This is a genomic window from Streptomyces sp. NBC_01016 (assembly GCF_026341035.1).
GTDB lineage: Bacteria > Actinomycetota > Actinomycetes > Streptomycetales > Streptomycetaceae > Streptomyces.
Genome location: NZ_JAPEOQ010000001.1, coordinates 4,226,333 through 4,455,863, shown reverse-complemented (window position 1 = coordinate 4,455,863; position 229,531 = coordinate 4,226,333). Strand labels below are relative to the sequence as shown.

At 71.3% G+C, this 229,531-nt stretch carries 206 protein-coding genes and 2 pseudogenes (2 of these 208 cut by a window edge); 103 read left to right on the top strand and 105 right to left on the bottom strand.

The features are described 5' to 3' along the window. From OG746_RS19930 to OG746_RS19920, 3 genes are all read left to right on the top strand, one after another. A protein-coding gene (locus OG746_RS19930) for an elongation factor G (RefSeq protein ID WP_266716331.1) crosses the window boundary here: on the top strand, positions 1-1,506 show its 3' portion. It extends 501 nt beyond the left edge of the window; 1,506 of the gene's 2,007 nt are visible here — the last part of the coding sequence; its start codon lies off the left edge, out of view; the stop codon is at positions 1,504-1,506. Positions 1,507-1,946: 440 nt separating this feature from the next. After that, positions 1,947-3,278, top strand: a complete 1,332-nt coding sequence (locus OG746_RS19925) for a hypothetical protein (protein WP_266716329.1) — start codon at positions 1,947-1,949, stop codon at positions 3,276-3,278. Between the two features lie 82 nt (positions 3,279-3,360). Then, on the top strand, positions 3,361-4,089 hold the full coding sequence (locus OG746_RS19920) for a dienelactone hydrolase family protein (RefSeq protein ID WP_266716327.1): 729 nt from the start codon (positions 3,361-3,363) through the stop codon (positions 4,087-4,089). Between the two features lie 220 nt (positions 4,090-4,309). Here the strand turns inward: OG746_RS19920 and OG746_RS19915 are convergent, their stop codons facing one another. From OG746_RS19915 to OG746_RS19895, 5 genes and pseudogenes are all read right to left on the bottom strand, one after another. Beyond that, the gene (locus tag OG746_RS19915; protein ID WP_266716325.1) at positions 4,310-6,271 is read right to left on the bottom strand and encodes a M13 family metallopeptidase; all 1,962 of its coding nucleotides are present in this window, start codon (positions 6,269-6,271) and stop codon (positions 4,310-4,312) included. Positions 6,272-6,415: 144 nt separating this feature from the next. Beyond that, positions 6,416-8,635 (bottom strand): NADP-dependent isocitrate dehydrogenase, encoded by a 2,220-nt coding sequence (locus OG746_RS19910; RefSeq protein WP_266716323.1) that lies wholly within the window; start codon positions 8,633-8,635, stop codon positions 6,416-6,418. A 194-nt stretch (positions 8,636-8,829) separates the two neighbouring features. Continuing rightward, complete coding sequence (locus OG746_RS19905; protein WP_266719088.1) at positions 8,830-9,864, bottom strand: PHP domain-containing protein; 1,035 nt, start codon at positions 9,862-9,864, stop codon at positions 8,830-8,832. A gap of 230 nt (positions 9,865-10,094) precedes the next feature. Continuing rightward, a pseudogene (locus tag OG746_RS19900) lies at positions 10,095-10,625 on the bottom strand (DoxX family protein); the annotation flags it as partial. 40 nt (positions 10,626-10,665) lie between these two features. Beyond that, positions 10,666-11,061, bottom strand: a complete 396-nt coding sequence (locus OG746_RS19895) for a hypothetical protein (RefSeq protein ID WP_266716321.1) — start codon at positions 11,059-11,061, stop codon at positions 10,666-10,668. Positions 11,062-11,270: 209 nt separating this feature from the next. On the opposite strand from OG746_RS19895, the gene OG746_RS19890 reads away from it, so the two are divergent. Beyond that, a complete protein-coding gene (locus OG746_RS19890) occupies positions 11,271-12,656 on the top strand; it encodes an MFS transporter (RefSeq protein ID WP_266716319.1) in 1,386 nt (461 codons plus the stop codon). Positions 12,657-12,716: 60 nt separating this feature from the next. On the opposite strand, the gene OG746_RS19885 is transcribed toward OG746_RS19890, so the two are convergent. The 4 genes from OG746_RS19885 to lnt all read right to left on the bottom strand — a co-directional run bounded on the left by OG746_RS19885 (position 12,717) and on the right by lnt (position 17,809). After that, on the bottom strand, positions 12,717-14,648 hold the full coding sequence (locus tag OG746_RS19885) for a helix-turn-helix domain-containing protein (RefSeq protein WP_266716317.1): 1,932 nt from the start codon (positions 14,646-14,648) through the stop codon (positions 12,717-12,719). A 139-nt stretch (positions 14,649-14,787) separates the two neighbouring features. Further along, positions 14,788-15,576 (bottom strand): 3-hydroxybutyrate dehydrogenase, encoded by a 789-nt coding sequence (locus OG746_RS19880; RefSeq protein ID WP_266716315.1) that lies wholly within the window; start codon positions 15,574-15,576, stop codon positions 14,788-14,790. A 55-nt stretch (positions 15,577-15,631) separates the two neighbouring features. Next, positions 15,632-16,111: an NUDIX hydrolase gene (locus OG746_RS19875; protein ID WP_266716313.1), complete on the bottom strand. Its 480-nt coding sequence runs from the start codon at positions 16,109-16,111 to the stop codon at positions 15,632-15,634. Positions 16,112-16,162: 51 nt separating this feature from the next. Then, a complete protein-coding gene (gene lnt, locus OG746_RS19870) occupies positions 16,163-17,809 on the bottom strand; it encodes an apolipoprotein N-acyltransferase (RefSeq protein ID WP_266716311.1) in 1,647 nt (548 codons plus the stop codon). A 349-nt stretch (positions 17,810-18,158) separates the two neighbouring features. Between lnt and OG746_RS19865 the strand changes: the two genes are divergently transcribed. Further along, positions 18,159-19,091, top strand: a complete 933-nt coding sequence (locus OG746_RS19865) for an O-antigen ligase family protein (RefSeq protein ID WP_266716309.1) — start codon at positions 18,159-18,161, stop codon at positions 19,089-19,091. Between the two features lie 22 nt (positions 19,092-19,113). On the opposite strand, the gene OG746_RS19860 is transcribed toward OG746_RS19865, so the two are convergent. Together OG746_RS19860 and OG746_RS19855 are read right to left on the bottom strand one after the other, a co-directional pair. Further along, on the bottom strand, positions 19,114-19,677 hold the full coding sequence (locus OG746_RS19860) for a hypothetical protein (RefSeq protein ID WP_266716307.1): 564 nt from the start codon (positions 19,675-19,677) through the stop codon (positions 19,114-19,116). A gap of 90 nt (positions 19,678-19,767) precedes the next feature. Further along, entirely contained in the window at positions 19,768-20,553 is a 786-nt protein-coding gene (locus OG746_RS19855) for a glutamate racemase (RefSeq protein WP_266716305.1), read from the bottom strand. 59 nt (positions 20,554-20,612) lie between these two features. Between OG746_RS19855 and OG746_RS19850 the strand changes: the two genes are divergently transcribed. Continuing rightward, on the top strand, positions 20,613-21,776 hold the full coding sequence (locus OG746_RS19850) for a glycosyltransferase (protein ID WP_266716303.1): 1,164 nt from the start codon (positions 20,613-20,615) through the stop codon (positions 21,774-21,776). Positions 21,777-21,794: 18 nt separating this feature from the next. On the opposite strand, the gene OG746_RS19845 is transcribed toward OG746_RS19850, so the two are convergent. Further along, positions 21,795-22,991, bottom strand: a complete 1,197-nt coding sequence (locus tag OG746_RS19845) for a TerD family protein (RefSeq protein ID WP_266716301.1) — start codon at positions 22,989-22,991, stop codon at positions 21,795-21,797. Between the two features lie 266 nt (positions 22,992-23,257). On the opposite strand from OG746_RS19845, the gene OG746_RS19840 reads away from it, so the two are divergent. From OG746_RS19840 to OG746_RS19825, 4 genes are all read left to right on the top strand, one after another. Beyond that, the gene (locus tag OG746_RS19840) at positions 23,258-23,701 is read left to right on the top strand and encodes a DUF6643 family protein (protein ID WP_266716299.1); all 444 of its coding nucleotides are present in this window, start codon (positions 23,258-23,260) and stop codon (positions 23,699-23,701) included. Positions 23,702-23,777: 76 nt separating this feature from the next. Then, entirely contained in the window at positions 23,778-24,602 is an 825-nt protein-coding gene (locus OG746_RS19835) for an MOSC domain-containing protein (RefSeq protein ID WP_266716297.1), read from the top strand. 185 nt (positions 24,603-24,787) lie between these two features. Beyond that, a complete protein-coding gene (locus tag OG746_RS19830; protein WP_266716295.1) occupies positions 24,788-25,393 on the top strand; it encodes an Rv1733c family protein in 606 nt (201 codons plus the stop codon). Positions 25,394-25,554: 161 nt separating this feature from the next. After that, the gene (locus OG746_RS19825) at positions 25,555-27,960 is read left to right on the top strand and encodes a right-handed parallel beta-helix repeat-containing protein (protein ID WP_266716293.1); all 2,406 of its coding nucleotides are present in this window, start codon (positions 25,555-25,557) and stop codon (positions 27,958-27,960) included. Here OG746_RS19825 and OG746_RS19820 read toward each other — a convergent pair. Next, positions 27,930-30,365, bottom strand: a complete 2,436-nt coding sequence (locus tag OG746_RS19820) for a hypothetical protein (protein WP_266716291.1) — start codon at positions 30,363-30,365, stop codon at positions 27,930-27,932. The genes OG746_RS19825 and OG746_RS19820 overlap by 31 nt on opposite strands. A gap of 236 nt (positions 30,366-30,601) precedes the next feature. On the opposite strand from OG746_RS19820, the gene OG746_RS19815 reads away from it, so the two are divergent. Both OG746_RS19815 and OG746_RS19810 read left to right on the top strand, forming a co-directional pair. Then, positions 30,602-31,429 (top strand): DeoR/GlpR family DNA-binding transcription regulator, encoded by an 828-nt coding sequence (locus OG746_RS19815; RefSeq protein ID WP_266716289.1) that lies wholly within the window; start codon positions 30,602-30,604, stop codon positions 31,427-31,429. Positions 31,430-31,545: 116 nt separating this feature from the next. Continuing rightward, a complete protein-coding gene (locus tag OG746_RS19810; protein ID WP_266716287.1) occupies positions 31,546-32,028 on the top strand; it encodes an SRPBCC family protein in 483 nt (160 codons plus the stop codon). A 65-nt stretch (positions 32,029-32,093) separates the two neighbouring features. On the opposite strand, the gene OG746_RS19805 is transcribed toward OG746_RS19810, so the two are convergent. Then, on the bottom strand, positions 32,094-33,281 hold the full coding sequence (locus tag OG746_RS19805; protein ID WP_323179636.1) for a PLP-dependent cysteine synthase family protein: 1,188 nt from the start codon (positions 33,279-33,281) through the stop codon (positions 32,094-32,096). Between the two features lie 322 nt (positions 33,282-33,603). On the opposite strand from OG746_RS19805, the gene OG746_RS19800 reads away from it, so the two are divergent. Beyond that, positions 33,604-33,918: a transcriptional repressor LexA gene (locus OG746_RS19800; RefSeq protein WP_266716285.1), complete on the top strand. Its 315-nt coding sequence runs from the start codon at positions 33,604-33,606 to the stop codon at positions 33,916-33,918. A 205-nt stretch (positions 33,919-34,123) separates the two neighbouring features. Beyond that, positions 34,124-34,633 (top strand): ATP-binding protein, encoded by a 510-nt coding sequence (locus tag OG746_RS19795; RefSeq protein WP_266716283.1) that lies wholly within the window; start codon positions 34,124-34,126, stop codon positions 34,631-34,633. A 29-nt stretch (positions 34,634-34,662) separates the two neighbouring features. Here the strand turns inward: OG746_RS19795 and OG746_RS19790 are convergent, their stop codons facing one another. Genes OG746_RS19790 through OG746_RS19780 form a run of 3 tightly spaced genes read right to left on the bottom strand, consistent with a single transcriptional unit; the run spans position 34,663 to position 38,395 of the window. After that, on the bottom strand, positions 34,663-37,224 hold the full coding sequence (locus OG746_RS19790; protein WP_266716281.1) for an ABC transporter permease: 2,562 nt from the start codon (positions 37,222-37,224) through the stop codon (positions 34,663-34,665). Further along, entirely contained in the window at positions 37,221-38,063 is an 843-nt protein-coding gene (locus OG746_RS19785; protein ID WP_266716279.1) for an ABC transporter ATP-binding protein, read from the bottom strand. Before OG746_RS19785 ends, OG746_RS19790 begins: the two co-directional genes overlap by 4 nt. Then, positions 38,060-38,395 carry an SHOCT domain-containing protein gene (locus OG746_RS19780; RefSeq protein ID WP_266716277.1) on the bottom strand — a complete coding sequence of 112 codons (336 nt, stop codon included), beginning with the start codon at positions 38,393-38,395 and terminating at the stop codon, positions 38,060-38,062. Before OG746_RS19780 ends, OG746_RS19785 begins: the two co-directional genes overlap by 4 nt. A gap of 263 nt (positions 38,396-38,658) precedes the next feature. Between OG746_RS19780 and OG746_RS19775 the strand changes: the two genes are divergently transcribed. The 5 genes from OG746_RS19775 (at position 38,659) to OG746_RS19755 (ending at position 42,740) form a co-directional block, all read left to right on the top strand. Next, on the top strand, positions 38,659-39,336 hold the full coding sequence (locus OG746_RS19775) for a DUF998 domain-containing protein (RefSeq protein ID WP_266716275.1): 678 nt from the start codon (positions 38,659-38,661) through the stop codon (positions 39,334-39,336). Further along, positions 39,333-39,704, top strand: coding sequence for an iron chaperone (locus tag OG746_RS19770; RefSeq protein ID WP_266716273.1), 372 nt, complete (start codon positions 39,333-39,335; stop codon positions 39,702-39,704). The genes OG746_RS19775 and OG746_RS19770 overlap by 4 nt, the downstream gene beginning before the upstream one ends. A 159-nt stretch (positions 39,705-39,863) precedes the next feature. Beyond that, positions 39,864-40,775: a phosphotriesterase family protein gene (locus OG746_RS19765; RefSeq protein WP_266716271.1), complete on the top strand. Its 912-nt coding sequence runs from the start codon at positions 39,864-39,866 to the stop codon at positions 40,773-40,775. A gap of 62 nt (positions 40,776-40,837) precedes the next feature. Then, entirely contained in the window at positions 40,838-41,434 is a 597-nt protein-coding gene (locus OG746_RS19760; protein WP_266716269.1) for a TetR/AcrR family transcriptional regulator, read from the top strand. A gap of 112 nt (positions 41,435-41,546) precedes the next feature. After that, complete coding sequence (locus tag OG746_RS19755) at positions 41,547-42,740, top strand: MFS transporter (protein ID WP_266716267.1); 1,194 nt, start codon at positions 41,547-41,549, stop codon at positions 42,738-42,740. Here the strand turns inward: OG746_RS19755 and OG746_RS19750 are convergent. From OG746_RS19750 to OG746_RS19740, 3 genes are all read right to left on the bottom strand, one after another. Beyond that, on the bottom strand, positions 42,727-43,986 hold the full coding sequence (locus OG746_RS19750; RefSeq protein ID WP_266716265.1) for an ROK family protein: 1,260 nt from the start codon (positions 43,984-43,986) through the stop codon (positions 42,727-42,729). The two genes, OG746_RS19755 and OG746_RS19750, sit on opposite strands and share 14 nt — an antisense overlap. A 78-nt stretch (positions 43,987-44,064) precedes the next feature. After that, the gene (locus OG746_RS19745) at positions 44,065-44,706 is read right to left on the bottom strand and encodes an alpha-ketoglutarate-dependent dioxygenase AlkB family protein (protein ID WP_266716263.1); all 642 of its coding nucleotides are present in this window, start codon (positions 44,704-44,706) and stop codon (positions 44,065-44,067) included. 55 nt (positions 44,707-44,761) lie between these two features. Further along, a complete protein-coding gene (locus OG746_RS19740; protein ID WP_266716261.1) occupies positions 44,762-45,637 on the bottom strand; it encodes a polysaccharide deacetylase family protein in 876 nt (291 codons plus the stop codon). A 182-nt stretch (positions 45,638-45,819) separates the two neighbouring features. Between OG746_RS19740 and OG746_RS19735 the strand changes: the two genes are divergently transcribed. The 8 genes from OG746_RS19735 (at position 45,820) to OG746_RS19700 (ending at position 55,062) form a co-directional block, all read left to right on the top strand. Next, entirely contained in the window at positions 45,820-47,589 is a 1,770-nt protein-coding gene (locus OG746_RS19735; RefSeq protein ID WP_266716259.1) for a putative glycoside hydrolase, read from the top strand. A 200-nt stretch (positions 47,590-47,789) separates the two neighbouring features. Beyond that, positions 47,790-48,377 (top strand): helix-turn-helix domain-containing protein, encoded by a 588-nt coding sequence (locus OG746_RS19730; protein ID WP_266716257.1) that lies wholly within the window; start codon positions 47,790-47,792, stop codon positions 48,375-48,377. Positions 48,378-48,519: 142 nt separating this feature from the next. Beyond that, positions 48,520-49,788, top strand: a complete 1,269-nt coding sequence (locus OG746_RS19725) for an MFS transporter (RefSeq protein WP_266716255.1) — start codon at positions 48,520-48,522, stop codon at positions 49,786-49,788. 34 nt (positions 49,789-49,822) lie between these two features. Beyond that, complete coding sequence (locus tag OG746_RS19720; RefSeq protein WP_323179635.1) at positions 49,823-51,223, top strand: FAD-dependent oxidoreductase; 1,401 nt, start codon at positions 49,823-49,825, stop codon at positions 51,221-51,223. Then, complete coding sequence (locus tag OG746_RS19715) at positions 51,220-52,407, top strand: CaiB/BaiF CoA transferase family protein (protein WP_266716253.1); 1,188 nt, start codon at positions 51,220-51,222, stop codon at positions 52,405-52,407. Before OG746_RS19720 ends, OG746_RS19715 begins: the two co-directional genes overlap by 4 nt. Beyond that, positions 52,404-53,222, top strand: coding sequence for an enoyl-CoA hydratase-related protein (locus OG746_RS19710; protein ID WP_266716251.1), 819 nt, complete (start codon positions 52,404-52,406; stop codon positions 53,220-53,222). The genes OG746_RS19715 and OG746_RS19710 overlap by 4 nt, the downstream gene beginning before the upstream one ends. A gap of 32 nt (positions 53,223-53,254) precedes the next feature. After that, positions 53,255-54,166 carry a dihydrodipicolinate synthase family protein gene (locus OG746_RS19705; protein ID WP_266716249.1) on the top strand — a complete coding sequence of 304 codons (912 nt, stop codon included), beginning with the start codon at positions 53,255-53,257 and terminating at the stop codon, positions 54,164-54,166. Positions 54,167-54,288: 122 nt separating this feature from the next. After that, complete coding sequence (locus OG746_RS19700) at positions 54,289-55,062, top strand: SDR family oxidoreductase (RefSeq protein ID WP_266716247.1); 774 nt, start codon at positions 54,289-54,291, stop codon at positions 55,060-55,062. 12 nt (positions 55,063-55,074) lie between these two features. On the opposite strand, the gene OG746_RS19695 is transcribed toward OG746_RS19700, so the two are convergent. From OG746_RS19695 to OG746_RS19685, 3 genes are all read right to left on the bottom strand, one after another. Then, the gene (locus tag OG746_RS19695; protein WP_266716246.1) at positions 55,075-55,485 is read right to left on the bottom strand and encodes a nuclear transport factor 2 family protein; all 411 of its coding nucleotides are present in this window, start codon (positions 55,483-55,485) and stop codon (positions 55,075-55,077) included. Positions 55,486-55,562: 77 nt separating this feature from the next. Further along, entirely contained in the window at positions 55,563-57,083 is a 1,521-nt protein-coding gene (locus tag OG746_RS19690; protein WP_266716244.1) for a class I adenylate-forming enzyme family protein, read from the bottom strand. 87 nt (positions 57,084-57,170) lie between these two features. Continuing rightward, positions 57,171-58,289 carry an alpha/beta hydrolase gene (locus tag OG746_RS19685; RefSeq protein ID WP_266716242.1) on the bottom strand — a complete coding sequence of 373 codons (1,119 nt, stop codon included), beginning with the start codon at positions 58,287-58,289 and terminating at the stop codon, positions 57,171-57,173. A gap of 123 nt (positions 58,290-58,412) precedes the next feature. Between OG746_RS19685 and OG746_RS19680 the strand changes: the two genes are divergently transcribed. The 3 genes from OG746_RS19680 to OG746_RS19670 all read left to right on the top strand — a co-directional run bounded on the left by OG746_RS19680 (position 58,413) and on the right by OG746_RS19670 (position 61,265). Next, positions 58,413-58,985 (top strand): VOC family protein, encoded by a 573-nt coding sequence (locus tag OG746_RS19680; protein WP_266716240.1) that lies wholly within the window; start codon positions 58,413-58,415, stop codon positions 58,983-58,985. Between the two features lie 3 nt (positions 58,986-58,988). Next, positions 58,989-60,491: a class I adenylate-forming enzyme family protein gene (locus OG746_RS19675; RefSeq protein WP_266716238.1), complete on the top strand. Its 1,503-nt coding sequence runs from the start codon at positions 58,989-58,991 to the stop codon at positions 60,489-60,491. An 87-nt stretch (positions 60,492-60,578) separates the two neighbouring features. Continuing rightward, positions 60,579-61,265, top strand: coding sequence for a TetR/AcrR family transcriptional regulator (locus OG746_RS19670; RefSeq protein ID WP_266716236.1), 687 nt, complete (start codon positions 60,579-60,581; stop codon positions 61,263-61,265). 110 nt (positions 61,266-61,375) lie between these two features. On the opposite strand, the gene OG746_RS19665 is transcribed toward OG746_RS19670, so the two are convergent. Then, entirely contained in the window at positions 61,376-62,227 is an 852-nt protein-coding gene (locus OG746_RS19665; protein WP_266716234.1) for a class II fructose-bisphosphate aldolase, read from the bottom strand. A 34-nt stretch (positions 62,228-62,261) separates the two neighbouring features. Further along, complete coding sequence (locus OG746_RS19660) at positions 62,262-63,179, bottom strand: SIS domain-containing protein (protein WP_266716232.1); 918 nt, start codon at positions 63,177-63,179, stop codon at positions 62,262-62,264. Positions 63,180-63,370: 191 nt separating this feature from the next. Here OG746_RS19660 and OG746_RS19655 point away from each other — a divergent pair, with 191 nt between their 5' ends. The 3 genes from OG746_RS19655 to OG746_RS19645 all read left to right on the top strand — a co-directional run bounded on the left by OG746_RS19655 (position 63,371) and on the right by OG746_RS19645 (position 66,270). Further along, a complete protein-coding gene (locus tag OG746_RS19655; protein ID WP_266716230.1) occupies positions 63,371-64,150 on the top strand; it encodes a DeoR/GlpR family DNA-binding transcription regulator in 780 nt (259 codons plus the stop codon). Between the two features lie 102 nt (positions 64,151-64,252). Continuing rightward, positions 64,253-65,464 (top strand): MFS transporter, encoded by a 1,212-nt coding sequence (locus OG746_RS19650; RefSeq protein ID WP_524540434.1) that lies wholly within the window; start codon positions 64,253-64,255, stop codon positions 65,462-65,464. A 56-nt stretch (positions 65,465-65,520) separates the two neighbouring features. Continuing rightward, the gene (locus OG746_RS19645; protein ID WP_266716229.1) at positions 65,521-66,270 is read left to right on the top strand and encodes a maleylpyruvate isomerase family mycothiol-dependent enzyme; all 750 of its coding nucleotides are present in this window, start codon (positions 65,521-65,523) and stop codon (positions 66,268-66,270) included. 21 nt (positions 66,271-66,291) lie between these two features. On the opposite strand, the gene OG746_RS19640 is transcribed toward OG746_RS19645, so the two are convergent. The 3 genes from OG746_RS19640 to OG746_RS19630 form a co-directional block, all read right to left on the bottom strand. Next, a complete protein-coding gene (locus OG746_RS19640; RefSeq protein WP_266716228.1) occupies positions 66,292-66,957 on the bottom strand; it encodes a response regulator in 666 nt (221 codons plus the stop codon). Continuing rightward, positions 66,954-68,207 (bottom strand): sensor histidine kinase, encoded by a 1,254-nt coding sequence (locus tag OG746_RS19635; RefSeq protein ID WP_266716227.1) that lies wholly within the window; start codon positions 68,205-68,207, stop codon positions 66,954-66,956. The genes OG746_RS19640 and OG746_RS19635 overlap by 4 nt, the downstream gene beginning before the upstream one ends. A gap of 78 nt (positions 68,208-68,285) precedes the next feature. Beyond that, positions 68,286-69,011, bottom strand: a complete 726-nt coding sequence (locus OG746_RS19630) for a TetR/AcrR family transcriptional regulator (protein ID WP_266716225.1) — start codon at positions 69,009-69,011, stop codon at positions 68,286-68,288. Between the two features lie 148 nt (positions 69,012-69,159). On the opposite strand from OG746_RS19630, the gene OG746_RS19625 reads away from it, so the two are divergent. After that, positions 69,160-69,618: a nitroreductase/quinone reductase family protein gene (locus OG746_RS19625; protein WP_266716223.1), complete on the top strand. Its 459-nt coding sequence runs from the start codon at positions 69,160-69,162 to the stop codon at positions 69,616-69,618. A gap of 34 nt (positions 69,619-69,652) precedes the next feature. Here the strand turns inward: OG746_RS19625 and OG746_RS19620 are convergent, their stop codons facing one another. Further along, a complete protein-coding gene (locus tag OG746_RS19620) occupies positions 69,653-70,891 on the bottom strand; it encodes a geranylgeranyl reductase family protein (RefSeq protein WP_524540433.1) in 1,239 nt (412 codons plus the stop codon). A gap of 143 nt (positions 70,892-71,034) precedes the next feature. On the opposite strand from OG746_RS19620, the gene OG746_RS19615 reads away from it, so the two are divergent. Together OG746_RS19615 and OG746_RS19610 are read left to right on the top strand one after the other, a co-directional pair. Next, positions 71,035-72,396, top strand: a complete 1,362-nt coding sequence (locus tag OG746_RS19615) for a dipeptidase (RefSeq protein ID WP_266716219.1) — start codon at positions 71,035-71,037, stop codon at positions 72,394-72,396. Between the two features lie 72 nt (positions 72,397-72,468). After that, positions 72,469-73,233, top strand: a complete 765-nt coding sequence (locus OG746_RS19610) for an MBL fold metallo-hydrolase (protein WP_266716217.1) — start codon at positions 72,469-72,471, stop codon at positions 73,231-73,233. Here the strand turns inward: OG746_RS19610 and OG746_RS19605 are convergent. Continuing rightward, complete coding sequence (locus OG746_RS19605; RefSeq protein WP_266716215.1) at positions 73,203-74,198, bottom strand: NUDIX domain-containing protein; 996 nt, start codon at positions 74,196-74,198, stop codon at positions 73,203-73,205. The two genes, OG746_RS19610 and OG746_RS19605, sit on opposite strands and share 31 nt — an antisense overlap. A gap of 647 nt (positions 74,199-74,845) precedes the next feature. Here OG746_RS19605 and OG746_RS19600 point away from each other — a divergent pair. Further along, on the top strand, positions 74,846-75,274 hold the full coding sequence (locus OG746_RS19600) for an STAS domain-containing protein (protein WP_266716213.1): 429 nt from the start codon (positions 74,846-74,848) through the stop codon (positions 75,272-75,274). A 102-nt stretch (positions 75,275-75,376) separates the two neighbouring features. Here the strand turns inward: OG746_RS19600 and OG746_RS19595 are convergent, their stop codons facing one another. Beyond that, positions 75,377-76,339 carry an ROK family protein gene (locus OG746_RS19595; RefSeq protein ID WP_266716211.1) on the bottom strand — a complete coding sequence of 321 codons (963 nt, stop codon included), beginning with the start codon at positions 76,337-76,339 and terminating at the stop codon, positions 75,377-75,379. Positions 76,340-76,444: 105 nt separating this feature from the next. Here OG746_RS19595 and OG746_RS19590 point away from each other — a divergent pair, with 105 nt between their 5' ends. Then, entirely contained in the window at positions 76,445-77,527 is a 1,083-nt protein-coding gene (locus OG746_RS19590; RefSeq protein WP_266716209.1) for a LacI family DNA-binding transcriptional regulator, read from the top strand. Positions 77,528-77,555: 28 nt separating this feature from the next. On the opposite strand, the gene OG746_RS19585 is transcribed toward OG746_RS19590, so the two are convergent. From OG746_RS19585 to OG746_RS19560, 6 genes are all read right to left on the bottom strand, one after another. Next, positions 77,556-78,029: an NUDIX hydrolase gene (locus OG746_RS19585; RefSeq protein ID WP_266716207.1), complete on the bottom strand. Its 474-nt coding sequence runs from the start codon at positions 78,027-78,029 to the stop codon at positions 77,556-77,558. A gap of 88 nt (positions 78,030-78,117) precedes the next feature. Further along, positions 78,118-79,416, bottom strand: a complete 1,299-nt coding sequence (locus OG746_RS19580; protein ID WP_266719084.1) for a DUF6986 family protein — start codon at positions 79,414-79,416, stop codon at positions 78,118-78,120. Positions 79,417-79,585: 169 nt separating this feature from the next. Beyond that, a complete protein-coding gene (locus OG746_RS19575; protein ID WP_266716205.1) occupies positions 79,586-80,548 on the bottom strand; it encodes an electron transfer flavoprotein subunit alpha/FixB family protein in 963 nt (320 codons plus the stop codon). Between the two features lie 59 nt (positions 80,549-80,607). Continuing rightward, a complete protein-coding gene (locus OG746_RS19570) occupies positions 80,608-81,396 on the bottom strand; it encodes an electron transfer flavoprotein subunit beta/FixA family protein (RefSeq protein WP_266716203.1) in 789 nt (262 codons plus the stop codon). A gap of 259 nt (positions 81,397-81,655) precedes the next feature. Then, positions 81,656-82,162, bottom strand: a complete 507-nt coding sequence (locus OG746_RS19565; protein WP_266716201.1) for a flavin reductase family protein — start codon at positions 82,160-82,162, stop codon at positions 81,656-81,658. A gap of 236 nt (positions 82,163-82,398) precedes the next feature. Continuing rightward, complete coding sequence (locus tag OG746_RS19560; RefSeq protein WP_266716199.1) at positions 82,399-82,719, bottom strand: TlpA family protein disulfide reductase; 321 nt, start codon at positions 82,717-82,719, stop codon at positions 82,399-82,401. Between the two features lie 186 nt (positions 82,720-82,905). Between OG746_RS19560 and OG746_RS19555 the strand changes: the two genes are divergently transcribed. Further along, positions 82,906-83,634 carry a lysophospholipid acyltransferase family protein gene (locus tag OG746_RS19555; RefSeq protein ID WP_266716197.1) on the top strand — a complete coding sequence of 243 codons (729 nt, stop codon included), beginning with the start codon at positions 82,906-82,908 and terminating at the stop codon, positions 83,632-83,634. A 22-nt stretch (positions 83,635-83,656) separates the two neighbouring features. Here the strand turns inward: OG746_RS19555 and OG746_RS19550 are convergent, their stop codons facing one another. The 6 genes from OG746_RS19550 to OG746_RS19525 all read right to left on the bottom strand — a co-directional run bounded on the left by OG746_RS19550 (position 83,657) and on the right by OG746_RS19525 (position 89,960). Then, positions 83,657-84,256, bottom strand: coding sequence for a transglutaminase domain-containing protein (locus tag OG746_RS19550; RefSeq protein ID WP_266716195.1), 600 nt, complete (start codon positions 84,254-84,256; stop codon positions 83,657-83,659). A 78-nt stretch (positions 84,257-84,334) separates the two neighbouring features. After that, positions 84,335-85,405: a threonine aldolase family protein gene (locus OG746_RS19545; RefSeq protein ID WP_266716193.1), complete on the bottom strand. Its 1,071-nt coding sequence runs from the start codon at positions 85,403-85,405 to the stop codon at positions 84,335-84,337. Then, on the bottom strand, positions 85,402-86,163 hold the full coding sequence (locus OG746_RS19540) for an SDR family NAD(P)-dependent oxidoreductase (protein ID WP_266716191.1): 762 nt from the start codon (positions 86,161-86,163) through the stop codon (positions 85,402-85,404). Before OG746_RS19540 ends, OG746_RS19545 begins: the two co-directional genes overlap by 4 nt. Positions 86,164-86,195: 32 nt before the next feature. Next, a complete protein-coding gene (locus OG746_RS19535; protein ID WP_266716189.1) occupies positions 86,196-87,605 on the bottom strand; it encodes a DUF6421 family protein in 1,410 nt (469 codons plus the stop codon). Positions 87,606-87,686: 81 nt separating this feature from the next. Then, a complete protein-coding gene (gene lipP1 / locus OG746_RS19530; RefSeq protein ID WP_266716187.1) occupies positions 87,687-88,709 on the bottom strand; it encodes a LipP1 family hormone-sensitive lipase in 1,023 nt (340 codons plus the stop codon). Between the two features lie 120 nt (positions 88,710-88,829). Beyond that, complete coding sequence (locus OG746_RS19525) at positions 88,830-89,960, bottom strand: LLM class flavin-dependent oxidoreductase (protein WP_266719083.1); 1,131 nt, start codon at positions 89,958-89,960, stop codon at positions 88,830-88,832. A 187-nt stretch (positions 89,961-90,147) separates the two neighbouring features. On the opposite strand from OG746_RS19525, the gene OG746_RS19520 reads away from it, so the two are divergent. The 4 genes from OG746_RS19520 to OG746_RS19505 all read left to right on the top strand — a co-directional run bounded on the left by OG746_RS19520 (position 90,148) and on the right by OG746_RS19505 (position 92,268). Then, complete coding sequence (locus OG746_RS19520; protein WP_266716185.1) at positions 90,148-90,675, top strand: nitrobindin family protein; 528 nt, start codon at positions 90,148-90,150, stop codon at positions 90,673-90,675. 40 nt (positions 90,676-90,715) lie between these two features. Then, entirely contained in the window at positions 90,716-91,318 is a 603-nt protein-coding gene (locus tag OG746_RS19515; protein ID WP_266716183.1) for a PadR family transcriptional regulator, read from the top strand. Positions 91,319-91,396: 78 nt separating this feature from the next. Then, positions 91,397-91,522 carry a hypothetical protein gene (locus OG746_RS19510; protein ID WP_266716181.1) on the top strand — a complete coding sequence of 42 codons (126 nt, stop codon included), beginning with the start codon at positions 91,397-91,399 and terminating at the stop codon, positions 91,520-91,522. A 62-nt stretch (positions 91,523-91,584) separates the two neighbouring features. Further along, positions 91,585-92,268 (top strand): glycerophosphodiester phosphodiesterase, encoded by a 684-nt coding sequence (locus tag OG746_RS19505; protein ID WP_266716179.1) that lies wholly within the window; start codon positions 91,585-91,587, stop codon positions 92,266-92,268. A gap of 9 nt (positions 92,269-92,277) precedes the next feature. Here OG746_RS19505 and OG746_RS19500 read toward each other — a convergent pair whose 3' ends face one another. After that, positions 92,278-92,811 carry a GNAT family N-acetyltransferase gene (locus tag OG746_RS19500; protein WP_266716177.1) on the bottom strand — a complete coding sequence of 178 codons (534 nt, stop codon included), beginning with the start codon at positions 92,809-92,811 and terminating at the stop codon, positions 92,278-92,280. A gap of 93 nt (positions 92,812-92,904) precedes the next feature. Between OG746_RS19500 and OG746_RS19495 the strand changes: the two genes are divergently transcribed. From OG746_RS19495 to OG746_RS19480, 4 genes are all read left to right on the top strand, one after another. Further along, positions 92,905-93,297 (top strand): VOC family protein, encoded by a 393-nt coding sequence (locus OG746_RS19495; RefSeq protein ID WP_266716175.1) that lies wholly within the window; start codon positions 92,905-92,907, stop codon positions 93,295-93,297. A gap of 240 nt (positions 93,298-93,537) precedes the next feature. Then, on the top strand, positions 93,538-94,968 hold the full coding sequence (locus OG746_RS19490; RefSeq protein ID WP_266716173.1) for an NAD(P)/FAD-dependent oxidoreductase: 1,431 nt from the start codon (positions 93,538-93,540) through the stop codon (positions 94,966-94,968). A 159-nt stretch (positions 94,969-95,127) separates the two neighbouring features. Next, a complete protein-coding gene (locus OG746_RS19485; RefSeq protein WP_266716171.1) occupies positions 95,128-95,640 on the top strand; it encodes a hypothetical protein in 513 nt (170 codons plus the stop codon). 126 nt (positions 95,641-95,766) lie between these two features. Then, on the top strand, positions 95,767-95,892 hold the full coding sequence (locus tag OG746_RS19480) for a hypothetical protein (protein ID WP_266716169.1): 126 nt from the start codon (positions 95,767-95,769) through the stop codon (positions 95,890-95,892). 61 nt (positions 95,893-95,953) lie between these two features. Here the strand turns inward: OG746_RS19480 and OG746_RS19475 are convergent, their stop codons facing one another. Continuing rightward, entirely contained in the window at positions 95,954-97,357 is a 1,404-nt protein-coding gene (locus OG746_RS19475; protein WP_266716167.1) for an MFS transporter, read from the bottom strand. Positions 97,358-97,804: 447 nt separating this feature from the next. Here OG746_RS19475 and OG746_RS19470 point away from each other — a divergent pair, with 447 nt between their 5' ends. Genes OG746_RS19470 through OG746_RS19460 form a run of 3 tightly spaced genes read left to right on the top strand, consistent with a single transcriptional unit; the run spans position 97,805 to position 100,646 of the window. Next, positions 97,805-98,920, top strand: a complete 1,116-nt coding sequence (locus tag OG746_RS19470) for a Gfo/Idh/MocA family protein (protein ID WP_266716165.1) — start codon at positions 97,805-97,807, stop codon at positions 98,918-98,920. Next, positions 98,917-99,897, top strand: a complete 981-nt coding sequence (locus OG746_RS19465) for a DUF6807 domain-containing protein (RefSeq protein ID WP_266716164.1) — start codon at positions 98,917-98,919, stop codon at positions 99,895-99,897. Before OG746_RS19470 ends, OG746_RS19465 begins: the two co-directional genes overlap by 4 nt. Further along, the gene (locus tag OG746_RS19460) at positions 99,891-100,646 is read left to right on the top strand and encodes a cupin domain-containing protein (RefSeq protein WP_524540432.1); all 756 of its coding nucleotides are present in this window, start codon (positions 99,891-99,893) and stop codon (positions 100,644-100,646) included. The genes OG746_RS19465 and OG746_RS19460 overlap by 7 nt, the downstream gene beginning before the upstream one ends. 86 nt (positions 100,647-100,732) lie before the next feature. Here the strand turns inward: OG746_RS19460 and OG746_RS19455 are convergent, their stop codons facing one another. Both OG746_RS19455 and OG746_RS19450 read right to left on the bottom strand, forming a co-directional pair. Continuing rightward, positions 100,733-101,269, bottom strand: a complete 537-nt coding sequence (locus tag OG746_RS19455; protein WP_266716162.1) for a MarR family winged helix-turn-helix transcriptional regulator — start codon at positions 101,267-101,269, stop codon at positions 100,733-100,735. A 56-nt stretch (positions 101,270-101,325) separates the two neighbouring features. After that, positions 101,326-103,002, bottom strand: a complete 1,677-nt coding sequence (locus tag OG746_RS19450) for an FUSC family protein (RefSeq protein ID WP_266716161.1) — start codon at positions 103,000-103,002, stop codon at positions 101,326-101,328. Between the two features lie 188 nt (positions 103,003-103,190). On the opposite strand from OG746_RS19450, the gene OG746_RS19445 reads away from it, so the two are divergent. The 5 genes from OG746_RS19445 (at position 103,191) to OG746_RS19425 (ending at position 107,209) form a co-directional block, all read left to right on the top strand. Further along, a complete protein-coding gene (locus OG746_RS19445; protein ID WP_266719082.1) occupies positions 103,191-103,748 on the top strand; it encodes a DUF5134 domain-containing protein in 558 nt (185 codons plus the stop codon). Between the two features lie 86 nt (positions 103,749-103,834). Further along, positions 103,835-104,770: a M56 family metallopeptidase gene (locus OG746_RS19440; protein WP_266716159.1), complete on the top strand. Its 936-nt coding sequence runs from the start codon at positions 103,835-103,837 to the stop codon at positions 104,768-104,770. A 102-nt stretch (positions 104,771-104,872) separates the two neighbouring features. Continuing rightward, positions 104,873-105,553, top strand: coding sequence for a phosphatase PAP2 family protein (locus OG746_RS19435; RefSeq protein ID WP_266716157.1), 681 nt, complete (start codon positions 104,873-104,875; stop codon positions 105,551-105,553). A 49-nt stretch (positions 105,554-105,602) separates the two neighbouring features. Continuing rightward, positions 105,603-106,298: an HAD family hydrolase gene (locus OG746_RS19430; RefSeq protein ID WP_266716155.1), complete on the top strand. Its 696-nt coding sequence runs from the start codon at positions 105,603-105,605 to the stop codon at positions 106,296-106,298. Between the two features lie 194 nt (positions 106,299-106,492). Further along, entirely contained in the window at positions 106,493-107,209 is a 717-nt protein-coding gene (locus tag OG746_RS19425; RefSeq protein WP_266716153.1) for a TetR/AcrR family transcriptional regulator, read from the top strand. Here OG746_RS19425 and OG746_RS19420 read toward each other — a convergent pair. Continuing rightward, the gene (locus OG746_RS19420; protein WP_266716151.1) at positions 107,197-108,696 is read right to left on the bottom strand and encodes an LVIVD repeat-containing protein; all 1,500 of its coding nucleotides are present in this window, start codon (positions 108,694-108,696) and stop codon (positions 107,197-107,199) included. The two genes, OG746_RS19425 and OG746_RS19420, sit on opposite strands and share 13 nt — an antisense overlap. Before the next feature lie 108 nt (positions 108,697-108,804). Between OG746_RS19420 and OG746_RS19415 the strand changes: the two genes are divergently transcribed. The 3 genes from OG746_RS19415 to OG746_RS19405 all read left to right on the top strand — a co-directional run bounded on the left by OG746_RS19415 (position 108,805) and on the right by OG746_RS19405 (position 112,363). Beyond that, positions 108,805-109,449 (top strand): DUF305 domain-containing protein, encoded by a 645-nt coding sequence (locus OG746_RS19415; protein WP_266716149.1) that lies wholly within the window; start codon positions 108,805-108,807, stop codon positions 109,447-109,449. A 94-nt stretch (positions 109,450-109,543) separates the two neighbouring features. Then, complete coding sequence (locus OG746_RS19410) at positions 109,544-110,890, top strand: ferredoxin--NADP reductase domain-containing protein (protein WP_266716147.1); 1,347 nt, start codon at positions 109,544-109,546, stop codon at positions 110,888-110,890. An 87-nt stretch (positions 110,891-110,977) separates the two neighbouring features. Further along, a complete protein-coding gene (locus tag OG746_RS19405) occupies positions 110,978-112,363 on the top strand; it encodes a nucleobase:cation symporter-2 family protein (RefSeq protein ID WP_266716145.1) in 1,386 nt (461 codons plus the stop codon). Here OG746_RS19405 and OG746_RS19400 read toward each other — a convergent pair. Continuing rightward, positions 112,283-112,657: an ArsR/SmtB family transcription factor gene (locus tag OG746_RS19400; RefSeq protein WP_266716143.1), complete on the bottom strand. Its 375-nt coding sequence runs from the start codon at positions 112,655-112,657 to the stop codon at positions 112,283-112,285. The genes OG746_RS19405 and OG746_RS19400 overlap by 81 nt on opposite strands. A 199-nt stretch (positions 112,658-112,856) precedes the next feature. Between OG746_RS19400 and OG746_RS19395 the strand changes: the two genes are divergently transcribed. After that, entirely contained in the window at positions 112,857-113,939 is a 1,083-nt protein-coding gene (locus OG746_RS19395) for an NADH:flavin oxidoreductase/NADH oxidase (protein WP_266716141.1), read from the top strand. A gap of 51 nt (positions 113,940-113,990) precedes the next feature. Here OG746_RS19395 and aztD read toward each other — a convergent pair whose 3' ends face one another. From aztD to aztB, 4 genes are read right to left on the bottom strand one after another with little or no spacing between them, the layout of a single operon-like run. Next, a complete protein-coding gene (aztD, locus tag OG746_RS19390; protein ID WP_266716139.1) occupies positions 113,991-115,190 on the bottom strand; it encodes a zinc metallochaperone AztD in 1,200 nt (399 codons plus the stop codon). Between the two features lie 34 nt (positions 115,191-115,224). Beyond that, positions 115,225-116,190: a zinc ABC transporter substrate-binding protein AztC gene (aztC, locus tag OG746_RS19385; protein ID WP_266716137.1), complete on the bottom strand. Its 966-nt coding sequence runs from the start codon at positions 116,188-116,190 to the stop codon at positions 115,225-115,227. After that, positions 116,187-117,413, bottom strand: coding sequence for a PQQ-binding-like beta-propeller repeat protein (locus OG746_RS19380; protein ID WP_266716135.1), 1,227 nt, complete (start codon positions 117,411-117,413; stop codon positions 116,187-116,189). Before OG746_RS19380 ends, aztC begins: the two co-directional genes overlap by 4 nt. Further along, on the bottom strand, positions 117,410-118,303 hold the full coding sequence (gene aztB, locus OG746_RS19375) for a zinc ABC transporter permease AztB (protein WP_266716133.1): 894 nt from the start codon (positions 118,301-118,303) through the stop codon (positions 117,410-117,412). Before aztB ends, OG746_RS19380 begins: the two co-directional genes overlap by 4 nt. A gap of 14 nt (positions 118,304-118,317) precedes the next feature. Between aztB and aztA the strand changes: the two genes are divergently transcribed. Next, positions 118,318-119,061, top strand: a complete 744-nt coding sequence (gene aztA / locus OG746_RS19370; protein ID WP_266716131.1) for a zinc ABC transporter ATP-binding protein AztA — start codon at positions 118,318-118,320, stop codon at positions 119,059-119,061. A gap of 69 nt (positions 119,062-119,130) precedes the next feature. On the opposite strand, the gene OG746_RS19365 is transcribed toward aztA, so the two are convergent. Beyond that, entirely contained in the window at positions 119,131-119,631 is a 501-nt protein-coding gene (locus OG746_RS19365; protein WP_266716129.1) for a nuclear transport factor 2 family protein, read from the bottom strand. Positions 119,632-119,640: 9 nt separating this feature from the next. Further along, positions 119,641-120,474: a helix-turn-helix domain-containing protein gene (locus OG746_RS19360; protein WP_266716127.1), complete on the bottom strand. Its 834-nt coding sequence runs from the start codon at positions 120,472-120,474 to the stop codon at positions 119,641-119,643. Positions 120,475-120,592: 118 nt separating this feature from the next. Between OG746_RS19360 and OG746_RS19355 the strand changes: the two genes are divergently transcribed. After that, on the top strand, positions 120,593-120,952 hold the full coding sequence (locus OG746_RS19355; protein ID WP_266716125.1) for a nuclear transport factor 2 family protein: 360 nt from the start codon (positions 120,593-120,595) through the stop codon (positions 120,950-120,952). Between the two features lie 20 nt (positions 120,953-120,972). On the opposite strand, the gene OG746_RS19350 is transcribed toward OG746_RS19355, so the two are convergent. The 3 genes from OG746_RS19350 to OG746_RS19340 form a co-directional block, all read right to left on the bottom strand. Then, on the bottom strand, positions 120,973-121,761 hold the full coding sequence (locus OG746_RS19350; RefSeq protein ID WP_266719080.1) for an amino acid ABC transporter ATP-binding protein: 789 nt from the start codon (positions 121,759-121,761) through the stop codon (positions 120,973-120,975). A gap of 131 nt (positions 121,762-121,892) precedes the next feature. Then, complete coding sequence (locus OG746_RS19345) at positions 121,893-122,681, bottom strand: amino acid ABC transporter permease (RefSeq protein WP_266719079.1); 789 nt, start codon at positions 122,679-122,681, stop codon at positions 121,893-121,895. Positions 122,682-122,743: 62 nt separating this feature from the next. Next, on the bottom strand, positions 122,744-123,595 hold the full coding sequence (locus OG746_RS19340; RefSeq protein WP_266716123.1) for a transporter substrate-binding domain-containing protein: 852 nt from the start codon (positions 123,593-123,595) through the stop codon (positions 122,744-122,746). Positions 123,596-123,793: 198 nt separating this feature from the next. Between OG746_RS19340 and OG746_RS19335 the strand changes: the two genes are divergently transcribed. Next, positions 123,794-124,744 (top strand): LysR family transcriptional regulator, encoded by a 951-nt coding sequence (locus tag OG746_RS19335; protein ID WP_266716121.1) that lies wholly within the window; start codon positions 123,794-123,796, stop codon positions 124,742-124,744. A 116-nt stretch (positions 124,745-124,860) separates the two neighbouring features. Next, positions 124,861-125,691, top strand: coding sequence for a transporter substrate-binding domain-containing protein (locus OG746_RS19330; protein ID WP_266716119.1), 831 nt, complete (start codon positions 124,861-124,863; stop codon positions 125,689-125,691). A gap of 12 nt (positions 125,692-125,703) precedes the next feature. Here OG746_RS19330 and OG746_RS19325 read toward each other — a convergent pair whose 3' ends face one another. Both OG746_RS19325 and OG746_RS19320 read right to left on the bottom strand, forming a co-directional pair. Then, positions 125,704-127,278, bottom strand: a complete 1,575-nt coding sequence (locus OG746_RS19325; RefSeq protein WP_266716117.1) for a M81 family metallopeptidase — start codon at positions 127,276-127,278, stop codon at positions 125,704-125,706. After that, the gene (locus OG746_RS19320) at positions 127,275-128,462 is read right to left on the bottom strand and encodes an ROK family transcriptional regulator (protein WP_266716115.1); all 1,188 of its coding nucleotides are present in this window, start codon (positions 128,460-128,462) and stop codon (positions 127,275-127,277) included. The genes OG746_RS19325 and OG746_RS19320 overlap by 4 nt, the downstream gene beginning before the upstream one ends. A 263-nt stretch (positions 128,463-128,725) precedes the next feature. On the opposite strand from OG746_RS19320, the gene OG746_RS19315 reads away from it, so the two are divergent. The 5 genes from OG746_RS19315 (at position 128,726) to OG746_RS19295 (ending at position 135,734) form a co-directional block, all read left to right on the top strand. After that, positions 128,726-130,567 carry a peptide ABC transporter substrate-binding protein gene (locus OG746_RS19315; protein WP_266716113.1) on the top strand — a complete coding sequence of 614 codons (1,842 nt, stop codon included), beginning with the start codon at positions 128,726-128,728 and terminating at the stop codon, positions 130,565-130,567. Then, positions 130,564-131,514 carry an ABC transporter permease gene (locus OG746_RS19310; protein ID WP_266716111.1) on the top strand — a complete coding sequence of 317 codons (951 nt, stop codon included), beginning with the start codon at positions 130,564-130,566 and terminating at the stop codon, positions 131,512-131,514. Before OG746_RS19315 ends, OG746_RS19310 begins: the two co-directional genes overlap by 4 nt. After that, a complete protein-coding gene (locus OG746_RS19305) occupies positions 131,511-132,416 on the top strand; it encodes an ABC transporter permease (protein ID WP_266716109.1) in 906 nt (301 codons plus the stop codon). The genes OG746_RS19310 and OG746_RS19305 overlap by 4 nt, the downstream gene beginning before the upstream one ends. Positions 132,417-132,492: 76 nt before the next feature. Beyond that, positions 132,493-134,532: an ABC transporter ATP-binding protein gene (locus tag OG746_RS19300; protein ID WP_266716107.1), complete on the top strand. Its 2,040-nt coding sequence runs from the start codon at positions 132,493-132,495 to the stop codon at positions 134,530-134,532. A 113-nt stretch (positions 134,533-134,645) separates the two neighbouring features. Continuing rightward, positions 134,646-135,734 (top strand): WD40/YVTN/BNR-like repeat-containing protein, encoded by a 1,089-nt coding sequence (locus tag OG746_RS19295; RefSeq protein ID WP_266716105.1) that lies wholly within the window; start codon positions 134,646-134,648, stop codon positions 135,732-135,734. Positions 135,735-135,782: 48 nt separating this feature from the next. Here the strand turns inward: OG746_RS19295 and OG746_RS19290 are convergent, their stop codons facing one another. The 5 genes from OG746_RS19290 to OG746_RS19270 all read right to left on the bottom strand — a co-directional run bounded on the left by OG746_RS19290 (position 135,783) and on the right by OG746_RS19270 (position 141,384). Further along, positions 135,783-136,679: a Gfo/Idh/MocA family protein gene (locus OG746_RS19290; RefSeq protein WP_266716103.1), complete on the bottom strand. Its 897-nt coding sequence runs from the start codon at positions 136,677-136,679 to the stop codon at positions 135,783-135,785. Beyond that, positions 136,676-137,932 carry an ROK family transcriptional regulator gene (locus OG746_RS19285; RefSeq protein WP_266716101.1) on the bottom strand — a complete coding sequence of 419 codons (1,257 nt, stop codon included), beginning with the start codon at positions 137,930-137,932 and terminating at the stop codon, positions 136,676-136,678. The genes OG746_RS19290 and OG746_RS19285 overlap by 4 nt, the downstream gene beginning before the upstream one ends. 39 nt (positions 137,933-137,971) lie before the next feature. Further along, positions 137,972-138,838 (bottom strand): carbohydrate ABC transporter permease, encoded by an 867-nt coding sequence (locus tag OG746_RS19280; protein ID WP_266719077.1) that lies wholly within the window; start codon positions 138,836-138,838, stop codon positions 137,972-137,974. A 32-nt stretch (positions 138,839-138,870) separates the two neighbouring features. Continuing rightward, a complete protein-coding gene (locus OG746_RS19275) occupies positions 138,871-139,893 on the bottom strand; it encodes a carbohydrate ABC transporter permease (RefSeq protein WP_266716099.1) in 1,023 nt (340 codons plus the stop codon). An 84-nt stretch (positions 139,894-139,977) separates the two neighbouring features. Beyond that, the gene (locus OG746_RS19270; RefSeq protein ID WP_266716097.1) at positions 139,978-141,384 is read right to left on the bottom strand and encodes an ABC transporter substrate-binding protein; all 1,407 of its coding nucleotides are present in this window, start codon (positions 141,382-141,384) and stop codon (positions 139,978-139,980) included. A 130-nt stretch (positions 141,385-141,514) separates the two neighbouring features. On the opposite strand from OG746_RS19270, the gene OG746_RS19265 reads away from it, so the two are divergent. The 8 genes from OG746_RS19265 (at position 141,515) to OG746_RS19230 (ending at position 150,330) form a co-directional block, all read left to right on the top strand. Further along, a complete protein-coding gene (locus tag OG746_RS19265) occupies positions 141,515-142,561 on the top strand; it encodes a zinc-dependent alcohol dehydrogenase (protein WP_323179632.1) in 1,047 nt (348 codons plus the stop codon). 101 nt (positions 142,562-142,662) lie between these two features. Next, on the top strand, positions 142,663-143,463 hold the full coding sequence (locus tag OG746_RS19260; protein WP_266716093.1) for a sugar phosphate isomerase/epimerase family protein: 801 nt from the start codon (positions 142,663-142,665) through the stop codon (positions 143,461-143,463). Beyond that, a complete protein-coding gene (locus OG746_RS19255; RefSeq protein WP_266716091.1) occupies positions 143,460-144,809 on the top strand; it encodes an MGH1-like glycoside hydrolase domain-containing protein in 1,350 nt (449 codons plus the stop codon). Before OG746_RS19260 ends, OG746_RS19255 begins: the two co-directional genes overlap by 4 nt. Next, complete coding sequence (locus OG746_RS19250; protein ID WP_266716089.1) at positions 144,806-146,695, top strand: amylo-alpha-1,6-glucosidase; 1,890 nt, start codon at positions 144,806-144,808, stop codon at positions 146,693-146,695. Before OG746_RS19255 ends, OG746_RS19250 begins: the two co-directional genes overlap by 4 nt. A gap of 73 nt (positions 146,696-146,768) precedes the next feature. Then, entirely contained in the window at positions 146,769-147,446 is a 678-nt protein-coding gene (locus OG746_RS19245; protein WP_266716087.1) for a uracil-DNA glycosylase, read from the top strand. After that, complete coding sequence (locus tag OG746_RS19240) at positions 147,443-148,411, top strand: N-acetylglucosamine kinase (protein WP_266716085.1); 969 nt, start codon at positions 147,443-147,445, stop codon at positions 148,409-148,411. Before OG746_RS19245 ends, OG746_RS19240 begins: the two co-directional genes overlap by 4 nt. A 140-nt stretch (positions 148,412-148,551) precedes the next feature. Then, on the top strand, positions 148,552-149,487 hold the full coding sequence (locus OG746_RS19235; protein ID WP_266716083.1) for a sirohydrochlorin chelatase: 936 nt from the start codon (positions 148,552-148,554) through the stop codon (positions 149,485-149,487). 192 nt (positions 149,488-149,679) lie between these two features. Beyond that, positions 149,680-150,330, top strand: coding sequence for a class I SAM-dependent methyltransferase (locus OG746_RS19230; RefSeq protein WP_266716082.1), 651 nt, complete (start codon positions 149,680-149,682; stop codon positions 150,328-150,330). Here the strand turns inward: OG746_RS19230 and OG746_RS19225 are convergent. From OG746_RS19225 to OG746_RS19215, 3 genes are all read right to left on the bottom strand, one after another. Continuing rightward, the gene (locus tag OG746_RS19225) at positions 150,327-151,367 is read right to left on the bottom strand and encodes a lactonase family protein (RefSeq protein WP_266716081.1); all 1,041 of its coding nucleotides are present in this window, start codon (positions 151,365-151,367) and stop codon (positions 150,327-150,329) included. The genes OG746_RS19230 and OG746_RS19225 overlap by 4 nt on opposite strands. Positions 151,368-151,485: 118 nt before the next feature. Then, positions 151,486-152,808, bottom strand: coding sequence for a nitric oxide synthase oxygenase (locus OG746_RS19220; protein ID WP_266716079.1), 1,323 nt, complete (start codon positions 152,806-152,808; stop codon positions 151,486-151,488). 315 nt (positions 152,809-153,123) lie between these two features. Continuing rightward, positions 153,124-154,614: an FUSC family protein gene (locus OG746_RS19215; protein WP_266716077.1), complete on the bottom strand. Its 1,491-nt coding sequence runs from the start codon at positions 154,612-154,614 to the stop codon at positions 153,124-153,126. Between the two features lie 620 nt (positions 154,615-155,234). Between OG746_RS19215 and OG746_RS19210 the strand changes: the two genes are divergently transcribed. After that, positions 155,235-155,528: a hypothetical protein gene (locus OG746_RS19210; protein WP_266719075.1), complete on the top strand. Its 294-nt coding sequence runs from the start codon at positions 155,235-155,237 to the stop codon at positions 155,526-155,528. A gap of 172 nt (positions 155,529-155,700) precedes the next feature. Next, positions 155,701-156,660 (top strand): phosphotriesterase family protein, encoded by a 960-nt coding sequence (locus OG746_RS19205; protein WP_266716075.1) that lies wholly within the window; start codon positions 155,701-155,703, stop codon positions 156,658-156,660. 44 nt (positions 156,661-156,704) lie between these two features. On the opposite strand, the gene OG746_RS19200 is transcribed toward OG746_RS19205, so the two are convergent. The 5 genes from OG746_RS19200 to OG746_RS19180 form a co-directional block, all read right to left on the bottom strand. After that, positions 156,705-157,001 (bottom strand): hypothetical protein, encoded by a 297-nt coding sequence (locus OG746_RS19200; RefSeq protein WP_266719073.1) that lies wholly within the window; start codon positions 156,999-157,001, stop codon positions 156,705-156,707. Beyond that, entirely contained in the window at positions 156,998-157,732 is a 735-nt protein-coding gene (locus OG746_RS19195) for an HNH endonuclease family protein (RefSeq protein WP_266716073.1), read from the bottom strand. Before OG746_RS19195 ends, OG746_RS19200 begins: the two co-directional genes overlap by 4 nt. Before the next feature lie 116 nt (positions 157,733-157,848). After that, a complete protein-coding gene (locus tag OG746_RS19190; RefSeq protein ID WP_266716071.1) occupies positions 157,849-158,430 on the bottom strand; it encodes a hydrolase in 582 nt (193 codons plus the stop codon). 56 nt (positions 158,431-158,486) lie between these two features. Next, positions 158,487-159,806 (bottom strand): MFS transporter, encoded by a 1,320-nt coding sequence (locus tag OG746_RS19185; RefSeq protein WP_524540472.1) that lies wholly within the window; start codon positions 159,804-159,806, stop codon positions 158,487-158,489. A 77-nt stretch (positions 159,807-159,883) separates the two neighbouring features. Then, complete coding sequence (locus OG746_RS19180; RefSeq protein WP_266716069.1) at positions 159,884-160,339, bottom strand: MarR family winged helix-turn-helix transcriptional regulator; 456 nt, start codon at positions 160,337-160,339, stop codon at positions 159,884-159,886. Between the two features lie 224 nt (positions 160,340-160,563). Here OG746_RS19180 and OG746_RS19175 point away from each other — a divergent pair, with 224 nt between their 5' ends. Both OG746_RS19175 and OG746_RS19170 read left to right on the top strand, forming a co-directional pair. Then, the gene (locus OG746_RS19175; RefSeq protein WP_266716068.1) at positions 160,564-161,148 is read left to right on the top strand and encodes a sigma-70 family RNA polymerase sigma factor; all 585 of its coding nucleotides are present in this window, start codon (positions 160,564-160,566) and stop codon (positions 161,146-161,148) included. Beyond that, positions 161,145-161,897, top strand: a complete 753-nt coding sequence (locus OG746_RS19170; RefSeq protein WP_266716066.1) for an anti-sigma factor — start codon at positions 161,145-161,147, stop codon at positions 161,895-161,897. The genes OG746_RS19175 and OG746_RS19170 overlap by 4 nt, the downstream gene beginning before the upstream one ends. A gap of 40 nt (positions 161,898-161,937) precedes the next feature. Here the strand turns inward: OG746_RS19170 and OG746_RS19165 are convergent, their stop codons facing one another. From OG746_RS19165 to OG746_RS19145, 5 genes are read right to left on the bottom strand one after another with little or no spacing between them, the layout of a single operon-like run. After that, positions 161,938-162,744 carry a DUF1295 domain-containing protein gene (locus OG746_RS19165; RefSeq protein WP_266716064.1) on the bottom strand — a complete coding sequence of 269 codons (807 nt, stop codon included), beginning with the start codon at positions 162,742-162,744 and terminating at the stop codon, positions 161,938-161,940. Next, the gene (locus tag OG746_RS19160; RefSeq protein WP_266716062.1) at positions 162,737-164,068 is read right to left on the bottom strand and encodes a class I SAM-dependent methyltransferase; all 1,332 of its coding nucleotides are present in this window, start codon (positions 164,066-164,068) and stop codon (positions 162,737-162,739) included. The genes OG746_RS19165 and OG746_RS19160 overlap by 8 nt, the downstream gene beginning before the upstream one ends. Continuing rightward, positions 164,065-165,369 (bottom strand): SAM-dependent methyltransferase, encoded by a 1,305-nt coding sequence (locus tag OG746_RS19155; protein ID WP_266716060.1) that lies wholly within the window; start codon positions 165,367-165,369, stop codon positions 164,065-164,067. The genes OG746_RS19160 and OG746_RS19155 overlap by 4 nt, the downstream gene beginning before the upstream one ends. Beyond that, on the bottom strand, positions 165,366-166,121 hold the full coding sequence (locus OG746_RS19150) for a DUF1365 domain-containing protein (RefSeq protein ID WP_524540431.1): 756 nt from the start codon (positions 166,119-166,121) through the stop codon (positions 165,366-165,368). Before OG746_RS19150 ends, OG746_RS19155 begins: the two co-directional genes overlap by 4 nt. After that, entirely contained in the window at positions 166,115-167,413 is a 1,299-nt protein-coding gene (locus OG746_RS19145) for an NAD(P)/FAD-dependent oxidoreductase (RefSeq protein ID WP_266716056.1), read from the bottom strand. Before OG746_RS19145 ends, OG746_RS19150 begins: the two co-directional genes overlap by 7 nt. Positions 167,414-167,583: 170 nt before the next feature. On the opposite strand from OG746_RS19145, the gene OG746_RS19140 reads away from it, so the two are divergent. Further along, positions 167,584-167,955 (top strand): DoxX family protein, encoded by a 372-nt coding sequence (locus tag OG746_RS19140; RefSeq protein ID WP_266716054.1) that lies wholly within the window; start codon positions 167,584-167,586, stop codon positions 167,953-167,955. Positions 167,956-168,006: 51 nt separating this feature from the next. Here OG746_RS19140 and OG746_RS19135 read toward each other — a convergent pair whose 3' ends face one another. The 4 genes from OG746_RS19135 to pulA form a co-directional block, all read right to left on the bottom strand. Next, positions 168,007-168,648 (bottom strand): fasciclin domain-containing protein, encoded by a 642-nt coding sequence (locus OG746_RS19135; protein WP_266716052.1) that lies wholly within the window; start codon positions 168,646-168,648, stop codon positions 168,007-168,009. Positions 168,649-168,722: 74 nt separating this feature from the next. After that, on the bottom strand, positions 168,723-170,348 hold the full coding sequence (locus OG746_RS19130) for a molybdopterin-dependent oxidoreductase (RefSeq protein WP_266716050.1): 1,626 nt from the start codon (positions 170,346-170,348) through the stop codon (positions 168,723-168,725). 96 nt (positions 170,349-170,444) lie between these two features. Then, complete coding sequence (locus OG746_RS19125) at positions 170,445-171,257, bottom strand: MerR family transcriptional regulator (RefSeq protein WP_266716048.1); 813 nt, start codon at positions 171,255-171,257, stop codon at positions 170,445-170,447. Positions 171,258-171,303: 46 nt separating this feature from the next. Continuing rightward, positions 171,304-176,622: a pullulanase-type alpha-1,6-glucosidase gene (gene pulA, locus OG746_RS19120; RefSeq protein ID WP_524540430.1), complete on the bottom strand. Its 5,319-nt coding sequence runs from the start codon at positions 176,620-176,622 to the stop codon at positions 171,304-171,306. A 217-nt stretch (positions 176,623-176,839) separates the two neighbouring features. Here pulA and OG746_RS19115 point away from each other — a divergent pair, with 217 nt between their 5' ends. Next, a complete protein-coding gene (locus OG746_RS19115) occupies positions 176,840-178,276 on the top strand; it encodes an alpha-amylase (RefSeq protein ID WP_266716046.1) in 1,437 nt (478 codons plus the stop codon). A 4-nt stretch (positions 178,277-178,280) separates the two neighbouring features. Here OG746_RS19115 and OG746_RS19110 read toward each other — a convergent pair whose 3' ends face one another. The 5 genes from OG746_RS19110 to OG746_RS19090 all read right to left on the bottom strand — a co-directional run bounded on the left by OG746_RS19110 (position 178,281) and on the right by OG746_RS19090 (position 183,785). Then, a complete protein-coding gene (locus OG746_RS19110) occupies positions 178,281-178,718 on the bottom strand; it encodes a hypothetical protein (RefSeq protein ID WP_266716044.1) in 438 nt (145 codons plus the stop codon). A 72-nt stretch (positions 178,719-178,790) separates the two neighbouring features. Further along, positions 178,791-180,452: a glycoside hydrolase family 13 protein gene (locus OG746_RS19105; RefSeq protein WP_266716043.1), complete on the bottom strand. Its 1,662-nt coding sequence runs from the start codon at positions 180,450-180,452 to the stop codon at positions 178,791-178,793. Between the two features lie 24 nt (positions 180,453-180,476). Next, positions 180,477-181,400: a sugar ABC transporter permease gene (locus OG746_RS19100; RefSeq protein WP_266716041.1), complete on the bottom strand. Its 924-nt coding sequence runs from the start codon at positions 181,398-181,400 to the stop codon at positions 180,477-180,479. A gap of 19 nt (positions 181,401-181,419) precedes the next feature. After that, a complete protein-coding gene (locus OG746_RS19095) occupies positions 181,420-182,412 on the bottom strand; it encodes a carbohydrate ABC transporter permease (RefSeq protein ID WP_266716040.1) in 993 nt (330 codons plus the stop codon). A 98-nt stretch (positions 182,413-182,510) separates the two neighbouring features. Then, positions 182,511-183,785 (bottom strand): extracellular solute-binding protein, encoded by a 1,275-nt coding sequence (locus OG746_RS19090; protein WP_266716039.1) that lies wholly within the window; start codon positions 183,783-183,785, stop codon positions 182,511-182,513. A 272-nt stretch (positions 183,786-184,057) separates the two neighbouring features. Here OG746_RS19090 and OG746_RS19085 point away from each other — a divergent pair, with 272 nt between their 5' ends. From OG746_RS19085 to OG746_RS19060, 6 genes are all read left to right on the top strand, one after another. Continuing rightward, complete coding sequence (locus OG746_RS19085) at positions 184,058-185,143, top strand: LacI family DNA-binding transcriptional regulator (protein WP_266716037.1); 1,086 nt, start codon at positions 184,058-184,060, stop codon at positions 185,141-185,143. A gap of 588 nt (positions 185,144-185,731) precedes the next feature. After that, positions 185,732-186,919 (top strand): hypothetical protein, encoded by a 1,188-nt coding sequence (locus tag OG746_RS19080; RefSeq protein ID WP_266716035.1) that lies wholly within the window; start codon positions 185,732-185,734, stop codon positions 186,917-186,919. Then, the gene (locus tag OG746_RS19075) at positions 186,916-189,114 is read left to right on the top strand and encodes a tetratricopeptide repeat protein (protein ID WP_266716033.1); all 2,199 of its coding nucleotides are present in this window, start codon (positions 186,916-186,918) and stop codon (positions 189,112-189,114) included. The genes OG746_RS19080 and OG746_RS19075 overlap by 4 nt, the downstream gene beginning before the upstream one ends. Further along, the gene (locus OG746_RS19070; RefSeq protein ID WP_266716031.1) at positions 189,111-189,719 is read left to right on the top strand and encodes a flavin reductase family protein; all 609 of its coding nucleotides are present in this window, start codon (positions 189,111-189,113) and stop codon (positions 189,717-189,719) included. Before OG746_RS19075 ends, OG746_RS19070 begins: the two co-directional genes overlap by 4 nt. Positions 189,720-189,773: 54 nt before the next feature. Next, positions 189,774-190,259 carry an Lrp/AsnC family transcriptional regulator gene (locus OG746_RS19065; protein WP_266716029.1) on the top strand — a complete coding sequence of 162 codons (486 nt, stop codon included), beginning with the start codon at positions 189,774-189,776 and terminating at the stop codon, positions 190,257-190,259. A gap of 31 nt (positions 190,260-190,290) precedes the next feature. Next, positions 190,291-191,007 (top strand): HAD family hydrolase, encoded by a 717-nt coding sequence (locus OG746_RS19060; protein WP_266716027.1) that lies wholly within the window; start codon positions 190,291-190,293, stop codon positions 191,005-191,007. Here the strand turns inward: OG746_RS19060 and OG746_RS19055 are convergent. Beyond that, entirely contained in the window at positions 190,955-192,619 is a 1,665-nt protein-coding gene (locus OG746_RS19055) for an AMP-binding protein (protein ID WP_266716025.1), read from the bottom strand. The genes OG746_RS19060 and OG746_RS19055 overlap by 53 nt on opposite strands. Before the next feature lie 11 nt (positions 192,620-192,630). Further along, positions 192,631-193,284, bottom strand: coding sequence for a TetR/AcrR family transcriptional regulator (locus OG746_RS19050; protein ID WP_266716023.1), 654 nt, complete (start codon positions 193,282-193,284; stop codon positions 192,631-192,633). 141 nt (positions 193,285-193,425) lie between these two features. Between OG746_RS19050 and OG746_RS19045 the strand changes: the two genes are divergently transcribed. Together OG746_RS19045 and OG746_RS19040 are read left to right on the top strand one after the other, a co-directional pair. Further along, entirely contained in the window at positions 193,426-196,578 is a 3,153-nt protein-coding gene (locus tag OG746_RS19045) for an acetyl-CoA carboxylase family protein (protein WP_266716021.1), read from the top strand. Between the two features lie 29 nt (positions 196,579-196,607). Next, a complete protein-coding gene (locus tag OG746_RS19040; protein WP_266716019.1) occupies positions 196,608-197,675 on the top strand; it encodes a Ppx/GppA family phosphatase in 1,068 nt (355 codons plus the stop codon). 944 nt (positions 197,676-198,619) lie between these two features. On the opposite strand, the gene OG746_RS19035 is transcribed toward OG746_RS19040, so the two are convergent. From OG746_RS19035 to OG746_RS19025, 3 genes are all read right to left on the bottom strand, one after another. Beyond that, complete coding sequence (locus OG746_RS19035; RefSeq protein WP_266716017.1) at positions 198,620-199,666, bottom strand: LLM class flavin-dependent oxidoreductase; 1,047 nt, start codon at positions 199,664-199,666, stop codon at positions 198,620-198,622. After that, a complete protein-coding gene (locus OG746_RS19030; RefSeq protein ID WP_266716015.1) occupies positions 199,666-200,178 on the bottom strand; it encodes an SRPBCC family protein in 513 nt (170 codons plus the stop codon). The genes OG746_RS19035 and OG746_RS19030 overlap by 1 nt, the downstream gene beginning before the upstream one ends. A 96-nt stretch (positions 200,179-200,274) precedes the next feature. After that, complete coding sequence (locus OG746_RS19025; RefSeq protein WP_266716014.1) at positions 200,275-200,772, bottom strand: winged helix-turn-helix transcriptional regulator; 498 nt, start codon at positions 200,770-200,772, stop codon at positions 200,275-200,277. A 190-nt stretch (positions 200,773-200,962) separates the two neighbouring features. On the opposite strand from OG746_RS19025, the gene OG746_RS19020 reads away from it, so the two are divergent. Both OG746_RS19020 and OG746_RS19015 read left to right on the top strand, forming a co-directional pair. Then, positions 200,963-201,820, top strand: coding sequence for an AAA family ATPase (locus OG746_RS19020; RefSeq protein ID WP_266716012.1), 858 nt, complete (start codon positions 200,963-200,965; stop codon positions 201,818-201,820). Further along, positions 201,817-203,172, top strand: a complete 1,356-nt coding sequence (locus OG746_RS19015) for a vWA domain-containing protein (RefSeq protein WP_266716010.1) — start codon at positions 201,817-201,819, stop codon at positions 203,170-203,172. The genes OG746_RS19020 and OG746_RS19015 overlap by 4 nt, the downstream gene beginning before the upstream one ends. 60 nt (positions 203,173-203,232) lie before the next feature. Here the strand turns inward: OG746_RS19015 and OG746_RS19010 are convergent, their stop codons facing one another. Further along, positions 203,233-203,415, bottom strand: coding sequence for a hypothetical protein (locus OG746_RS19010; RefSeq protein WP_266716008.1), 183 nt, complete (start codon positions 203,413-203,415; stop codon positions 203,233-203,235). Between the two features lie 328 nt (positions 203,416-203,743). Here OG746_RS19010 and OG746_RS19005 point away from each other — a divergent pair, with 328 nt between their 5' ends. From OG746_RS19005 to OG746_RS18990, 4 genes are all read left to right on the top strand, one after another. Beyond that, positions 203,744-204,757 (top strand): acyltransferase family protein, encoded by a 1,014-nt coding sequence (locus OG746_RS19005; protein WP_266716006.1) that lies wholly within the window; start codon positions 203,744-203,746, stop codon positions 204,755-204,757. A 155-nt stretch (positions 204,758-204,912) separates the two neighbouring features. Continuing rightward, positions 204,913-206,247, top strand: a complete 1,335-nt coding sequence (locus OG746_RS19000; protein ID WP_266716004.1) for a uracil-xanthine permease family protein — start codon at positions 204,913-204,915, stop codon at positions 206,245-206,247. Then, the gene (locus OG746_RS18995; protein ID WP_266716003.1) at positions 206,244-207,554 is read left to right on the top strand and encodes an amidohydrolase family protein; all 1,311 of its coding nucleotides are present in this window, start codon (positions 206,244-206,246) and stop codon (positions 207,552-207,554) included. Before OG746_RS19000 ends, OG746_RS18995 begins: the two co-directional genes overlap by 4 nt. A gap of 101 nt (positions 207,555-207,655) precedes the next feature. Next, a complete protein-coding gene (locus OG746_RS18990; protein ID WP_266716001.1) occupies positions 207,656-208,645 on the top strand; it encodes an isopenicillin N synthase family dioxygenase in 990 nt (329 codons plus the stop codon). A 48-nt stretch (positions 208,646-208,693) separates the two neighbouring features. Here the strand turns inward: OG746_RS18990 and OG746_RS18985 are convergent, their stop codons facing one another. After that, entirely contained in the window at positions 208,694-210,160 is a 1,467-nt protein-coding gene (locus OG746_RS18985; protein ID WP_266715999.1) for an aminotransferase class I/II-fold pyridoxal phosphate-dependent enzyme, read from the bottom strand. Between the two features lie 187 nt (positions 210,161-210,347). Here OG746_RS18985 and OG746_RS18980 point away from each other — a divergent pair, with 187 nt between their 5' ends. Next, a complete protein-coding gene (locus OG746_RS18980; RefSeq protein ID WP_266715997.1) occupies positions 210,348-211,430 on the top strand; it encodes a YihY/virulence factor BrkB family protein in 1,083 nt (360 codons plus the stop codon). 28 nt (positions 211,431-211,458) lie between these two features. Here the strand turns inward: OG746_RS18980 and OG746_RS18975 are convergent, their stop codons facing one another. From OG746_RS18975 to OG746_RS18960, 4 genes are read right to left on the bottom strand one after another with little or no spacing between them, the layout of a single operon-like run. Beyond that, a complete protein-coding gene (locus OG746_RS18975) occupies positions 211,459-212,568 on the bottom strand; it encodes an XdhC family protein (RefSeq protein WP_266715995.1) in 1,110 nt (369 codons plus the stop codon). Continuing rightward, positions 212,561-214,690, bottom strand: coding sequence for a xanthine dehydrogenase family protein molybdopterin-binding subunit (locus OG746_RS18970; protein ID WP_266715993.1), 2,130 nt, complete (start codon positions 214,688-214,690; stop codon positions 212,561-212,563). Before OG746_RS18970 ends, OG746_RS18975 begins: the two co-directional genes overlap by 8 nt. Next, on the bottom strand, positions 214,687-215,679 hold the full coding sequence (locus OG746_RS18965) for an FAD binding domain-containing protein (protein ID WP_266715991.1): 993 nt from the start codon (positions 215,677-215,679) through the stop codon (positions 214,687-214,689). Before OG746_RS18965 ends, OG746_RS18970 begins: the two co-directional genes overlap by 4 nt. After that, positions 215,676-216,263, bottom strand: coding sequence for a 2Fe-2S iron-sulfur cluster-binding protein (locus OG746_RS18960; RefSeq protein ID WP_266715989.1), 588 nt, complete (start codon positions 216,261-216,263; stop codon positions 215,676-215,678). The genes OG746_RS18965 and OG746_RS18960 overlap by 4 nt, the downstream gene beginning before the upstream one ends. 213 nt (positions 216,264-216,476) lie before the next feature. Between OG746_RS18960 and OG746_RS18955 the strand changes: the two genes are divergently transcribed. Beyond that, on the top strand, positions 216,477-217,076 hold the full coding sequence (locus tag OG746_RS18955) for a TetR/AcrR family transcriptional regulator (RefSeq protein ID WP_266715987.1): 600 nt from the start codon (positions 216,477-216,479) through the stop codon (positions 217,074-217,076). Positions 217,077-217,191: 115 nt separating this feature from the next. Here the strand turns inward: OG746_RS18955 and OG746_RS18950 are convergent, their stop codons facing one another. Further along, positions 217,192-217,986, bottom strand: a complete 795-nt coding sequence (locus OG746_RS18950; protein ID WP_266715986.1) for a LysR family substrate-binding domain-containing protein — start codon at positions 217,984-217,986, stop codon at positions 217,192-217,194. A gap of 59 nt (positions 217,987-218,045) precedes the next feature. Between OG746_RS18950 and OG746_RS18945 the strand changes: the two genes are divergently transcribed. After that, positions 218,046-218,450, top strand: a complete 405-nt coding sequence (locus OG746_RS18945; protein WP_266715985.1) for a DUF5997 family protein — start codon at positions 218,046-218,048, stop codon at positions 218,448-218,450. A gap of 211 nt (positions 218,451-218,661) precedes the next feature. On the opposite strand, the gene OG746_RS18940 is transcribed toward OG746_RS18945, so the two are convergent. Both OG746_RS18940 and OG746_RS18935 read right to left on the bottom strand, forming a co-directional pair. Beyond that, on the bottom strand, positions 218,662-219,861 hold the full coding sequence (locus tag OG746_RS18940) for an MFS transporter (RefSeq protein ID WP_266715983.1): 1,200 nt from the start codon (positions 219,859-219,861) through the stop codon (positions 218,662-218,664). Next, the gene (locus OG746_RS18935) at positions 219,858-220,445 is read right to left on the bottom strand and encodes a helix-turn-helix domain-containing protein (protein WP_266715981.1); all 588 of its coding nucleotides are present in this window, start codon (positions 220,443-220,445) and stop codon (positions 219,858-219,860) included. The genes OG746_RS18940 and OG746_RS18935 overlap by 4 nt, the downstream gene beginning before the upstream one ends. On the opposite strand from OG746_RS18935, the gene OG746_RS18930 reads away from it, so the two are divergent. After that, the gene (locus OG746_RS18930) at positions 220,444-220,965 is read left to right on the top strand and encodes a GNAT family N-acetyltransferase (RefSeq protein WP_266715979.1); all 522 of its coding nucleotides are present in this window, start codon (positions 220,444-220,446) and stop codon (positions 220,963-220,965) included. The genes OG746_RS18935 and OG746_RS18930 overlap by 2 nt on opposite strands. A 36-nt stretch (positions 220,966-221,001) precedes the next feature. Here OG746_RS18930 and OG746_RS18925 read toward each other — a convergent pair whose 3' ends face one another. Beyond that, complete coding sequence (locus tag OG746_RS18925) at positions 221,002-221,394, bottom strand: ANTAR domain-containing protein (RefSeq protein WP_266715977.1); 393 nt, start codon at positions 221,392-221,394, stop codon at positions 221,002-221,004. A 318-nt stretch (positions 221,395-221,712) separates the two neighbouring features. Between OG746_RS18925 and OG746_RS18920 the strand changes: the two genes are divergently transcribed. The 3 genes and pseudogenes from OG746_RS18920 to OG746_RS18910 all read left to right on the top strand — a co-directional run bounded on the left by OG746_RS18920 (position 221,713) and on the right by OG746_RS18910 (position 226,598). Continuing rightward, positions 221,713-222,669: a helix-turn-helix transcriptional regulator gene (locus OG746_RS18920; RefSeq protein ID WP_266715976.1), complete on the top strand. Its 957-nt coding sequence runs from the start codon at positions 221,713-221,715 to the stop codon at positions 222,667-222,669. Between the two features lie 311 nt (positions 222,670-222,980). Then, positions 222,981-224,090 (top strand): annotated as a pseudogene (locus OG746_RS18915) (right-handed parallel beta-helix repeat-containing protein); the annotation flags it as partial. A 144-nt stretch (positions 224,091-224,234) separates the two neighbouring features. Next, entirely contained in the window at positions 224,235-226,598 is a 2,364-nt protein-coding gene (locus OG746_RS18910) for a phosphoketolase family protein (RefSeq protein WP_266715975.1), read from the top strand. Positions 226,599-226,613: 15 nt separating this feature from the next. On the opposite strand, the gene OG746_RS18905 is transcribed toward OG746_RS18910, so the two are convergent. The 3 genes in view from OG746_RS18905 to OG746_RS18895 are tightly spaced (at most 7 nt apart) and all read right to left on the bottom strand, a layout consistent with a single transcriptional unit that may run on beyond the window. Beyond that, positions 226,614-227,846, bottom strand: coding sequence for a Gfo/Idh/MocA family protein (locus tag OG746_RS18905; RefSeq protein ID WP_266715974.1), 1,233 nt, complete (start codon positions 227,844-227,846; stop codon positions 226,614-226,616). Between the two features lie 7 nt (positions 227,847-227,853). Then, a complete protein-coding gene (locus OG746_RS18900) occupies positions 227,854-228,702 on the bottom strand; it encodes a carbohydrate ABC transporter permease (RefSeq protein WP_266715972.1) in 849 nt (282 codons plus the stop codon). Next, on the bottom strand, positions 228,695-229,531 hold the 3' portion of the coding sequence (locus OG746_RS18895; protein WP_266715970.1) for a carbohydrate ABC transporter permease. 153 nt of this gene lie beyond the right edge of the window; only the last 837 of its 990 coding nucleotides appear in the window; its start codon lies off the right edge, out of view; the stop codon is at positions 228,695-228,697. Before OG746_RS18895 ends, OG746_RS18900 begins: the two co-directional genes overlap by 8 nt.

The following is a 229,531-nucleotide window of genomic DNA, read 5'->3' as shown; positions in this document are numbered from 1 at the left end:
CTCTGCGTCCCCTACGTCGCCCAGGACGCGGAGCATCGCGCCCGCCTGGTCGACGTGCTCTCCGCCCGCGACGACGCGCTGCTGGAGGCGTACGTCAAGGACGAGGGGTCGGTCACGTACGGCCGACTGCGCGACGCGCTCGCCGAGCAGACGGCGCGCACCGAGGCGCATCCCGTGTACTTCGGCTCGGCGATGACAGGGGCGGGGATCGACGCCCTCGTGGACGGCATCACGCGCCTGCTCCCTCCCGCCGAGAAACTGCCCCAACTACCGCTCTCCGCACGCGTGTTCAAGGTGAACCGCGGTCCGGCCGGCGAGAAGATCGCGTATGCCCGCGTGTTCACCGGGACGCTGCGGGTACGCGAACGGCTCGCGCTGCCCGGTGGCGGGGAGGACCGGGTGACGTCTGTGCGCGTCTTCGCGGACGGGACGGACACACCACGTACGGAGGCGGGCCCCGGGCAGGTGGCCCGGCTGTGGGGACTCGGCGGGGTACGCGTCGGCGACGACCTCGGCGAGCCCCAAGTCCCCGTCAAGGAGCACCACTTCGCGCCGCCCACTCTGGAGACGGTGGTCGACCCGGACCGGCCGGGACTGCGCGGCGCCCTGCTCGCCGCGCTCACCCAGCTCGCCGAGCAGGACCCGCTGATCGGCCTGCGCCAGGACGACATCCGCCAGGAGATCTTCCTGTCGCTCTACGGCGAGGTGCAGAAGGAGGTCGTACAGTCCACGCTCGCCGAGGAGTTCGGGCTCGACGTGACGTTCCGGGAGTCGACGCCGCTGTGCGTCGAGCGGCCGACGGGATCCGGCGCGGCGGTCGAGGTCATGAAGGGCGACGGGAACCCGTTCCTGGCGACCATCGGCCTGCGGGTCGACCCGGCGCCGATCGGCTCGGGCATCGCGTTCCGGCTCGGCATCGAGCTCGGCTCCCTCCCCCTGGCCTTCATCAAGGCCATCGAGGAGACCGTGCACAGGACGCTGCGCCAGGGGCTGCTCGGCTGGCAGGTCACCGACTGCACGGTGACGCTGACGCGCTCCGGCTACGCGCCGCGGCAGAGCCACGCGCACGCCGTCTTCGACAAGTCGATGTCGAGCACGGCGGGCGACTTCCGCGGACTGACCCCGCTGGTCCTGATGAGCGCACTCGCGCGCGCGGGCACGGCGGTGTGCGAGCCGATGCACCGCTTCCGCCTGGACATCCCGGCCGACCTGTACGGGGCGGTACTGCCGGTGATCACCCGGCTGCGGGCCGTGCCGACGGGGCAGCACACGGACGGCGGGGCATGGACCACGGTCGACGGGCTGATCCCCGCGGCACGGGTGCGCGCCCTGGAGCAACAACTGCCGTCCCTCACCCGGGGCGAGGGCATCCTGGAGGCCTCCTTCGACCACTACGCCCCGGTCCGCGAGGACACACCGCGCCGCTCCCGCACGGACCACGACCCGCTGCACCGCAAGGAGTACCTGCTGCGGGTGGTGCGCGGGGCGGGGGCGCGGACGGCGTGACGGTTGTGGGGCGGTCCGGGGGCCGGAGGCGAGCGCATCCGGGCGACCGGATCCGGGCGGACGGCCCGTGGCGGTTGAATCCGGGCCGTTTGGCCCACCCACGAGGGCCCCTTGGCCCCGTCCGTCGCGGGGCCGCGCGCTGAGATGCTTCGAATTCGAGCCTCCCGTGCCTTCGCTCTCCCGCCGCGGCGCACGGTGGAGGCCGAGCACGGGCCCGCTGTTCGCAGAAGGGGGAGCCGCGAACAGCGGGCCCGTAAGCTCCGCAGCCCGTGTCACCGCACGTGCCTGTCACCGCACGTGTCGCCGTCCGGGCCCGGGCCGACCGGGCGTCGCACACGTACCCGGCGCGCCGCTGTGACAACTCGCGCGCAAAACGGCCCAATCGGAGCGATAAAGTGGCTCGTCAACCCGCACGTGCCCGATCACTCAGGAGTGCCTACGTGTCCGTAGCCATCGACTCGTCCGACGCCGCCATCCCGTCCGGCGACGCCGCCCCCGCGGAGCCCGTGCCCGCGCCGGCCGTCGCCCCGGACAGCAGCGCCGCCGCACCCGCGAACGAGGAGACGGCCGAGCCCGGGGACACCGACAACATGTGGACCCCGCCGACCACCGACGCCCCGACCGCCGACGCTCCCGACGACGCCGCGCCCGCCCCCGAAGGCACCCCCGACAGCGTGTCCGACAGCTTCTGGACGCCGCCCACGGAGGTCCCCTTCGCGGAAAGCTCCGTGGTTGACGACGAGGCAGCGGCCGACGACGACCCCGCCCCCGGCGACGTACCGGAGGCCATCACCCGCGACGCCCACGAGTTCGGCGTCTACGCCCGCACCGGTGGCTGGTCCTTCGCCCTGAAGGTGGCCCGCAGCGTCCGGCCCGGCGGGCAGTCCGCCGGGGAGTCCGCCAAGGTCTCCGCCCGGAAGTTCGCCGAACTCGCGGGCTGCTCCCCCGACCGCGTCATGCGGTTCTACAAGGCGTGGGACAGCGCGGCGGACGACGGTCTGGTCCCCCAGTTCGAGGCCCTCACGCCCGGTACCGACGTCGAACTCCCGGACGCCGACGTCTGGTTGTCGTACTACGTGTCCCGCAACAGCGCGACCTCGGTGCGCGGCCAGGCGATCACCGAGGCCGCCGAGTCCGAGGGCATCCGCCCGACGAAGGCCCTGGAGGTCGCGGAGAACCCGACGGCGCTGCGGGCCGCGATCCTCGCCGACCCCGGCACCGCAGAGGCCGCCCGCAAGGCGCTGATGGACCGCCTCGACGAGGACCCGGTGCTGCGCACGGGCATGGCCCGCGACATCGTGCGTACGGACGACCTGAAGAAGGCCGTCGCCGAGGAGACCAAGACCGGCGGCCAGCTCGAGTACGTTCGCAGGATCGCGGAGGAGGGGCAGGTCAAGACCCCCGCGGGCCAGAAGATCGAGGCCTCCCCCGCGCTGCGCGAGGAGGCAGAGCGGCACCTGTCCCTCATCGACGAGCTGGACGAGGACGAGGAGGCGGGCGAGTGGGCCCGCGAGGCGTACGACACCGTGCGCACGCTCGTCGCCGAGACCGTCGAGAAGGACCCCGAGCTGCGGGTGCAGGAGCGGCGCGCGAAGTTCTACAGCAGCCTGCAGAAGGCGACGAAGGCCTTCGAGGAGCTGACGTTCGACGACGTCGCCGCCGAGGAGATCGACGACATCGTCGAGGACGACATGCTGCAGCGCCTCGAGGAACTGCAGTCGGCGATCGCGACCTGCATCACGGCGCTCCAGTCGGCCCAGAAGAAGGACTGACTCCGGACGGGCTCCGGAGGGACTGACTCCGGTTGGACCCACGATGCCACCGCGGCACGGCCCGCGGTGGCATCGTGGCCCCATGGCACAAACCCCGCAGACCCCGCACACCCCCAGGTCCACGGGCCGCCCGGCCCACCAGAACGTGCCGTTCGACAGCCACGGCAGCACGGCCCACGGCTATCTGGCGCTCCCGGCCTCGGGGCACGGCCCCGGCGTCATCGTCATCCAGGAGTGGTGGGGCCTGACCGACCACATCGCCGACGTCGCCGACCGCCTCGCCGCCGAGGGCTTCGTGGCACTCGCGCCCGACCTGTACGGCGGGAACGTCGCGCACGACTCCGGGGAAGCGTTCCGCATGATGCAGGACCTGCCGGTGGAGCGCGGCGTGAAACTTCTCTCCGGCGCGGTCGACCACCTGCTCGCCCTCCCCCAGACCACCTCCGACACGGTCGGCGCGGTCGGCTTCTGCATGGGCGGCGGCTTCGTCCTGTACCTGGCCGCGGCGGACCAGCGGGTGAGCGCGGCGGTCCCGTTCTACGGCGTGATCCAGGGAGAGATCCCGGACTTCTCCGGCCTGAAGGCGCAGATCCTGGGCCACTACGGAGAGCGCGACGAGGCGATCCCTCCGGCCACCCTCGACGGCCTCCGCACCGCGATCAAGAACCAGTCCGGCATCGACGCCGACTTCCGCATGTACCCGGCCGACCACACCTTCTTCAACGACGGCCGCCCGGAGGTCTACAACGCACAAGCATCGGCGCAGGCCTGGTCATCAACACTGGACTTCCTGCGAGCCACGCTGAAGTGACCACATCGAGCCCTTCCGCCCTCAAGCCCCTGCGGCGCTTGAGCAGCGGGTCAGGGGCGGCGCCCCGATCATTTAAGCCCCTCCGGCGATTGAGGAGCGGGGCCCGGGGCAGAGCCCCGATCTTTCAAGCCCCTGCGGCGATTGAGCAGCGGGGTCCGGGGCAGCGCCCCGAGACGTAGGGCCGGGAGGCGCGCGCCTCCCGGACCCGCTCAGCAACGTCTCACCAGATCCGAACCCGATCCCCGGGCGCAACCCACAACCCGTCCCCCACAACCGTGGCAAACGCCTCATGGAACTCATCCAGGTTCCGCACAATGTTCGCCCGGAACTCCGGCGGCGAATGCGGGTCGATCGTCAGGTACTGCTGCTCCTGCTCCGTGCGCCGCTTGGTGCGCCAGCAGTACGCCCAGTTCATGAACAGCCGCTGCGTACCGGTGAGTTCACCGTCACTCGGCACCGGCTCGTCGCCCAGCGCGATCTTGTACGCGGTGTGCCCGATGGTGAGCCCGCCGAGGTCACCGATGTTCTCGCCCACGGTCAGCGACCCGTTGACGAACTCCCCCGGAAGGTTCCGCGGCGAGAACCCGTCGTACTGCTTGACGAGCGCCTTCGACTTCGCCTCGAAGGCGGCCTTGTCGTCGGCCGTCCACCAGTCGTTGAGGTTGCCCGCGCCGTCGTACTGCGCGCCCTGGTCGTCGAAACCGTGGCCGATCTCGTGCCCGATGACGGCGCCGATGCCGCCGTAGTTCTCGGCGGCGTCGGCGTCCGGCGAGAAGAACGGCTTCTGCAGGATGCCGGCCGGGAAGCAGATCTCGTTCGTGCCCGGGTTGTAGTACGCGTTGACGGTCTGCGGCAGCATGAACCACTCGTCGCGGTCGACCGGCGCGCCGATCTTCGCCATCTGCCGGTCGTGCTCGAAGGCATCGGCCGCGTACGCGTTGGCCAGCAGGTCGTCGGGGACGACGGCGAGCCCCGAGTAGTCACGGAACGCGTCCGGGTAGCCGATCTTCGGCCGGAACGTGGCGAGCTTCTCGTACGCCCGGTCCTTGGTCTCGTCCGTCATCCAGTCGAGGCGGGAGATGGACTGGCGGTAGGCCTCGAGGAGGTTGGCGACCAGCTCGTCCATGAGCGCCTTGGAGCGCGGCGGGAAGTGCCGGGCCACGTACTCCTTGCCGACGGACTCGCCGATGGCGCCCTCGACGAAGGCGACGCCGCGCTTCCAGCGGGCGCGCAGCTCCGGAGTGCCGTTGAGCGTCTTGCCGTAGAACTCGAAGTTCACGCGCACGAACGGCGTCGACAGGTACGGCGCGGCGGAGCGCAGCACGCGCGCGAGCAGCCAGTCGCGCCACTGCTCGATGGGAACCTCGGCGAGGACCGCGGACAGATGCGTCAGATACGAGGGCTGGCGCACGCACGACTCGGCGAGGGTCTCGTCCTTGCCGCCGAGCCCGGTGACGTAGCCACGCCAGTCGAACGACGGGGCGAGCGCGGTGAGTTCGTCGAAGGTGGTGAGGTTGTACGTCTTCTGTACGTCGCGCGTCTCGGCGCGCTCCCAGTGGCCCTCGGCGAGCCGGGTCTCCAGGGCGAGGACGGTGCGCGCGGCGGAGGCGGGGTCCGCGTGCTCGCCGAGCGTGAACAGCTCGGTCAGGTACGCCTCGTACTTCTCGCGGATCTCGGCGAACTTCTCTTCGCGGTAGTACGACTCGTCGGGCAGGCCGATGCCGCCCTGGAGGATGTTGAAGAGGTAGCGGTCGGAGTTCCGGTCGTCGCTGTCGATGTAGGCGCCGAACAGGCCGGAGCCGCCCTTGCGCTCGAAGCGGCCGAGGAACCCGGCGAGCTGCCGCACGTCGTCGAGCGCCGCCACCTCCTCGATCAGCGGGCGGACCGGGTCGAGCCCGCGGGCCTCGACGGCCTCCTCGTCCATGAACGACGCGTACAGGTCGGCGATCTTGCGCGCCTCGTCCGCGTCCAGGCTCGTGGGGCCGCCGGCCGCGATCTCCTGAATGATCTCCTTGACCCGCTGCTCGGCCACATCCACGAGCTCCACGAAGGGGCCCCAGCTGGAGCGGTCGTCGGGGATCGGCTCGGTCGCCAGCCACTGGCCGTTGACATGCCCGAAGAGGTCGTCCTGCGGTCGGATCGCCGGGTCCATGCCCGGGCGTGCGTCATCCAGAGTGCTCATCGCTGCACCCTACCCAGGTCAGGGAGTAGGGAGAGCGTCAAATACGGGTGCTTCCGCGCAGCGTGAACAACACTGCCCCGGTCGGCACGGGGCCGACCGGGGCAGTGTTCGCGCAACGCGGATCAGACGCGGCTCAGACAGGCATCAGGCGAGCGAGGCCAGCGCCTCGTTCAGCGTCTGCGACGGGCGCATCACCTTGTCGGCCTTGGCCGAGTCGGGCTGGAAGTAGCCGCCGATGTCGGCCGGGGAGCCCTGCACGGCGATCAGCTCGTCGACGATCTTCTGCTCGTTCGCGGAGAGCTTCTCGGCGAGCGGGGCGAAGGCCTTGGCGAGCTCCGCGTCCTCGGTCTGCTTGGCCAGCTCCTGGGCCCAGTACAGGGCGACGTAGAAGTGGCTGCCGCGGTTGTCGATGCCGCCCAGGCGACGGGTCGGCGACTTGTCCTCGTTGAGGAACGTGCCGGTGGCGCGGTCCAGGGTCTCGCCGAGGACCTTCGCGCGGGCGTTGTCCGTGGTGGTGGCGAGGTGCTCGAAGGAGACGGCCAGGGCGAGGAACTCACCGAGGGAGTCCCAGCGCAGGTAGTTCTCCTTGACGAGCTGCTGGACGTGCTTCGGGGCGGAGCCGCCGGCGCCCGTCTCGAAGAGGCCGCCGCCGTTCATCAGCGGGACGACCGACAGCATCTTGGCGCTGGTGCCCAGCTCCAGGATCGGGAAGAGGTCGGTCAGGTAGTCGCGCAGCACGTTGCCGGTGACCGAGATGGTGTTGAGGCCCTGGCGGATGCGCTCGACGGAGAGCTTGGTGGCGTCCTCCGGGTTGAGGATCCGGATGTCCAGGCCCTCGGGGGAGAACTCCGGCAGGTACGCCTCGACCTTCTTGATCAGCTGGGCGTCGTGGGCGCGGCCCTCGTCCAGCCAGAACACGGCCGGGTCACCGGTGGCGCGAGCGCGCGTCACGGCGAGCTTGACCCAGTCCTTGATCGGGGCGTCCTTGGTCTGGCAGGCGCGGAAGATGTCGCCCTCGGAGACCTGCTGCTCCAGGACGACGTCGCCGGCCTGGTTGACCACGCGGACGGTGCCGGTGGACTTGATCTCGAAGGTCTTGTCGTGGGAGCCGTACTCCTCGGCCTTCTGCGCCATGAGGCCGACGTTCGGGACGGTGCCCATGGTCGACGGGTCGAAGGCGCCGTTGGCGCGGCAGTCGTCGATGACGGCCTGGTAGACACCGGCGTACGAGGAGTCCGGGATCACCGCGAGGGTGTCCTGCTCCTGGTCGTCCTTGTTCCACATGTGGCCGGACGTACGGATCATCGCGGGCATGGAGGCGTCGATGATGACGTCGGACGGCACGTGCAGGTTGGTGATGCCGCGGTGCGAGTCGACCATGGCCAGGTCGGGACCGGCGGCCAGCTCGGCGTCGAAGGACGCCTTGATCTCGGCACCGTTCGCGAGGGTCTCGAGGCCCTTGTAGATGCCGCCGAGGCCGTCGTTCGGGGTCAGGCCCGCGGCGGCCAGGTCGGCGCCGAAGCGGGCGAAGGTCTCCGGGAAGAAGGCGCGCACGACGTGACCGAAGATGATCGGGTCGGAGACCTTCATCATGGTGGCCTTCAGGTGCGCGGAGAACAGCACACCCTCTTCCTTGGCGCGGGCGATCTGCGCGGTCAGGAACTCGCGCAGCGGCGCGACGTGCAGCACGGAGGCGTCGACGACCTCACCGGCGAGGACCGGTACGGACTCGCGCAGCACGGTGGTGGTGCCGTTGTCGGCGACGAGCTCGATCTTCAGCTTGTCGGCGGCCGGGAGAACGGTGGACTTCTCGGTCGAGCGGAAGTCGTTCTCACCCATGGTCGCGACGTTCGTCTTGGACTCGGCGGTCCAGGCGCCCATGCGGTGCGGGTGGGCCTTGGCGTAGTTCTTCACCGAGGCGGGGGCGCGGCGGTCGGAGTTGCCCTCGCGCAGGACCGGGTTGACGGCGGAGCCCTTGACCTTGTCGTAGCGAGCGCCGATCTCGCGCTCCTCGTCGGTCTTCGGCTCGTCCGGGTAGTCCGGCAGCGCGTAGCCGTGCTCGCGCAGCTCGGCGACAGCGGCCTTGAGCTGCGAGACCGAGGCCGAGATGTTCGGCAGCTTGATGATGTTGGCCTGCGGCGTCTTGGCCAGCTCGCCCAGCTCGGCGAGCGAGTCCGGGACGCGCTGCTCCTCGGTCAGGTACTCAGGGAACTGGGCGAGGATGCGCCCGGCCAGGGAGATGTCACGGGTCTCGACGCCGACACCGGCGGTGGACGCGTAGGCCTCGATGACCGGCAGGAAGGAATACGTCGCGAGGGCCGGGGCCTCGTCAGTGTGCGTGTAAATAATGGTCGAGTCAGTCACCGGGTGCTCCGCTTCCACGTCTTCCACGTCGTCTGCAGTCTTGGATCGGATTGCTCGACATCAAGATATCTCCTCCCCGGCCAGGATCCGAAAGGGGTCCACCCGCCAAGATCTTTCCGGCCCCAGGGCGACCAGGCGCATTTCAAGCCCCTGCGGCGATTGAGCAGCGGGGTCCGGGGCAGAGTCCCGATCTTTTACGCCCGTGCGGCGTCACCCGCACCGGTCCAGGCCAGCACCTTCTCCACCGGCCACGTCGTCACCACCCGCTCCGCCGGAACCTCGCACTCCTCGGCGCGGGCGCAGCCGAAGAGCTGCCAGTCGAGCTGCCCGGGCGCATGCGCGTCGGTGTCGATGGCGAAGAGGGTGCCCGCCTCCACCGCCTTGCGGAGCAGACGCCGGGGCGGGTCCAGCCGTTCGGGACGGCTGTTGATCTCCACCGCCGTGCCGGCAGCCGCACACGCCGCGAACACCTCGTCCGCGTCGAACTGCGACTCGGGCCGCCCCCTGCCCGTGACCAGCCGACCGGTGCAGTGGCCGAGGATGTCGGCATGCGGATTGCCGACGGCGGCCACCAGGCGCCGGGTCATCGCCGCGGCATCCATCCGCAGCTTCGAGTGGACCGAGACGACGACCACGTCCAGGCGGTCGAGCAGCTCCGGTTCCTGGTCGAGCGAACCGTCGTCGAGGATGTCGCACTCGATGCCGGTGAGCAGGCGGAACGGCGCCCAGCCCGCGTTCAGTTCGGCCACCACGTCCAGTTGCTCACGCAGCCGCTGCGGCGAAAGCCCGCGGGCCACCGTGAGGCGCGGCGAGTGGTCCGTGAGCACCGCCCACTCGTGTCCGATGTCCCGGGCAGCGCGGCCCATCTCCTCGATCGGGCTGCCGCCGTCCGACCAGTCGGAGTGCAGATGACAGTCGCCGCGCAGCAGGGAACGCAGCTGCACGCCCACGTCGCCCTCCAAGGGCACCGTGCGGGCCAGCTCGTCCTCCAGATGCGTGAGGTAGTCCGGGATCTGCCCGGCGGCCGCCTCCCGGATCACCGCGGCGGTCTTGGGCCCGATGCCCTTGAGCGACTCCAGGGAGCCGGCCTCGACGTGCCGCGCGACCTCGGCGTCGCCCAGCCCGGTGATCACACCTGCGGCGGTGCGGAACGCGCGCACCCGGTAGGTGGGCGCGCCGTCCCGCTCCAGCAGGAACGCGATCCGTTCCAGCGCCCGCACGGGCTCCATCGCCACCTCCGGCCACCTACGCGTACGTCTCCAGCCTGCCGTACGACCTGGTGACCGGCATCCGTGAACGCCGCGGGCGGCGAATCTCAGAGGTGCTTGTCGATGGCCTGCTGGGCCTGCGCCGGCAGCGCACGCACGTGGTCGGCGGCGCCGCGCACACTCTGGGTCGCCCCGCGAGTCGCCCCGAGGGTCGCTCCACGCACGGTGTCGGCCGCATCGCGGCCGGCGCCACGCACGGTTCCGGTGGCGTCCCGCAGCGTGTGAGTCGCGTCGCGCAGCGTGTGGGACGCGTCGCGCCGCGCCCGGCGTGCCGACGAGCGTCCGGACGCGGCGGCGCCACGGGCCCGATAGGCGGCCGACGGCTTTCCGTGCGTGTCGGCCGCCGTGATGAGCAGGCCGCCCATCAGGGACACGTTCTTCAGGAACTGGGTGCGCTGTTGGGCGCGTTGCTCGGGATCCTTCTCCTTCCACCAGGCGTGGCCGGCCAGCGTCGTCGGCACGAGCGTCCCGGCGAGGGCCAGCGCGGCGAGCCGCGGGGCGATCCCCGCGGCGAGCAGCAGCCCGGCCCCGAAGTGCACCGCGCCGTTGATCCGGACCAGTTGCTCGGGGTCCTCCGGCAGCCGGGGCACGCGGGAGGCCACGGGAACCGCCACCGGTTCCGCGGCGGGCGCCACGCTCTCAGGGGCACGGAGGGTGGACAGCCCGCCGGCCACGAACGCGGAGGCGAGCATCGGACGTGCGCATTTCCTCAGTACAGCCATGCTTCGCCGCGTTCCCCAACTCCGCGCACTCAGTCCAGGATCATGGACGCCGTCCCGCGCGGCGCCCCACGGCGTACGACGCGGCGCCGACGGCTGTGACCCCGGCCCCGACGCCCATGGCCAGCATCTTCCGGTGGGCAACGGCGGTCCAGGCCGTCCTGGCCACGGTGGTGACCTGCCCGGTCGCCGCCACGGCCGCCTGCCGGCCGGCCTCGACGCCCCGCGCCGCGCTGCCCACGGCATCGGCCGCGCCCTCGGTGACCCGCTCGGCCCCGCGCTGCGCGGCCACGGCCGCGTCGACGGCCTTGGCCTCGGTCTTCTCGGCGGCGTCACCCACGGGAGCAGTCGCCTTGTCGGCGCTGTCACGCGCCCGGGAAGCGGTCTTCCGCTTCGTCGTCTCGTTCTGCTGATCCGTTCCCTTGTTCGGTTCACTCATGGAGTCCGGGTTAGCCCTCGACGGTCATCACAAACCCGAAACGCTCCCCCAACTCGTAGCCGTCGGACCGGAATCGGACCGGACGTCCGTGTCCGGCGGCCACAGTCCGCCCCGAAAGTATGGTGTCCCACCACATGTGCCGCTGACCTGCGTGTTCCTACCTTGTGCCAGCAGATACACGTCCCCACCAACGCCTGGAAGTGGTGCACATGGCCTCCGCAGCAACCGCTCCGCCAACACCCGGAAACCTCAAGCGCATTGTCGCGGCGAGTCTCATAGGCACCACCATCGAGTGGTACGACTTCTTCCTCTACGGCAGCGCCGCGGCGCTGGTGTTCAACAAGCTCTTCTTCCCCGACTCCGATCCCCTGGTCGGCACCCTCCTCTCCTTCCTGACGTACGCCGTCGGATTCGCCGCCCGCCCGCTGGGCGCGCTCGTCTTCGGGCACTACGGCGACCGGCTCGGCCGCAAGAAGCTCCTCGTGGTGAGCCTGCTGATGATGGGCGGCGCCACCTTCGCCATCGGCCTGCTCCCGACCCACGCGACCGTCGGCACGGCCGCGCCCGTACTGCTCACCGTGCTCCGCCTGGTCCAGGGCTTCGCTCTCGGCGGCGAGTGGGGCGGCGCGGTGCTCCTCGTGTCCGAGCACGGAGACGCCCGGCGCCGCGGCTTCTGGGCCTCCTGGCCGCAGACGGGCGCGCCCGCGGGACAGCTCCTGGCGACCGGCGTGCTCTCGGCCCTGACCGCCCTGATCTCGGATGCCGCGTTCACCGACTGGGGCTGGCGGATCCCGTTCCTCCTCTCCGGCGTGCTCGTGCTCGTGGGTCTGTGGATACGTCTCTCTGTCGATGAATCCCCCGTCTTCAAGGAGGCGTTGGCCCGCGCCGAGGCCCGCAAGTCTGTCTCCGACACCGTGGAGAAGCTGCCGTTGGTGGCCGTCCTGCGGCACCACTGGCGCGATGTCCTGGTCGCCATCGGCGCCCGCATGGCCGAGAACATCAGCTACTACGTCATCACCGCCTTCATCCTCGTGTACGCCACCACGTCGGCCGGCGTCTCGAAGCAGACCGCGCTGAACGCCGTACTCATCGCGTCCGCCGTGCACTTCGCCGTGATCCCGGCCTGGGGCGCCCTCTCCGACCGGGTCGGCCGCAGGCCCGTGTATCTGCTGGGTGCGGCGGGCATCGGCCTGTGGATGTTCCCGTTCTTCTCCCTCATCGACTCGTCGAACTTCGGTGGTCTGCTCCTCGCCGTGACCGTCGGCCTGGTGCTGCACGGCGCCATGTACGCCCCGCAGGCCGCGTTCTTCTCCGAGATGTTCGCGACGCGGATGCGCTACTCCGGGGCGTCGATCGGGGCGCAGTTCGCCTCGGTGGCGGCGGGCGCGCCCGCACCGCTCATCGCGACGGCTCTGCTGTCCGCTTACGGCTCCTCGACGCCGATCTCCCTGTACGTCATCGCGGCCGCGCTCCTGACGCTGATCGCCGTGGGCCTGGCGAAGGAGACCCGGCACCGCGACCTGTCCGACCTGGACGCCGTGGACTCGGGCGACGTAGCGCGCAGCGACGACCCGGTGAAGCTCCACGGCGCCTGACGGCGTGCGGCGCCTCACCCCCGCCGGCCCCGTGGTTGCGGACTCGGGGCTCGGGCGGGGTCAGGCTATGTCCGGGGCCGCCAACCGGTGCAGCCGCAGGGCCAGTTGGATCTCCAGCGCACGCTCCGGCGTCTGCCAGTCCTCGCCGAGGAGCCAGCCCACCCGCTCAAGACGCTGCGCGACCGTGTTCACGTGCACGTGCAGCGCGTCCTTCGTGCGGGCCGGGCTCATGCCGGACGCGAAGTAGGCGTCGAGGGTGCGCAGCAGGTCGGTGCCTCTGCGCTCGTCGTAGGTGATGACCTCGCCGATCGTGCGGGCGACGAATCCCCCGACGTCCCGGCTGTCGGCGAGCAGCAGCCCGAGGAACCCGAAGTCCTCGGCCGCCGCGCCCTGTCCGGACCTGCCGAGCAGCCGCAGCGCGTCGAGGCAGCGCTGCGCCTCCACATACGCGGCAGCCGCTCTCTCGGTCCACCCTGCCAGGCCCTCGACGGGGGCCGAGGCGCCCACGGTGACGCTCTCGTGGATCGCCTCGGAGAGCCGGCCCGCGACATGGGACGCCAGCTCCGACGCTGCGGTGGTGTGCGCCGGAAGCAGCAGGACGGTGCCGCCGTCGCGCGCGGCGGCAAGGCCGTGCCGGGTCGCCGCGAGGTGGTTGGCCGCGGACCACAGGCGGCGACGCGCGGCCGCCTCCTGCTCGGCGTCACCGGTGCTCTCCAGGCGGGCGGCGAGCACCACATGGGTCGCGTCGAGGTCGGCGTGCAGCCGCTCCGCCCTCTCCCGCAGCAACCGCGGGTCCCGATCGCGCCCGTCCAACAGGTCGTCCAACAGCTCGCCCCTCACCCGCTGTTCGGCCTCGGCCGCGGAGCGCCGGGCGAGCAGCAGCAGCGAGGTGACCATGGCGGCGCGCTCCAGGGTGCGCTGGTCGACCGGGTCGAGGCCGGGGTGGCCGCGCAGCACGAGGGCGCCGAGCAGCTCGCCGCCGGCGGCGACGGCCGCGACCCAGTCGTCGCGGTGTCGCACCGCGTGCCCGTCGGCCCGGGACGCTTCGAGGGCGTGGCCGGGCGCCTCCTCGGCGTCGGTGAACTCCACGGTGCCGTCGAGGACTTCGGAGACGGCCGCGGCCACGTCGTGCACTCCGCCGCCACGCAGCACCAGCTCGGCGAGCCGGTCGTGCACGTCGGACGCGCGCTCGATGACGCCGCTGCGGTCACGGATGATCTCGTTGGCGCGCTCCAGCTCGTTCAGCGCCTGCCGGGTCTCGGTGAGCAGGTTCGCGGTGTCGATGGCCGCGGCGGCGAGCGCCGCGAAGGAGCCGAGGAGCGCGATCTCCTCGCGCTCGAAGACCCGCGCGCGCCGGTCGGAGGCGAACAGCACCCCGATCACTTGTGCTCCCAGCATGAGCGGCACGCCGAGGATGGCGACGAGCCCCTCGTCCCCCACCCCCGCGTCGATGGTGCGGGTGTGCTGGAAGCGCACGTCGTGCCCGTAGTTGTCGGTGACGTAGGGCCGCGCGGTCTGTGCGACGAGGCCGCCGAGGCCCTCGCCCATGCCGAGGCGGAGCTGCTGGAAGCGGGCCGCGACCGAGCCCTCGGTGACCCGCATGTAGGTGTCACCCCTGACCGGGTCGTTCAGCGTCAGATAGGCGACGTCGGTGCCGAGCAGCGAGCGGGCCCGCTGGACGATGGCGTGCAGCACCGCGTCCAGGTCGCGCAGGCCCGCGAGGTCGTGTGCGGTCTCGAACAGTGCGGACAGCTCCGCCTCGCGGCGCCGCCTGCCCTCCATTTCCGCGCGCACGCGCAGCGCGAGCACCTTGGCCGCTTCGAGTGCCGCTATCCGCTCGGGCGTCGCGCCCTCGGCCCGGGCGAGCAGTACGGGCTGTTCGTAGGCATCGGCGGAGGCGCCCCTGGCGAGCAGTTCCAGGAACGGGGCCTGCGGGTCCTCGGTGGTCACCGGGCCGGAGGCGGCGTCTGATTGCGGTTGGTGGCGCGACATGCGGACAAGGATTACCCGTCGAGCGGTCGGGCCTGCTAGCCCTGTGGACAACTCGGGTCGTCACGAAATCGCGGTCACCCGGTCGAGGGACCGCGTTCCGTGCGAAAACAACCCGAACCCGGCAATTGGTGGGGCGGAATCAGTGGGCGGACCAGCCGCCGTCGAGAACGAGGGACGTGCCGGTCATGAACGAGGCCTGCGGCGTGCACAGATACGCGACGGCCTCGGCGACCTCGGAAGGTTCGATGAGCCGCTTGATCGCGCTGTCCTGCAGCATCACCTCGCCGAGCACCCGCTCCTCGGGGATGCCGTGCGCGGCGGCCTGGTCGGCGACCTGCTGCTCGACGAGCGGCGTGCGCACATAGCCGGGGTTCACACAGTTCGATGTGACGCCGTGCGCCGCCCCTTCCAGCGCGGCCGTCTTCGACAGTCCCTCGAGCCCGTGCTTCGCGGCCACGTACGCGGACTTGTACGCGGAGGCCCGCAGCCCGTGCACCGACGACACGTTCACGATGCGGCCCCAGCCCTGCCCGTACATGTGCGGCAGCGCCCCGCGCAGCAGCCGGAACGGGGCCTCCAGCATCACGGTCAGCACGGTGTGGAAGACCTCGGGCGGGAACTCCTCGATGGGCCGGACCAGTTGGATCCCGGCATTGTTCACGAGGACGTCGGTGCCGGCCGCCGCCTGCTCCGCGGCGTCGAGGTCGGTCAGGTCAAGGACGTACGCCTCGATGCCGTCGGCCTCCCCGGCCAGCGCCTCGAGCCCCGCCTCGTCCCGGTCCACCGCTCTCACCTTGGCGCCCGCCGCGGCGAGGCGCAGGGCGCAGGCCCGGCCGATGCCACTGGCGGCGCCGGTGACGAGTGCGGTGCGCCCGCCGAGATCCAGCTCGGGGGCGGTGGGTGCGGTCAGCGGGGTGTGCGGCGTCATGACTCGCACCCTAGGCAGCTGATCAGCACCGCCCGATGTGGGCAGCACCCATACTTCAGCGCTCGGTCATGGTCTCGAACCATGTGGGTCCCTCCGCCTGCGCCTGCTTGATCCGGAACAGCGCGAACTCGTCGAGCGGCGGCAGCGCGTCCAGGGCGAACCAGGCGACGTCCAGCGACTCGTCGTCGTTGACGCGCGCCTCGCCGCCGGTGGCCCGGCAGCGGAAGGACGTGTCCATGAACTGGCACTGGTCGCCGTTGGGGTACGTGATCGGCTGCAGGGCCTGCACCAGCACGACCCGCTCGACGACGCATTCGACGCCGGTCTCCTCGAACACCTCACGCGCGGCGACATCCGCGGGCTGCTCGCCCGGCTCGGGGATCCCACCGATGATCGACCACTTGCCGGTGTCGGCGCGCCGCCCGAGCAGCACCCGTCCCTCATCGTCGAAGACGACGGCACTGACCCCCGGCAGAAGCAGCAGCTGGTGGCCCGCGGTGGCCCGGATCGTACGGATGAATTCAGGAGTCGCCATGCCGACGAGCCTACCTGTAGGCCCCAACGAACCGGCAGGCCACAAGCCCCGTCAGGCGTCCGAGCGCCGCCCCGCGCGCGCCCGCACGACGGCCCAGCCGAGGCCCCCGACACCGATCGCGACGAGCAGCGCCTCGGGCCACTCGCCCGCGCGCGTGGCGAGCGTCTGCGACGTCCGCTTCGGGACATCGGCGATCAGGGTCGCCGGCTCGAACATGCCGGTCTGCTGCTCGATCGTGCCATCGGCCCGGATCACGGCGCTGACCCCGCTGGTGACCGGGACCATCACGGCCCGGCCGTGCTCGACGGCCCGCACCCGGTCCATGGCGAGCTGCTGGTACGTCATCTGGCTGCGCTCGAACGTCGCGTTGTTGCTCGGCACGGACAGGATCTGCGCGCCTTCCCGGACCTGGTCGCGCACCGTGGCGTCGAACGCGGCCTCGTAGCAGGTCACGTTGCCGACCTTGGTGCCCGCCATGTCGAAGACGACGGCCTTCTTGCCGGGTACGAACTCGCCCGCCCGGTCGACGTCCTTGCTGAAGATCCGGAAGAAGCTGCGGTACGGCATGGTCTCGCCGAAGGGCTGCAAGCGCCGCTTGTCGTAGACGGCGCCCGGGCCCGTCTTCGGGTCCCACTGGATGAGCCGGTTCCGGGGCTTGCCGTCCGCCGGGGTCACGACAGCTCCCACCGAGATGGGCACTCCGACGGCCTGCGCGGCCTTGGTGATCTCGTCGTAGGCGTCCTGGTTGACGTACGGGTCGATGTCCGAGGAGTTCTCCGGCCACAGCACCAGGTCGGGGCGCTTCACCTGTCCCGACTTGATCTTCGCGGCGAGCTTCATGGTCTCGCGCACGTGATAGTCGAGCACGGCGCGGCGCTGGGCGTTGAAGTCGAGGCCCATGCGCGGCACGTTGCCCTGGATGAGCGCCACGCGCGCGGTGCCCGCCTCGGCGCCGGTCGCCACGAAGGGCATCGCGACCGCTCCGGCGACGACCGGGGCGACGGTGAACGCGGCCGCGGCGGCAATGCCCTTGTCCTTCAAGAATGACAAGCCCGTGAGAGGCGACGCGTCCTCGGACGAGGCCCGGCGCACCTTCCTGACGCGCAGCGCGAGGGCCCCGAGCCCGAAGCCGCACAGGACCACACCGAAGCCGAGCAGCGGGGTGCCGCCCAGCGAGGCGAGGGGCAGGAACACCCCACTGGGCTGCCCGAACGCGACCTTCCCCCAAGGGAATCCACCGAACGGGGCACGCGCACGCAGCGCCTCGGACGCGATCCAGACCCCACTGGCCCACAGCGGCCACAGCGGCCACAGCGGAAGCCGCGACACGTAGGCGATGCCCATGCCCGCGAGCGAGACCAGCAGTGCCTCCGCGGCGGCGAGCGCCAGCCACGGCAGCGGACCGACGTCGACGCCGGTCCAGGAGAGCAGCGGCACCAAGTAGGCGAGCCCGAAGGCCAGGCCGAGTCCGAAGCCCGCCCTCAGCCGCCGCCCGTACACAGCCACGCCGAACAGTGCGAAGGAGATCGGCGCGAGCCACGGGAGCTCGCGCGGCGGAAAGCTCACGTACAGGAGCAGCCCGGCGATCACCGCGAACGCGAGGGGCACGAAACGCCGCAGGTGAGAACGGACCTTCGAGAGCACAGACTGCTCTGCGGGCTCGTCCGACGGGGCTACGGGAGGTGCGGTGGCGGTCACCCGGGGAGTGTACGGCGCGCCGCTGTCACGCCGACATGCCGGTCGGCGGGCGCCCCGCGTCGACCGCGCAGGCGGATCGTTCCTGTGCAACACCGGCCCGCCTCGGCCCACCAGCCGTTACGGTGTGCCCAAGTCCCCGATGCCGCGGCCACTTCCGGCCACGCATCCGGGGCCCGTCTACGTCGGGGGGCGGCGGATGGGTGCGACGGGGTGGTCAGCGGGTGCGGCGACAGATGCTGCGCTGGAACGGCGTGGTGGAGCGTCCGATGCCATCGGGGTCGCGGTCCTCGGGTGTTGCGCGGCATGGTCCCTGATCAGCGCGACGGCACGCGCGGGCAGACCGGAAGGCGTGCTCCTGGCCGTGCTCGCCGTGATCGCGGGGTTCGCGTGCGGACGCATCGGCGGGGCGCTCGTCCCGGTCGCCTCGTCCTGTGCGGTCGGACTCGGCGGCCTGTGCCTCGCGCTCACCGCTCCGTACGCGGTCCCCACACCTGATGTCGTGACGCCGATGGGCCGGGTCGGCGCGACCGCGGCGCTGCTCGCCCTGTCCACGGGGGCGCTGTGCTGCGCGGCCTGGTCGGCGCGGCGCCGGGCTGCGCGGATCGCGCTGCACCTACTGGCGGCGGGCAGCGTGGTGGTGGCCTTCGTCATCGACTCACCGGGCGGGATCACGGCGTGCGCCGGCGTCGTCCTGTGCTCGCTCGCGGCGGCCCGCCTACGACGCCGGGCGATCGGCCTGAGCGGTCTCGGCCTCTCCACGGCGGTCATGGCCGGTCTCGGTGTGGCGCTCGCCAAGAACGTCCTGCCGTCCGGCCCGACGGCCTCCCTGGAGGCGTGGCTCTCGCCGCGGCGGATCCTGCTGTGGCGCGACGCCCTGCACCTCGCCGAGAACGATCCCGCCCTGGGCACGGGACCCGGACGCTTCGAGGACCTCAGCCCGACGCTCGCGCAGTCCCCGCTCTCCGACGGCAAGCCGCACTCCGCCGTCCTCCAGATGGCGGCCGAGCAGGGGCTCGTCGGCGTCCTGCTGCTCGCGACGGCCTACTGCTGGCTGCTGTACGTCCTGTGGCGCTCGGCGCGCTCGACCCAGGTGGTGCTGGCGGCGGGTGCGGCGCTGACCGCGGTGGCCGCGATGGCGCTGGTCGGCAACGCGCTCAGCTTCACGACCGTGACGGCGGGCGTGGGCCTGCTCGCCGGGATCGGCACGGCCGAACCGTTCACGGACGGGCCGCCGGACGACGACGTGGCCGCCCCGGAATTCCTCCGGAGCGGCCACGACTGAGTTCACCCGCCGGGTCCTGCGGTCAGACGACCGGACCCGCGTGCGGCCGCTTCAGGCGGTCGCGGATGTGCCGCACCGCGCCCTCCGCGTCGTCCACGGTCACCGTGAACCTGCGGCCGTCACCGAGGACGAGCACCACGCCCTCGCCGCGCCGCACCACGACGGCCGTGCCGATCTCCGGGCGCCAGCGGTAGCCCCAGCCGCCCCACTGCCGGGGCGTGACGCGGGGCGCGAAGTCCGCCTCGACCACATGGGCGAGCGGGATACGGCGGCGCGGCAGGCCCACGTGGCCGCAGCGCACCTCGAGGTGGTCCTTGTCGACCTTCACCGCGACGTGGAGGAAGGCGAGGGTGCCGAACAGGATGAGCAGGCCCACGGCGATCAGGCCGACCACGGACATGGCCAGGGCGAGTATGCCGGTGGCCCAGGAGTTGTCCACGGCCAGCTCGATGCCCAGAGCCAGGCAGGCGAGCCCGCCACAGGCCAGGATCCACTGCACACGGTTGTGTGCGCGGCCGGTCCAGATGTCGGTCACGGGGGCGGAAGAGCGTCGCCCTGAGTGCTCGTCGGGGGCGTGTTCCCTCATGGAATCGAGCCTACTCATGTTCCGCGGGTCCGGCACCGGCTTGCGCAGCCTTGTGGGCCGGACCGGGCTGAGCCGGGCCGGTGCGGTCGCTCAGCCCGCGTGGCTCAGCGCCTGGAGGTCACGGCCTTCCGCGTAGGCGAGTGCCTCCTTAGGAAGCGTGTCCTCCCGGCCGCCCAGCAGCACCGTGAGCTTGCCGCGCGCATCGGACCCGGCCTGCGGGCCCTCGCCGATCCGGCGCAGCGCCTGCGCGGCGACGGCGCCCGCGCTGCTGTGCAGGGCGAGCAGGTCCGCGTCGGGCTGCTGCACCGCGGCGCGAATACGCTCCGCGACCAGCTCGTAATGGGTGCATCCCAGGACGACGGCCCTTACATCACGGGGCGTGAGGGCGGCCGCGGCCTCGATGGCACGGTCGATACCCTCCTCGTCGGCCCACTGCACCGCGTCGGCGAGGCCGGGGCAGGGCACCTCGGTGACCTGGGCGCCGCCTCCGAAGTCCCGGATCAGCGCCTGCTGGTAGGGGCTTCCGGTGGTCGCGGGCGTGGCCCAGATGGCGACCTGGCCGCCGCCCGCGGCGGCGGGCTTGATCGCGGGGACGGTGCCGATGACGGGGATCTGCGGCTCGAGCCGGGCGCGCACGGCGGGCAGTGCGTGCACGGAGGCGGTGTTGCAGGCGATGATCAGCGCGTCCGGGCCGTGCGCGGCGGCGGCCTCGGCGACGGCGAGCGCCCGCTCGGCCACGTCCTCGGGCGTGCGCGGCCCCCACGGCATGGTCTCCGGGGCGGAGGAGAGCACGAGGTCGGCGTCCGGGCGCAGGCGCCGTACCGCCGCAGCGGCCGCGAGCAGTCCGATTCCCGAGTCCATCAGCGCGATCTTCACCCGGAAACCATAGACGATCGGTCCGACAATGCCCGTGCCGGTGGGGCAGACTGCGGCGGATGGACGTCGTTGTGTGGATCACCGCGGCTTCGCTCGCCGCATGGCTGTGGCTGCTGCTGTGCCAGGGCTTCTTCTGGCGTACGGACCTGCGCCTGCCACCGCGCACCGAGCCCGGAAGCTGGCCGGATGTGTGCATTGTGGTGCCGGCCCGCGACGAGGCGGAGGTGCTGCCGGACAGCCTGCCGTCCCTGCTCGCCCAGGACTATCCGGGGCGGGCGGAGATCTTCCTGGTGGACGACGGCAGCTCGGACGGCACGGGCGAGGTGGCACGCACCCTCTCGGAGCGGTTCGGCGGGCTCCCCCTCACGGTCGACTCACCCGGCGAGCCGCCCGCGGGCTGGACCGGAAAGCTGTGGGCGGTGCGGCACGGCATCGGCCTGGCACGCGCGCGTGACCCCGAGTTCCTGCTGCTGACCGACGCCGACATCGCGCATGAGCCGGACAGCCTGCGGGAGTTGGTGGCGGCGGCGCGCACGGGCGGCTTCGACCTGGTGTCGCAGATGGCGCGGCTGCGGGTGGAGAGCGTGTGGGAGCGACTGGTCGTGCCCGCGTTCGTGTACTTCTTCGCGCAGCTGTACCCGTTCCGTCGGATCACACGGCAGGGCGCACGCACGGCCGCCGCGGCGGGCGGCTGCGTGCTGCTGCGCACCGAGGCGGCCGAGCGGGCGCGGATCCCGGACGCGATCCGGCAGGCGGTCATCGACGACGTGTCGCTCGCACGGGCCGTGAAGCGGTCCGGTGGGCGCATCTGGCTGGGCCTCGCCGAGCGCGTCGACAGCGTGCGGCCGTATCCGCGCCTCGCGGATCTGTGGCGCATGGTGTCCCGCAGCGCGTACGCACAGCTGCGGCACAACCCGCTGGTGCTGCTCGCCACCGTGCTGGGGCTTGCCCTGGTCTACCTGGTGCCGCCCGCGGCGCTGTTCGTCGGCCTGTTCTCGGGCAGCGCGCCGGCCGCACTGCTCGGCGTGCTCGCCTGGGCGGTGATGGCGGGAACGTACATCCCCATGCTGCGCTACTACCGGCAGACGCTGTGGCTGGCGCCGCTACTGCCGTTCACCGCGCTGCTGTACCTCCTGATGACGGTGGATTCCGCTGTGCAGCACTACAGGGGGCAGGGCGCGGCCTGGAAGGGGCGTACGTACGCCGCGCCCGATCGAGGGTGAACACCTCGCCGCGGAACGCTACTTGCGGCCCCGTGTCCAGTTCATGCCCCACCCGTAGGCGCGGTCCACGGTGCGCTGCGGGCTGACGCCCCGGTCAGGGACGAGATAGCGGGCCTCGCGCTGCACGGTCAGGTCGCCGCCGTCGTTCGTGAGCAGGGCGAGCGCGCACACCGTGGAGGGCACCGTGCACTCGTCCAGGGAGAAGTCGATCGGGGCGCCGTGCGCCGGTTGGAGCGTGACCGTCGCATGGAGGTCGGCGAAACTGCGCGCGCCTTCGTAGATGGTCACGAAGACGAGGATGCGGCGGAACGCGTCCGTGCGGTCGAGGTTGATGGTGAGGTTCTCGCCGGCGGTCAGGCCTCCGCTGCGGTCGTCGCCGTCGAGGTGGATGTACGGGGCCTCGCCCAGCGCCCCGAAGGCGTTGCCGAGGGCCTGCACCACTCCCTTGCGCCCGTCGGCCAGTTCGTACAGGGCGCACAGGTCGAGGTCGAGGCTCCGGGCGCGCCTGCTCCCCCGGCCGCCGAACTGCTTGAGCACCTCCCAGTTGAGGTTCACACGCAGGGCGCCGGACGTACCGCCCTGCTTCGCCAGGGAGACGGTCGGAGCGGCCTTCGTCAGCGTCACCTTGGTCGGTTGCACGGGCGCCGCGCGTGTGGGCGTCGCCGATGGCGCGGCGGCGGGCGGCGCCGCCTGCTTCGGTTCGTCCACCGTGATGCCGTAGTCCCTCGCGAGGCCCGCCAGGCCGTTGTCGTAGCCCTGGCCCACGGCCCGGAACTTCCAGGCTCCCTGACGGCGGTACAGTTCACCGAGGACAAAAGCTGTCTCCACCGTCGCGTCCGCGCTTTCGTAGCGGGCGAGTTCGGCCCCGTCCGCCGCGTCGACGACGCGGACGTACAGGCCAGGCACCTGTCCGAACGCCCCGCCGTCCGCGGACGCTGCGAGGACCACCCGCTCGATGGCGGGCTCCACGCGCGCGAGGTCGACGAAGAGGGTGTCCGTGACGGTGCCCCCGCTGGTGGACCTGCCCTCGTGCCGGACCGCCCCGGAGGCGTGCGTCGGCTGGTTGTAGAACACGAAGTCCGCGTCCGAGCGGACCTTTCCGGAAGCGAGCAGGAGCGCCGAGGCGTCGACGTCGGGTACACCGGGGCCTGAACGTCGGCCCAATTCGACGCGTACGGCGGTAGCAGGCACCCCGACATTCGACCCTTTAGCCATTGTCATGTCCGCCCCAAACGCCTGCCCTCGGCTTACCGTCCAACCTATTCCCCGGAGCCTTCCGGCTCCCAGAGGCCCGTTCGAAGATCACTGGCCAACCGCCGGTAACCCCCCGAAATTTTGGGCTCTACAGGAAATCTGCCCCGGGCGACGACCGTTTTCCCCAAGTTCGCTCGCATTGAGGACGCGCGGTCACACACGACACGCAAAAGAACCCTCTTATCGGTCTACCCCAACGACCACATCGTGGGCTTAACTTATGTGTCATGACCTCCCCCCGCTCCACATATGGCGGCGGTTACTACTCCGCGCCGTCCTTCCCGGACACTCCGATCTACGACTCACTCGTCGCGGAACGGGGTACGCCGCAGATCGCCCCGATCCGGGTTCCCTCCGCGTACGAAAGCAACAGCCACCTGCCGGCGCTGCCTGCCGCGCTGCCCGCCCTGCCGTCGGCGCCCTCCGCGCCCTCGCCGCAGTACGGCTATCCGCACCCGCAGAACGCCCCGATGCAGGCGGCCCCGACCGCGTACATTCCGCAGCAGGCGAGCGCCCAGCGCGGCTATCCGGGCCAGCAGGCCCAGCAGCAGCCGCAGCGTCCCGCGCCCGGCCAGGCGACCGGTTACGAGGCAATGCGCCCGGCCACGCCGCGGCCCGCCCCCGCACCGTACGAGGATCCGTACAACCGCCAGCAGTACCGCGGTTACTGACCCGACACGGCCGGAACGCTCCGGCCCACCACAGCAGCCACGGGCGATGTCCGTGGCTGCTGGCAGAATTACCGGCATGTCGCAGCCAGTACTCAGTTCGATCCATGTCCACCCGCTCAAGGCGGTTCGGGGGCACGCTCCGCGCGAGGCCGCCGTGGAGCCGTGGGGCCTGGCAGGGGACCGGCGCTGGGTGCTGGTGGGCACGGACGACAAGATCGTCACCCAACGGCCGCATCCGCGCCTGGCGTTGGCCGCCGCCGAGCAACTGCCCGGCGGCGGCGTTCGCGTGTCGGCCCCGGGCATGGACCCGCTGACCGTCGAGATACCCGGGCCGCGGGAGACGACCACGATCGAGGTCTGGTCGGACAAGGTCGAGGCGGTCCCCGCCGACCGCGCGGCCCACGCGTGGTGGAGTGCGTACCTGGGCACCGAGATACGCCTGATGCATCTGGACGACCCGGCGACCAGACGCCCCATCGACCCGAAGTACGCGCGCCCGGGCGAGACAGTGAGTTTCGCCGACGGCTACCCGCTGCTCCTGACGACGCTCTCCTCGCTCGACGCGCTCAACTCCTTGATCGCTCAAGGTGACCACGCCGACGAGGGCCCGCTGCCCATGAACCGGTTCCGGCCGAATGTCGTCGTCTCCGGCACGTCTCCGTGGGCGGAGGACGACTGGTCGCGCATCGCGATCGGGGACGTCACCTTCCGTATCACCAAGAAGAGCGGCCGCTGCGTGGTCACGACGACGAACCAGCAGACCGCGGAGCGTGGCAAGGAACCCCTGCGCACGCTGGCGCGACACCGCCGCTTCGGCGACCAACTGTGCTTCGGCACGAACCTGGTGCCCGAGTCGACGGGCACCGTGCGTATCGGAGATCCCTTGAGGATCCTCGAATAACCGTCATCCGGCTGGGGAACCCGGCGCCGCGGCATGCTCGTTGAGAGACAATGGCAGTGTCGGAAGCGCCGGTGGGCAGGGGCGAGCCAGGACCTGGAGCCAGGTGACGTCGCTCTCTCTTCTCTCCTCCGGCATGCGGGCGCTGCCGTTCGGGGTTATGACAGACCCGGAAGGGGGTGCAGACCGTGCGAGCGTTGATCGGGCTATGGCGCTGGCGTCACAATCCGGTGTGCCGCGGGACCGACCTGGCAGAGGCCTGGGTCGCCCTGGTCGCACTGTTCCTCATCGTCGTCGCCGCGCCGCTGGCCGGCGTCGTCGCGGGGTCCATGTCGCGTGACGCTCTGTATCGCTCCGTGGAGGAGCAGCGCAGCATGCGCCACGAGGTGACGGCGACCGTGGTGCACAAGGTGGCACAGCCGCCGCTCGATCCCGACCCGGAGACCTCCACGGCGCGTGACGCACACACACGCGTGGTGGCGACCTGGAAGGCGCCGGACGGTTCGACCCGGCAGGACCGCGTCGTCGCCGCCCTCACCACCCCGCACCGCGGCGACAAGTTCACCGTGTGGACCGACGAGCAGGGCCGCGCCGTCGGCCGGCCCCTCGACCGGCCCACCGCCGCCACGCACGCGGCGCTCGCCGGATTCGGTGCGGCCGTCGCCGTCACCGGCCTGGTGGAAGGCACCCGGCGCCTGGTCCTGTGGCGCATGCTGCGCCGCCGGTACGCGCGTTGGGACAGCGCCTGGGACATCGCCGGACCCGACTGGGGCAGGACCGGCACGGGCAGCTGACCGCCGCCCACAGGCTCGTCGCTCTGGTCAACTGCCGTGCTCCGCGCACGCTACGGTGGAGCCACCTTTTGGCAGGCAGAGCGCAGGAAGCAGCCAGGGACAGCGCCCCGCGAGGCGCGCACAACTTCCTGCGTAAGACGAGGTGGGGGCAGATCAGCGCCATGGCACAGGGCTCGGTCCAGGTGACGCACGCCGGTACTTCGCGGTGGCGGCGCCGCACGGGTGAGTATGCGTCGCTGGCAGCCGCCCTGGAGGCGGCGACCGACGGTGACGTACTGACCGTGGCCCCCGGTACGTACCGGGAGAACCTGGTACTGCGGCGGGCCGTCACGCTGCGTGGCCCCGAGGGCTCCCCCGGCTCCGTGCGGATCGCGCCCGCGGACGGCGTCCCCGTGACCGTACGGGCCTCCGCGTCCGTGCGTGATCTGCAGGTCGAGGGGCAGGACGCGGCGGCTCCCGCGCTGCTCGTCGAGGAGGGCGCCCCGGAGATCGTCGGCGTCCGCGTGGTGACCCGGTCCGCGACCGGCGTCGAGGTCCGCGGCGGCGCCCGGCCCACGGTGCGCCAGTGCACCGTCGACAACCCCGGCGGCATCGGCATCGCCGTGCTCGACGGCGGGGGCGGCGTGTTCGAGGAGTGCGAGGTCGTCGCCGCCGGGCAGGCGGGCGTCGCGGTGCGCGGGGGCGCGCATCCGCGGCTCGAGCGCTGCCGGGTGCACCACACGTCGGGTGCGGGCCTGTCCGCGACCGGTGAGCACTCGGGCCTGGAGGCCGTGGGCTGCGAGGTGTACGAGGTCAAGGGTTCCGGTGTGCAGATCACCGGGCGGGCGGCCGCGCACCTGACCGACTGCGATGTGCACCGCACGACGGGGGACGGCGTCACGCTCGACACGGACGCGGTGCTCACCCTCGCCGACTGCCGCGTCCACGACGTACCGGAGAACGCGATCGACCTGCGCTCCCGGTCCGTGCTCACGCTGACGCGTTCCACCGTGCGCCAGTTCGGGCGCAACGGTCTTTCGGTGTGGGACCCCGGCACGCGCGTGGACGCCAACCAGTGCGAGATCCACGACAGTACGGGCGACTACCCGGCCGTCTGGGTCAGCGACGGAGCGACCGCCGTGCTCGAATCCTGCCGGGTGCACGACGTGCCGGACGCGCTGTTCGTGCTCGACCGCGGCTCGCGCGTGGACGTCGTCGACAGCGACCTCTCCCAAGTGCGCAACACCGCCGTGTCGGTGAGCGACGGGGCGACCGCGCAGCTCGACGACTGCCGCATCCGCGAGGCCGCGACGGGCGCCTGGTTCCGCGACCACGGCAGCGGCGGCACGCTCGCCAACTGCACGGTGGACGCCACACAGACCGGCGTGATCGTCACGAAGGGCGCGGACCCCACGATCGAGCGCTGCACGGTCACCTCGCCCACCGAGGCCGGTTTCTACGTGTCGGCGGGCGGCCGGGGCAGCTTCCACGGCTGCCGGGTCGCGGACAGCGGCGGCTTCGGCTTCCACGTCATCGACGGCTGCCGTACGAGCCTCAAGAAGTGCCGTACGGAACGGTGTTCGCGTGGCGGCTATGAGTTCGCCGAGGACGGCCCGCTGATCGAGGACTGCACGAGCGACGAGAGCGGCGGTGTGAGCCCCGGTGCGACGGCGGCCCCGCAGCCGGCCGTGCAGACCGCGACGCAGACCGTCGGCCTGCTCAGCGCCGTGCCCGACCAGCGGCCCGTGGCGGCCCCTCAGGAGCCCGCGGAGGAGTCCCGCACATCCAAGCTCGTCCTCGGTGAACTCGACGCTCTGGTGGGCCTGGAGAGCGTCAAGCGCGAGGTGCGCGCCCTCACCGACATGATCGAGGTGGGCCGCAGGCGCCAGGAGGCGGGCCTCAAGGCGGCCTCCGTGCGGCGGCACCTGGTGTTCACTGGCTCCCCCGGCACCGGCAAGACGACAGTGGCGCGCCTGTACGGCGAGATCCTGGCGTCGCTCGGCGTCCTCGGCCAGGGACACCTCGTAGAGGTGTCCCGTGTGGATCTGGTCGGCGAGCACATCGGCTCCACCGCGATCCGCACCCAGGAGGCCTTCCAACGGGCCCACGGCGGCGTCCTGTTCATCGACGAGGCGTACGCCCTGTCCCCCGAGGACTCCGGGCGCGACTTCGGCCGCGAGGCGATCGACACGCTCGTGAAGCTGATGGAGGACCACCGTGACGAGGTCGTCGTGATCGTCGCCGGCTACACGGCGGAGATGGAGCGCTTCCTGTCCACCAACCCCGGTGTGGCCTCCCGCTTCTCACGGACCATCACGTTCTCCGACTACGTGCCCGAGGAACTGCTGCGGATCGTGGAGCAGCAGTCCGACGAGCACGAGTACCGGCTCGCCGACGGGACGCCGGAAGCACTCCTCAAGTACTTCACGGCGCTCCCGAAGGGGCCCGCTTTCGGCAACGGCCGCACCGCGCGGCAGACGTTCGAGTCGATGGTGGAGCGGCATGCGGGCCGGGTCGCCCAACTCGACGACCTGGACACCGACGCGCTCACGCTGCTCTACCCGGAGGACCTGCCCGAACTGCCCTGAGGCTGCTCGGCGTCGGGCCGCTGCTGCGGTACGCCCGGCTTGAGGCGGGCGAGCAGCCGGGCGCGTTCCTCGGCGAAGACCGGGTCGGCCTGGTAGTCGCCGTGGCCCAGGATCGGTGCGGGGAGCGGGTGTTCGGCGGTCCGTCCGTAGGCGAGCGGGTCGAGGAGTGCCGCGTGGTCGACCTGCGGACCGCACTCGCCCGGCAGGTTGATCGGCCCGCCGATGGGGTCGGTCCTGCGGTGCAGATTGCGCCAGCAGTCGACCTGGCGGTGCAGCGAGGCCAGCGCCTCGGGTCCGAACTGGGCCGGGAACCAGCGCCCGTACAGCCGCTCCAGGGGCGACCCGTAGGTGAGCAGTCCGACGCGCTTCCTTACGGAGGGGTGCAGTTGCCAGGCGGCGGCCGCCGCGAGGACGCTGCCCTGGGAGTGCCCGGACAGGATGAGCCGGCCTCCGGTGGCCTGTGTCCAGGTGGCCATCCGCCAGGTCAGGTCGGGGACGGCGCGCTCGGCGTAGCAGGGGGGCGCGAAGGGGTGCGCGGCACGCGGCCAGAAGGTGCCCACGTCCCACAGGATGCCGATGGTGCGGCGTGCGGACGCGTCCTTGTAGGCGCGGCGCCCCCAGGTGACGAACAGTATGAAGCCCAGGCCGATGAGCCAGGAGCCGAGCGCCTGCGCCGAGTCGGCCGCCCCGGCCACGATCGCGTACGAGCCCTGGGCCGCGGTGCCCGGCACCTTCCCTGTGGTCCAGGCGCCGACCACGGCGAGGGCGCCGAGCAGCAGCGTCACCGAGGAGACGACGCCGATCATCACCGGCGCCTTGTCGGTGAGGGCGGCACGCGCGCGCGTGCCCGCGATGCGTGACGTACGGGCGGTGTCCGGGGGTTCGCTGGTGCTGCCCGGCTTTTCGTCGAGGTGGTAGTCGACCGCCACTTGGGCCGTCTCGCGCTTCTTGATACGGGCCGTGCGCAGGGCGAGTGCGCCGCACAGGACGGCGACCACGATCAGCAGCGGCGGGATGACGGAGGCCTGCCAGGTGAGCAGCACGGGCGGGCCCTTGATGAGGCCGCTGGTGCCGTCCAGCCAGTCGGCGACGCGCTGCGCCACGCCACCGCTCATGACGCCGCCGAGGGCGCACGCGAGCATCGCGGTGGCGGGACCGCCGAGGCCGCGCAGCGCGGTGCGCCGGTCGCGGGCCGTGCGGTAGATGGCGTGCGCGACGAAGGCCAGGGCGATCACGAGCGCGCCCTGGACGAGGGTGATGCCGCCGAAGCTCATGTCGCCGGGCAGCCGTCCGAAGGACTGCCATCCGGGGCGCGACCAAGCCGCGTACACCATGGTCACGACGAGCAGGACGAGCGCCGCGTAGGGCAGGGCGCGCACCACCGTGCCGTCCAGGGTGTCGTCGACCCGGCTCTCGCAGCGGCCGCGGTGCACGACGACGCCGATGACGGCGAGGGTGCCGAGGACCAGCGCGCCCACGATCAGCCAGCCCAGCACGTCGAGCAGGGCAGGACCGCCGGACGCCCGGTCGAAGCGGGCCGCGGACGTGCCGACGGCCGCGGCCACGGTGAGCAGTGCGGCCGCGGTGTGCGCCGAGCGCAGGCGGGCGACGAGGCGGCGTCCGTACCAAAAGCCGGGCCTGCCGAGCGCGTTGTCGATCTCGCCGTCGGTGGGCTCGGCCATGTGCGGCAGCGGGTGCTGCGCCTCGTACGCGCTCCAGGTGCGGTGCGAGAGGTACCAGAGCAGACCTGCCAGGGCGGTCGGGACGAGCGAGGCGAGCGCGAGGCGGCGGCCGGGCTGGCTCCACCAGCCGCCACCACCGTGCGCGTCGACGGAGAGGAAGCCGAGCCAGGCCCGCTGCTCGGCGCAGGCCGGTGTGCCCGCGCACTGCCAGGCCGTCAGGTCAAGGGCGACCTCGCACGCGGCGCCGACCAGCAGCACCGTGAGGGTGAGCGAGAGGAGGCGGACGAGCAGGCCGTAGAGGCGTACGGTGCGGGATCTGCGGCGGGCGTTGGGGCGCATCCAGTGGGACAGGTTCACCACCATGAAGGGGAGCAGCAGCAGCCACAGCGCCCGTGATCCGTTGCCCGAGGTGAGGTTGCACCAGACGTACGCCTCGGGGACGGGCTTGCCCCGGTAGTCGTCGGGGCGCGACTCCGCGTCGGCGTCCTCGCCGCGCCGGAAGACGGCCGCCGTCTCGTCGCCCGAGACCCGCACCGGCTGCGGGTCGTCGAGCATCTCTTGAGGAGTGGTGCCGCCGACTCCGTGGACGAGAAGTTCCAGAGCGGTCTCGTCCGTGGTCGTGGGCGGTGTCGCGGATGGCGTGGTGGATGGCTTCGCGGAGGGCGTCGTCGCCGGTTCCGCCGTGGTGCCGTTCCGTTGTCCGTGCTCGTGTGTCGTGCTCATGTGTCCCCCGTTTCTGAACACGACCAGGATCTCGGCCCGGCGCCCCTTCGGGCACCCCTCGTCACGGAATCTCCCCGAGGTGCCCCGCCCCATTCACCCCTTGGCGCCCCCTCGCGGCGCAGGTCGGCAGCGCAGGCGGTGGTCCCGGTGTCGGTGGCGCGTGCGAGGATGACGAGAAAGCGCTGGCCGGTACGGCGGTGGTGGCAGGCGGGACGAGCCGAAGGGATCCGACGGACGTGAGCGAGAATCAGAACCTGCTCGCGGAGCAGCGCCGCGCCCTGATCATCGACGAGGTCCGTCGGCGCGGCGGCGTCCGGGTCAACGAGCTGACCAGGAAGCTCGGCGTCTCCGACATGACGGTGCGGCGCGATCTGGACGCGCTGGCCCGGCAGGGCGTCGTCGAGAAGGTGCACGGCGGCGCGGTCCCGGTCGTCGAGGCCAGCACCCATGAGCCCGGCTTCGAGGCCAAGTCCGGCCTGGAGTTGACGGCCAAGGAGGACATCGCGCGCGCCGCGGCGCCGCTGGCCGCACCCGGCACGGCGATCGCGCTCTCCGGTGGTACGACGACGTTCGCGCTGGCCCAGCAGTTGCTCGACGTACCGGACCTCACGGTAGTGACCAACTCGGTGCGCGTGGCCGACGTCTTCCATGCGTCGCAGCGCGGTGCGGCGTCCCGACAGGGGGCGGCGACAGTGGTGTTGACCGGCGGGGTACGCACGCCGTCGGACTCGCTGGTGGGCCCGGTCGCCGACCAGGCGATCGCGGCGCTCCACTTCGACGTGCTGTTCCTCGGGGTGCACGGCATAAGCCCGGAGGCCGGCCTGTCCACGCCGAACCTGGCGGAGGCGGAGACGAATCGGCGGCTCGTGCAGTCCGCGCGGCGGGTCGTCGTGGTGGCGGACCACACCAAGTGGGGGACGGTGGGGCTGAGTTCGTTCGCCTCGCTCGACCAGGTGGACACGTTGGTCACGGACGGCGGGCTGCCGGTCGAGGCGCGGGCCGAGGTCGCCGAGCACATGCGGCTCGTGGTGGCCGGGGAACCCGAGGACGGTACAGACATCTGACGGTGCGCCAGTTATGGTGACCGGGACCGGTCACCTGGAGCACATCAACTTGGCTACGGGCGACGCCCGTTGACCCGGGTCGCGTCCGCCGCTTCAACCTTGGGGGTTGAACCTTCATGGCACGCCGACTTCGCCCCGTCGAGCTCGACTTCGTCGACAGCGCGCCCTTGCGGCTCGTGTTCGCCCGTGAGGTGTCGGCCTCCCCGGACGCCGTGTACCGGGCGCTCGCCGAGGATGTCGTCGGGTGGCCCCAGTGGTTCTCCGCGGTGACGCTTGCGCGGCCGCTGGACGGTGGGGCGCGGCGGGAGGTCCGGCTCAAGGGTGGGACGCGGTTCCTCGAGACGATCGTCGCCGCGGAGCCCGGTGACGTCTACGCGTATCGCGTTGACGAGACCAATGTGCCGGGGATACGGGCGATGGTGGAGGAATGGCGGATCGAAGGGGTTCCCGGTGGGGGGTCTCGGGTGCGGTGGACGTTTGCCGTGGATGCGGGTGCAGGGGTGCGGGTGGGGATGAAGGCTGGGCGGGGTGGGCTGGGTAGGGCGTTTCGGGGGGCCGTGGGGGCGCTTGATCGACGGCTTGCGGCGGCGCCTGCGTAGGGGCGGCTTGGTCGTTGCGCCGCGGCGGGGTTGCGCTCTCGGGGCTCCGCCCCGGACCCCACTGCTCAATCGCCGCAGGGGCTTGAAATGCCGGCGGAGCCTGAGCCCGGCCACTCCCCCGTCTCCAGCAGGCGCGTGATCGCCTCCGCATACGGGGTGATGTCCAGGGACTGCCGGCTCAGCCAGGCGTCCGAGTAGTACTTGTCCAGGTAGCGGTCGCCCGGGTCGCAGAGGAGCGTCACCACGCTGCCCGTGCGGCCCTCCGACACCATTTCCGCGACGATCTTGAGGGCGCTCCACAGGCCCGTACCCGTCGAACCGCCCGCCCTGCGGCCGATGGCCGACTCCAGGGCGCGGACCGCCGCCACGCTCGCCGCGTCGGGGACCTTCATCATGCGGTCGATGGCGCCCGGCACGAAGCTCGGTTCCATGCGGGGGCGGCCGATGCCCTCGATGCGGGAGCCGCAGTCGCTCGTCGCGTCGGGGTTGTCGGTCGTCCAGCCCTCGAAGAAGCAGGAGTTCTCGGGGTCCGCGACGCAGATGCGGGTGTCGTGCTGCATGTAGTGGACGTAGCGGGCGAGCGTCGCCGAGGTGCCGCCGGTGCCCGCCGTGGCGACGATCCAGGCGGGCTCCGGGTAGCGCTCCAGAGCGAGTTGGCGATAGATCGACTCGGCGATGTTGTTGTTCCCGCGCCAGTCCGTGGCCCGCTCCGCGTACGTGAACTGGTCCATGTAGTGGCCGCCGGTGCGGGCTGCGAGGGCCGCGGACTCCGCGTACATCGTCCTGGAGTCGTCCACGAAGTGGCACTGTCCACCGTGGAATTCGATCAGGCGGCACTTCTCGGCACTCGTCGTACGCGGCATCACCGCGATGAAGGGGACACCGATCAGCTTCGCGAAGTACGCCTCCGACACCGCGGTGGAGCCGCTCGACGCCTCGATGACGGGGCGGCCGGGGCGGATCCAGCCATTGCACAGGCCGTAGAGGAAGAGCGAGCGGGCCAGACGGTGCTTGAGGCTGCCCGTGGGGTGGGTCGACTCGTCCTTGAGGTAGAGGTCGATGCCCCAGTGCTCGGGGAGCGGGAAGAGCAGCAGGTGCGTGTCGGCCGAGCGGTTGTTGTCCGCCTGCACCTTGCGTACCGCCTCTTTGAGCCACTCACGGTAGCCGGGGTCCGTGTGGTCGACGTCGAGCGTCGGCAGGGGGCCGGACGCCGCACCCTCGCCTGTGGGCCGACCTTGTTCCGTGGTGCTCACCGATTGGCTCCTTCTCGTCGTGCCCGGCCGTCGTTTCCGCGCTCCGGTCCCGGGCGCCGACGGCAGCCGGGCACCACGATCATAAGCACCTTGCGCACGCTTCTCACCTGCATAAATGCATCTTTGAGCGTCTCAAAGGAACGCCTGGGAGGGTGCCGGAACACGCGCCCGGACCCCCCGGAGGGTCCGGGAACGTGCGTGCGAGGGGGCGTACGCCGGAGCTGCCCCCAATGCTTCACAGCGCGTCCACATGTGCACTGGTGCTCCTGGCCAGGTGCGTGCAGACTGCACCGCAGACACCCACTCGAGGGGGCGAAACGGCATGGCGGAGCCGGAGTTCACGGCGACGGGCGTGCGCATCGGCCGACGCCTGCGATCACTGACCCGGGCGGGGCAGGTCCGGATCACGGACGGCAGGCTGGAGTTGCTCACGAGCTACGGGAGCGAGATCGACAGCGCCCCGTTGGGTGAAGTCCGCGCGGGCAGGCCGTGGTTCGGCGCCGAGGACCGGGCGATGGCCGACGTGGACGGGCGGCGTTATCTGCTGCACCTCGGCGGACAGGGCGGCGCCTCGGGACCGCCCGCGGCCCGGCGGTTCATCGAGGCCGTGCGCGCCGCCACCGCGCACACCGGATAGCACCCGCCCCGCAGCGAACACCCGGCGAAGTTGCACGCCCACGCCCCCTGGGTCACGCTGGTCACACATCACTACTCAGGGTTTACCGGCGATAACGCTGCGAACCAGCCCGCCGGACACGGAGCGGGCAGTCCTGTCACAGCACGGTCGCACCGCTCGATCCGTTTTCGTCTTCTTCCGGACTCAATTTCGGGGAGTCGTAGCCGTGATCAGCCAGCCGAACAGGCATTGCACGGTGGAGCTCCAAGCCCTGCCGTCGCGGATAGGTCAGGTCCGCAGAATCGTATCGGCGCAGTTGCGCTACTGGCATCTCGATCCGTTGATCGAGATGGCCGCGCTCTGCGTCACCGAGCTTCTGACCAACGTCCACCGGCACGCCGGACCGGACAAGCTCTGCACCGTCGAGATCGAGCTGCTCAGTGGCACGCTCAGGGTCTCGGTGCACGACCATGACCCGAGGCTCCCCGAGGTACGGGACGCCGACCCCCTCGCCACCTGCGGCCGCGGTCTCGCGATGATCGCCGCGTTGAGCGAGAGCTGGGGCGTGCGCCCGCACGGCGAGGGCAAGGTCGTCTGGTTCGCCCTGCCGGCCACCGCCGCCTCGATGGCCATCGCGCCGTACCCGGTGTACGCGACGCATCCCGCGCGCCGCACGGACACGCACGAGCGCAAGGTGTCCCCACATGCTCCCGCCCGGTCGGCCGTCGCAGGCTGACCGGGCGGTGATCACCGAAGGTACGTCGCTCACTCGGTGGCGATGGCCCGCAGCACGTCCAGGCGTGCCGCCCTGCGGGCGGGGCGCAGGCCGGCGAGGCCGCCGGCGGCGAGCCCGACGAGTGCCACGACCGCCAGTTGGACCGGCGGCAGCGCGAACGCGAAGGCGCTGTCGCTCGCCCCGTCGGACGCCTTCACCAGCACCCAGCCGAGGAACCCGCCGAGCACGAGCCCGCCGGCCGTGCCGAACGCGGCGACGAGCACCGATTCCCAGCGGACCATCGCCCGCAGCTGCCCGCGGGTCTGGCCGACGGCGCGCAACAGGCCCAGCTCCCGGGTCCGTTCGTGCAGGGCGAGGGTCAGGGTGTTGGCGATGCCGAGCAGCGCGATGACGACGGCCAGGGCCAGCAGCGCGTAGACGAGCGTCAGCATCATGTCGATGCCGGACGCCGAGGACTGCGCGTACGCGTCGCGGGTCTGCACATCCGGATTGCCGTACGCCGCCGCGACCTTCTCGACCGCCTTCGTACCGTCGGCCGCCGAGACGCCGTCCTTGAAGGTGACGGAGACCAGCCTGTCGGCGTCCTGCGTACGATGCGGGGCCCAGGCCTCGCGCGAGATCACGTAGTCGCCTGCGAGCTCGGAGCGGCCGAAGACGGCGCGGACCGTGAAGGGTTCCTTCTTGCCGTCGGTGAAGGCGAGCCGTGCCGTGTCGCCGACCGCGAGGTGCTGCTTGTCGGCCTCGGTGCGGGTGATCGCGATGCCGTTCTTTCCGAGGTCGCCCATCGAGCCGCCGACCGTGCCGAGGTCGAACGACTTCGCGAGCGCGGCCGGGTCGGCGACAGTGAGGGCGCGCCCCTTGCCTTCGACGTCGGCGACGCCGCTGCCGAGGCCGACCGACGTGGCCACCTCGGGCCGCTCGGCGATCGCGGGCGCCAGTTTGGGGCTGAGGCCGCTGCCGCCGGCGCCGAAGGACGGGGTGGAGACGGCGACGTCGCCCGCGAAGGAACGGTTCACGGTCTGGTCCATGGTCGCCTTCAGCGAGGCGCCGAAGACGGTGAACAGGGAGACGACCGCGACGCCGATCATCAGGGCGCTCGCCGTGGCGGCGGTGCGCTTCGGGCTGCGCAGGGCGTTGCGCCTCGCGAGCCCGCCGGTGACGCCGCGCAGCCGGTCGAGCGGCGCGCCCAGGGCCCGTACGGCGGACGTGGACGCGACGGGACCGAGCACGACGAACGACGCGAGGACCAGCACGGCGCCGACGCCCGCGAGGGTGATCGACGGGGACGCCAGGACGCCGACGAGGGTCACCGCGATCGCGGCCGCGCCCAGCACACCGCCGATGACGGCGCGGCGCCGCGAGGCACCGGAGTCGTCGACGGAGCTGTCGCGCAGGGCGGCCAGCGGCGCGGTGCGTCCGGCGCGCAGGGCCGGCAGCAGTGCCGAGCCGACGCACACCACGATGCCGACGGCCAGCGGCAGCAGCATGGACAGCGGGCTGATCACCAAGTCCCCCTCGGGGAACGGGAATCCGATGGCGGGGAACAGCGCCTGGAGCCCGGCCGCGATACCGATCCCGCCCGCGAGACCGGCGGCCGAGGCCACCACGGCGACCGCGGTCGCCTCCACGAGGGTCGCCGCCGCGATCTGCCGGCGGGCCGCGCCGAGCGCCCTCAACAGGGCGTTCTCGCGGGCGCGTTGGGCCACGACGATGGCGAAGGTGTTGTGGATGGAGAAGGTCGCGACGAGCAGCGCGACGCCGGAGAACACGAGGAGGAAGGTCGTGAACAGGCTGAGGAACTGGCCGGAGATCATGTCGGTGTTCTCCTGCGCCGACTCGTCACCGGTGATCGCCTCAACTCCCTTGGGCAGACCGGCAGTCAGGCTGTCGACGAGCTCCTGCTGGCCGACACCGGGACCCGCGCGCACCTGAATGGTGGACGCCTCCCCCGGCTTCGGGGTGAGGTGCTTCTCGGCGTCGGCGCGGGTCATGCCGGTGAAGGTGGTCTGCGCCATGCCGTCCTCGCCGCCGAAGGTGGCCAGGCCGACGATGGTGACCTTCACCGGGTCGGGCGTGCGCAGCGTCGTGGTGTCACCGACCTTCAGATCGCCGGTTTTCGCGGCGCCGCGGTTGATGACGACCTCGCCGCTCTTGTGCGGAGTGCGGCCGTCGGCGAGCTGGTACGCGTTGAGCTCGGGGTCGTCGATCCAGTTTCCGGCGAGGGTGGGCGGGCCCTGGCCGCCGATGGGTTTGCCGTGGGCGTCGACGAGTTGGCCCGCGCCCTGGATGTTCGGCGCCGCTGCGGCGACGCCCGGCACCTTCGCCAGGTCGTCGGCGAGCGAGGCGGCCACCGGGCGGCGGGTGCCCTGGCTCTCGCCGGGGGTGGTGATGACGTTGCCGGAGCGTACGACGGCGTCGGTGCCGCTGCTGGCGCCCGCGAACATGGAGTCGAAGCTCGCGCGCAGGGTGTCGCCCATGACGAGGGTGCCGGCGAGGAACGCGACGCCCAGCAGGACCGCGCTGAACGTTCCGGCGAAGCGCCGCTTGTGGGCGCGCAGCGAGGTGAGGCTGAGGCGGACGGAGGCGTTCATGACGGCTCACCTCCAGCCGTTGACGTGGTGCCGCCGAATGACGGGGTGCCGCCGAATGATGTGGTGCCGTCGAGCTCCGCCGGCGCGGGCCCGTCGAAGGCCTTCATCCGGTCGAGGACCCGGTCCGCGGTCGGCCGTTCCATCCGGTCGACGAGGCGGCCGTCCGCGAGGAAGACGACCTCGTCGGCGTGGGCGGCCGCGACCGGGTCGTGGGTGACCATGACGACGGCGCGCGAGGCTTGCCGGGCCGTGTCGCCGAGGAGGCGGAGCACCTCGCCGCCGGAGCGGGAGTCGAGGTTGCCGGTGGGTTCGTCGGCGAAGACGACGTCGGGCCGGCCCGCGAACGCCCGTGCCACGGCGACGCGTTGCTGCTGCCCGCCGGAGAGTTCGGCGGGCCGGTGGTGCAGCCGGTCACCCAGCCCGACGACGTCGACGAGCGCGTCGAGCCACTCACGGTCGGGGCGTTCGCCCGCCAGGTCGATCGGCAGCGTGATGTTCTCGGCGACGTTCAGCGTCGGGATGAGATTGAACGCCTGGAACACGAACCCGACGCGGTCGCGCCGCAGCAGGGTGAGCCGCCGGTCGTCGAGCGAGCCGAGGTCGGTGTCACCGATGTACGCGGCCCCCTCGGTGAGGGTGTCGAGGCCCGCCGCGCAGTGCATCAGGGTCGACTTCCCCGAGCCGGACGGGCCCATGATCGCGGTGAACCGTCCGGCCCGGAAGCCGACGCTCACGCCGTCGAGGGCACGGACGGCGGTGTCCCCGGAGCCGTACACCTTGACGGCGTTGTCGACGCGCGCCGCGAGTGCGGTGGGGGTGAGCGTCGTGGCGGTGCTCATGACGTGCCACCCTTCGCCTTGCCGTCGACGCCGTACGCGCCGTACTGGCCGTAGTGGCTGTCGTGGCCGAACTCCTCGTTCAGGACGGTGAGTCGGCGCCAGTACTCGTCCTCGTCGATCTCGCCGGCGGCGAAGCGGCGGCCGAGCACGGCGATCGGCGAGTTCTCGTCGAAGCGGGGGCCGACGGGGCGCCACGGTCCGCGCCGGCCGCGCCAGACGGTGCGGCGCAGCAGGGTGACGACACCGACGACGACGGCCGCCCAGATCAGCGGGAAGAACAGGATCCAGGGGCCGGGGCCGTTGCCGGGGCCGAATTCCGCGAGGGTCTGCATCCGACTCATCTCCTCTTGTTCCGGTGGCGCCGGGGCGGTGTGCCGGGCGTCCACTCGTGGTGATGACTCGAGCGTCCCGCCGGGAGAGGGTCCGGGTCGTCGTACGGCCAGCGGCACTGTGCGTACCCCCGCGGGAGTACGTGAGGGGGGCGGGGCTGCTCCCTGCCGCTCGGTCGACCCTGATACGTGTCAGGGGCCGGGTCAGGGGCGGCTCCGGGGCGGCCCCCATGTGGGCGGGGCCTGCCGGGCCGGAGGATCGGAGCGTGCCCACTCCGAGACGAGACACCTTCAGCCGACGCTTGAAGTTCACCGGCCACGGCCATCTGCTCGCCCCCGCGGTCTGGACCGCCGTGGTCGTGGCCATGATGGCGGCGTTGCTTGCGCCCCGGGACACCGACCCGGGACTCAGTCCGCTGTCCCTCACGGTCAGCGACTTCGCCGCCCTGGACCGCGGTGGACCGATCGAGACCGCCATGGCCTCGCTCGGCCTCGTCTCGCTGCTGCTCCTCGTGGTGGCGAGGAAGCGGCTCCCGGCGATGCGCGGGCTACCGTCCGTGCTGCTGACGGTCTGGGGTGCGGGGCTCGTGCTCGCGGCCGTGGTGCCGACGGATCCGCTCACCACGCAGCTGACCGGGTCGGCGTATGTGCACCGCTACGCGTCCGTCGCGGCGTTCGCGGCGCTGCCGGCGGCCGGGCTCGTCCTGGCCGGGCGGCTCGGCCCGGCAGCGGGGCGGACCGCGTGGTGGTTGCGCGTGCTGTCCCTGCTCGCGGTGGTCGGGGCCGGGGTGATGGCGTACTCGGCGGGGCCGGGTGGCCGGGAGCTGATCGGTCTGGTGGAGCGGGTGATGCTCGGGTGCGAGGTGATCATGCTCGGGGTGCTCGGCCGGTACGTTCAGCGCCTCGCGCGCGGGGGCAGCGGGCGTGCCAAACTGGCGCCATGAGCAAGACGGACACCACGGACGAGTACATCGGGGGCTTCGGCGGTCAGGCCCGTGAACTGCTGGAGCAGGTACGCGCCTTGGCCCACGAGGCGGTTCCCGAGGCGACCGAGGCGATCAAGTGGGGGACCCCGGCCTGGATCCACCCGTCGGGGACGATCCTCTTCATGGTGAACGGTTACACGAAGCACGCGAACGTCGTCTTCACCCCCAGCACCCGCGCGGCGTTCGACACCGACCTCGCCGACTTCGCCACCGGCAAGGGCTCGGTGAAACTCCCGTACGGCCGGCCCGTGCCCGGTGACCTGCTGCGGCGGATGATCGCGTACCGGGTGCGGGAGCACGAGGTCGAGGGTGTGCGGTGGATGTAGCCGCGGCGCCTCCCACCCCGTCCCCCACTGCCGACCACTGAGGACGCGATCCATGCACGCGATGCAATACGAGATCACCCCCAGGACTCCCGGCGACCGCTACCCGGTCCCGCACCTCTCCCAGCCCGAACGCGACAGCCTGCCGTGCGGGCGGCAGTGGTGAGCGGGGCCGTCCGCGGCGTCCAAGGCGACCTGGATCCAGGGCAGTTGGGCATCGTCGACGCACACGACCACCTCTTCTTCCGCAGCCCCGTGCTGCCGGGACAGGAGCTGGACGACGCCGGACTCGCCCGCCAGGAGCTGGAGGCGTACGCGGCCGTGGGCGGCGGCACCGTGGTGCAGTGGACGCCGTACGGGCTCGGCCGGCACGCGGCGGAGCTGCCCGCGCTCGCGGTGGCGACCGGAGTGCACATCGTGGCCGCCACCGGACTGCACCAAGCGGCCCACTACACCGAGCAGTTGCTGACCGAGCGCCGCGACGACCTCGCCGAGGTCTTCGTACGCGAGCTCACCGAAGGCATCGCCGACAGCACCGTACGCGCCGGCCTGATCAAGGTCGCCGGCGGCTTTCACGCACTGGACGCGCACGCCCGCTGGACCATGGCGGCCGCGGCCGAGGCACACCACGCGACCGGGGCGCCGATCGCCGTCCACCTGGAGCTTGGCACGGGCGCACTGGACGTACTCGACCTGCTCTGCGAGGAGTTGGAGGTGCCCGCGCACCGCGTCATCCTCGGCCACCTCAACCGCTCCCCCGACCTCGTGACCCACCGGGAAGCTGCGGACTCGGGGGCGTACCTGGCCTTCGACGGCCCCTCGCGGGCGAACCACGCCACGGACTGGCGGATGCCGGACGCCCTCGCGGCCCTGGCCGACGCGGGCCACGCGGACCGCCTCCTGCTCGGCGGCGACACCACGACCGCCGGGGCCCGTTCGGTGACCGGCGGCCCCGGCATGCCGTACCTGCTGCGCCGGGTGCGCCCGCGCCTCGAAGCGGTGCTGGGCGAGGGGACGGTGGAGCGGATCCTGGTGGACAATCCGGCGCAGGCGTTCTCGGTCGAGTGGCGGTGAGGGGTGTGCGTGACCGGGATCACGTATTGCACCGAGCGATCCAAAACAGGTAGCGTTCCCGTATGGCCCGACCGAGGATGTTCGACGAGGAGCGGGCCCTGGACGCGGCGATGCACGCCTTCTGGGAGCACGGCTATGAAGCCACCTCCACGCAGGACCTGTGCACCGCCACCGGGCTGGGGCGCAGCAGCATCTACAACACGTTCGCCAGCAAGCACGACCTGTTCACGCGCTCGCTGACCCGTTACATCGAGCGGATGACGGCGAACCAGATGGAGATCCTGGAGGACGCGGAGGAGTCGCCGCTCGACCGGATCCGTACGTTGTTCGCGACGACGGTCGACACCGAGTCCGGGACCCGTAAGGACGGCCACAGCCGTGGCTGCCTCACTGTGAACACCACCGTGGAGTTCGCGGGGCGCGATCCCGAGTCGGCGCGTCTGGTCGAGCGGGATCTCGATGTCCGGCTCGCCGCCCTGCGGTCCGTGATCACGGCCGGGCAGACCGACGGCTCGATCACCTCGAAGCGGCCGCCGGAGGAGCTGGCACGCTTCCTCAACACCGTGATCGGCGGGATGCGCGTCTCCGGACAAGGGGGCGCCGACCGCGCCACTCTTGAGGCCACGGCACACATCGCCCTGGACGCCCTCACCGGCTGATCTCCTCACCCCAGTACCGCAGTTGGATCGCAGTCGAGTACCGCGTCGTGCTCAGTCATGCCCTGATTTTGTACTGCTCCATCCAAAACAAACACCTCCCGGAGGGACACCCATGCCACGCGCCGTATACGTCTTGGCCCTCGGCATCTTCGCCATGGTCACAAGCGAGTTCGTCGTCGCCGGTCTGATGCCGCAGATGGCGCACGGCCTTGATGCGACGATCCCGCAGATCGGGTATCTGATCACCGCCTTCGCCGCGGCCATGGCGTTCGGCGGCCCGTTCCTCACCGTCGCGCTCCTGAAGGTCCCTCAAAAGCGGGCCCTGATGGTGCTGTTCACGGTGTTCCTCGCCGGCAATGTGCTGGCCGCGACCGCATCGACGTACGCGGTGATGCTGGCGGCGCGAATCGTCACCGGCGTCGCCTCGCAGGCCTTCTTCGGTATCGGTCTCGCGATGTGCGCACAGCTCACCCGGCCCGAAGTCCGCGGCCGCGCCGTCTCCGTGGCGCTCAACGGGCTGATGCTCGGCACGCTGCTCGGGCTTCCGCTGGCCACGTTCATCGGCGACCGGCTCGGCTGGCGCGCCGCGTTCTGGGTGATCTCGGGGATCGCGGTGCTCGCCGCGGCGGCGACGCTCGTCGGGGTGCCGGACGTGCCGAAGGACGCGGGCGCCGGTCAACTGCGGGAGGAATTCGGTGTGTTCCGCTCCGCGCGGCTGTGGTTCACGCTGTCGACCAGCACGCTCGTGATCGGCGCGACGTTCGCGGCGTTCAGCTACCTGGGCCCGATCCTCACCGAGATCTCCGGATTCGGCGCGGGCACCGTGCCGCTCCTGCTCGTCGCCTACGGGGCGGCGACCGTCATCGGCAACACGGTGACGGGACGCCTCGCCGACCGGCACACCCTGACCGTGCTGCTGGCCGGGCTCGCCCTCAACTCCCTCTTCCTCCTGGGGTTCGCGCTGTTCGCCCAGGTGAGTGCCGCGGCCGTGGTGTGCATGCTGGGCATCGGTCTGGTGGGTGTCACCATGAACCCGGCGATGGTGGTGCGCGTGCAGCGCAGGGGGAACGCGGGGGCGCTGGTGAACACCGTGCACTCCTCGTTCATCACGCTCGGCATCGTCATCGCCACCTCGGTGGGCGGTGTCGTCATCGACGCGTACGGGCTGCGGGCGCCGCTGTGGGTCGGTCTGGCGCTCGCGGTCGCCGGGATCGCCTCGCTCGTACCGGATCTGATGGCGCGGAGGGACCAGGCGGCGAAGCCGCAGGAGCCGGTCATGGAGCCCGTCGGCGTCACCCCCCGCTGAGCGCCCCCAGGGGATCGTCGAGGACCGGCTGCCAGGCCAGTTCCGCCGCGCCCACCAGGCTGTTGTGGTCCAGCGTCGACGCCAGGATCGGGACGCTGCCGCTGCGGCCCCACAGGCTGCGGTCCGCCACGACGGCCCGGAGGCGCTCGGGGTCGGCGTCGAGGAGGGTGCGGTGGAGGCCACCGAGGACGATGCGGTCCGGGTTGAGGATGTTGACCAGGCCGGCGAGGCCGAGGCCGAGGCGGTCGATGAGGAGGGCGGTCGCCGCGCGGACGTCCGGGTCGTCCTTCGCCTCGGTCAGCAGGCCGCGGGCCTGTTCCAGGAGTGAGCCGCCCGGGTCGGGGGCGCGGCCCGCCGCCGTGAGGAAGGCGAGCGGGTCGGCCTCGACGTCCAGGCAGCCGCGGCTCCCGCAGTGGCAGGGGCGTCCCTCGGGGTTCACGGTGAGGTGGCCGACCTCCAGGGCGAGGCCCGAACTGCCGGTGTGGAGGTGGCCGTCGAGGACGAGGGCGCCGCCCACTCCGCGGTGCCCGGTCGCCACCAGCAGCAGGTCGCGCGCGCCGCGTCCCGCGCCGTGGCGGTGCTCGGCGAGCGCGCCCAGGTTGACATCGTTGGCCGCGAACGCCGGGATGCCGAGGCCCGCTTCCCGTACGCAGTCGGTGAAGATCTGCCGCACCGGGGCGCCCACCGGCCAGGCCAGGTGGAGGGGGTTGAGGGCGGTGCCATCGGGTTCGGCGACCGCGGAGGGGACGGCAAGGCCCGCGCCCACGCAGCGTCGTCCCGTGGAATCGAGGAGCCGGACGCCCGCCTCCACCACCGACCGCAGTACGTCCGCCGGGTCCGGGTCGATGATCTCGCAGCCCGGCGTGGTGGCGACGATGCCGCCGCCGAGACCGACGAGCGCCGCCCGGTAGCCGTCGGAGTGGACCTGTGCCGCCAGCGCGACCGGTCCTTCGTCGGCGACGGAGAGGCGGTGCGAGGGGCGGCCCTGGGAGCCGGATGCCGCGCTCGGCTTCGCGTCGATGCGGATGAGGCCGAGCGCCTCGAGCTCCGCGGCGACGGCGCCCGCGGTCGCGCGGGTCACACCGAGCTCGGCGGTCAGCACGGCGCGGGTGGGGGCCCGCCCGGTGTGGACGAGTTCGAGCGCGGGACCGAGCGCGCTGCGCCCCCGCTCCAGACGCGGTGGCCGCCCGGCCGTGTCGCCCGCCGTGTGGCCCCCGGTCCCGGAGGCCGCCTTGCCGCCGCTCATCAGCAACTCCTCGCCCTGATCACGCTCAGGAATGTTAGCCGGTGAACGCCCCGTGGCCGATCCGTGCGCGCACCCCGTCTACAAGCCGCTGACCCGCAACGTGATGTTGAGCCGCCCGCTCAGGCCGAGCCCGGGCGGCGCCGTCCCCGGCTCGGTCCTCGGCACCCCGTGGTACGCGAACCGCGACGCGCCGCCGAACACGAACAGATCCCCGCTGCGCAGCTCGACGTCGGTGTACGGCTTCGTACGGGTCTCGGTGTTGCCGAACCGGAAGACGCAGGTGTCACCGAGGCTGAGGGACACGACCGGCGCGGTCGACTTCTCGTCGCGGTCCTTGTGCATACCCATGTGGGCGTCGGTGTCGTAGTAGTTGATCAGGGCGATGTCGTAGGGGTCGGCCGGGCCTTCTCCGTAGGCCGCCGCGACCGCCCGCCGGCCGAGCGCCACCAGCTCGTCCGGCATCGGCTTCACCGCCTCCCCGTCGCCGTCGACCGCGGTGCGCGCGTAACCGTACGGGAACCAGTGCCAGCCGAGACCGAACTGCCGCACGCTCATCCGGCCCCCGCCCGGCAGCCGCACATCGCGCAGGCCGGCGGGCGGGCGCGCCCAGGTGCGGCACAGCTCGATCAGGCGCCGCTGTTCCCGCTCGTCGAGCCAGTCGGGGACGTGGACGGCGCCGGGGGCGATCTCCGTGCGGTCGCGGGCGAACAGTTCGTTCATGGGTCCAGTGTTCCCGAAGACACGTGGGCCGGTGCGGCTCGGTTCGGTGTGCGGGTCAGTACGGCCGCAGCTCCCCCTTCTCCGCCGCCTTGCCCGGCCGCGCCGCCGTGTCCTTCGGGTACGAGATGTGGTCCGGGTCGCCGTCGGATGTGTAGCGCGTGAGTTTCCCGGCGGACAGTTGGCCGAGCCAGTGTGTGGAGCTGTAGTTGGCGTCCTTGCCCTTGGCGGGGGCCGAGCGGATCCGGGGGATCGCGGCCGGGTCGAAGGAGTCCGCGTACGGGGAGGGGGCCGGGTTCGCACCGACGAGGTAGACGCCCCGGTTCTTGTACGCCGTGCCGGACGCGCTGCCGGTCAGGGCGAGGTCAGCGGGTTCGGGCTGGATGCCGTACGGGAGGGCGAGGGAGCGGACGTCCGTGCCGGGGACGTCGCGCACGATGGAGCGCTGGCCATCGGCGATCTGGGCGCGCGCCTCGGCGGTGCCGCTCTGCGCGAGGTTGGCGTGGTCGAGTGTGTGGTTGCCGATCTCGAAGCCGTTCTTCTTCAGCCAGGTCAGGGCCTTCTTCTGCCCGGTGGCTGCGAAGGCGTCGCCGTTCACGAAGAGGGTTGCGCGGGCCTTGAAGCGCGGGTGGTCGCGGGCGACGGCGCGCAGGACACCGACCGCGCAGTCGTCGGTGGGTTCGCCGTCGGCGCCGAGGCGGAGCTGGCTGTCGGTGGAGTCGTCGAAGGTGAGGACGACCGGGTGGGCACCGGCCGGGATGTCGATCCTCCCCGTCTCGTACTCGCCCGCGGTCACGGGCACGTACCCCTCGCGCACCAGGCGTTCCAGTTCGGCGCGGAGGTCCTTGGGTGTCCGGTCGTACGCGCTCTTCGGGTGCTCGACGATCTGGTGGTACATGAGCACCGGCACGGCGCCCAGTTCGTTGGCGCGCACCTTTTCCGGCGCCGGAGGTTTGGCCGGTTTCGCTGCCCCGGACGAGTGTCCTGAGCCCGGGGAGTGGGAATCCTGCCGGTCACCGGCGGACTGCGGAGGCTTGGCTCCATCAGCCGGCGCATCGCTCCCGGTACCGCCACAGGAGACGGCGGCCATCGCAAGGACCAGAGCAGATACGGCAGTTGCGCCGGACCGGTGAACACGAAGAAGACGAAGAAGACGAGGACGACGAGGAACACGCAGTAGACCACGACGCACGAGACCTCCTGGAGGATCTGCTGATGCGGCTCGACTGGAAGAACTGGCTCCGCTCCCCCACCTCCCGCTCATCCGGTTCCGTTTCCGACCCTGCGGCCAGTGCTTCCCCGGCGGGCTTCCCGCGCAGACGGCCGGTCATCCTCGTCTGCGTACTGCTCGCACTGGTTCTCGCCATAGGCGGCACACTCTCGCTACGCGCCGCACACGGAACCACCCTGAACCTCGTGGGCCTGCCCAACGACGGCAAGCTGGGCGCGCAGCTCCTGCGCACGGGAGAGTTCGAGGTCGCGGGCGCCGAGGGCGACAAACTCAAGGGCACCAAGGTCACCCTCGACGGCAAGCCCCTGCGGACACGGGCCGCGCACGGCAGCGCCGGCGCCCTCTCCGTCGGCCTGGGTGACATCAAGGACGGCACACACGAACTGCGCGTCACCCACCCCGGTTCCTGGCCCACCGGTGACACCGAGGTCGTCCGAAAACTGACGGTCGACACCGAGGCACCCCGCCTCAAGGTGGCCGACACCAAGGCGAAGGGCTTCCGCGAGCCCGTCACCGTCAGGGGCACGGCGGCCGACGCACAGCGAATAACCGTCGCGGGGCACACGGCGAAGCCCGCGAAGGACGGCGCCTTCGCCGTCCGGCTCCCGCGTCCACCGGGACGTACGACGGTCACGGCGACCGACGCCGCGGGCAACACCGCCCGCCATGAGGCCGAACTCACCGTGCACCGGCCGCTGTTGAAGGCCGTGCACGTCAGCGCCCAGGGCTGGGCCTCCGACGCGCTGCGCGAGCCGGTCATGAAGATGCTGAAGCAGAAGAAGATCAACGCCGTGCAGCTCGACATCAAGGACGAGCTCGGCGAGGTCGGTTACGCCTCCAAGGTGCCGCTCGCGAAGAGCGTCGGCGCCGCCAAGGGGTACTACGACGCGAAGAAGGCCGTCAAGGAGATCCACGCCGCGGGCGGTACGGTCGTCGGCCGCATCGTCGCCTTCCGCGACCCGATCCTCGCCACCAAGTCCTGGAAGTCCGGGCACCGCGACCGTGTGGTGCGGACCCCGGGCGGGGGCGCCTACAACGGCGGCAGCTACGGCCAGTTGTCGTTCACCAACTTCGCGAACAAGGAGGTGCGGCAGTACAACATCGACCTGGCCGCGGAGGCCGCGAAGCTGGGCTTCGACGACATCCTCTACGACTACATCCGCCGCCCCGACGGCCCGATCCGCAAGATGTCGTTCCCTGGCCTCGGTGACACCACGCCCGAGCGGTCCGTCGCCGATGTCGTCGGCGAGACACGTGCCGCCGTCCGCAAGCACAACGCGTTCCTCGGTGTCTCGGTGTTCGGCATCGCCGTCGACCGGCCGAAGGAGATCGCCCAGGACGTCGGCCTGCTCGCGCAGGAGGCCGACTACATCTCACCGATGATCTACCCCTCGCACTGGGCCAAGGGCGAGTACGGCGTCTCCGACCCCAACTCCCACCCGTACCCGATCACCAAGCGCTCCCTCGCCGCCTTCGCGAAGAAGACGCGGCACACCGACGCGCAGATCGTCCCCTGGATCCAGGACTTCTCCCTCGGCGTCTCCTACGGCGACAAGGAGGTCCGCGCCCAACTCGACGCGGCCCGCTCCGACGGCATCAAGGGGTTCCTGCTGTGGAATCCGGGGGTGCAGTACCACGAGGGGGCGTTGGGCTGAGGGACGGGTGAGCCCATTGACCGGTGGGGTGGACTTCTCCACCCCGCGAAGTGGGCCCTCGACCCCGCCGCCGTTTTCATCATCCTGAAGAATTTCAACATGACCCTTGTCGGACGCGGCGTCGTGCAGTTCAATCGTCGTTGAGCCCGCCGGTGTCCGTGCCGCGCGGGGACAATCGACCCGACAAGGCAGGTACGTCCATGAGCGAGGCCAAGCCCGATGTGGACGCCCTCGTCGCCACGGTGGGACTGCAGGTGCGGGCGGCCCGCAAGCAGGCAGGGCTCACTCTGGACGCGCTCAGCAAGGCGGCCGGCGTCAGCGTCGGCCTCATCAGTCAGGTCGAGCGGGGCAAGGGCAACCCGTCCTTCGCCACGCTCGCCCAGATCGCGCACGGCCTGGACATCCCCATCGGCCGTCTCTTCCACCTGGCGGACCAGGTCTCGCCCGTGGTGCGCCACGACGAGCGGCGGGTCCTCGACTTCCACGGAGCCGCCGAACTGACCGGCGCGCGCTACGAGTTGCTCACGCCGACCCTGAGCGGGGCGCTCGAGTCGATCTGGGTGGAGACCGAGCCGGGGCACGACACGAGCGACACCCCGTTCCGGCACAACGGCGAGGAGTTCGGCATCGTGCTGAGCGGGGTCAAGGACGTCTACCTCGACGGCGTCCGACACCGCCTGTACCCCGGTGACTCCATCACGTACTCCAGCAGCGTGCCGCACTGGTACGCCAACCCCGGTGACGAACCGGCCAGTTCGGTCTGGGTGATCACGCCGCCCACGTGGTGAGCCGTACCCCGCGACGAACCCGATAGCAGAACACACCCCACCGGACGCGCCCACCGCAGCGCGCGCCCGTCATCCGCGCACGCCCGATCCTCGACCAGCGAGGTGCCTGATGGCATCGCTTTTGCAGAGATCCCCTGCCCGTGTGCCGGTCTCCACCCGTCGTGCCCTGCTCGCCCTCGGTGGCGGAAACGCCGTCGAGTGGTACGACTGGATGGTCTACGGCCTGCTCGCCTCCTCCATAGGCCCACAGTTCTTCCCCTCCTCCAACCCCCTGTCCTCCACCATGTCCGCACTCGCCGTCTTCGCCGTCGGTTTCGCGGCGCGCCCGCTCGGCGCCGTCGTCTTCGGCCGGATCGCCGACCGGGCGGGACGCAAGGGAGTGATGCTCTTCTCGATCGGCTCGATGGTGGCGACCAGCCTGGTCATCACCGTGACCCCCACTCATGCCGCGATCGGCACCTGGGCGGGCGTGATCCTGCTCCTGTGCCGGATCGTGCAGGGCGTGTCCACCGGCATCGAGGCCCCGCTCAACTCCACGTACGCCGTGGAACTCGCGCCCGAAGGACACACCGCCCGGTTCGGCGCGATCATGGGGTTCTACGTCCAAGTGGGCATCGTGGGCGCCTCGTTGGTGTGCTTCGGCGTCAGCTCGGTGATGAGCCAGGACGCACTCGACTCCTGGGGCTGGCGCATCCCCTTCGCCATCGGCGCGCTCGCCGGAGGTGTCTTCCTGTGGCTGCGCAGGGCGCTCCCGGAGACGCTGGAGAGCACCGCGGACACCACGGACGACGCCGGGGACGCGGCGCCCGCAGGACCGTGGGCCGAACTCGCCCGCCGCAAACTCGCCCTGCTCACCATCGTGTTCGTCGTCGCCGGCGCCCAGGCCATCAACTACACATGGACGACCGGCCTGCCCAACCTGGCCCGCACCACCCACCACGAGGACAGCTCGGCCGTCTTCGCGATCACCACGCTCTCCGGAGTCCTCGTCGGGTGTCTGTACCCGCTGGTGGGGCGGATCGCCGACCGCTCGCGGATCTCCCGAACGTTCTGGATCTCGCGGCTCGGCACGGCCGCGCTCGTCTTCATCGTCCTCGTGTACCAGGGCCCGGGACTCACCCGGTTCACCGTGGTGATGCTGGTCGGCGCGCCCGTCCTCGCGTTCACGATGGGCCTGTACAACACGGTCGCCGCCACGCTCATGCCCATGCACTGCCGGGTCACCGGTGTCGGGATCGGCTACGCCGTCGGCGTCGCGGGCTTCGGCGGCACCGCCCCCTACGTCCTGCTCTGGTTCCAGAACCACGGCGCGGCCGCCGCGTTCCCGGTGTACGTGGCCGTCCTGTGCCTGCTCAGTGTGCTGCTCTACCGGCTCGCCTTCGCCCGCGGCGCGGTCCGCGCCGGCGACTGACCGCGGCCGTCACCCTCAACGTAAGGACATCGCTGTGCCTGTAGTTCCCCCTGCCCTGACGGGCGACCGCATCGCTCTCGAAGCGGTCGAGGCCCCCGTCGTCCAGCGCTCCGACGTCGTCGTCGTGGGCGGCGGACCGGCCGGTGTCAGCGCCGCCGTCGCCGCCGCGCGGACCGGCGCGAGCGTCACGCTGCTCGAACGGTACGCGGCGCTCGGCGGGCTCGCGTCCGGCGGCATGGTCCTGGTGCTCGACGACATGATCAACGGCGACGAGATCACCGTGACCGGCGTCGTCGACGAGTACGTGGAGCGGATGGCCAAGCTCGGCCTCGCCGTCTATCCGCCGGTCGAGGACCGCTATTCCTCGCCCGAGATGTGGGCCAAGTGGGGCCGCTGGGGCTCCTTCGACTTCCACCAGCACATCAACCCCAAGCCCATCTGCTACGCCGTCGCGTTCGACCCGGACGGCTGGAAGCGGGTCTCCAACGACCTGGTGCGCGAGAGCGGTGTCACGCTGCGGCTGCACAGCTGGTTCTCCCGGCCGATCGTCCAGGACGGTGTGCTCAAGGGTGTCGTCTGCGAGACCAAGTCGGGGCCGCAGGCGGTCATGGGCGACGTCGTCATCGACACCACCGGCGACATCGACGTGGCCGCCCGCTCGGGCGCCGCGCACACCAGCGCCGGCTACCTCACCACGCTCGTCTTCCGGCTCGGCGGCATCGACACCGACGCCGCCGAACGCTACGAGCAGGAAAACCCGCGCGAGGTCCGCGCCCTCAACCGCAAGATCAAGCGGATGCTGGGCGGCGCCTGGGAACTGTGGTGGCTCAAGACCCCGATCCCCGGCGTGGTGTGGTGCAACTGCCCCCACATGACCGGCTTCGACGGCACCGACCCTGCCTCCCTCACCGAAGCCGAGTTCGAGGCGCGGGACCGCATCGCGACCGCCCTCGACACCATCCGCCAGGAGCTGCCCGGCTTCGAGAAGGCGTACCTGCTGGACGTCGCCGAGCAGATGGGCGTACGGCAGACCCGTCTCCTGGAAGGCGAGTACGTGGTGACCAAGGACGACATCACCGCGCGACAGCACTTCACGGACTCCGTGGCCCGCGGGCGCGACTACTACTACCCGTACCGGTCGCTGCTGCCGCGCGACGTCGACCAGTTGATCGTGGCGGGCCGGCACTATTCGGCCACCCCCGAGGCGCAGCGCATGTCCCGCGAGATACCGCCGTGCATGGCGATGGGGCAGGCGGCGGGGATCGCCGCGGCCACCGCCGTCGAACAGGGCGTTCTCGTACGCGATGTGGACCCGGCCGTGATCCAGCGCCGGATGCGCGACCAGGGGGCCGACCCCGGCGACGTACCCGCCGCGAACGCCACGACCGCCACCGCCGCACAGCCCTCGCAGCCTTCGCAGGAGGCCCTCGTATGACCACCACCCAGCCGCTCACGGGCGTCACCGTCCTCGACTTCACGCAGGTCTTCATGGGCCCGTCGGCGACCCAGCTCCTCGGCGACTACGGCGCCGACGTCATCAAGGTCGAGCGTCCGGGGACCGGCGACATCTCCCGGACCTCGATCCCCGACGAGGCCGGGCTCGACAACCCGATCTTCCTGTCGATCAACCGGAACAAGCGCAGCATCGCCCTCGACACCCGCACCGAGGAGGGCCTCGCGGCGGTGCGCGAGCTCGCGCGCACGGCCGATGTCGTCGTCTCCAACTTCCGCGCGGGCGTCATGGAACGCCTCGGCCTCGGCTACGAGGATCTGAAGTCCCTGAATCCGCGCGTGATCTGGGCGTGCGGCACCGGCTTCGGCAGCTCGGGACCGTATGCGCACAAGGGCGGCCAGGACGCCGTCGCGCAGGCCTACAGCGGAGTGATGTGGCGCAGGCCCGCCGACGACGACCCGGTCGGCCTGTACGCCACCACGCTGTGCGACTACACGACGGGCATGCACCTGCTCCAGGGCATCCTGCTCGCGCTGCTGCACCGCGACCGCACGGGAGAGGGGCAGCGGGTCGAGGTGTCGATGTACGACTCGATGCTGCACATGCAGATGCAGGAGGCCTGCCAGCAGCTCAACAGGGGCTCCGAGATCAACTGGGCGGCGATGCCGCTGACCGGCGTCTTCCCGACCACCGACGGCGCTGTCATCTTCGTCGGCGGCTTCCGGGACAACGCGCTGCATCACCTCAGCATCGCCCTCGAACTGGACGAGGACCTGTCGCTCCGTCCCGAACTGACCACGCTGGACCAGCAGTTCGCGGCACGGACCGAACTCCAGGAGATCTTCCGCACGGCCGTCGCGGGACGCTCCACCGAGTACTGGGTCAAGCGCCTGGAGGAGCAGGACATCCTGTGCGCCCCGGTACGCAGCCTCGCCGACGCGCTCGACGACGAGCAGACCGCCGTCAACCAGATGATCGTCGAGATGCGGCACCCGGTGGCCGGCACGGTCCGCGCGCTCAACGCGCCGATCAAGCTCTCGGCGGCTGAGGCGACGGTGCGGCGGGTGCCGCCCCGGCTCGGGGAGCACGGGGACGAGATCCTGGAATCCCTCGGGTACGACGCCGAGCGGATCGCCCTGCTCCGCGAGAAGGGGGTCCTGCGATGAGCGCAAGCCCGGCCGAGGCGCCCCCGGTCGACGAGATCCGCTTCGAGCGGGACCGTGACGGCCATCTCGCCCGCGTCACCATCGACCGCCCCGCCGTCCTCAACGCCCTTGACGGCAAGGCGACTTCCCGACTGAACGACATCTGGTCCGAGATCGAGTCCGATCGCGCCATCCGCGCCGTGGTCGTCACCGGAAGCGGTCCCCGCGCCTTCTGCACGGGCGCCGACATGTCCGCCGACGCGGCCCCGAAGACGGGCCTCGAATACTGGGCCGACCTCGACCCGAACGGCTTCGGCGGCCTCGGCCTGCGCACCACGCTCGACGTCCCCGTCATCGCCCGCGTCAACGGCTACGCGCTCGGCGGCGGCATGGAGATGGTCCTCGGCTGCGACATCGTCATCGCGGCCGAGCACGCCCAATTCGGCCTCACCGAACCCCGCGTGGGCCGCATCCCGCTCGACGGCGGCGTGTTCCAGCTCCTGCACCGGCTGCCGCACACCCAGGCGATGGGCCTGCTGCTGACCGGGCGGCGCGCGCCGGCGGCCGAGCTGCATCGGATGGGCCTGGTCAACGAGGTTGCTCCGGACGGCGAGTTGGACGCGACGGTCGAGCGGTGGGTGGACGACGTACTCGCCTGCGCGCCCACGTCCCTGCGCGCCATCAAGCAGATGGTGCAGCGCGCGGGCCATCTGCCGCCCGGCGAGGCCCACGCGATGCGGCTGCCCGCGCTCACCGCCGCCCTCGACAGCGAGGACGGCGAGGAAGGTGTGCGCGCCTTCCGCGAGAAGCGCAGGCCGCAGTGGCCGGGCCGCTGACACAGCCTTCCGTACGACAAGGAGCGCTCGACATGACACATCACCTCGCGCCCGGTGTCTGGGGCGTGGTGGCCACCCCGTTCACGGGCCCTTCGCTCGACGTCGACGAGGCCTCGCTGGCCCGTCTCGTGCGCCACTACGCGGACATCGGCACGAGCGGCCTCACCGTGCTCGGCGTCTTCGGCGAGGCGGCCCGGCTCGACGCCGCCGAACGCGGCCGGGTGCTCGACACCGTGCTCGCCTCGGTGGACCTGCCGCTCGTCGTCGGTGTCACCGCGCTGTCCACGGCGCCCGCCGTGGAGGAGGCCGCGCAGATCCGTGCGGCGCTCGGCGACCGGCTCGCCGCGCTCATGGTGCAGGTCAACTCGCCGCGCCCGGACGTGGTCGGCGAGCATCTGCAGGCCGTCCACAAGGCGACAGGCGCGCCGATCGTGGTGCAGGACTACCCGGTGAGCAGCGGCGTGCGGATCACGACGCCGGATCTCGTCACCGTCGTACGGGAGTTGCCCGCGGCGGCGGCCGTCAAGGCGGAGGCGCCGCCCACGCCCGCCGCCGTGGCCACGCTGACGGAGGCGCTCGACGTGCCGGTCTTCGGTGGGCTCGGCGGCCTCGGACTGCTCGACGAACTCGCGGCGGGAGCGGCCGGCGCCATGACCGGATTCTCCTGCCCCGAGGGCCTGTTGGCCTGTGTCGAGGCGTATCGCGTCGGTGGCTACGAGGCGGCTCGCGCGGCCTACGAGCCATATCTTCCGCTCGTCAATTTCGAGGCGCAGGCGGGCATCGGCCTCGCCGTCCGCAAGGAGGCGATACGCCGCCGCGGCCTGATCGAGGGGTCCGGAGTACGGCCGCCGGCGCCGACCATGCCGGTGGCGCTCCACGCACAGCTGGACCGGCATCTGACGGCCACACCGGGCGCGTTGCCCTCGGAGAAGGAGGCCCGCTGATGGGGGTCGCAACGCGGGGGCCGAGCACGGCAGACACCGCGCGGACCGCCGGGCCCGGACACGACACACAACAACGCCCGCACCACGATCACCGTGCGGGCCGATTCACGGAGGTGCGCTGAATGGACTTCGGAATCAAGGGGCGCGTCGCCCTCGTCGCCGCCTCCACAGGTGGCCTCGGCCGTGCCGTCGCCGAGGCGCTCGCCGCCGAGGGCGCCCGGGTCGTGGTGAGCGGGCGGCGCGGCGAACAGGCGGCCGAGGTCGCCGCCGGACTGCCGGAGGCCGTCGGGGTCGCCGTGGATCTGCGGACGCCGGAGGGTCCACAGCAGCTCGTCGACGCGGCGCACGAGGCGTTCGGGGCACCGGACATCGTGGTGCTCAACGGACCGGGGCCGCCGCCCGGCGCCGCCGGGGACACGAGCGGCGACGCGTATGCGGCCGCCTTCGACACCCTCTTCCTGGCCCAACAGCGGCTCGTCCAGCTGACGTTGCCCGCGATGCGCGCGAAGGGGTGGGGGCGGGTGCTCGCGGTCGGCTCCAGCGGGATCGCCGCGCCGCTGCCAGGACTCGCCGCGTCGAACGCGGGACGGGCCGCGCTCGCCGCCCACCTCAAGACTCTCGCGGCGGAGGTGGCGGCGGACGGCGTGACGGTGAATCTGCTGCTGCCGGGGCGCATCGGCACCGCGCGGGTGGCGGAGCTGGACGCCGCCAAGGCCAAGCGGCTCGGGAACACCCCCGAGGAGGTCGCCGCGGAGTCGCGGGCCACGATCCCGGCGGGCCGCTACGGGCACCCCCACGAGTTCGGCGCCGCGGCCGCGTTCCTGTGCTCGGAGCCCGCCTCGTACGTCACGGGGACGGCGCTGCGCGTCGACGGGGGCCTGGTGCGGAGCCTTTGACGGTTGCTCAGCTCACCCGGACTGTGCCTCCCGCGCCGCTCGGATCGTGGCGCGGTGGGCGGAGTCCAGGTACTCGTCGATGCGGCTGATCCGGCCGTCCTCGATCCGTACGTACATGGCGGCGTGCAGCGTCACCGCGGCGCCGCCGGGCAACGTGCCGTGCAGGACGTGTTGTTGGAGCACGCCGTCGTCGAGGCGGGCCCGGCGGACGATCTCGTAGCGCAGGTCGGTGACCGTGCGGTGCAGGCCGCGCAGCACCTTGAGGTTGTCCTCCACGGACTGTTCCACGAGGTCGTCGTTGTGCCAGATGACGGCGTGCGGCGCGTACAGCGAGCGGACGGTGTCGATGTCGCCGGCCTCGATGGCGGCGAAGAACCGGTCGATGAGGTCGTCGATGAGCCGGTCGATGTGCCGGTCGTCCATGGGCGCTCCTCGGGAGGGGTGAGCGACGGATCGATGCGGTGGGTCAGTGGGCGGTGCGGACGGATCACGGCCATGGGTCAGTCGGCGGTGCCGCGGCCGCGCAGCTCGCGCTTGAGTACCTTGCCGGTCGTGGTGCGGGGCAGCTCGGCGGTGAACTCGACGCTGCGGGGGCACTTGAAGTGGGCCAGGTGTTCGCGGGTGAAGGCGATGACCGCCTCCGCTGTAGGTGTGCTGCCGACTGCCGGTACGACGACGGCGTGCACCGCCTCGCCCCAACGGGCGTCGGGGCGACCGACGACGGCCGCCTCCGAGACGCCGGGATGGCGTGCGAGGACCGCCTCGACCTCCGCCGGGTAGACGTTCTCCTCACCCGTGATGATCATGTCGGTGGCCCGGTCGAGGATGGTCAGATAGCGGTCGGCGTCGAGCCGGGCGATGTCCCCGGTGCGGTACCAGCCGCCGTCCGTGAAGGCCTCGGCCGTGGTCTCCGGGGCATTCCAGTAGCCGCTGAAGAGGCAGTCGCCGCGGATCAGGAGTTCACCCGCCTCGCCGGCGGGCACCGGCCGCCCCTCCGGGTCGACGATCGCGACCTCCCAGCCGAAGGAGATCCGCCCCGCCGTGGCCAGGCGCGGGTTGTCCGGCTGGTGGTCCTCCGGCGCCAGCAGGCTGATCATGCTCTGGCTCTCGGTGTTGCCGTAGATCTGCCGGAACCGGCAGCCGAACGTGGCGAGGGCGGCCGCCAGTGACGTCGGGGTGATGGGTGCGGAACCGTAGGCGATCTCGACGAGGCTCGACAGGTCGGGGGCGCGGTCACGGCCGCGTACCTCGGCGACGAGCATGTCGACGATGGACGGGCCCGCCGTGAAGAACTGGATGCGTTCGCGTTCGACCGTGTCGATCGCCGTCGTTGGGCGGAATGCCGTGGGGACTATCAATGTGCCTGCGGTGAGCAGCACTTGGAGGGCCTGGCCGAGGCCGCCCAGGTGGAACAGCGGCATCAATTGCAGGTGGCGCGCGCCCGCGACCTGGTCGCCGACCTCCAGGGCGAAGGCGGCGACGCTGGTGATCAGTGCACCGTGACGCAGTGGAACCGCCTTGGGCCTGCCGGTGGTTCCGCTGCTGTGCACGAGGGCCATGACCGCCTCGCCGCGCAGCTGTTCAACGGGCCGGGCGGGCGCGGCGGCGTCCAGGGTGTCGCCGTCGAGCCATCCCTCGGGGAGCGGGCCGCCGCCGATGCGGACGCGCACGGGGAAGTCGTGGGGCGAGGCGAACTCGGCGTCGGCGGCGACGGCCACCGGCTGGAGGAGGTCGAAGAGGTTCTTCAACTCGGCTGGCGAGAGGCGCCAGTTGACCAGGGCGGGGATGGCGCCGACGCGCATCAGCGCGAAGGAGTGGACGAAGAAGTCCGCACTGTTGCGTGCGATCACCGCGACCACGTCACCGGGCGCGACGCCCGCCCGCGCCCAGCCACCGGCCCGCCGTTCCACCGCGGCGAGCAGCTCGGCGTAGGTGAGACGGGTCCCCCGGTCGTCGATCAGTGCGGGAATGTCCGGGCGCGTGGTGGCCCGCCATTCCAGGACATGGATCCAGCTCTGCATCCGTGCGCCTCCATCCGTCGACGTGACTCTCCACTCGTTTCCGTACGTCCGTACGTCTCCATCCGGCCACGTACGTCTCGATGCGCTTCAAGGCGTGCGTTCCGCCACCCAGTTCGCGATCAGGTCCGCGGCCAGGGACCGGGTGCCGTCCGGCTCCTGGAGGTAGTGGTCGGACTTGACGGTTTCGAGGCGCTTGTCCGGGGCGGCGAGATGGCGGAACAACGCGTCCGCGTCGCTGTCGTACACGCAGGCGTCGGCCGTGGCGTGCACCACGAGGGACGGCACGGTGATCCGGGCCAGGTGCGGGGCGGCAATGCACTGCGAGGTGCGCAGGCTCCACATCGACAGCCAGGTACGGAGCGTGGAGAGCGTTCCGATGCCGAACATGCCGTAGTTGGCGCGGGCGGGATCGCCCAGATAGCACCAGTTGGGGCGGCGGTCCGACGGCTCGATGGCCGGGTCGATCATCCGCAGGTCGGCCCAGGTGCGGTGGAGTTGGAAGAGCTGGTCGCGGGCGCGTGTGCCGCGCAGCGCGTCGAGCCGTTCGAGCGCCCAGTCGGTGATCCGCTCGTTGCGGGCCCGCTGCGCCGCCCGGTAGCGCCGCTGGAACTCCGCGTCGTACGGGGCCGGATTGCGCGGGCCGAAGGGGTCGAGGTCCGGATCGACGGAGAGGGCGTCGGTCTCGTCCGTGACCGAGGGGTCCATCCAGTTCGTGAGCACCTCGGGACGCCCCGAGTGCGCGGCCAGGGCCACGAACAGGTCGCCCGCGTCCAGGTGTTGGATGGCGTCCACGGGACGGCCGCCCGCCGTGGGCAGCACATTCGGCTCGACCGCCTGCGACTGGTAGGCGGCCATCAGGGAGCCGCCGCCGGAGTTGCCGAGCAGCACGACGCGCTCGACGCCCGCGACCTCCTTGAGCCAGCGCACCCCGACACCGATCTCCGCCAGCGCGTGGTCGAGGAGGAAGTACGGCTCGTTCCCGCGGAACCGGGTGTTCCAGCCGAGGAAGCCGTAGCCCCGCTCGGCGAGATACGACGCCAAGTAGTGCTCGGAGAAGTCCACGTTGTAGTGGGTGGCGATGAACGCCGTGGTCGGGCGGTGTCCCTCGGGGCAGTGGTAGATGCCCTGGCAGGGATGGCCACCGGCCCCCGCCCGCCCCACCAGCGGCGATGCCAACCCGACGAATTCCCTGGTGATGTCGTGCACTGCGCTGCCTCCTCTGACGAGAACGGCTCCCGAACGCCTGATGCGTCGGCACCCTAGCGCAGTTCTGAATCTGAGTTTAGATTCAGAACAGGATTCACCGGTCGACGACAGGAGGTCCGGCACATGACATGGCGGAACCCGAAGTACGAGCTGGGCGGGGTCAACCATCTCGCCCTGGTGTGTGCGGACATGGAGCGCACGGTGGACTTCTACACACGGGTCCTCGGCATGCGCCTGATCAAGACGATCGAGTTCCCCGGCGGCGCCGGGCAGCACTTCTTCTTCGACATGGGCGGCGGCAACGCGCTGGCGTTCTTCTGGTTCGCCGACGCGCCCGACGCCGTGCCGGGCGTGAGCCGGCCGGTGACCGTGCCGGGCATCGGCGAGTGGATCTCGGCGGTCGGCACCATGAACCACGTCGCGATCAACGTGCCCGAGGAGCGGTTCCTGGAGTACCGCGCCAAGCTCAAGGAGGACGGCGTCCGGGTCAGCCCGGTCATCGACCACGACGACAGCGAGGACGGATACGCCGAGAAGCTGCACGACGGCGTCTTCGTGCGGTCCTTCTACTTCCAGGACCCGGACGGCATCCTGCTCGAATTCGCCTGCTGGCGCCGGGAGATGGGCGAACCCGGCGATGTCGCCCACACCCCGCGGACCGCGGCCGACCGGGTCCCTCCGACTACGGCCGGCTGACCCGTGCCGGCCTGGCAGCACGTACTGGACTGGCGCGCCGCGCACGACGCCGACCGGATCGCGCTCAGCGACGACCGGGGCGGCGAGCTCGGCTACGCGGAGCTGGCGGACGCGGTGGAGCGCGAGGCGGCGCGCCTCGCGGCGGCCGGGGTGGCACCGGGCGACGTGGTCCCGCTGCTCGCGCACAACAGGGTGGAGTGGGCGGTCGCGCTCTTCGGCCTGCTCCGGGCCGGGGCGCTGCCCGCGCCGGTGAACTGGCGCCTCGCCGCGCCCGAAGTTGCCGTGCTGCTGGACATGATGAAAGTACGTCATGTGGTGACGGGCGAGGCAGGGGCCCAACTCCTCGGCGAGGGTGGCGGGTTCGGCGGTGCCGTCCTTTCGCTGACGCCCGACGCCCCCATCGGCGACCCGACCCCCGTACGCCCTCACGAACGCATGCTGACCTCCGCTCCTTGCGCGCTGCTGCACACCAGCGGCACGACCGGGCGGCCCAAACTCGTGCCGGTCACCCACGAGATGCTGATCTCGGCGGCCACCTTCATGTCCCTGGAGGTGCCGGAGGCCGTGCCGGGCGCCCGGCACCTGAGCGCGCTGCCGCTGTTCCACGTCGCGGGGCTCGTCAATCTGGGCTACGCCCTGTTCACCGGCGGCCATCTGCACCTGCTGGACGGTTTCGCGCCGGCCCGGTTCGTGGACGAGCTGGCCGCGCGCCGCATCCAACTCACCCAGCTCGTACCGACGTTGGTGGACGCGGTGACGGCGGAAGTGGCCTCGCGCGCGACACCGCCCGACCTGTCCGCGCTGGTCGAGGTGGTGTATGGGGCGTCGGCGATCCGGCCCGAGATGCTGGAGCGGGCCGTCACCACGCTGGGCTGCCGGTTCCGGCAGGCGTACGCGAGCACCGAGACGGGACCGCTGCCGATCAGCTCGCTGACACCCGCCGACCACGACGTGTCCCGCGGGCACCTCGCCACCGCGGGCCGCCCCTCACTGGGCTGGGAGATACGGCTCGGTGAACACGGCGAGGTCCAGGTGCGCGGGGCGGCCCCCTTCCCCGGCTACTGGAACGATCCCGACGCCACCCGCCAAGTGCTCACCGACGACGGCTTCTACCGCACCGGGGACATCGGGACGATCGACGACGACGGCTATCTCACCCTCGTCGACCGGCTCAATGACATGATCGTGTCCGGCGGTGAGAACGTGTACCCGGCGGAGGTGGAGGCGGTGCTCGCGGCGCATCCCGCGGTCCGCGAGGTCGCGGTCATCGGCGTTCCGCATCCGCGCTGGGGCGAGACGGTGCACGCCGTGCTCGTCCCCGTCGACGCGGAGGGCGGGTTCGCGCCCGAACCGTTCCTCGCCTGGGCGCGTGAGAGGCTCGCCCATTTCAAGACGCCGACCGGCATCACCGTCGCCACCCGCCTGCCGCGCAATGCCACGGGAAAGGTGCTCAAGGGGCCGTTGCGCGAACCGTTCTGGGCCGGGCACGCGCGCCGGGTGTCGTAACACCGCCCAACCGCCCCGTCCCACCCGTCGTCCCTGGTGCGGGGCCGATCCGGATAGCATCGCGGCGGCAAGAGGGGAGGCCGCAGCATGCGGAGACACACCGTCAGGCCCGCGCGCAAGGCGACGACGGCGACCCGTCCTGGCGCCGAGCGCGCGGCGAAGGCGACCCGGAAGGGGCGGGAGACGGACGAGGCGTTCCGCGCCGCGGCCCGGACCGTGTTCGCCAGGGACGGCTACCTCAACTCCCGGATCAGCGACATCGCGGCCGAGGCCGGCAAGTCGGTGGCGTCGTTCTACAACTACTACGACACCAAGGCCGACCTGCTGGCGGCGCTCGCCGAGGACTTCCACCACGAGGCGTCCGAGCTCACGAAGCGGCCCTACCGCGCGGGCCTCGCACCCCAGGAGGCGCTGCGCGAGGCGGTGGCCGCGTTCTGGCACACGTACCGCAGGCACCGCGGCGAACTCGTCGGGGTGTTCCAGGCGTCGATGCTGGAGGAGGAGTTCCGCGAACGGTGGCTGGCGATCCGCGCCGAGGGCACCGGGATGATCGCGGCCGAGATCCGGCGGGCGCAGAAGGACGGGTACTGCCCCGGGGCCGACCCCGAGCTGACGGCGTCGGCCCTTTCGGCGATGCTGGAGCACTCCTGCTACATCTGGATGGGGCACGGCGACAGCGGGACCGGGACCGCGGCGGACACCGCGGCGGACGAGGAGCGCGCCATCGACGCGCTCGCCACGATCTGGGTCAAGTCCGTGTACTGGCGCCCGTAGGACGGCCGTTCAGGCGCGTACCGCCCCGATCGGTTCGCTGTACTCAGGCGCGTACCAACCCGAGCGGTTCGCTCCCTCAGCCGCGTACCGCCCCGATCACCCCGCTCCCCTCATCCGCGCACCACCCCGATCAGCTCGCTCACGGTGCGCACCATCGCCTCGCGCGCCACCTTGAGGTACTTGCGGGAGTCGACCGCCTCCGGGTGCGCGGTGAGGAACTCGCGGATGGCGGACGTCATCGCGATGTTCAGGGCCGTCCCCACGTTGACCTTGGCGATGCCGCCGCGGACGGCCGCCGCCAGTTCGTCGTCGGGCACGCCGGACGAGCCGTGCAGCACCAGCGGCACGTCGAGGCCGTCGGCCAGCCGTTTGAGCAGGTCGTGGTCGAGCGTGGCGGTGCGGGTGGTCATCGCGTGCGAGGAGCCGACCGCGACGGCGAGCGCGTCCACGCCCGTGTCGGTGACGTAGGCGCGGGCCTCGCCGGGGTCGGTGCGGGCGCCGGGCGCGTGCGCGTCCAGGGGCGCGGCGCCGTCCTTGCCGCCGACCTGGCCCAACTCCGCTTCCACCCAAAGGCCGTTGGCGTGCCCCCAGTCGGCGGCGGCGCGGGTCGCGGCGAGGTTCTCGTCGTAGGGCAGCCGCGCGGCGTCGTACATCACCGAACCGAACCCGGCGTCGGCGGCCTGCCGCAGCAGTTCGTCGCTCTGTACGTGGTCCAGGTGCAGGCCCACGTCGACGCGCGCGGACTCGGCCGCCGCGACCGCGGCGCGGGCCAGCGGCAGGAGCCGGCCGTAGCGGTAGCGCACGGCGTTCTCGCTGATCTGGAGGATGACGGGGGCGTCCGCCGCCTCGGCGCCCGCGACGACCGCCTCGATGTGTTCGAGGGTGATCACGTTGAACGCGGCCACGGCGCCGCGCCGGGCCGCCGCCGCGCCGACGAGGGTCCCTGTTGCTGCGAGGGGCACTGCCCCTCCCTTCTCAAGTCCTGTACGGAGAGGGTCAGTTGGCGTCGAGGATCACCGAGCGGGTGAGGTGACGCGGGCGGTCCGGGTCGAGCTCCCTGCGGGCCGCGACGGCGACCGCGAGGCGCTGGGCGCGGACCAGTTCCGCCAGCGGGTCGAGGCGGCCCTCGATCCAGAGCCCACCGGTCGCGGCGACCTGCGCGGCAAGACCCTCGGGCGCCTCGCCGAGCATCCACGTCGCGGTGCCGGAGGTGGTGATGCTGATGGGGCCGTGGCGGTACTCCATCGCCGGGTACGCCTCGGTCCACGACAGGGACGCCTCGCGCATCTTGAGCGCCGCCTCGTTCGCGAGGCCGACCGTCCAGCCGCGGCCGAGGAAGGTGAACTGCTCGCAGTCCACGAGGCCTTCGGGCAGCGGCTCGGCGAGCGCCGTGCGCGCGTCCGCGACTGCCTGCTCCGAGTGCAGGCCCAGGTGCGCGCGGAGCAGCGTGAGGGCGGTGGTGGCGAAGCGGGTCTGGACGACCGACTGCTCGTCGGCGAAGTCGAGGACGACCAGGTCGTCCGCGGCGTCCGCGATCGGGGTGGCCGGGTCGCCGGTGATCGCCGTGGTGCGGGCCCTGCCCCGGTGGGCGGCGAGGAGGTCGAGGACCTCGGTGGTGGTGCCGGACCGGGTCAGCGCGATCACGTGGTCGTAGGAGCGGCCCACCGGGAACTCCGACGCGGCGAACGCGTCGGTCTCACCCTGCCCTGCCTGCTCGCGCAGCGCGGCTGCGGCCTGCGCCATGAACCACGAGGTGCCGCAGCCGACGATCGCCACCCGCTCCCCCGCCGCGGGCAGCGCCGCCTTGTGCCGGGTGGCGAGCCCGGCGGCCCGCGTCCAGCACTCCGGCTGGCTGTTCAGTTCGTTCTCGACGTGGCTTTCCTTGTGGCCCGTCCGGCCTTGGTCGTTGCTCATGCCGTGCCCCCACTCCGCGGTTGGTCACGCCTCTGGGGCGCGCTCACTGGATGCGTGTTCTTGCAAGATATAGCGAGCTTTCGCGCACAATCAAGCATTCGTGCGCATGCCGGTTAAGGTCGTGCCACCGACGTGCCACCGAATGCACCACCGCACGTACCGCCGAAACGAACGACGAGTTGGAGCCGCCGATGTCCCGCGACGCCCGCTGGAAGTCCCTCCTGGAACTGCTGGTCGAGCGCGGGCGCCTGGACGTGGAGGACGCGGCGAGCGAGCTCGGCGTCTCCGCCGCGACCATCCGCCGCGACTTCGACGGGCTCGCCGAGCAGCAGATGCTGGTGCGCACCCGCGGCGGCGCTGTCGTGCACGGCGTCAGCTATGAACTCCCGTTGCGCTACAAGTCCGCGCTCGGCGCCGCCGAGAAGCAGCGGATCGCGAAGGCCGTCGCGGAACTCGTCACGCCGGGTGAGGCGGTCGGCCTCACCGGCGGCACGACCACGACGGAGGTGGCGCGGGCGCTCGCCGTCCGGCCCGACCTCGCGTCCGGGACGCCCGCCCTGACGATCGTCACGAACGCGCTCAACATCGCCAACGAGCTCGCGGTGCGGCCCCAGTTCAAGATCGTGCTCACCGGCGGGGTCGCGCGCCCGCAGTCGTACGAGTTGATCGGCCCGCTCGCCGACGGCGTGCTCGGCCAGGTCACGCTCGACACGGCGGTGCTCGGCGTCGTCGGCCTCGACGTCACGCACGGCGCGTCCGCGCACGACGAGGCGGAGGCGGCGATCAACCGGATGCTGTGCGAGCGGGCGGAGCGCGTGGTGGTCGCGGCCGACTCCAGCAAGCTGGGCCACAGGGCGTTCGCCCGGATCTGCGACGTGGCGCAGGTGGACATCCTCGTCACGGACACGGCGGCGGACAAGGCGACGCTGGAGCGATTCGAAGAGGCGGGCGTGCGGGTGCTCACGGTGTGACCCGCGCGTGTCCCCACGTCACGGGGCTCCGCCCCGGACCCCGCGGGCTCGTGTCCCAAGAGCGGGCTTGATTGCCCCGGCACCCCGTCCTACTCTCACTTTGTGCCGCTACTGAACAAACTCCGGGCCGTCAGCGCCGACGACCCCCGCGCCGCGTCCCTGGCCCGCCTGCGCCTGGCCCTCACCGCGTTCTTCGCGCTCGACGGCTTCGTCTTCGCCGGCTGGGTGGTGCGCATCCCCGCCGTCAAGGCGCAGACCGGGGCGTCCGCGAGCGCCCTCGGCCTCGCGCTACTCGGCGTCTCCGCCGGTGCCGTCATCACGATGATGCTGACCGGGCGGCTGTGCCGGCGCTTCGGCTCGCACGCGGTGACCGTCGCGTGCGGTGTGCTGCTCCCGCTGACCGTGATCCTGCCGCCGCTCACGCACTCACCCCTCGCGCTCGGCCTCGTCCTGCTGGCGTTCGGGGCGGCGTACGGGGGCATCAACGTGGCGATGAACAGCGCCGCCGTCGACCTGGTCGGCGCCCTCGGCAGGCCGATCATGCCCAGCTTCCACGCCGCGTTCAGCCTCGGCGGCATGATCGGCTCGGGCCTCGGCGGACTGGTCGCGGCACACCTGACACCCACCAAACACCTGATGGCGATCGCCGTCATCGGCCTGGTCGTCACCGCGTGCGCCGCCCCGACACTGCTGCGCCACCCGGCACCGGGCCCCGTGGACCGTACGCCCGACACCGAGGCTCCCCGCACCAGCACGCGTATCGACAACCGCACCCGCCTCCTCGTCCTGGTCTTCGGGCTCATCGCGCTGTGCACGGCGTACGGCGAGGGGGCGCTGGCCGACTGGAGCGCGCTGCACATGGAGCAGGACCTGCACGCCCACCCGGGCATCGCGGCGGCCAGCTACTCGTGCTTCGCGTTCGCCATGACGATCGGCCGACTCACCGGCACGGCTCTGCTCGAACGGCTCGGCAGGACAAGGACGTTGGTGGCCGGCGGCCTCACCGGCGCGGTCGGCATGCTGCTCGGCTCGCTGGCGCCCACGGTGTGGCTCGCGCTGATCGGCTTCGCGATCACCGGGATCGGCCTCGCGAACCTCTTCCCCGTCGCGATCGAACGGGCCGGGGCGCTCGCCGGGCCCACGGGCGTCGCGGCCGCGTCCACGCTCGGCTACGGCGGCATGCTGCTCGGGCCGCCCGCGATCGGCTTCATGGCGGACTGGTTCTCGCTGTCCACGGCCCTGACGAGCGTGGCGCTGCTCGCCGCCGTGGCGGCCACGATCGGCTTCGCGACGCGACGCGTGGCGACGACGTAGACCAGGTATTGGAATTGGCTTGCGTTGACGCACACGTGTAGCGGCAGACTCCGCGTATGCAGATTGCCGAACACATTCGAATCGTCGACGACGAGGGCCAGTTGCTGGCCGCGGCCGCAGAAGAGGCGGGCGTCGACGCCAAGGTGTCGACGTGCCCCGGCTGGCAGGTGCGCGATCTCCTACGTCACCAGGGTGCGGTGCACCGCTGGGCGACCTCGTACGTGGCGCAGGGCCAGCTCAAGCCGCACGGGATCGACCAGCACGACACCGCACTGGACGGCGCCGACCTGCTCTCCTGGTTCCGCGAGGGACACCGGCAGCTCGTCGACACACTGACGAACGCGCGGCCCGACGTGGACTGCTGGGCCTTCCTCCCGGCCCCCTCGCCGTTGGCGTTCTGGGCCCGCCGCCAGGCGCACGAGACGACGGTGCACCGCGTGGACGCGCAGTCGGCCCTGAACAGGGCCACGCACGACGAACCCGCCCCGATCACCCCGGAGTTCGCGGTCGACGGCATCGACGAGCTGCTCACCGGTTTCCACGCCCGGGGGCGCAGCAGGGTGCGCTCGGACGTTCCCAGGATCCTGCGCGTACGGGCCACGGACGCCGGCCCGGACGCCGTGTGGACGGTGCGGATCACGCAGCATCCGCCGGCCGCCGAGCGCGGTGTCTCGGGCGAGGCGGAGTGCGAACTCACCGGTCCCGCCGCGCGGTTGTACCTGGCGCTGTGGAACCGGCTGCCGTTCCCGGATGTGAGCGGGGACTCCGCGCTCGCCGCGCTCTGGCGGGAGCACTCCGGGGTCTAGCATGCGGCGCCGCGATCGGTCTCAGCCCAGCCATCCCGGCCGCACGAGTCCCGACTCGTAGGCGAGGACGACGAGTTGGGCCCGGTCGCGGGCGCCCAGCTTCACCATCGTGCGGCTCACATGGGTCTTCGCGGTGAGCGGGCTGACGACGAGGCGGCGGGCGATCTCCTCGTTGGACAGGCCGATGCCGACGAGCGCCATCACCTCCCGCTCCCGCTCCGTCAGTTCGTCGAGCGGCGCGGCGGCCGCCGGCTCCTTCGAGCGCGCCGCGAACTCGGCGATCAGGCGCCGGGTGACGCCCGGCGAGAGCAGCGCGTCGCCATGGACAACTGCCCTTACGGCGCGCAGCAGTTCCTCCGGCTCGGTGTCCTTGACGAGGAACCCGGAAGCCCCGGAGCGGATGGCCTCGAAGACGTACTCGTCGAGTTCGAAGGTGGTGAGCATGACCACCTTCACCGCCTCCAGGTCCGCGTCCGCGCCGATCCGGCGGGTCGCCGCGAGGCCGTCGAGCAGCGGCATGCGGATGTCCATGAGCACGACGTCGGGGCGCAGTTCGCGCACCAGGCGCACCGCTTCCTCGCCGTCCGCCGCCTCGCCCGCGACCTCGATGTCGCTCTGCGCGTCGAGCAGCGCCCGGAACCCGGCGCGGACGAGCGACTGGTCGTCGGCGAGCAGTACGCGGATCACTGGAGCTCCTCCGGTGCGGCGGCGGTCGTGGTGAGCGGGAGCCGGGCAACGACGCGAAAACCTCCGTCGGCGCGCGGGCCCGCCTCGATCGTGCCACCGAGGGCGGCGGCGCGCTCGCGCATTCCGGCGAGCCCGTTGCCGCTGCCGCCCGCGTCGGCGTGGGTCGAGGGCCCGTCGTCGTCGACGGTGAGCGTCAACGCGTCGCCCCCGTACGACAGTTGCACGCGCGCGTGGCGTGAGCCCGAGTGCCGTACGACGTTGGTGAGCGCTTCCTGCACGATACGGAACGCGGCGAGGTCCGCGCCCGGCGGCAGCGTGGCCCGCGGCCCCTCGGTGGTGACGTCGACGGTGAGCCCGGCGCCCGCGGCCTGGTCGACGAGTTCCGGGAGGCGGTCGAGGCCGGGTGCGGGTGCGCGGGGCGCGTCGCCGGGGGTCCGGAGGGTGTCGAGGACCTGCCGCACCTCTCCCAGCGCCTCCTTGCTCGCGCTCTTGATGGTGGTCAGCGCGGTGCGTGCCTGCTCCGGGTCGGTGTCGAGAAGGGCGAGCCCGACGCCCGCCTGCACGTTGATCACGGAGATGGAGTGGGCGAGCACGTCGTGGAGTTCGCGGGCGATGCGCAGGCGTTCCTCGTCGGCCCGCCGCTTGGCCGCCTTCTCCCGCTCCACGCGCGCGTGCTCCCACTGTTCGCGCCGCACCCTCGCCAGCTCGGCGATCGCCATGATCGCCAGCACCCAGGCCGCGACGATCCCCTCCTGCGCCCACGGGGCGGGCCCGTCGCCCGAGGGCGGCAGATACGCGTACAGCCAGTGCCCGATGAGCAGATGCCCCAGCCAGAGCACCCCGGCCACGCCCCACGCCGCCCACCGGCGCCCCGCCACGATCGCGGAGAAGCACGCGAGGGCCACGAGCAGGAACACAGGACCGTACGGATATCCGGCGCCCAGGTACACAGTCACGCACGCCGTCGTGCCGAACGCGACGGCGACCGGGTACCGCTGGCGCCACAGGAGCAGTACACCCCCGACGAGCATCAGCAGCCGCGCGAACACATCCAGGTCCGCGCGCTCGCCCACCTGCCCGTGCGCGGCGAAGTTGGTCCCCACGAGGACGAACGCGGTGACGAGCAGCGTGGACCGCCACGGCCACCGCCGGTCGCCCTCGACGGACCCGCGCCCCCACCGGTCGCGCAGCCACGGTGGCCCGCCCCACTGCCGGGGCGGGCCACCGTCACGTACGCGCTGCTCGTCCATGCCGCCACGCTAAGCGCCCCGGGCGGCGTCGGGCGTCCGCCGTGCGAGGTGATCACGTGTACTTCCGCGGGAGTACGGCTACCCGGGGAGCCCGACGTCCTGGGCGAGCCGCGACACGGCGTGGGCGAAGAAGGCGGATCGGTCGTCGACGACGCGGTTGAACTGGCCGAACAGCTCGAAACCGATGAGCCCGAACAGTTGCGCCCACGCGGCGACGAGCGCGGCCACCACCCCCGGTGGCAGGTCCGGCGCGAGATCCGCGGCCATGCGCTCGGCCTCGGCCCGCAGCGCGCCGGAGAGCTCGGGCGGCGTCACGCCGCCGCCCTGGTGCGCGTCGCGGACGATCCCCATGAGCAGTTGCCCGACGCGCGCGGCGGCCCTGACCGTGGTGTCCGGAGCCGTATATCCGGGCACGGGCGACCCGTAGATGAGGGCGTACTCGTGCGGGTACGTCAGAGCCCAGTCCCGTACCGCCCCGCACACGGCGCTCCAGCGCTCAGTGGCCGCCGACGTCCGGACGAAGCCGACGTCGGCGCCTTCGGCGGCCTCGCCGAGGGCGTCGTACGCGTCGATGATGAGCGCGGTCAGCAGGTCGTCACGGCTGGGGAAATAGCGGTACAGGGCCGATGAGACCATGCCGAGTTCCCGGGCCACAGCGCGCAGCGAGAGCTTGGCCGCGCCACTCTCGGCGAGCTGTCTGCGCGCCTCGTCCTTGATGGCGGTGGTGATCTCTTGCCGGGCGCGGGCGCGGGCTCCCTGGGCGGCACTCGTGGCTCGTGGGGGTGTGCTGCGGCGCGTACTCATGGTTCGAGTGTTCCACGGATATGGAGCGGTGCACACATCACAGTGCGGCGCTCAAAAAAGAGAGCACCGCTCTTGCTTTGGATCATCAAACCCGTGCAGACTGCTCTCAAGCGAGAGCACCGCTCTCGAAATCACTCCGGGGGTCGCCATGACCGCACAGTCCGAGCCTTACTACCTGAAGGCCAACCCGACTGCCGTCCGCCTGAACCGGGTCATCGGCTGGCTGGCCCGCCGCGGACTCAGCCTCGCCGGCTCCGCGGAGCTCTCCGTCCGCGGCCGCAAGAGCGGCGAGATGCAGCGCATCCCGGTCAACCCGCACACGTACGAGGGCAAGCAGTACCTGATCTCGGCGCGCGGCCACTCGCAGTGGGTGAAGAACATGCACGCCGCGGGCGGCGGCGAGCTGCGGGTGGGCCGCAAGGTCCGCACGTTCGAGGCCGTCGAGCTGTCCGACGACGACCTCAAGCGCGACGTGCTGCGCACGTACCTGGAGCGGTGGGGCTGGCAGGTGAACGACTACTTCAAGGGCGTCACGGCGAAGTCGACGGACGCCGAGCTGTCCGCCGCTCTGCCGGACCACCCGGTCTTCCGCGTCACGGTCAAGTGACCGTGACGCGGCCCGGAGCACGGTCAAGTGACCGTCATCGGTCGAGCCGCGACAGTGCCCGCCCCGCCATCGGATGCGTCCGCACGAGCTCGCCCAGGGAGGACGAGCCCCGCGTGATCCTCGCGAACGCGTTCCACGCGGGGCGCACCGAGGTGAGTACCGCGTGCAGCAGCCCCGGCTTGCGCTCGAAGACGGCCAACATGCTCTTGCCGACGGCCATTTCGACGCCGAGCCCGGCCTTGACGGCGAACGCGTAGTTCAGCGCCTGGCGCCGCGCGTCCACCGCGTCGTGCGCCTCGGCGACGCGCACCGCCCACTCCCCCGCGAGCCGCCCCGAGCGCAGCGCGAACGAGATGCCCTCCCGGGTCCACGGCTCCAGGAGTCCCGCCGCGTCGCCGCACACCAGGACGCGGCCGCGCGAGAGCGGCGAGTCGTCGGCGCGGCAGCGCGTCAGGTGCCCGGACGAGATCGAAGGATCGAAGCCGGCGAGCCCGAGGCGCGCGATGAAGTCCTCCAAGTACCGCTTGGTGGCGGCGCCTTCCCCCTTCGCCGAGATCACGCCCACGGTGAGGGTGTCGCCCTTCGGGAACACCCACCCGTAACTGCCGGGAATCGGCCCCCAGTCGATGAGGACCCGCCCCTGCCAGTCCTCGGCGACGCTCTGCGGTACCGGGATCTCCGCCTCGAGGCCGAGGTCGACCTGGTCCATCTCCACGCCGACATGCGCGCCGATCCGGCTCGCGCTGCCGTCGGCGCCGACCACGGCCCGCGCCAGGATCGTCTCGCCGCCCTGCAGCCCGACCGCGACGGTACGCCGGTCGGGCACGGCGCTGCCGTGCTGCTCGACGCTCGTCACCGTGACACCGGTGCGCAGCTCGGCGCCCGCCTTCTGGGCATGCTCGACGAGCTGGGCGTCGAACTCGGGCCGGTTGATGAGCCCGAACAGCATCTTCTTGGAGCGCCGGGTGCGGGTGTACCTGCCGTTCAGGGAGAACGTCACCGCGTTGATCCGGTCCTTGAACGGCAGCACGAAGCCGGGCGGCAGCGAGTCCCGCGAAGGGCCGATGATGCCGCCGCCGCACGTCTTGTAGCGGGGCAGTTCGGCCTTCTCCAGGAGCAGCACCCGACGCCCCGCGCTCGCGGCCGCGTACGCGGCGGAGGCGCCGGCCGGGCCCGCGCCCACGACGACGACGTCCCACACACTCCCGGAGGGCCCGCCGTCGCCCGTCTCGTTGCCGTCCGTGCCGTCCGTCGCCGGATTCTCGCTGCTCACGATGGTCTGCTGCTCCCGTTTCGGCCATCTTGGAATGCCTGCCGCACCTGTCCCAGGCATCCTACGGCGGGCAGTGCGTCGGCCCTCTATGGGAGGATCTTCCGCACACCCTGCACAACGTCGCACCTACGAGGAGCGTGCCCATGTCGCCGCATCCGATCGCCGAGACCGTCGCCTCGCTCATGCCGAGGGCCAAGACGGAGCTGACCGAACTGGTCGCTTTCAAGTCGGTGGCGGACTTCGAGCAATACCCGAAGAGCGAGAGCGAGGGCGCCGCGAACTGGGTCGCCGACGCACTGCGCTCGGAGGGTTTTCAGGACGTCGCACTGCTCGACACCCCGGACGGCACGCAGTCGGTGTACGGATTCCTGCCCGGCCCCGCGGGTGCGCCCACGGTGCTGCTGTACGCGCACTACGACGTACAGCCGACGCTGGACGAGTCGGCGTGGGTGACACCCCCGTTCGAACTGACGGAGCGCGCGGACGGCCGCTGGTACGGGCGCGGATCGGCCGACTGCAAGGGCGGCGTGCTGCTTCACCTGCTGGCGATCCGCGCGCTGAAGGCGAACGGCGGGGTGCCGGTCAACGTCAAGGTGATCGCGGAGGGTTCCGAGGAGCAGGGCACGGGCGGCCTGGAGCGCTACGCCGAGCAGCACCCCGAACTGCTCACCGCCGACACGATCGTCATCGGCGACGCGGGCAACTTCCGCGTCGGCCTGCCGACCGCGACGGCGACCCTGCGCGGCATGACGCTGGTCCGCGTCCAGGTCGACACCCTCGAAGGCAACCTGCACTCCGGCCAGTTCGGCGGCGCCGCACCGGACGCGCTCGCCGCCCTGGTCCGCGTCCTGGACTCGCTGCGCGCCGAGGACGGCTCGACGACCATCGAAGGACTGGACTCCGCGGAGTCCTGGGACGGCCTGCAGTACGACGAGGAAACGTTCCGCAAGGACGCGAAGGTGCTCGACGGCGTCGGCCTGATCGGATCCGGCACGGTCGCCGACCGCATCTGGGCGCGCCCCGCCGTCACCGTCCTCGGCATCGACAGCCCGCCCGTCGTCGGCGCGACGCCGTCCGTGCAGGCGGGTGCCCGCGCGCTGATCAGCCTGCGCGTCCCGCCGGGCGTCGACGCCTCGGAGGCCACGAAGCTCCTCATGGCGCACATCGAGGCGCACACCCCGTGGGGCGCCCGGGTCGCGGTCGAACAGGTCGGCCAGGGCCAGCCGTTCCGCGCGAACACCTCGAGCCCCGCGTACGCGGCGATGGCCGACGCCATGGCGCAGGCGTACGACGGACAGGAGATGCAGTACGCGGGCCAGGGCGGCTCGATCCCGTTGTGCAACACGCTCGCCTCGCTCTACCCGGAGGCGGAGATCCTGCTCATCGGCCTGAGCGAGCCGGAGGCCCAGATCCACGCGGTCAACGAGTCGGTGTCCCCGGAGGAGCTGGAGCGTCTCTCGGTGGCGGAGGCCCTGTTCCTTCAGAAGTACGCGGCCGCCAACTGACCCCGCACACCGCGTCTCTGCCCTGAGCCAAGTCGTACGCGGCTCGGGGCAGGGGGCTCGTACGGTCGCGGCATGGACACCACCGACGCGTACCCGGTCACCGGGACCATCGACGTCACACCCCGGCTCCGGTTGCTGCGGTTCGCCGTCGGCCAGGCCTATCTCTGGCGCGACGCGGCCGGGTTGACGCTCATCGACGCGGGCGCGGTCGGCGCGGCGCGTCCCGTCGCCGACGCCGTACGCGCGTGGGGGCACGAACCCGGCGACGTACGGCGGATCGTGCTCACGCACTTCCACGAGGACCATGCGGGCGGGGCCGGGGAGTTCGCGCGCCTCAGCGGGGCCGAGGTGTCGGCACACCGGCTCGACGCACCCTATGTGCGCGGCGAGGCGGTGGGGCCCGAGCCGGTCCACGAGGACTGGGAACGTCCCCTTCACGCGCAAGCGCTGGCCCAACTCCCGCCGCGTCCGGCCGACCCTGTGCTCCCTTACTACGTAAGGGAGTTGGACGACGGTGACGTGCTCGACTTCGGTGACGGGGCGCACGTGGTCGCGGCGCCCGGACACACCGAGGGGTCGATCGCGGTCCATCTCCCCCGGCACGGCGTGCTGTTCACCGGCGACGCGATCGCGGCGTCACCGCTGGACGGGCAGGTGATGCTCGGCGTGTTCAACCTGGACAAGGAGCGGGCGATCGCCTCCTACCGGCGGCTCGCCGGGCTCGACAGCGAGGTGGCCTGCTTCGGGCACGGCGATCCGGTGGTGGGCGGCGCGGGCGCGGCGCTGCGGGCGGCGGTGGCGCGCGCTCACCCCACCGGCACCCCGGCCTCCAAGTAGTGGGCGGCGCCGCGTTCGCGCGCCCTGAGGGCCCAGCGCAGCCGCTCGAACCGTACGGGCGGCAGCAGCACGGCCGCCTCGCTCTCCGTCACGAAGCGCCATGCGCGCAACTCGGGCCCCGGTAGCAGCACTTCGTGAGCCCGCGAGCCCATGAGCCGGCCGCCGTCGAAGAGGAGCCGCAGGCCGCCGTAGCCGGGCGGCACGGGTGCCTCCCAGTCGACGACCAACAGCCGTGGCACGTCGTCGAGTTGGATCCCCGTCTCCTCCGCCACCTCACGCACGCCCGCGCGCGCGGGCGCCTCGCCCGCCTCGACGACACCGCCGGGGAACTCCCAGCCCGGCTTGTACGTGGGGTCGACGAGCAGCACCCGGTCCTCGTCGTCGAAGAGCAGCACACCCGCGGCGACCGTCTCCGCAGTGGGCTCGGGCGTCTGCACGATGTCGCAGGACGGCGCGTCCCCGGTGCGCAGCGCCGCGGCGATCCGGACGGCGGTCTCGTACGGGGACAGGGCGCTGTTGTCGACGGGGTAGGCGTCGGCGGTGAGCCAGCCGGCGAGCGCGGCCCGGTACGGCTCGATGTCGGCGGGGGCCTCTCCGGCAGGGTCACGGGCGCGCAGGATCGTTTCCCCAGGAGCAAGGAGCACATGACACACAGGAATCCGCCGGGCCGCGAGCCCACCGAAGACCTCGTCGCGGTACTCCTCACGGAGCAGCCCCATCGGCACCACGAGCACGCCACCCAGCTCGGCGAGGAGCGCCGCGGCGGTGTCGACGACGAGGCGCCGCCAGATCGGCAGGTCCTGATGGTCGCTCACCTCGGCAAGGCGCTTGGCGGGCAGCAGTCGCTCCAGCTCCCCGTCGATCACCTCGGGGTCGAAGAGTGTGCAGTCGGGGATCAGGTCGATCAACTCCCGCGCCGCGGTGGTCTTCCCCGCGCGGGACGCCCCGTTGATCCAGACGATCACGGCTCCCCCTCATCCATCGGCCCCCTGTGGCTTGCCCGCAACACCCTGTCACGGAAACCAGCCGCTGATGAGGGGATCGATGTATGGACCAGCGACCTCTCGGGGGAGTTTGAAGGCGGGCCCCAGGGCCCGTCGTACGGAGAGCCCGCCCACCACCCAGGGAAGTCGCGGCAGGCGGGCTCTCCGTACCAGGCGGTCGCACGCCATGACACCGCCCGCGCGACTCCGGGTATCGGGGGAGCCCCGGAGTCGCACGCGAGAGACCCGTCGGCCGGATGACGCCCACCGCTGCCCGACGGTCGACGACCGGCCCTGATCATGACCTCCCGCGTTTTCTTCGAGCCAGTCAAGCGCGCCCCGGCGGAGTGCGACACCGTGTGTGCACGTCCGGTGACGGTGCGGAGTTCACACGGGGTGTGCACAGAACACACGGGTAGCGCCCTTAGCGGAACAACCCCGAACGTCAAGTGATTTCGCAGTTATTCACCCCATCAAGTGACGTGGGCTGCTCAGGAATCGTTACGCCTCCACAGCGAGGGAATCCTCCGACTAGCGTGATCGACCAGGCACCCTGGACCCCGGTGGCCTCGTTCCGCCCGCCCGGTACCGTCCTCGGACCCGGCCGGGCTCGTGACCCGGGGGGCCAAATGCTACAGAGCGGGCAACAGGACTGCGCCTTCAGCGCTTTCGGAGCCATCGACATCACGTCCGCGCTTGAGGACGGCACCCCCGCACCCCGGTTGCGTACCGTCGGGGACTGCGTCGTGGTCGAACTGACCGACGAGATCGACATTTTGACGTTCCATCAGATCTCCCCGATCCTCAACTCGGTGGCAGCCAAGCCCTACCGCGTGCTGGTCGTCGACCTGACCGGCACCACGTTCTTCGACTGCTCCGGCCTCAGGCTCCTGGAGCGCGCCGCGGAGAGGGCCCGCGAGCACGACGGCCGCGTCACCGTGGTCTGCCGCCACCGCCTCACCCTCCGCCTCATTTCCCTGGCCGGACTGACCGGGCTGCTGGCGCCGGCCTGGACGGTGGGCGAGGCGGTGCGCAGGGACCGCCAGCTGCCCGGATAGTGGACAGCGACGGAGGGCATGGCGGGTCTTTCCGTACGCGTGGCGGTCTTCCGTACGTGTGGCGGTCCGTCCGTACGTGACGACGGTGTGCCCGCCGGTGCCTCAAACCGCCTGCCGGCGCACCCCGTTCACACTCGGACCCACGCGCAGCGCCGCTGCCGCCGCGCCCACGAGACCGGCGTCCGTGCCCGTCGACGCCGGCGCCACCGTGAGGCCCTGCACGAAGGACAGCGTGGCGTAGTCGCGCAGTGCGCGACGCAGGGGCGTGAACAGCACGTCGCCGGCCTTTGCCACGCCACCGCCGATCACCGCGATGTCGATCTCCACGAGCGTCGCCGTCGCCGCGATACCGGCCGCGAGCGCCTGTGCCGCGCGCTCGAAGGAGGCGATCGCCACCGGGTCACCGGCGCGGGCCGCGCGGGCCACGGCGGCGGCCGTGGCGTCTCCGTCGGACCCCGGCTGCCAGCCCTCGGCGAGGGCGCGACGGGCGATGTTGGGACCGCTGGCGATGCGCTCGACGCAGCCGCGCGCGCCGCACGGGCACGGGTCGCCGTCGAGGTCGACGCTGATGTGGCCGATGTGCCCGGCGTTGCCCGTCGGGCCGGGGTGCAGTTCGCCGCCGAGGATCAGGCCGCCGCCGACACCGGTCGACACGACCATGCACAGCGCGTTGTCGTGGCCCTGGGCCGCGCCCTGCCAGTGCTCGGCGGCCGTGATCGCCACGCCGTCGCCGATCAGCTCGACGGGCAGCTCGCCCGTCACCTCGCGAACCCGGTCGACCAGCGGAAACCCGCGCCAGCCCGGCACGTTGACCGGACTGACCGTGCCTCGCGAGCGGTCCACGGGTCCGGCGCTGCCGATGCCCACGGCGCGTACCCGCGGCCACAGGTCGGAGGCCGTGAGCTCGCCGAGCACCTCCACCACCGCGCCCATCACCGTCTCGCCGTCCTCCTGCGCGAGGGTCGGCCGCTGCGCTCGCAGAAGGAGGTGGCCCCGGTCGTCCACAAGGGCACCGGCGATCTTGGTGCCGCCGATGTCGAGCGCGGCGACGAGGTCCATGTGCATCAGTGTCTGTTCCCCTGGAAAGGCAGGTCGGATGGGCGGCTGCGAGTGGACAACCGATCAGTGATGGACAGTCTCTCTCGCATCTGACAACGTTGTCCAGGCCCTATGCTCGACGCCACACGCCGGGACGACAGGACAGGACAGCGCACAGTGGACCGTACCGCCCGCCGCACCGAGAACCGCTACGGCAACCGACCGACGATGAAGGACGTCGCCGCGCGGGCCGGGGTCGGCCTGAAGACGGTCTCCCGCGTCGTCAACGCGGAGCCGGGTGTCACCGAGGACACCGAGCGCCGCGTACAGGAGGCGATCGCCGCGCTCGGCTTCCGGCGCAACGACAGCGCACGCGTCCTGCGCAAGGGACGTACGGCGAGCATCGGACTCGTCCTGGAGGATCTGGCCGACCCGTTCTACGGGCCGCTCAGTCGCGCCGTCGAGGAGGTCGCGCGGGCGCACGGGGCGCTGCTGATCAACGGGTCGAGCGCCGAGGACCCGGAGCGGGAGCAGGAGTTGGTGCTCGCGCTGTGCGCGCGGCGCGTGGACGGGCTCGTGGTGATCCCCGCGGGCACCGACCACCAGTACCTGGCGCCGGAGATCGCGGCCGGTGTCGCGACCGTCTTCGTGGACCGGCCCGCAGGGAAGATCGACGCGGACGTGGTGCTGTCCGACAACTTCGGTGGCGCGCGCGACGGTGTCGCCCACCTCATCGCCCAGGGCCACCGCCGGATCGGCTTCATCGGCGACCAGCCCCGCATCCACACGGCGATCGAGCGTGTGCGCGGGTACCGGGCGGCCATGGAGGACGCCGGGCTCGCCGTCGACGACCGGTGGGTGTCGCTCGGTGCCACCGAACCCGAGCGGGTGCGGCGGGCGGCCGAGGACATGCTCACGGGCCCCGACCCGGTCACGGCGATCTTCTCGGGCAACAACCGTGTGACGGTCACGGCCGTCCGCGTCCTGTCCGAACACGAACGCCCCGTGGCCCTGGTCGGCTTCGACGACATCGAGCTGGGCGACCTGCTGAAGCCGGGCGTGACGGTCGTGTCGCAGGACGCGGCGCAGCTGGGCCGCACGGCGGCGGACCGTCTCTTCCTTCAGCTGGACGGGGCGGCGCTGCCGCCCGAGCGGATAGAGCTGACGACGCGCCTGATCCAGCGCGGCTCGGGCGAACTGCCGCCCTCCGACTGAGCGGACGCGGGGGCGGTCGGTTCAGGGCCTAGTGCTCGATCAGACCGCCCACCGGCACCGGCGCGACGTGGCCGGTCGCCGGAGTGGTCAGCGCCAGGGCGAGACCGATGTCGAGCAGCGAGGAGCGGGCGAGGGCCGCGACGTCGGCGAGCGGTGTCCAGAGCGACTCGGCCGTGTCCCCGTTGGGTTCGGGCCGCAGCGTTCCGCCGGTGATCCGGACCGCGTAGAAGACGCCGACGTTGTGCAGCGGAGGTGATCCGGGCACGCGGCGCTCCGCCGCGGGCACGACCCGCGAGTCCACGCCCAGCAGCCGTTCGACCTCGCCCGTCAGGCCGGTCTCCTCGGCGACCTCGCGGACCACCGCGTCCACGGGGTCCTCCGCGCCCTCGACGCGCCCGCCGGGCAGCGTCCAGGTCCGCTTTCCGTCGGGCTTGACGGCGTGCGCCAGCAGCACCCGCCCGTCCTCGATGCACACGGCGTAGGCCGCCAGCCGTAGATCCATCCCGGGAGACTAGGCGCGCGCGGGTGCCGAACGCACCGCTGCCCTCCCCCGGCCGTCCCCGGGGAAGGGCAGCGACGAACTGTGTGTCCTACTCCGCCGTGGCCGTCAGGTCGCCGCGGCGCGGGGCCGAGTAGCCCTCCAGGTCGGCGCGGGTGAGGCCGGAGCGGCGGGCGACCTCGGCGACGTCGAGCGCGCCGCAGTCGAGGCCGCGCAGCAGGTAGCCGGCGAGGGCCTTCGCGGTGGCGGGCTCGTCGGCGATGTCGCCCTCGGCCTGGTTGGCGTAGGCCGACAGGCGCGCGGCGGCGGCCTCGAAGCCCTCGCGGTAGAAGGCGAAGACGGCGGCGTAGCGCGTCGGGATGTGGCCCGGGTGCATGTCCCAGCCCTGGTAGTAGGCGCGGGCGAGGGCGCGCCGGGTGAGGCCGAAGTGCAGGCGCCAGGCGTCGTGCACCTTGGCGGTGGAGCCGACGGGCAGCACGTTCGTCGAGCCGTCCGAGACGCGGACCCCGGTTCCGGCGGCGGCGACCTGCATGACCGCCTTCGCGTAGTCGGCGGCCGGGTGGTCGCTGGCCTGGTACGCGGCGGAGACGCCGAGGCAGGCGCTGTAGTCGAAGGTGCCGTAGTGCAGGCCGGTCGCGCGACCCTCCGCCGCCTCGATCATGCGGGCCACCGTGGCGGTGCCGTCGCCGCCGAGGATGGACTGGCTGGTCTCGATCTGAATCTCGAAGCCGATCCGGCCGGCCTCGAGACCGTGCTGCTTCTCGAACGCCTCCAGGATCCGCACCATGGCGGTGACCTGCTCCGGGTACGTCACCTTGGGCAGGGTGAGCACGAGGCCCTCGGGCAGGCCGCCGTGCTCCATGAGGCCGGTGAGGAAGATGTCGAGGGTGCGGATGGCGCGGTCGCGGACCGCCTCCTCCATGCACTTCATGCGGATACCCATGTACGGGGCGGCCGTGCCGTTCGCGTACGCCTCGGCGATGACGCGGGCGGCGCGCGCGGCGGTCTCGTCCTCGTCGGCGTCGGAGGCGGGCCGGTAGCCGTCCTCGAAGTCGACCCGCAGGTCCTCCACCGGCTCGTGCTCCAGCTTCGCGCGTACGCGGCTGTAGACCGGCTCGGCGAGCTCCTCGCTCAGGCCGAGGACGGCGGCGAAGGAGGCGGCGTCCCGGGCGTGCTCGTCGAGCTGCGCGAGCGCCTTGTCGCCCCAGGTGCGGATGGTCTCGGCGTCGAAGGCGTCACCGGGGACGTACACCGTGTGGACGGGCTGACGGGTGCCGGGGTCTCCCGGGTAGCGGCGGGCGAGCTCCGCGTCGACCGGGGCGAGTGAGGCGCTGATGCTCTCGCTGACCGCGCCCGCGAGGCTCGTCGACACCTTCTCCTGCTGACCCATTCGTGCACTCTCCATATGCTCGATGTTTCCACTTCACGGAATCAACAATCCGTATAGCGAAGTTAACCGTCGGCGTGATCGGCGTCAATGGGTCTTTTTCGTCGTCCCGTCACGCGGACGGGGCCGCGCGGTGTGATCACCACGCGGCCCCGTCGACGTCGGAACTGTCTCAGCCCTTGCGGGTCTTGACCTCTTCGGTCAGGGCGGGGACGACGTCGAAGAGGTCGCCGACGACGCCGTAGTCGACGAGGTCGAAGATCGGGGCCTCGGCGTCCTTGTTGATGGCGACGATCGTCTTCGAGGTCTGCATGCCGGCGCGGTGCTGGATCGCACCGGAAATGCCGGAGGCGATGTACAGCTGCGGCGAGACACTCTTGCCGGTCTGGCCGACCTGGTTGGAGTGCGGGTACCAGCCCGCGTCCACCGCGGCGCGCGAGGCACCCACGGCCGCGCCGAGGGAGTCGGCGAGCGCCTCGATGACCGAGAAGTTCTCGGCACCGTTGACACCACGGCCACCGGAGACCACGATCGCGGCCTCCGTCAGGTCCGGACGGCCCGTGGACTCACGCGCGGTGCGCGAGGTCACCTTCGTGCCCGTGGCCTGCTCCGAGAACGACACGTTCAGGGCCTCGACGGCGCCGGCGGCCGCGGCCGGCTCGACGGCGGCGGAGTTGGGCTTGACGGTGATGACCGGCGTGCCCTTCGAGATGGTCGACTTGGTGGTGTACGAGGCGGCGAACACCGACTGCGTCGCCACCGGACCGCCGTCGCCGGCCTCCAGGTCGACGGCGTCGGTGATGATGCCGGACCCGATACGCAGCGCCAGACGCGCGGCGATCTCCTTGCCCTCCGCGGAGGACGGCACCAGCACCGCGGCCGGGGAGACCGCGTCGTAGGCGGCCTGCAGCGCGTCCACCTTCGGCACGACCAGGTAGTCGGCGTACTCGGCGGCCTCGTGGGTGAGCACCTTGACGGCGCCGTGCTCGGCGAGCGCGGCCTGCGTGTCGGCGGCACCGTTGCCGAGGGCGACGGCGACCGGGTCGCCGATGCGGCGGGCCAGCGTCAGCAGCTCCAGGGTGGGCTTGCGGACGGCACCGTCCACGTGGTCGACAAAGACCAGAACTTCAGCCATGGGACTTCAATCTCCTGCAATCACAAAGAACTTGGGCGACTTAACTGGACGGCTGAAGCTCAGATGAACTTCTGGCCCGCGAGGAACTCGGCGAGCTGCTTGCCGCCCTCGCCCTCGTCCTTGACGATCGTGCCCGCGGTGCGCGCCGGACGCTCATCGGCGGACGCGACCTTCGTCCAGGCACCCTCCAGGCCGACTTCCTCGGCCTCGATGTCCAGGTCGGACAGGTCCCACGCCTCGACCGGCTTCTTCTTCGCCGCCATGATCCCCTTGAACGAGGGGTAACGCGCCTCACCGGACTGGTCCGTCACCGACACCACGGCCGGAAGGGACGCCTCGAGCTGCTCGGAGGCGGTGTCACCGTCGCGGCGGCCCGTCACCTTGCCGTCGGCCACGGCGACCTCGGACAGGAGCGTCACCTGCGGCACACCGAGACGCTCGGCGACCAGCGCCGGGACGATGCCCGCGGTGCCGTCGGTGGAGGCCATGCCGGAGACGACCAGGTCGTAGCCGGCCTTCTCGATCGCCTTCGCCAGCACCAGCGAGGTGCCGATCGCGTCCGTGCCGTGCAGGTCGTCGTCCTCGACGTGGATCGCCTTGTCCGCGCCCATCGACAGCGCCTTGCGCAGCGCGTCCTTGGCGTCCTCGGGACCCACGGTCAGGACGGTGATCTCCACGTCGTCGTCGGAGTTCTCCGAGATCTGCAGCGCCTGCTCCACCGCGTACTCGTCGAGTTCCGAGAGCAGACCGTCGACATCGTCACGGTCCAAGGTCAGGTCATCGGCGAAACCCCGGTCGCCCGTGGCGTCCGGCACGTACTTCACGGTGACAACGATCCTCAAGCTCACGCCGGCTCTCCTACTGCAATCGTCTTTATCTGGGCGGCTGTCTTGCTACCAGCTGTACTGGCCACGCCTTTGCTGTACTGCTGCGGCTGAAAACGCCTTCTCGCAGGCAGCATATGCGCCTTGTGCGGACTCTTCCGGTCGGGGCGGCCCGCGCTCCGAACAAAAGGTTACTCGCCAGTACACCCAGCTTACGCCCACTAAGCAAGCGCTTTGAACTGTGACCTTGCCAACGCTGTGTAACCGCGCCGCACAGGAACTTTCAGTCGCGCAGCCCGTTGAAGCGGCCCTGGTGGTACAGCAGCGGACGACCGGCGCCCGCAGGGTCGCCGCAGAGCGCCTCCGCGAGCACGATCTGGTGGTCCCCCGCGGGCACCCGCGCGATGACCTTGCAGACGAGCCAGGCGAGCACGCCGTCGAGGATCGGCACGCCCTGGGGCCCCTCGAACCATCGGGTGGGCCCGCCGAAGCGGTCGGCGCCGCTCTTCGCGAACGTCGCGGCGAGATCGGCCTGGTGCTCGCCGAGTATGTGCACGCCGACGTGCTCGGCCTCGGCGACGGTCGGCCAGCTCGACGAGCCGAGGCCGATGCCGAACGAGACGACGGGAGGCCTCGCGGAGACCGAGGTGAGAGAGGTGGCGGTGAAGCCGACGGGGGCCGCACCGGGCGCGGTGACCACCGCGACGCCTGCCGCGTGCTGTCGGAAGACGGAGCGGAACAGGTCGGGGGTCGCTGCCTGGGCGGTGCGCAGGTCGGGCGTGGCCGTCATGGAGTTGTCCTTCTGGCAGGAGGGTTCGAGCGAGGGTCCGTGGCTGCGTCAGACACGCGGACAGCGGGCGCTCGAACAGCGAGCCAGGTCGACATGGACCCGCTCGACGAGAAGGAGTTCCGAAGGCATACGGTCACCCTGACGATACGTGGCGCGTGCAGTCAAGTGCGTTCCGTCATCTGGGAGATGCGTCACGCGGCGCCCACCGCCCCTCACGCGCGGCGACCATCGGCACGTCAGACCGCTTCGCCCAGCGCCGCGATGACGTCCACCTTGCGCGGCTGTCCCGCCGCCCGGCGCACCTCGCGGCCGCGCGCGTCCAGGACGAGCACGGTCGGGGTCTTGAGGACGCCCACGTCGCGTACGAGGTCGAGGCGTTCCTCCGCGTCGATCTCCACGTGGGAGACGCCGGGCACCATCGCGACGACCTCGTCGAGGACCCGGCGGGTGGCCCTGCAGGGGGCGCAGAACGCGCTGGAGAACTGGACGAGCGTCGCCCGCTCCCCCAGCTCCTCGCCCAACTGCGCGGCGTCCCACGTCTGTTCATCGACCGCCACTCTGCTCCTCCTCCATTCCGCTGCTTTCTGTGCAGCGATTTCCGGACGTTCCCGTATTCCCCGCACGTGACAAGGATCTCGTACGGTGCTGGAACCAGGACTGGCCACCCGGCCGTTGATGGGGCACGATCTGCGCAAGCCGGAAAACCTACGGCCGCGTAACTTACTGAAGGGCCAACCCCCTCCATGGCAGAGCTCGTCTACCCTCCGGTCATCGGCGCCGCCCGCACGATGTTCAAGGCGCTCGACCTGAAGATCGACCTCAAGGGCTCGGAGAACATTCCGCGTACCGGCGGCGCAGTCCTGGTCAGCAACCACATCAGCTACCTGGACTTCATCTTCGACGGCCTGGCGGCCCTGCCGCAGAAGCGTCTCGTCCGCTTCATGGCCAAGGAGTCGGTATTCCGGCACAAGATCTCCGGCCCGCTGATGCGCGGCATGAAGCACATCCCGGTGGACCGCGCCCAAGGTGAGCACGCCTACCAGCACGCGCTGCACTCGCTGCGATCCGGCGAGATCATCGGCGTCTTCCCCGAGGCGACGATCTCCGAGTCGTTCACACTCAAGAGCTTCAAGACGGGCGCCGTGCGCCTGGCCCAGGAGGCCGGCGTTCCGCTGATCCCGATGGCGCTCTGGGGCACGCAGCGACTGTGGACCAAGGGCCGTCCGAAGAACTTCAAGCGGCAGCACATCCCGATCACGGTCCGCGTCGGTGAGGCCATGGAGGCACCGAGCGACCAGTACGCGGGAGCGATCACGCGCCGTCTGCGCACGCGCATGCAGGAGCTGCTCGAGGCCGCGCAGCGCGCCTACCCGGTGCGCCCCAAGGGACCCGACGACACGTGGTGGATGCCGGCGCACCTGGGCGGCACCGCCCCGACCCCGGAAGAGGTCAAGGCCGCCGAGGCCGGCTAGGACCCTTCTGAAGGGTCCTGAGTCACCCCGGGAGCGCGTCCGGAAGGTGCTCCCACAGATACGGACGGTCCGGCGCTCCGCGCAGCGCGTCGAGCACCGCCGGGTGCGGCGCGTCGTGGAGCGCCGGATAGTCCGCCTCCCCGGCCTTCGGGTCGGGTATCCACGCCAACCGCTCCCCGCCCAGGGAGAATTGCGCGTCCACGCCCGGCTTGTTCCCCCGGCAGTCCTGCCGGTGCCACGCACCGCGCAGCCGTACGGCCACGAGGCCGTGCACGCACCAGCCCGTCCCCGCGTCGTGTGACAGCCGCTGGTAGCAGAGCGCGGTCGGGATGTCCTCGGCGCGCAGCAGCGCCGCCAGCGCGTGCGCCTTCGCGTGGCAGATTCCGGTGCCCTTCTCCAGGACGTCCGACGCCCGCCAGGTGACGCGCGGGTCCCCGCTGTCGGCGGAGTGCGGAACGGTGTCCCGTACGAATTCGTAGGCGGCGTGAGCGTATGCATATGAATCGTCGACGCCGCGCGCGAGGCGCGCCGCCGTCTCCCGTACGAGCGGATGATGATGGTCGATGACGTCGTCGGCCGCCAAGTACGCGGACAGGTCGGGGTTCTGCTGGATCAGCTGCATGGCACGCGAGCATAGGAATGCGGCCGACCGTTCGTCAATAGATTTACGGTCGACCGCATACCTATGCGGATTCGGTGGCTAGCGAGCCATCTCCTCCTTGAGGGCCGCCACGAAGGAGTCGATGTCCTCCTCGCGCGTGTCGAAGGCGCACATCCAGCGCACGTCGCCGGCCGCCTCGTCCCAGAAGTAGAAGCGGTACTTCTTCATCAGGCGCTCGGAGACGTCGTGCGGGAGGCGGGCGAACACGCCGTTGGCCTGCACCGGGTAGAGGATCTCGACGCCGTCGACGGCGCGGGCGCCCTCGGCGAGGCGCTGGGCCATCTCGTTCGCGTGCCGGGCGTTGCGCAGCCACAGGTCCTTGGCGAACAGCGCCTCCAACTGCACCGAGATGAAGCGCATCTTGGAGTGCAGCTGCATGGACAGCTTGCGCAGGTGCTTCATGTGGCGCACGCGGTCCTGATTGAGGACGACGACCGCCTCGCCGAACAGTGCGCCGTTCTTGGTGCCGCCGAGCGACAGGATGTCGACGCCGACCGTGTTCGTGAACGTCCGCATGGGGACGTCGAGGGACGCCGCGGCGTTGGATATCCGGGAGCCGTCGAGGTGCACCGTCATGCCGCGCTCGTGGGCGTGCTCGCAGATCGCGCGGATCTCGTCCGGCGTGTAGAGCGTGCCCAGTTCGGTGGACTGCGTGATCGAGACGACCTGCGGCATCGCCCGGTGCTCGTCGTCCCAGCCGTAGGCCTGCTGGTCGATCAGCTCGGGGGTGAGCTTGCCGTCCGGGGTCGGCACGGTGAGCAGCTTCAGGCCGCCCATCCGCTCGGGGGCGCCGCCCTCGTCCACGTGGATGTGCGCGGACTCGGCGCAGATCACCGCGCCCCAGCGGTCGGTGACCGCCTGGAGCGCGACGACGTTGGCGCCCGTGCCGTTGAACACCGGGAACGCCTCGGCGGTCGGGCCGAAGTGGCTGCGGATGATCGTCTGGAGATGGTCCGTGTACTCGTCCCCGCCGTACGCGACCTGGTGCCCGCCGTTGGCGAGGGCGAGCGCCGCCATCACCTCGGGATGGCCTCCCGCGTAGTTGTCGCTGGCGAACCCCTGCGTGCTGGGGTCGTGATGCCGGTGGGCATCGGTCTTCGGAGGGTTCACGGCTTCTCGGTCAGCCACAGACGGGTCCCGTTCAGTTCGGCGGCGGGCCGCTCCCAGACGCCGGTGATGGCCTCGGCCAGCTCCGTGACGTCCGTGAAGCCCGCGAACTTCGCGTTGGGGCGTTCGGCGCGCATCGCGTCGTGCACCAGCGCCTTGACCACCAGGATCGCAGCCGCCTGCTGCGGCCCGGCCTCGCCCCCCGCCTTGCGGAAGGAGTCACCGAGCGCGAGCGTCCACGCCTCGGCGGCGGCCTTGGACGCGGCGTACGCGGCGTTGCCCGCGGTCGGCTTGGAGGCGCCCGCGGCGCTGATCAGCAGGTAGCGGCCGCGGTCGCTGCGGGACAGGCCCTCGTAGAACGCGAGGGACGTGTGCTGCACCGTGCGGATCAGGAGCTTTTCGAGCAGGTCCCAGTCGGCGAGGTCGGTGTCGGCGAAGGTCGCGCCGCCGCGCCAGCCGCCCACCAGGTGCACGAGGCCGTCCACGCGGCCGAAGTCCTTCTCGATGCGTCCCGCCCAGTCACGGGTGGCGTGCAGGTCGAGCAGGTCGACGTTGTCGCCGATGACGGTGGCGCCGCCGTGCGCGTAGCGCGCCTCGTCGACGGCCGCCACCAGGCGCTCGGCGTCCGCGTCGGCCCCGATGACGGTGGCGCCCGCCTCCGCGAGCCGCTTGAGGGTGACCTTGCCGGCCGGTCCGGCCGCTCCGGCCACCGCGATCACCGCACCGTCCAGCGTGTCCCTGGTCCCATGGGTGTCGGTCATGACAGTCGCCTCCTGCTGCTGTTCGCCGTGGCTCACGCGGCCACCTTCTCGGCACGCTCCGCGGTGATCCCCTTCGTAGAAGCGATCACGGTCTTCAGCTTCTTGGAGAGGGCCTCATAAAACATGCTGAGCGGAAACTCGTCGGGAAGCACCTCGTCCACGAGTTTGCGCGGCGGCAGGGACGTGTCCAGGGCGTCGGGACCCTTCGCCCAGGCGGATCCCGGGTGCGGGGACAGATACGTGGACACCAGGTCGTACGCGGCGAACCAGTGCACCAGCTTCGGGCGGTCGATGCCGTCGCGGTACAGCTTCTCGATCTCGCCGCACAGCTGGTTGGTCACCTCGGGGGCGCGCTGCCAGTCGATGTGCAGCTTGTTGTCCGTCCAGCGCACCACGTCGTGCTTGTGCAGGTACGCGAAGAGCAGCTGACCACCGAGACCGTCGTAGTTCTTGACGCGGTCGCCGGTGACCGGGAAGCGGAACATCCGGTCGAAGAGCACGGCGTACTGCACGTCGCGCGCCTGCGGGACGCCGTCGGCCTCCAGCTTCACGGCCTCCTTGAAGGCGGTGAGGTCGCAGCGCAGCTCTTCGAGGCCGTACATCCAGAACGGCTGGCGCTGCTTGATCATGAACGGGTCGAAGGGCAGGTCGCCGTGGCTGTGCGTGCGGTCGTGGACCATGTCCCACAGCACGAACGCCTGCTGGCAGCGGTCCTGGTCGGCGACCATCGCCTCGATGTCCGCGGGCAGTTCGACGCCCAGGATGTCGACGGCGGCCTCGGTGACGCGGCGGAAGCGGGCCGCCTCGCGGTCGCAGAAGATGCCGCCCCAGGAGAAGCGCTCGGGCGCCTCGCGCACGGCGATCGTCTCCGGGAAGAGCACCGCCGAGTTCGTGTCGTACCCGGAGGTGAAGTCCTCGAAGGTGATGCCGCAGAACAGCGGGTTGTCGTATCGGGTCGCCTCCAGCTCGGCGAGCCATTCCGGCCAGACCATGCGCAGCACGACGGCTTCCAGGTTGCGGTCCGGGTTCCCGTTCTGCGTGTACATCGGGAAGACCACGAGGTGCTGGAGGCCGTCCCGGCGCTGCGCGGCGGGCTGGAAGGCGAGCAGCGAGTCCAGGAAGTCCGGGACCGCGAAGCCGCCCTCCGCCCAGCGGCGCAGGTCGCGCACGAGCGCCTCGTGGTACGCCGCGTCGTGCGGCAGCAGCGGGGCGAGCTCCTCGACCGCGGCCATGACACGGCCCACGATCCGCTCGGCGTCGGCCTTCGCCGGGGCGCCTTCGGCCTCGAAGTCGATCGACCCGTCCTTGCTCTGCAGGGGCCTGAACTCCTCCACGGCGTCCTTGAGCAAGGGCCAGGCCGGGTGATCCACCACCCTGGGTCCGACCACCTGGACCGGAGAATCCGCCCCCTCCGCGCCAGCCTGCACAAGAATTTCCGTCATGTCCCAACCTCCACGGGAGAACCTCGCGTAAGAACACCGTATGCACGCGAGGTTCCCGACCACAAGGGGGGTCTCGGGAAATTATCCTGCGTTACCCCCTTGATCACCGCTGTTTTTCCTGTGACGGGCGGTAACCGCAATCACCTCTGCCGCGCCGGCCAAGGCCTGCCGGGAGTCCTCGAGGAGTTCGGGGAACCCGAAGAAGCCGTGGAACATCTGCGGGAAATGGCTCTCCGTGACCGCGACGCCCGCGTCCCGCAGCGCCTTGCCGTACGCCCGGCCCTCGTCGCACAGCGGGTCGCAGCCGGCGGTGACGATGTGCGCGGCGGGCAGCCCGGCGAGGTCCTGCGCGAGGAGCGGCGATACGCGGGGGTCGGCGGGGTCCCCGTCCGCGCCCAGGTACTGCTCGCGGAACCAGCCGCAGTGGGCGGCGGTGAGGAAGTAGCCCTCGGCGTTGGCGTCAAAGGAGCCGGACTTCTGGCGGGCGTCGGTGGCCGGGTAGACGAGGACCTGGCGCGCGATGTCGGGGCCGCCCTCGTCGCGCGCGATCTGCGCGACGACCGCGGCGAGATTTCCGCCCGCACTGTCGCCCGCCACGGTCAACGCCCCTGGATCGGCCCCCAGTTCGGGCGCATGGTCGGCGACCCAGCACACGGCGGCGTACGCGTCCTCGACGGCGGCGGGGAACGGGGCCTCGGGCGCGAGCCGGTAGTCGACCGATACGACGACGGCGCCCGCGTCCCTGCACAGGGCGCGGGCGGTGTGGTCGTGGCTGTCGAGGTCGCAGATGACCCAGCCGCCGCCGTGGAAGAAGACGACGACGGGGCGGGATCCCGGCGCAGCGTCCTGCTCCGGCTCCGCGTCCGGTTCCGGCAGGTACACGCGCACGGGTATCGCGGGCGCACCAGGCGGCCCGGGTATCTCCCGGTCCTCGACGGCCCCCACCACGGGCGCGGGGAACGGCGACTCGGGTGCGGCGGCGAGGATCCTGCGGGCCTCGACGGCATCGGTGACGGCTCCCCCGAGGTCGGGGAACGCGGCGGCGATGGCATCGACGAGGGGCCGCGCCTCGGGGGCGAGGCGGTCGACCGGGTCGGGGGTCATGGGCGGCTCCTGGGTCGGTGTGACGGCTGTGACGGTGCGGGCTGGCGGCGGTGCGGGGTAGCGGCTGTGACGGTGATTGCGGTGCGGGGTGGCGGACGGATCCCTGCCCAGCGGCGGGCGTCACTCACCGACTTCCCCACGGAAGTGCGGGATCACCTTCTCGCCCCACTGCCGCAGCGTCTCCATGCACGCCTCCTGCGGCACCGTGCCCATCTGGATCAGGCACATGATCTCGTCGGCGCCCGCGTCACGGAGGCGCTCGACGTAGGCGATGGCGTCGTCGGCGGTGCCGTACGCGTGGTCGGCGTTGAAGGTGGCCGTGGCGGTGGGGCGGACGGGGATGTGGTGCTCGTGGAGCCGGGCGACCACCTGCTCGGCGGCCCTGCGCATCTCCTCCGCCTCGTCCGCGCCCTCCACGACGGCCTCGTCGGGGATGCCCGCGCCGCCGTACCAGTGCCCGATGGACTGCGCGAAGAAGCGCTGGCCGCGGATGCCGATGCTGCGGGCCGTCTCCCGGTCGTCGAGCACGATCGTCGGACAGAGCACGGAGAAGTGGTCGTTGACGACCGAGGAGACGAGGCGCTCGGGGGTGCGGGCCGCGACCGCCGCGTCGTAGGCGCCGCGCATGTCGGCGATCGCCTCCGGGCCCGCGAAGCCCATCACCAGGGCGCCGACGCCGAGTTCGGCGGCCTGGCGCAGCGTCTCCGTACGACTGCACGCGAGGAACAGCGGCGGATGCGGGGTCTGTGCGGGGCGGGGCAGGATCGGGTGCGGGTCGATGTCGAGGAGCGGGCCGTGGTGCTCCAGCTCGTCCTTCTCCCACGCCTTCCCGATGATCCGCAGCGCCTCCTCGACCTCCTGCGTGGTCCGCTCCTTGTCGACCCCGCACAGCGACGTCTCCTGCGTGGTGCCGCCGCGCCCCGCGCCGAGGTCGAGCCGGCCACCGGACAACAGGTCGAGCATCGCGGCACGTTCGGCCACGCGCGCGGGGTGGTTGAAGTTGAACGGCATGCACACCACGCCGTGCCCGACGCGGATGCGGGAGGTGCGCGCCGCGACCCAGGTCAGGAAGATCTCCGGCGCGGACATGTGGGCGTACCACTTGAGGGAGTGGTGCTCGACCGCCCAGATCCGGTCGAAGCCCATCTCCTCGGCGAACACGGCCTGTTCGACGCTGTCGCGCAGCAGTTGGTGCTCGCGTTCGACGGTGGGGTCGGCGAGCTGGGCCTCGAAGATGACGCTGAACTTCACGGTGCCTCCCGAGCGGTCGGTGCTGTCGATGCCGTGGATGCGGCGTGCTCCATGCACTCCATGTGCTCCATATGACTAATAGCTATATGACGACCCGTCAGAGAAAGGAAGGGGCACGACGCTCCGCACGGGCGGTGCTGGCACGCCCTACGCTTCCCCGGTAACCCCCTAGCCCCAGGAGCCACCCGTGTTCGACCCCGCGCCCGCGCCTTCGTACCCGTACGAGGAGATCCCCGAGCCGCACCCGCTGCTCGCGCCCGTCCTCGGCCTCCTCGGCAGCTGGCACGGCCGAGGGCGGGGCGAATACCCCACCCTGGACGGCGACTTCACGTACGCGCAGGAGGTCACGTTCAGCCACGACGGCAGGCCGTTTCTGCGGTACGAGGCGCGGGCCTGGCTGATCGACGCCGATGACGCGCCCGTGCGGCCCGCGGCGCGGGAGAGCGGCTGGTGGCGGATTCAGCCCGAGGGGCGCGTAGAGGCGCTGATCACGCAACCCACCGGGATCGCGGAGATCATGGTCGGCGCCGCCGCCGACGGCACGGTCGAGCTCGCCACGCACACCGTGGGCCTCACGCCGACCGCCAAGCACGTCGACGCGACGGGGCGCCGCTACGCGCTCACCGACGACGACACCCTCACGTTCACCCACGACCTCGCGGCCGTCGGCCAACCCCTCCAGCACCATCTTTCGGCCCAGCTGCGCCGGAAGTAGCTCTTGCGCCCGTGACCTCCGCTGACTTCAATGCGGAGCCATGCCGACCTCTCCGCTGCCACCGACCGCCTGGGCCGTGCTCGGACTGCTGTCCTTCCCGCCCGGCGAGCGGACCGGGTACGAGCTGAAGAAGTGGGCGGACGCGTCGCTGCGCTTCTTCTACGGCTCCCCCGCCTTCAGCCAGATCTACGCCGAGCTGCGCAGGCTGGAGCGGCTCGGCTACGCCACGTCAAGGCGCTCGGGCCCGGAGGAGCCGCGCACCAAGCGCACGTACGCCATCACGCGCGCGGGCAGGGACGCGCTCGCCGCGTGGGCGGCCGACGACCGGGACCCGGCCGCCGTGTCGCTGCGGCACCCGGTGCTGCTGCGCGTATGGCTGGGGCATCTCGCCGCCCCGGGACGGTTGCGCACGCTCGTCGAGGAGCATGTGGCGCGCGTCGAGGGCGAGTTGAAGGAGGTGCGGGACGCGGCCGCGCGGGCGGAGGGCGTGGAGGCGTGGGCGCACCCGCAGATCGCGCTGCGCTGGAGCGAGCGGCACCTCGCGGCCGAAGTCGAGCTCGCGCAGGGCATGTTGGCGGACCTGGACGCGCTGCCCGCCGCCCCCGAAGTCAACGCCGACGGAGACGCGCCCACCACCGGGTGAGCGGACTCGCGCGGAGAGTGACCTGCCCGGTAGGACGGTCGGCACCCCCTGCCCGTACCGTCCGGAGGCGCATCCGCCGTGAGTACCCGTGCCATCCTCGTCGCCGCCGTGATCACTGGACTGATCCTCGGTGTGGTGGGCACCAGAACCCACGACTCCGGTCCTTCTCGCAGGCACGGTTCCCTGACGCAGACGGCCCGTTAGTGTACGAGTCTGTCGCGTCCGCGCGGCAGCACAGAGCCGCAGTCGACGGAGGCGAGACGACCTTGAACTTCCTCACCATCGGGCATCGCGGAGCCATGGGTCTCGAACCCGAGAACACCCTGAGGTCCTTCGTCGCCGCCGAGCGCGGGGGACTCGACATAATCGAACTCGACCTGCACCTGAGCAAGGACGGCGCGCTCGTCGTCATGCACGACGCCGACGTCGACCGGACCACGGACGGCCACGGGCCGATCGCCGAGAAGACCCTCGCCGAGATCCGCGGCCTCGACGCCGGGCGCGGCGAGCGCGTGCCGGTCTTCGAGGAGGTGCTCGACGCGGTCGGTACCCCGTTGCAGGCGGAGATCAAGGACACGGCGGCGGCGCGGGCGCTCGCCGATGTGATGCTGCGCCGCGATCTGGTGCACCGGGTCGAGGTGATCTCGTTCCACGACGAGGCGATCGCCGAGATCGCCCGGCTCGTGCCGGGCGTGCGCACGGCGCTCGTCGCCAGCCGCTACGGCACCGGAGTCGTCGAGCGGGCCGTCACGGCGGGGGCCACGACGCTGGTGCTCAACATCCGGCGGCTCACGCAGGAGATCGTCGAGCACGCCCGCAAGGCCGATCTGCGGATCATCGGCTGGGTCGTGAACACCCAGGACGATCTGCGGCTCGTGCGGGCGCTCGGCCTCGACGGCGCGACCACGGACTACCCGGAGATCAAGCGCACGGGCCGCTTCACCGCGTGACCTTTGCGCCTACGCGAGCGGCTTGACGAGCAGTTCGAACTTGAGGTCGTCGCGCTGCGGGATGCCGAAGCGCTCGTCGCCGTACGGGAAGGGGCTGAACCGTCCCGTACGGCGGTAGCCGCGGCGCTCGTACCAGGCGATGAGCTCCTCGCGGGCGTCGATCACCGTCATGTGCATCTCGCTGACGCCCCACGTCTCGGCCGCCCTGCGCTCGGCCTCCGTGATGATCGTCTTGCCGAGGCCCGCGCCCTGCTGGGCGGGGCTGACCGCGAACATGCCGAAGTAGGCGTGCTCCCCGCGGTGCTCCAGCTGGCAGCAGGCGACGACCGCGCCGTCCCGCTCCACCGTGAGCAGCCGGCTGTCGGGGTCCTCGATGACATCGAGGACGCCCTGCGGGTCGGTCCGCTGCCCCTCAAGGATGTCCGCCTCCGTGGTCCACCCGGTCCGGCTGGAGTCGCCTCGGTAGGCCGACTCAATGAGGGCGACGAGCACGTCGACGTCCTCGGGCCGGGCGTCACGGAAGACGAGGTCGACGGTGGTCATGAGAGGGCCTCCAGATTGAGGGACGGCGAGTGTGCGGGCGCCGAATGTGCGGGCGCCGTCGAGGTTAACGCGAGCGGACTACGCTGCGTCGGCATGGTTCACGTACTGAGCAGCAGGGTTCTGATCCGGCCGACCGATCCCGAGCGGTCGCGGGCGTTCTACGGGGAGGCGCTGGGCCTCGCGGTGTACCGGGAGTTCGGCACCGGGCCCGAGCGGGGCACCGTGTACTTCCTCGGCGGCGGTTTCCTGGAGGTGGCGGGCCGTTCCGCGGAGCCTCCGGTGCCGAGCCTCAAGCTGTGGATGCAGGTGGCCGACGTGCACGCGGCGCACGAGGAGCTGGCCGGGCAGGGCGTCACGGTGGTCCGGGAGCCGGTCAAGGAGCCGTGGGGCCTCATCGAAATGTGGATCACGGATCCGGACGGCCACGAGATCGTCCTCGTCGAGGTGCCGCAGGAGCACCCGATCCGGTACCGGCCGGGGATCTGAGCCGCCCTGGGCGCCCTCCCCTCGCCCGAACGGCCTAGGCCGCCGAGCCCCGCCCAGGGGGTCGTCCGGGGGCGGTGGGGCGCGGGTCGGGTGTCTCGTACGGTTCCCGCGAACGCGTGCGGTGAACCGGTCGGGGGCAGAGGATGGCGTGAGTTCGGGATTCGGGTGTGCCGAATCCGGATACGCAGGGATCGACGACGCCCACCGGTCCTACGCAGCCCACCCCAGGAGAGATCCGACATGACCACTCCGCGGAACACCAGCGCTTCCCGTACGTCGTCCGTCCCCCGGATCCTGATCATCGGCGCGGGATTCGCCGGGATGGAGTGCGCGCACAAGCTGGAGAAGGAGCTCAAGCCCGGCGAGGCGGTGCTGCGGCTCATCAGCCCCACCGCGCACCAGCTGTACCTGCCACTGCTTCCGCACGTGGCCTCCGGCGTACTCACCCCGCAGTCCGTGGCGGTGCCGCTGCGCAGGATGCTGCGGCGCACCCAGATCGTGCCGGGCGGCGCGATCGGCGTGGACCCGCAGGCGAAGGCCGTCGTCGTGCGGAAGATAAACGGCGAGGTCAGTGTCGAGCACTACGACTACCTGGTGCTCACGCCGGGCAGCGTGACGCGCCAGTTCGACATCCCGGGTCTGGACAAGTACGCGGTGGGCGTGAAGACGCTCGCCGAGGCGGCCTGGATCCGCGACCACGTGATCACGCAGCTGGACCTGGCGGCGGCCAGCTCCGACCCCGCCGAGCGCGAGGCGCGGCTCCAGTTCGTGGTGGTCGGCGGCGGCTACGCGGGCACGGAGACGGCCGCGTATCTGCAGCGGCTCACGACCGCCGCGGTCAAGCGCTATCCCGGGCTCGACCCGGCGCTCATCAAGTGGCACCTGGTCGATGTGGCGCCCAAGCTCATGCCGGAGCTGGGCGATCGGCTCGGCGACAAGGCGATGGACATCCTTGAGCGGCGTGGGCTGCACGTCTCGCTCGGGGTGTCGGTGGCGAGCGTCACCGAGGACACGGTGACGCTCACGGACGGGCGCGAGCTGCCCTGCCACACGCTGATCTGGACGGCCGGCGTCGCGCCCAGCCCGCTCGTGGCGACCCTCGGTTCGGAGACCAACCGCGGCCGCCTCGTGGTGTCGCCCGAGCTGACCGTGCCCGGGCTCGACGGGGTGTTCGCGCTCGGCGACGCGGCAGCGGTCCCGGACCTCGTCAAGGGCGGCGACGCGATGTGCCCGCCGACCGCGCAGCACGCGATGCGGCAGGGCTGGGCGGCGGCCCGCAACATCCTCGCCTCGGTGCGCGGCAACCCGCTGGTGCCCTACCGCCACAAGGACCTCGGTCTCGTCGTCGACCTGGGCGGCATCCAGGCCGTGTCGAAGCCGCTGGGCATCCAGCTGACCGGGCTCCCGGCCCAGGTCGTGGCGCGCGGCTACCACATCGGCGCGCTGCGCACCCTGACGGCCCGGTTCCGTACGGCGGCCAACTGGGCCCTCAACGCGGTCGCCGGCGACGACTTCGTCCGCACCGGCTTCCAGCGGCACCGTCCCGCGACGCTCAGGGACTTCGAGATGACCGACGCGTACCTCTCCGCCGAGGAGCTGCAAGAGGTGATCGCGGCGCGGGTCGACGGCCGCTCCATGTCCCCCGAGAAGCCGGAGCTCCCGATCACCTGACGCCACCGGGGCGCACGGCCCCACCCGTCGCCACGTGGGCAGCCCCGGTCTCGGGGCTGCCCACGTTTTCACGGGGGAGATCGTCATGGGTGCCATCGTGTTCGGCTTGGCCATCTGCGCGACGCGGCGGCAGTCGAGGGGCGCGTCGTCACCACCTCAATGCCCCACGGCGACATGGGCGACGGGTCCAGCGACGACAGCAGCAGCTCGACGTACGCCGTGTGGGCAGTCCAACTCCCGTACCCGGTCGGCACGTTCATGGTGCAGCGCACCGGGATGCTGCGGCGCGCGTTCGGGGCGGGCGACGATGCGGGTATCGGGCACCCGGCGTTCGACGAGCGGTTCACCGTGCGGACGCTTCAACCGTCCGTCGCCGCCGCCGCGTTGAACGGGCCGCTCGCCGAGTTCCTGCTCAATGATCCGCGGGCCGCGAAGTATCCGCTGCGGTTCACCGACACGGAACTGATCAGCTGGGACAAGGACGAGCAGTCGCCGCGGGAGATCGAGCCGGCGCTGGAGTTTCTGAGCGACGTCGCCGATCTGGTGGCTGCTCAGCAGCCCGTCGGTGACGGGCAGTTGGGGCAGCGGGTCGGCGTCGGTGCCGCGGGGCCCGCGTGGGGCCCGCCGGGTGCCGGTGACGCCGCGACCTCAGGCGGCGCCGCGTCCGCGTGACGCCGGACGCCGGACGGCGGCAAGCGCAGGTTCACGGTCACCTACAGCGGACACCCGCTCGGCCCCGACGGGGGCCTGGGCACCAGGTCCTGGAACGGACAGGCCGGCTGGAAGGAGTTCCAGCGCGTGACGAACGCCGGGGCCGCGGCGCTGGATCCGGGCCCGCACAACGAGGACTTCGGCATCGCCGCCGTGGGTGTGCTCGGCGGGATCGCGGCAGGTCTTGCCGTGTTGCTGGGCGCGGCGCACTGAGGACCGCATCGGGTGCGGGCGTGGGGCCGGTGGCACCAGGCCCCACGTCCGCACCGCCGCCTCACTCCCCCGCGGCGCGCAGCTCCTCGTACTCCTCGCGGGACAGCGGCTTCGCGCCCGGGGTGCCGAGTCGGTCGAGCGGGATGCGGTACGTCTCCGGGGACTTCCACGTCGCGATCGAGGCGACGACGGTGATGACGAGGCAGAGCGTGCCGATGGTGAGCGGCACGTTCGAGGAGCCGGGCGGCGCCACCAGCGTGAAGATCGTCGGCAGGAAGGCGACGATCGCCAGGCCGATGTTCTGCGCCAGCGCGAACCCGGTGACGCGGCGGGCCGCCGGGAACAGCTCCTGGAAGAAGCAGGCGAACGTCGCGTTCCAGGACTGGTAGGCGACGCCCCAGGAGAGCACCGCGAGCGCGAAGGTCAGCGGCACGTTGTTGGCGCCGACCGCCCACAGGTACGGGTAGCAGAGCAGGCCCGCCAGCAGGCCACCCCCGATCATGATGGGGCGGCGGCCGAACCGGTCGGAGAGGTGGCCGAATACCGGGACGACGAACATGCCCGCCACGTTCGCGGCGATCTGGATCCAGAGGTAGACGCTCGTGCTCATGCCGACGCCGTAGCCGGACTGCGTCGCGTAGGCGCCGCCGAACACCGAGACCGTGACACCGATGACGTTGACGAGCGTCATGCACACCGCGCGGAGGATCTCGCGCCAGTTCTCCCGGAACGCCTCGACGAGCGGCACCTTGTGCGCCTCGGGGCCGGTCTCCTGCTGCTCCTCGAAGGTCCTGGTCTCCTCGACGCGTCGCCGGATCAGGAAGCCGGCGATGACGACCACGGCGCTGAGCACGAACGGGACGCGCCAGCCCCAGGACTTGAAGGCCTCGTCGGACAGCAGCATCGACATGGGCAGGAAGATCGCGGCACCGAGGATCTGCCCGGCGACGGTCCCGTGCAGGGCGAAGCTCGCGAGGAAGCCGCGCCTGCCGTGCGGAGCGTGCTCGATGATCATCGCGCTCGCCCCGCTCAACTCCCCCGCCACGGCGAAGCCCTGCACGAGGCGGACGAGGGTGAGGAGGATCGGGGCGATGATGCCGACCTGGCTGTAGGTGGGCAGCAGCGCCACCACGAACGTGGAGACGCCCATCAGGAGCATGGCCAGGACCAGGACGTTCTTGCGGCCCTTCTTGTCTCCCCAGTGGCCGAGCACCGCGGCGCCGATGGGGCGCGCGACGTAGCCCACGGCGTAGGTGCCCAGGGACGCGAGTACGGCGATCGTCGCGTTGCCCTCCGGGAAGAAGATCCCCGGGAAGACGAGCGCCGCCGCCTGGGCGTAGATGAACCAGTCGTAGTACTCGAGGGCACTGCCGATCCAGCCGCTGGCCGCGGCCTTCCTCGACATCGCCCGCCCGGTGGCGGGCGCGTCCGCGGTACGCGACTCCTTTGACGCGGTCACGCTCATGGCTCTCCTAGGTGTGATCCGGCCACCGCACGACGTAGAAAGCGCTTGCACGGCGTACCTCCGCAGCCGTTTTTGAAACGCTCCATTGATGGCGGCTCGCCCGCGGCGGCGACGCTGCTGGAGGCGGGGCTCGCGGCACCCGCACTCGGCAGCGGCAGACGGTCGCACCCGACGACCGTGACCCGCAGGCGGGTCCCATACGAACCCGCCGCGGACGCACCTGTCAATGGATTCCGGCGGCTTTCCCGACGTGGAGGGGCAAATGGCTGAGTCGTTTCAAAAACGTCGCACGAAACCGTTCAAGCCGCGCCGGCGATCGAGGCGCGGGGGTCGGGGCCGAGCCCCGCGGTCGAACCCCTGGACCCCTTGTCCGGACCCACGCCCGCCGCTTAGGGTCGGCCGCAACGGAAAGCGCTTTCCCCCGATAGCTCTCCGCGAGGAACCCGCATGCCAAGCCCTTCCCGCCAGGGATCCCGTCTGCGTGCCGCCGTCGTCGGCACGGGCGCGATCGTCACCGGTAGCCACCTGCCCGCCCTCACCTCCCTGCGCGACCGCGTCGACCTCGTCGCCGCCGTCGACGTGGACCAGGACCGACTCGACGGATTCCGCGCCCAGGCCGCCGAGGCCGGGTTCGCGGACGTCTCCGTGCACACCGACCTGACCGCGATGCTCGAAGAGGCGAGGCCCGATCTCGTCCTCATCGGCACCCCGCCGGTGTTCCACCGCGAACAGACCGTCGCGGCGCTCAAGTCCGGCGCCTGGGTGCTGTGCGAGAAGCCGCTCACCCTCTCCCTCGCCGAGTACGACGAGATCGCCGCAGCCGAGGAGGCCAGCGGCGCCTACGCGTCCGTCGTCTTCCAGCACCGCTACGGCTCGGGCGCCGTGCACGCCCGCTCGCTGCTCACCGAGGGCACGCTCGGCCGCCCGCTCGTCGCCCACTGCCAGACGACCTGGTACCGCAACACCGCCTACTACGAGGTGCCTTGGCGCGGTAAGTGGGCCAGCGAGGGCGGCGGCCCCGTGATGGGCCACGGCATCCACCAGTACGACCTGATGCTGCACCTGCTCGGCGAGTGGACCGAGATCCGGGCGATGGCGGCCCGCCTCGTGCACGACACGGAGAGCGAGGACGTGTCGACCGCGCTCGTCCGCTTCAAGGACGGCGCCCTCGGTACGGTCGTCAACTCCGTGCTCTCGCCCGACGAGACGAGCCGCATCCGCATCGACTGCGAGAAGGCCACCGTCGAGCTGACCCACCTGTACGGGCACGGCAACGACGACTGGCGCTACACCCCGGCCCCCGGCGCCGAGCAGCCGCCCGCTCCCACCGCCGACGTACCCAGCTCGCACACCGCGCAGCTGACGGCGCTGCTCGACGCGTACGACGCCGGCACCCGCCCGCCCGGCAGCGGCCAAAGCGCCCGCAGCACGCTGGAGTTCGCCGCCGCGCTGTACAAGTCGGCGTTCACCGGTGCCACGGTCGCGGCCGGCGAGATCGGCCCCGGCGACCCGTTCTACGCCGCGATGCACGGAGACCACCCGGATTGGAGCCCGAAGCAGTGAGCAGCGCCGAGAATTCGCTCAAGGTCATTCACACCCACGGCGACCGCGTCGTGGTGCGCTCCGCCGCGACCGGTACGGACCTCTTCTCCTACGTCTACAAGCCGGACCCGGACGCCTTCGAGGCCCGCAAGCCGTACGTGCATCCGCTGCGCACCCTGTCCGGCAACCTGGTCTCGGGCTACCGGCCCAACGACCACCGCTGGCACAAGGGCCTGCAGATGACGGCCAGCCACCTCTCCGGGCAGAACTTCTGGGGCGGCAACTGCTATGTCCACGGCGAGGGTTACCTCCCGCTGCCCGACCGCATCGGGTCGATGCGGCACGACGGCTTCGACGCCGTCGAGGCCGGTGCCGACGAGCTGAACCTCACCGAGCGCCTGACCTGGATCGAGAACGGCGGCGACGAGTGGGCCCGCGAGAAGCGCGGGGTGCGTGTTCACTCGGTGGACCCGGAGTCCGGCTCGTACGCCATCGATTGGTCGATCGAGCTGACGAACACCCGCGCCGACGGCGAGGCCCTGCGCTTCGGCTCGCCGACCACGGCGGGGCGCGAGATGGCCGGATACACGGGGCTTCAGTGGCGCGGGCCGCGCGACTTCACGGGCGGCAAGGTCTTCGGGCCCGAAGAGCCTGCGGACGCCGCCGGGTCCGTCGCGACGTATGACGCGCCCGGCGCGCTGATGGGCACGCAGGGGCCGTGGCTCGCCTTCACCGCCGCGCACGACGACGTGGACGCCCACTCGACGCTGATGTTCGAGCACGCTCCGGAGAACCTCGACGAGCAGGCCGCGATCCACGCCTCGCACTGGTTCGTACGCGCGGAGCCGATTCCGACGGTCGCGTTCTCCTGGGCCTTCTTCGAGGAGTTCGCCCTGCCCGCCGGTGAGTCGTTCCGCTACCGGTACCGGATCGTGGTCGCCGACGGTGCCTGGGACAAGGAGCGGGTCGCCGCCCGCCTGAAGGAGCTCCCGTGGTGAGCCCGGACACCTCGGGCCTCGACCGGCCGCTGCCCGGCGGGATCGGCCTGTCCCACATCTCCGCGTACGACTGGCAGGCGGCGGACGGTGTCTGCGGCGGCAGCCCGCACCTGCACCTGGTGTGCACGGAGGCGTACGTCGTGACGGGCGGGCGCGGCGCGGTGCAGACGCTGAGCCCGGACGGCTACCGGGACACGCCCCTCGAAGCCGGTTCGCTCGCGTGGTTCGAGCCGGGCACGGTGCACCGCATGGTGCAGGGCGAGGATCTGCGAATCACCGTCCTGATGCAGAACAGCGGGCTGCCGGAGGCGGGCGACGCGGTGTTCACGTTCCCGCCGGAGTACCTGGCGGATCCGGAGAAGTACGCGGCCGCGGCGGCCCTGCCCGCCCCGGCGGGCCCCGAGGCGGAGGCGGCCGCGCGGCGCCGCCGGGACCTCGCGGTCGAGGGTTATCTGCCGCTGCGCGAGGCCCTGGAGGCGGGTGACGCGGAGCCGCTGCGCGCGTTCCAGCGGGCGGCGGCCGCCCTGGTCCGCCCGCGCGTGGCCGCGTGGCGCGAGCTGTGGCGCACCGGCGCCCTGGCCGCGGCGGAACGGACCGGGGCCCAGCTCGACGCCCTGGAGAAGGGCGATGCGGACGCCTACCTGTCCGCGTCGACCACGCACACGTCCACGCCGACACGCCACGGCGGCCTGGGCATGTGCGGCCGGCGCGAGGAGTACGGCATCGAGGGGGCGACGGTGCCGCGCTGAGGGCGCCGCACGTATGCGAAGGGCCGTCGGTGGGACACGCATCCCCCGACGGCCCTGGGTGTGCCCTGGGCGTGCCCTGGACGGCTCTAGTGGGGACCGCTCCCCAGCCGCCCCTCCAGCTGGAGCAGCAACTCCCCCAGCAGTCCGCTGAGTTGCGCGTCCTTGCCCTCGCCCAGACCCGAAAGGACCGCCCCCTCGTACGCGAGTTGACTCGGCAGGATCTCGTCGACGAGGGTCCGGCCCTCCTCCGTCAGGCTGAGGTGGGAGACGCGGCGGTCGCGGGTGTCGCCGCGGCGGGAGATGAGGCCGCGTTCCTGGAGCTGCTTGAGGCGCTTGGTGACGGCGGCGCCGGAGGCGAAGGTCTCGCGGGCGAGGTCGCCGGGGGTGAGTTCGCGGCCGGTCCTGCGCAAGGTGCCGAGCAGGTCGAACTCGGCCCTGGTCAGGCCCGCGTGCCGCAGCGGTGCGTCCTCGGCCTGCTGGAGCAGCGCGGCGCACCGGTTGATGCGCCCGATGATCTCCATGGGGCCGGTGTCGATGTCGGGGTGCACGGCCTGCCACTGCCGTACGACCGACGACACGATGTCGAGCGGCCCCGTTGCCGCCGCGCCTTGCTGCGTGCTCATTCCTGCCTGACCGGACCTTCCTCATGGGCCGAACGTTGTGCGTCCGCCACTATCCGCTACTGCTGGGCGCCCGCACCACTCGGGGAGGCGGCGACGCCCGCTTCTGCCGCCTGCCGGCGCACCGTGGCCGCGAGCGTACGGTGCCCGGACTGTTCGGCGGCGAGCACCCGCTCCTCGGGCAGGGCGCGCTGCCACCACTCGCCGGCCGCGGTGTCGGCGGCGGCGCGCAGTTCGACGAGTGCGGCGGTGAGGCCGCGGCGGGCCGTCTCCAGCGCGGCGTGGCCGGGCGTGGGCAGCGCGAGGGTGCGTTCGACGGTTTCGCGGGCGGTGTCGCTCGCGGCGAGCGCCTGCTCGATGCCGTCCGTGGCGCGCCGGTTGGTGACGGCGATGGCCGCGACGACGCCGAGCACGGCACCGACGAGGGTGTCGAGGAGACGGTCGCCGATCAAAGCGCCGGGCTCCTGGTAGCGGGCGAACTCGGTGACCAGCAGCGCCATCGGCGTGACGCACAGGCTGCCCAGCCAGTAGTTGCGGGTGATGAGCGCTTCCGCCCCGAAGGCGCAGGCGAGGCAGCACAGCACGAGGGCGAGCCGGCTGGCGTGCGCGAGCGGGACGACGGCGGCGAAGACGAGGACACCGGCGATGTTGCCGACGACGCGCTGGATGCCGCGGTTCCAGGACAGCGTGAGGTTGGCCTGGTAGATCGACGCGGCGGTGACGAGGGCCCAGTAGGGGCGGCCGACACCGAGGGCCAGCGAACCGTATCCGGCGAGGGCGCAGCCGACGAACGTACGCAGAACGATGGGCAGCACCGGGGAGCCGGGGCCGATCCGCCGCCACAGCGAGGGCTTGCCGCCCGCGAGCTCGGCTTCGATGCCGAGGAGTTCGTCGTCCATCCCGGCGATGCGCGCGGGCCGCGGCACCGAGCCCGCGCCTCGCAGGCCGCCCGCCCAGGCGCGCAATTGGTCCGCGTCGGCGTCGCCGGGTGCCGCGATGGCGACCTCGGCGCGCAGCACGAGCCGCTCAAGGGCGCGCCGGGCCTCCGTGCGCGCCCCGGTGGCGAGCAGCGACTGCCACGCGGCGTGCACGGCCGCGGCCGCCGCGCCACGGGCGGGCGCGTGCTCGGGCCGCTCGACGTACGCGGCGGCGGCGTTCAGCGCGCGGGCGGTGGCGCGGCGCTCGGGCCCGTGGGGCCGGACGAGGGCGGGGGCCATGCCGACGATCCAGGACACGGCGCCGGCGGCGAGCGTCAGCGCGAGGTGGCCCGGCACCTGCCCGAGCTGCTGCGGCGCGAACAGGGTCGCGGAGCTGATGAACGTGAAGATGAGGTGTCCCGGCGGGCCGATCCGGGTGGCGTCGCACAGGCCCTTCTGCGCGGCGGCGAGCAGCGCGCCGATGGCGACGAGGACGGCCGCGGACGAGGTGAGCGAGGCGGAGACCATCGCGACCCCGACGCTCGCGAGCATGCCGACGACCACCCACGCGAGGGCACGCGCGCGTGCCGCGTACGGGAGGTTGTGGGCGTACAGGGCGCACAGGCTGCCCGCCATCGTGTACATGGCCAGGTCGAGCCGGCCGAGGGCGAGCAGCGCCATGTTCGGTATCGCGGTGGCGACGACCACGCTGGTCGCGGGCTTGAGCCAGACGTCCGACGGCTTGTTGAGGCGCAGCACTCCGGCGAGCGGGAGGCGATGGACGGCGGGGGTGCGAGGTGACGGTGGTGTGCTGCTCATAAGGAAACCTTAGCAGGTGTTTTACCTGTAAATGATTCGACGTGATCGGCCCCACAGGGGCGCGCACCCCACCCGCGCGACCACCCGTGCTCCCCTGCGCCGCCATACGCCCCCGCCCGCCCGGGCATCTCCTGGACGGGACACCGACGACGAGACGTGACGACGAGACGGACAAGATGGGGGACCCGGTGCACGGACCGCTCTCGGCCGCCTGGCTGCTGGTCGCGCTGTGCGCGGCGACCGGCGCGTACTGCCTGCTGCGCCTGCGCAGCGACGTCGAGGAGCAGCGCCGCACGGCCGGCGGCGAGGCCCTGATGGGATTCGGGATGGCACTGATGGCCGTCCCCGCGGCGGTGCTCACGCCGCCGCACTGGGCGTGGCTGCTGTACGCGACCGTGTTCGGGGCCGCCGCGCTCCGCGCCCTCTGGGCCTCCCGGACGGGCACCCATCACCTGCACCACTTGGTGGGCACGTTCGCCATGGCGTACATGGCGGTGGCGATGGCCGTCCGCCCGGAGGCGCACGCGCACCACGGCGGCGCGGGCGCCCCGGCCCTCACGGGCGCGCTCTTCCTCTACTTCACGGCCTACGTCCTGTGGTCGGGCGCCCGCCTCGTTCCCGCCACAACGACCGCGACGGCCGCGGCGGGAACGCTGGCCGCCGGCTGGGGCGACCGCCCGGAACTGGCGCAGGCGTGCCGGCTCTCGATGGGGATCGGCATGCTCGCCATGCTGCTGACGATGTAGCGCGTCGATCAACGAAACCGTGGCGTGCGTCACTTGACGCCCCAGGCCATACCCGTGGGTAGCGCTCGCCTCATAGGGTGACGGCCATGACGGTCCCCGTAGCACTGTTGCTGCTCGGCGCCCTTGCCGCCCTGGTCGCGCCGAGGTTGCTCGCGCGCGCGGACTGGACGGAGCGGGAGCCGATCGTCGCGCTGTGGGCGTGGCAGTGCGTGGTGGCGGGCGTACTCCTGTGCTGCGCCCTGTCGATGACGTTGAGCGCGGCGGCCGCCTGGGGCGCCGTGCGCGGCCATGTGTTCGCGGCCGCGCCGCACGGGGTCGTGGACGCGTACGCGCTGCGCGCGGCGGGACCGTGGGCGGCGACCGTCGCCGTGACGCTCGCCCTGGGCGGGGCGTGGACGGCGGCGATGCTGGTGCGCGAGGTGCGCGGCGCGCGGGCGAGGCGGCGCGCGAGGCGGGCCGAACTCCTGGAGCGCGCACCGCTGTTGCCGGGCGAGGAGCCGGGTCCCGACCGCCTCGTCATCCTGGAGGGCAAGCGCCCCGACGCCTGGTGGATGTCGGGCACGACGCCCCAACTCATCATCACCACCGCGGCGTTGCAGCGCCTGAAGGGGCGTCAACTGGACGCGGTGCTCGCGCACGAGATGGGTCACGCGCGGTGGCGGCACGACTGGCTGCTGCACTGCTCGGGCGCGCTGGCCTCCGGTTTTCCGCAGGTTCCGGTGTTCGCCTCGTTCCGGGACGAGATGCACCGGCTCGTGGAGCTGGCGGCGGACGACGTCGCCTCGCGCCGCTTCGGGCGCATGAGCATCGCGCTCGCGCTGGTCGAACTCAACGAGGACCGCGGCGTGTTCGGCCCCTGCCCGACGCCGCACGCGCAGGTCCCGCAGCGCGTGCACCGGCTGCTCGCGCCGCCCTCGCGCCTGACGCCCGCGCGCCGGCTGCGCCTCACGGCGGCCGCGGCGCTGGTCCCGCTGGTCCCCCTCCTGGTCACGTTCGTCCCCGCCCTGCGAGCGTTGGGATAGCGAGACAGCGGGACAGCGGCATAGCGGCATAGCGGGACCGCACCACGCCGATCCGTCCACCGGGATGGCCCGCGCGGCACCCGATGGGCGAGGATCTTTCCCATGCACCCGGTACGGCCCGACTCACCGCCCCGACGCCCCCGACCCGTCCTCGCGCTCACCACCGCACTGGCCCTGTCCTGTGTCCTGCTGCTCGTTCTGGTGGCGATGCGGTGGAGCCCGCTGATGCGCCTCGACCGGGACATCGTCCGCTCGCTGCACGGCCGGGCCCTCGCCGAACCGGGCGTCACGCAGGTCAACCGCGTGCTGACCGACTGGGTGTGGGACCCCTGGACCATGCGGCTCCTGTGCGCGGTGATCGTGCTGGTCCTCGTCTGGCGCTTGCGGGGCTGGCTGCTCGCGGGCTGGGTGGCGGCCACCTGCCTGGTCGGCTCGCTGCTGCAACAGGGCCTGAAGGCGGCCGTCGACCGGCCGCGCCCGGTGTGGCGCGATCCGGTGGACTCGGCGCACTACGCGGCGTTCCCTTCCGGACACGCGATGACGGCGACCGTGGTGTGCGCGCTCGTCCTGTGGCTGCTGCGGCGGTACGGGGCCGGGCGCACGCTGTGGCGCAGCGCGCTCGCGCTCGCCGTGGTGTCGGTGCTCGGCGTCGGACTGACCCGCCTGTGGCTGGGGGTGCACTGGCCGTCGGACGTGCTGGCCGGCTGGCTGCTCGGGGCGCTGACGGTGACGCTGTCCACGGCGGCGTACGGCAAGTGGGTGGCGCCCAACGCCCGTGCCTGACCCGTGCGTTCCTTGACCGGCGCGTTCGATGCGCCGGAGGATCGACGGCATGACGATCAAAGCCGTGCTGTTCGACTTCTCCGGGACGCTCTTCCGCATCGAATCCACCGAATCCTGGCTGCACGCCGTGCTCGACAAGAGCGAACTCACGCTGCCGGAAGCGGAGTTCACGCGTGCGGCCGAGGGCCTGGAGGCCGCGGGGGCGCTGCCGGGCGGCAGCACAGATCCGGTGAACGTCCCCGAGCACCTCATCGAGCTCATCGCCGTCCGCGACGTGGACGCCTCGCGGCACCGCGCCGCGTACACGAGCCTGGCCCGCCAGGTGCCGCTGCCCGACGAGCGGCTCTACGACGCCCTGTACGACCGGCACATGACGCCCGCCGCCTGGCAGCCCTACCCGGACGCCCGCGAGGTGCTCGCCGGACTGCGCGAACGCGGCGTACCGGTGGCCGTGATCACCAACATCGGCTGGGATCCGCGCCCGGTCTTCGCCGGTCACGGCCTCGACGGGTTCGTCGACGCGTACGTCCTGTCGTACCGGCACGGCGTCACGAAACCGCATCCGCGGCTGTTCGCGGCGGCCTGCGAGGAGTTGGGCGTGGCGCCCGGTGACGCGCTGATGGTGGGCGACGACCGGCGCGCGGACGGCGGGGCCGCGGAGCTGGGCTGCGCGGTGCACTTCGTGGACCATCTGCCGACCGGGGACCGACCGGACGGGCTGCGGCCGGTGCTCGGCCTGATCTGAGCCGCCTGCTACCGGAGCGGCCGCCCCTGACACGGCGGCACCTGACGCCCCCGCACATGACCCAGCCGTATTCGGACGATCCCCCGCGTCGCCCGAATACGGCCGGCCCTCCCGCGCACACCTCGCCCAACAGGCCGGTGGCCGGGAAGCGCTGAGTATAGTTGGCTCAGAGCCAGTCAACGCAGGAGTCAAGAATGTCCCCCCGCAGCGCATCGGTCAATGAGGAGTTGCGCCGACGTTCCCGCGAACGGCTCCTGCAGGCGACGTTGGAGCTCGTCGGGGAGCGCGGGTACGACGCGACGACGCTCGGCGACATCGCGGACCGCGCCCGCTCGGCGCGCGGTCTGATCTCGTACTACTTCCCCGGGAAGCGGCAGTTGCTGCAGTCCGCCGTGCACCGGCTGATGCACCGCACCCTTGAGGAGATGCTGGAGCGGGAGCCGCGGCCCGGATTCGACGACGGGGACGAGCGGCTTGCGCGCGCCATCGACGCGATTCTCGGCCTCGCCCGCGATCAACCCGTCCTCATGCGCACGCACATGGCGGGGATCCTGCACGCCGAGGGCTTTGTGCAGTGTCCTGAGCAGCAGCGGCTCGCGGCGCTGCTGCGCGACACCGTCGTGCGGCACGGGACGCTCGACGTCGACACGGACTATCCGATGCTGCGCGCCCTGTTGATGGGCGCCGTGTTCTCGATCCTGGTGCCCGGCGTGCCGATGTCGATGGCGGCGCTGCGCGCCGAGCTGTTCCGCCGCTACGGGCTGGAGTGGCAGTGGGGCTTCCCGCCGGACGACGAGGATGACGCGTCGTCCGACGAGGGCCCCGCTCACGGCAGACCGGCCGATTTCTCACGGTACTTCGAGCCGCTGTCACCGGCCGTCAACGGTGAACGGACCAGTCAGCCGAAGTAGTCGGGCTGCGTCTGGACGTTCAGCTCACCCAGGCGGATCTTCTTCGCCGGGTCGGTGCGGGCGTCGTTGACCTTCAGGACGTCGAAGCCCTTCGCGATGTCGTTCGAGTAGATGTAGCCGTTGTAGTAGTACGCCGACCACGAGCCGCCCGTCGTCATCGCGTCCGTGGTGAGCGGGCCGCGCTCGAAGTAGCCGATCTCCTTGGGCTTCGCGGAGTTCGTGAAGTCCCAGACGGAGACGCCGCCCTGGTACCAGGCCTGCACCATGAGGTCCTTGCCCTTGACCGGGATCAGCGAGCCGTTGTGCGCGACACAGTTCTCGGTGTCGGCCTGGTGGCGCGGGATCTTGAAGTAGCTCTTGAAGACCAGCTTGCGCTTGTCGCCCTTGCCGGTGATGTCGTAGATGCCGTCGGCGCCGCGGTCGGGCCCGATGGCCTCGTTGCAGGTGGCCGCGCCACCGCCGCCCAACTCGTCGGTGAAGACGACCTTGTTGGCCTTCTGGTTGAAGGTCGCCGAGTGCCAGAACGCGAAGTTGACGTTGTCCTGGACCTGGTCGATGACCTTCGGGTTCTCCGGGTCGGCGATGGAGAACAGGATGCCGTCGCCCATGCAGGCGCCCGCCGCGAGGTCCTTGGAGGGCAGCACCGTGATGTCGTGGCAGCCGGTGGTCTTGGAGACACCCGGGTTGGTGGGCGCGCCGGGGTTGCCGCCGCCGTCCTCCCCGGCACCGGGGAAGAGCACCGGGAAGTTCACCACGGCCGCCTTCTGCGGCGACTTGCGGGGCACCTTGATGACGGAGATGCCGTCGTGCGGCGGCTTGCAGTCCGGGAACGTCGCGCTCGGCGAGTACGAGGAGACGTACACGTAGACGTTCTTCTTCTCCGGCACCAGGGTGTGCGTGTGCGAACCGCACGCGGTCTCGACGGCGGAGACGTACTTCGGGTTCGCCTTGTCGCTGATGTCGAAGACCTTCATGCCCTCCCAGGACGACTTCTCGGTCGCCGGCTGGGTGGTGGAGGCGCAGGAGTCGTCGCTGCGGGAGCTGTCCGTGGACAGGAACAGCAGGTTCCCGGAGACGGAAATGTCGTTCTGGGAGCCCGGACACAGCACCTGGGCGACCGTCTTCGGCGCCTTCGGGTTGCTGATGTCGAAGACGCGGAAGCCGTCGTAGTTCCCGGCGAAGGCGTACTTGCCCTGGAAGGCGAGGTCCGAGTTGGTGCCGGGCAGCGCTTCCTTGGGGATGTTCGTGACGTGCTGGATGTTGTCCGAGTGGACGATCTCGTCCTGGCCGGGTATGTCGCCGGCGGATATCGCCTTCTCGACCTCGGCCTCGGTGCTCTTCGAAACGCTCTTGGGGGCCGACGACTTGTCGCCCGGGTCGGGCGTCGCCGATACGGGTCCCGCGGCGAGCAGTGCCGCGAGGAGTCCGACCGCCGCTGTGGCAACTCCCAGGCGTCTGCGCCGTGTTCGGGGGGAGTACAGGGTCACTGTTGTCTCCTTGGGTGACGGTGACTTCGCTCGTACGTGAACGATTCACGGATCTCCCCGAGTATCGTCTTCCTCATGCACAGATCAATAGCTGGCAACGCAATCGTCATGAAAGTTGCCGCCGTCGCGCTGGTGGCGGCGTCGACGCTGGCATTGACCGCGTGCGACTCGGGGGGCTCGGGCGACGCCGACAAGGCCAACTCCCCTGCGTCCGCCGGGCCTTCGGTCATCGCGCCGGGCAAGCCGGGCGACGTGGCCGAGACCCTTTCGGCCAAGGACGCCGAGCGGCGCGGGTCGGACGACACCCCGAACTCCGCCGACGTCACGTACGCGCAGATGATGATCCCGCACCACGAGCAGGCCCTGAAGATGACCCGACTGGCCGCGAAACAGGCCAAGTCGGCGAAGATCAAGGGGCTCGCCGAGCGGATCACCGCCGCGCAGGGGCCGGAGATCGAGACGATGCGCGGCTGGCTGCACAAGTACGACCGCGACACCGAGCCCAAGGGCCACCAGGCGCACGACGCGATGCCGGGGATGGCGACGGAGTCCCAGCTGAAGAAGTTGCGGGCCGCCCGGGGCCAGGCCTTCGACGAGCTGTTCCTGAAGCTGATGATCACGCATCACCAGGGCGCCGTGACGATGGCCACGGAGGTCAAGAGCGGCGGGAACAACGTACAGGTGGAGGAGATGGCCGACGACGTGATCGCGCAGCAGACCAGCGAGATCGACCGGATGCGCGACATGTCCTGAGCACCATGTCCTGAGCCCTGCCGCGCCCCCTCCCCCACCGCGCCTCCCGGTGTCATGCTGAGACACATCAGCACCCCGGCGGAGGGAGCCTCCCGTGCCGCACATCGCTGTCGTCGGCTCGGGCCCGAGCGGGGTCTACACCGCGCAGGGCCTCGTGGGGCAGGGCCGCGTCCCGGACGTCCGCGTCGACGTGCTCGACCGACTTCCCTGCCCGTACGGCCTGGTGCGCTACGGCGTCGCCCCGGACCACGAGAAGATCAAGTCGCTGCAGAACAATCTGCGGGCGGTCCTGGAGGACGAGCGGGTCCGCTTCCTCGGCGGGGTGGAGATCGGCCCGGCGCTGCCGCCCGCCAAGCTTCTGGAGCTGTACGACGCGGTGGTGTACTGCGTGGGCGCGGCGGCCGACCGGCGGCTCGGGGTGCCGGGCGAGGACCTGCCGGGCAGCTGGTCGGCGACCGACTTCGTGGCCTGGTACAGCGCCCACCCGGATGCGATCGAAAGCGGCTTCGTACGGGGCGTGCGCACGGCCGTCGCCATCGGCGTGGGCAATGTGTCGGTGGACGTGACGCGGATGCTGGCCCGCGGCGTCCCCGAGCTCCTGCCCACCGACATGCCGCGCGCAGCCCTCGACACCCTCGCCGCGAGCGAGGTCCGGGATGTGCACATGGTGGGTCGGCGGGGCCCCTCGCAGGCCCGCTTCACCACGAAGGAGCTGCGCGAGCTGGGCGGCCTCCCGGACACCGAAGTCCTCGTCGACGAGCGCGAGTTGGCGCTCGACCCGCTGTACGCCGACCCGTCCACCCTGCCCGCCGCGCAGCGGCGCAACGTGGAGGTGCTGCGCGGCTGGGCCGCCGAGCCACCACGGGGCGCGCGCCGACGGATCCATCTGCGGTTCTATCTACGGCCCGCCGAGCTGCTGGCGGGCGACGACGGCCGGGTGGCCGGGGTCCGCTTCGAGCGGACGCGGCCCGACGGGCACGGGGGCGCGACCGGCACGGGGCTGTTCGAGGAAATCGGCGCGGAACTGGTGCTGCGGTCGGTGGGCTATCGCGGAGTGCCCATGGAGGGCCTGCCGTTCGACGAGGGCAGCGGCACCGTGCCGCACGAGGCGGGGCGGGTGCTGCGGGACGCCCGGGTGGCGCCGGGCGAGTACGTCGCCGGGTGGATCAAGCGCGGCCCGACGGGCGTGATCGGCACCAACCGCCCTTGCGCCAAGGAGACCGTAGCGTCCCTCCTGGACGATGTCCCCGCCCTCGTACGCAGCGGGGGTGCGACGCGGGATCCGCTGAGTGGTCTGATCGCGGCCGGGGTGCGGCCCGTGCAGTGGGACGGGTGGCGGGCGATCGAGCGGGCCGAGGCGGAATTGGGGCGGGGGCTCGGGCGGGGCTCGGTGAAGATCCCCGACTGGGAGGGCCTGTTGGGCGCGGCGCGGGGTTCGTAGACAACTCAACGCAGCTCTGGGGTAAGGACACGTACCGGCAACACGACGGAAATCAACAAAACGTTCAAGCTCATTACGTTCTCGTGCATGACAACGCACCCCGTGGACCAGGTCCCGCCCGCGCGCCAGTTGGCGGCGTTCGGGCTGCAGCACGTTCTCGCCATGTACGCGGGCGCGGTCGCCGTGCCGCTGATCGTGGGCGGCGCGATGAGGCTGTCGCCCGCCGATCTCGCGTATCTGATCACCGCCGACCTGCTGGTGTGCGGCATCGCGACGCTCATCCAGTGCGTGGGTGTGTGGCGCTTCGGCATCCGGCTGCCGATCGTGCAGGGCTGTACGTTCGCGGCCGTGTCGCCGATGGTGCTGATCGGCACGACGGGCGGCGGCCTCCCGGCGATCTACGGGGCGGTGATCGTCGCGGGCCTCGCCATGATGCTCCTCGCCCCGGTCTTCGGGCGGCTGCTGCGCTTCTTCCCGCCGCTGGTCACCGGCACGGTGATCCTGATCATCGGCCTGTCACTGCTGCCGACCGCGGGCACGTGGGCCGCGGGCGGCTCAGGGGCGAAGGACTTCGGCGACCCGAAGAACATCGGGCTCGCGGCGCTCGTCCTGGTGCTCGTGCTCGGCGTGCAGCGGTTCGCGCCGCCGGCCCTGAGCCGGGTCGCGGTGCTCGTCGGCATCGTGGTGGGCACGGCGGTGGCGATACCCACCGGCTTCACGGACTTCTCCGCCGTCGGGGAAGCGCACTGGTTCGGGATCAGCACGCCGTTCCACTTCGGTGCCCCGGAGTTCCACGCGGCGGCGATCGTTTCGATGTTGATCGTGGCTCTGGTGACGATGACCGAGACCACAGGTGACTTCATCGCGGTCGGCGAGATGACGGGCCGCCCCGTGGACCGGCGCGCGCTCGGCGACGGACTGCGCGCCGACGGCTTCTCGACCGTCCTCGGCGGCGTCTTCAACACCTTCCCGTACACGGCGTTCGCGCAGAACGTGGGCCTCGTCGGCATGACGAAGGTGCGCAGCCGCTGGGTGGTCGCCGTCTCCGGCGGCATCCTGATCCTGCTCGGGCTGCTGCCGAAGCTGGGCGCGGTGGTCGCCGCGATCCCCTCGCCCGTGCTCGGCGGCGCGGGCCTGGTGATGTTCGGGACGGTCGCGGCGAGCGGCCTCAGGACCCTGGCGAAGGTGGACTTCGAGGGCAACAGCAATCTCACCGTGGTGGCCGTCTCGGTCGCCGTCGGTCTGCTTCCGGTGGGCGTGCCGACGATCTACGAGCACTTCCCCAACTGGTTCCAGACGGTGATGGACAGCGGCATCAGCGCGGGCTGCCTGACGGCTATCGCACTCAACCTGCTCTTCAACCACCTTCCGCAGAAGGCGGGTTCGGCGCCGTCAGCTATCGCCGAGCCTGTCCTCCTGCCGGGCAGCCGCGTCGAGCACGGCGTCGAGAAGGCCGGGGAAGAGCGCGTCTAGGTCGGCCCTGCGCAGGCCGTTGAGCTTGGCGGTCCCCCGGTAGACCTGCTCGATCACGCCGGCCTCGCGCAGCACGCGGAAGTGGTGCGTGGTGGTCGACTTGGTGACGGGCAGGTCGAAGGCCGAACAGGACAGCTCGGCCTCCGCCGAGGCCGCCATCTCCCGGACGACGGCCAGGCGCATCGGGTCGGACAGCGCGTGCAGCACCGCTTCGAGCCGGATCTCCGTACGGGCGGGGTGCGCGAGCGTGCGGCCGCCGGCGGCGGTCCCGGTGTGCGGTGCTGCGGTCGTCATGGACGACTCCCCTTTGCGGTCCGTGTGGTCCGGAGTGGTGCGGATGGCTCGATGCCTGCGATGCGGGCGGCGCCTCAGGGCCATTGTACGAGAACCATCGTAGTTTGACATCCGCCGTACTACGGTGGCTATCGTACTAGGGAGGTCCTCGCCGCCACCCGCGAGGCAATTCCGCGATCCACACCGAATGGAGTCCGCCGTGAGCGCACTGTTCGAGCCCTACACCCTGCGGTCCGTGACCATCCCCAACCGCGTGTGGATGCCGCCGATGTGCCAGTACAGCGCGGCTCCCGAGGGCCCGTTCACCGGCGCTCCGAACGACTGGCACTTCCAGCACTACGGGGCGCGCGCCGCGGGCGGCACCGGCCTGATCATCGTCGAGGCGACGGCCGTCTCCCCCGAGGGCCGCATCTCGCCGCAGGACCTCGGCATCTGGAACGACACCCAGGTCGAGGCCTTCCGCCGGATCGCGTCGTTCCTGAAGTCGCAGAACACTGTGGCTGGAATCCAGCTGGGTCACGCCGGCCGCAAGGCGTCGACCGACCGGCCCTGGAAGGGCGGCGCGCCGGTGGGCCCGGACGCGTACGGCTGGGAGGCCGTGGCGCCCAGCCCGGTGCCCTTCGACGAGAGGCACCCGGTCCCGGCCGAGCTGTCGGTCGAGGGCATCAAGGAGGTCGTCCAGCAGTTCGTCGACGCCACCCGCCGCACTCTGGAGGCCGGTTTCGAGGTCATCGAGCTGCACGGCGCGCACGGCTACCTCATCGGCGAATTCCTCTCCCCGCACTCCAACAAGCGCACCGACGAGTACGGCGGCTCCTACGAGAACCGCACCCGTTTCGCCCTGGAGGTCGTGGACGCGGTCCGCGAGGTGTGGCCGGAGGAGCTGCCGCTGCTCTTCCGTATCTCCGCGACCGACTGGCTGGAGGAGGGCGAGGGCTGGTCCGCCGACGACACGGTCCGTTTCGCCTCCGAGTTGCAGGCCCACGGCGTGGACCTGATCGACGTGTCGACGGGCGGCAACGCCGCGGGCGTCCGCATCCCCCTCGGCCCCGGCTACCAGGTCCCCTTCGCGGCCCGCGTACGCAGCGAGGCCGGCGTCCCGGCCGCCGCGGTCGGTCTCATCACCGAGCCCGAGCAGGCCGAGAAGATCCTCGCCAACGGTGAGGCCGACGCGGTCCTCGTCGGCCGCGAGCTCCTTCGCGACCCGTCCTTCGCCCGCCACGCGGCGCGCGAACTGGGCTCCGAGAGCCACGTGCCGGACCAGTACCACCGGTCCGTCTGAGCGCACGGCCGTACGCCCCCGTGGTTCGTGGACCACGGGGGCGTACGCATGTCAGTGCCCGGCCACCGTGCCGGACAGCTCATTGGTGCTCTTCGGCAGCTTCACGGACGTGAGCTTCTTGCCGGTGTCCAGGTCGATGGCGTGCAGGGCCTTCTCGCCGGGGTCGGAGACGTACGCCGTGTGGTCGCGGACGAACAGTGTGGGCCGGGGTTGCTGCCAGTCCAGGGGTTCCCGCCACTCGCCGACGGCGTCGATTTTCTTCTCGATCTTTCCGGTTGCCGGGTCGATGACATGGATCTTCCCGTCGGTGCCCAGGACCAGCGCCTCGCCCTCCGGCCCGCGGGCCAGCGAGCGGAACGAGTAGCTGGTCCCCAGGTCGACCAGGCGGAGCTTCTTCTTCTCCGTGTCGACGAGGGAGACGCGGGTGGGGCGTTCCAACTCGGCCTCCGCGTCGGTCTTGTAGTCGCCGAGGAGGACCGGGGAGGCGTCGCTGCCGGCCTGGTTGCCGATGCGGCCGTAGTCGTCGGGTGCGTCGACCTTGGTGAACTCGCCGTCCTTGTAGACGAGGATGCCGTCCTCGCAGCCGACGCCGATCGCCTCGCCCTTGGCCGCGGCCTCGCCGTGCACGCCGGGGCACTTCTCGTTGCGTGCGATCTCCTTGTTGTCCTTGTCGAGGACGAGCACGCCGGTGCGTGTCTCCTTGTCGCCCAGGGTGCTGAGGAGTTCGCCGTTCTCCAGCTCGATGGCCACGCCGTGGTGGGCCTCGGCCGAGGTGTAGGTGCGGCCCTTGGGCTTCGTGCCGCTGCCCAGGTCGGCGGGGTCGAAGACGTCGACCTCGCCGGTGCCGTCGGTGAAGAGCACCGTCTTGCCCGCGTGCCGGACGACGTGTCCCGGCTCGGAGCCCTTGTACGTGATGTCGGTAAAGCGCTGACCGGCGGCGTCCAGGACGCGGAAGCCGCTGTCGGTGGAGACGACGACGTGGTCCTCGTCGCCCGCGGGGTTGAGGCGGTTGAAGCCGGGCAGCTCGATCGTCCTGCTGAGCTTGAGGCTCTTGCCGTCGAGTATGTAGAGGCCGCCGTCGAAGCCGGCGACCAGCGGATCCTTGACCGCGGCGGCGGGTGTGGCGCCCTTGGCCCTGGACGAGGCGGTGGTGTCGTCCTCGCTCCCGCAGGCGGTCAGCACCGTGGCGAAGGCGAGGGCGCAGGCCGTTCCCCCGAGGGCTCTCCTGCGGGTTGTCGGGGTCGTGTTCACTTGTGTTCTTCCTTCCCTGTCGAACAGTCGTGGGTCAGCGGGCCGTCAGGCCCTTGGTCATCGCCGTCGTATTGGCGCGCATCATCCGCAGGTACGTGTCCGCGCCCTCGCCCTTGGCCGTAAGGGACTCGGAGTACAGCTTCACGACCTGGACCCCGCCGCCCATCTCCTTGCGCAACACCTCGGCGAGGCGCGTGGGTTGGGAGGAGTCGGCGAAGACCGTGCGGACGCCGGCCTCGTCCATGGCCTGCGTGAGGGAGCGCAGGTCGGAGGAGCTGGGCGAGGCGAGGGTGGTGCCGCTGGGGACGACGGCGCCGACGACACGGAGATCGAAGCGGTCGGCGAGGTAACCGAAGACGTGGTGGTTGGTGACGATGGCGCGCCGCTTCTCGGGGACGCGGTCGAAGGACTTCTCCATCCAGGTGCTGAGGTTCACCAACTTCTTGTCGTAGCGGTCGAATTGGGCGCGCACCGCGCTGTCGTCGACGCCGTCGACGTGCTCGGTGATCTGGTCGGCGATGAGGCCCGCCGCCTTGCGCATGCGGTCGGGGTCGGTCCAGAAGTGCGGGTCGGGCTGGCCGTCCCCGGCGTCGTCGCCGGTGTGGAAGGTGAGCGGGTCGACGGCCTTGCCGACCTCGAAGGTGGCGACGCCGGAGTCGCGGGCTGCGTCGACGTGCCGCAGCACGTTCTCCTCCAGGCCGAGGCCGTTGTGGACGACCAGGTCGGCCCGTTCGAGGTCGGCGGCCTGCCGTGCGGAGAGCCCGAAGGAGTGCGGGTCGGCGTTGGGCTTCATGAGGACGGTGACCTCGGCCTGGTCGCCCGCTATCTGCCGGGTGACGTCGCCGAGGATGTTGGTGGTGACGACGATCCGGGGCCGTTCGCTGTCGGTGGTGCAGGCGGTCGCGGTGGCGGCGGCCGCCAGGGTCAGCAGGCCGAGCAGCAGGCTGCGCAGCCGTGCCGTGCCCACGCGGACGCGCTTCTTCGCCTCGTCCGCGCTCATCGGCCGGTCTCTGCCATCAGCACGGGTTCGACGTCGAGGTCGAAGGTTCGGGCGATGCGCAGGTCGTCGTTGTAGTCGACCTCGAACACCCGCTTGCCGTATGGGTCGTTGACGTAGGCACGGCTGCGGTCGACCTCGATGACCGGGGCGTTCCGGGTGTGCGGCTTCCCGGTCAGGAGCTTCTTGGTGCGGGTGGTCTCCTTGCCCGTCCCGATGTCGTAGCCGTGCAGCCTGCCGTCGGTCTCCAGGACAAGGAGCGGCGCGCCCTCCCCTGCGGTGTTCGCGGCGACGACGGGCCCGGTCTCCACCCGCGTCCAGGCGCGCTCGCCGACGTCCAGGACCCATACGGCGTCGTCCCCGGCCCGCGCGGTCAGGGTGTCGCTGCCGGGGCGCTGCCTGAACTCGACCGCCCGCTCACCATCCGGCACGTCCTTCTCGTAGGGGATGGACTCGGCGGTGAACTTCCCGCCCTCCTCTCGTACGAGCAGCGCCCCGTCGGCGCAGCCGAACACCACGCCGCGGCGGGTGACGGCGTCGCCCTTCGGGCCCTCGCACTCGGCGTCCGGCGCGGCGACGCGCTTGCCCTTGCGGTCGAACACGGTCAGCTTCGCGGCGTCGCCCTTGCCGGTGAGGGCCAACAGGTGCTCCTCGTACGGGACTACAGGCCCGGTGGCCGTGCCGGGCAGCGTCCCGGTGCGCGCGATGTCGCCCGTGTCCAGATCGCCTCGGCCGTAGAGGACGGTCCGTCCGCCCTTGTCGGTCACCGCGGTCACGGCGGCGTCGCTGCGCACCAACGCACCTTCTCCGACGGGCAGTTCCCCTACGTCGCGGATCGCCGCACGGTAGTAGTGGACGTGGTCGCCGTGGTCCACGGTCCAGGAGCCGCCGTCGAGGACGTGGGTGACGCCGGAGGCGTGGAGGTAGCCGAAGCGGCCGTCCGTGGCGAGGTCGGCGGCGCCCGCGACCTTGTCCGTCTTCGCCACCTTGCCGGTGATGAGGTCGAGAACGCGGGTGCTTCCGCTGTCGGGGTCGTTGAGGACCAGCCGCGACTGCTGCTCGGCGCCCTCCTTCGCGCCCTCCACGTAGCCGTGCGGGGTGGCGGACGGTGAACTCGCCGCGCCCTTCCGGTTGTTGTCCTCCTGTGCGGTGCAGCCCGCGGCGAGCAGGGCGGTGAGCGCCAGCGGGACAGGGGCCCACTTCGCGGCGTTGATTCGGGCGGTCAAGACATTGCCTCCGACTTCCTTCGGTCGACTGCGGGAACGGGAGCGGGTGCGGCGCCGTCGGCGGCACGGCTCGTACGGCGGTGGCGGACGCCGGAGGCGAGATGGGAGAGGAAGAAGAGACTCACCGCGAGCGCCGAGACGGTGGCTCCGGCCGCGGTGCCGAGGTGCCACGACAGGAGCAGCCCGCCGAAGGTGGCGGCGGCCCCGAGGAGGGCGGCGCCCACCATGACCCCGCGCACACTGCGCGCCCAGGGCAGGGCGGCCGCGGGCGGCGCGATCAGCAGGCCGAGGACGAGCAGCGTGCCCACGATGTGGAACGAGGCGACGATCGCGAGACCAAGGAGACCGAGCAGCACGGCGTGCGCGAGCCGCGGGCGCAGGCCCAGCGTCTGGGCCTTGCGGGCATCGAAGGTCAGAGCAAGAAAGGCCCGATGCCCGAGGACCGAGACGACGAGCGCCACGAACAGGGCCACCCCCAGCACGGCGAGGTCCTGTCCGCGCACCGCGAGCACATCACCGAAGAGGAATCCGGTCAGATCCACCGCGAAGGACTGCGAGCGCGACACGATGATCACGCCGAGCGACAGCATGCCGACGAACAGCAGCCCGATCCCGGTATCCCGGGACAGTCGCCGGGCCCTGCCGAGCGCGGTCACCCCCGCCGTCATCACCGCCGCGCTCGCGACCGCGCCCACCATCAGGTTGCCGCCGAACAGCGCGGCCAACGCGACACCGGGCAGCAGCCCGTGGGACATGGCGTCCCCGAGGAAGGCCATCCCCCTGAGCACCACCCAGGTCCCGGCCAGCGCACAGATCGCCGACACCAGGATTCCGCCCCACAGGGCGCGCTGCACAAAGGCCACCTCGAACGGGGCCGTCAACCACTCCATGCGAGGACAGTACAATGAAAACCATGTTCAACAAACCGACCGTCATTCCGGCCCCACGACAGAACCGGGCCGCCCGCGTCCGCTTCGACGAGCTGTGCGCCGGCTATCCCGGCCGCAAGGTCCTCCATCAACTGACCACCGAAATACCGGAGTTGGCGAACGTTGCGCTCGTCGGGCCGAACGGCAGCGGGAAGTCCACGCTGCTCGGTGTGGTCGCCGGTGTGATCCGCCCTACATCGGGAGAGGTGCGGCACCACGGGGAACGACGGCCGGCCTTCGTGCCGCAGCGCGGAGCCGTCGGGGACGCGCTTCCCCTGACCGTGCGTCAGACGGTGGAGATGGGGCGCTGGGGCGGGCTCGGGTCCTGGCGCAGGCCGTCGCGGCGGGACCTGGCGGCGGTCGACGCGGCGCTCGACCGGCTCGGCGTCGGCGACCTCGCCGGACGACAGCTGGGCGAGCTGTCGGGCGGGCAGCGGCAGCGCACGCTGGTCGCGCAGGGGCTCGCCCAGGAGTCCGACCTGCTGCTCCTCGACGAGCCGACCACGGGGCTCGACCCCGAGGCCCGCGGCCGGATCGGGGCGCTGCTCACGGAGCTCGGGGGCGAGGGCGTGACCGTCGTGCAGGCGACCCACGACCTTGAGGCGGCGCGGGCGGCGGATGTCTGCTTGTTGCTGCGCGAGGGGCACCTCGTCGAGCAAGGTCCGCCCGACGAGGTGCTCACGGAGTCGGCGCTGGCGCGGGTCTGGCAGCCGGCGTGATCTGGGGTGCGCGTCTGGCTGTGCCCGGCTCGGGCGTGGGCCTTACTGTGCCCGGTGCGGGCGCGCGCCTTACCGCGCCCGGTCGGCGCCACCCACGTGACCCACGTGTTCGGTGGGCCCGCCGAAGGGGAGGACAAGTGTCCGGCTCGCCATGAGCCAACGGCCGTCCACCTTGCGGAAGGTGTCCTCGTAGTGGCCGACGTTCGCGGGCAGCCGGGTCGGGACGATCGCGCCGCTCGTGTAGCCGTCGACCCGGTAGGTGGCGAAGTACGTGGTGGCCGTGGCGGTGTCCGGTGTGTCGACGGTGACCAGGATGTTCGTGCACATCCGCCGGGACAGGCGGTCGGCCGGGCGGCCGCCGAAGTAGGCGCGCAGTGCCTCCCTGCCCTCGATCCTCCGGCTGTCGTAGGGCCACTCCCAGACGCCGTCGGGGGTGAAGAGTTCGCAGACCGTGCCCGGATCCCCGAGGTCGAGGCGGCGCACGAGTTCCAGGATCAGCCGCTCACAGGCGCGTTCCGCCAGGAGGCGTTCCAGTGGGTCGAGTTCGTCCGTCGTGTCTTCCTGGGTCATCCACCAGTCCTACCAAGTGGGCCCGACCGCCTGCGAGTTCTTTTCGAAGCGGCGCCGGGTCGCGTCGTCCGCCGGCAGGAACGTCTCCAGGTGCAGTCCCTCCAGGGCCGCGTCGGCGGGCGTGGTGAGCTGCGCGGAGGTGCTGAAGAAGCGCAGCGGTGCGGCGTCCGGCACGGTGAGTTCCAGCGTGAGGACGGGACTGCCGGTGGGGGCGGTGCGGGGCACGGCCGCGAGGTGTCGCGCGGTCTCCTCGGCGAGGGCGAAGTGGCGCGGGTCGTGGGTGCGTTCGGCGCGGTGGACCAGCTGATGGTGCAGGTGGGAGGCCCACTGCGTGAAGTTGCGGATCCGCGGGGCCAGGCCCTCCTCGTGCACGCACAGCCGGATGACGTTGATCGGGGGTTCGAGGAGCCGGGGCGCACACCCTTCGAGCAGCGCGGCCACGCCCTCGTTGGCGTCGACGACGTCCCAGTAGGTGTCCAACAGCAGGGCCGGGTACGGCATATGGGCGTCGAGGAGCCCCCGGAGACCGTCCATGACGACCGCGAGCGAGGCGTCCGCCAGGTCCCGGTCCCGGTAGTGCGGCGCGTAACCGCCCGCGAGGAGCAGCTCGTTGCGTGCGCGCAGCGGGACGTCGAGGTGGTCCGCCAGGTGCAGGATCATCTCGGGCGTCGGGTGCGCCCTGCCGGTCTCCACGCGGCTGAGGTGCCGGGTGGAGACCGCGGAGCGGTTGGACAGCTCCTGCTGGCTGAAGCGGCGCCGCTCGCGCCAGCCGCGCAGCAGCGGGCCGACGGTGCGGGCGTCCACGGGGTCCGCCGGGGCGATGGAGTCCACGAGGGTGCTCATGACGGCAGCGTACGGGGCCGTGGCGCGCGCTCCATGACCTCTGAGGTAATGGAGCTTCCGCCACGGCCCGGCCACTGTGATGGGCGTCAACACACCGCATCTCACCGGAGGTTCGACCATGACCGCACAGCACGCTGTCGACGCCTACCTCGCCACCTGGAACGCGCAGGGTGAGCAGCTCACGAAGCTCATCGCCGAGCACTGGACGCCCGACGCCACCTACACCGACCCGCTGGCCGAGGTGGCGGGCCACGCCGCGCTCGCCGCGCTGGTCGACGGGGTGCACCAGCAGTTCCCGGGCATGGCGTTCACGGCGGTCGGTGAAGTGGACGCGCATCACCAGCAGTTGCGGTTCCAGTGGGGCCTGGGCCCCGAGGGTGCCGAGCCGCTGGTGATCGGGTTCGACGTCCTGGTACTGGACGAGGAGGGCCGGATCCGGGAGGTCCGCGGCTTCCTGGACAAGGTGCCGGCGGCCTGACACCACGCCGCCGTGCGAGGCTACTTGGGCGGCTCCGCGTCCGCGGACTGCGCGTCCCCGGGTTGCGCGTCCCCCGGGTTCACGACCCGTGCGAGGAACGAACGAGTGCGTTCCTCGCGGGGGTTGCCCAGTACCTCGTCCGGGGTTCCCTCCTCGACGACCACGCCGCCGTCCATGAACACGACGCGGTCCGCGACCTCGCGGGCGAAGCCCATCTCGTGGGTGACGACCATCATCGTCATGCCCTCGTCGGCGAGCGAGCGCATCACGGCGAGCACATCGCCCACGAGTTCCGGGTCGAGCGCGCTGGTCGGCTCGTCGAACAGCATCAGCTCGGGGCCCATCGACAGGGCGCGGGCGATGGCGACGCGCTGCTGCTGGCCGCCGGAGAGCTGGGCGGGATAGCTGGTCTCCTTGTCGGCGAGGCCGACGCGGTCGAGGTTGGCGCGGCCCGTCCGCTCCGCCTCGGCGCGGTCCCGGCCGAGGACCCGGCGCTGCGCGATGGTGAGGTTCTCCAGGACGTTCAGGTGCGGGAAGAGGTTGAACTGCTGGAAGACCATGCCGATCCGGCGGCGTACGCGGTCGATGTCGAGGTCCGGGTCCGTGAGGTCGGCACCCGCCACCACCACCCGCCCCGACGTGGGCTCTTCCAGCAGGTTGGTGCAGCGCAGCAGGGTGGACTTGCCGGATCCGGAGGGGCCGATGACACACACCACCTCGCCGTGCGCGACGGTGAAGTCGATGCCGCGCAGCACCTCCAGGTCGCCGAAGGACTTGTGCAGTCCCTGGATCTCGATGGCCGCGGTCATGCCGGTGTCCTCGTCCTCGGTGCCGTTCGGTGCGTCCTTGGTGTCGTTCGGTGCGTTCTCGTTGGCGTTCGGTGCATTCTCAGTGCCGTTCGGTGTGTCCTCGTTGCCGGTGTCGTGCGTCATGACCCCGCTCACCTGGCCTTCGCGTGCCGCGCCTCTAGGCGGCGCACCAGATAGCCCAGAGGGACGGTGACGAGCAGATAGCACAGGCCCGCGACGAAGATGGGTGTGCTGTTGGCGGTCTCCCCCGCCAAATCCCGGCCGAACTTGGTGAGTTCGCGGGTCTCCAGGGAGACGCCGAGGAAGAGGACCAGCGAGGAGTCCTTGAACAGCAGGACCAGTTCGTTGGTGAGCGGCGGCACGATGATGCGGAAGGCCTGCGGGATGACGATCGAGCGCATCGCCAGGGTCTGCGACATGCCGAGCGTGCGGGCGGCCTCCATCTGGCCGCGGGGCACGGCCTGGATGCCGGCCCTGATCGTCTCCGCCATGTACGCGGCGGCGACCAGGCCGAGCGCGATGGCCACCTGCCCGTAGACGCCGCCGGGCAGGGCGGTGCCGGGGAAGGCGAGCGGCACGCCGACGCCGATGAAGATGAAGATCAGCAGGGCGGGCAGGCCACGGAAGAACTCGATGTAGATGGACGCGAGCCACCGGTAGGGGGCCACCGACGACAGCCGCATCAGGGCGATGACCAGACCGAGCACGAGGCCGACGACGAACCCGGTGAGGGTGTAGATCACCGTGTTGACCAGCGCGGTCGTGATCAGGTCCGGGAACATCCGCCGGGCCACGGACGGTTCGAGGAACTGGTGCTGGAGCTGCCCCCAGTCGGCGAGCGTCGCGGCGAGCAGCACCGCGACACCGAGAATCACGTACTGGACGACGCGCGTCACCTTGCGCCTGCGGCGCGGCGACATGCGCCTGCGCGGCGTGGCATCGCCCCCTGAACTCCCGTTCACCGGGGGCGTCTTGACGGTGCTCACTTAGCGGCCCCGTCCTTCGGCATCGGGCCGATCCACTTCTCGTACAGCTTCTTGTACGTGCCGTCCTTCTTGGCCTGGCCGATCGCCTTGTTGATCGCGGCGAGCAGCTTCGGGTTGCCGCCCTTCTTCACGGCGAAGCCGTACTCCTCGCCGGTGGGAACGGTGTTGAGGAGGACGAACTTGTCCTTGACGGCGGAGTCCTTCAGCCAGTTCTGGACGACCGGGTAGTCCTGGACGAGGACGTCGACCTGGCCGGTGCGCAGCCCGTTGAGCTCGGCGTCGGAGCTCTCGAAGGACTGCGGGTCGACGCCCTTCTTGTGCGCCAGGTCCTCGCCGGTGGTCGCGGCCTGGGAGCCCAGCTTCAGCTTGCCGCTCTTGATGTCGTCGAGGGTCTTCGCCTTGACCCCCTTGCGGGCGAGCAGCGCCTGGTCGGCGTCGAAGTAGGGGTCGGAGAAGTCGAGGTTCTGCTTGCGCTCGTCGGTGATCGTCATGCCCGCGGCGGCGACGTCGCACAGGCCCGCGTTGAGGTCGGCCCCGGTCTTGATGGTCTCGAAGGACTTGTCGATGATGTCCTGCTTGACCCCGAGCTTCTTCGCGACGAGGTCCATCACGGAGACGTCGAAGCCGACGACCTTGCCGTTCTTCTCCGACTGGAAGGGCGCGTACGGCAGGTGCGTGCAGGTCGTCAGCTTGCCCTTGTGGACCAGCTTCACCCCGCCCGCGGTCGTCGTGACGTCGTCGCTCTTGCTGCACGAGGTCGTCAGGGCCACGAGGCAGGCCGCGACGGCGAGCGGGACACAGCGGCGGGCGAGGCGTGCGGTTGAAGTCGCGGGGCTTCCCTGGGACATGGAGGAGCGGGCGATGCCCGGCACGGACGGCCGAGAGCACGTCGGTCCGGACTGCGGGACCGGCACTGACCTCGGAAAACATGAGGTTCGGACACACTGACGCACGGGGCGCGGCAAGGTCCACATCACATTTCTTTGCCCACCCCAAGAAACGCTTACCGATCTTGACTTGCGGGATGAACTCCATAGCTTGTACCCATGTTTGACTCGCGGCACATCCAGACGTTCGCCGAAGTCGTGCGCACGGGCTCCTACGCGGCGACCGCGCGGGACCTCGGGTACACGCAGCCCGCCATCAGCCAGCAGATGAAGGCGCTCGAACGCGCCGCGGGCACGCCGCTGTTCGTCCGGGCGGGGCGCGGTCTGCGGCTCACGGACGCCGGGCAGGTGCTGGCCCGGCACGCCACGGGCATCCTCAGCACCATTGCGACGGCGCACGGCCAGTTGAAGGCGATCACGCGCCTGGAGTCGGGGCGCGTCCGCGTCTGCGCCTTTCCCGCCGCGAACGCCACCCTGCTCCCGGCGACCGTCGCCCGCGTCGCCGCGGCCCACCCGGGCATCCGCGTCGAGCTGTTGGAGGAGGAGCCGCCCGACTCGCTGCGCGCGCTGCGCGAGGGCCGGTGCGATCTGACGCTCGCCTTCTCGGCGGGGCACGGCGGCGAAGCCACGATCGCGGACGGCGACAGCGAGGAGGGTCTGGTCGAGTTGCCGCTGCTCGACGATCCGCTGATGGTGCTGCTCCCGGCCGGCCACGCCCTCGCGGAGAGCGGCCGCGTGGAGCTGGGCGAGCTGGAGCGGGAGCGCTGGATAGCGGGGTGCCGGCACTGCCGGGGCCACTTCGTCGCCGCCTGCGCGGAGGCGGGTTTCGCGCCGGACATCGCCTTCGCCACCGACGACAACCTCGCGGTGCAGGGGCTGGTGGCCGCCGGCGCGGGGATCGCGCTGGTGCCCGGCATGACGCTGCCGCTCCTGCGGCACACCGAGCTCGTGGCCCGCCCGCTCGCCCCCGCGGCCGGGCGCCGCGTCTCGGCCTTCGTCCTCGAGGGGCACGAGACGGCGCCGGTCACCGCGCTGCTGCTGCGGACGCTGAGTGAGGCGGCGGTGGACATGGAGCGGGCCACTTCTGGTTTTCCCCGGCCCGAGGCCTGATCCGCGGAGGCCATCCGAGCCATGGACACCGCCTTCACCGGCGCGAACTCTTCTGACATGGTGAGCCACCGGACGATCAGTTCACCCTGCAACCACCGTGTCGAGGAGTAGCCGAGATGAGCCGCCGCACGTCCAGACAGCGTGTCGCCACCCTGTCCGCCCTGGTCTGTCTGCTGGGCCTGACCGCTGCCGCGCCCGCGGCGCCGTCGGCCACCCAGCAGTCCGCCAAGAAGCAGCAGACCAGCCTGCTCGACTCGGTGCCCAAGTCCGGTGTGCTGCGCGTGTGCACGACCGGTGACTACAAGCCGTTCACGTACAAGGACCCGAAGGACGGGTCGTACAGCGGCATCGACATCGACATGGCGAAGGACCTGGCCAAGAGCCTCGACGCCAAGGCCGAGTGGGTGGACACCACGTGGGCGAATCTGACGAAGGACCTGTCGGACGGGAAGTGCGACGTCGGCGTCGGCGGTGTCTCGATCACGCTGCCGCGCGCCCGCCAGGTGTACTTCAGCGAGCCGACCCGCGAGGACGGCAAGACGCCGATCGTGCGCTGCGCTGACAAGGACAAGTACCAGACGCTCAAGGACATCGACCAGGCGGGGACGACGGTCGTCGTCAACCCCGGTGGTACGAATGAGCAGTTCGCCCGGGCGCATCTCCAGAACGCCACCATCAAGGTCCACCCGGACAACCGCACGATCTTCGACGAGATCGTGGCGGGCCGGGCGGACGTGATGATGACGGACGCGAGCGAGACGCTCTACCAGGCCAATCTCCACCCCGAGCTGTGCTCGGTCCACCCCGACAAGCCGTTCAGCTTCGCGGAGAAGGCGTACGCGACGCCGCGCGGCGACCGCGACTTCCACGAGTACGTCGACCAGTTCGTGCACTTGGCGACGCACGACGGCACGTACAAGAAGTACGAGGCGGAGTGGCTGAGTTGAGCCCCGGGCGGCTCAGAGGATGACGGGTGTGAGGTCGGGGCCGGCCCCGACCTCGTACGCGTCCTCGTCGAACGGGTACAGCGGGCGCTCCACCCGGTGGTGTCCGAGGCGCAGAAGGTCCTGGTCGACGCCGCCGGGGGTGAGCACGAGCAGCCAGTCCGCGGCTATGTCGTGCAGCTCCGGCTCCAGGTAGCCGATCTTGACGACGACCACGTCGTACGTCCGCGGGTCGATGCCGAGGCCGCCATCGGACGGGCCCGTGAAGTCGGCGAGCGTGTGGAACGGCTTGCGGCGCCCGACGAGGATCACGGTGAGGCCGCCGACGCGGACCGCTGCCATGTCGACACCGCGGTCGTACGCGCCGCCCTCCGCGCGGTCCTTCTGGTCGGCTGCGCGCTGCAACGCCTCGACGGTGCCGGTGAGTTCGTACGGTCCGCCGTGGTTCGCGTCGACCTTGCCGCCGACGGAGAGCGTCACCTCGGCGCCCACCCCGGCCTCGAAGCAGGCCGCCACGGCGACGGGGTCGGTGATGCCGGGGTGGACGGCCGTGACCTTCCCCGTGCGAATCGCGTCGTTCTCCAGCAGCTTGCCCAGCATGTACGCGAGGTCGCCCGCGCCGCCCGCGGTCGGGTTGTCGCCGGAGTCGCTGATGAGGAAGGGCCGCTTGTCGGAGGCGACCGCCTTCTCGATGCATTCCTCGGCGCCGCCGGTCGGGCCGACGAAGAGGAAGTCCTTGCGGGCGTCCCAGTAGCGACGGGCCAGCAACTCGGCTTCCTGGGAGGCCAGTTCGGCGTCCACGCCGGTGACGACGATCGCCGCCTTGCAGCGCGGCTCGTCCGCCCAGGCGTAGCCGACCCACATCGCCGCGTCGAGGATGCCGTCCTTCTGCTCGATGTCGGCGAGCGAGGCGTAGAGGGACTTGGCGGGCTCCAGGCGGGTGCTGGTCTTCTCGCCGGGGAGGAGCACCGGGACCTGGACCCAGGCGCGGTGCGGGCGGGTGCCCTCGCGCAGGCAGTGCACGAGGTTGCGGGCGGCACGCTCGCGGGTGTCCCAGGCGTCCTCGTGCGGGGCGAGGCGGTGCGCGGTGAGCAGGTCGATGGGCTCGGCGAAGCGGCGCGAGACATTGCCGTGCAGGTCCATGCCCGTGGAGATCATGGGGCGGCCCCGAGCCGGGTCGTCCGGGGTGCCGTTGTGGTCGAGCGCCGCGCGGACCGCCTCGGTGAGGTCGCCCTCGGCGTCGGTGAGGCCGATGACGCTCATGGCGCCGTGGATGTCGTAGACGAGTCCGTCGAGCGGGCCCGCCTCCCGTATGCGGGTGACGAGTTCGTTCTTGAGGATCAGGTACGACTCGGCCTCCACCGGACCGCCGGGCAGCGAGGTCGCGTGCAGCAGCGGCACCCACTCGACCAGCTCCGCGAGGTCGGAGTCGGCTTGCGTCCACGTGTAGCGGTCGAGGAGGTCCTGGCCCCGCGTCTGCCGGAAGTCGTCCGTGGTGGAGCGGTGCGGGCAGAACGTGGACGACTCGATGCCGATGCCGCCGATGCCGATGCGCAGGCGGCGGCCGGTGATCGGGGTGGTGCTCGTCATGCGTGGACGCTCTCTTCCTTGAAGGCGGGGGCGGTGGACGGCAGGTTGTTGTGCAGCGCCGTGAGGCCCGCGCCGAGCAGGCCCGCGTCGCGGCCCGCGGCCGTCGTGGTGATCTCCAGGTCTGCTGTGGCGAGCGGCAGACAGCGCTCGTAGAGCACGCCGCGGACGGCGGCGACGAGGGGTTCGGCGGTGGCGAGGACGCCGCCGATGGCGACGGCCCGCGGGTTGAAGAAGTTCACGACGACCGAGAGGACCGTGCCGATGTGTCGTCCCGCGGCCCGTACGAGGGTGGTGGCGAGGGGGTCGCCGTCGGCGACGAGCTGAAGCAGCTCGGTGGTGTTCGTCACGTCGACGCCCTGCGCCGCGAGTTCGCGGATGAGGGCGGCGCCGCTCGCGACGGTCTCCAGGCAGCCGATGTTCCCGCAGGAGCAGGGCCGCTCACCGGCCTCCTCCACGCGGACGTGGCTGATGTCTCCGGCGCTCCCGTTGGCACCGTCGTGCGGCCGGCCCGCGACGATGACGCCGCTGCCGATGCCGCGGCCGGCCTTCACGACGACCATGTGGTCGAGCTCGGGCCGGGAGGTGCGGTGCTCGCCGACCGCCATCATCGTGGCGTCGTTGGCCACGGTCACCGGCATGCCGAGCCGCTCGGTGAGGACGTCACGCAGCGGGTAGCGGTGCCAGCCCGGCATCCGCGACGGGCTCAGCACGCGGCCGTCCGCCGGGTCGACGGGGCCCGGGAAGGAGACGCCGAGCGCGCGCACGGTGCGCCCCGACTCCTTCTGCTTCGCGGCGAGTCGAGCCACTTGACCGCACAGCCAGTCGACGGCGGACTCGGGTCCCGCGGTGATGTCGTGCGGCAGGTCGACGGCGTCGTGCACGGCCGCGCCGAGGTCGACGGCGCCGAGCCGCGCGTGCCGGCTGCCGAGGTCGGCGGCGAGCGCGACGCCGCCCTGCGCCTTGACCCGCAGCAGCCGGGGCCTGCGTCCGCCGCGCGAGGCGCCCTCGCCGGACTCGGTGAGCACGCCCTGGGCCACCAGCTCCTGCACGCGCAGCGAGACGGTGGAGGGCGCGAGGCCCAGTTCCCTGACGAGGTCGGCGCGGGAGGAGGCGGCTCCGGACGAGACGAGCCGGAGTATGTGCCGGGCCGAACCCGGCTCGCCTTCGTTCGCGGTGTCCGTCATCCGGTCCCCCTGGGGTCGCACTTCGCTGCGTACCTAGATGTGTACCTAGCTGCGTGCTTAGTTGCGTACTTACTTCGACTAGTTTGTTCGATGCCGGACCGAACACTAGCCGCACCCGAACCAAGTGCGCCAGACCCCGGGGTTTTTGGATTACTTTCCGAATGAACCTATTGACTTGTTTCGAACGGTCGACTTAGCGTTCGGGCGCCCCTCGTCGAATCTTCACACGGGGCCGCACCCCTTCCCCTTGGAGGCCCTTCGGCATGCGTTCCCTCAGGTCAAAGGCGTCCGCGGCGCTCGCCCTAGCGGCGGCGCTGGTGGCGCTCACCGGCTGCACGCACGAGGCCGGCAGCATCGCCATGGGCCGCACCGGCGGCACTCCCGTCGAGGGAGGCACGGCCACCATGGCCCTGCCGCCCGCGGCGACCCCGAACTGGATCTTCCCGATCGGCGCTCCCGGCTACGGCGGCTCCTACAACTACGCGATCCAGTCGCAGCTCTACATGCCCGTGTACGACGCCGTGCAGGAGAAGGGCGAGCTGGTCACGCACGGCCCGAGCACGCTGGGCCTCGAGCCGAAGTACAGCGACGGCAACAAGACGGTGACCGTCCCGCTGCGCAAGGGCGTCAAGTGGTCCGACGGCACCGAGGTGACCGGTCGCGACCTCGAGTTCTGGTTCAACCTCGTCAAGGCGAACAAAGCCGACTGGGGCGGCTACTCGGTCGGCAACATCCCGGACAACGTCAAGAAGTTCGAGCTCGTCGGCGACCACACCGTACGGCTGCACCTCAAGCGCGCGTACAACCCGGACTGGTTCACGGCGAATCAGCTCTACTACATGCGCGCGCTGCCCCAGCACGCCTGGGACGCGAAGACCGACGGCGGCAAGGTCGGCGACTTCGACCGCACCACGAAGGGCGCCAAGGCGGTCTTCGCCCGGCTCAGCCAGCATGCCAAGAGCCTCGGCTCGTACGGCACCGACCCGCTGTGGAAGACCGTCAACGGGCCGTGGAAGCTGGCCGGTTGGCGGGACAACGGACAGGTGACACTCGTCCCGAACGAGAAGTACACCGGCCCGAAGTCGGAGCGCCCGCACCTCGACAAGGTCGTCTTCAAGCCCTTCACCACCGCCGACTCCGAGTACAACGTGCTGCGCTCCGGCGGCGTCGACTACGGCTACATCCCGCCGTCGGTGATGGCGCAGAAGGAGAAGTTCGAGAGCAAGGGGTACCGCGTCGACCCGTGGGAGGGCTGGGCGGCCACCTACATCGTCTACAACTTCAACTCCACCCACGCGGGCCCGGAGATGAACCAGCTCTACATCCGGCAGGCGATGCAGCACCTCGTCGACCAGAAGGCGATGAGCAAGGTCATCTGGCAGGGCAGCGCGACCGAGACGCTCGGCCCGGTCCCGGTCACGCCGAAGAGTCAGTACCTGTCGAAGGAGATGGCGCACAACCAGTACCCGTTCTCCGTCTCGAAGGCCAAGTCGCTGCTGTCCGCGCACGGTTGGAAGACCGTCGACGGCACTGCGCGCTGCGTCCGGCCCGGCACGGGTGACGACGAGTGCGGCAAGGGCATCGGTAGGAACAACCCCCTGGAACTGACCCTGCTCTCGCAGTCCGGCTCGACCGAGACGACGAACATGATGCAGGAGCTCAAGTCCTCGCTCAGCAAGGCCGGCATCGATCTGACCGTGCGTCAGCAGCCGCTCAACTCCGTGCTCGGCAACTCCGTTCCGTGCAAGGCGAAGGACTCCGGCTGCAACTGGGACATGTCCTTCTTCGGCACCGCCGGCAGCTGGTACTACCCGCTCAACCCGAGCGGCGAGCAGCTCTTCTCCACGGGCGCCTCCTCCAACTTCGGCAACTACAGCGACAAGAAGGCCGACCGTCTCATCAGTGCCGTGCAGTACGCGCCCGACATGAAGGCCATTCACGAGTACGGCGAGTACCTGGCCGAGCAGCTTCCGGTGATGTGGATGCCGAACCCCGCGTACCAGGTGTCGGTGATCCGCAATGACCTGCGCGGCATCGAGCAGAACCCGACCGTGACCTTCCAGCCCTCGCACTGGTATTTCGTCAAGAAGGGAGCCGAGAAGTGACCGGCTTTCTGGTCAAGCGTTTCCTTCAGGCGCTCGTCGTCCTGTTCCTCGTCTCGATCATCGTCTTCACCCTGCTGCACCTGCTGCCGGGCGGCCCCGCCCGCGCGATCCTCGGCCCCAAGGGGACGCCGCAGCAGATCGAGCACTTCAACCATGTTCAGGGCTACGACCGTTCGCTGCCGACGCAGTACCTGATGTACCTGAAGCGCCTGCTGACGGGCGACCTCGGCGAGTCGTACAAGCTCAACTCGCCGGTGATCGACCTGCTCACCCAGCGCCTGCCGAAGACGCTCCTGCTCACGCTCATGTCGACGGTCCTCGCGGTCGTCATCGCGGTGCCGCTCGGCCTGCTCCAGGCGGTGCGGCGCGGCAAGGCGTCCGACTACGCGCTGACCGGGCTCGCGTTCCTGCTGTACGCGACGCCCGTGTTCTTCCTCGGCCTCATCATGATCATCCTGTTCGCGCAGGTGCTGCCGATCTTCCCGGCGGAGGCACCGCAGGGCGAGACGATCGGTCAACTGCTGGGCGACATACCCGGGTTGATCCTGCCGGTCGTGACCATGGCGTTCGGCATCGTGGCCATGTTCAGCCGCTACATGCGCTCGGCGGTCCTCGACAACCTCACCGAGGAATACGTGCGCACGGCCATGGCGAAGGGCCAGTCGAGCCGCCGGATCATGGTGAAGCACGTGATGCGCAACGCCCTGATCCCGCTCGCCACCCTGCTCGGCCTGTACCTGCCGACGCTGTTCAGCGGCGCCCTCGTCGTCGAGTCGATGTTCAACTACCCCGGTATGGGGCTGCTGTTCTGGAACGCCGCGCAGGGCTCGGACTTCCCCGTCCTGCTTGGCGTGACTCTCGTCGTCGGCATCGCGACCGTCCTCGGCTCGCTGCTCACCGACATCCTGTACGCCGTCCTCGACCCGCGGATCCGGAGCGTGTCATGACCACTGCTGTGACGACCTCTGCCATACCGGGACAGGAGGAGACCGCGCAGGCGACACCCTCGCTGGCCCGCCGTACGCTGCGCGTGTTCACGGGCAACAAGCTGGCGCTGAGCGGCGTCATCCTGCTCGTGCTGCTGCTGGCCTTCTGCTACCTGGGCCCGCTGGTCCACCCGACCGAGCAGATCCACACCGACCTGTCGCAGGCGAACCTGGCGCCGGGCACATCGGGTCACCTCCTCGGCACCACCGACCTCGGTTACGACATGGTGGGCCGGCTCATGGTCGCGGGGCAGACGTCCCTCGAGATCGGCCTGGCGGCAGGCCTGTTGGCGACCCTGTTCGGCACCGTGTACGGCGCCGTCGCCGGGTACTTCGGCGGCTGGGTCGACGCGACGATGATGCGGATCACGGACGCCGCGCTCGCCATCCCGGCGATGTTCCTGCTCGTGGTCGTGGCCGCGATCATCACGCCCAGCAAGGGCATCCTGATCCTCATCATCGCGGGCGTCGCCTGGCTCTCCCCCGCCCGCCTGGTGCGCGGCGAGGCGCTGTCGCTGCGCAACCGGGAGTACGTACAGGCGATGCGGATGATGGGCGGTGGCGGCGCGCGCGCCGTGTTCAAGCACATCGTCCCGAACGCCATCGGCACGGTCATCGTCAACTGCACGTTCCAGATCGCCGACGCCATCCTCTACGTCAGCTACCTGGCCTTCCTCGGCCTGTCGATCCCGCCGCCGTCCGCCGACTGGGGCTCGATGCTGTCCGCCGGCATCACCTACACGCAGAACGGCTACTGGTGGCTGATCTTCCCGCCGGGCATCGCGATCGTCCTGGTCGTCGCCGCGTTCAACTTCATCGGCGACGGGCTGCGCGACGCGTTCGAAGTACGGCTGCGCAAGTAGCGCTCACGTCGGAGGACCGCTGCGCGACCAGCGGTCACGTGGGATCAGGCAACGCAAGGGATCTAGGAAAGCTGACATGACCGAGCCTCTGCTCAGGATCGACGACCTGCGCGTCGACATCTCCACGCGCGACCGCACCGTCCACGCCCTCGACGGCGTCTCGCTCGAACTGGCGCCGGGCGACGCACTCGGCATCGTCGGCGAGTCCGGCTGCGGAAAGACCATGACGGCGCTCAGCGTCCTCGGTCTGCTGCCGTCCGGCGGCGAGGTGACCGGCGGACGCATCATGTTCGACGGGCAGGACCTGGCGACGGCGCCCGCGCCGGTCCTCCAGGACGTGCGCGGCAACACCATCGGCATGGTGTTCCAGGACCCGCTGACCTCCCTGAACCCGACGATGACGATCGGCGCGCAGGTCGCGGAGCCGCTGCTGCTGCACCGGGACGTGTCCAAGAAGGAGGCGTGGGCGCGCGCCGAGGAGACGCTGCGGCTCGTCGGCATGCCGCAGCCGGCCGAGCGGATGAAGGCGTATCCGCACCAGCTGTCCGGCGGCATGCGCCAGCGCGTGGCCATCGCCATGGCGCTGGTCTGCGAGCCGAAGCTGCTGATCGCGGACGAGCCGACGACGGCGCTCGACGTGACGACGCAGCACCAGATCCTGGAGCTCATCGACGATCTGCGCGAGCGGCTCGGCATGGCGATGATCCTGGTCACGCACGACCTCGGCGTCATCGCGAACCGGGTCGACCGGGTGGCCGTGATGTACGCGGGTCAGGTGGCGGAGCAGTCCGATGTACGCGGCCTGTTCGCCCGCCCCCGGCACCGCTACACGGAGGCGCTGTTCGCGGCGCTGCCCGAGCGCGCGGCGGACAACGAGACGGAGCTGCACACCATCCCCGGCCTGCCGCCGAGCCTGACGGTGCGGCCCACGGGGTGCCGGTTCGCGCCGCGCTGCCTGTTCGCGACGGACGACTGCCGAACCCTCGAGCCGTTCCTGGAGGAGGACGAGGTGCAGGGCGCGGAGCACCGGTTCGCGTGCTTCCACCCGGTGCCGACGGCGGCGGACGCCGCCTCCCCGGACGAGGTGGTGACACCCGCGCCGATCCCTGCGCAGGACGCACCCACCTCCGATGTACTGGTCGAACTCGACGCGCTGGTCAAGGAGTTCCCGCTCAAGGGCGGCCCGTTCTCGCGCAGCAAGGGCACGGTGAGCGCGGTCGGCGGGGTGTCGCTGAGCATCCGCAAGGGCGAGACGTTCGGCATGGTCGGCGAGTCGGGCTGCGGCAAGACGACGCTCGGCCGGATCGTGGCGGGCCTGGAGGAGCCGACGGCGGGTTCCGTACGGTTCGAGGGCCGGGACCGCGCTTCGCTGTCGCGCTCGGAACGCCGGGCGCACCGCCGCGACGTCCAGCTGATGTTCCAGGACTCGACGGCGGCGATGGACCCGCGGATGCGGGTCGGCGAGATCCTGCGCGAGCCGCTCGTCATCCAGGGCGTCGGCGACAAGGCCGAACAGGAGAAGCTGATCGGCGAACTCCTCGACGCGGTGGGCCTGCCGCGCGGCGCGGTGCACCGCTACCCGCACGAGTTCTCCGGCGGCCAGCGCCAACGCCTGGGCCTCGCACGGGCGTTGACGCTCTCCCCCGACCTGGTGGTGGCGGACGAACCGGTGTCCGCGCTCGACGTGTCGGTCCAGGCGCAGATCCTGAACCTGATGCGGGAGCTTCAGCGCGAACGCGGCCTCACCTACCTCTTCATCTCGCACGACCTCGCGGTGGTCCGCTACCTCGCGGACACGGTCGGCGTGATGTACCTGGGCAAGCTGGTGGAGGTGGGCCCCGCCGAGCAGGTCTACTCGCACCCGCTCCACCCCTACACACGCGGCCTGCTCGACACGGTGAACGTGCCGGACCCCGAGGCGACCGCCGCCTCCGGGTCCCCGCTGACGGGCGAGACGCCGTCGGCGGCGAAGCCCCCGTCGGGCTGCCGGTTCCGTACGCGCTGCCCGATCGCGCAGGACGTCTGCGCGACGACGGAGCCGCCGGAGTCGACACCGAACTCGGCGGGCCACCGGGTCGCGTGCCACTTCCCGCTGGCGGTGCCTTCGCCGGCTTGACTGGCGGTGCCGACACCGGCCTGACCTGCGGCAATGTCCGGTACGGGGCCATTGTCAGTGGCGGGGTGCAGACTGACCGATACCTGGAGACAACGACGTTTCGGAGGTTCGGCATGACTGACGTACTGCTGGCAGTGGGCACCCGCAAGGGCCTCTTTCTGGGCCGCAAGCGCGACGGCGGCCCGTTCGAGTTCGACGAGAGCCCGTACTTCAACGCACAGGCGATGTACTCGGTCGCCATCGACACCCGCGGGGAGCGACCACGGCTCCTCGCGGGCGGCGACAGCACACACTTCGGACCGTCCGTCTTCCACTCGGACGACCTGGGCCGCACCTGGACCGAGCCGCCCGCGCCCGCCGTCAAGTTCCCCGATTTCACCGGGACTTCGCTGGAGCGGGTGTGGCAGCTGCACCCGTCGGCCTCGGAGCCGGACGTGGTGTACGCGGGCACGGAACCGGCGGCGTTGTACCGCTCGGAGGACCGGGGCGAGACGTTCGAGCTGTGCCGCCCCCTGTGGGAGCACCCCACACGTTCGCAGTGGGTGCCGGGCGGCGGCGGAGAGGGCCTGCACACGATCCTGACGGACGAGCGGGACCCCGGTGCGGTGACGGTGGCGGTGTCCACGGCGGGCGTCTTCCGTACGACGGACGGCGGCGCGAGCTGGGACCCGGCGAACAACGGAGTGGCCGCGGCCTTCCTCCCCGACCCGAACCCCGAGTTCGGCCAGTGCGTGCACAAGGTGACGCGGGACGCCGTCGACCCCGACCGCCTCTACCTCCAGAACCACTGGGGCGTGTACCGCAGCGACGACGGCGGCGGAAAGTGGCTCGACATCGGCGAGGGCCTCCCTTCGACCTTCGGCTTCGCCGCGGCCGCGCACCCGCACCGGGGCGACACGGCGTACATCTTCCCCATCACGGCGGACATCGACCGCGTCCCCGCCGACCACCGCTGTCGCGTCTACCGCACCCAGGACGCCGGCACCACCTGGGAACCCCTCACCCACGGCCTCCCGTCGGACGACCACTACGGCACGGTCCTGCGCGACGCCCTGTGCACGGACGACAACGACCCGGCGGGCGTCTACTTCGGCAACCGCAACGGCGAGGTGTACGCGTCCCCGGACGACGGCGACACCTGGAAGCGGGTGGCGTCGCATCTGCCGGATGTGTTGTGTGTGCGGGCGGCTGTTGTGGGGTGACGGCCGCCCGGGGTTGCGGTCACGGGGCTCCGCCCCGGGCCCCGCTCCTCAATCGCCGGAGGGGCTTGAATTTGCCAGCAAGCGCTGTAGGTAGAGACCCCTTTGCGCGTTCAGTTCGCTGGACCGTCCCAGCCGAACGGCCTCCGCGAACTCCCGTCGCAGGATCGGCCAGCACTCCTCGTGGTCGATCTCGGCCGTGTCGTAGGTCAACTCGGGGCCCGGGCCGAAGAGTTCGACTCGGGTGAGGGCGCGGTCACGCGCGACGCTGCCGGACAGGGACGCCTGGCTCACCGCGCCGTTCTCGTGTTCGCAGGTCAGTTCCAGCCAGCGGCGGGAGTCGCCGGTGGCGCGGATGGAGGCGATCGGGCCCACCGCCGCGTCGAGGAGGTCGAGGAGGTGCGGGCCCAGGTCGTAGAGGGCGCCGTGTTCCAGGCGCCAGGACGTGGCGAAGTCGCCGCCCAGGAAGGCTCCGTGGAGGTAGCAGGAGCGGGCGCCCGTCACCGACATCCCCTGCGCCTGCTCGATGAAAGCGCGTGTCGTCGGGTGGTAGCGCTTCGTCAGGACGAGCTGGGAGACCACACCCGCTTCGTCGATGGCGTCCACCATGCGTTCGGCCGATGCAAGGTCCAGGGCGAGGGGCTTCTCCAGCAGCAGCGCCTTGCTGGCCTTGGCCGCCCTCGGCGCCAACTCCGCCTGCACGGACGGCGGTACGGCGAAGGCGACCGCCTCGCAGGTGTCGAGGAGTTCGTCGAAGCTTCCCGCCACCGCCGCGCCATAGGGTTCGGCCGTCGCGCGGGCCGCGTCCGTGCGGCGGGCCCAGACGGCGGTGAGCCGGGTCTCGGGGCCCGCGGCGAGCATGCGGGCGTGCATGGTGCGGGCCCAGGGACCGGCGCCGACGAGTGCGACCCGGACGGGGTCGTGGGGCCATGCGGCGTTGTCTGTCACGAGGTTCCTTGCGGTTCTTGCGCGGCGGCACTGGATTCGGATTCGGCAAGCGCGCGCAGGCGGGCGTCCGCGCGTTCGGGGGCGTAGAGGACGTCGACGACCATCGCCGCCGCGCCGATCAGGCCCGCGTGGTCGCCGAGTCGGGAGGTGACGACGTCGAGGTGGGCGGTGGTGCGGGGCATCGCGCGCTGGTAGAGGAGTTCGCGCACGCCGGTGAGGAAGGGGATGCCCGCCAGGTCGCCGGCGAGCATCAGGACGCCGGGGTTGAGGAGGGTCACGACCGTGACCAGGACCTCGCCGGCGCGCTGTCCCGCCGCCCGGGCGAGGCGGACCGCGTCGGGGTTCCCCTGTTCAAGGAGTGCCTTGACGTCGGTACCGGTGGACACCTCCATGCCCTGGTTGGAGAGGTCCTTGGCGAGCGCGCGGCCGCTCGCCACCGCCGCCAGGCAGCCGTAGGACCCGCACATGCACAGGGCGTCGGGCTTGTCGTGGAGACGGATGTGGCCGATGTCGCCCGCGCCGCCGTCGATGCCGCGGAAGATCTCGTTGTTGACGACGACGCCCGCGCCGATGCCGGTGGAGACCTTGATGAGGACGAAGGCCGAGCAGTCGGGGTGGCCCGCTTGCTGCTCGGCCAGGGCCATCAGGTTGGCGTCGTTGTCGACGAAGACCGGGATCGGCCGGCCGCCCGTCGTGTCCTCCATCGAGGCGCCGACATGCTCGGCGTACGCCTCCTGCATGCGTTCCCTGATCGGGAAGCGGTCCCAGCCCGGCATGATCGGCGGCTGGACGACCTGTCCCGTCTCCCAGTCCACCGGGCCGGGGACCGACAGGCCGATGCCGCAGACCCGCTCGGCCGGGGTGCCTGAGGTGGCGAGCAGCTCCGGGAAACAGCGGGCCAGGCCGTCGAGCACGCGGTCGGGGCCGTCGCCGATGTCGAGGTCGACGGTCCGCTCCGCGAGGACCGTGCCCCCGAGGTCGAGCACGGCCACGCGCGCGTACCGGGTCTCCAGGTCCACCGCGAGGACGGCGGCGTGGCCGGGGTCGAAGACGATGCGGTGCGAGGGCCGCCCGCCGGTGGACGTGCCGGTGTCCTGGCGCAGCCAGCCCGCCCGGTCGAGTTCGTCGAGGCGGAGCCCCACCGTGGAGCGGGACATGCCGGTCGCGCGTTGCAGGTCGGCGCGGGTATTGGCCTGGCCGCCGCGGATCAGCTGCAGCAGCCGGCCCGCGCTCGTGGCGCTGGGCGTGCTCATCGTCTTCTTCCCCCTGTTCACCCGGGTCGTTCCCCCCGGTCAGCTCTTGTCCGCGCCGGCGGTCAGACCCTCGGTCAGCAGGCGTTCCGCGGCGAAGAACAGGATTACCACGGGGATCGTCAGGACCACGGACCCGGCCATGAGCACCGTCTTGGACACCTCGATGCCGTTCGACAGCTGGGCGAGGCCGAGCGACACCGTCCACTTGCCGGGGTCGGCGGCCAGGAAGAGGAGCGCGAAGAGGAATTCGTTCCACGCGATCATCAGCACGTAGAGGCCGGTCGCCATGAGGGACGGGAGGGCCAGCGGGAGGATGACCTTGCGGACCGTCTGCAGGCGGCTGCAGCCGTCGAGCGCCGCCGCCTCCTCGATCGAGTACGGGATGGTGACCAGGTAGTTCTTGAGCATGTAGATCGCGACCGGGACCGTCTGCGCCACGTACACGATCGCCAGGCCCACGAGGCTCGACGACAGGCCGATCTTCGCGAACATCACGAACAGCGGCACCGCGAGCAGCGTCGACGGGAACATGTAGACCGCGAGGAACAGCGCGCTGACCTGGCGGTTGCCGAAGAACTTCAGGCGGCTGATGGCGTACGCGCCGGGGACGGCCGCGAGCAGGGTCAGGGCGACCGTGCCGAGGGACACCAGGGCGGAGTTCTTCAGGAGTTGGAGGAAGCCCTGGCCGCCGTCGTCGGTGGAGCGCAGCACCTCGGTGTACGTGTCGAGGGTGAACTGCTTGGCCGAGACCCACAGGGACCCGGGGTCGAGGAGCAGTGCGTCGATCGGCTTCACCGACAGCAGCAGCATGTAGTAGAAGGGCACGATCGTGATCAGCGCGAGGAACGCGATGACCACCCAGCGTGCGACGCCGAAGAACCGCTCCTCGAACTGGGCGCGCGTCATGGCCGGCCTACCGGTACGCGTACTGGTACTGGTCACGACTCCTCCTGGACCTTGTTGCCGAAGAACTTGAAGTACAGGCCCAGCAGGACCATGAGGGCGACGGCCAGGACGAGGGCCTGGGCGGCCGCCGCGCCGACGTCGTAGCGCGAGGTCAGGAAGTCGTAGACGCGCACGGCCGCGACGTCGGTGCCGGCTCCGCCGCCGGTCAGCAGGTACACGTCGTCGAACTTGTTGAACGTCATGATGAAGCGCAGTACGCAGAGCAGCGCGATCACCGGCATCAGCTGCGGCAGCATGACGTGCCGGAAGCGCTGGGTGGGCGTGGCGCCATCGACCTTCGCGGCTTCCTCCAGGCCGTCCGGGACCGCCTGGAGGCGGGCGAGGATGAAGAGGAAGGCGAACGGGAAGTAGCGCCAGCACTCGAAGGCGATCACCGTGAGCAGAGCCAGCGGGATGTCGAAGTGCAGGCCGAGCAGGTGGACTTCGTACTCGCGCGTGGACAGGAACGCGATGGGGTCGTCCCAGCCGAAGAGCTTCTGGCCCCACTCGTTGACGATGCCGTACTGCGGGCTGAGCGCGACCTCCCACACGAACGCGACGGCCACGACCGGCGCCACGTACGGCAGCAGCATCGCGGCGCGCAGCAGGCCACGCCCCCGGAAGGGCTTGCGCAGGGCGAGCGCGGCGATCAGGCCGAGGGCGACGGAGCCGAAGGTGGCGCCGACGGTGTAGAGCAGCGTGGTGCCGAGGCTGGACCAGAAGCCCGCGGAGTCGAAGACCTGCGAGAAGTTGCGCAGGCTCCAGTTGCCGAACAGGCCCATGCCCTGGATGTCGACGAGCTTGGCGCGCTGGAAGGCGAGCAGCACCGTCCACAGGATCGGCAGCACCACGACGACGAGGACGACGAAAAAGGTGGGGCTGACGAAGGCGAGGCCCGCCCGGTTGGTGCGGCGGCTCGCGGTCATGGGCCTGCGGGGGCGGCGGCCGCCGGACGGGGCCGGTGATCCGTCCGGCGGGTTGGTGCGCTGCTTCGCACCGGTGGTGGCTGTAGTCATGGGGAGGCTTTCGACGAGAAGGTCACGAGGGAAGGCGAGGAAGGGCCGGGGCGGGCCGTTGCTGCAGGGACTTCTGGCGGGCCGCTATTGCAGGGACTTCTTCAGGGCGGCCACCTCTTCCTCGGCCTCGCGCGAGGCCTCGCGGGGTGAGGTCTGGCCCGCGGTCATGGCGCCGATGGCCTTCGGGACCGGCAGTTCGCCGTTGGTGGCGCCGACCAGTGCGCCCTCGCCCTGCTCGATGCCCCAGCGGCGCAAGTCGCCGATGCCGTCGGCCAGTTGGTCGAGGACCTGCGGCGAGTAGACCTCGTCGAGGGGCTTGCGCTCGCCGACGCCGATCTTGCTGTGCCGCCAGGCGGCCATGTACTTCTCGGGCTCCGCGGCGGTGCCCCGGCGGACCGGGATCTTGCCCTCGGGGGCCTGTCCGAACCAGGACTCGTAGCCGCTGCCCATCATGTACTCGATGAACTCGCGGGAGGCGTCCGTCTCGGCGGTCTTGGTGGTGACCCAGGACGTGATCTCGCCGAACTGCGCGGCCTTGCTCGCCTTCGCGCCCTTGAGCGCGGTGACGATGCCGGTGTTGTCGGCGAGGAACTGCTTGTCCTTGCCTTCGCACTGCGGGCAGCTCGGCAGGGCGTCCTTGCGCAGGCCCGCCAGTTCGTCGAGAAGGAACGAGGACCAGATCATCATCGAGGAGCGGCCCGCGAAGTAGGTGGCTCGCGTCGAGTCGACGGTCTGGGTGCCGGGGGCTCCGTACTCGCGCGCCAGCTGGTCGTAGGTGTGGAACGCCTTGACGCACTGCGGGGAGTCGAGGGTGACCTTGCCGTGGCCGTCGACGAGCTGGCAGTTGTTCGCGAGCGCGAGGCTCTCGAAGCTCTGCGAGGTGAAGACGTCCGAGGGGTCGGTGGCGGCGGAGACGCCGTCGTGCCCCTTGGTGGTGAGCTTCTTGGCGGCCGTGACGAGCTTGTTGTACGTGTCCGGCTTCTCGAGGCCCGCCTTGGCGAAGTCGTCCTTGCGGTAGACGAGGAGCTGCAGCCAGGCGTCGGAGGGGACGCCGAGGCTGACGTTGCCGTCGCTGGTGAGCTTGAGGGCGTTCTTGTCGAACGTTCCCCGCCCCAGCTTCTTGACGATCTGCCGGGGTATGTCCGTGTTGAGCAGGCCGTTGCTGTACATCTGCCAGGTCTGGCCCATGGGGGCGGCGCCGATCACGTCGGGCAGATGGCCGGACGCCGCCGCGGACATGATGAGTTGGGGCATCTGCCCCTCGTCGACGCCGACGAGATGCACCTTGACGCCGGTCTTCTTCTCGAAGCCGTCGATGATCTTCTGCGTCGCCGCGACGCGGTCCGGGAGGTTCTCCTGGGACCACACGGTGATCTCACGGTCCGGTGTGCCCGGCCCTGTGCTGCTCGCGCAGCCGGTGAGCAGTCCTATGCCCAAGGCTGTCGTGGCGCCGACCGCGATCGCCTTCGACCGCCGCGTCCTGGTGCGCATTACCGTCCCCATCGCCGACTTACGTCTATCAAGCACGCATCTCAGCACTACTTTTGCCTGTTGACAAGACATAAGTTGCGGATATTGTCGACCCAACCAACAGGCACACCACCCTTTTTCGGAGCCGTCCGTGGAACGCGTCGTTCAATTCACAGGTCCCCGCCAGGTGGAGGTGGCCGAGCACGAGAGCCTGGAGCTGCCGCCGGGCCACCTGCGCGTCCACACCCGCTATTCGGGCATATCGGCCGGTACGGAGCTGACCGCCTACCGCGGCACGAACCCCTATCTGACCCGGACCTGGGACGCCGACGCCCGCCTCTTCCGCGACGACGAGGCCGGCATCTCGTACCCGGTCGTCGGCTGGGGCTACTCCGAGGTCGGCGAAGTCACCGAGGTCTCCCCGGAGTTGGTCGGCACGCCGGGCATGCCCGAGGTCGGCGACCTCGTGTGGGGCATCTGGGGCCACCGCAGCGAGGGCATCGTCCCGGCCGAGCGCATGATCGGCCACACGCTCCCGGCGGGCCTCGAACCACTGGCCGGAGCGTTCGCCCGGGTCGGCGCCATCGCGTACAACGCGATCCTGGCCGGCGGCATCAACCTCGGCGAGGACGTCGCCGTGTTCGGCCAGGGCGTCATCGGCCTGATCGCCACCCGCCTCGCCCAGCTCAGCGGCGCCCGTGTCACCGCGGTCGACGCGATGGACGCCCGCCTGGAATCGGCGAAGAAGTACGGCGCCCACGCCACGCTCAACGCCCGCACGGACGCGGTCGCCGAGCGCATCCGCGAGGCCACCGGGGGCCGCGGCACCGACCTCGCCATCGAGATCAGCGGCGTCTACCCGGCGCTGCACCAGGCCGTGCGCTCGGTGACCGTCGGCGGCCGCGTCGTCGCCTCCGGCTTCTATCAGGGCGACGGCATGGGCCTGCGGCTCGGCGACGAGTTCCACCACAACCGCGTGGAGATCGTCTGCTCGCAGATCGGCGGCGTCCCGGCGCAGCTGTCCGGCCGCTGGACCGTGGAGCGCCTCCAGCAGACGTTCCTGCGGCTCGTCGCCGAGGGCCAGGTCGACGTGGAGTCGCTGGTCAGCCATGTCGTCCCGGTCGCGGACGCGGCCGACGCGTACGTCCTGCTCGACGAGCGCCCCGCGGACGCCCTCCAGGTCGTCCTGGAATTCTGAGAAGTTTCGAGACGGCCCGATCCAAACGACAGGGCCCAGGCCCGAGACGGCCCCCTGCGCCCGAGACGGCCCCGGAGGGCCTGAGAGGTACCGAGAGAGACATGCTGAAGATCGCTGCCCAGGAACAGTTGCTGCCCGGCGAGAGCCTCCAGGAGAAGTGGGAGTTCGCGCAGGGCGCCGGGTACGGGGCCATCGAGCTGCGCGCCAAGGGCGACCTGCACTTCGCCTCCCGGCTCCCGGAGTTGAAGCAGGCACTCAAGGACGGCGTGGTCATGCCGACCGTGTGCGTCGACATGCTGCACTTCTTCGGCGCCTTCGACGACGAGCTGCGCCGCGACGCGATCGTCCAGATGAAGTCGCAGCTCTCCGTCATCGCCGAGCTCGGCGGGCTCGGCGCGCAGACCCCGGCCTCGTACGGGATGTTCTCGCGCCGCCTGCCCCCGTTCGAGCCGCCGCGTTCGGAGGAGCGGGACCGCGAGGTCCTGCTCGAAGGCCTCACCGAGCTGGGCGAGCATGCCTCCGCCGAGGGCGTCACGCTCTACCTCGAACCGCTCAACCGGTACGAGGACCACATGGTCAACCGCCTTGAGCAGGCAGCCGAGTTGATCAAGGAGGTCGGTCTGGACGCGGTCCGGATCGGCATCGACAGCTACCACATGAACATCGAGGAGACCGACCCCGCGCAGGCGATCCTCACCCACGCCCCCTACATCGGGCACGCCCAGGTGTCGGACTCCAACCGCTTCCAGCCGGGCGCGGGACACCTCGACTGGCAGGCGTGGCTGGGTGCCCTGCACACCGCCGGCTACGGGGGGTACCTCGCGGCCGAGTGCCGGCTGACCGGCGACCCGGTCGAGGCGGTCCGGTCCGTGCCCGCGTTCCTCAAGGGGTCCGGCGCGTGACCGCTCTTCTCGACGGGCCAGCCCGCACCGCCGCCGCGGACCTGACCCTGCGGCGCGGCGCGGGCCGGGTCCTCCTCGACAACTGGGTGGGCACGAGCACGGTGCCGTCCCGAACCCTGTATCCGCACCAGTGGAGTTGGGACTCCGCGTTCATCGCGATCGGCCTTCGGCACCTGTCCGCGCGCCGGGCGCAGCGCGAGCTGGAGTCGCTGCTCGGGGCGCAGTGGGGCGACGGGCGTGTGCCGCACATCGTGTTCAACTCGGCGGTGCCGAACGGGGCGTACTTCCCGAGCCCCGACTTCTGGCGCTCGTCCACGGCGGGCGCGGGGGTGGGCGCGCCGGTCTCGCCCGAGACGTCGGGCATCGTCCAGCCGCCCGTGCACGCGCTGGCCGCCTGGCTCGTGCACCGCGCCGACCCGGCCGAGTCGCGGCGCCGCGGCTTCCTGGCCCGGGTGTATCCGCGCCTCGTGGCCTGGCACCGCTACCTCCTCGACCGGCGCGATCTGGGCGGCGGCGGCCTCGCGGCGATCGTGCACCCGTGGGAGCCCGGCATGGACAACAGCCCTTGCTGGGACGCCCCGTTGGCCCGCATCACCCCGGCGGACCCCGGCAGCTACCGGCGCGCCGACCTCGACCACGGCCACCCGGCGGACCGCCCCACGGACCTCGACTACGGCCGCTATGTGCGGCTCGCCGTCGACTACCGCGACGCGGGGTACGACGACCGTGCGGCCGAGCACCCCTTCCGGCTCGAAGACCCGTGCATGAACGCCCTGTTGATCGCGAGCGAGCTGGCCCTCGCCGAGATCGCAGGCTGCGTGGGCGGCGACGCGGCCGTCCACGAGGCGGGGGCCGCGAAGCTCACTGACGCGCTCGTGACGCGCCTGTGGGACGACGGGGCCGGCCTGTTCCGGGCCCGCGACCTGGTCGACGACACCTTCGTGCCGGCGCGCAGTGTGGCGGGGCTCGTTCCGCTGCTCGCGCCCGGTCTGCCCGATGAGGTCGTGGACCGTCTGGTGTCGACGCTGGACGGCCCGGCCTTCCACGCCGACTCCACGGCCCTCGTGCCGAGTTACGACCTGACGGGCCCGGCCTTCGACCCGACCCGGTACTGGCGTGGGCCTGCCTGGTTCAACACCGCGTGGCTCATCGAGCGCGGCCTTCGCACCCACGGCCGGCACCTGCACGCCGACCGGATCCGCGCCGCGCTCCTCGACACGGCGGGCGCGTCCGGGTTCGCGGAGTACGTCGACCCGACGACGGGCGCGGCGCGCGGCGCCCGCTCGTTCTCCTGGACGGCCGCGCTCGCCCTCGACCTGCTGAACTCCGAGGAGGCAGCCCGATGAGCGGCGCCGCCCAACGCGCTCAACTCGTGCGCGACGCCACGTTCGCGCACATCGACGCGGACGGCGGTGTCACCGGTACGCGCGGGGCCACGCCGGACGGGTTGTTCGTGCGCGACGCCCGACACCTGAGCCGCTGGCAGCTCGCCGTCGACGGCACCGCGCCCGCCGTGCTCTCCCCCGTCGGGTCGGCCGGGGAGTGCGTACTCACCCCGGAAGGGACCCGTGACGCTCCGCCCGCGTACACCGTCTTCCGCCAACAGGCCGTCACAGCAGGCGAGTTCACGGACGTCCTGCAGCTCGTCAGCAACAGCCCCGACCCGCTCGTCGCCGAGGTCGTCATCACCGCAGACGCCGACTTCGCCGACACCTTCGAGCTGCGCGCGGACGAGCGCAGCTACCCCAAGCCAGATGCTGAGCGCACGGCTCACCGCACGGACACGGGCGTCGAGTTCGACTACCGCAGGGCCGACTGGCACTCCCGCACGGTCGTGTCCGCGTCCCCCGCGCCCGACTCCGTGCGCGGCGACGGGCCGTACGAGCTGGTGTGGCGCCTCGCCCTGGCGCCGCACGGCCGGGCCGAGCTGCGGCTGAACGTCGCGGCGCATCCGCACGGTGGGCCGCAGCTCGCGGCGGACCGGGTGCGCGGCGGTGCGGCCGAACTCATCGACGTATCCGACGACTTGGACAGGGCTTGCGCCCAAGGCCTCACGGATCTGGACCTGTTGACGATCTCCGCTCCCGGCGTGGACGGCGAGCCCGTCAGCATCCCGGCGGCCGGTGTGCCGTGGTTCCTCACCCTGTTCGGGCGGGATTCCCTGCTCACCTCGTACTTCATGCTCCCCTACCGGCCCGCCCTCGCGGCCGGCACGCTGAGCGCGCTCGCCGCCACGCAGGGACAGGAGTACGACGCGTTCCGCGGCGAGCAGCCCGGCCGGATCGTGCACGAGACGCGACGCGGCGAGCTCGCCCACTTCGGGCAGGTGCCGTACGGGCGTTATTACGGGACGATCGACGCGACGCCACTGTTCCTGGTGCTGCTGCACGCCCACTTCGAGGCGACGAAGGACGCGGCGCTCGCCGCCCGCCTGGAGACGCACGCGCGCTCCGCCGTCGACTGGATGCTCGGCGACGGCGGCCTGCGCGAGCACGGCTACCTCGTGTACGAGCCGGACCCGAACGGTCTCGTCAATCAGAACTGGAAGGACTCCGCCGGCGCCATCTGCTTCAAGGACGGCACCCAGGCGGAAGGCCCCATCGCCGTGTCCGAGGCCCAGGGCTACGCGTACGACGGTCTGCGTCGCACGGCCCGCCTCGCCGCGCAGGTATGGCAGGACGCCGTGTACGCACGGGAGTTGGACCGGCTGGCCGACGATATGCGGGCGCGCTTCGCCCGTGACTTCTGGCTGGCCGATGACGATTTCCCGGCGCTCGCCCTCGACGGGGAGGGCCGCCAGGTCGACGCGCTCGCCTCGGACGCCGGGCATCTGCTCTGGTCCGGCATCCTCGACGAGGACCGCGCGCGACGCGTGGGCGAGCGCCTCCTGGATGCGGACTTCTTCTCCGGCTGGGCGATCCGCACGCTCGCCGCGGACCAGCGTCCCTACCACCCGCTGTCGTACCACCGCGGCAGCGCCTGGCCGCACGACAACGCCGTCATCGCGCTCGGCCTCGCCCGCTACGGGCTCGGCGACGAGCTGCGCCGGATGGCGTCCGGGCTGATCGACGCGGCGGCCGGGCACGGGCACCGGCTCCCCGAGGTGCTCGGCGGCTACGCGCGCACCGACGCCGCCCGCCCGGTCCCCTACCCGCACTCCTGCTCCCCGCAGGCGTGGGCGGCGGCGACGCCGTGGGCGCTGCGCACCGCCCTTACCGCGGTGGGAGGTTGACGCCTTACCACGACCAGTGGTCGACGGGCGGCCGGTTGAGATGAGGTGCCGGGGCGGCAGTAGGGTGACGCCCGTGGCACCACGACCTCTGCATGAAATCGTCGAAGCGGGCTGGGCGAAGGCCCTCGAGCCCGTGGCCGGGCAGATCTCCGCGATGGGGGAATTCCTCCGCGCGGAGATCGGCGCCGGGCGCACCTACCTCCCGGCGGGCGCCAACGTGCTGCGCGCCTTCCAGCAGCCGTTCGACGACGTGCGGGTGCTGATCGTCGGGCAGGATCCCTACCCGACGCCGGGGCACGCCGTTGGTTTGTCCTTCTCGGTTGCTCCTGACGTACGCCCCCTGCCGCCCAGCCTCATCAACATCTACCGCGAGATGAACGCGGACCTCGGGCTGCCGGAGCCGTCGAACGGGGACCTGACCCCGTGGACGCAGCAGGGCGTGCTGCTCCTCAACAGGGCGCTCACGGTGGCCCCGCGCCGTCCGGCCTCGCACCGCGACAAGGGCTGGGAGCAGGTCACCGAGCAGGCGATCCGCGCCCTCGCCGCGCGCGGGACGCCGCTCGTGTCGATCCTGTGGGGCCGTGACGCGCGCAATCTGCGGCCGCTGCTCAGCGACTATCCGGCGGTCGAGTCCTCGCACCCCTCCCCCATGTCGGCGGATCGCGGCTTCTTCGGCTCCCGCCCGTTCAGCCGGGCCAACGACCTTCTCGAACGCCAGGGCTCGCAGCCCGTCGACTGGCGGCTGCCGTGACCGAGGGCCCGGCCGAGTGGGTGCTCGGGGTGGACTCCGGCGGCTCGGGACTCCGGGCCGCGCTCGCGCCCGTCGACGACATCGGGCGCGCGCTGACGAACACTTCGTCCGTACCTGTACGTACGTCGGGCTCCGGCATCGACCCCGGGCAAATGGTGGAACAACTCGTGCCGATGGCGCGGGAGTTGCTGGATCGTGTCGGGGAAGTCACGGTGTCTGCCGTCGCGTTGGGGGCAGCCGGGATGGCGACGCTCGGCGACGGGCTCCGGGCCGAGTTGCCGGGGGCACTCGCGCGTGAACTGGGCGTCGGGCGGCTCGCGTTGGCCGCCGACGGGGTCACCGCGTACGCGGGTGCGCTCGGGCAGCGGCGCGGGGCGGTCGTCGCCGCGGGCACCGGGATGATCGCGCTCGGCACCGACCTCGCGGGCTGGCGGCGGGCCGACGGGTGGGGACATCTGCTCGGCGACTGCGGCGGCGGCGCGTGGATCGGACAGGCCGGGCTCGACGCCGCGATGCGCGCCTTCGACGGGCGGCGCGGCGGAAGCAAGGCGCTGCTCGCGCTCGCCGAGGAACACTTCGGGCCCGCCATTGAACTGCCGGGCCGCATCTACCCGCGCACCGACCGCCCGGCGGCGCTCGCCGCGTTCGCCCCCGACGTGGCGCGCTGCGCCCTCGACGACCCGGCGGCCGCGGACATCCTGCGTCGGGCCGCCGCGCACATCGCCGAGGCGGCCGCGGCGGTCTGTCCGGCCGACGGCGGCGAGGTCGCCCTGACCGGTGGCCTTTTCAAGCTGGGCGAGCCGCTGCTCGGCCCGCTGCGGGAGGAGCTGACCGAGCAGCTTCCGCAGGCCACGGTCGTGCCCGCCACCGGCGACCCCCTGCACGGGTCCCTCGTGATCGCTGCCGCGCTCGCAGCGGACGGACTCCGGCTGCCGCTCGACCGACGCCTGCTTCATGTGCCGTAATTCACTTCGAATATCCCGCACACCCCTCCGGACCAGGACACTTGCAGGATTCGTAACTGAAAGGACAATCTCGGACGGAAACCGCTCATGTGCACCCTGACCGAACAACGAAGCCGGTCGAGCCAGTAGCATGCGGCGCCATGAGCACCCCCACTGGGCCCGCATCCGGCCTGCCCGTACGAATGCCGCGACCCCGACAGCCCGGACGCCACCGTCGCCCGGAACCCGTGGCCGCCCCCGAGGGCGCGCCGTCTCTTGTGCTCGCGGTGCCCGGCACGCCCAGCGCCGCCACGCGCATGCTCGCCGACGAGGTGGTGAGCATCGCCCGGTCCGAGCTGCCCGGTCTGGACGCGCGGGTCGGCTTCGTGGAGGGTGAGCTCACCGACTTCCCGATCTCTGCCGAGTTCCCCTCGCTGGCGTCCGTGCTCGCGCACGCCGCGAAGGAGCGCACCGCCCGCTACGAGCAGGCGCTCGCGGCCGGTGTCGAGGCGCAGGAGCCGGCCGGGCCGGTCGGCGTCGTCGTGCCGCTGCTCGCAGGACCGGACAACGCCCAGCTGCGGCAGATCCGGCAGGCCATCGCCGAAAGCCGCGTCGCCGCGGAGCTGACCGATGTGCTCGGCCCGCACCCGCTGCTCGCGGAGGCCCTGCACGTGCGGCTCTCGGAGGCCGGCCTGGCCCGCGCCGACCGCGCCCGCCTCTTCGCCGTGACCACGGCGGCGGACGGGATCATCCTCGCGTCCATAGGCGGCGAGGAGGCGGTCCAGGCCGCGGGGATCACCGGCATGCTGCTCGCCGCGCGGCTCGCCGTGCCGGTGATGGCGGCGGCGCTCGACGAGGAGGGGGCGGTTGCCGCCACGGCCGAGCAGCTGCGGGGTTCCGGTTCGCAGCAGCTGGCGCTCGCGCCGTACCTCGTCGGTCCCGAGCTCGACCCGTCCGTACTTGAGGCTGCCGCCAAGGATGCGGGGTGTGCTGTCGCGGAGCCGCTGGGGGCGTATCCGGCGATGGGGAAGCTCGCGCTCGCGAAGTACGCGACGGCGTTGGGAATTACCCCTCAGCCGGTTGCCTCTGGCAGCTGAGCCGTTGGGGGTTCGGGGTCCGGGACGATGTCCCGGACCCCGTTTTTTTGTCCTCAATCGCCGGACGGGCTGGATTGATTGACCGGACGGGCTTGATGGTCGAATCGCCGGTCGGACTTGGCGGTTGAACGCCTGACGGGCTTGGCGGTTGAATGCCTGACGAGGGTGATCGTTGGCCGTTACGGTCGGGGGATGACCCTCGATGACGCCTTGGTGACGGAACAGCTGGCCTACTACCGGGCGCGGGCGCCCGAGTACGACCGGCCCTATGCGCAGCGGGCGGACTTGCAGGAGTTGTTGCGGGGCAGCGCGGAGTGGCCCGTGCGCGGGGACGTGCTGGAGCTGGCCTGTGGGACCGGGCAGTGGACCGCGCGGTTCGCGCCGCGGGTCACGTCCGTGACCGCCGTCGACGCGTCGGAGGAAGTGCTCGCGATCGCACGGGAGCGGGTGTCCGCGCCCAACGTCCGCTTCGAGCAGGCCGATCTGTTCGACTGGCGGCCGTCGCGGCGCTACGACACCGTGTTCTTCGGATTCTGGCTGTCGCACGTGCCGCCGGCCCGGATGCCGGGGTTCTGGAGCTCGGTCGCCGCCTCCCTCGCTCCCGGCGGCAAAGTGGTCTTCGTCGACGACGGCCCGTCCATGGCCGCGGACGAGGAACTGCTGACGGACGAGTCCGCCCCGGCCGCGGTGCGCGAGCTCGACGACGGCAGCCGGTACCGCATCGTGAAGGTCTTCCACGAGGCCGAGGCACTGACCGGTGACCTGGCCTCCCTCGGCTGGGCGGCGGACGTACGCCCTGCGGCGCGGAACTACCTCGTGGGTGTGGCAGAGCCGGCGGTCTAGCCGAACACCACGCAGGACGCCGCCGGCACCGGCGCGCTGCCGCCCCGCACCGGGACCCCGGACTCCCGGTCGACCGTGAACCACGTGACGTCGCCGGAGCGCTCGTTCGCGGCGTAGAGGAAGCGGCCGGAGGGGTCGAGGGCCAGGTCGCGGGGCCAGTTGCCGCCGCAGGGGACGGTGCCGTGGAGGGTCGGCCGCTCGCCGGTCGGGTCGAGGGCGAAGAGGGAGAGCAGGTCGGCGCCGCGCGTCGCCGTCCACAGGAAGCGGCCGTCGGGGGCGACGACGAGCGCCGAGGGGTACGCGTCGCCGGCCGGTGCGCCCGTCAGAACCGGGGTCTCCGTGAGCGGCTTGAGGGCGCCGTCCGCGGCGTTCCACGCGCAGACCGTCAGCGTGGGGGCGAGTTCGTTGAGGACGTACACGTAGTCGCCCGACGGGTGGAAGGCCAGGTGGCGGGGGCCCGAGCCGGGGCGCAGGGCCGTCTCCTGGTGCGGCAGGAGGCCGCTTCCTTCGGGGTTCTTCGCGTACGTACGGACCGAGTCCGTGCCCAGGTCGACCGCGAGGGCCCAGGCGCCGGTGGGGTCCGGCCGGATCTGGTGGGCGTGCGGGGACTGCTGGCGCTGCGGGTGCGGGCCCGAACCGGTGTGGCGGTGCACCTCGGCCGCGCCCCCGGCCGGGATTCCGTCGGCGCGCAGCGGGACCGAACTGACGCTGCCGGAACCGTAGTTGGCGGTCAGGACCTGACCGTCCCAGACGGACAGATGGGTGGGGCTCTCGCCGCCCACCGGCACCGGCGGCGCGGCGGGCGTCAGCGGCGCCGAGTCCGTGCGGAACGCGGCCACCGCCCCGTCGGCCGTCTCGCTCACCGCGTACAGCAGGCCGCCGGAGACCGTCAGGTACGAGGGGTCGGGCAGCTCGTCCGTGGCGTCGAGGAGCGTGAGCGAGCCGTCCTTGGGGTCGAGCGCCGCGGTCACGATGCCGCGCCCGCCGGCCGCCGTGAACGATCCGATGTACGCCCGCTCTGCCTGGCTCCCGGTCACTGCGTCCCCTTTCGGCGTGCGGACCCGGCGCCCGCGCCGCCGACGGTAGCAGCGGGCCAGGGCCTGTCGTTTGGACCGGCCCCGCGAGCCCGGCCTGATCCGAACGGCAGGCCCTGGGTCAGAGCAGGTCCCGCCAGGGCCTCGTGGGGCGTTGCGTGGCCGGCTCCTCGCCGCGGGCGCGGGGGTGGGCGTCGGGGTGGTGGACGTAGGCGGGGGTGGCCGGTGCGTCGTCGTACGTGCGGTGGAAGACCGGGGTCGTCGAGCCGGAGAGCGGCGGGACGATCCAGGACCAGTCGGCGCCGACGGCGCGGCCGCGGGACTCCTCGCGGGCGACGTGGGTGAGGAAGCGCCGGGACTCGGTGTGGTGGTCGGCCATGGTGACGCCCGCGCTGTCGAAGGAGTGCAGGACGGAGCGGTTCAGCTCGACGAGGGCGCGGTCCTTCCAGAGGGACCGGTCGCTGGAGGTGTCGAGGCCGAGGCACTCGGCGAGGTAGGGCAGCAGGTTGTAACGGTCGGTGTCGGCGAGGTTGCGGGCGCCTATCTCCGTGCCCATGTACCAGCCGTTGAAGGGGGCCGCGCCGTAGCAGACGCCGCCGATCTCCAGGCACATGTTGGCGAGCGCGGGAACCGCGTGCCAGCGCAGGCCGAGATCGGACCACCAGTCGAACTCCGGGTGCCGCAACGGGACTTCGAGGATCGCGTCGGAGGGGAGGTCGAAGCAGCGGGGCGGTCGGCGCGGGTCCGCCTGGACGAGCAGCGGCAGTACGTCGAAGGGGCTGCCGGCGCCGCCGCGCCAGCCCAGGCGGCGGGCGTACGCCGTGAGTCCGGTGCCGCGCGGGTCCCCGACCACATGGCCGTCGCGCTGGACGTAGCCGGCGTAGCGGATGAGTTGTTCGTTCCAGATACGGGGGCCGGAGTGGTCCGGCCGGTCGGGGGCGAAGACCGTGATGAGCGGGCGGATGCGGCCGCCGGGGGCCGCCTCGCGCAGATGGTCGGCGCAGGCCTCGGCGATGTCCTCGGCGGCGGTGAGGTGCCGCAGGTCGCGTACGCGCAGGGACTGCCAGTAGAGGCGGCCTATGCAGCGGTTGGCGTTGCGCCAGGCGACGCGGGCGCCGAAGACGAGTTCCTGCGGGGTGTGCGTGTACGTGCCCGTGGCCGCGAGCTCCGCGTCGACCTCGGCGAGGCGGGCGGCCGGGTCGCCGAGCCCCTGCTCCGCGTGGTGCTGGCGGACGAACGCGGCCGCGGCGTGTGCGACTTCGCCGGTGCCGCGTGGGGTGGGGGTGGCGGGCCTGGGGCGGGTGCCATCGGCGGTGACCGGGCAGCGGTCGTGGCGGGGTGGTTCGGGGGCGCGGGGGCCGGTGTGCCGGTTCGGGGCGAGGGCCAGCCAGCCGGCGGCGTCCGCCGGGTCCGTCGCGCTCCTCGCGTTCGTCACGTCCTCCACGGCTCGTGTTCCGTTCCGGCGCAGGTTGCTACGCATGGTGCACCCCCAGCGACTGGTCATCGGCGCGCGACCCGCTCCCGCACGGACGTGCGCCCTGGATTCGATGGCGCGGGGTCTACCCGTCGGGCGAACTGATCCACCCTGTATGTGCCCCGGACACGTGCCTCAAACGATGCGGCGGTGTCCACGCCGCTGCGAGACAACCACAAGCCGACCCCGGTCGGCGCCCGGTTACGGAGGCGCGGGGAGCGCATGGAACTGCGCCCGGGGCGCGCGCGGCCGACTGCGCGCCCGGCCTGATCCAAACGACAGGCCCTACGCCTCCCGAGCCCCGCGCAGCGGTACCGCCAGCTCCACCAGCGCGCGCTCGAGCGCGTGCAGGTGGGCCAGGACCGGATGCCCCGCCTCCGCGACCTGCGGAACCGCAACCGCCGCGCGAGCGTACGGCGCGGGAGCCGTGAGCGCCTCGACCGCCGCCTCCACCCGCTGGCACGCCGCTGCGAGCCGCGCGTCGTGGGAGGCCTCCGGGTCCGCGGCGACGGACGCCAGCCCCCGCACCTCGCGCGCACAGTCGTCGAGCAGCGTGAGCACCTGCCGGGCCCGGCCCTTCCGGGCCTTCACGGGGCTCAGCGGATGCACGAGCGGCGACAACGACAGCCGTACCCGCCCGAGGATGTGCTCCAGTTCCGCGACGCGCGGCGCCGGATCGGCGCTCGCGTCGCCGCTCAGCCGCGCCGCCGTCTCGGCCGCGCACGCGTGCACACACCGCAGCGCCCGCTCGACCCATGCCTCGGTCACGGAGTGCGTGGTCACGGGCAGCAGGAGCAGCACCGCGAGCGCGGCGCCGAGCGAACCGACCGCCGTCTCCCCCACCCGGAGGGCCAGCAGCGCCGGGTGGAGCACGCCGAGGAGCCCGTACAGCATGCTCGCCATCACCGTGACCGCGAGCATCATCCAGGTGTACGAGACGTGCGCGGTGTAGAAGATCCCGAAGACGCTGACCGCGACGATCACGGCGGCGGCCACCGCGTGGTCGTGCAGCGGGACGGCGACCAGGAACCCGAGCCCGATGCCGAGCACCGTCCCCAGGGACCGCCTGAAGCCCCGCACCACCGTCTCGCCGCGCGACGTCGTCGCCACGAACACCCACCACGTCGCGCCCACGGCCCAGTACCACCGCTGGTCCGAGAGCAGCTGCCCGATGCCGAGCGCGAATCCCGCCCCCACGGTCGCCTGCACGGCCTGCCGCGTCGTGATCCGCGCGAGCCCCGTGCCCCCGGTCGGCGCGGGCACGCCGACGGGCGCCGGGAGCCGCCGCTCGTAGCACCACACCCCGAACCGGACGACCGCCGCCGCGCCGAGCGACAGCAGCACGGCGACGTACAGCTCGGGCAGTTGCCGCGGCACGGTGTGCAGGAACTGGGAGGCGAAGAAGGTCATGAACGCGAAGACCCCGAGCGAGTGCCCGCGCGGCCCCCACCGCCGCGCGTACACGCCCGCTCCCACGACGGCCAGGAAGGCGAGATCGCGCGCGAGGGGGATGTCGTGCAGGGCCGCGGCGAGCGCGAGCACCGGCAGCCCGACGGCCGGCAGCAGCGCCGTCGTGACGGCCTGCCCGCGCACCGTCGCGTCGGTCACCGTGAACAGCGCGAGCAGCGCGGCGAGGCCGCCCGTGATCGCACCGGTCAGCGACTGCCCGACCGCGCCGCACAGTGCGACGGCGAGCCCGATCCCCAGCACGGCCCGCGTCGCGAACCGCAGCCGTATCCGCCCCGGATCCGCCGCCACGAACGCCCTCTTCAGCAACGTGCCCCGCCCCTTCCGTACCGCGTCCGTCTCCTGACATGGAAAAGGCGCCGCGGAGACCCTCCCGGGTCCGCAGCGCCATCGACAGGCCCATCTCAGCACCTGTGGGGCCCGTGGTTCAACAGAGCCCGGAATCGCTGGGCCATTGGCCCAGTCCCCGGCTTCCGCCCCGTCGCCCCACCGGACCATCTGTCCAGCCGGGCCACCGACGCGACTTTCTCTCGACAGGACGTCCGTGATGCGCGGTGTCTGTGGAGTGACGGTGAAGCGGGTTTCGGCCGCTCGGGACGGGCAACATGCCGCCCGTGACTCACCCCAGCGACGGCATTCCGAACAATGCCCCATACGGTTCCAGCCCGAACAGGCCTCCCCATAGGGGCCCTTATCCCGCACAAGGCGGAGACACCGCCCCGATACACGGCGGCCCCGGTACTCCGTACGACGGCGGCCCCGGCGCCCCGTACGACGGTGGTCCCCGCGCCCCGTACGACGGTGGCCAACGCCCCCCGTACGACGGTCCCCCGCCGCCCGCCTACCGCCAGGACCCGGACGTGCCGTACCAGCCCGTCCCCCACACCGGCTACGGCCAGAACTCCGGGTTCACCCCGTCCGGCCGCCCGGTGCGCAACCGCAGCGGCCGTGGCGCGGACCGCTTCGCCCTGATCGTGCACACCCTGGCCGACATCGCCGCGGTCTTCCTCGGCCTCTGGATCCTGCTGTACCTGCTCGACGCGAACCAGTCGAACGTGTTCGTCGACTTCGTGCACGGCATGGCCGACTGGCTCGCCGGCTGGTCGCAGGACATCTTCACCATGGACACCGAGGGGCTGCGCGTCTTCTTCAACAACGCACTGCCCGCGGTGATCTATCTCGTGGTGGGCCACGGCGCCGCCGCCTGGATCCGCCGCCTGTGAGTCGCTCGTCGGCCGGACTTCGGGGCGGCCCCCAACGCCCTGGAGACTCCGCCGACGGGCCTTCTTCCGATCACACCCGTCGCACACCTTGACGCCCGCGGGCACCCGGCGGGACGCTCGGCTCACCTTGAATCCGACGTCAACTCCGACGTCCACATCGAGAGGCGCGCCGATGACGCAGGTCTGGACGGTCCGCGGTCCGATCGACTCCAGCGAACTCGGGAACGTACTCGTCCATGAACACGTCGTCATCGTCGGCGAGGAGTTCCGGCAGAACTACGCGGAGTGGGACGAGCAGGCCGTCGTCGACGACGCCGTCGCCCAGCTGAACGAGCTCAAGGGCCTCGGCATCGACACGATCCTCGACCCGACGGTGCTCGGTCTCGGCCGGTACATCCCCCGCATCCAGAAGATCGCCGCGCGCACGGACCTCAACATCGTCCCCGCGACCGGTCTCTACACGTACAACGACCTGCCGTTCCAGTTCCACTACAACGGTCCCGGCACCCTGTTCGGCGGCCCCGATCCGCTCATCGACCTGTTCGTGAAGGATCTGACCGAGGGCATCGCGGACACCGGTGTGCGGGCCGCGTTCCTCAAGTGCGCCATTGAGGAACAGGGCCTCACCCCAGGCGTCGAGCGGGCCATGCGGGCGGTCGGTCAGGCGTCCGTACGCACCGGGGCGCCGATCACCGTGCACACCCACCCGGCATCGGAGTCGGGGCTCGTCGCGCAGCGCGTGCTCGCCGAGGAGGGCGTCGACCTCACGCGTGTCGTGATCGGCCACTCCGGGGACACCGCTGACCTGGACCACCTGATGCGGCTCGCCGACGCCGGCTCGTACCTCGGCATGGACCGGTTCGGGCTCGACACACCACTGACCACCGAACAGCGCGTCGACACCATCGTGGAGCTGGTGCGCCGCGGCTACACCGACCGGATCACGATCTCGCACGACGCCGCGTGTCTCATCGACTGGTTCGGCGACATCGACCGCGCCGAGGTCGCCCCGCACTGGAACTACCGGCACATCAGCGAGGACGTACTGCCCGCCCTCGCCGACAAGGGTGTGTCCAAGGACGACATCGACACGATCCTGCGGGCCAACCCGCGGCGCCACTTCGAGAGTTAGGTCCTGTCGACAGGCTGTGGGGCCTGTCATCAGGACCCAGCGCCTCAGGGGCTGACCGCGCCTCCCCCGCGCTCCACGCTGCGCAGCACCTCCGCGTGGAGGGCGGCCAGTCCGCCGGGCGGCACCGTCGCGGGGCTGCCGGTGAGGGTGTACCACTCGTCGGCGCCGGTGTACTGGACGGCGATCCGGGCCCGGTCCCCGGCCTCCCGGACGGTGGCGACGGTGAGGTCCCCGGTGACCACGCCGACCTCGTCGGTCATGGCGCCGCCGGGGCCCGCGTGCACCTCGCCGGTGAGGGTCTCGGCCTTCTTCTCGTCCCCGCTCATGTCGTCCCCGCTCATGCGGAACACGTGCCCAGCATCGTGGTCAGCTCGGCCTTCTCGGCGTCGGTGACCGTCAGTTCGTACGTCGACTTCACCGACACCCAGGAGCGGGCGTACGTGCACCAGTAGTCCTTGGCGTCCGGCTGCCACTCGTCGGGCCCCTGGTCGCCCTTGGAGCGGTTCGAGTGGGCGGACACCGACAGGAGTTGGGGGTGCTTCAGGTCGTTGGCGAACGTCTTGCGCTGCTCCTGCGTCCACTGGTCGGCGCCGGAGCGCCAGGCGTTGGCGAGCGGCACGGTGTGGTCGATGTCGAGGTCCCCGGAGTCCGTGAACTTCTCGCCGTCGTAGATGCTGACCCAGTTCCCGGAGACCGCGCGGCACTCGTCGTCCGTCTTCACGTCCTTGCCGTCGCGCTTGAGGACCGCTTCGCGGGTGGTGCAGTTGTCGCCCTGCTCCTCCCAGTGCGGGAACTTGTCACGGCTGTAGCCGGACATGGAGCCGTGGGGTGCCACCTTCAGTTCGGCCAGTTCGGCGCGGGCGTCGTCCGCGCTCGGCACGCCGGGGAGGGTGCCCTCCTGCGCGGGGGCGCCGGTGGTCGCGCTCGCCGAGGTCGAGGGTTCGGCGCCCTGCGCCGGGTCGTCGGATCCGCTGCCGACCCCCTGGCACCCCGCGAGCAACAGCACCGTGAGCGCGGCCGGCACCGCCGACCGGCCCAACCGCCCGAACCGCGTACGTTCCTGAAACCCCATGCCCCGCAACTACCTTCCGTCGGCCGCTTCGAACACTCGAAGCGTACGATGCGGCCGACGGAGCGTCAGGGACCAGGCGCGGCCGGGCCCTGTCGCAGGCAACCGTGGAGTGCGAACTAGCGAGTCGAGGCCAGCAGCTTCAGCACCTCGTCCGTCGTGCCCGTCTCCCCCAGGCGCGGGAAGATCCGCTCGACGCTGCCGCGGTGCCCCTCCGGGTCGAGGTCGGTCATGGCGTCGGTGGCGAGGGTGACGTGATAGCCGTGCTCGTGGGCGGCGCGGGCCGTGGACTCCACGCCGATGCTGGTGGCGACTCCGGTCAGGACGACCTGGGTGATGCCGCGGCGGCGCAGGTGCAGGTCGAGGTCGGTGCCGTAGAACGCCGACCAGTTCCGCTTGGTGACGGTGATGTCCTCCGGGTGCCCGGCGAGCGCGTCGGTGATCTCGTCCCAGCCCTCGGGCATGGCACGGCCACTGCCGGGCGTCTCGGTGCGGCCGGGCGTCGCGTCGGAGCCGTCGGCGGCGAAGCTGACCCGGACCAGGACCACAGGGAGCCCCGCCCCGCGGAAGGCATCGGCGAGGCGCGAGCTGCGGTCGACGACGTCGGACACGGCGTACGGGGCGCCGGACACACCCATGAGGCCCTTCTGGAGGTCGACGACGACGAGGGCGGTCTTGGGGTCGAGCGTGGTGAGAGACACGTGAACTTCCTTAGGGACGAGCAGTGTTGAACAGCGTTGACAGATGAGTGGTGGTGTCAGTCCCGGCCGACCCGGCGCAGCGCCCGGTCGGCCGCGGTCACCAGGAGCAGCAGCACGGAGACGACGACGAGCATCCAGGCCAGGTCGTGCAGACCAGCCGTGTTGGCACCGGTCTTGAAGAACGCGGCGTTCCCGGCGGAGGCGAGCAGCGCGCCGAGGTAGGTGAACGTGCGCAGCAGTCCGGCGGACGCGCCCGTGCGCTCCGGGTCGGCCTGGGCGTAGAGGGCGTTCTGGTTGGCGAGGCCGATGAGGCCCTGCGGGATGCCGAAGATGGCGCCGACGACGACGAGGACCCAGATCGGGCTGTCGGAGTTCAGCCCCAACAGGGCGGCTACTCCGACGAGTTGAGCGACGCCGCCGACGAACAGCTTGCCGCGCACCTGCGGGCGGCGTCCGGTGAGGACGGTGACACCGATGGCCATCAGGGACATCGGGAGCAGCAGAAGTCCTGCCTGTTCGGGGCCGAGGCCGCGGCCGTCCTGGAGCCACTGGCTGTAGCCGTACAGGAACGCGTACGACGTTGTGTAGGCGAGGAGTTGGCGCGCGTACGTGGCGAGCAGCGGGGTGTTGCCGCTCAGCACGCGCAGGTCGATGAAGGGGTCGGCGGAGGCCAGTTCCCTGCGGGCGAAGACCGCGCCCGCGACCGCGCCGATCACCGGCAGGTACCAGTGCGCGACCCCCGGCGACGTGAGGAACAGCATGAACGCGGTGAGTGATCCGGCGAACAGCAGCATGCCGGGCACGTCCGCCGAGGTGGTGGCATCGGCTTCGCGGCCCGCCCTGACGTGCTTCGGCAGCCGCAGCGCGCCGAGCACCAGACAGGCGAGCGACAGCGGCACATTGATCGCGAAGATGAGGTGCCAGCCGCCGAGGCCGATCAGTACGCCGCCCAGGGTCGGGCCGATGACGGCGATGACCTGGTTGGACACCGACAGCGCGGCGAGGATGCCACTGGGGCTCTTCATGCCGGTGCGCTCGGACTCGGTGCGCAGCAGATACATGGAGGCCGGGTACGCGGCGGAGGTGCCGAAGCCGAGCAGTACCCGGGAGACGATCAGCACCCAGAAGCTCGGGGCGAGCACGCCGAGCAGGCCCGCGACACCGACGAGCGCGGTGCCGAGCAGATAGAGCCTGCGCGGCCCGAACGCGTCGACGAGCCGGCCGATGACGGGCTGGCCGACGGCCGTGGCGAGGTAGAGCGCGGAGACGAGCCAGGCCGTCTGGGACGGCGGGACGCCGAAGGCGTGGCCGATCGGGACGAGCGCCACGGCGAGCATCGAGGAGTTGATCGGGTTCAGGATCGACCCGAACATCATCGGCGCGACGAGGCGCCGGTCGAAGCCGTCGCCCGCGCCCCGCTTCCGCCCGCTCCGGACGCGCTCGACTATGCCGCTCACGCCTGCGTCACCTCGTCGAGCAGCGCCATCGCCGTGATCACGGCGCGCAGCTGCTCCTCGCTGCCGCGCTCGGCGAGCTGTCCGGCGAGCCATGCCTGACGGGCCCTGCGCACACCCTGGCGGCGCTCACGCCCCACCTCGGTGAGCGCGACCACGCGGCGACGCCCGTCCTCGGGGTCCGCGTGGCGCTCGACGAGGCCGCGCTCCTCCAGGGCGATGACGTGCTTGGCCATGGACTGCGGCCGCACGTTCTCGATCGCCGCGAGGTCGCTGGCGGTGGAGGGCCCATACCTGTCGAGCCGGGAGAGCACGGACGCCTGGGCGGGCGAGAGCTCGCCCTCGGGGTCCACGTCGAGCGCCATCAGCTTGCGGCGGAGCCGGCTGATGATCACCCACACGTCGTCGGTGGCCCGCGCCGCGAGCTCCTCGATCGGTGCGCTGTCGTCGTTCATGCCTCCACGGTAGATCGACAGCCCAGGCTGTGCAACCTTGGCTGCACAGTTTCCCTGTCGAGTACGTCGCGTGACCCCGGCCGTGGCGGCGCATCCGCAGGGCCGCCCCCACGTGAAAGTAATGACGTACGAAAGTCCGGCCCATCCGTCGGGCGTTCGGCTCCGGATTACCTCTGCACCCGCGATGACGCGCGTACCGGTACAGCGCCTTGGAGGACCTGAACGTGAAGGAAGCCGTCCACATCGGCCCGGGCCCGGCACCCGGGCCCGATCTGCAAGAACTCATGGCCGACGTGGCCAGGGGCGACCAGGAGGCCTTCGCGTCGGTGTACGACGTCGTCGCCGGGTCCGTCCTCGGCGTCGTGCGCAGCGTGCTGCGCGACCGCGCGCAGTCCGAGGAGGTGGCGCAGGAGGTGCTCGTCGAGGTGTGGCGGACGGCCGCGCGCTACCGGCCCGACCGCGGCACCGCGATCAACTGGGTGCTGACCCTGGCGCACCGGCGCGCGATCGACCGGGTCCGGTCGGTGGAGGCCGCCGCGGCCCGCGATCACCGCGCGGCGCTCCTCGACAGGACACCGGAGTTCGACGAGGTGACCGAGGAGGTGGAGGCCCGACTGGAGCGCGAGCAGGTACGCCGCTGTCTGCGCATGTTGACCGAACTCCAGCGTGAGTCCGTGTCGTTGGCGTACTACCGGGGTCTGACCTACCACGAAGTGGCCGAGTTGCTGACGGTGCCGCTGGGGACCATCAAGACGCGGCTGCGCGACGGTCTGATCCGGCTCCGTGACTGCCTGGGGGTGAGCGCGTGAGCGCCGCGGATCTGCACACGTTGACGGGCGCGTACGCGCTGCACGCACTCACCGAGGCCGAGCGGGAGGAGTTCGAGCGGCATCTCGGCCCCTGCGAGTCCTGCGCGCAGGAAGTGGCGGAGCTGTCCGCCACGGCCAACCGGCTCGGCCTGGGCCTCTCGATGGTGCCTCCGGCCGGATTCAGGGACCAGGTGCTGCAGCGGATCACGACCGTCCGCCAAGAGGCGCCGCGCACCTCCCCGGACGCCCCGAAGGCCCGGCTGTCGTGGCGGGCGCGGCGCGTTCCGCGCTGGACGCTGGCCGCCTGCCTCGCCGGCGTCGTCGCGCTGGGCGGTACGACGGTGTGGCAGTACCAGGAGGCGCAGGACGCGCAGCGGCGGGCGCGCACCGCGCAGGCGGGCACGGACGAGGTGGCGGCGGTCCTCGCCGCGCCCGACGCGAAGGTGCGCACCGCGTCCCTCGACGGCGGGGCGAACGGCACCGTCGTGGTCTCCGGGCAGCAGGACAAGGCGGTGTTCGTGGCGTCCGGGATGACGGCGCCGCCGCGCGGCAAGGTGTACCAGCTGTGGTTCGACGACGGCGGCACGATGCGCTCGGCCGGCCTGATGGACCCGGGGCGCGAGTCGCAGACCGTGCTGATGGCCGGCGCGGTGGGCGACTCGACAGGTATGGGCATCACGGTGGAGCCGACCGGTGGTTCGGACCGGCCGACGTCGAAGCCGCTGGCGTTGATGTCACTACCTACGTGAGGACGTGCTGAGCGCCGGTCGTCCGGGGGCCGACCGGCGCTCAGTCACGGCGGGGCGGACGCGGGAAGAAGCCGCTGGTGCGGGCCGCGTACGCGGAGTACCCCGGGCGCTCCGCCATGTGCCGCTCCAGCAACGCCTTTCCGCTGCCACCGATCAGCAGGTAGCTCATGGTCAGCGGGGAGATGACGGCGAGCAGGGCGGGCAGCGGGCCCGCTTCGCATGCGATGAGGAACAGGCCCCACCAGACGCAGAAGTCCCCGAAGTAGTTGGGGTGCCGGGTCCAGCTCCACAGGCCGCGGTCCATGAGGCGGCCCCGGTTCGCGGGATCGGCCTTGAACCGGGCGAGCTGGCGGTCGCCGACCGCCTCGAAGAACAGCCCCACGGCCCACACCACCGCTCCGGCGACCGCGAGGAAGGACAGCGGCCCGGTCGCGTACGCGGCGATCTGCACCGGCAGCGACACCAGGACGATGAGGGCGCCCTGGAGCAGGTACACCATGCGCAGCGCGTACCACTGGCGGTTGCCTGGCGCCTTGGCGAGGAGTTGCTCGTAGCGCGGGTCCTCGCCGTGCCCGCGCGAACGCCGGCCGATGTGGACCGCGAGTCGCACACCCCACACGGCGGTGAGCAGGGTGACGAGCAGCCGCCGCGCGGCGTCGCCCTCGCCCGCGGAGACCCCGTACGTGGCGACGGCGACCGCCGCGAACCCGAGACCCCACGCCACATCGACGCCCCGGTGCTTCCCCGTCCGTACGCCGATCAGGAACGCGGTCAGGACGACGGCGAGCACCACGCCCGCGCTGACGGCGACGTTCCATCCGAACGCGCTCCACCTCAGCTCATTCATCGCCGCTCCAGGTGCCGAGGCGCAGCGGCAGCGCGGCGCCGCCCTTGGGATCGGGGCGCACGGCCAGGATCTGGTCGACGCCCATCCGGCGTTCCGCGAAGGCGAGTTGACCGCCAACGAGGTACAGCCGCCACACCCGCGCGCCCTCCTCGCCGAGCAGCCGCACCGCTTCGTCCCAGTTCTCCTCCAGGGTCCGGTGCCAGGCGTCGACCGTGCGGACGTAGTGCTCCCGCAGGGCCTCGACGGAGCGGACCTCCAGGCCCGCCTGTTCGAGGAGCGTCACCGTGTCCCCCAGTGGACGCATGTGCATGTCCGGGGCGATGAACGCCTCGATGAACGCACCGCCGCCGGGCGCGGTGTGCTGCCGCGACATCTGCTGGACGAGGATCCGGCCGCCCGACCTGACCCGGTCGTTCAACAGCGCTGCGAACGCAGGGTATTCGGCGTCGCCGACGTGTTCGCCCATCTCGATGGTGGCGGCCGCGTCGTACTCGCCACCCGCGGGTTCCCGGTAGTCCTGGCAGAGCACCTCGACGCGCTTGTCCAGGCCTCGCGCCGTCGCCTGTTCCTTTACGTAGGCGGCCTGTTCGGCGGCGAGGGTGACCGCGGTGACGTGCACGCCGTGCTGTTCGGCGGCGTACAGCGTGAGCGAACCCCAGCCGCAGCCGACGTCGAGGAGGCGGTCGCCGGCCTTCAAGTCGAGCTTGCGGCAGACGAGTTCGAGCTTGGCGCGCTGGGCGGCGGCCAGGGTGGTGGGCGGGGCGTCGGCCCGCGCGCCCTGCGGTGTCTCGTCCGGCTCGTCCGGCCAGTACGCGCACGAGTAGGCCATCGTGTCGTCCAGCAGGAACCGGTAGAAGGCGTTCGACAGGTCGTAGTGGTGGCTGATGGCGGCGCGGTCGCGGGCCCTGCTGTGCAGTGTGCCGCGTAGGCGGGCCTGGCCTGCCGGGGGCGCGGGCGGGGGCCCGACGGCGCCGAGGCGCAGCAGTGTGCGGGCGGCGCGGGCGCGGACGGCGAGGGTGATGCGCGGCGCGTACACGGACCGCTCGCGCGCGGCCCGCCACATCGTGCGCAGGGCCTCGCCGAGGTCCCCTTCGACGTCGATGTCGCCGGTGATGTACGCCTGGGACAGGCCGAGTTCGCCCGGATTCCACAGGAGGCGTCGCAGGGCGCGGCGGGTGCGGACGACGACCACGGGGGTGCCGGCCGGGCCCGCCTCGCTGCCGTCCCAGGCGCGCAGGCGCAGCGGGAGCGGGCCGCCGAGCGCGTCCTCTGCGAGGGCGGCGAGCCGGTCCGCGGCGCCTGTTCGGGTGGGCTTCGGGGTCATCGGCGCGCACTCTCCTTGGTGAAAAGGAACTGCTGGACATCGAGGTACCCGGAGCGGAACCCGGCCTCGGAGTAGGCGAGATACAGGGTCCACATGCGGCGGAACGTCTCGTCGAAGCCGAGGGCCTCGACCTCGTCGGCCCGTTCGGTGAAGCGCTCGCGCCACAGCCGCAGCGTCTCGGCGTAGTGCGGTCCGTACGCGTCGCGGCGTGCGGTGCGCAGCCGGGTGTGGTCGCGGGTGATCCTGTCGACGGCCTCGACGGACGGCAGCAGCCCGCCGGGGAAGACGTACTTCTGGATCCAGGTGTACGTGTCCCTGGTCGTGAGCATCCGGTCGTGCGGCATGGTGATGGCCTGGACGGCGGCCCGGCCACCGGGCTCCAGCCGGTCGTCGAGGGTGCGGAAGTAGCCCGTCCAGTACTCCTCGCCGACGGCCTCGACCATTTCGACGCTGAGCACGGCGTCGTACGTGCCCGTGCTCTCGCGGTAGTCGCGCAGCTCGACGATCACCCGGTCGGTGAGGCCCGCCTGGTGGATGCGGCGGCGGGCGAGGTTCTGCTGCTCGGCGGAGAGCGTCAGCGAGGTGACGTGGGCGCCGCGGGCGGCGGCGCGCACGGCGAGTTCGCCCCAGCCGGTGCCGATCTCCAGGACACGGGTGCCGGAGCCGACCTCGGCGAGGTCGAGCAGCCGGTCGATCTTGCGGTGCTGGGCGGCGGCCAGGACGGACCGGTCGGCGGGGAAGCCCCGGAAGACCGCCGAGGAGTAGCTGAGCGTGTCGTCGAGGAACAGGGCGAACAGGTCGTTGGAGAGGTCGTAGTGGTGGCTGATGTTCGCGCGGGAGCCCTGCACGGTGTTGCGCCGGGCGTCGGGCTGGCGCTGCGCCCACAGTCCGCGCAGCCGCTGCAACGGGGCGGGCACGAGGCTGCCCACGTGCCGGGCGAGGACGGTGAGCGCGGCGACGAGGTCGGGCGCGTCCCACTCCCCCGCCTGGTACGACTCGCCGAAGCCGATGAGGCCCCGGGCGCCGATTCTGCGGTGGAACGCCTCCGGATCGCGTACGTCGAGCACGGGGCCTCCCAGACCCACCGGATCCTCCCCCAAGTACCGTACGCGCAACGGGAGTCGGCGCAGGGCGGAGCGGACCACGGCTGCGGCGACGGCCGTGCGGGCCCGTGACGCGGGCGGCAGAGCGGCGACGTCGGGCCAGCGTGCGGCGTCCACCGCGGTGCGGGCGGCGGGCGGGGCGGCTGTCGAGCTCGCGGTCGAGGTGGAGGTCGCGGTGGAGGTCGCGGTGAGCCTCATTTCATGCCTTTCTGCGGCTGGTGACGGGAGCGGGGCACGATGCGCAGGCCGCGCAGCAGCAGCCGTACTCCGTGCCACCGGATCGCGGCGGACACCGCGCGCGTGGACAGGGGGTGGCGCAGCACGGTGCGCGCGATACCGAGCGGGGTCGCGGCACGCCGCTGCCCGCGGACGGTGGCCGTGAACGGCGGTGCGGAGCCGCCCTCCAGACGGATCGTCAAGTCGAGGCGTTCGCCGGGTGGCGCGAGCCGCATCCGGTAGTGGCCCTCGACCTCGAAGAACGGCGAGACGTAGAACTCCTTGTCCGCACGCGCCCGGTGGTCGGCGTCGGGGCGCAGCAGATAGCAGTGGCGTTCGCCGTACGTGTTGTGGACCTCGGCGACGACGCAGCGCGGCGGCCCGTCCGGGGCATCGGCGTCGTGGCACCAGTAGACGGTGAGCGGGTTGAAGACGTGGCCGAGGACGCGGGCGTGGGCGAGCATCTCGACCCGGCCGCCCGCAAGGTCGACACCGTTGGCCGCGAGGAACGTGTCCAGACGTCCGCGCAGGGTGGGCGCGTCGCCGCCGAGGTGGTCGCGTGCGTCGAAGCGGGCGAACCAGCGCAGCGGGTAAGGGAGTCGGGGCGGCCGGTCGATGTCGATGAGCCACAGGTACGTGCGGTGACGCAGGGTGTGACGCACCGGGCCGGTGCGGACGTGGGCGACGGTGCAGGGGTAGAGGGCCGGGGTGCCGGTCGTCCGGGGCGTCACCACGTCACCCCCAGTGCGGCGGCGGCCGCGACCCCCGACCGGCAGCCGTCCTCGTGGAACCCCCAGCCGTGGTAGGCACCGGCGAACGCCGTGACGGGGCCGTTCAGTTCGGGGAGCCGGCGCTGGGCGGCCACGGATTCGGGGGTGAACACGGGGTGTTCGTAGACCATGCGCGCCAGGACGCGGGAGTCCGCGACGCGGCCGGCCCCGTTGAGGGTGACGAGGAACCGTTCGGGGGCGTCGAGGCGTTGCAGCCGGTTCATGTCGTAGCTGACGCGGACGCCCGCCGCGTCCGTGTCGCACGACGGCATCAGGTAGTTCCAGGAGGCCCCCGCCGCCGGACTCCGCGGCAGGACACGGGTGTCGGTGTGCAGGAGCGTCGGGTTGCGGGAGTAGCGGAACGCGCCGAGCACGGCGCGTTCGCGCCGGTCGGCGTCGGCGAGCAGCCGCAGCGCCTGGTCGGGGTGGGTGGCGAGGACGACGGAGTCGTATGTGACCGTGCCGAGGCGGTCGGTGGTGACATCGGCGCCGGTGGTGTGTCGCCGCACAGCGCGCACCGGGGTGCCGGTGTGCACGGCGTCGAGACCCTTGGCGACGCGTTCTACGTAGCGGTGGGAGCCGCCGGTCACGGTGCGCCAGACCGGCGAGCCGGAGACCGCGAGCATCCCGTGGTGGTCGAGGAACCGGAAGAGGTGGGTGGCGGGGTACTGCCGGGCGGTGTGTCCGTCGCACGACCAGACCGCGGAGACGAGAGGGGTCATGAAGTGGGCGACGAAGTAGGGCGAGAAGCGCTCACGTTCGAGGAACTCACCGAGGGTGAGCGGCAGTTCGCCCTGCCCGGTCTCCGCGAGGAGTCGCCCGGCCTCCGCAAGGAGTCGGCGGGCCGCCCGGTGGAAGCGCGGCACCTCCTCCAGCATGCGCAGATAGGAAGGTCGCAGCGCGCTGCGCGGCCGGGCGAACAGTCCGCGCGGTCCGCGAGCACCCGCGTACTCCAGGCCGCAGCCATCGCAGCGCACGGACATGCTCATCTCCGACTCCTGCGTGGCGACGCCGAGCTCACGGAAGAGGCGCAGCAGGTTCGGGTACGTACGCCGGTTGTGCACGATGAACCCGGAGTCCACCTGATGCACCCGGCCGTCCGTCGAGGTCAGGTCATGGGTGTGCGCGTGCCCGCCGAGCCGGTCGTCGGCCTCGTACAGGGTCACCTGGTGGCTGCGCCCGAGAATGTGCGCCGCCGTAAGACCCGCCACTCCGCTGCCGATGACGGCCGTGTGCCGCCTCGCCCCGCCTGACATCGCGCTCCTCCCGACCGGCCCCTGCTCGGGCCTCTCACCTGTGATCCGGAGCGGGGGCGTGCGTGGATTGGCCCGGGTCACCCTCGACGTGGCCGGTCACCCTCGACGCGAATGGTTACCGACAAGTAAGATCAAGCGGTCCGCATCGACTCCCGCCCCAGGAGGCCCCCTTGCGTCGCGCCCGTTCCTCCGACCTCCTCGCCGGCCTGCTGGCCGGGGCCGGAGTCGCCCACTTCCTGATCCCGAAGCAGTTCGACGCCATCGTGCCGCGCCGGCTCCCCGGCTCCCCGCGCTTCTGGACGCAGGCCAGCGGGGTGGTGGAGCTGGCGCTCGCGGCGGGCATCGCCGTGCCGCGCACCCGGGCCCGCTCCGCCACCGCGGCCGCCGCGTTCTTCGTCGCCGTCGTGCCCGCCAACATGAAGATGGCGGCCGACTGGAAGGACCGCCCCGCGCCGCTGCGGCGGGCCGTCCAGGCGCGGGTTCCGCTGCAGATCCCGCTGGTGCTGTGGGCGCGCAAGGTGGCGCGCGACGCGACGCGCTGAGGGCGGCGGGCCGTCTACCGGCCGGCCGCCCCGCGCCACGCGATCCGTGCGTCAGCTCTTCGGCATCAGCACGGTGTCGATGAGGTAGACGTTGGCGTTGGCCGTCTTGACGTTGCCGCAGACGACGTTCGCGGAGTCGTTGACCTTGTAGGACTCACCGGAGCCCGAGGTCGTCAGCTTCGACTTCTCCAGCGTCTCGAACGAGCCCTTCTTCAGGTCCTTCGGCTCCAGCTTCTGACCCACCACGTGGTACGTGAGGATCTTCGTCAGCTGGGCCTTGTCGTTCAGGACCTTGTCGAGGTCGGCCTTGGGGATCTTCGCGAACGCGTCGTTGGTGGGCGCGAACACGGTGACGTTCTCGGCGTTGTTGAGGGTGTCGACCAGGCCGGCCTTCTTCACCGCGGTGACGAGCGTGGAGAGCGCCGGGTTGTTCGACGCGGCGGTGGCCACCGGGTCCTTGGCCATGCCGTCGAAGGAACCGGCACCGTCCTTGGGCACCGACGCGCACCCCGGGCCGAAGGGCTTGCTCTTCGAGGACATGTCCTCGGAGGGCGAGGCCTTGGAACTGGACTTCTTGGCGGTGTCGGAGGCGCTGTCCTTGGTGTCGGTGCCCGAGCAGGCGGTGAGGGCCAGCGGGAGCACGGCGGCCGCGGCGAGGGCGATTGCTGCGCGGCGGGTACGGAGGGTGTTCATCGTTGTCTCCTGGGGGTGACGGTGTAGGGAAAAGGGCTTTGGGGCTTTGGGGCTTTGGGGCTTTGGGGCTCTGGTCAGTCCACGGTGACCACCACCGTGTGTCGTCCGGACGCCCCGTCGGGGAAGGTCCCGGCGCGCTGCGCGGTCTGGACGTCGCCCGTGCGGTCGGTGGCGCGGACGGTCAGGTTGTGACCGCCCTTGGTGGCCCGCCAGGCGTACGACCACTGGCGCCAGGTGTCCCTGGAGTCCTCGGCGGCCAGCTCTGCGGCCTCCCACGGCCCGTCGTCGACACGTACCTCGACCTTGTCGATGCCGCGGTGCTGCGCCCAGGCCACTCCGGCGACCATCACGGTGCCGGTCTTCGGGTGGGCGAAGGGCTTGGGTGTGTCGATACGGGCCTGGGTCTTGATGGGCGCGCGGCGGGCCCACTTCCGCCGTACCCAGTACGGGTCGTAGGCGTCGAACGTCGTCAGTTCGAGATCGGTGAGCCACTTGCACGCGGAGACGTAGCCGAAGAGTCCTGGCACCACCATCCGCACCGGGAAGCCGTGCGCGAAGGGCAGCGGCTGCCCGTTCATGCCGACGGCCAGGAGGGCATCGCGGCCGTCCATGACGTCGTCGACAGGAGTGCCGATGGTCATGCCGTCGACGGAGCGGGCCACCAACTGGTCGGCGGGACCGCCCTCTTGGGGTGGGCGCACCCCGACCCCACGCAGCAGCGCGGCGAGCGGGACGCCGAGCCAGCGGGCGTTTCCGGCGTAGGGCCCGCCGACCTCATTGGAGACGCAGGTCAGAGTGATGTCGCGCTCGATGAGATCGCGGCCGAGCAGGTCGTCGAGGGTGAAGGTCACCGGCCGCGCCACACCCTTGCCGTGCAGCCGCAGCCGCCAGGTACCGGCGTCGACCTCGGGGACGACGAGGGCGGTGTCGACGCGGTAGAAGTCACTGTTCGGCGTGCGGAAGGGGCTGATGCCGGGGATGCGCAACCGGGTCCCCTTGGGCACGGGCGGCGCGGGCGAGGTCGGGGCGGGGAGGGTGAGCGCCTCACGGGAGGCGCGGGCACCGCTGCCGCGCGAGCCGGCCAGTCCGCGCCCCAGGGCGCCGATTGCGACGCTGCCGACTGCCGTGCCGCCTACTGCGAGCAGGAAGGGGCGCCGGGCGAGCAGGTTCCGGGGTGCGGGTGCGGGTGCTGCCTCATCCGTAGGTGCGGCCAGCACCACATCCGCAGCCCGGTCCCTCGCCGCGAGACCGCTCAGCCAATACAGGACCAGCGCACCCACCACGGCCGCCACCAGCGACGGCAGGGTGTCCAGTGGGCCGGCCGCGTCGGGGCGGGTCAGTGCCGCGGCGGCCCCGACGAGGCCGATCAGCAGCACGCCCGCCGAGCCGGCCCGCCGGTGCCGTACGGCGACGACGCCGAGCGCGCACGCGAGGACCAACAGGACGGCCACGATGCCGAGTTGCAGCATCGGTTTGTCGTCGGTGCCGAACGTGCGGATCGCCCATTCCTTGACCGGGGTCGGCGCACGGTCGATGGCCGCGCCGCCCACGACGGTGAGCGGCGCCGTCTGCGGGCGCACCACGGCGGCCACCGGCTCGGCGGCCGCGAGCGCGGCACCCCCGGCCACGCACCCGGCCACCGCGCCGCGCACCGCACGGCGGAGCCGCGTACCGCGTCGTTCACTTCCCTCTGCTGTCACATGGGGAATACGGAACCGACGGGTGCGTGGATGGGGTTCTCATTCGATCGAGTGAGAACCGGTGGGAACGGGCAGGTCGGGGCGGGGGTGCTCGGCTCAGGCCAGCGGCTCCTGCAGCTCGGTCACCCACTCCTCCTGGTCCTCGGGGCACTCCAGGCTGATCTCCCTCGGGTAGCCGGCCGACCGGTGGGCGTGCGCGTCGATCCAGCGGGCCAGGGTCTGGGCCGACGGCAGGACCGCGTCCATGGAGCCGCGGTGCACGAGCGTCGCGGCGCGTTCGACGGGCGGGACGTCGAGGATGCGCAGTCCGCCGTCGTCGCGCGGCGCGGCGGACACCTCGACGCCCGCGTGGACGAGGATGCCGCCGCCGGGCGCGTCCTCGTAGCGGGCGATGCCGGGCCCGGTGGGACGGATGCCCGCCGCGTCGAGGCGCTGGAACAGCTCCCCGTACAGCGGCTGGATCACCGGGCCGATGGAGCCGGGTTCGAAGTCGGGTGCCACGGCGGTCAGTTCGGCCACGCGCACACCCGGCAGGGGTTTGATGACGACGTCGTCGGTGGGCATGCATCCCTCGCTCTCGATCGATCGGAGCCGCGCCTCGACGCCGGTCAGCCGGGCCGCCGCCGCGGCCATCTCCGCCTCCAGGTCCGCGCGCCGCATCCGCAGCATGGCGCGCAGCTGACCTGAGTCGATCTTCTCGTCCAGCAGCTCCCCGACCTGTTCCAGGGTGAAGCCGAGGTCCTTGAGCGCGATCACACGGTTGAGGCGGGCGAGCTGGGCGGCGGTGTAGTGGCGGTAGCCCGTGGCCGGGTCGACATGGGCCGGGCGCAGCAGCCCCATGGCGTCGTAGTGACGCAGCATGCGGACCGACACACGCCCGTGCCGGGCGAACTCTCCGATGGTGAACATGATGTCTCCCAGTCCACGGGCTCACACGGTGTGAGAGTCAAGCCGCCTACTTCGTGGTGAACACCGCCACCGTACGGGCCGGTACCTCGAAGGTGCCCGAGCCCTTGGCGTACGAGGCCGACTTCACCCCGTCGTCCGAGCCGCCGGCCTGCACCGGATGGAGCCGGTACCCCTCCCCCGCGAGGTCGGTGACCGTCTGCTTCTGCCGGTCGGGCGTCGCGTTGAAGACCACCACGAGGTCACTGAGCCGCATCGTGATGACACCTGGTGTCTCGGCCTTGCCGGAGAGCGGGAAGGAGAGGGACTTCTGGACGTCTGCGGACGTGGACAGCTGGAAGGCCGGCTCGGTGGTGCGGATCTTCAGGAGGTCCTGGTACGCGGAGGACGTCCCCTCGATGTCCGCACAGCCCGGCACCTTCACCGCCGCCAACAGGGGCTTCGCGTAGGGCCACTTGGGTTTGTTGTCGGCGGCCATCGGGAGGCCGCGGCCGAAGCCGTTGCCCGCGCGGCAGTCCCAGTGGATCGCGTTGAACCAGTCGCCGCTGTCGAACGAGTTGCGGTCGAGGGACTTCGAGCGCAGCAGGTCGGTGCCGGCCTGGGAGAGTGCCGGGCCCTGCGAGAGGGCCGCCGTGGCCATCGCGAGGACCTGCATCCGGGAGCGGGCCGCCGTACTCGTCATCGCGGGCAGTTTGTACGTCAGCGTGTCGTAGAGGGACTCGTTGTCGTGTGCGTCGGCGTAGGCGAGGGCGTCGCCGGGGGCGTCCGCGTAGCCGGCGGGCGCGCCGTTGTAGTCGACGTCGGAGCCCTTGACCGTGCGGCCGCCGGTGTCCGTGAACTCGTAGGCCGCGAGGTTCCCCGACAGGCCCACCTTGATGAGGTCCTGGTAGTGCAGCAGGCGGGCCTTCTGTTCGGCCGAAGCGCCGTTCGCCTTCGAGGTGTTGGGGTCGGTGTAGAGGCCGGACGCGAAGCCCTGCACGCCCGGGTCCTCGTCGAACGGTGAGCCGCCGCGCACCGCGTCCCGCGCCCGGTCGGAGAACGTGGCGATGCCGGTGCCCGCCATGTTCTTCTGTGTGGCCTGGACGAAGCGGGCGTCGTCGGCGATCTCGCCGAAGTTCCAGCCCTCCCCGTAGAGGATGATCTTCTTGCCGTCGACGCCGTCCTTCTTGAGGGTCAGGGCGTCGAGGGCCTTGCGGACGGCCAGGATGTTGGCCTTCGGGTGGTGTCCCATCAGGTCGAAGCGGAATCCGTCGACCTTGTACTCGCGCGCCCAGGTCACGATCGAGTCGACGACCAGCTTGCCCATCATCTTGTTCTCGGGCGCCGTGTTGGCGCAGCAGGTGGAGTTCGCGACCGAGCCGTCTGCCATGAGCCGCTGGTAGTAGCCGGGCACGGTCCGGTCGAGGACGGAGGTCTTGTCCTGGCCGCTGGCCGCCGTGTGGTTGTAGACGACGTCCATGACGACCCGCAGGCCGTCCTCGTTCAGCGACTTGACCATCTTGCGGAACTCGACGGTGCGTTCGGTGCCGTCGGGGTCGCTCGCGTACGAGCCCTCGGGGACCGTGTAGTGGTACGGGTCGTAGCCCCAGTTGTAGGCGTCCTTGCCGGCCGTCTTGCCGACGCACTCCTGTTGTTGCTCGCTATCGGGCGCGGAGGACTTCAAGTCGCAGCCGGGGGTGGCCTGTTCGGACTTCTTCTCGGGGATCGTCGCGATGTCGAAGGCCGGCAGCAGGTGCACGTACGAGGTGCCGGACTTCGCGAGCTTGCGCAGGTGCTTCGAGCCGTCGGTGTTCTTGTCGGTGAAGGCGCGGTACGTGCCGCGGTCCTTCGCCGGTGTCGTCTCGTCCTCCACCGAGAAGTCCCGGACGTGGAGTTCCTGGATCTGCGCGTCCTTCATGGGGACGGCCTTGGGCTTGGTCAGACTCGACCAGCCTTGCGGTGCAAGGGACTTGTCGTCGAGGTCGACGACGAGGCTGCGCTCCGAGTTCGCGGTCAGCGCCACGGAGTACGGGTCGGTGACCTTGTTCGTGACGAGTTTCTGGACGCTGGGCGCCCACCCCCGCACGGCGTACCGGTACTCCTTGCCGCGCCACGCGGCCGCGGACCCGGTCGCCGACCAGACGCCGCTCGCGTCGTCGCGGCGCATGGGCAGGGTCTTCCCAGCGAGTTCGAGGGACACCTCACGGGCGGTCGGTGCCCACACCGACAGTGTCACCTTTCCGTTCTTGAACACCGGGCCCAGGGACGCCTTTTGGGCGGCGTTCGCATAGGTGGCGTCGAGAACGCCCGGCGTCTGTACGTCGGTCGCCGCGAGCAGCGCCCCGTTCGCCGCCCGCTGCGTGGCGATCAGCTGGCCGCGCAGCGCCTCACGCACCCGGTCGCGGTCGCGCGGGTCCACTGTGAACGCCGGATAGTCCTTCAGGTGGGGGTACTTGGCCTTCTGTGCGTCGCTCAACGCACCGGGGTTCAGCCGCAGCCACTGACCCTCGTCGGTCAGGGCGCCGTCCTCGACGTCGATCCCGCCCTCCGGCGCGTACACCAGCTGCTGACTGGTGGCGGCGGTGGCCTTCACCTTCCAGACGACGGTGTCGGAGTCGATCCACTGCGCCTCGGCCTTCGAGAGGTCGAGGTCCGCTCCCGAACCCATGGACGGCAGTAGGTAGTTGGTGTCACCGGAGTTGAGCCACGCCTCCTTGCCGTATGTGGCGAAGTCGAGCGAGCGGTCCGTGGCGATGTCCTTCTCGTCGCCCTTGTGGAGGATGTAGCTGAGCGAGGTCGCGCCGTCGGCGAGCGGCACCTCGAAGGTGACCCCGTATGCGTCCTTGCCGGTGGGCTGCAGCGGCTTCGACCAGTCGGTGGGGTTCGCGGCGCCGGTCCACGTGTGCAGGCCCCAGCCGTCGTAGTCGCCGTCGGGGCGGTGCACGTGGATGACGGCCTTCTTCTCGTCCTGCGGCGGGTAGGCACCGTCGGGCCTGGTCGCGGACTGCGTGTCCTTGCCCTGCTCGACCCAGACCTCGCCGGTCTTCCCGAGGTCGACGGTGCGCTGCGGACCGTCGGCCGTGCCGGACTTGTCGATCGTGTACGACACCGATCCCGCGCCGTCGGGGACCTTCACCCAGGCGAAGGCTCCGTACGCGTCCCGCCCCACGAACTCGGCCGACGTGTCACCGGACTTGAGCCGCCAGCCGTCGTAGTCGCCGTCGGCACGCTTGTAGTGGACGACCGCGTAGTCACGGTCGACAGCCGTGGGCTTCTCGGGCGCGGGTGCCTGCCCCGCCGTCGTGTCGGCGAGGGCGCTCGCGGTGCGTCCGGCGCGGTCGACCACAACTGCCTTGTACCGCAGGGGCGTTCCTGCCGCCACCGTGTCCGGGACGTGCTGCGTGATCTTGTACGGGGCGTGGTCGACGGAGCCGAGCGTGCGCCACTTGCCGTCGCCCATCTGTGCGGCGAAGACGACGCGGGCCGAGGCGGAGTCGCCGGGGTCGGCGGAGAGGGTGACCGTGCCGGTGGCTCCGGCGGCGGGGGCCTTCAGGGACAGCGTGGGCTTCGCGGCCGGCGCGGGGAGCTTCGACGAGGCACGCAGGACGAGCGAGGACAGGGCGGGGACGGTGACCTTCATGCGGCCGCCGGACGCCGACTCGACGCCCGAACCGCCGTACAGCGATTGGAACTTCGTCGACTCCACCGGTATCTCGACCGACTTCGCCTCGCTCGCGTTGTTCACGGCGACGACGTACTCGCGGTCGTCGCCGGTGCGCGAGAAGGCGTACACGGAGTCCTTCGCGTACAGCTCCTTCTGCGCTCCGTCGGTGAGCGCCGGGTTGTCCTTGCGGAGCTTCGACAGCGCGGCGACGGACGTGAACAGCGGGTGCTTCGTCTCGTACGCGGCGTCGGCGTGCGTGCGGTCGGTGCCGAGCTCGTCGTCGTCGAGGTAGTCCGCGACCTTCGAGGCGAACATCGTCTGCCGGGCGTCCTTGTCGCCGCCCGCACCGGTGAAGCCCTGCTCGTCGCCGTAGTAGACGACGGGGTTGCCGCGTGACAGGAACATCAACTCGTTGGCGAGCTTGTCGCGTTGGACGAGTTCCGCGTCGGACGCCTTCGGGTTGTCGGACTTCAGGAACGTGCCGATGCGGCCCATGTCGTGGTTGCCGAGGAAGGTCACCTGCTCGTACGCGTTCGCCTTGTCGGTGGCGTACTTGTAGTCGTCGGCGAAGACCTTGGCGAGCTTGTCCGCCGAGGCGCCCTGCGAGGCGTAGGCGCGGGCCGCGTCCTGGAACGGGAAGTCGAGCGTCGCGTCGAGCCGGCCCTGGGTGACGTACGGCGAGGTCACGTCGGTGTCGGCGGAGTAGACCTCGCCGAACATGAAGAAGTCCTTGCGGCCGCGTTCGGCGGCGTACTTGTCGAGCGCCGTCGCCCACTGCGTCCAGAAGTCCATGTTCACGTGCTTGGTGGTGTCGATGCGGAAGCCGTCGACGGCGAAGTCCCGCACCCACTTCTCGTAGATCTTCTCCATGCCGGAGACGACCTCAGGGCGTTCGGTCCACAGGTCGTCGAGGCCGGAGAAGTCGCCGTACGTCGTGGACTCGCCCTCCCAGGTCGAGTCACCCCGGTTGTGGTACATCGTCGGGTCGCCCAGCCAGGACGGCACCATCTCGCCGGTGTTCTTCGGTGTGTACGGGAAGGAGTCGGTGTCGACCTTCGCCTTGACACCCTTGCTGTCGTCGAAGGGGCGACCCTTGGTGTCGAGGTACGGGTAGGCGCCCTTGGGACGGTAGCCATACTTCTTCTCGGCGTAGTCGACCGTGTTGGCGGTGTGGTTGGTGATGACGTCGAAGAAGACCTTCATGCCCTTGCCGTGGGCCTTGGAGATCAGGTTCTTGAGGTCGGCGTTGCTGCCGAAGTGCGGGTCGACCTGCGTGAAGTCGGTGATCCAGTAGCCGTGGTAGCCGGCCGACGCGTCCTTGCCCTCGCCCTGCACGGGCTTGTTCTTGAAGATCGGGGCGAGCCAGATCGCCGTGGTACCCAAGTCCTTGATGTAGTCGAGCCGGTTCGTCAGGCCCTTGAGGTCGCCGCCCTGGTAGAAGCCCTTGTCGGTGGGGTCGTAGCCAGTCGCGAGGCGTGAACCGGTCAGCCCGCCCTTGTCGTTGGCGGTGTCACCGTTCGCGAAGCGGTCCGGGAGCACGAAGTAGTACTGCTCGCGGGTGAGGTCGTGGCGGGCCGGCTCGGCCGCAAGCTTTGCATCCGACGGTGGCGGGGGTGGCGCGGCGGCGCGGGCCGCCAGGGGCTGGGCCAGCGTCACGAGGAGCGCCGCGGCCGCGGTGTACGCGGCGGCGCGTCTGTGCGGTACGCGAATCGGGCTGCGGCTCACGTCATGAACTCCTCGCGGGATGCGGCGTATTGGGGCGGACCGGCCACGCGCGTGGGGAGGTGGGGCCGGCCCGCCGCGTGACGGTAACGCCTGCCGGAACACGCCTGCAAGAGTTGCGAAAGATGTAGCAAGAATTTTCAACTGCCCATTGACGGGGCCCACTCGTCTGCCCCACGCTCACGACGCGCCACCAGAACCCCACATTCAGGAGCCGCACATGCAGCACGACACATCCCTCACACCCAAAAGCCCTCGTCGGCGCCGCCGCACCGCCACCGCGGTGGCCCTCGGCGCCCTCACCCTCGGCGGCATGGTGACCCTGCCCGCCCCGACCGCGACCGCCGCCGACACCGGCACACCCAACGGTGATGTCATCGCCAACCTGTGGCAGTGGAACTGGACTTCGGTCGCCAAGGAGTGCACCGACACCCTCGACCCGGCCGGCTACGGCGCCGTCCAGGTCGCCCCTCCCCAGGAGTCCCTCAAGCAGGCCGACCTCTTCTGGTGGGACGTCTACCAGCCGTACTCGTACAAGCTCGACAGCCGCTTCGGCAGCGCGAGCGACTTCAAGTCCATGGTCGACACCTGCCATTCGGCCGGCATCGAGATCTACACGGACGCCGTGATCAACCACACGGCGGCGCAGACCGGCACCGGCTACGCCGGCACCGCCATCTCCAACAAGTACGACACCCCGGACTTCGACCCGGCCGACAGCGACGACTGCACGAAGACCATCTCCAACTGGTCGGACCAGCACGAGGTACAGCACTGCGAGCTGCTCGGCCTGCCCGACCTGGACACGTCCGAGTCGGGCGTCCGCGAGAAGATCACCGGGTTCCTCAACAAGCAGATCGACCTGGGCGTCGACGGGTTCCGCGTCGACGCCGCGAAGCACATCGAGACCGGCGACCTCAACGCGATCGTGGGCGCGCTGCACACGACCACGTCGGGCGACGCCCCGTACATCACACAGGAGGTGTATCCGGGCACACCGCCCGCGACAGGCGACTACTACGGCAACGGTGACGTCCTCGACTTCACGTACGCGGCCGCCATGAAGTCACAGTTCGGCGGTGGTGACATCGCCAACCTGTCGTCGTTCGGCAGTAGTTGGGGCCTGGCCGACGAGGAGCACTCCAACAGCTTCGTCACCAACCACGACACCGAGCGCAACGGCTACACGCTCAGCTACAAGGACGGCGCGACCGCCACCCTCGCCAACGTCTTCCAGCTGGCGCGCGGCTACGGGCGGCCCTCGGTCTACGCGGCATGGAAGTTCGACCAGAGCGACGAGGCGCCGCCGAACAACGGCAGCGGCATGGTCACCGACACCGACTGCTCGGGCGCCTGGTCCTGCCTGGACCGCGACAAGGCGATCACCGGCATGGTGGGCTGGCACAACGCGGCGACCGGCAAGGCGGTGGCGGACTGGCAGTCACCGGCCTCGAACGTGATCGGCTTCGGGCGCGGCGACGCCGGCTTCGTCGCCATCAACAACTCGTCCGCCGAGAACACGCACACGTACACGACGAGCGTGCCCGACGGCACGTACGACAATGTCGTCGGCGAGGGCTCGGTGACGGTCACCGGCGGCAAGGTGGAGCTCAAGGTGCCCGCCAAGGGCGCGGTGGCGTTCCACACGTCGTCGTAGCCACTCAGCGCGGGTCGCGGGCGCGCCGCATCGCCCACATCACGTAGGCGGTCGCGCCCGCGACGGCGAGCGCGGCGCCGTAGCCGAACACCATCGCGTTCTCGGGTGGTGCCTCGTCCACATGTGCCGTACCGGAGGCGGAGACCCAGATGCGCAGCGGGCCGAGCGTCTGCCCCGGTTCGAGCGCCTCGTCGTAGTACCCCTCCTCCCCGAGGCCGTGCACGATTCCGTGCACGGCCTCTCCGTGCGGCGACCTCCACACGAAGGTGTCACTGTTCTCCGCCTGCTCGTTCGCCGTGGCCCAGTACCCGTCCACGTACGCACGTGTCGCCACCAACCCATGGCGCAGCGGCAGCGCGAAGGAGACGAGCACCAGCGCCCACACCGCAGCCCGCACGGCCCAGCGGACGCCCGACACCTGGCCGTCCCTCCCCTGTGACATCACATCGGGGAGCCTATGCCGCAGGGGCGGCACCCGGCCGGGTGCCGCCCCTTACTGGTGCCGTGCCAGGGGTCAGGCGATCTCCCACCACACCGTCGTGTCGGCGGGCAGTTCTACGTGACCGTCGGCCACCTCCACCGGCGCGGACGCGAGCAGTACGTCGCCCGGGGCGGGGATGCGGACCGCGGCGCCCGTGGTGTTGACCGTGCAGGCGAAGCCGGAGCGCTCGAAGTGGAGCACGCCCTGCGGGGCGTCCCCGTGCCACTTCACACCGTCGCCGGCGCCGAGGCCCGGCGTGGTCCGGCGCAGCGCGAGAGCCGAGCGGTACATCTCCAGGGTCGAGTCCGGGTCGCCGGTCTGCGCCTCGACGCTCAACTCGCCCCAGGTGTCGGGCTGCGGGAGCCAGCTGCCGCCGTCACCGAAGCCGTACGAGGATCCGTCGCGCGTCCACGGGATCGGCACCCGGCAGCCGTCGCGGAAGCCGTCCTGGCCCTCGGCGCGGAAGTACGAGGGGTCCTGGCGGACCTCGTCGGGCAGGTCCGTGACGTCCGGGAGGCCGAGCTCCTCGCCCTGGTAGATGTACGCCGAGCCGGGCAGGGCGAGCATCAGCAGGGTGGCGGCGCGGGCGCGGCGCAGGCCGAGTTCGCGGTCGCCGGGGGTGCGGATCTGGGTGCCACCGGGCGGGTTGGCGTAGCGGGTGGCGTGCCGGGTGACGTCGTGATTGGAGAGGACCCAGGTGGCCGGGGCACCGACCGGGCGCATCGCGTCGAGCGAGCTGTCGATGATCTCGCGCAGGCCTACCGCGTCCCAAGGGGCGCCCAGGTACTGGAAGTTGAAGGCCTGGTGCAGCTCGTCCGGGCGGACGTAGTTCGCGGTGCGCTCGACGGTCGGCGTCCAGGCCTCCGCGACGAAAATGCGCTCGCCGTCGTACTCGTCGAGAATCGTGCGCCACGAGCGGTAGATCTCGTGGACACCGTCCTGGTCGAAGAACGGCATCACGTCGTTGCCGAGGAGCTTCAGCTGCTCACCACCACCGAGGTCCGGCAGGCCCTCCGCCTTGACGAGGCCGTGCGCGACGTCGACGCGGAATCCGTCGACGCCCATGTCCAGCCAGAAACGCAGGATGGAGCGGAACTCGTCGGCGACCGCCGGGTGTTCCCAGTTGAGGTCGGGCTGCTCGGGCGCGAAGAGGTGCAGGTACCACTCGCCGTCCGGGAGCCGGGTCCAGGCGGGGCCGCCGAAGATGGACTCCCAGTCGTTGGGCGGGAGTTCACCGTCCGCGCCCTTTCCGGCGCGGAAGTGATAGCGGTCGCGCAGCGGCGATCCGGGGCCGTCCGCGACCGCCCGCTTGAACCACTCGTGCTGGTCCGAGGAGTGGTTGGGGACCAGGTCGACGATGATGCGCAGGTCCAGGGCGTGCGCGTCGCGGATCACCGCGTCGGCGTCGAGCAGGGTGCCGTACATGGGGTCGACGGCCCGGTAGTCGGCGACGTCGTAGCCGCCGTCGGCCTGCGGCGAGGCGTAGAACGGGGACAGCCACACCGCGTCCACGCCCAACTCGCGCAGATGCGGCAGGCGTCGGCGGATGCCTTCGAGGTCACCGGTGCCATCGCCGTCGCTGTCCGCGAAGCTGCGCGGATAGACCTGGTAGATGACCGCGTCCCGCCACCAGTCGGTGGCCTGGCGGGTCGTGGTGGCGGCGGCCACCGGCTCGTCCGTGGAGTGCTGGCTCATGATGTCCTTGCTGCGTAGCCGGGTTCAGCCCTTGGTCCCGCCGGCGGTCAGGCCGGTGACCAGGTGCTTCTGGACAAGGTAGAAGAAAGCGGTCACCGGGATGGCGATCAACACCGCGGTCGCGGCCATCAGGTTCCACTGCGCGTCGTGCTCGCTGACGAAGCTCGACAGGCCGATCGCGAAGGTGTACTTGGTGTCACTGAGCATGAAGGTGTTGGCGAAGGCGACCTCGGCGAACGCCGTGATGAAGGCGTAGAACGCGGCGACCGCGATGCCCGGCTTCGCGAGCGGCAGGATGAGGCGCCAGAAGGTGCCGAACGGGCTGAGCCCGTCGATCCGGCCCGCCTCGTCGATCTCGCCGGGGATGGTGTCGAAGTAGCCCTTCAGCAGCCAGGTGCAGTACGGCACGATCGTCGTGCAGTTGATGAGGATGAGGCCCTGGTAGGTGTCGATCAGGCCGAGTTCCGAGAAGATCTCGTAGATCGGCACGATCAGCACGGCGATCGGGAAGGCCTGCGTGAGCAGCAGCATCCACATCAGCGGGCGGTAGCCGGGGAAGCGCATACGGGAGACGGCGTAGCCGGTGGTCGCCGCGAACAGCACGCCGACGAGCGTGGTGCCGAGCGCCACGATCAGCGTCGACGCCGCCCAGTAGAAGAACTGGGTGTGCTCCAGGACGTAACTGTAATTGTCGAGGGTCGCCTTGCTGAGGATGTTGCCCGGGTGCAGATAGTCGTCCTTGTCGGGCCCCAGCGACAGATACGTCAGCCAGACGACGGGGAACAGCGCGATGAGGCTCGCCACGGCGAGGATGCCGTGCGTGAGGGCCTTCGCGAGCGGGCTGCGCTCGCCACGCCTGCGTACGCGCCGGTTCTTCGCGGCAGCGCCGTCGGTCGCGGATCGCTGTGCGGGGATCCGCGACGCGGAGCGGGTGGTCGTGGTGCTCATGATGTCGGCTCCTGCGGCGTCAGACGGCGAGCTGCTCATTGCGCTTCAGCCAGCGGTAGTAGAAGGACGTGAAGACGGTGAGGATCGACAGGAGCAGCACGCCGTACGCGGCGGACTGCGCGAAGTCGCGCGGCTGCTGCCCGAAGCCGAGGCGGTATGCCCAGGTGACGAGGATCTGCGCGTCCGGTGCCGTGTTGCCGAAGAGCAGGAAGATGATCGCGAACTGGTTGAACGTCCAGATGATGCCGAGCAGGACGACGGTCGAGCTGACCGGCCTGAGGCCCGGCAGCGTGATGTGCCTGAAGCGCTGCCAGGCGGTCGCGCCGTCCATCTCGGCGGCCTCGTACAGCGATCCGTCGATGGACTGGAGCCCGCCGAGCAGCGAGATCATCATGAACGGCACACCGCACCACGTGTTGACGAGGATCGCGGCGATCCGCTGGAAGGTCGGGTCCTCCAGCCAGCTCGGCTGCGGCAGATGCAGCGAGCCGAGGGCCACGTTGATGATCCCGGAGTCGGCGAGCATGATGCGCCACGCGAAGACGGTGACGAAGGTCGGGACCGCCCACGGCAGGATCAGCAGCAGCCGGTAGATGGTGCGTCCGCGCAGCTTCTCGTTGAGGAGCAGCGCGAGGCCGAGCCCGATGCAGTAGTGCAGGGCGACGCAGATCGCCGTCCATGCGATGGTCCACACGAAGTGCGACCAGAAGCGGTCGTACGAGGAGGGGCCCCACAGGATGTCGGCGTAGTTGTCGAGGCCGACGAACTTGTAGGTGGCCTCGATCTGGTTGACGCCGATGGTGCGGGCCGAGTTGAGGCTGTTGGCGTCGGTGAGCGTCAGGTAGAAGCCGCGCATCAGCGGGTAGACAACGAGGACACCGAGGACGACGACCACCGGGGTGATCATCGCGTACGCGTACCAGTACTTGCGGTACGAGTCCTTGAAGCGCCGGATCGGGCCTGGGCGCGGCGCGCGCTTCTTCGCGGCCGGGCGGTCGACGGCAAGGGTCATGCGGGGCACCTTCTGAATCGAGCTGCGGCAGGGCTGCGACAGGGCTGTGCCGGTTCGCGCCCACCCCTCCGGGGCGCGAACCGGCCGTTGCTAGCGGGTCACTTGGAGAAGCCGGGCAGCAGCTTGGCGAACGAGGTCTCCAGGCTGCTCACGCCCTGGTCCAGGGACTCCTTGCCGGTGGCGACCTTCGGCAGCTCCTGGTCCATCGGCGTCCACAGCGAGCTGTACTCGGGCAGCTCCGGGCGCGGCTGCGCGCTGCCGAGCACCTTCTGGTAGCCGGCGATGCCGGGGTCGGCGGTGACCTTCGCGGTGTACGCGTCCTGGCGGGTGGGCAGCGTCGCGTTCTTCAGGGCGACCTGCTCCTGCGTCTTCGCCGACGTCATCCACTTCACGAACTTCAGCGAGGCCTCCTGGTGGGCCTTGTCCGAACCCGCGTACAGGGACAGGTTGTGGCCGCCCGTCGGGGCGCCCGGCTTGCCGCCGGAGCCCGCCGGGACGGTGGCGATGCCCAGGTTCTTCTTGTCCTTGAACGCGGAGCCCTTGTAGAAGTTCGTGATCTCCCACGGGCCCTGGATGGTCGAGGCGACCTTGCCGTTCACGAACGCGTCCTGGATGTGCGCGTACGCGTCGGCGGTGGCGTCGGCCTTGTGCAGGCCCTTGCCGCTGAACAGGCCCTTCCAGGTGGTGAGGCCCTTCTTGGCGGCGGCGGAGCCGATGGTGATCTTCTTGCCCGCGGGGTCGACGGTGTCGGTGCCCTCGCCCATCAGGAACGGCTCGGCGTAGTAGCCGGCCGTGGAGCCCCAGAAGCCGTCGGCGCCGGTCTCGGCCTTCACCTTGGCCGCGTCCTTCTTCAACTGGTCCCAGCTGGTGGGCGCTTCGGTGATGCCCGCCTTCTTGAAGAGGGCCTTGTTGTAGACGAAGGCGAGGGTGTCGGTGACGAGCGGGACGCCGTAGGTCTTCCCGTCGAACTGGGCCTGCTTGATGAGGGACGCCTGGAACTTGTCCTTGTCGGCGAGTGCCTCGGTACCGTCGAGCGGCAGCAGGTAGCTCTTCTTGGCGAACGCCGGGGTCCAGCCGACCTCGGCGCGCAGCACGTCGGGGGCGCCGCTCGCGCCGGCCGCCGTGTCGAACTTGTTCTGCGCCTGGTCGAAGGGCACGTTGACGTACTTGACCTTGATGTCCGGGTTGGCCTTGGTGAAGTCCTTGGCCAACTGCCGGTACGTGGGTGCCTCGTTGGTCGCGTTCGACGTGTCCCACCACGTGATGGTGACCGGGCCCGACGCCTTGTCGCCGCTGTCGTCACTTCCACCGCAGGCCGTCGCCGCGAGTGCGAGGGACGCCACCACCGCGGTGGCCACAATGCCACGCCGCATGAGAACTCCTAGAGGGTTGGGCCCGACTGGGCGACGTGAACGTAACAGCGCTGCAAGCCCGAGGAAAGACCTTGCTGAAAAATATTGCAGAGATGAGGGGAGGTTACGGCTTCGTGACCTCCAAGTTGCGGCACTCCCCGGGTGGTTATCGCCCGTTACATGGGCTTATGTGGCACTGCAAGGGTCTGCAAGCTCTTGCCACGGGGCGGTGTCACAGGGATCATCGGGACTCTTGCCAGCTCCCCCAGCTCTTGGCCCCCACAAGGAGTGCGATGACCCAGCTGCCCGCCCAGGCCGCCCGCAAGGCGGTCCCGGCCCCGCCCGCGACCGCGCGCCTCGCCGACATCGCGGCGCAGGCGGGGGTGAGCGAGGCGACGGTGAGCCGGGTCCTCAACAGCAAGCCGGGCGTCGCCGCGGCCACCCGCCAGTCGGTCCTCGCCGCGCTCGACGTGCTCGGCTACGAACGTCCTGTGCGGCTGCGCCGGCGCAGCGAGGGGCTCGTCGGCCTGATCACGCCGGAGCTGGAGAACCCGATCTTCCCGGCGCTCGCCCAGGTCATCGGCCAGGCCCTGACCCGCCAGGGCTACACACCCGTCCTCGCGACACAGACCCCCGGCGGCTCGACCGAGGACGAGCTGACGGAGATGCTTGTCGACCGCGGTGTCACCGGCATCATCTACGTGTCGGGACTGCACGCGGACACCACCGCGGACATGCGGCGCTACGAGCAACTCCGGGCGCAGGGTGTGCCGTTCGTGCTCGTGGACGGGTTCTCGCCGCAGGTGCGGGCGCCGTTCATCTCGCCGGACGACCGGGCGGCCATGCAATTGGCGGTCACCCACCTCGGCTCGCTGGGCCACACGCGGATCGGTCTGGCGCTGGGGCCGAAGCGGTTCGTGCCGGTGCAGCGGAAGATCGAGGGCTTCGTGCGGGCGATGCGGGACCGGTTCGACCTCTCCCCCGACGACATCGAGGGCGAGTTCGTCCAGCACTCCCTGTACACACTGGAGGGTGGGCAGGCCGCGGCCTGCGACCTCATGGACCGCGGCTGCACGGCGATCGTGTGCGCCAGCGACATGATGGCGCTCGGCGCGATCCGGGCGGCGCGGCAGCGGGGGCTCGAGGTACCGGACGACATTTCGGTGGTCGGGTTCGACGACTCCCCGCTCATCGCGTTCACCGATCCGCCGCTCACGACGATCCGCAAGCCGGTGCAGGCGATGGGGCAGGCAGCGGTCCGCACGGTTCTCGAGGAGATCGGTGGGACTCCCGCGCCGCACACGGAGTTCGTGTTCATGCCGGAGCTGGTGGTTCGGGGGTCGACGGCGTCGGGGCCCAACATCGTGGCTCGGCGCTGACCGCAAGGCACAAAGCACTGACCGTAAGGCACAAAGCGCTGAACGCTGCGGCGCCCCGCTCCGTATCCTGCACTGAGCCCGGGGCGCACCGGGCTACTACGGGGGCCGTGCGGGAGGTACGGATGGCACGCAGAGCGCACCGCTGATCACGGGTGGCGCGGACGGCCGAGGGCGCCGCGCCCGTTTCGATCTCTTCTCCTTGCTTACCAAGTGAACTCTGCTTTCTTTTTTCCCCGTGTGAGGAGTGCCGCTTCCCCCTGCCCGAAAACAGCGGGAAAGCGGCCGCGAAAACAGTTCCGGAAGTTATGTACGGATGCTTCAATTCCGCGTTGACATGCCCGAATTCGCATGTCAAAGCTTGCTCCAGCACCGCGATTCCGGAATTCGCCACAACTCCGATGCCCCGGAAGGGGGAACACCATGAAGAAGATTTCTGTCCGCAAGGCAGGGCCCATCCGTCTGACCACGGCCTGCTACTACCTCTGCGGCGACGCCGCGTAATTTGCGCCTCCTCGGCCGGGGCCGGACCGCCTTCGGGGTCCGGCCCCGGCCACCTGACTTCCATCTCCTACAAGGGGGGTGTGCCGGATGAACGACACCGTTCGTCTGCACCGGCTCACGATGGTCGCCGAGGACGAGGGCGTGATGGTCGGCCGGCCCGACACCGGTTCGTACGCGGTGTTCCCCGAGGAGGGGGCACAGGCGCTGCGGATGTTCGCCGACGGGGCGTCCGCCGGCGAGGTCGCCGACTGGTACGAGCGCACGTGCGGCGACCCGCTCGACATGGACGACTTCCTGGAAACCCTCGCCGACCTCGGTTTCCTGCACACCGGCGAGCCGGTCGCGGAGCCGCGGCGGGTGCGCAGGCAGGGGCTCGGCAGAGCGCTGTTCTCCTGGCCGGCCTGGGTCGCGTACGGCGTCCTGGTGGCGGCCGCGGTGGCCATGATGGTGCGAGATCCCGGGCTGCGGCCGTCGTACCACCAGGTGTTCTTCACCCACTACCTGACGCTCATCCCGCTGACCGTCTTCGCGCTCGCGCTGCCGTGCATCGTCGTGCACGAGGCGTTCCACGCGCTCGCCGCGCGACGGCTCGGACTGCCGTCCACGCTCGGGATCGGGCGCAGGCTCTACTACATCGTCGCGGAGACGCGGCTCGATTCGCTGCTCAGCGTGGAGCGCAGGAAACGCTATCTGGTCTTCTGCGCGGGCATGTTGGCGGATGTTGTTCTGCTCTGCGGGTTCACGCTGCTTTCGCTCGCGCTTGACACAAACGCAATTCCGTCGTGGATTCACAAACTCTGTCTTGCTGTCGCCTTCACCTGTGTCCTGCGTCTCATCTGGCAATTCCTGTTCTATTTGGAGACGGACATCTATTACGTGGTGACGACCGCCACCGGATGTACGGATCTGCAGAATGCGTCGCGGTTCCGGGTCCGTACCGGGTTCCGCAAGGTACTGCGGCTCGCGCCGCCGACGGCGGACACCGAGTGGTCGCGGCGCGACCGCGCCGTGGCCCGCTGGTACGCGCCGCTGCTCTGCGCCGGGTACGGGTTCTCGCTGGCCTCACTGGCCTGGGCGGGGATCCCCACCGCCACACGCTTCTGGACGACGGTAGCCGACCGGCTCGGCAACCCGCACACCCCGTTCTGGGACCTGGTCGACGCGGCGGGCTTCCTGCTCCTGTCCGGCCTCCAGATCGGGCTGCTCGTCCACGTCACACTGCGGGACCGACGGAACCGGTCCCGTACCAACGAACCTCAAGGAGCCCTGACATGACCTCTCACCTGTCGACACACCACTGGTGGTTCGACGCCACCGCGGACACCACCGCCGCCGAGTCACCACCGTCCCCGTCCCTGGAGGTCGCCTGCCACCGCCGGTTACGCGGCCCGTTCACCGCCGCGCACTTCCTCCTCCACCAAGCCGTACCCCAACTGGTCGCACGGGACAGCGAGTTGGTGGCATCGGCACGGGCGGCCGAAGTGGAGTCGATCGCCCCGGAGCTGATGGAGATCGTGCCGACGCCGCCGCAGACCCTCACCAACCTCGCCGACGCCAAGGAGCGCACCCGCTTCTATCCGGCGCCCCGCGCCCTGCGCATCGCGCACGGCGTGGCCGAACTCCTCATGGACTGGGCGCGGTCGGCCCACCCGCGCGGCCTCACCCTCGCCTTCCGTGGCCTGGACGAGGCCGATCCCACGGACCGCGATCTGGTGGCCGTGCTGCTGCGGCGCTGCGATCCCGCCACCCTGACCGTGGTCGTCGACGGCGCGGGGGCGTCCGACGACCTGCTCGGCAAGGCGCTCGCCGCACACACCCACCGGGTCCCCCGACTCCCCTTCGTGGACGCGGAGCTGCTGCCCGACACGGACCTCGCGCAACGCTACATCGACAGCGACGGCACCAGCGACGACGCCCGCCTGCTCAGGGCCTACGAAGCACTGCCCGCCGCCGAGCGGGCCCGCCGGCACACCGCACGCGCCGAACTGCTCGCCGGGCGGGACGAGCCGACACTGCGACTCGGGGCGATCCCGTACCACCTGGAGCACGGCACGGACCCGCGGGGCGCAGGCGTCGAGGCGATCGTCCACGCCGTCAACGCCTGCTTCAACAAAGGGTTCTACGAGGCCGTCGTGGACCTCGCCGAACGCGGCCGGGCCCTGCTGGCCGACGTCGAGCCTGACCGTACGTACTGGAACCTGACACACAAGACCGGCGCCTGCCTGTGCTATCTGGGGCGCGGCGCGGACGCGTTCGCGTACTTCGAGGAGATGCGGCGCGGCTCCACCTCGCAGGACGCGCACATGGGCACCGCGTACCTCATGGCGATGCTCTACACCCGGTTCCTGCCGAAGGACGCGCACGACGAGGACCTCGCGCTGGCCTGGGTGAACACGGCGATCGCGATCGCGGACGTGCACCCAGACCCGCACAAGCGGGTCCTGGTGCGGGCGTTCATGCGCAACGCACGGGCCCTGGTCGAGCTGCACCGCGGCAACGCCGACGGTTCGCTCGCCCTGGTCGAGGAGGCGATGGCGATCACGGACGCCGACTTCGGCCCGGACGAGCAACTCCTGCACCGCTCCGTCCTGTTGTACAACCGGGCGCAGGTACGCGGCGCGCGCGGCGACCACACGGCCTCGCTGGCCGACTACGACGAGGTGATCCGCCGCGACCCGGACTACGGCGACTACTACTTCGAGCGGGCCGCCCAGCACCGCGCGCTCGGCGGGACCCACGAGGCGCTCGCCGACTACGCGACCGCGATCCGTCTCACACCGCCGTTCTACGAGGCGCACTTCAACCGGGCCGATCTGCTGCGGGAGTTGGGCGACGACGCGGGCGCGCTGCGCGATCTGGACCACGCCCTCTCCATCGAGCCGGACCACCTCGACTCACTGCTGCACCGCGCGGACCTGTCCCTGGAGCGCGGCGACTTCGACCGGGCCCGCGCGGACATCGACCACGGCCTGGACATCGCGCCGGACAACTCACAATTCCTGGCCACACAGGGCGCGTTGCACTCCGAACTGGGCGACACGGGAGCCGCATACGAGAGCTATTCGGCGGCCCTGAAGGCGGACCCGCGCTGCCTCGCCGCCTGGGCGAACCGGGCCGTCCTCGCCTTCGACGCGGGCCGCCCCGCCGAGGCCGTCGCCGACCTGGACGCGGCCCTCGCGCTCGACGACGACGCGGAGCTGCGGGCCAACCGGGCCGTGGCGCTCCAGTCCCTCGGCAAGCACCGGCGCGCGGCCGCCGACCTGGACCGTGCGATGGCCTCGGCCGGCGGCGTGCCCGACCCGGAGCTGCTGTACCTGCGGGGCGTCAGCCGCTTCGCCCTCGACGACCCGTCCGGGGCGCTCACGGACTGGCGCGCCCACCTGGCCGCGTACGACCGCGGCGGCGCCTCCCCGCACGCCGAGGAGATCCACGCCCGCGCCGGGGCCGCGCTGCGGGAGGGCGCCGCGTGACCGCCGAGGCGACGAGTCCGCCGGGCGTCGAAGCGGCCGGGCCCGATCTCGTACGGTCCGCTCTGCGGCGGCACGCCAAAGGGGTCGCCGTGGTCACGGTCGGCGGGGAGCGGCCCGCCGGGTTCTGCGTCACCTCACTCGCCTCGCTCTCCCTCGACCCGCCGCTCCTGTCGTTCACGGTGGGCCTGCGGTCGGGTTCGTGGGAGGCGGTGCGGGGCGCGACACATGTGATGGTGCAGCTGCTCGCGGCCGGTCAGGAGGAGGTGGCACGGGCCTTCGCGGGCCCGCGCCACGCCCGCTTCGGGCCGGGCACCTCCTGGCACCGCGACCCGCTGGGCCTGCCCGCCCTGGACGGCGTACTGGCCCGCTTCGTGCTCACGCCGGTCAGCATGCGGCCGGTGGGCGACCACGCCCTGCTCATCGGGCTCGTGGTGCGGGCGGACCGGGTCACGGAGGCGGGGCCGCTGGTGCACCACGACGGGACGTTCGTCGACCTCCCGGTGCCGCCGGGCACACCCGGCGCGACCGACAGCACTGGCACCACCGGCACAACAGGCACAACAGGCACAACCGGCACGACCAGCACGACCGGCGCCCGGCACTGAGCCATTGGTACAGTCGGCGGCGTTCCGCCGCGCCACCGAAGGAGCCCGACGCCCATGGCAGTGGACCAGCTCGACACCCGCATCCTGCGGCTCCTCCTGGAACAGCCCCGCACGAGCATGCGCGAGTACGCCCGGATCCTCGGCGTGGCCCGCGGCACGCTGCAGGCCAGGCTCGACCGGATGGAGCGGGACGGTGTCATCACGGGCGTGCAGCCGTCCCTCTCCCCCGCGGCCCTCGGCCACCCGGTGCTCGCCTTCGTGCACATCGAGACGACGCAGGGCCACCTGGGGGACGTCGGGGACGAGCTCGCCGGGGTGCCGGAGATCATCGAGGCGTACTCCACCACGGGCGGCGGTGATCTCCTCGCCCGCGTGGCGGCGCGCGACGCCGAGCATCTGGAGGATGTGATCCAGCAGCTCAACCGGCTGCCCGGCGTGGTCCGCACCCGCACCGAGGTGGCGCTGCGCGAGCGCGTCCCGCACCGGCTGCTGCCGCTGGTCGAGGCGATCGGGAAGGCGGCCGGACAGCCGCGCGGATGATCGGGGGACCCCGGTCCTGCATCCTGGTGCCATGAGCGACGCGAACCACCCCTCGTACCACTTCCGCGACACCGCGATCGTCTTCGATCTCGACGGCACCCTCGTGGACAGCGAGCCGAACTACTTCCGGGCCTCCCTGGCCACCCTCGCCCGCCAGGGCGTCAAGGACTTCACGTGGGCCGACCACGAGACGTACGTCGGGATCTCCACGCTGGAGACCATCGGCGTCTGGAAGCGGAAGTACGGCATCGACGCGCCGGACGGCGAGCTGCTCGAGGAGATGAACGCCCGCTATCTGGACCTCGCGCGCGCCGACACCCATGTCTTCCCGCAGATGCGGCTGTTCGTCGAGCGGCTGCACGCGGCGGGCGTGCCGATGATCGTCGCGTCGGGTTCGTCCCCGGAAGCGATCGACGCGATCCTCACCGGTACGGGGCTCGGGGCGCAGCTGCCGCTGTACGTGTCGGCGGACGAGGTCGAGCACGGCAAGCCGGCGCCCGACGTGTTCCTGGAGGCGGCGCACCGGCTCGGCACGCAGGCCTCGCACTGTGTGGTCCTGGAGGACGCGGCGCCGGGGGCCGCCGCCGCGCACGCGGCCGGCATGCGCTGCATCGCGCTGCCGTATGTCGCGGCGCAGGCGGAGGACCCGGCGTTCACCACGGCCGACCTGCTGTTCAAGGGCGGTCAGGAGGAGTTCACCGCACGGGCCGCGTGCGAGTGGCTCGAGCGCTCAGCTCCGTCTTTCTGATCTTCCCGGTGGGAGTGAGCGGCAGCTCGTCGAGTATCTCGACGATGTGCGGGACCTTGTACGTCGCCATGGCCCCGGCCGCCCACTCCTTCAACGTGTCCCCGGTGAGCGCGGATCCGGGGACGGTGCGCGCGAACGCGTACGGACGCTGACCACTGTCCGGGGCGTCGACGGCGACGACCGCGGCGGCGAGCACGTCGGGGTGCTGGGCGAGCAGTGTCTCCACTTCCGTCGGGAAGACGCTCATGCCCTTCACCTTGATCATGTCCTTGTCGCGGCCCAGGTAGTGCAGGCATCCCTCTTCGTCGAGGGCGCCGATGTCCCCGGTGTGCAGCCAGCCGTCGCGCAGCGCCGCCTCCGTCGCCTCGGGCGCGCGCCAGTAGCGCGTGAGCACGGACGGGCCGCGCACCACGATCTCGCCCCGCTCGCCCAGTGGCAGTGGCTCACCGGTGGTGAAGTCGACGACCATGAAGTCCGTTCCTGGGACCGGGAGTCCGCAGAACACCGGGTCGCTCAGCAGATCGTGGTCGCCGTTCTGGAAGCCGAGTGTGTTGGTGTCACTGGTGTGCGTCTCGGTCATCCCGTACGAGGCCTCGCGCAGCACACTGTGCTCGCCGACGGCCTCCTTCCACCGGGCGCGCAGGGCCGGGGTGAGCTTGCGGATGAAGGAGACGGTGAGCGGGCTCGACAGGCTCGTCAGGTCGTGGCGCGCGAAGTCGGGGTGGTCGAGGAGTTCGAGGTAGTTCTCGACGGTGCCGGCCATGGTGGTCGCGCCGTGGGTCTCGATGGCGTCGAGGACATCGGACGCGTTCCAGCGGGTGAGCAGGATGCTGGTGCCGCCGGAGACGAGCGGGGCGAGGATGCCGAGGTTCTCGCCGGCGATCCAGAAGATGGGCAGGTAGCAGACCGAGACGATGCCGCGCTCGCGCTCCGCGTCCGTGGCTGTGCGGCCGTTGTCGATGGCGGTGGCCGTGTAGACCATGTGCCGCTGGGTGTGCTCGCAGCCCTTGGGGAGTCCGGTGGTGCCTCCGGTGTAGTTGAGGGCGGCGAGCGCGTCGAGGTCGTCGGCGATGGGCTCGTGGCGCTCGTGGGCGACGGCCCGCGGCCAGTCGGCGTCGGCCAGCACGGTGCGGACGGGGGTGTCGGCGCGCACCTCGTCGACGGCGGGCAGCAGCGCGTCCCGGGTGACGACCAACTCCGGTGCTGCGTCGTTCAGTTCGTGTCGCAGCTCCGCCGCGCGGAACATCGGGTTCACCGGTACGTGCACCGCCCCGATGCGCAGCACGGCGAGCAGGGCGACGACGAAGCGGGCCCCGTTCGGCAGGAATACGCCGACGCGGTCGCCGGGCCGCACGCCCTGTTCGGTCATCCACCCGGCCAACCGGGCGCTCTGGTCGTCGAGTTGCCGGTAGCTGAGGGTCTCGGCCGCCGTGACGATCGCGGGCCGGTCCGGATGGCGCGCGGCCGAGCGGGCCACATGCCCGGGGAGCGTCAACTCCCCTGCCTCGTGGCGGGTTTCGGACGACTGGCGGCCGGACCTGGACCTGTCCTGGCGGGCGCGCAGGTCGCGCAGATACGCCTCTGTGTCGATGGTGGACGTGCCGTGAGACAACGTGCGGCTCCCTACTGCTGCGGTGCTGCTCCGATACCGAGAAGGTGCAGATACATGACGGTCGCGTCGGCGACCGCCTGGTCGTACGTGGCCGGTCGCTCGGCGACGAGCCGTGCGAACTCGATGCTCATGCCGCCGACGGCACGGGACAGGGTGAGCGGGTCGACGACCGGGTGCGCCCTGCCCTCGGCCGCGACCCGGCGTACGTAGCGGGCGGCGCGGCGGACCGGACGCTCGCGGATCTCCTCCCACAGGGCGCGCACCTCGGCGTCGCCCCGCGCCTGCTGTTCGAGCAGGACGAGCAGGGGCAGGTGTCGCGCGTAGGCGGCGATGAACGCGGCCGTGGAGGCGCGCGCGACCGCAGCCACGTCGTCGGGGTCCACCCCGGGCACGTCCTGCGCGGTGAGGAACGCGTCCCGTACGCGCCCCGCGAGCACCCGGAAGACCTCTTCCTTGGACGCGAAATAGACGTAGAAGCCGGCCCGTGACACCTCGGCCTGCGCCGTGATGTCCGCGATGGTCGCCGGGCCGTAGCCGAGCCGCGCGAAGACCTGCTCGGCCGCGTCGAGCAGCCGTCCGCGCGCCGGGGCGTCGGTCCGGTCACGGGCGGTGCGGGTCGCCCATTCCTGCCGCCGGGGCGGTCTGTCCTGCTGACTGCGTGCCACAGCGCCAGAGTATTGACGTTGACGTCAGTGTCAATGAGCATGACGGAATCCGCGTTCGACACCTCGGAACCTTGGCCCCTTCGAACCTCGGGACCTCGGGCCCGTGGAGCCGGACCCGACTTCGACATCCCGGAGGGGCACATGGGGTCTGCCGCCGTACTCGTCGCCAACCGAGGGGAGATCGCCGTACGGGTGCTCCGCGCGGCCGCCGAACTCGGGCTGCGCACGGTGGCCGTGCACGAGCCGGGCGACGAGGCGCACCTGCACCTGGCGGACGAGGTCGTGCCGCTCGCTGCGGGCGGCTATCTGGACGCCGAGGCGCTGGTCGCGGCCGCGCGCCGGTCCGGGTGCACGTATCTCCACCCCGGTTACGGCTTCCTGAGCGAGTCCGCGGCGTTCTCCCTGCGGTGCGCGGACGCCGGGCTCACCTTCGTGGGCCCTTCGCCGGAGGTGCTCGACCTGTTCGGGGACAAGGCGCGCGCCCGTGCGCTCGCGGTCGGGGCCGGGGTGCCGGTGCTTCCTGGTACGGAGGGTGACACCACGCTGGAGCAGGCGCGGGCGTTCCTCGCCGAAGGGCCGGTGATGGTCAAGGCCGTGGGCGGGGGCGGCGGGCGCGGGATGCGGGTCGTACGGGAGGCGGCGGAGCTCGACGAGGCATGGGAGCGATGCGCCTCCGAGGCTCAACAGGCCTTCGGGCGACGCGAGTTGTACGTGGAGCGGCTGTGGGAGGGCGCCCGGCACATCGAGGTGCAGGTCGTCGGCGACGGTGACACCGCGAGCCACCTTTGGGAGCGGGACTGCAGCGCGCAGCGCCGCCACCAGAAGCTCGTCGAGATCGCCCCGGCGCCGGGCCTCGACGCCACCGTGCGCGGCCGACTCCTCGACGCTGCCCTGCGACTGGCCGGTGCCTCCCGTTACGCAGGCGTCGGCACGGTCGAATTCCTCGTACGTGGCGAGGAGTTCGTGTTCATGGAAGCCAATCCGCGCCTCCAGGTGGAGCACACGGTGACGGAGGAGGTGACGGGTGTCGACCTGGTCGCGACGCAGCTGCGGATCGCGGCGGGCGAGACCCTGGCCGACCTCGGCCTCGCCGGGGAGCCGCCCGCGCCCCGCGGCTTCGCCGTGCAGCTGCGGGTGAACGCGGAGGTCACGGGGCCTGACGGTGCGGTGCGCCCGTCGGCGGGGCGGCTCGCGCGCCTCGACGTGCCGACGGGCCCCGGTGTGCGCGTCGACACCGCCGCCCGCACCGGCACCGAACTCGGCACGCGCTACGACTCCCTCCTCGCCAAGGTCGTCGTGCACGCGCCGGCCGGTGACTTCGCGGCGGCGTGCGTGCGGGCGCGGCGGGCGCTCGACGAGTTCACGGTGGAGGGCGTACGGACCGGAATCCCCTTCCTGGCCAGGCTGCTCGACCACCCCGGCTTCACGGCGGGAGGCTTCGACACCGGGTTCGTACAGCGCCACCTCGCGGAGCTCGCACCGCCGGCCGACGCCGCACCGGAAGGCGGCACGGAACCGGGCACGGTGACCGCGCCCATGGCGGGCACGGTCGTCACCGTGGACGCCGAGCCCGGCCAACTCGTCGCGGCGGGGGCCACCTTGCTCGTACTCGAAGCGATGAAGATGGAGCACGTGGTGCGCGCCGAGCACGCGGGTGTCGTACGTGCGGTGGGAGCGGGAGTCGGTGAAACGGTCGCCGAGGGCGCCGAGTTGGTGCTGCTCGACGTGACGGAGAGCGGCGCCGCCCAGGAGGACGCGGCCGAGGAGCTCGACCTCGACGCGGTGCGCCCCGACCTCGCGCAGGTCGTCGCGCGGCACGCCTTCGGCCTGGACGAGAACCGCCCCGAAGCGGTCGCCAAGCGGCATGCGACCGGGCTCCGAACGGCCCGCGAGAACATCGAGGACCTGTGCGACCCGGGGACGTTCACCGAGTACGGCGCGCTCGCGGTGGCCGCGCAGCGGCGGCGCCGCCAGCTGGACGACCTGATCCGCTCGACGCCCGCCGACGGCATGGTCACCGGCACGGGCCGGATCGGCGGCGCGCCCGCCGTCGCGATGTCGTACGACTACACGGTGCTCGCCGGGACGCAGGGCCACAACAACCACCGCAAGACCGACCGGATGCTGCATCTGGCCGAGGACCGCGGACTGCCCGTCGTGCTGTTCGCGGAGGGCGGCGGGGGCCGGCCCGGTGACACGGACACGTCGTCGATCGCGGGCCTGGACGTCATGACGTTCCATCAAATGGCGCGGCTCAACGGCAAGGTGCCGCTCGTCGGCGTCGCGTCGGGCCGCTGCTTCGCGGGGAACGCGGCACTGCTCGGCTGCTGCGACGTCATCATCGCGACGCCCGAGGCGAACATCGGCATGGGCGGACCCGCGATGATCGAGGGCGGCGGCCTCGGCGTGTACCGACCGGAGGACATCGGCCCGCTGTCGGTGCAGGTGCCGAACGGGGTCGTGGACCTCCCGGTCGCCGACGAGGCGGAAGCGGTGCGCGTGGCTCGCGCCTACCTCTCGTACTTCCAGGGCCCGCAGGCGAGTTGGGAGGCACCGGACCCGCGACGCCTGCGCCACGCGGTGCCCGAGAACCGGCGCCGCGCCTACGACATCCGCGCCGCGATCGAGGGACTCGCCGACACGGACTCGGTGCTCGAACTGCGCCGCGGCTTCGGCGTGGGCGTGATCACGGCGCTGGTGCGGATCGAAGGCCGTCCGATGGGCCTGGTCGCCAACAACCCGGCGCACCTCGGCGGCGCCGTCGACCGGGACGCCGCGGACAAGGCGGCACGCTTCCTGCGGCTGTGCGAGGCGTTCGGTCTCCCGGTCGTCTCGCTGTGCGACACACCGGGGTTCATGGTCGGCCCGGACTCCGAACGCACCGCGACGGTAAGGCAGTTCGCGGACCTGTTCGTGGCGGGCGCCCGCCTCACCACGCCGCTGGTGTGCCTCGTACTGCGCAAGGCATACGGGCTCGGGGCGATGGCCATGATGGGCGGTTCGACGCGGGCTCCGCTCGGCACGGCGGCCTGGCCGAGCGGCGAGTTCGGCGGGATGGGCCTGGAGGGCGCGGTACGGCTCGGCTACCGGCGCGAACTGGAGGCGATCGCCGATCCCGCCGAGCGGGAGCGGGCGTTCGAGGCGCGGGTCGCCGAGATGTACGAGCACGGCAAGGCGGTGAACGCGGCGGCGGCGCTGGAGATCGACGCGGTCATCGACCCGGCGGACTCAAGGAGTTGGATCATGTCGGCACTGGACGCGCCGACCGTGACCTCAGTCATGCCCGCGCATTGATGCACGCCAAGAGGGGTACTCCGCCGATCATGCGTATCAGTGTGGTGGATGTCGGTTCGAACACCGTGCGCCTCGCGATCGCGGACGCCCGCGACGGGGCGCCGCTGCCGGTGCACACGGCCAAGCGGCGGTTACGCCTGTCTGAGCTGGTGGACGCCGACCGCAGACTTTGTCCCGAGGCCGTCGAGCGTCTGGTGGAGGCGGTGCGGGCGGCGGTCGCGGAGGCCGAACGGTGGGGCAGCGACGAGCCGTTCGTCTTCGCCACGGCCATCGTCCGGGACGCGCCGAACCGGGACGAGGTGCTCGACGCCGTCGAGGAGGGCACCGGGGTGCGGCCCCGGGTGCTGCCCGGCGAGGTGGAGGCCGAGCTGACGTTCCTCGCGGCGCGGCGCTGGATGGGCTGGCGGGCCGGGCCGCTCGGCGTCCTCGACATCGGCGGCGGCTCGCTCGAGGTCGCCTTCGGGCGTGGTCGGCTGCCCGAGTTCGCGATCTCGCTGCCGCTCGGGGCGGGGCGACTCACCCGCGAGCATCTGCCGGCCGACGGCTCGCCACCCACGGAGCAGCAGTTGAAGGCCCTGCGGCGCCATGTGCGGCACCAGCTCAGGGACGTCGCGGCGCGGATCCGCTGGGAGGGGCCGCTGACGGCGGCGGCCACGTCCCGCACGTTCACGCAGCTGGCGCGCCTTTGCGGGGCGCCGCCCGGACGCCACGGTCCTTTCGTGCCACGGCAGTTGAGCCGCAGGGCGCTGGGCTTCGCGGTCACCGAGCTGGCGGCGCTCCCGGCCGATCGCCGCGCGGAACTGCCCGGCATCTCCGCGCCCCGGGCGTCGCAGTCCCTCGCGGGCGCGCTCGTCGGCCACACGGCGATGAAGCTCATGGGCATCAGCGAGCTCACGGTCTGCCCGTGGGCGATCCGCGAGGGCATTTTGCTGCGCCACATCGAGGGAGACGTGGGATGGGGCGGTTCGCCGGTACCAGCGCTCCGCCTGGCAGCCGGCGACACCCCCTCACCCCGCACCGGGGCCACCCCCTGGGGCCTGACCCCCCAAACCCCTCGCCGCCCTACGGGCTCCCCTTCAAACGCCGGCAGGGCTTGACCGGACCGACCGCGGTCGCGGCCATGCGCGAGCGGCGCCGCCACGGTGGGTAACGGGCGGGCGGCACCACCGTGTTACGCAACACGTGGGCGGTCTCCACGCGTTGGGCAACACGCAGGCCGCCCCACCCCGGTCAGCCCGTCGCTCAACCCCGTTCACTCGCCCATCTCCCACCCACCCGCCCCCTCCGGGGGCGTCGGCCCGACGGGGTGTCGCAACAGCCCTGGCCGGCCCGCCGCCGGGGCGGCTCCCCACCCGACAAGAGGGCCCACATCTTCCACGGCACCGCCACCCTCGCCTCGATCAGGCTTTGGCTGCTTTAGGGCGCCAACTCCCCTGACTAGCATCGAGGCTGTGAGCTGGGGCCGTACCCCTGCCCGGTTGGTGTCTCCGGGGGACGGGCTTGTGGCGTGCCCCTTTCGGCGTTGCTGCCGCCAGGGGTGCCCGGTCAGGCAAGGTCACAAGGAGCCCAGGACGTCGGCGTTCAGAAGTCGGCGCAGCTCAGCTCCGCGATGGTCCGCTGAACAGAACCTAGGGCGATCGGCCGCCTTGGGCCGCGGGGTGGGCGAGGCAGCCCCCGGTGCCGCGCACCGGCCACCGCAGGCGCCGACCCCGGCACCGCACCCAGGCCCCGGCTGACCGAAGCCCCCGGAGGGGGCGGGCGGGTGGGCGACGACCAGGACCCAGCGTGCGGGTGGGAACGGCAGAGCCCCGGCATGCGGGTGGGAAACGGCCGAGTACCGGCGTCCGGGGAGACACGACCGGACACCGGCGTGCGAGTGGGAAGCAACCAGGCACCGGTCCGCGGGTGGGACACGGCCAGGCACCGGCCCCGCGAGTGGGACACCGCCGTGCACCGGTGCAGCCAGTCGGAACCGGCAGGGAACCGTGCCGCAGGGGCCCGCCCCTCCCCCCGACCCGCGGCAAGCGCACCGCGGAGCCGCTCAACCCACCCCCCGTACCAGCTCGATCGCCCGACCCAGCGTCGCCAGCCGCGCGCCCACCGTGTCCCCGGCCGGGTACAGCCGCACCGTGTCCACCCCCGCGTCCCGCCACACCTTCAAGCGGTCCCGCACCATGTCCTCCGTGCCGATGAGCGTCGTGGCGAGGACCATGTCGTCGGTGACCAGGGCGGCCGCCCCCTCGCGGTCGCCGGCCTGCCAGCGTTCGCGGACCGCCGCGGCGACGTCGGCCCAACCCTGCCTGCTGTACGCCTGGTTGTAGAAGTTGGTCGAGGCGGAGCCCATGCCGCCGAGGCTGAAGGCGAGCTCCTTCTTGCGGCTGCCCACCACCGCGGCCAGCTCCTCCTCGTCCTCGACGAAGTTCACCTCCGCCCCCTGGCAGATGTCGAGGTCGGCCCTGGTCCGCCCGGACGCCGCGAGCCCAGCGTCCAAGTGGTCGAAGTACGCCTCCTTCGCCCCCTCGGGCACAAAGCTCGTCCCGAGCCACCCGTCGGCGACCTCCCCGGTGAGCCGCAGCATCTTCGGCGACAACGTGGCCAGGTAGATGGGAAGTTCGTGCTCCGCCCGCATCGACAGCCGCATCGGCTTCGCGTCGCCCCCGGGCAACGGCAGCGTGAACTCCCGCCCCTCGTACGCGATCTTCTCGCCGGTCGCCGCCATCCGCACGATCTCGACCGTCTCCCGCATCCGACCCAACGGCCGCGCGAACGGCACCCCGTGCAGCCCCTCGATCACCTGCGGCCCGGACGGACCGAGCCCGAGGAGGAAGCGGCCCTCGGAGATGTTCGACAGCGTGATCGCCGCGCGCGCGATGGCCGCCGGGGTGCGGGTCGCGAGCTGGATGATGCCGGAGCCGAGCAGCATCCGCTCGGTGCGCGCCGCCAAGTACCCCAGCGGCGACGGCGCTTCGGAGCCCCAGGCCTCCGCGACCCAGCAGATGTCCAGCCCAAGACGCTCGGCCTCGGTGACGAAGTCGACGGTCTCCCGCCAGTTCCCGCCGGACGCCTCGATGGTGGTGGAGGTGCGCATCAGGCGGCCGCCCCTTCCGCGAGGTCCTTCAGGGCGTCGAGCGTGGCGGTCATGCCCTGCTCGAACTCCTTCAGCCGGACGTGGACGATCTTCTGCTCCTTCTCCGGCATCCGGTCGATCGCGAAGGAGAGGCCGGAGCGCCCCGGCCCCATCCGCACCCACTGGGCCAGCTCCGTCGCCCCGTCGTCCAGCGCGTCGAGGGTGAACCGCCAGACGGCGCTGGGAACTTCGGGGTCGGAGACCGCCCACGCGAACACGCGCGGCGCCGTGCACTCGACGACGTACGAGGTGGTCTCCCACGCGCCGAACGCCTCGTGCCGATTGCGTCCCACGAACCGGGCGCCCACGCCGCGCTCCTCGCCGAGCCACTCGGCGGACTGCAACTCGGCGCTGAACCGCGGCATGAGGCCGATGTCCGTCACCAGCTCCCACACCCGCTCCGGCGACGCCTCGATCCTGCGCCGCACCTCGACGGTCGGGGTGTCCGCATAGCGCGCGCCCGTCCACTCCATCGTGGCCCACCTCTCTCTCGTATCGGCTCGAAGCATGAGAGTTTCGTAGTTGGACTCACCACGTCAAGGGGGGTACGGGCCCCTGCGGGGATCCGTTCAGCGGGTGAAGCGCGCCGCGATGTCCGGGCGCCGCGCGAGCTTCTCCGGGTAGCCGGGGCCCATCCGCGCGTGGGTGTCCTCGGCGGTCATCGGCTCGCCGCAGTGCCCGCAGACGACCTCCGCCTCGGCGGCATGACCGCACCGGTCGTGTTCGAAGACGACCGGCGCGCCCTCCTCGCCGGACAGCCAGCGATTGCCCCAGGCGTTCATGGCGGCGAGGACGCCGAAGAAATCGCGCCCCTTCTCCGTCAGGACATAGTCGTGCCGCACCGGAGCACTGTCATAGGCCCGCTTCTCCATCAGCCCCGCCTCGACCAGCCGCCGCAGCCGCTCCGCCAGAGTCGTCCGGGCGATGCCGAGCTCCTGCTGGAACACGTCGAACCGGGTGATGCCGTAGAACGCCTCGCGCAGCACGAGCGGCGTCCACCAGTCCCCCAGGAGGTCCATGGTGCGGGCGATGGAGCAGGGCCAGTCGGCAAAGGAAGTGCGCCTCATGCCCGCCAGGATACGAAGGGTCCACAAGTAGGTCCCCGTACGAGAGAAGTAGGTCCCCGTACGAGACGGAGCTGGCCAGGCGGGCGGCCCCACCGAAGTGACGTTCACCATGAACAGCGCGAGCCCATTGTGAAGGGGCCCCGTACCTGATCACCTAAAGGTTCGACAACGCACCGAGCAGGAGGCCCCGTTGTTCGCTTCCGTGGACGAAGTCACCACGCGCCTGGCCGGGACCGGCTATCTGGCCTCGCCCGCCGTGGCGACCACCGTCTTCCTGGCCGCCAAGCTCGGCAAGCCACTGCTCGTCGAGGGCCCGGCGGGCGTCGGCAAGACGGAACTCGCGAAGGCGGTCGCGGCGATCAGCGACGCCCGCCTGATCCGCCTCCAGTGCTACGAGGGCGTGGACGAGAGCCGCGCGCTCTACGAGTGGAACCACGCCAAGCAGCTGCTGCGCATCACGGCGGGCCAGGGCGAGACCTGGGACCAGACCCGCACGGACATCTTCAGCGAGGAGTACCTCCTCTCCCGCCCGCTCCTGACGGCGATCCGCGGCGAGGACGCCAAGGTCCTCCTCATCGACGAAATGGACAAGGCGGACGTAGAAGTAGAAGGTCTCCTCCTCGAAGTCCTCTCCGACTTCCAGGTGACCGTCCCCGAGCTGGGCACCATCGCCGCCACCAAGCGCCCCTTCGTGGTCCTCACCTCCAACGCGAGCCGCGAACTGTCCGAGGCACTGCGCCGGCGCTGCCTCTTCCTCCACATCGGCTTCCCCGAGGAGGAGTTGGAGCGCCGCATCGTCGCCCTGAAGGTGCCCGAGCTCGACGCGGTGCTCGCCGAGTCCCTCGTACGCGTCGTGGGCGCGCTGCGCGCGATGGATCTGCGCAAGGTGCCCTCGGTCGCGGAGACGGTGGACTGGGCACGCACCCTGCTGGCGCTCGGCGCGGACCGCCTGGACGAGGAGGTCGTACGGGCGTCCCTCGGCGTCGTCCTCAAGCATCAGGAGGACGTGAACACGGCAGCGGCGAAGCTCGACCTGGACGCGGTGTGAGCACGGCGCTCTCGGTCGCGGACCGGGTCACCTCGCTCGTCCGGGCGCTGCGCGCGCACGGCATCCGGATCGGCACGGGCGAGAGCGTGGACGCCGCGCAGGCGGTGGCGGCGCTGGGCCTGGACAGCCGGGACCGGCTGCGCGAGGGGCTGGCCTCCACGCTCCTCCACGACCAGGGCCAGCGCGCGGTCTTCGACCCGGTCTTCGACGTGTACTTCCCGCACGCGGTGGGCGCGCCCGGCGAGGCCGGCACCACCGACAGGGACAGCCTCCGCGAACGCCTCACCGAGGCCCTGACCAGGAACGACAGCGCCGCCCTCGCCCGCCTGGCGGCCGCGGCGGTGGACGCCCTCGGCGGCTACGACACGAACGGCTGGTCGTCCCAGCAGACGCTCGACCGGCTGCGCCCGCAGACGCTCCTCGCGCCCGTCATGTCGGCGATCCGCGCGGGCGGCAGCGGCCAGTCAGGGGCGTTCACCGACCGCATCGAGGCGGACGAGATCCGGCGCCGCATCGAGGCCTTCCGCGAAGGGGTGCGCGGCGAGGCCCGCCGCCGCGTCGCGGAGGCCCGCAACCGCGACGAGCTGGCGCGCCGCATGCCGGTCCAGACACCCGACCGCACCCTGTTCCTCTACGCGGACAAGGCCCAGCTCGCCGAGCTGCGCCGCACGGTCCACCCCCTGGCCCGCAAGCTGGCCACCCGCCTCGCGGCCCGCAGACGCCGCGCGGCCCGCGGCCACATCGACCTGCGCCGAACGCTGCGCGGCTCCCTGTCGACGGGCGGCGTCCCCATGAAGCCCGTCCTGCGCAAGCGCCGCCCGACCCGCCCGGAACTGGTCCTGCTCTGCGACGTGTCGGGCTCGGTGGCCGGCTTCGCGAACTTCACGATGCTCCTGGTCCAGGCCCTGCACGACCAGTTCAGCAAGATCCGCGTCTTCGCCTTCGTCAACCGGATCGACGAGGTCACCGACCTCATCGCGCACGGCGCCGCGGACGCGGAGGGCCTCGGCGCCCGCATCGCCTCCGAGGCCACGCTGACCGGCTGGCACGGCAGCAGCGACTACGGCACGGCGCTCGGCGAGTTCGTCGAGCGCTACGAGTCCGCGGTGGGCCCCCGCACCACGGTCCTCATCCTCGGCGACGCCCGCAACAACCAGCAGAACCCGAACCTCCCGGCCCTCCGCCGCATCACCCGCGCCTCCCGCCGCACCTACTGGCTCAACCCGGAACCCCGCTCCCAGTGGGACACGGGCGACTCCGCGGCCTCCACGTACGCGGAAGTGGTGGACCTGTACGAATGCCGCAACGCGCGCCAGCTGAGCACCCTGGTGGGCCGCCTGCTTCCCGTCTAGCGGGCCCCGTCTAGGCGGACCCGTCCAGCGGGGCGCGTCCAGCGGAACTGTGACGCCTTCCTACGACTCCATCGTGGTCAGCCGCCACAGTCCCCAGCGGCTCGCCAGGGTGAGGGAGAAGTAGGCGAAGGTGATGGCGGTGACGAACAGCAGGCGGACCATGATGCCCGTGGGCCCCAGCAAGGTGACCGCCAGGAGGCCCACGCCGATCCACAGCAGCGCGCCGAGCCCGAAGGTCACCATGCGCCGCGCTCTGGACGCGGAGCGCGTGGGCTCAAAGTGGACGGCGGCCGCGGGACTCGCGGGCGTCACGGCTGTCATGGGACTCGCGGGCGTCACGGCTGTCACGGGCGTCACGGGCGTCACGGGCAAGGGGCCACCTTCCAAATGCGAATCGCGCAAATCGTGCAAGTGGGGCTAATCAGAGTACATGCGCAACTTCTACTCGCCCAGCGCGCTGATCCTGCGTCCGCGCACGGCCGCTTCGCACCCTGCGTAGCCCTCTCACTTGCGCAATCGTCGGGGTCCGTGAAGCGTGAGCGGGAGGTTCACCGACCGGGACGGAGACCGCATGAAGGCGGACGGCCGTGACGCGTACTTCGACAACGCCAAGTACCTGGCGATCGTCCTCGTCGCGCTCGGGCACGCCTGGGAACCGCTGCGTGGCGACAGCCGTGCGGCCTCCGCGCTGTACTTCACCGTCTACACGTTCCACATGCCGGCGTTCATCGTGATCTCCGGATACTTCTCGCGGTCGTTCGACGCGAGCCCCCGCCGGATGAAACGCCTGGTCACGGGCGTACTGGTGCCGTACGTGATCTTCGAGGTGGCGTACACCTTCTTCAAGCGCACGGTGGGCGACGACCCGGACTACCCGATCAGCCTGCTCGACCCCTGGTATCTGACCTGGTTCCTGATCGCGCTCTTCATCTGGCGGCTCACCACCCCGCTCTGGAAGATCATCCGGGCGCCGCTGCCGCTGGCCCTCGCGGTCGCCGTGCTCGCCGCCGTCTCCCCCGACATCGGTGACGACCTGGACCTTCAGCGGGTGCTCCAGTTCCTGCCCTTCTTCGTGCTCGGGCTGTGCCTGAAGCCGCACCACTTCAGCCTGGTGCGGCGCCGCGAGGCCCGCCTGCTCGCAGTGCCGGTGTTCGTGGGTGCGCTGCTCGTCGCTTACTGGGCCTCGCCGCGGATGACCGCCGCCTGGTTCTACCGCCGTGACAGCGCGCAGGAGCTGGGCGCGTCCGGCTGGACGGGCGTGGTGATGACGCTCGCGCTGTTCGGCTGCTCGGTGATCCTGATGGCCTGCTTCTTCGCGTGGGTGCCGGGGCGCAGGCTGTGGTGCACGGCGCTCGGCGCGGGCACCCTGTACGGCTATCTGCTGCACGGCTTCCTCGCGAAGGGCTCCCGCTTCTGGGGCTGGTACGACCACGACTGGGTGCACACGCCGCTCGGCGAGATCACCGTCACCGTGATCGCGGCGAGTGTCATCACCGTCCTGTGCACCCCACCCGTCCAGCGGCTGTTCCACTGGGCCATGGAGCCCGAGATGAAGTGGGCCTTCAAGAAGGATCCGGCTTCCTAGGTTCCGCGCCGGTTTCCTGAGCGCAACGCCGACGAAACACCCGCTCCCTACCGTCCCCATCACACCGGTCATGGCTGCAACGGCCGGTGGGCGCCCACGCGTTGACCCGCCACGGCGCTAACCAGCCATCTTCCACCGAGCTGTGAGGAGGAACGATGGCTGTTGTCGAGCATGCCGTCGCGCCCGCACACCAAGGACCCCACCCCGTCGACGCCCGGCCGCCGCTGCGGCGGCTCGTGCCGCTGAGCCTGCAGCATCTGCTCGTCGCGTACGCGGGCATGGCGACGATGCCGCTGCTGGTGGGGACCGCGCTGCATCTCCCCGAGGACCGGATTCGGCTGCTCATCAGCGCCAATTTGTTGGTGAGCGGGATCGCGACCGTGTTGCAGTCGATGGGGCTGAAGTGGTTCGGGGCGCGGCTGCCGATCGTGATGGGGTCGACGTTCACCGCGATCACCCCCGCCATCCTCATCGGGCAGGAGCACGGGCTCGCCGCCGTGTTCGGGGCCACGGTCGTGTCGGGTCTCGTGACGCTGGCCATCGCGCCGTGGTTCGGTCGGTGCCTGCATCTGTTTCCGCCGCTGGTGACCGGGACGGTCATCGCCGTGATCGGGTTCTCGCTCGTACCGTCGGCGGCAGGACTCGTCACCGGCGACGGCGGGGGCGGCAAGGGCCTCGCGCTCGCCGCCGCGACCGTGGTGCTGGTCGTGCTGGTGGAGCGGCTCGCGCCGCCGGCGGTCGCCCGGTTCTCGGTGCTCGTCGCCATGGCCGTGGGGACCGTGGCCGCGCTGCCGCTGGGGCTGTTCGACGGGTCGGGGGTCGCGGACGCGCACGTCGTCACGGCACCCGATCCCACCGCTTTCGGGGCACCCACGTTCGTGGTGCCCGCGATCGCGGCGATGCTCGTCGTGCAGCTCGTGAACATGGTGGAGTCCGTCGGCGACACCCTCGCGGTCGGCCAGATCGTCGGCCGCGGCGACGACGCGCCCACCGTCGTACGGGCGCTGCGCGCGGACGGGGCCGCCACCGTGCTGTCGGGGGCGCTCGCCTCCTTCCCCATCGTGACGTTCGGGCAGTCGGTGGGCCTGGTGAGCGTGACGCGAGTGAAGAGCCGTCATGTCGTGGCGCTGTCCGGGGTGTTGATGGTGGTGCTGGCGTTCGTGCCCGTGCTCGGGGCCGCCGTCGCCGCCGTGCCGGGGCCGGTCCTCGGCGGGGTGTCGCTCGTCATGTTCGGGACCGTGGGCGCCGTCGGATTGCGCATCCTCGCGCGCGCCGATCTGACCGAGCCACGGAATCTGCTGACCGTCGCCCTCGCCTTCGCGCTCGGCATGATCCCGCTCGGCGCGCCGGACTTCTACGCGCCGCTCCCCTCGTACGTACGCACCGTCCTGGACAGCGGCATCGCCGTCACCGGGATCGTGGCGTTCCTGCTCAATCTGCTGTTCCACCACACGGGCGCGACCCGCCTCCGGAAGGAGCCCGCCCGATGAACCTCCGGACGATCACGGACGTCACCGTTTACAGCGGGGGCCGCTGGCTGCCCGGGATGGATGTGCACATCGCCGACGGGCGAGTCACGGCGCTGGTGTCGCACGGTGAACTCCCTTGTGTTGGCGCGGTGTTGGATGGCGGTGGCGGACATCTGACGCCCGGCCTCGTCAACACTCACACCCACCTCTTCCAGGCCGGGCTGCGCGGTATCGGTGAGGGGCTCGGGCTGCTCGCGTGGCTGAGCGCCGTCGGCGAGGAGGCCGCGCTGCTCACTCCCGAGCGGGCCTACGCGACCGCTGCCGCCGCCGCGGCCGAGGCGCTGCGCAGCGGCACCACCACGCTCGTCGAGCACATGTGGCCGCACCCGTCGCCCGAGGTGCACGACGCGGTGCTGCGGGCCCTCAAGGACAGCGGTGTACGGGCCGTGTTGTGCCGGGGCGTCGCCGACCGGGCGGACCGGAGCCGCAAGTGGGGCTTCGACCCTCGGCTGATGCAGCCGCTGAAGGAGGCCCTCGCGCACACGGACGAGCTGATCGCGCAGGCGCGCGGCAGCCGGGTGGACGTGGGGGTGGCCGTGCCCAACCCGCGGTGCCTGACACCGGACGGGATGGCCGCCGTACGCGCGTACGCGGACGAGCACGACCTGCCCGTCTCGCTGCACCTGTTGGAGACGATGACGGACGACGCAATGTGCCGCGATCGTACGGGAGTTGGTGCCATCGAGTATCTGGAGCGGGCCGGGTTCCTGTGGGACCGGCTGCTCGCCGTGCACTGTGTGGAGCTGGACGCGGCGGGCCGCGGGACACTCGCCCGGCACGGCGTCGGTGTCTCGTACAACCCGCTGAGCAATATGCGGCTCGGCAGCGGGATCGCGCCGGTGCCCGCGATGCTGGAGGCCGGCCTGAGCGTCGGGCTCGGGGTCGACGGGGCTGCCAGCAATGACACGCAGGACATCCTTGAGGCACTGCGCATCGGCGCGTATTTGCAACGGGCCGCGCACCGCAAGGCGGATCTGTTCGGGTTCTCCGAGATGTTCGCGATAGCGGCGGGCGGCGCGAACCGGGTCCTCGGGATCGAGGAGAACCCGGACGGCGGGGTGCGGCTCGGGATGCAGGCGGACCTCGTCCTGCACCGCTTCGACCGGGACTACGCCTGCCTTCCGGTACGCGATCCGGGAGCGACGCTCCTGACGTGCGCGGGCAGCAGGACCGTGACGGCCGTCCTGGTCGACGGGGAGATCCTCGTACGCGACGGGGAGCATGTCCGGCTCCCCTCTCGCGAGTTGGCAGCGGCCCTGACCAATTGACCCAGATCAAGCCCCTGCGGCGATTGAGCAGCGGGGCCCGGGGCGGAGCCCCGAGTCCGCAACCACGGACCACCCTCACATCTCAAGGAGCGAACCCCACGATGACCGACACCACCACGTACGACCTCGCCGAACTGACCAAGGAAACCCGGATGGGCGGCGCCGGGACGGAGACCTCCGCCCGGGAGATCCGCCGCATCGACCTCGCCGACTTCGAGAACCGCAAGGCCGAGATCACCGAGGAACTGTGGGCCGCCGCCACCGACATCGGCTTCTTCCAGCTGGTCAACCACGGCATCGAACCACGCGCCGTGGACGGCGCGTTCGCCGACGCCGAGGCCTTCTTCGCGCTGCCGGAGGAGACCAAGGCGCGACACGGCCTGAAGAAGGGGCTCAACTCCGGCTGGGAGTCGATGACCCAGGTGCGTCCTTCGATCGGGACGCCCGACCAGAAGGAGTCGTACCAGCTGACCCGTCCGCACATGGAAGGCCTGTGGCCGGACGACGCGCTGCCCGGTTTCCGCGAGCGAACCCTCGAATTCGAGGCGCGCTGCCGGGAGTTGGCGATGCGCGTCCTGGGCTGCTTCGCCGACAAGCTGGGCCTGCCGGACGGATTCTTCGCGCGCGCCCACGACCCGGCGAGCCCGCAGTACCAGTCGACGCTGCGGATGCTGCACTACTTCGCCGTGCCCGAAGACGCCGTGATCCCCGAGAACGTGTGGCGGGCCGGGGCGCACACCGACTTCGACTGCCTGACGCTGCTGTTCCAGCGGGACGGGCAGGGCGGGCTGCAGGTGTGCCCGGGCAAGGAGGCCGAGGCGCAGGAGTGGACGCCGGTCGAGCCGGCGGACTCCGTGATCACCTGCAACATCGGGGACATGCTGATGCGGTGGAGCGACGACCGGCTCCCGTCGAACTTCCACCGGGTCAGGTCACCGGGCCCGGACGACGACCGGTCGGCCCGCCACAGCATCGCGTTCTTCGCGCAGGCCGACCGTGACGTGGTGATCGAGGGCCCGGAGGGCCGCTACCCGCCGATCACCGCGGCCGACTACATCCAGCAGCGAATCGCTGCCAACTTCGCCCGATAGTCAGGTGGTTGACGTGACGATTCCCGCGAACGGCGGACGGCGGCCGGTTCAGGAGGGTTCCACCGCCACCCGGATCGTGCGCAGTTCCGGGTCCGCCGGATCGGGTACGTTCATGCCCGCCGTGAGGCCCGAACGCAGATAGGTGAGCACCGGGCCGGTGAGCCGCTCCCCCGGCAGCACCGTCGGGATGCCCGGCGGGTACGGGCTGGCCATTTCGGCGGCGACGCGTCCCGCGGCGCGTTCCAGCGGCACCTCCTCGATCGGCCCGAAGTACGCGTCGCGCGGCAACATGGCGTGTTCCAGGCGGAGTTCGGAGGGCTTCGGCACGGCGACAGTGGGCGCGCCGCGCAGTTCGGCGCGGTGTTCGGTGACGTCCCGCAGGCCGTCGAGGAGGGCGGCGAGCGTCGCCGGGGAGTCCGCGAAGGTGAGTTGGGCACCGACCCTGCGGTGGTCGGCGATGTGCACGTCGAGGGCGCGGTGGGAGCGCAGCCAGTCGGCGACGCGGTAGCCGCTCGTGTCGAGGTCGGACACATCGATGAGGACGGGCAGCGGGTCGAGGTCGTACGCGAGGCCGGGGCCGGTGAGGTCGTCGCGGCCGTACACGTGCAGGCCGTCGATCGCGTCGATGGCCCGCCGCGCGTCCGTCGCGAGGTCGAGGGCGTCGCCCAGGAGCTCGCGGCCGTGCAGCCGCATCTGGCGTCGCCAGCCGTCGAGGCCCGCGTAGATGAGGACGGAGGGACTGGTGGTGCCGAGCAGGTCGGCGCGGGAGGTGAGTGTGTCCGGGTCGATGAGGTCGCCGCGCAGATGGAACACCGAGCCCTGCTCCAGGCCGCTGCCCATCTTGTGGATGCTGGTGACACACACGTCGGCGCCCGCGTCCATGGCCCACTTGGGCAGGTCGGGGTGGAACGGCAGATGCGCGCCCCACGCCTCGTCGACGATCAGCGGCCTGCCGCGCGCGTGGCAGACCTCGGCGAGCCGTTCCAGGTCGCCGCAGGTCCCGTACGGGGTCGGGCTGGTGATCAGCGCTCCGCGCGCGTCCGGATGACGTTCGAAGGCCTCCTCGTACGACTGCGGGGAGGGCGGGTGCGCGAGGCCGCGCTCGGCGTCCCACTGCGGTTCGACCCACACGGGGTCGATGCCGCACAGGATCAGCCCGCTCACCACGGACTTGTGGGCGTCACGCCCGATGAGCAGCTGCTCGTGGGGCCCGGCGACGGCCAGCATCGCGGCCTTGACCGACAGGGAGCTGCCGCACGTGGTGAAGAAGGTGTGGTCGGCGTGGACCGCGTCGGCCATCAGCTCCTCGGCGCGCCGCAGCACCCGGCCGCGCATCCGGCGGTCGTCCAGGCCGCCGCTGGCGAGGACGTCCGAGTGGAAGGCGTCGCCGAGCACTCTCCTGGCCTGCTCGTCGGCGCCGCGCGCCTGCTTGTGACCGGGTGGCGTGAAGGCGAGCCTGCCGTGCGCGTGGTACGAGTCGATGGCTTCCAGAACGGGGGCGGAGGTGTGATCCATGGGACCCGGGTACCGGATATCGGGCCTGTTCATGCCATCTGCTCCTGCCGGGTCGTGTGGTGCGGAAGGGATTCGGCCGCGCGCCCGCCGGGGCCCGGTACCCGGATTCCGGGCTTGAGCAGCCCCTTCGAGGGGACTCGGGACGCATGACCGCCCCCTGGCGCCGACCGCGAGTTGAGGGAGCACCATGACCCACCACGAGCATCGCGGACAGGACGAGGAAGGGTCCGCCGAGACGGCGACGACGGGTGAGCCGAGCCCGGCCCCGAAGGGCCCGAACGACCCGAAGGATCCGAAGGACCCGAATGGCCCGAAGGACCCGACGGACCTTCCGGCCCGCTCCTGGTGGGCGGTGCTGCGCCGCACCGGAAAGGAGTTCCTCGACGACGACCTGCCCGACCGGGCGGCCGCGCTGACGTACTACGGCGTCCTCTCGATCTTTCCCGCGCTGCTCGTCCTGGTGTCCTTCCTCGGCGTGGTCGGCGAGCGGGCGACGCGGGGCGTCCTGAACAACCTGCGTCACCTCACGCCGGGTCCCGTGCGCGATCTGCTGACCGATGCCGTGCGGCAGTTGCAGGACAGCGGCGGGGCCAGCGGGGCGGTCGCGATCGTGAGCCTGCTGACCGCGGTCTGGTCGGCCTCCCGCTATGTCGCCGCGTTCATCCGCACCTCGAACGCCGTCTACGACACGGAGGAGGGCCGCCCGGCCTGGAAGCTGACGCCGTTGCAGCTCGCGCTGACCGGCGCGCTGATGGTGCTCCTCGCGCTGAGCGCGATCATCATCGTGTTCACAGGACCGCTGGCCAAGCGCGCGGGCGACGCGCTCGGGGCGGGCGACGCGGCGCTCATGACGTGGCACATCGCGAAGTGGCCGGTGCTGCTCGCGCTGGTCGTCCTGATGGTGGCGCTGCTGTTCTGGCGCGCCCCCAACGTCCGGGGCCCCGGCTTCCGCTGGCTGAGCCCGGGCAGCCTGCTCGCGGTGCTGCTGTGGCTGGCGGCCTCGGGCGGCTTCGCGCTGTACGTGACCTGGTTCGGCTCGTACAACAAGACGTACGGCACGCTGGCCGGCGCCATCATCTTCCTGGTCTGGCTGTGGCTGTCGAACCTGGCGCTGCTGCTCGGCCTGGAATTCGACGCGGAGCTGGCCCGGCAGCGCGCCATCGTCGGCGGTCTCCCCGAGGACGAGGAGCCGTACGTGGAGCCGCGCGACACCCGCAAATGGCCGGCACGGCTCCGCCGCAGGACCACCCACGGCAGCCGGCCGGTGTAGGACCTGTCGTTCGGATCAGGCCGGCCGCTCAGCCGTGGATCGCCCCCTCGCCGCCGCGCAACGACTGCCCGCTCCCGCCACGCCGTGCCGCGACGATCTCCGCGCCGATCGACACCGCGGTCTCCTCCGGTGTGCGGCCGCCGATGTCGAGACCTATCGGGGAGTGCAGGCGCTCCAACTCGGCCTCGCCCAGACCGACTTCGCGCAGCTTCGCCATCCGGTCGTCGTGCGTGCGCCGCGAGCCCATCGCCCCGACGTACGCGACCGGCAGCCGCAACGCGACCTCCAGCAACGGCACATCGAACTTCGCGTCGTGCGTCAGCACGCACAGCACGGTGCGCTCATCGGTGTCGGTCGAGCGGAGATAGCGGTCCGGCCACTCCACGACCACCTCGTCCGCCTCCGGGAAACGGGTCGGCGTGGCGAAGACGCCGCGCGCGTCGCACAGGGTGACGTGGAAGCCGAGCAGCTTGCCGACCTTGACCAGCGCGCCCGCGAAGTCCACCGCGCCGAACACGATCAGCCGCGCGGGCGGCACGCTCGACTCGACGAACAGGGTGACGTCTCCCTCGCAGCGCGCCTTGCTCTCCGGCACCTCGCACAGCCCCGTGCGGCCGAGGTCGAGATAGGCGCGGGCCTGCGCAGCGAGCCCCGAGTCGTCGCCCTCCGTGAGCCGTCCCTCGTGCGAGCCGTCGGGACGGATCATCAACAGGCCGCCGATGGACGGGAGTTCACCCGGCCCGTCGAGGATGCGGGCCAGCGCCACCGCCTCGCCGCGCGCCGCGACGGCGAGCGCCGAGACCACCGTCGCCCGGGACGGCGAGTCGAGCCGCACCGGCTCGACGTGCACCTCGACCTCGCCGCCACAGGTCAGACCCACGGCGAACGCGTCGTCGTCGCTGTAGCCGAACCGCTCGCGGGCCGGCGCACCGTCCGCGAGCGCCTGGACACACAGTTCGTAGACGGCGCCTTCCACGCAGCCACCGGACACCGAGCCGATGACCTCGCCCGCCGAGTCGACGGCGAGGGCCGCGCCGGGCGGCCGGGGCGCGCTGCCGCTCACCGATACGACGGTGGCGACAGCGAACTCCCGGCCCTGCGCGGCCCATTCGCTCAGCTCGGCGGCGAGGTCAAGCATTGCGCTCCGCCTCGGCGAGCAGCACCCGGTCGGGCCGCAGCGGCAGATCGCGGTGCCGCACACCGGTCGCGTGCCACACGGCGTTGCCGATCGCGGCGGCCGTGCCGACGATGCCGATCTCGCCGACGCCCTTGATGCCGACGGGGTCGTCCGGGTCGCTGTCGTCGACCCAGTGCGCCTCGACGACCGGCACGTCCGCGTTGGCGGCGACGTGGTAGCCCGCGAAGTCGGCGCCGACGTGCCCGCCGTCCGCCGCGTCCCGCACGGCCTCCTCGTGCAGGGCCATGGAGATGCCCCACGTCATGCCGCCCACCAACTGGCTGCGCGCGGTGAGGGGGTTGATGATGCGGCCCGCGGAGAAGACACCGAGGAGGCGGCGCACGCGGACCTCGCCGCTCGCCACGTCCACGGCGACCTCGGCGAACTGCGCGCCGTAGGAGTAGCGCTCCTTCTGCGCGAGGGCACCGACCAGTTCGGTCGTGTCGGTGCGGACCGTGAGGCCCTCGGTGGGAACGGCGGCGGTCGGGGACAGCCGGTCGCGCAGTTCGCGGCTGGCCGCCATCACGGCCCAACCCCACGAGCGCGTGCCCATCGAGCCGCCCGAGAGCCACGCCTCCCCGAAGTCGCTGTCGGCGATCCGCACCCGCACCAGGCCCTGGTCGACGCCGAGTTCGTCGGCGGCGATCTGGGTCAGCGCGGTGCGCGCCCCTGTGCCGACGTCCGCCGCCGTGATCCGGACCGTGAACGTACCGTCGTGCTCGGCGGTGACGGACGCCGTGGACGGGGCGACACCGGACGGGAAGGAGCAGGCCGCCACGCCCGTACCGAGGAGCCAGCGGCCCTCGCGGCGCACGCGCGGTCGCGGGTCGCGGCCCTCCCAGCCGAAGCGGCGCGCGCCGTCCTCGTAGCAGCCGAGGAGATTGCGGCTGCTGAAGGGCAGCCCGGAGACCGGACCGACCTCGGGTTCGTTGCGCACGCGGAGCGCGACCGGGTCCATGCCGAGCTTCTCGGCGAGCTCGTCGAGCGCCGACTCCACGGCGTACGAGCCGGGGGCCTCGCCGGGCGCCCGGACGAACGTCGGGGTCGGCAGGTCCAGGGGCACCACACGGTTCACGGAGTGGTGCGCGTCGGACGCGTACATCACACGCCCGTACCCGGCGCTCGCCTCGACGAACTCGCGGATGTTCGAGGTCAGCGACTGCGCGTCGTGCCCGAACGCGCGAAGGCGTCCGTCGGCGTCGGCGCCGAGCCGCATCCGCTGGGTGGTGGGGCTGCGGTAGCCGGTGATCGCGAAGACCTGACGGCGCGTCATGGTGAGCCGGACGGGGCGATGGAGTTCGGTCGCGGCCATCACGGCGGCGATGTGGTGCGCCGCCACGAGCTTGCCGCCGAAGGCGCCGCCGACGTGTTCCGAGCGGACGCGCACGGCGGACGGGTCGAGCGAGAAGGTCTGCGCGAGCTGGTCGGCGACGGCCTTGCTGCCCTGGTTGGCGTCGTACACCTCCAGCCGCCCGTCCTCCCAGCGCACGGTCACCGCGTGCGGCTCCATGGCGGTGTGGTGCGTCTCGGGGGTGGTGTAGCGCTCGTCCACGACGGCGGCGGACGCGGCGAGTTCGGCCTCCAGGTCGCCCTTGGTCGCCTCCGAGCCCTCGGGCGCGTAGGTGCCGGGCCGGTCGGCCTCGAAGGCGATGTCGTGCGGCTCGGTGTCGTACTCGACGACGAGCGCCTCCGCGGCCTCCCGGGCCTGCTCGGAGGTCTCGGCTACGACGAGCGCGACGGGCCAGCCGGCGTGCTTCACCTTGTCGTCCTGGAAGACGTGGAGGATGCCGTCGGGCGGCCCCATCAGGGTGAGGTAGTCGGTGTTGATGCGCGGCGCGTTGCCGTGGTGCATGACGGCGAGGACGCCGGGCATGGCGCGCACGGCCTCGTCGCCGACCGAGCGGATCCGGCCGCGTGCCACGGTGGACAGCACGAGCCAGCCGTGCGCGAGGTCGGTGAACGGGAACTCGCCCGCGTACCGGGCGGCCCCCGTGACCTTCTCGCGCCCCTCGATCCGGCTGCGCCCGACACCCACCGAGCCCGATTTCGTCGTGCCGGCCGCTGTGGTGGTGGTCGTCGTCATCGGGTGGCCTCCGAGGCGAGTTCGGTGAGCAGCGCAACGATCAGATTGCGCATCAGGGGCACCTTGTACCTGTTGTCGGGCAGCGGCTTCGCCGCCGCTAGTTCGGCGTCCGCGGCGGCCGCGAACGTCGCGCCCTCCGCGGGCTGCCCGATCAGCGCCGCCTCTGCGGCACGGGCCCGCCACGGCCGCGAGGCGACCGCGCCGAGCGCGATCCGCGCGTCCCGTACGACGCCGTCCTGGACGTCGACGGCGGCGGCCACGGAGCCGATCGCGAAGGCGTACGAGGCGCGCTCGCGGACCTTGCGGTACACCGAGTTCGCCGCGACGGGCGCGGGCGGCAGGGTGACCGCGGTGATGAGCGCACCGGCCGGGAGGCCGGTCTCCAGGTGCGGGGTGTCGCCGACGGGCCGGTAGAAGTCGGCGAGCGCCAACTCGCCCTTGCCGTCGGCGGTTTCGTACTCCACGACGGCGTCGAACGCGGCGAGCGCGACACCCATGTCGGACGGGTGCACCGCCACGCAGTGCTCGCTCGCGCCGAGGATGGCGTGATTGCGGTGCTCGCCCTCGACGGCCGGGCAACCACTGCCGGGCTCCCGCTTGTTGCACGGCTTGCTGACGTCGGTGAAGTAGCCGCAGCGAGTGCGCTGCAGCAGATTGCCGCCGACGGTGGCCATGTTGCGCAGCTGCCCGGAGGCCCCGGCGAGCACGGCCTGAGTCAACGCCGGGTAGCGGCGCCGCACTTCGGGGTGGGCGGCGAGGTCGCTGTTGGTGACGGTGGCACCGATACGGAGCCCACCGTCAGCGGTCACCTCGATCTCGCCGAGCGGCAGTTCCCGCACGTCGACGAGGCGCGCGGGCCGCTCGACGCCGATCTTCATCAGGTCGACGAGGTTGGTGCCGCCGCCGAGGAAGCGCGCCTCGGGGTCGGCGCCGAGCACCGCCACCGCGCCCGACACATCGGACGCCCGCTCGTATCCGAACTCCCTCACGCCACGGTCTCCTTCGCGTCGTCGGCGGAGTGCGCGGCCGCGTGGGCGACCGCTTGCACGATCGACACGTACGCCCCGCAGCGGCACAGGTTTCCGCTCATCCGCTCCCTGATCTCCTCCGGGGTCAGCGGCTGCGGCCCGGCCTCGGGCCGCACGTCGCCGGTGGCCGCGGACGGCCAGCCCGCGGCGTGCTCCTCGATGACGGCGAGGGCCGAACAGATCTGGCCGGGCGTGCAGTAGCCGCACTGGTAGCCGTCGAGCTCGACGAACGCCTCCTGCACCGGGTGCAGTTCGCCGTCCGGGCCCGCGATGCCCTCGATGGTGGTGATCTCGCGGTCCTCGGCGGCGACCGCGAGCTGCAGACAGGCCACGGTCCTGCGCCCGTCGACGAGCACCGTGCAGGCGCCGCACTGCCCCTGGTCGCAGCCCTTCTTCGTGCCGGTCAGATCGAGCCGCTCGCGCAGGGCGTCGAGCAGCGTGGTGCGGTGGTCGACGGGCAGCGTGTGCTTCTCCCCGTTGATGTTCAAGGTGACGACGCTGGACGTAGCGGACACGGTCGTGCCGCCGGTGTCAGCTGGGGGCATGTGTGCAGCCTTCTTTCGCGTGTCTGGTGCGTGGAGAATCGGCGCTGTACGCAGGGTGGGACGCGGACCGGACATGGATGCGGTCCGGGGCCCGGACCACTATGGTGTGGACTCTAACCGGACAGCTGTCCGTTCAACGGGACACGAACGTAGTGGACAACTGTCCGCCTAGCAAGGACTATTCCCCGCCACGGCCGAAGGAGGAGAAGTCGCGTGGGCTACGCGAAGAAGTCGGCCGCGCTGCGCTCGGACGCGCAGCGCAATCGCGACCGCATCCTCGAGGTGGCCCTGGCCGAACTGACGCGCTCCGCGGACACGCCGTTGAGTGCGATCGCGAAGAAGGCGGGTGTCGGGCAGGGCACGTTCTACCGCAACTTCCCCAGCCGTGAGGCGCTCGTCCTCGAGGTGTACCGCTACGAGGTGGAGCAGGTCGCCGACGCGGCCTGCGAGTTGCTGTGCGGACGACCGCCGGAGCTGGCGCTGCGCGAGTGGATGGACCGCCTCGCCCAGTACGCGATGGCCAAGGCGGGCCTCGCGGACGCACTCCGCGAGGCGACCAGCGCACGCGGCACGATGAAACAGCTCGCGCACGCCCCACTGACCGAGGCGGTCACGCACCTCCTGGAGGCGAACGAAAAGGCGGGCACAATCCGCCCCGACGTCACCCCGGACGACTTCATGCTGGCCATCGCGGGCCTGTGGCTGATCGACCCCCACGGCGACTGGCAGGCACGGGCGGGCCGCCTACTGGACCTGGTGATGGACGGGCTGCGGGCGGGTGCGCCTGGCGCGTCAGGCCCTTGCGGCGATTGATACTTCGGGCCTCGCCGACGATTGGCATTTCCAGCCCCGCCGGCGTTTGAGGCGCGGGGTCCGGGGCGGAGCCCCGTGACCGGAGGGCGGTCGACCCTGCGCGCGGACCGGTAGCTCAGGAACGCTTACGCGGCTTGCCGCCCTTGACGTTCTTGGCCGGCTTGTTCGCACTCCGCTTCGACTGCGGCTTCCCGTCCTGCCGAATCCGCCCCGGCTTCACGAAGGCCTTCTTCCCCGGCAGCCTCTTCTTCTCCGCCGCCTTCTTGTCGGGCTCCGCCTGCGTACGGCCCCGCGAACTGTTCACGGTCCGGCCGCGCACGATGCCGATGAAGTCCTCGACGAGATCCGTGGTGCGCTCCTCGGGCCAGGCGAGCACCACGCTCGACTCCGGCGCGTCGGTGACCGTGCGGTACGTGAGGTCGCGCCGGTGGTGCAGACGGGCGAGCGACATCGGGACGACGAGCAGGCCCACGCCCGCCGCGACCAGCTCGATGGCGTCGGTCGTCGTGGCGGGGCGCTCGAAGGCGGGCTGCCCCGGCGGCCGCTCCCAGCCGAGCACGTCGTCGAGCGGATGCTGCACGATCTCGTCGGCGAGGTCGGCGAGGGTGATCTCGTCGGCGGCGGTCACGAGGTGGTCCTTCGGGGCCACGACCACGGTCTTCTCGGTGTAGAGCGGGATCGCGCTGAAGTACGTACGGTCCACGGGCGGCCGCACCAGACCCGCGTCGGCGTCCCCACGGCGCAGCACGTCGGGCACCTCGGCCGCGGTCACCTGCACCAGGTCGAGCGGCACGTCGGGCCGGCGCTCACGCCAGATCCGCACCCACTTGGCGGGGGTGGCCCCGGGAACGTAGGCCAGGCGGAAGCAGGGTCCTGAGGGCGGTGCGGGTGTCTCTTGCGTGCCGGTCACGGGCCCAAGGCTACCCGCCGTGGTCAGCGGGTCCCGTCACGATCGATACCCTTGACCTCATGAGTTCGAACCAGAGCACCCAGACCATGAAGCCCGCGACCGCGGCAAAGAAGCTGGGTGTGTTCCTCGACGCCACGCCCGCCGAGTTCCAGGAGGGCGTCGTCTCGCGCGCCGAGCTGACCGCGCTGCAGGCCGAGCCGCCGCAGTGGCTCGTCGACCTGCGCGCGAACGGGCCGCACCCGCGCCCCGTGGTGGCGCAGAAGCTGGGCGTCTCCATCTCGGGGCTCGCCCGCGGTGGCGTCACGGATGCGCTGACCACGGAGCAGATCGAGGCCATCAAGACGGAGAACCCCGAGTGGCTTCAGGCGGAGCGGGCCACGCAGGCGGATGTCCGCAAGGAGAACGTCCGCGTCAAGAAGCTTCACGCCGAGCAGGCGGAGCAGCGGGCTCAGCGCGAGGCGTGATCGGGTGGGGCGTTGAGGTCACCGGGTGGCCTGCGCCCCACGCCGCGGGGCTCTGCCCCGGACCCCGCGGGCTCTCGTCCGAAGAGCGGGCTTGAAAAGATCGGGGCTCTGCCCCGGACCCCGCTGCTCAATCGCCGCAGGGGCTTAAATTGACCCCGGCCTCAATGACCCCAAGGGCTTAAATTGGCCCGGCCTCAATGGCCGCAGGAGCTCAAATTGACCCCGGCTCCCCGCAGGGGCCCGCATGGCGACGAGTCGCAGGAGCTTGAAGGACGACCAGCGCCCCCGCCACCACCAGCGCCCCACACACCACCCCGCTCGCCGCGCCCCAGCCGCCCGCCGCGACAAGCGGCGCCGCCAGGCCCGCGCCGAGGGCTCCCGCCAGGAAGTACAGGAGCAGGTAGACGCCGCTGAGGCTGCCGCTGCGGGCCGGGTCGATGGACATGACGCGGGTCTGGTTGGCGGCCTGGGCCGTGAAGCAGCCCGCGTCGACCAGGGCGAGGCCCGCCGCCGTCACCACGGGCCGGTCGAGCCCCGTGCACAGCAGCGCCGCACCGGCGGCCGCCACCACCATGCTCCCGGCGATCACCGCACGCGGCGAGTACCGGTCCCCCAGCCGCCCGGCCACGGGCAACGCCGCGAACCCGAGCGCCCCGGCCAGGCTGTACAGGCCGATGTGCGCGGCATCGAGACCGTACGGCGGCTGCGCGAGCCGCACCGTGAGCGCGACCCAGACGAGGCTGAAGGCCAGGTACCAGAGGCTGCCGCTCAGCACCGCGAGCCGCAGCGCACGGTGCCGGCGCAGCAGTCCGGGCAGCGCGGCGAGCGTGCCGAGGTACCCACCGCCACCGCCCTCGGGCCGCTCCCCTGGCAGCCGCGCCCACGCGATCGCCCCGCAGACCACCACGAGCCCCGCGAACGCGAGCAGCATGCCGCGCCAGCCGAACGCGTCCGCGAGCGCCCCGCCGACGAGCCGGCTCAGCAGGATCCCCGCCGACATGCCCGCCGCGACGCCCGCGACGGCCCGCCCGCGCCGCTCCCCCGGCACCCCGCGCCCGGCGATCGTGGACGCCATCGCGCTGACGCTCGCCCCCGCACCCACCATCACGTACGCGAGGAGCAGCAGGCCGAGGCCGGGTGCGCAGGAGGCGAGCAGCAGCCCCGCCGTGAGCAGCGCCAACTGTCCCGCGACGAGCCGCCGTGGCGCCGCCCGGTCCGCGAGGGGCAGCAGGAAGGCGAATCCGGCGATGCATCCGCCGAGCGCGGCGGTCGTGACGAGGCCGATGGCGGCGGCAGAGGCGCCGGTGTCGTGGGCGACGTCGCCGAGCGCAGGCTGGATCGCGTAGTTGTTGGCGAGCGCCACTCCGGCGGTGCAGGAGAGCACCGCGACGCCTCCGCGCGGCAGCCTCACGGGGCCTCACCGCGCACCAGGACCACGGCGTAACGGCAGTCCCGCTGCGTCGAGTTGGCGAAGACGCAGGCCGTGGGCGGGCCCAGTTCGACCGTGTCGCCCGCGTCGAGTTCGTGCACGACGTCGCCCTCGTGGAACGTGAGATGCCCTTCGAGCACCCAGATGATCTGCCGGTGGAACGCGAACGCCGCGGCCGGGTACGGGACTTCGGCCCCGGCCGGGAGCCGGATCTCGGCCACCTCCGCGGGGAAACCGGGTCCCGACACCTGCCGCCGCGCGTACCCGGTCTCCGGGTCGCGCCACTGCGGCGCCGCCTCCGCGCGCCGCACCCGCTCCTCGGTCGACTCGGGCTCCGGTTCCGGCTCGGGGTCGAGCAGCGTCGCCACGCTCAGCCGGAACGCCGCCGACAGCTTGCCGAGGATCACGGCGCTCGGGCTGCTCTCGCCGCGCTCGATCCGGTGGATCATCGCCCGCGACACCCCGGACTCCTCGGCCAGCTCCGCCAGGGTCCAACGGCGCCGGTCCCGCTCCGCACGGATCCGGGCACCGATGCGCTCCACCAGGGGGTCTACGATATTGGACATGGATCCACGATACGAGACGCGGGCCCCGGCGGTGAAGGTCCGCCCGGCCCACGAGGACGACCTGGACGCCGTCCTCGCCATCCGCAATCACGCCATCGAGCACGGCACGGCGCTGTGGACGGACACGCCGCAGTCGCGGGAGGAGGGCGCGGCCTGGCTGGGAGCGCATCTTGAGCGCGGTTCGGCCTACGTGGCCGAGCTCGGCGGAGAGGTCGTCGGGTTCGGTGTCTACGGGCCCTGGAAGGCGTACTCCGGCTTCCGGCACACCGTGGAGAACTCGGTGTACGTCACCGGCGGCCACCAGGGGGCCGGCATCGGTTCCGCACTCCTGACGACGCTCGTCGACTCGGCCACCGCCGCGGGCCTGCACGTCATGATCGCCGGGATCGAGTCGGGCAACGCGGCCTCGATCCGCCTGCACGAACGGCACGGTTTCGAGCATGCCGGAACGGTCCGCGAGGTGGGCACCAAGTTCGGCCGCTGGCTCGATCTGACGCTCATGCGGCGGCAGTTGAGCTGACCGGCCGCGGCCGCCACCCCCACTGCTCCCCCGCCCTCACTCCGCGGACTGCTCCGACGACGGTGACGGTGACGACTGCGACGGCGACGGCGACCGCAGCGCGGCATAGCGCACGACGGCCCGTTGCAGCTCCACCCGCTCGTCGTCCGGCAGGAGGCCGCCCTGGGCGAACTCCAGGAGGTGCTCGGCCACCAGGTTCAACTTGACGTTGGTGCGCTGCGACACGTCACGCAGCACGCGCCACGCGTCCTCGGGCGGGATCCGGCCGAGCACGACGACGACGCCGATCGCCTGATCCACGAGGGCGTGCGAGGTCACGGCCTGCTTGAGCTGGGCGACCTCCGTCTGCAGCCGTTCGTACTCCTTGGCGAGGTCGGTGGCGGACAGGAGGGTGAGCGGCCGCGTCGAGGACAACATGAAGAAGGCCATGGGGCCACCTGGTTCAGAAGCGGGAGCGGGCAGGGCGTTCACCTTTCTCAGACTGCGACGGGAGCGCCTGGCAGGCGCTCTCGACCCGTAGCCGCCACGGTACTTGGGCATGGGAAGGGCCGACCTCTTGATGCTCGGTCCTGCCGCACGAAAGCCGCAGTCCTCAGAACGAAGTGTCGGGCGATGCTTCATCCAAATAACGAAAAGTGCAGGCTGCCCGCCCTCGCAGGTACACGCCGTGGCAGATGCCCCTGCGACGGTCGTAAGCTGACCGCGCCGGGCATATTCGGTGAGGATTCAGTGGGGAGGGCGGCGCACATGGGCACACTGCATTTCGACAGCAGCGACCTCGAGGTCACCGAGGATTTCCTCAGTCGTCACTATGCCCGCATGCGCATCGGTAACGGCACCCCTGAGTCCTGTCGGATTCGGATCCGGCGCGAGGCGATGCCGGGGGTGTCCGTCGACGAACTCGACCTCGACTTCGACATGCGCTACTCGGTGACGCCGCTTCAGAAGATCTGTCTGTGCCTCGTCCACGAGGGCACCATCCGGGATCACGCCTTCGGGGACGTCGAGGACTCCTACGGCCCCGGCGACGTGGTCTCCTTCGCTCCGCCCGAACTGCCCTACGAGGGGCGGGTCTGCGGCGCCCGGTACAACATCACCATGCTCGACCCCACCCTCCTGGGCCAGGTCGCCACCACCATGCCGGGAGCGGCGCCGGGACCGGTCCGGCTCACCGGCCACCGGCCGGTCTCCGACGCCGCGGCCCGGCACCTGAAGCGGACCATCATCCACGTCCGCGATCACGTGCTGGCCGATCCCGAGGTCGCCGCCGAGCCGTTGGTCGCCTCGACCGCCGCCCAGCACCTGGCGGCGAGCGTGCTGATCGCCTTCCCCAACACCGCGCTCATCCGGCCCACCGGGACGGATCGGCACGACGCCCACTCCGCGACGCTGCGGCGCGCCATCGCCCATATCGACGCGAACGCCCAGGAGCCGCTCACCGTCGCCGAGATCGCGGCGGCGTCCCATGTCACCGTCCGGGCGCTGCAGTACGCCTTCCGGCGACATCTGGACACCACGCCGCTGGCGTATCTGCGCCGGGTGCGGCTCGCGCACGCGCACGACGAGCTGCGGGACTCCGATCCGGCGAGCGCGACGGTCACCGCGATCGCCGCGCGGTGGGGCTTCCACCACTCCGGCCGCTTCGCGGCGCTCTACCGCGACGCCTACGGACGCACCCCGCTTCAGACGCTGACCGGGACCTGAGACCTGCCGCGACCGGGGGTGGGCGGCCTTCCCACACCTTGATCGTTCATATTCACGAACAACGATCACATACATAGCCGTTGACGCGGACACGACGACAGTTCTACCGTCACGTCGACCGCCCGCAGAAAGGGCTTTCCCCCGCCGCGATTATGGCGCCTCAGGGCGGTCACGTTCACGGATTCGAACCAGCCAATTCACGCACCTGGAGACGAACGATGAACTTACGAGCCGCGAGACCCCTCGTCACCCTCACCTCCGCCGGCCTCCTGGCCGGCGCCCTCGTCGCCCTGTCCGGCAACGCGACCCAGGCCGCGACCACCCCGCAGGCGAGCGACGCCCTGTACGTGTCGCCGACGGGCACCGACAGTGCGGCCGGCACCGAGTCCGCGCCGACCACGCTGACTTCGGCGATCAGCCGCGTCACCGCGGGCGGCACCATCTACGTGCGCGGCGGTACGTACGCGTACTCCTCGACGGTCACCATTCCCGTGGCCAAGAACGGCACCTCCGCCGCCCGCACCACGCTCGCCGCCTACCCGGGCGAGAAGCCGGTGCTCAACTTCAAGGCGCAGAGCGAGAGTTCGACCAACCGCGGGCTCGCCCTCAACGCCTCGTACTGGCACCTCAACGGGATCACCGTGGAGCGCGCCGGGGACAACGGCATCTTCGTCGGCGGCAGCAACAACGTCATCGAGCGCACGGTGACCCGCTTCAACCGGGACACGGGGCTGCAGTTGGGGCGCACGACCTCCACCACGCCCGAGTCGCAGTGGCCGGCCAACAACCTGATCGTGAGCGCGGAGTCGCACGACAACGCGGACTCCGACGGTGAGGACGCCGACGGCTTCGCCGCGAAGCTGACCACCGGCACGGGCAACGTGTTCCGCTACGCCGTCTCGCACAACAACATCGACGACGGCTGGGACCTCTACACCAAGTCCGACACGGGCCCCATCGGCCCGGTGACCATCGAGGACTCCCTCTCGTACAACAACGGCACCCTGAGCGACGGCACCGTGAACTCGAACGGCGACCGCAACGGGTACAAGCTCGGCGGCGAGGACATCGGCGTCAACCACATCGTGCGCCGCAGCATCGCGTACAAGAACGGCAAGCACGGGTTCACGTACAACAGCAACCCGGGCTCCATGGCGGTGTCGAACAACCTCAGCATCGACAACCCGGAGCGCAACTTCTCCTGGGACAAGGGTACTTCGGTGTTCCGGAGCAACACCTCGTGCCGGTTCTCGGTCGACGGGTCGAACGACAAGACCGTCGGCAGCGCGGACTCCACGAACCAGTTCTGGACCGGCACCAACGGTTCGCGCTGCGCCTCCTACAGCGGCGCGCTCGCCTGGTCGTACGCGGCGGACGGCAAGCTCGTCGTGACCCTCGGCGGCAAGCAGGTCTCCCTGTAGCCGGCGTCACCCGACTCGCCCCTTCCCTGGGGCGGGTCGGCTCGTCGGCCCGGCACGATGGCCACAAGGGCTCTTCGTGCGCGGCCGGGAGGGCGGCAGACTGGCGGCGCCGAGTACGTCTCTGCCGCTACCGATGGAGCTGACATGGCGAAGGATCTGTCCAAGCACCAGGCCGCCGCGCTCGACGCGCACTGGCGGGCCGCCAACTATCTCGCGGCGGGCCAGATCTACCTCCTCGACAACCCGCTGCTCACCGAGCCGCTTGTCCCCGAGCACATCAAGCCGCGCCTTCTCGGCCACTGGGGCACGTCCCCGGGCCTCAACCTCGTGCACACCCACCTCAACCGTGTCATCAAGGAGCGCGGCATCGACGCCCTGTGCGTCTGGGGCCCCGGCCACGGCGGTCCCGCCGTGCTCGCGAACTCCTGGTTGGAGGGCACGTACTCGCAGGTCTATCCGGACGTCTCGCGGGACGCCGCCGGCATGGGGCGGCTGTTCAAGCAGTTCTCCTTCCCCGGCGGGGTGCCCAGCCATGTCGCGCCCGAGACGCCCGGCTCGATCCACGAGGGCGGTGAGCTCGGCTACTCCCTCGCGCACGCCTACGGCGCCGCCCTCGACAACCCGGAACTGCTCGTCACGTGCGTGATCGGCGACGGCGAGGCCGAGACCGGGCCGCTCGCGACCTCCTGGCACGCGAACAAGTTCCTCGACCCGGTGCACGACGGGGCCGTGCTGCCGATCCTGCACCTCAACGGCTACAAGATCGCCAACCCGACCGTGCTCGCCCGCATCCCCGACGCGGAGCTCGACGAGCTGCTGCGCGGATACGGGCACGAGCCCCTGCACGTGACGGGCGACGACCCGCTGCGGGTCCACCGCGACCTGGCCCGCACCATGGACCAGGCCCTCGACCGCATCGCCCGCATCCAGCGCGAGGCCCGCGCGGGGAACACGAAGGACCGCCCGCGCTGGCCGATGATCGTGCTGCGTACGCCGAAGGGCTGGACGGGCCCGGCGACCGTGGACGACGAACCCGTCGAGGGCACGTGGCGCTCCCACCAGGTACCGCTGCCCGGCGTCCGCGAGAACCCGGACCACCTGCGGCAGTTGGAGGCGTGGCTGCGCTCCTACCGCCCCGAGGAACTCTTCGATGCCGAGGGCCGCCCCACCGAGCAGGTCCTCTCGTACGTGCCCGAGGGCACCCGGCGCCTCGGTGCCACGCCGCACGCCAACGGCGGGCTGCTGACCCGCAAGCTGCCGATCGCCCCACTGGAGCGCTTCGCCGTGCCCGTCGACAAGCCGGGCACCACGCTCCATGAGCCCACCCGGGTGCTCGGCGATCTGCTGGCCCAGGTCATGCGGGACACCGCGGACCGCCGCGACTTCCGCATCGTCGGCCCCGACGAGACGGCGTCCAACCGCCTCCAGGCCGTCTACGAGGCCACCGGTAAGGCCTGGCAGGCGGGCACGCTCGCCACCGACGAGGACCTGGCGCGCGACGGCCGCGTGATGGAGGTCCTCTCCGAGCACCTCTGCCAGGGCTGGCTGGAGGGCTACAACCTCACCGGCAGGCACGGCCTGTTCTCCTGCTACGAGGCGTTCGTGCACATCGTCGACTCGATGGTCAACCAGCACATCAAGTGGCTGAAGACCTCGCGGGAACTGTCGTGGCGGGCCCCGCTGCCCTCCCTCAACTACCTGCTGACCTCGCACGTCTGGCGCCAGGACCACAACGGTTTCTCGCACCAGGACCCCGGCTTCGTCGATCACGTCCTCAACAAGAGCCCCGACGTCGTACGGGTCTATCTGCCGCCGGACGCCAACACGCTGCTGTCCGTGGCGGAGCACGTGCTGCACAGCCGGGACTACGTCAATGTCGTGGTGGCCGGGAAGCAGCCGTGCTTCGACTGGCTGTCCCTGGACGCGGCCCGTGCCCACTGCGCGCGCGGCGCCGGGGTGTGGGACTGGGCGGGTACCGAGGACGGCAGCCGCGAGCCGGACGTCGTCCTGGCGTGCGCGGGCGACGTGCCGACGCAGGAAGTCCTCGCCGCGGCGGGCCTGTTGCGCACCCATCTGCCCGAGCTGGCCGTACGTGTCGTGAACGTCGTCGACATGACGCGGCTGCTGCCCCAGGGCGAACACCCGCACGGGATGCCGGACTTCGAGTACGACGCGCTGTTCACGGCCGACAAACCGGTGATCTTCGCTTACCACGGCTACCCGTGGCTGATCCACCGCCTCGCGTACCGCCGCACCGGCCATGCCCAGCTGCACGTACGCGGCTACAAGGAGTCGGGCACCACGACCACGCCGTTCGACATGGTCGTGCGCAACGATCTCGACCGGTACCGGCTGGTCATGGACGTCATCGACCGGGTGCCGGGGCTCGCCGTGCGGGCCACGGCGGTGCGCCAGACGATGGCCGACGCCCGCACGCGGCACCGCGCGTGGATCCGCGAGCACGGCACGGACCTTCCCGAGGTCGCGAACTGGTCGTGGACCGGGTGAGGCTGTCCAAGTCCCTCAGCTCTGGCCGTTGGTGAACCAGTCGGCGAGTTCGGGCGCGACCCGGGCCACCGTCACCGGCTGCCCGTCGGCCCGCAGCGACTCCGTGGCGGCGACGCCCGCGGCCACCGCCTCGCGGGCCGCCACGGGGCTGGTGTCGGTGGCGCCGCCCTCGCGCACGAAGCGCAGGAACTCGGCGACGAGCAGCGGGTCGGAGCCGCCGTGCCCGCCCTCGCCGGGCGAGGGCATCGGGACGACGAGGTCGGCGTCGGCGCGGTAGCCGCTGCGCCGCTTCCAGACGCGGACCTCGGCGCTCTCCCCGTGGTCGCCGAAGTTCTCCAGGCGGCCCTCGGTGCCGATGACCGTGTAGTTGCGCCAGTAGTCGGGCGTGTAGTGGCACTGCTGGTAGCTGGCGTGGATGCCGCCTTCGAGGCGCATCACCATCATGGAGAGGTCCTCGACGTCCACGACGGGGTTGAGCCCGGTGAGGGACTTCGGGGGCCAGTTGTTCTCGGGGTCGTACCAGTCGGGCATGGTGGCGCCGGGCGCCTGCCCCGAGCGGTCGGCGATGTCCCCGTAGACGGTGAGCCCGCCGAGCGCGCTGACCCGCTCCGTGTAGGCGCCGGCCAGCCAGTGGATGACGTCGAGGTCGTGGGCGCCCTTCTGGAGGAGCAGTCCTGTGGTGTTGCGGCGGTCGGCGTGCCAGTCCTTGAAGTAGAAGTCGCCGCCGTGCCCGACGAAGTGGCGGCACCACACGGCCTTGACCTCGCCGATCTCGCCGCGCTTGATGAGGTCGCGCATGACGCGGACCACCGGCATGTGCCGCATGTTGTGGCCCACGTACAGCCGGGCGCCGCTGGTCCGCGCGGCTTCGAGGACGCGGTCGCAGCCCTCGGTGGTGATGGCGAGGGGCTTCTCGACGAAGACGGCGACCCCGGCTTCGAGGAGTTCGACGGCGAGGTCCTCGTGGGTGTGGTCGGGCGTGATGACGAAGACGGCGTCCAGGTCCTCGGCGTCCAGCATGGCCCGGTGGCCCTCATAGGTGTGCACGTCGTCGCCGAACCACTCGCGGGCCCGGTCGAACATGCCGGGCGAGATGTCGGCGGCGGCCACCACGGCGGAGCCCTCGCCGGGGTGGTGTGCCTCGCGGGCGACGGTGGCGCGCAGGCCGAGCCCGATGACACCGATGCGGAGATCACGGGTGTGCTGCGGTTCTTCCGTACGGAGGTCGGTGGTCGTGTCGGTGGTCATGCGTGGTTCAGCCCTTCATGCCGGAGAAAGCGATGCCCTGGATGAACTGGCGCTGCATCGCGACGAACACCACGATCACCGGGAGCGTGGCGAGCAGGGACCCGGCCATCAGCACCGGGTACTCGGTGAGATGGGCGCCCTGGAGCGAGGCCAGGCCCGCCGACAGTGGCATCTTCGCCGGGTCGGTATTGACGATCATCGGCCACATCAGGTCGTTCCAGGACCACAGGAACGTCAGGATGCCGAGCGCGAGCAGGCCGGGACGGGCCAGCGGCAGCGCGATGCGCCAGAAGACGGTGAAGGGGTTGGCGCCGTCGAGCCGGGCCGCCTCCTCCACCTCCTCCGGGAGCCCCATGAAGAACTGGCGCAGCAGGAAGGTGCCGAACGCGGAGAACATGCCGGGGACGACGAGCGCCTGCATGGAGTCGAGCCAGCCGAGGTTCTGCATGATCTGGTACTGCGGCAGCAGGAAGAGCTGCCCCGGCACCATCAGGACGGCGAGGAACCCGAGGAAGATCGCCCCGCGCCCCGGGAAGCGGATGCGGGCGAAGGCGTACGCGGCCATTGAACACAGCAGCAGCTGGGCGGCGGTCCGCAGCAGCGCCATGACGAGGGTGTTCACGAACTGCCGCGCGAACGGGACGCCGTCGAAGACCTTCTGGTAGTTCGAGAAGTCCCAGTGCGCGGGCAGGATCGTCGGCGGCACGCGCACGGACTCGCCGAAGCTCTTGAAGGAGGTCAGCAGTTCCCAGAGCAGCGGGAACACGGTGATCACGGCGCCGAGTACGAGCAGGACGTGGGCGGGCCAGATCCGCCCCTGGCGCATGCCCGTCGTACGCACAGTGGACTTACGCATAGTGGACCCACTTCTTCTGCAGCCTGAACTGGACGGCGGTCAGCGCCATGATGAGGACGAACAGCACGCACACGATGGCCGCGCCGTAGCCGCGCTGGTTGTCGAAGAACGCCTTCTGGAAGAAGAGCATCACGACGGTCTGCCCCTCGCCGTAGGCGGGGTTCTGCAGCGAGTTCTGTGTGTTGGCGCCGATGATCAGGTAGACGAGGTCGAAGACCTGGAGCGACTGGATCACCGAGAGCACGGTGGTGAAGAACAGCGTGGGGCTCAGCAGCGGCATGGTGACCGAGAAGAACTGCCGTACGCGGCCCGCGCCGTCGAGGGCGGCGGCCTCGTAGTAGTCGCCGGGGATGCTCTGCAGTCCGGCGAGCAGCAGGATCATGTTGTACCCGACGGTCATCCACACACCGACGACGGCGACCGCGATGCGGATGGTGTGCGGGTCGGACACCCAGTGGGTGCCGTCGATGCCGATCGTGGACAGCGCGTGGTTGAGGATGCCGGCGTCGCCGTTGTAGAGCCAGCGCCAGACCACGGCGACCGCGGCGGGCATGGTGACGACGGGCAGGAAGTAGAGGGTCCGGTAGATGCCGGTGCCGCGCAGCCCCTTCAGGTTGAGCAGTACGGCGATCAGCATCGAGAGCGGGATGCCGAGGAGGACGAGTCCGGTGTAGACGGCGGTGTTGCCGAGGGACTGCCAGAACTCCGGGTCGCCCACGAGGGTGCGGTAGTTGGCGGCCCCGATCCAGGTCGTCCCGCCGAAGGCGCCCCATTCGGTGAAGCTGTAGTACATCGTCTGCACGACGGGCCACAGGTAGAAGACGGCGAG

Bases quoted from the DNA above. Each gene is read 5' to 3' on its own strand.
- OG746_RS19920 (WP_266716327.1), top strand. From the start codon at position 3,361: ATGGCACAAACCCCGCAGACCCCGCACACCCCCAGGTCCACGGGCCGC.
- OG746_RS19915 (WP_266716325.1), bottom strand. From the start codon at position 6,271: ATGAGCACTCTGGATGACGCACGCCCGGGCATGGACCCGGCGATCCGA.
- OG746_RS19905 (WP_266719088.1), bottom strand. From the start codon at position 9,864: ATGGAGCCCGTGCGGGCGCTGGAACGGATCGCGTTCCTGCTGGAGCGG.
- OG746_RS19895 (WP_266716321.1), bottom strand. From the start codon at position 11,061: ATGAGTGAACCGAACAAGGGAACGGATCAGCAGAACGAGACGACGAAG.
- OG746_RS19890 (WP_266716319.1), top strand. From the start codon at position 11,271: ATGGCCTCCGCAGCAACCGCTCCGCCAACACCCGGAAACCTCAAGCGC.
- OG746_RS19885 (WP_266716317.1), bottom strand. From the start codon at position 14,648: ATGTCGCGCCACCAACCGCAATCAGACGCCGCCTCCGGCCCGGTGACC.
- OG746_RS19880 (WP_266716315.1), bottom strand. From the start codon at position 15,576: ATGACGCCGCACACCCCGCTGACCGCACCCACCGCCCCCGAGCTGGAT.
- OG746_RS19875 (WP_266716313.1), bottom strand. From the start codon at position 16,111: ATGGCGACTCCTGAATTCATCCGTACGATCCGGGCCACCGCGGGCCAC.
- OG746_RS19860 (WP_266716307.1), bottom strand. From the start codon at position 19,677: ATGAGGGAACACGCCCCCGACGAGCACTCAGGGCGACGCTCTTCCGCC.
- OG746_RS19850 (WP_266716303.1), top strand. From the start codon at position 20,613: ATGGACGTCGTTGTGTGGATCACCGCGGCTTCGCTCGCCGCATGGCTG.
- OG746_RS19845 (WP_266716301.1), bottom strand. From the start codon at position 22,991: ATGGCTAAAGGGTCGAATGTCGGGGTGCCTGCTACCGCCGTACGCGTC.
- OG746_RS19840 (WP_266716299.1), top strand. From the start codon at position 23,258: ATGACCTCCCCCCGCTCCACATATGGCGGCGGTTACTACTCCGCGCCG.
- OG746_RS19835 (WP_266716297.1), top strand. From the start codon at position 23,778: ATGTCGCAGCCAGTACTCAGTTCGATCCATGTCCACCCGCTCAAGGCG.
- OG746_RS19825 (WP_266716293.1), top strand. From the start codon at position 25,555: ATGGCACAGGGCTCGGTCCAGGTGACGCACGCCGGTACTTCGCGGTGG.
- OG746_RS19820 (WP_266716291.1), bottom strand. From the start codon at position 30,365: ATGAGCACGACACACGAGCACGGACAACGGAACGGCACCACGGCGGAA.
- OG746_RS19810 (WP_266716287.1), top strand. From the start codon at position 31,546: ATGGCACGCCGACTTCGCCCCGTCGAGCTCGACTTCGTCGACAGCGCG.
- OG746_RS19800 (WP_266716285.1), top strand. From the start codon at position 33,604: ATGGCGGAGCCGGAGTTCACGGCGACGGGCGTGCGCATCGGCCGACGC.
- OG746_RS19790 (WP_266716281.1), bottom strand. From the start codon at position 37,224: ATGAACGCCTCCGTCCGCCTCAGCCTCACCTCGCTGCGCGCCCACAAG.
- OG746_RS19785 (WP_266716279.1), bottom strand. From the start codon at position 38,063: ATGAGCACCGCCACGACGCTCACCCCCACCGCACTCGCGGCGCGCGTC.
- OG746_RS19780 (WP_266716277.1), bottom strand. From the start codon at position 38,395: ATGCAGACCCTCGCGGAATTCGGCCCCGGCAACGGCCCCGGCCCCTGG.
- OG746_RS19770 (WP_266716273.1), top strand. From the start codon at position 39,333: ATGAGCAAGACGGACACCACGGACGAGTACATCGGGGGCTTCGGCGGT.
- OG746_RS19760 (WP_266716269.1), top strand. From the start codon at position 40,838: ATGGCCCGACCGAGGATGTTCGACGAGGAGCGGGCCCTGGACGCGGCG.
- OG746_RS19755 (WP_266716267.1), top strand. From the start codon at position 41,547: ATGCCACGCGCCGTATACGTCTTGGCCCTCGGCATCTTCGCCATGGTC.
- OG746_RS19750 (WP_266716265.1), bottom strand. From the start codon at position 43,986: ATGAGCGGCGGCAAGGCGGCCTCCGGGACCGGGGGCCACACGGCGGGC.
- OG746_RS19745 (WP_266716263.1), bottom strand. From the start codon at position 44,706: ATGAACGAACTGTTCGCCCGCGACCGCACGGAGATCGCCCCCGGCGCC.
- OG746_RS19730 (WP_266716257.1), top strand. From the start codon at position 47,790: ATGAGCGAGGCCAAGCCCGATGTGGACGCCCTCGTCGCCACGGTGGGA.
- OG746_RS19715 (WP_266716253.1), top strand. From the start codon at position 51,220: ATGACCACCACCCAGCCGCTCACGGGCGTCACCGTCCTCGACTTCACG.
- OG746_RS19710 (WP_266716251.1), top strand. From the start codon at position 52,404: ATGAGCGCAAGCCCGGCCGAGGCGCCCCCGGTCGACGAGATCCGCTTC.
- OG746_RS19705 (WP_266716249.1), top strand. From the start codon at position 53,255: ATGACACATCACCTCGCGCCCGGTGTCTGGGGCGTGGTGGCCACCCCG.
- OG746_RS19700 (WP_266716247.1), top strand. From the start codon at position 54,289: ATGGACTTCGGAATCAAGGGGCGCGTCGCCCTCGTCGCCGCCTCCACA.
- OG746_RS19695 (WP_266716246.1), bottom strand. From the start codon at position 55,485: ATGGACGACCGGCACATCGACCGGCTCATCGACGACCTCATCGACCGG.
- OG746_RS19690 (WP_266716244.1), bottom strand. From the start codon at position 57,083: ATGCAGAGCTGGATCCATGTCCTGGAATGGCGGGCCACCACGCGCCCG.
- OG746_RS19680 (WP_266716240.1), top strand. From the start codon at position 58,413: ATGACATGGCGGAACCCGAAGTACGAGCTGGGCGGGGTCAACCATCTC.
- OG746_RS19670 (WP_266716236.1), top strand. From the start codon at position 60,579: ATGCGGAGACACACCGTCAGGCCCGCGCGCAAGGCGACGACGGCGACC.
- OG746_RS19660 (WP_266716232.1), bottom strand. From the start codon at position 63,179: ATGAGCAACGACCAAGGCCGGACGGGCCACAAGGAAAGCCACGTCGAG.
- OG746_RS19655 (WP_266716230.1), top strand. From the start codon at position 63,371: ATGTCCCGCGACGCCCGCTGGAAGTCCCTCCTGGAACTGCTGGTCGAG.
- OG746_RS19645 (WP_266716229.1), top strand. From the start codon at position 65,521: ATGCAGATTGCCGAACACATTCGAATCGTCGACGACGAGGGCCAGTTG.
- OG746_RS19635 (WP_266716227.1), bottom strand. From the start codon at position 68,207: ATGGACGAGCAGCGCGTACGTGACGGTGGCCCGCCCCGGCAGTGGGGC.
- OG746_RS19630 (WP_266716225.1), bottom strand. From the start codon at position 69,011: ATGAGTACGCGCCGCAGCACACCCCCACGAGCCACGAGTGCCGCCCAG.
- OG746_RS19625 (WP_266716223.1), top strand. From the start codon at position 69,160: ATGACCGCACAGTCCGAGCCTTACTACCTGAAGGCCAACCCGACTGCC.
- OG746_RS19615 (WP_266716219.1), top strand. From the start codon at position 71,035: ATGTCGCCGCATCCGATCGCCGAGACCGTCGCCTCGCTCATGCCGAGG.
- OG746_RS19610 (WP_266716217.1), top strand. From the start codon at position 72,469: ATGGACACCACCGACGCGTACCCGGTCACCGGGACCATCGACGTCACA.
- OG746_RS19600 (WP_266716213.1), top strand. From the start codon at position 74,846: ATGCTACAGAGCGGGCAACAGGACTGCGCCTTCAGCGCTTTCGGAGCC.
- OG746_RS19595 (WP_266716211.1), bottom strand. From the start codon at position 76,339: ATGCACATGGACCTCGTCGCCGCGCTCGACATCGGCGGCACCAAGATC.
- OG746_RS19590 (WP_266716209.1), top strand. From the start codon at position 76,445: ATGCTCGACGCCACACGCCGGGACGACAGGACAGGACAGCGCACAGTG.
- OG746_RS19585 (WP_266716207.1), bottom strand. From the start codon at position 78,029: ATGGATCTACGGCTGGCGGCCTACGCCGTGTGCATCGAGGACGGGCGG.
- OG746_RS19580 (WP_266719084.1), bottom strand. From the start codon at position 79,416: ATGGGTCAGCAGGAGAAGGTGTCGACGAGCCTCGCGGGCGCGGTCAGC.
- OG746_RS19575 (WP_266716205.1), bottom strand. From the start codon at position 80,548: ATGGCTGAAGTTCTGGTCTTTGTCGACCACGTGGACGGTGCCGTCCGC.
- OG746_RS19565 (WP_266716201.1), bottom strand. From the start codon at position 82,162: ATGACGGCCACGCCCGACCTGCGCACCGCCCAGGCAGCGACCCCCGAC.
- OG746_RS19555 (WP_266716197.1), top strand. From the start codon at position 82,906: ATGGCAGAGCTCGTCTACCCTCCGGTCATCGGCGCCGCCCGCACGATG.
- OG746_RS19550 (WP_266716195.1), bottom strand. From the start codon at position 84,256: ATGCAGCTGATCCAGCAGAACCCCGACCTGTCCGCGTACTTGGCGGCC.
- OG746_RS19540 (WP_266716191.1), bottom strand. From the start codon at position 86,163: ATGACCGACACCCATGGGACCAGGGACACGCTGGACGGTGCGGTGATC.
- OG746_RS19535 (WP_266716189.1), bottom strand. From the start codon at position 87,605: ATGACGGAAATTCTTGTGCAGGCTGGCGCGGAGGGGGCGGATTCTCCG.
- lipP1 (WP_266716187.1), bottom strand. From the start codon at position 88,709: ATGACCCCCGACCCGGTCGACCGCCTCGCCCCCGAGGCGCGGCCCCTC.
- OG746_RS19515 (WP_266716183.1), top strand. From the start codon at position 90,716: ATGCCGACCTCTCCGCTGCCACCGACCGCCTGGGCCGTGCTCGGACTG.
- OG746_RS19500 (WP_266716177.1), bottom strand. From the start codon at position 92,811: ATGACCACCGTCGACCTCGTCTTCCGTGACGCCCGGCCCGAGGACGTC.
- OG746_RS19495 (WP_266716175.1), top strand. From the start codon at position 92,905: ATGGTTCACGTACTGAGCAGCAGGGTTCTGATCCGGCCGACCGATCCC.
- OG746_RS19490 (WP_266716173.1), top strand. From the start codon at position 93,538: ATGACCACTCCGCGGAACACCAGCGCTTCCCGTACGTCGTCCGTCCCC.
- OG746_RS19485 (WP_266716171.1), top strand. From the start codon at position 95,128: ATGCCCCACGGCGACATGGGCGACGGGTCCAGCGACGACAGCAGCAGC.
- OG746_RS19475 (WP_266716167.1), bottom strand. From the start codon at position 97,357: ATGAGCGTGACCGCGTCAAAGGAGTCGCGTACCGCGGACGCGCCCGCC.
- OG746_RS19470 (WP_266716165.1), top strand. From the start codon at position 97,805: ATGCCAAGCCCTTCCCGCCAGGGATCCCGTCTGCGTGCCGCCGTCGTC.
- OG746_RS19455 (WP_266716162.1), bottom strand. From the start codon at position 101,269: ATGAGCACGCAGCAAGGCGCGGCGGCAACGGGGCCGCTCGACATCGTG.
- OG746_RS19450 (WP_266716161.1), bottom strand. From the start codon at position 103,002: ATGAGCAGCACACCACCGTCACCTCGCACCCCCGCCGTCCATCGCCTC.
- OG746_RS19440 (WP_266716159.1), top strand. From the start codon at position 103,835: ATGACGGTCCCCGTAGCACTGTTGCTGCTCGGCGCCCTTGCCGCCCTG.
- OG746_RS19435 (WP_266716157.1), top strand. From the start codon at position 104,873: ATGCACCCGGTACGGCCCGACTCACCGCCCCGACGCCCCCGACCCGTC.
- OG746_RS19430 (WP_266716155.1), top strand. From the start codon at position 105,603: ATGACGATCAAAGCCGTGCTGTTCGACTTCTCCGGGACGCTCTTCCGC.
- OG746_RS19425 (WP_266716153.1), top strand. From the start codon at position 106,493: ATGTCCCCCCGCAGCGCATCGGTCAATGAGGAGTTGCGCCGACGTTCC.
- OG746_RS19415 (WP_266716149.1), top strand. From the start codon at position 108,805: ATGAAAGTTGCCGCCGTCGCGCTGGTGGCGGCGTCGACGCTGGCATTG.
- OG746_RS19405 (WP_266716145.1), top strand. From the start codon at position 110,978: ATGACAACGCACCCCGTGGACCAGGTCCCGCCCGCGCGCCAGTTGGCG.
- OG746_RS19400 (WP_266716143.1), bottom strand. From the start codon at position 112,657: ATGACGACCGCAGCACCGCACACCGGGACCGCCGCCGGCGGCCGCACG.
- aztC (WP_266716137.1), bottom strand. From the start codon at position 116,190: ATGAGCGCGGACGAGGCGAAGAAGCGCGTCCGCGTGGGCACGGCACGG.
- aztB (WP_266716133.1), bottom strand. From the start codon at position 118,303: ATGGAGTGGTTGACGGCCCCGTTCGAGGTGGCCTTTGTGCAGCGCGCC.
- aztA (WP_266716131.1), top strand. From the start codon at position 118,318: ATGAAAACCATGTTCAACAAACCGACCGTCATTCCGGCCCCACGACAG.
- OG746_RS19365 (WP_266716129.1), bottom strand. From the start codon at position 119,631: ATGACCCAGGAAGACACGACGGACGAACTCGACCCACTGGAACGCCTC.
- OG746_RS19360 (WP_266716127.1), bottom strand. From the start codon at position 120,474: ATGAGCACCCTCGTGGACTCCATCGCCCCGGCGGACCCCGTGGACGCC.
- OG746_RS19355 (WP_266716125.1), top strand. From the start codon at position 120,593: ATGACCGCACAGCACGCTGTCGACGCCTACCTCGCCACCTGGAACGCG.
- OG746_RS19350 (WP_266719080.1), bottom strand. From the start codon at position 121,761: ATGACCGCGGCCATCGAGATCCAGGGACTGCACAAGTCCTTCGGCGAC.
- OG746_RS19345 (WP_266719079.1), bottom strand. From the start codon at position 122,681: ATGTCGCCGCGCCGCAGGCGCAAGGTGACGCGCGTCGTCCAGTACGTG.
- OG746_RS19340 (WP_266716123.1), bottom strand. From the start codon at position 123,595: ATGTCCCAGGGAAGCCCCGCGACTTCAACCGCACGCCTCGCCCGCCGC.
- OG746_RS19335 (WP_266716121.1), top strand. From the start codon at position 123,794: ATGTTTGACTCGCGGCACATCCAGACGTTCGCCGAAGTCGTGCGCACG.
- OG746_RS19330 (WP_266716119.1), top strand. From the start codon at position 124,861: ATGAGCCGCCGCACGTCCAGACAGCGTGTCGCCACCCTGTCCGCCCTG.
- OG746_RS19325 (WP_266716117.1), bottom strand. From the start codon at position 127,278: ATGACGAGCACCACCCCGATCACCGGCCGCCGCCTGCGCATCGGCATC.
- OG746_RS19320 (WP_266716115.1), bottom strand. From the start codon at position 128,462: ATGACGGACACCGCGAACGAAGGCGAGCCGGGTTCGGCCCGGCACATA.
- OG746_RS19315 (WP_266716113.1), top strand. From the start codon at position 128,726: ATGCGTTCCCTCAGGTCAAAGGCGTCCGCGGCGCTCGCCCTAGCGGCG.
- OG746_RS19305 (WP_266716109.1), top strand. From the start codon at position 131,511: ATGACCACTGCTGTGACGACCTCTGCCATACCGGGACAGGAGGAGACC.
- OG746_RS19300 (WP_266716107.1), top strand. From the start codon at position 132,493: ATGACCGAGCCTCTGCTCAGGATCGACGACCTGCGCGTCGACATCTCC.
- OG746_RS19295 (WP_266716105.1), top strand. From the start codon at position 134,646: ATGACTGACGTACTGCTGGCAGTGGGCACCCGCAAGGGCCTCTTTCTG.
- OG746_RS19285 (WP_266716101.1), bottom strand. From the start codon at position 137,932: ATGAGCACGCCCAGCGCCACGAGCGCGGGCCGGCTGCTGCAGCTGATC.
- OG746_RS19280 (WP_266719077.1), bottom strand. From the start codon at position 138,838: ATGACGCGCGCCCAGTTCGAGGAGCGGTTCTTCGGCGTCGCACGCTGG.
- OG746_RS19275 (WP_266716099.1), bottom strand. From the start codon at position 139,893: ATGACTACAGCCACCACCGGTGCGAAGCAGCGCACCAACCCGCCGGAC.
- OG746_RS19270 (WP_266716097.1), bottom strand. From the start codon at position 141,384: ATGCGCACCAGGACGCGGCGGTCGAAGGCGATCGCGGTCGGCGCCACG.
- OG746_RS19260 (WP_266716093.1), top strand. From the start codon at position 142,663: ATGCTGAAGATCGCTGCCCAGGAACAGTTGCTGCCCGGCGAGAGCCTC.
- OG746_RS19250 (WP_266716089.1), top strand. From the start codon at position 144,806: ATGAGCGGCGCCGCCCAACGCGCTCAACTCGTGCGCGACGCCACGTTC.
- OG746_RS19235 (WP_266716083.1), top strand. From the start codon at position 148,552: ATGAGCACCCCCACTGGGCCCGCATCCGGCCTGCCCGTACGAATGCCG.
- OG746_RS19230 (WP_266716082.1), top strand. From the start codon at position 149,680: ATGACCCTCGATGACGCCTTGGTGACGGAACAGCTGGCCTACTACCGG.
- OG746_RS19205 (WP_266716075.1), top strand. From the start codon at position 155,701: ATGACGCAGGTCTGGACGGTCCGCGGTCCGATCGACTCCAGCGAACTC.
- OG746_RS19200 (WP_266719073.1), bottom strand. From the start codon at position 157,001: ATGAGCGGGGACGACATGAGCGGGGACGAGAAGAAGGCCGAGACCCTC.
- OG746_RS19195 (WP_266716073.1), bottom strand. From the start codon at position 157,732: ATGGGGTTTCAGGAACGTACGCGGTTCGGGCGGTTGGGCCGGTCGGCG.
- OG746_RS19185 (WP_524540472.1), bottom strand. From the start codon at position 159,806: ATGATGTTCGGGTCGATCCTGAACCCGATCAACTCCTCGATGCTCGCC.
- OG746_RS19180 (WP_266716069.1), bottom strand. From the start codon at position 160,339: ATGAACGACGACAGCGCACCGATCGAGGAGCTCGCGGCGCGGGCCACC.
- OG746_RS19165 (WP_266716064.1), bottom strand. From the start codon at position 162,744: ATGAATGAGCTGAGGTGGAGCGCGTTCGGATGGAACGTCGCCGTCAGC.
- OG746_RS19160 (WP_266716062.1), bottom strand. From the start codon at position 164,068: ATGACCCCGAAGCCCACCCGAACAGGCGCCGCGGACCGGCTCGCCGCC.
- OG746_RS19155 (WP_266716060.1), bottom strand. From the start codon at position 165,369: ATGAGGCTCACCGCGACCTCCACCGCGACCTCCACCTCGACCGCGAGC.
- OG746_RS19145 (WP_266716056.1), bottom strand. From the start codon at position 167,413: ATGTCAGGCGGGGCGAGGCGGCACACGGCCGTCATCGGCAGCGGAGTG.
- OG746_RS19135 (WP_266716052.1), bottom strand. From the start codon at position 168,648: ATGAACACCCTCCGTACCCGCCGCGCAGCAATCGCCCTCGCCGCGGCC.
- OG746_RS19125 (WP_266716048.1), bottom strand. From the start codon at position 171,257: ATGTTCACCATCGGAGAGTTCGCCCGGCACGGGCGTGTGTCGGTCCGC.
- OG746_RS19115 (WP_266716046.1), top strand. From the start codon at position 176,840: ATGCAGCACGACACATCCCTCACACCCAAAAGCCCTCGTCGGCGCCGC.
- OG746_RS19110 (WP_266716044.1), bottom strand. From the start codon at position 178,718: ATGTCACAGGGGAGGGACGGCCAGGTGTCGGGCGTCCGCTGGGCCGTG.
- OG746_RS19105 (WP_266716043.1), bottom strand. From the start codon at position 180,452: ATGAGCCAGCACTCCACGGACGAGCCGGTGGCCGCCGCCACCACGACC.
- OG746_RS19100 (WP_266716041.1), bottom strand. From the start codon at position 181,400: ATGAGCACCACGACCACCCGCTCCGCGTCGCGGATCCCCGCACAGCGA.
- OG746_RS19095 (WP_266716040.1), bottom strand. From the start codon at position 182,412: ATGACCCTTGCCGTCGACCGCCCGGCCGCGAAGAAGCGCGCGCCGCGC.
- OG746_RS19090 (WP_266716039.1), bottom strand. From the start codon at position 183,785: ATGCGGCGTGGCATTGTGGCCACCGCGGTGGTGGCGTCCCTCGCACTC.
- OG746_RS19085 (WP_266716037.1), top strand. From the start codon at position 184,058: ATGACCCAGCTGCCCGCCCAGGCCGCCCGCAAGGCGGTCCCGGCCCCG.
- OG746_RS19080 (WP_266716035.1), top strand. From the start codon at position 185,732: ATGAACGACACCGTTCGTCTGCACCGGCTCACGATGGTCGCCGAGGAC.
- OG746_RS19075 (WP_266716033.1), top strand. From the start codon at position 186,916: ATGACCTCTCACCTGTCGACACACCACTGGTGGTTCGACGCCACCGCG.
- OG746_RS19065 (WP_266716029.1), top strand. From the start codon at position 189,774: ATGGCAGTGGACCAGCTCGACACCCGCATCCTGCGGCTCCTCCTGGAA.
- OG746_RS19060 (WP_266716027.1), top strand. From the start codon at position 190,291: ATGAGCGACGCGAACCACCCCTCGTACCACTTCCGCGACACCGCGATC.
- OG746_RS19045 (WP_266716021.1), top strand. From the start codon at position 193,426: ATGGGGTCTGCCGCCGTACTCGTCGCCAACCGAGGGGAGATCGCCGTA.
- OG746_RS19040 (WP_266716019.1), top strand. From the start codon at position 196,608: ATGCGTATCAGTGTGGTGGATGTCGGTTCGAACACCGTGCGCCTCGCG.
- OG746_RS19035 (WP_266716017.1), bottom strand. From the start codon at position 199,666: ATGCGCACCTCCACCACCATCGAGGCGTCCGGCGGGAACTGGCGGGAG.
- OG746_RS19030 (WP_266716015.1), bottom strand. From the start codon at position 200,178: ATGGAGTGGACGGGCGCGCGCTATGCGGACACCCCGACCGTCGAGGTG.
- OG746_RS19025 (WP_266716014.1), bottom strand. From the start codon at position 200,772: ATGAGGCGCACTTCCTTTGCCGACTGGCCCTGCTCCATCGCCCGCACC.
- OG746_RS19010 (WP_266716008.1), bottom strand. From the start codon at position 203,415: ATGGTGACCTTCGGGCTCGGCGCGCTGCTGTGGATCGGCGTGGGCCTC.
- OG746_RS19005 (WP_266716006.1), top strand. From the start codon at position 203,744: ATGAAGGCGGACGGCCGTGACGCGTACTTCGACAACGCCAAGTACCTG.
- OG746_RS19000 (WP_266716004.1), top strand. From the start codon at position 204,913: ATGGCTGTTGTCGAGCATGCCGTCGCGCCCGCACACCAAGGACCCCAC.
- OG746_RS18995 (WP_266716003.1), top strand. From the start codon at position 206,244: ATGAACCTCCGGACGATCACGGACGTCACCGTTTACAGCGGGGGCCGC.
- OG746_RS18990 (WP_266716001.1), top strand. From the start codon at position 207,656: ATGACCGACACCACCACGTACGACCTCGCCGAACTGACCAAGGAAACC.
- OG746_RS18985 (WP_266715999.1), bottom strand. From the start codon at position 210,160: ATGGATCACACCTCCGCCCCCGTTCTGGAAGCCATCGACTCGTACCAC.
- OG746_RS18980 (WP_266715997.1), top strand. From the start codon at position 210,348: ATGACCCACCACGAGCATCGCGGACAGGACGAGGAAGGGTCCGCCGAG.
- OG746_RS18975 (WP_266715995.1), bottom strand. From the start codon at position 212,568: ATGCTTGACCTCGCCGCCGAGCTGAGCGAATGGGCCGCGCAGGGCCGG.
- OG746_RS18970 (WP_266715993.1), bottom strand. From the start codon at position 214,690: ATGACGACGACCACCACCACAGCGGCCGGCACGACGAAATCGGGCTCG.
- OG746_RS18960 (WP_266715989.1), bottom strand. From the start codon at position 216,263: ATGCCCCCAGCTGACACCGGCGGCACGACCGTGTCCGCTACGTCCAGC.
- OG746_RS18945 (WP_266715985.1), top strand. From the start codon at position 218,046: ATGAGTTCGAACCAGAGCACCCAGACCATGAAGCCCGCGACCGCGGCA.
- OG746_RS18930 (WP_266715979.1), top strand. From the start codon at position 220,444: ATGGATCCACGATACGAGACGCGGGCCCCGGCGGTGAAGGTCCGCCCG.
- OG746_RS18935 (WP_266715981.1), bottom strand. From the start codon at position 220,445: ATGTCCAATATCGTAGACCCCCTGGTGGAGCGCATCGGTGCCCGGATC.
- OG746_RS18925 (WP_266715977.1), bottom strand. From the start codon at position 221,394: ATGGCCTTCTTCATGTTGTCCTCGACGCGGCCGCTCACCCTCCTGTCC.
- OG746_RS18920 (WP_266715976.1), top strand. From the start codon at position 221,713: ATGGGCACACTGCATTTCGACAGCAGCGACCTCGAGGTCACCGAGGAT.
- OG746_RS18910 (WP_266715975.1), top strand. From the start codon at position 224,235: ATGGCGAAGGATCTGTCCAAGCACCAGGCCGCCGCGCTCGACGCGCAC.
- OG746_RS18905 (WP_266715974.1), bottom strand. From the start codon at position 227,846: ATGACCACCGACACGACCACCGACCTCCGTACGGAAGAACCGCAGCAC.
- OG746_RS18900 (WP_266715972.1), bottom strand. From the start codon at position 228,702: ATGCGTAAGTCCACTGTGCGTACGACGGGCATGCGCCAGGGGCGGATC.